203 protein-coding genes, 2 tRNA genes, 11 pseudogenes and 1 riboswitch (2 of these 217 running past the window's edge) are annotated in these 228467 nt (G+C 67.8%); of the genes and pseudogenes, 118 read left to right on the plus strand and 98 right to left on the minus strand.

What is annotated here, in order from left to right; all coding sequences use genetic code 11:
* The 6 genes from coxB to PL79_RS13960 all read left to right on the plus strand — a co-directional run.
* Positions 1–372 carry the 3' end of a cytochrome c oxidase subunit II gene (gene coxB / locus PL79_RS13940; RefSeq protein ID WP_044848218.1) on the plus strand. It extends 1224 nt beyond the left edge of the window, so 372 of the gene's 1596 nt are visible here — the last part of the coding sequence; its start codon lies off the left edge, out of view; it ends in the stop codon at positions 370–372.
* Between the two features lie 43 nt (positions 373–415).
* On the plus strand, positions 416–2023 hold the full coding sequence (gene ctaD, locus PL79_RS13945; protein ID WP_044848217.1) for a cytochrome c oxidase subunit I: 1608 nt from the start codon (positions 416–418) through the stop codon (positions 2021–2023).
* Between the two features lie 91 nt (positions 2024–2114).
* Positions 2115–2255 carry a cytochrome oxidase small assembly protein gene (locus PL79_RS36125; protein ID WP_027789063.1) on the plus strand — a complete coding sequence of 47 codons (141 nt, stop codon included), beginning with the start codon at positions 2115–2117 and terminating at the stop codon, positions 2253–2255.
* Between the two features lie 37 nt (positions 2256–2292).
* Positions 2293–2901 (plus strand): cytochrome c oxidase assembly protein, encoded by a 609-nt coding sequence (locus PL79_RS13950; RefSeq protein ID WP_044848216.1) that lies wholly within the window; start codon positions 2293–2295, stop codon positions 2899–2901.
* Positions 2902–2917: 16 nt separating this feature from the next.
* Positions 2918–3118: a DUF2970 domain-containing protein gene (locus PL79_RS13955; protein ID WP_044848215.1), complete on the plus strand. Its 201-nt coding sequence runs from the start codon at positions 2918–2920 to the stop codon at positions 3116–3118.
* A 138-nt stretch (positions 3119–3256) separates the two neighbouring features.
* Positions 3257–4114, plus strand: coding sequence for a cytochrome c oxidase subunit 3 (locus tag PL79_RS13960; protein WP_044848214.1), 858 nt, complete (start codon positions 3257–3259; stop codon positions 4112–4114).
* Positions 4115–4299: 185 nt separating this feature from the next.
* Here PL79_RS13960 and PL79_RS13965 read toward each other — a convergent pair whose 3' ends face one another.
* Positions 4300–4509 carry a twin transmembrane helix small protein gene (locus PL79_RS13965; protein ID WP_044848213.1) on the minus strand — a complete coding sequence of 70 codons (210 nt, stop codon included), beginning with the start codon at positions 4507–4509 and terminating at the stop codon, positions 4300–4302.
* A gap of 84 nt (positions 4510–4593) precedes the next feature.
* Between PL79_RS13965 and PL79_RS13970 the strand changes: the two genes are divergently transcribed.
* From PL79_RS13970 to PL79_RS13990, 5 genes are read left to right on the plus strand one after another with little or no spacing between them, the layout of a single operon-like run.
* Positions 4594–5304, plus strand: coding sequence for an SURF1 family protein (locus PL79_RS13970; RefSeq protein WP_044848235.1), 711 nt, complete (start codon positions 4594–4596; stop codon positions 5302–5304).
* A 60-nt stretch (positions 5305–5364) separates the two neighbouring features.
* Positions 5365–5991: an SCO family protein gene (locus tag PL79_RS13975; RefSeq protein ID WP_044848212.1), complete on the plus strand. Its 627-nt coding sequence runs from the start codon at positions 5365–5367 to the stop codon at positions 5989–5991.
* Between the two features lie 25 nt (positions 5992–6016).
* Entirely contained in the window at positions 6017–7129 is a 1113-nt protein-coding gene (locus PL79_RS13980; protein WP_044848211.1) for a COX15/CtaA family protein, read from the plus strand.
* Positions 7130–7137: 8 nt separating this feature from the next.
* The gene (gene cyoE / locus PL79_RS13985) at positions 7138–8040 is read left to right on the plus strand and encodes a heme o synthase (RefSeq protein ID WP_006477738.1); all 903 of its coding nucleotides are present in this window, start codon (positions 7138–7140) and stop codon (positions 8038–8040) included.
* 18 nt (positions 8041–8058) lie between these two features.
* Positions 8059–8676, plus strand: a complete 618-nt coding sequence (locus PL79_RS13990; RefSeq protein WP_044848210.1) for an SCO family protein — start codon at positions 8059–8061, stop codon at positions 8674–8676.
* 158 nt (positions 8677–8834) lie between these two features.
* On the opposite strand, the gene PL79_RS13995 is transcribed toward PL79_RS13990, so the two are convergent.
* Positions 8835–9125, minus strand: a complete 291-nt coding sequence (locus PL79_RS13995; RefSeq protein WP_044848209.1) for a YciI family protein — start codon at positions 9123–9125, stop codon at positions 8835–8837.
* A 245-nt stretch (positions 9126–9370) separates the two neighbouring features.
* On the opposite strand from PL79_RS13995, the gene PL79_RS14000 reads away from it, so the two are divergent.
* Positions 9371–10186 carry a MetQ/NlpA family ABC transporter substrate-binding protein gene (locus tag PL79_RS14000; protein ID WP_044848208.1) on the plus strand — a complete coding sequence of 272 codons (816 nt, stop codon included), beginning with the start codon at positions 9371–9373 and terminating at the stop codon, positions 10184–10186.
* 109 nt (positions 10187–10295) lie between these two features.
* Here PL79_RS14000 and PL79_RS14005 read toward each other — a convergent pair whose 3' ends face one another.
* The gene (locus PL79_RS14005; RefSeq protein ID WP_044848207.1) at positions 10296–10604 is read right to left on the minus strand and encodes a VF_A0006 family four-cysteine protein; all 309 of its coding nucleotides are present in this window, start codon (positions 10602–10604) and stop codon (positions 10296–10298) included.
* Positions 10605–10735: 131 nt separating this feature from the next.
* On the opposite strand from PL79_RS14005, the pseudogene PL79_RS14010 reads away from it, so the two are divergent.
* Positions 10736–11056 (plus strand): annotated as a pseudogene (locus PL79_RS14010) (ABC transporter ATP-binding protein); the annotation flags it as partial.
* A 78-nt stretch (positions 11057–11134) separates the two neighbouring features.
* On the opposite strand, the gene PL79_RS14015 reads toward PL79_RS14010, so the two are convergent.
* Positions 11135–12514: an FAD-binding oxidoreductase gene (locus PL79_RS14015; protein ID WP_044848206.1), complete on the minus strand. Its 1380-nt coding sequence runs from the start codon at positions 12512–12514 to the stop codon at positions 11135–11137.
* Between the two features lie 385 nt (positions 12515–12899).
* On the opposite strand from PL79_RS14015, the gene PL79_RS14020 reads away from it, so the two are divergent.
* The 13 genes and pseudogenes from PL79_RS14020 to nagE all read left to right on the plus strand — a co-directional run bounded on the left by PL79_RS14020 (position 12900) and on the right by nagE (position 30732).
* Positions 12900–13760, plus strand: a complete 861-nt coding sequence (locus tag PL79_RS14020; RefSeq protein WP_044848205.1) for a substrate-binding periplasmic protein — start codon at positions 12900–12902, stop codon at positions 13758–13760.
* A 9-nt stretch (positions 13761–13769) separates the two neighbouring features.
* A complete protein-coding gene (locus tag PL79_RS14025) occupies positions 13770–14522 on the plus strand; it encodes an amino acid ABC transporter permease (protein ID WP_063927872.1) in 753 nt (250 codons plus the stop codon).
* Positions 14515–15303, plus strand: a complete 789-nt coding sequence (locus PL79_RS14030) for an amino acid ABC transporter ATP-binding protein (RefSeq protein ID WP_321811411.1) — start codon at positions 14515–14517, stop codon at positions 15301–15303. Before PL79_RS14025 ends, PL79_RS14030 begins: the two co-directional genes overlap by 8 nt.
* A gap of 134 nt (positions 15304–15437) precedes the next feature.
* On the plus strand, positions 15438–16574 hold the full coding sequence (hisC, locus tag PL79_RS14035) for a histidinol-phosphate transaminase (protein ID WP_044848203.1): 1137 nt from the start codon (positions 15438–15440) through the stop codon (positions 16572–16574).
* 84 nt (positions 16575–16658) lie between these two features.
* Positions 16659–17426 (plus strand): histidine utilization repressor, encoded by a 768-nt coding sequence (hutC, locus tag PL79_RS14040; RefSeq protein WP_044848232.1) that lies wholly within the window; start codon positions 16659–16661, stop codon positions 17424–17426.
* Between the two features lie 252 nt (positions 17427–17678).
* Positions 17679–18381: pseudogene (gene imuA, locus PL79_RS14045) on the plus strand (translesion DNA synthesis-associated protein ImuA).
* Positions 18314–19819, plus strand: coding sequence for a Y-family DNA polymerase (locus tag PL79_RS14050; RefSeq protein WP_044849200.1), 1506 nt, complete (start codon positions 18314–18316; stop codon positions 19817–19819). Before imuA ends, PL79_RS14050 begins: the two are co-directional and overlap by 68 nt.
* A gap of 6 nt (positions 19820–19825) precedes the next feature.
* Complete coding sequence (locus PL79_RS14055; RefSeq protein ID WP_044849199.1) at positions 19826–23041, plus strand: error-prone DNA polymerase; 3216 nt, start codon at positions 19826–19828, stop codon at positions 23039–23041.
* Positions 23042–23347: 306 nt separating this feature from the next.
* On the plus strand, positions 23348–24082 hold the full coding sequence (locus PL79_RS14060; protein WP_044849198.1) for a GntR family transcriptional regulator: 735 nt from the start codon (positions 23348–23350) through the stop codon (positions 24080–24082).
* 97 nt (positions 24083–24179) lie between these two features.
* Entirely contained in the window at positions 24180–25283 is a 1104-nt protein-coding gene (nagA, locus tag PL79_RS14065; protein WP_044849197.1) for an N-acetylglucosamine-6-phosphate deacetylase, read from the plus strand.
* A complete protein-coding gene (locus PL79_RS14070) occupies positions 25276–26283 on the plus strand; it encodes an SIS domain-containing protein (RefSeq protein WP_044849196.1) in 1008 nt (335 codons plus the stop codon). Before nagA ends, PL79_RS14070 begins: the two co-directional genes overlap by 8 nt.
* A 15-nt stretch (positions 26284–26298) precedes the next feature.
* Complete coding sequence (gene ptsP, locus PL79_RS14075) at positions 26299–28881, plus strand: phosphoenolpyruvate--protein phosphotransferase (protein WP_135801059.1); 2583 nt, start codon at positions 26299–26301, stop codon at positions 28879–28881.
* An 87-nt stretch (positions 28882–28968) separates the two neighbouring features.
* Positions 28969–30732 carry an N-acetylglucosamine-specific PTS transporter subunit IIBC gene (nagE, locus tag PL79_RS14080; RefSeq protein ID WP_044847488.1) on the plus strand — a complete coding sequence of 588 codons (1764 nt, stop codon included), beginning with the start codon at positions 28969–28971 and terminating at the stop codon, positions 30730–30732.
* Between the two features lie 257 nt (positions 30733–30989).
* Here nagE and cydX read toward each other — a convergent pair whose 3' ends face one another.
* From cydX to rpoH, 5 genes are all read right to left on the minus strand, one after another.
* Entirely contained in the window at positions 30990–31112 is a 123-nt protein-coding gene (gene cydX, locus PL79_RS14085; protein ID WP_006483737.1) for a cytochrome bd-I oxidase subunit CydX, read from the minus strand.
* 54 nt (positions 31113–31166) lie between these two features.
* Positions 31167–32303: a cytochrome d ubiquinol oxidase subunit II gene (cydB, locus tag PL79_RS14090; RefSeq protein ID WP_044847487.1), complete on the minus strand. Its 1137-nt coding sequence runs from the start codon at positions 32301–32303 to the stop codon at positions 31167–31169.
* 31 nt (positions 32304–32334) lie between these two features.
* On the minus strand, positions 32335–33915 hold the full coding sequence (locus PL79_RS14095; RefSeq protein WP_044847486.1) for a cytochrome ubiquinol oxidase subunit I: 1581 nt from the start codon (positions 33913–33915) through the stop codon (positions 32335–32337).
* Complete coding sequence (gene cydP / locus PL79_RS14100; RefSeq protein WP_044847485.1) at positions 33905–34180, minus strand: cytochrome oxidase putative small subunit CydP; 276 nt, start codon at positions 34178–34180, stop codon at positions 33905–33907. The genes PL79_RS14095 and cydP overlap by 11 nt, the downstream gene beginning before the upstream one ends.
* 330 nt (positions 34181–34510) lie before the next feature.
* A complete protein-coding gene (rpoH, locus tag PL79_RS14105) occupies positions 34511–35446 on the minus strand; it encodes an RNA polymerase sigma factor RpoH (RefSeq protein ID WP_044847484.1) in 936 nt (311 codons plus the stop codon).
* A 361-nt stretch (positions 35447–35807) separates the two neighbouring features.
* On the opposite strand from rpoH, the gene PL79_RS14110 reads away from it, so the two are divergent.
* Together PL79_RS14110 and PL79_RS14115 are read left to right on the plus strand one after the other, a co-directional pair.
* The gene (locus tag PL79_RS14110; RefSeq protein ID WP_044847483.1) at positions 35808–36377 is read left to right on the plus strand and encodes an acyloxyacyl hydrolase; all 570 of its coding nucleotides are present in this window, start codon (positions 35808–35810) and stop codon (positions 36375–36377) included.
* Between the two features lie 45 nt (positions 36378–36422).
* The gene (locus PL79_RS14115; RefSeq protein WP_044847482.1) at positions 36423–36806 is read left to right on the plus strand and encodes a nuclear transport factor 2 family protein; all 384 of its coding nucleotides are present in this window, start codon (positions 36423–36425) and stop codon (positions 36804–36806) included.
* A 142-nt stretch (positions 36807–36948) separates the two neighbouring features.
* On the opposite strand, the gene leuA is transcribed toward PL79_RS14115, so the two are convergent.
* Both leuA and ybiB read right to left on the minus strand, forming a co-directional pair.
* A complete protein-coding gene (leuA, locus tag PL79_RS14120) occupies positions 36949–38595 on the minus strand; it encodes a 2-isopropylmalate synthase (protein ID WP_044847481.1) in 1647 nt (548 codons plus the stop codon).
* Positions 38596–38989: 394 nt separating this feature from the next.
* On the minus strand, positions 38990–39973 hold the full coding sequence (ybiB, locus tag PL79_RS14125) for a DNA-binding protein YbiB (protein WP_044847480.1): 984 nt from the start codon (positions 39971–39973) through the stop codon (positions 38990–38992).
* A 197-nt stretch (positions 39974–40170) separates the two neighbouring features.
* Here ybiB and maiA point away from each other — a divergent pair, with 197 nt between their 5' ends.
* On the plus strand, positions 40171–40815 hold the full coding sequence (gene maiA / locus PL79_RS14130; RefSeq protein ID WP_044847479.1) for a maleylacetoacetate isomerase: 645 nt from the start codon (positions 40171–40173) through the stop codon (positions 40813–40815).
* A gap of 104 nt (positions 40816–40919) precedes the next feature.
* Here maiA and ftsY read toward each other — a convergent pair whose 3' ends face one another.
* Positions 40920–42086: a signal recognition particle-docking protein FtsY gene (gene ftsY, locus PL79_RS14135; protein ID WP_044847478.1), complete on the minus strand. Its 1167-nt coding sequence runs from the start codon at positions 42084–42086 to the stop codon at positions 40920–40922.
* A gap of 202 nt (positions 42087–42288) precedes the next feature.
* Here ftsY and rsmD point away from each other — a divergent pair, with 202 nt between their 5' ends.
* The 3 genes from rsmD (at position 42289) to PL79_RS14150 (ending at position 43838) form a co-directional block, all read left to right on the plus strand.
* A complete protein-coding gene (gene rsmD / locus PL79_RS14140) occupies positions 42289–42903 on the plus strand; it encodes a 16S rRNA (guanine(966)-N(2))-methyltransferase RsmD (protein ID WP_044847477.1) in 615 nt (204 codons plus the stop codon).
* Positions 42904–43014: 111 nt separating this feature from the next.
* Positions 43015–43512, plus strand: a complete 498-nt coding sequence (coaD, locus tag PL79_RS14145; RefSeq protein WP_044847476.1) for a pantetheine-phosphate adenylyltransferase — start codon at positions 43015–43017, stop codon at positions 43510–43512.
* 59 nt (positions 43513–43571) lie between these two features.
* The gene (locus PL79_RS14150) at positions 43572–43838 is read left to right on the plus strand and encodes a YfhL family 4Fe-4S dicluster ferredoxin (protein WP_044847475.1); all 267 of its coding nucleotides are present in this window, start codon (positions 43572–43574) and stop codon (positions 43836–43838) included.
* Between the two features lie 90 nt (positions 43839–43928).
* On the opposite strand, the gene hisC (PL79_RS14155) is transcribed toward PL79_RS14150, so the two are convergent.
* The 8 genes from hisC (PL79_RS14155) to PL79_RS14190 all read right to left on the minus strand — a co-directional run bounded on the left by hisC (PL79_RS14155) (position 43929) and on the right by PL79_RS14190 (position 51106).
* Complete coding sequence (gene hisC, locus PL79_RS14155; protein WP_044847474.1) at positions 43929–44996, minus strand: histidinol-phosphate transaminase; 1068 nt, start codon at positions 44994–44996, stop codon at positions 43929–43931.
* A gap of 130 nt (positions 44997–45126) precedes the next feature.
* Complete coding sequence (gene pth, locus PL79_RS14160) at positions 45127–45726, minus strand: aminoacyl-tRNA hydrolase (RefSeq protein ID WP_044847473.1); 600 nt, start codon at positions 45724–45726, stop codon at positions 45127–45129.
* 119 nt (positions 45727–45845) lie between these two features.
* Positions 45846–46454: a 50S ribosomal protein L25/general stress protein Ctc gene (locus PL79_RS14165; RefSeq protein WP_044847489.1), complete on the minus strand. Its 609-nt coding sequence runs from the start codon at positions 46452–46454 to the stop codon at positions 45846–45848.
* A 162-nt stretch (positions 46455–46616) separates the two neighbouring features.
* A complete protein-coding gene (locus tag PL79_RS14170; protein WP_044847472.1) occupies positions 46617–47579 on the minus strand; it encodes a ribose-phosphate pyrophosphokinase in 963 nt (320 codons plus the stop codon).
* A gap of 44 nt (positions 47580–47623) precedes the next feature.
* Positions 47624–47700 (minus strand) — tRNA-Gln (locus tag PL79_RS14175).
* Between the two features lie 53 nt (positions 47701–47753).
* Positions 47754–48635 carry a 4-(cytidine 5'-diphospho)-2-C-methyl-D-erythritol kinase gene (gene ispE, locus PL79_RS14180; RefSeq protein ID WP_044847471.1) on the minus strand — a complete coding sequence of 294 codons (882 nt, stop codon included), beginning with the start codon at positions 48633–48635 and terminating at the stop codon, positions 47754–47756.
* Positions 48636–48662: 27 nt separating this feature from the next.
* The gene (lolB, locus tag PL79_RS14185) at positions 48663–49283 is read right to left on the minus strand and encodes a lipoprotein insertase outer membrane protein LolB (RefSeq protein WP_044847470.1); all 621 of its coding nucleotides are present in this window, start codon (positions 49281–49283) and stop codon (positions 48663–48665) included.
* Positions 49283–51106: a tetratricopeptide repeat protein gene (locus PL79_RS14190; protein ID WP_044847469.1), complete on the minus strand. Its 1824-nt coding sequence runs from the start codon at positions 51104–51106 to the stop codon at positions 49283–49285. Before PL79_RS14190 ends, lolB begins: the two co-directional genes overlap by 1 nt.
* A gap of 86 nt (positions 51107–51192) precedes the next feature.
* On the opposite strand from PL79_RS14190, the gene mutM reads away from it, so the two are divergent.
* Complete coding sequence (gene mutM / locus PL79_RS14195; RefSeq protein ID WP_044847468.1) at positions 51193–52020, plus strand: bifunctional DNA-formamidopyrimidine glycosylase/DNA-(apurinic or apyrimidinic site) lyase; 828 nt, start codon at positions 51193–51195, stop codon at positions 52018–52020.
* A gap of 37 nt (positions 52021–52057) precedes the next feature.
* Positions 52058–53164, plus strand: a complete 1107-nt coding sequence (gene mutY / locus PL79_RS14200) for an A/G-specific adenine glycosylase (protein ID WP_044847467.1) — start codon at positions 52058–52060, stop codon at positions 53162–53164.
* Between the two features lie 120 nt (positions 53165–53284).
* Here mutY and PL79_RS14205 read toward each other — a convergent pair whose 3' ends face one another.
* From PL79_RS14205 to kdsD, 11 genes are all read right to left on the minus strand, one after another.
* Positions 53285–53920, minus strand: coding sequence for an LON peptidase substrate-binding domain-containing protein (locus PL79_RS14205; protein WP_044847466.1), 636 nt, complete (start codon positions 53918–53920; stop codon positions 53285–53287).
* A gap of 26 nt (positions 53921–53946) precedes the next feature.
* The gene (rapZ, locus tag PL79_RS14210) at positions 53947–54855 is read right to left on the minus strand and encodes an RNase adapter RapZ (RefSeq protein WP_044847465.1); all 909 of its coding nucleotides are present in this window, start codon (positions 54853–54855) and stop codon (positions 53947–53949) included.
* A 75-nt stretch (positions 54856–54930) separates the two neighbouring features.
* Positions 54931–55899, minus strand: a complete 969-nt coding sequence (gene hprK, locus PL79_RS14215; protein WP_006483133.1) for an HPr(Ser) kinase/phosphatase — start codon at positions 55897–55899, stop codon at positions 54931–54933.
* Between the two features lie 129 nt (positions 55900–56028).
* A complete protein-coding gene (locus PL79_RS14220) occupies positions 56029–56568 on the minus strand; it encodes a PTS sugar transporter subunit IIA (RefSeq protein WP_044847464.1) in 540 nt (179 codons plus the stop codon).
* Between the two features lie 169 nt (positions 56569–56737).
* Positions 56738–57097: a ribosome hibernation-promoting factor, HPF/YfiA family gene (hpf, locus tag PL79_RS14225; protein WP_006477786.1), complete on the minus strand. Its 360-nt coding sequence runs from the start codon at positions 57095–57097 to the stop codon at positions 56738–56740.
* 159 nt (positions 57098–57256) lie between these two features.
* On the minus strand, positions 57257–58762 hold the full coding sequence (locus PL79_RS14230; RefSeq protein WP_044847463.1) for an RNA polymerase factor sigma-54: 1506 nt from the start codon (positions 58760–58762) through the stop codon (positions 57257–57259).
* Between the two features lie 157 nt (positions 58763–58919).
* Positions 58920–59696 carry an LPS export ABC transporter ATP-binding protein gene (lptB, locus tag PL79_RS14235; RefSeq protein WP_044847462.1) on the minus strand — a complete coding sequence of 259 codons (777 nt, stop codon included), beginning with the start codon at positions 59694–59696 and terminating at the stop codon, positions 58920–58922.
* A complete protein-coding gene (lptA, locus tag PL79_RS14240; protein WP_044847461.1) occupies positions 59693–60358 on the minus strand; it encodes a lipopolysaccharide transport periplasmic protein LptA in 666 nt (221 codons plus the stop codon). Before lptA ends, lptB begins: the two co-directional genes overlap by 4 nt.
* 20 nt (positions 60359–60378) lie before the next feature.
* A complete protein-coding gene (gene lptC, locus PL79_RS14245; RefSeq protein WP_044847460.1) occupies positions 60379–60993 on the minus strand; it encodes an LPS export ABC transporter periplasmic protein LptC in 615 nt (204 codons plus the stop codon).
* Between the two features lie 3 nt (positions 60994–60996).
* On the minus strand, positions 60997–61533 hold the full coding sequence (locus PL79_RS14250; protein ID WP_044847459.1) for a KdsC family phosphatase: 537 nt from the start codon (positions 61531–61533) through the stop codon (positions 60997–60999).
* Complete coding sequence (gene kdsD / locus PL79_RS14255; RefSeq protein ID WP_044847458.1) at positions 61533–62516, minus strand: arabinose 5-phosphate isomerase KdsD; 984 nt, start codon at positions 62514–62516, stop codon at positions 61533–61535. The genes PL79_RS14250 and kdsD overlap by 1 nt, the downstream gene beginning before the upstream one ends.
* A 125-nt stretch (positions 62517–62641) precedes the next feature.
* Here kdsD and PL79_RS14260 point away from each other — a divergent pair, with 125 nt between their 5' ends.
* The 5 genes from PL79_RS14260 (at position 62642) to purU (ending at position 67804) form a co-directional block, all read left to right on the plus strand.
* A complete protein-coding gene (locus tag PL79_RS14260; protein ID WP_044847457.1) occupies positions 62642–64648 on the plus strand; it encodes a monovalent cation:proton antiporter family protein in 2007 nt (668 codons plus the stop codon).
* 78 nt (positions 64649–64726) lie between these two features.
* Positions 64727–65293 (plus strand): adenine phosphoribosyltransferase, encoded by a 567-nt coding sequence (locus PL79_RS14265; RefSeq protein WP_011657958.1) that lies wholly within the window; start codon positions 64727–64729, stop codon positions 65291–65293.
* 33 nt (positions 65294–65326) lie between these two features.
* On the plus strand, positions 65327–65941 hold the full coding sequence (locus PL79_RS14270; protein WP_044847456.1) for a LysE family translocator: 615 nt from the start codon (positions 65327–65329) through the stop codon (positions 65939–65941).
* Positions 65942–65946: 5 nt separating this feature from the next.
* Entirely contained in the window at positions 65947–66804 is an 858-nt protein-coding gene (locus PL79_RS14275; protein WP_044847455.1) for an NUDIX hydrolase, read from the plus strand.
* A gap of 115 nt (positions 66805–66919) precedes the next feature.
* Positions 66920–67804 (plus strand): formyltetrahydrofolate deformylase, encoded by an 885-nt coding sequence (gene purU, locus PL79_RS14280; RefSeq protein ID WP_044847454.1) that lies wholly within the window; start codon positions 66920–66922, stop codon positions 67802–67804.
* Between the two features lie 138 nt (positions 67805–67942).
* Here purU and PL79_RS14285 read toward each other — a convergent pair whose 3' ends face one another.
* Both PL79_RS14285 and uvrA read right to left on the minus strand, forming a co-directional pair.
* Positions 67943–69025 carry an AI-2E family transporter gene (locus PL79_RS14285; RefSeq protein ID WP_044847453.1) on the minus strand — a complete coding sequence of 361 codons (1083 nt, stop codon included), beginning with the start codon at positions 69023–69025 and terminating at the stop codon, positions 67943–67945.
* Positions 69026–69280: 255 nt separating this feature from the next.
* A complete protein-coding gene (gene uvrA, locus PL79_RS14290) occupies positions 69281–72166 on the minus strand; it encodes an excinuclease ABC subunit UvrA (protein WP_044847452.1) in 2886 nt (961 codons plus the stop codon).
* A gap of 277 nt (positions 72167–72443) precedes the next feature.
* Here uvrA and PL79_RS14300 point away from each other — a divergent pair, with 277 nt between their 5' ends.
* Positions 72444–73631 (plus strand): MFS transporter, encoded by a 1188-nt coding sequence (locus PL79_RS14300; RefSeq protein ID WP_044847451.1) that lies wholly within the window; start codon positions 72444–72446, stop codon positions 73629–73631.
* A gap of 103 nt (positions 73632–73734) precedes the next feature.
* Positions 73735–74289: a single-stranded DNA-binding protein gene (locus tag PL79_RS14305; protein ID WP_044847450.1), complete on the plus strand. Its 555-nt coding sequence runs from the start codon at positions 73735–73737 to the stop codon at positions 74287–74289.
* A 458-nt stretch (positions 74290–74747) separates the two neighbouring features.
* On the opposite strand, the gene PL79_RS14310 is transcribed toward PL79_RS14305, so the two are convergent.
* On the minus strand, positions 74748–74948 hold the full coding sequence (locus tag PL79_RS14310) for a hypothetical protein (RefSeq protein WP_235879267.1): 201 nt from the start codon (positions 74946–74948) through the stop codon (positions 74748–74750).
* A 264-nt stretch (positions 74949–75212) separates the two neighbouring features.
* Here PL79_RS14310 and PL79_RS14315 point away from each other — a divergent pair, with 264 nt between their 5' ends.
* From PL79_RS14315 to PL79_RS14335, 5 genes are all read left to right on the plus strand, one after another.
* On the plus strand, positions 75213–75977 hold the full coding sequence (locus PL79_RS14315; protein WP_044847448.1) for a ParA family protein: 765 nt from the start codon (positions 75213–75215) through the stop codon (positions 75975–75977).
* Positions 75978–76439: 462 nt separating this feature from the next.
* Entirely contained in the window at positions 76440–77021 is a 582-nt protein-coding gene (gene phaP, locus PL79_RS14320; RefSeq protein ID WP_044847447.1) for a TIGR01841 family phasin, read from the plus strand.
* A 277-nt stretch (positions 77022–77298) separates the two neighbouring features.
* Positions 77299–78480: an acetyl-CoA C-acetyltransferase gene (locus PL79_RS14325; RefSeq protein WP_044847446.1), complete on the plus strand. Its 1182-nt coding sequence runs from the start codon at positions 77299–77301 to the stop codon at positions 78478–78480.
* Between the two features lie 217 nt (positions 78481–78697).
* The gene (gene phbB, locus PL79_RS14330) at positions 78698–79441 is read left to right on the plus strand and encodes an acetoacetyl-CoA reductase (RefSeq protein ID WP_044847445.1); all 744 of its coding nucleotides are present in this window, start codon (positions 78698–78700) and stop codon (positions 79439–79441) included.
* A 198-nt stretch (positions 79442–79639) separates the two neighbouring features.
* Positions 79640–79840, plus strand: coding sequence for a hypothetical protein (locus PL79_RS14335; protein ID WP_044847444.1), 201 nt, complete (start codon positions 79640–79642; stop codon positions 79838–79840).
* Between the two features lie 80 nt (positions 79841–79920).
* Here the strand turns inward: PL79_RS14335 and PL79_RS14340 are convergent, their stop codons facing one another.
* The 10 genes from PL79_RS14340 to PL79_RS14385 form a co-directional block, all read right to left on the minus strand.
* The gene (locus PL79_RS14340; RefSeq protein WP_044847443.1) at positions 79921–80238 is read right to left on the minus strand and encodes a hypothetical protein; all 318 of its coding nucleotides are present in this window, start codon (positions 80236–80238) and stop codon (positions 79921–79923) included.
* Positions 80235–80771: a hotdog family protein gene (locus PL79_RS14345; RefSeq protein ID WP_044847442.1), complete on the minus strand. Its 537-nt coding sequence runs from the start codon at positions 80769–80771 to the stop codon at positions 80235–80237. Before PL79_RS14345 ends, PL79_RS14340 begins: the two co-directional genes overlap by 4 nt.
* Positions 80768–81586 (minus strand): beta-ketoacyl synthase chain length factor, encoded by an 819-nt coding sequence (locus PL79_RS14350; protein ID WP_124488575.1) that lies wholly within the window; start codon positions 81584–81586, stop codon positions 80768–80770. Before PL79_RS14350 ends, PL79_RS14345 begins: the two co-directional genes overlap by 4 nt.
* Positions 81583–82806: a beta-ketoacyl-[acyl-carrier-protein] synthase family protein gene (locus PL79_RS14355; RefSeq protein WP_044849204.1), complete on the minus strand. Its 1224-nt coding sequence runs from the start codon at positions 82804–82806 to the stop codon at positions 81583–81585. The genes PL79_RS14350 and PL79_RS14355 overlap by 4 nt, the downstream gene beginning before the upstream one ends.
* Positions 82807–82869: 63 nt before the next feature.
* Positions 82870–83763 (minus strand): polysaccharide deacetylase family protein, encoded by an 894-nt coding sequence (locus PL79_RS14360; protein WP_044849205.1) that lies wholly within the window; start codon positions 83761–83763, stop codon positions 82870–82872.
* Positions 83760–86243, minus strand: a complete 2484-nt coding sequence (locus PL79_RS14365) for an MMPL family transporter (RefSeq protein WP_044849206.1) — start codon at positions 86241–86243, stop codon at positions 83760–83762. The genes PL79_RS14360 and PL79_RS14365 overlap by 4 nt, the downstream gene beginning before the upstream one ends.
* Positions 86243–86899, minus strand: a complete 657-nt coding sequence (locus PL79_RS14370; RefSeq protein WP_044849207.1) for an outer membrane lipoprotein carrier protein LolA — start codon at positions 86897–86899, stop codon at positions 86243–86245. Before PL79_RS14370 ends, PL79_RS14365 begins: the two co-directional genes overlap by 1 nt.
* A complete protein-coding gene (locus PL79_RS14375) occupies positions 86896–87870 on the minus strand; it encodes an LpxL/LpxP family acyltransferase (RefSeq protein ID WP_044849208.1) in 975 nt (324 codons plus the stop codon). The genes PL79_RS14370 and PL79_RS14375 overlap by 4 nt, the downstream gene beginning before the upstream one ends.
* Positions 87867–89636 carry an AMP-binding protein gene (locus tag PL79_RS14380; RefSeq protein ID WP_044849209.1) on the minus strand — a complete coding sequence of 590 codons (1770 nt, stop codon included), beginning with the start codon at positions 89634–89636 and terminating at the stop codon, positions 87867–87869. Before PL79_RS14380 ends, PL79_RS14375 begins: the two co-directional genes overlap by 4 nt.
* A 65-nt stretch (positions 89637–89701) precedes the next feature.
* Entirely contained in the window at positions 89702–90229 is a 528-nt protein-coding gene (locus PL79_RS14385; RefSeq protein WP_235879268.1) for a hypothetical protein, read from the minus strand.
* Between the two features lie 713 nt (positions 90230–90942).
* On the opposite strand from PL79_RS14385, the gene PL79_RS14390 reads away from it, so the two are divergent.
* The 5 genes from PL79_RS14390 (at position 90943) to PL79_RS14410 (ending at position 95281) form a co-directional block, all read left to right on the plus strand.
* Entirely contained in the window at positions 90943–91227 is a 285-nt protein-coding gene (locus tag PL79_RS14390) for a phosphopantetheine-binding protein (protein ID WP_014896047.1), read from the plus strand.
* A 115-nt stretch (positions 91228–91342) separates the two neighbouring features.
* Positions 91343–92059, plus strand: a complete 717-nt coding sequence (gene fabG / locus PL79_RS14395; RefSeq protein WP_044848585.1) for a 3-oxoacyl-ACP reductase FabG — start codon at positions 91343–91345, stop codon at positions 92057–92059.
* Between the two features lie 97 nt (positions 92060–92156).
* A complete protein-coding gene (locus tag PL79_RS14400; RefSeq protein ID WP_044848586.1) occupies positions 92157–93437 on the plus strand; it encodes a chorismate transformation enzyme, FkbO/Hyg5 family in 1281 nt (426 codons plus the stop codon).
* Positions 93438–93562: 125 nt separating this feature from the next.
* Positions 93563–94369 (plus strand): glycosyltransferase family 2 protein, encoded by an 807-nt coding sequence (locus PL79_RS14405; protein ID WP_044848587.1) that lies wholly within the window; start codon positions 93563–93565, stop codon positions 94367–94369.
* 150 nt (positions 94370–94519) lie between these two features.
* A complete protein-coding gene (locus tag PL79_RS14410) occupies positions 94520–95281 on the plus strand; it encodes a M48 family metalloprotease (protein ID WP_044848588.1) in 762 nt (253 codons plus the stop codon).
* A gap of 137 nt (positions 95282–95418) precedes the next feature.
* Here the strand turns inward: PL79_RS14410 and PL79_RS14415 are convergent, their stop codons facing one another.
* From PL79_RS14415 to PL79_RS14430, 4 genes are read right to left on the minus strand one after another with little or no spacing between them, the layout of a single operon-like run.
* The gene (locus PL79_RS14415; RefSeq protein ID WP_044848589.1) at positions 95419–97119 is read right to left on the minus strand and encodes a lactate permease LctP family transporter; all 1701 of its coding nucleotides are present in this window, start codon (positions 97117–97119) and stop codon (positions 95419–95421) included.
* A 51-nt stretch (positions 97120–97170) separates the two neighbouring features.
* Complete coding sequence (locus PL79_RS14420; protein WP_044848590.1) at positions 97171–98616, minus strand: LutB/LldF family L-lactate oxidation iron-sulfur protein; 1446 nt, start codon at positions 98614–98616, stop codon at positions 97171–97173.
* Positions 98613–99326, minus strand: coding sequence for a LutC/YkgG family protein (locus PL79_RS14425; RefSeq protein ID WP_044848591.1), 714 nt, complete (start codon positions 99324–99326; stop codon positions 98613–98615). Before PL79_RS14425 ends, PL79_RS14420 begins: the two co-directional genes overlap by 4 nt.
* The gene (locus PL79_RS14430) at positions 99323–100123 is read right to left on the minus strand and encodes a (Fe-S)-binding protein (protein ID WP_044848592.1); all 801 of its coding nucleotides are present in this window, start codon (positions 100121–100123) and stop codon (positions 99323–99325) included. Before PL79_RS14430 ends, PL79_RS14425 begins: the two co-directional genes overlap by 4 nt.
* A gap of 134 nt (positions 100124–100257) precedes the next feature.
* Here PL79_RS14430 and PL79_RS14435 point away from each other — a divergent pair, with 134 nt between their 5' ends.
* The 5 genes from PL79_RS14435 (at position 100258) to PL79_RS14455 (ending at position 105740) form a co-directional block, all read left to right on the plus strand.
* The gene (locus tag PL79_RS14435) at positions 100258–100974 is read left to right on the plus strand and encodes a FadR/GntR family transcriptional regulator (protein WP_044848593.1); all 717 of its coding nucleotides are present in this window, start codon (positions 100258–100260) and stop codon (positions 100972–100974) included.
* Between the two features lie 244 nt (positions 100975–101218).
* On the plus strand, positions 101219–102844 hold the full coding sequence (locus PL79_RS14440; RefSeq protein WP_044848594.1) for a phospholipase D family protein: 1626 nt from the start codon (positions 101219–101221) through the stop codon (positions 102842–102844).
* Positions 102845–103091: 247 nt separating this feature from the next.
* Entirely contained in the window at positions 103092–103865 is a 774-nt protein-coding gene (locus PL79_RS14445) for a class II aldolase/adducin family protein (RefSeq protein WP_044848595.1), read from the plus strand.
* Between the two features lie 361 nt (positions 103866–104226).
* The gene (locus PL79_RS14450) at positions 104227–104661 is read left to right on the plus strand and encodes a CHRD domain-containing protein (protein WP_044848607.1); all 435 of its coding nucleotides are present in this window, start codon (positions 104227–104229) and stop codon (positions 104659–104661) included.
* A gap of 116 nt (positions 104662–104777) precedes the next feature.
* The gene (locus tag PL79_RS14455; RefSeq protein ID WP_044848596.1) at positions 104778–105740 is read left to right on the plus strand and encodes an alpha/beta hydrolase; all 963 of its coding nucleotides are present in this window, start codon (positions 104778–104780) and stop codon (positions 105738–105740) included.
* Here PL79_RS14455 and PL79_RS14460 read toward each other — a convergent pair.
* Positions 105710–106552, minus strand: coding sequence for an EcsC family protein (locus PL79_RS14460; RefSeq protein WP_044848597.1), 843 nt, complete (start codon positions 106550–106552; stop codon positions 105710–105712). The genes PL79_RS14455 and PL79_RS14460 overlap by 31 nt on opposite strands.
* A 110-nt stretch (positions 106553–106662) precedes the next feature.
* On the opposite strand from PL79_RS14460, the gene PL79_RS14465 reads away from it, so the two are divergent.
* Complete coding sequence (locus PL79_RS14465; protein WP_044848598.1) at positions 106663–108258, plus strand: MDR family MFS transporter; 1596 nt, start codon at positions 106663–106665, stop codon at positions 108256–108258.
* Positions 108259–108292: 34 nt separating this feature from the next.
* Positions 108293–108739, plus strand: coding sequence for a MarR family winged helix-turn-helix transcriptional regulator (locus PL79_RS14470; RefSeq protein WP_044848599.1), 447 nt, complete (start codon positions 108293–108295; stop codon positions 108737–108739).
* A gap of 120 nt (positions 108740–108859) precedes the next feature.
* On the opposite strand, the gene PL79_RS14475 is transcribed toward PL79_RS14470, so the two are convergent.
* A complete protein-coding gene (locus tag PL79_RS14475) occupies positions 108860–109441 on the minus strand; it encodes a DJ-1/PfpI family protein (RefSeq protein WP_044848600.1) in 582 nt (193 codons plus the stop codon).
* 178 nt (positions 109442–109619) lie between these two features.
* Positions 109620–110900 (minus strand): amino acid deaminase, encoded by a 1281-nt coding sequence (locus PL79_RS14480; protein ID WP_044848601.1) that lies wholly within the window; start codon positions 110898–110900, stop codon positions 109620–109622.
* Positions 110901–111019: 119 nt separating this feature from the next.
* Between PL79_RS14480 and PL79_RS14485 the strand changes: the two genes are divergently transcribed.
* From PL79_RS14485 to PL79_RS14495, 3 genes are all read left to right on the plus strand, one after another.
* Positions 111020–111949 carry a MurR/RpiR family transcriptional regulator gene (locus PL79_RS14485; RefSeq protein ID WP_044848602.1) on the plus strand — a complete coding sequence of 310 codons (930 nt, stop codon included), beginning with the start codon at positions 111020–111022 and terminating at the stop codon, positions 111947–111949.
* A gap of 2 nt (positions 111950–111951) precedes the next feature.
* Complete coding sequence (locus PL79_RS14490; RefSeq protein WP_044848603.1) at positions 111952–113433, plus strand: N-acyl-D-amino-acid deacylase family protein; 1482 nt, start codon at positions 111952–111954, stop codon at positions 113431–113433.
* A 123-nt stretch (positions 113434–113556) separates the two neighbouring features.
* Positions 113557–113943: a RidA family protein gene (locus tag PL79_RS14495; protein ID WP_014896068.1), complete on the plus strand. Its 387-nt coding sequence runs from the start codon at positions 113557–113559 to the stop codon at positions 113941–113943.
* Positions 113944–114026: 83 nt separating this feature from the next.
* On the opposite strand, the gene queF is transcribed toward PL79_RS14495, so the two are convergent.
* The 3 genes and pseudogenes from queF to PL79_RS37160 all read right to left on the minus strand — a co-directional run bounded on the left by queF (position 114027) and on the right by PL79_RS37160 (position 116983).
* A complete protein-coding gene (queF, locus tag PL79_RS14500) occupies positions 114027–114857 on the minus strand; it encodes an NADPH-dependent 7-cyano-7-deazaguanine reductase QueF (RefSeq protein WP_044848604.1) in 831 nt (276 codons plus the stop codon).
* 12 nt (positions 114858–114869) lie between these two features.
* Positions 114870–116393 carry a threonine ammonia-lyase, biosynthetic gene (gene ilvA / locus PL79_RS14505; RefSeq protein ID WP_044848605.1) on the minus strand — a complete coding sequence of 508 codons (1524 nt, stop codon included), beginning with the start codon at positions 116391–116393 and terminating at the stop codon, positions 114870–114872.
* Positions 116394–116533: 140 nt separating this feature from the next.
* Positions 116534–116983 (minus strand): annotated as a pseudogene (locus PL79_RS37160) (hypothetical protein).
* Here PL79_RS37160 and PL79_RS14515 point away from each other — a divergent pair.
* The 26 genes and pseudogenes from PL79_RS14515 (at position 116969) to PL79_RS14640 (ending at position 146427) form a co-directional block, all read left to right on the plus strand.
* On the plus strand, positions 116969–120994 hold the full coding sequence (locus tag PL79_RS14515) for a DUF3683 domain-containing protein (RefSeq protein ID WP_044848606.1): 4026 nt from the start codon (positions 116969–116971) through the stop codon (positions 120992–120994). The pseudogene PL79_RS37160 and the gene PL79_RS14515 overlap by 15 nt on opposite strands.
* 85 nt (positions 120995–121079) lie before the next feature.
* Positions 121080–121523 carry an HIT family protein gene (locus tag PL79_RS14520; protein WP_044846840.1) on the plus strand — a complete coding sequence of 148 codons (444 nt, stop codon included), beginning with the start codon at positions 121080–121082 and terminating at the stop codon, positions 121521–121523.
* Complete coding sequence (locus PL79_RS14525) at positions 121520–121933, plus strand: gamma-butyrobetaine hydroxylase-like domain-containing protein (protein ID WP_044846839.1); 414 nt, start codon at positions 121520–121522, stop codon at positions 121931–121933. The genes PL79_RS14520 and PL79_RS14525 overlap by 4 nt, the downstream gene beginning before the upstream one ends.
* A 52-nt stretch (positions 121934–121985) precedes the next feature.
* Positions 121986–122717, plus strand: coding sequence for a bifunctional demethylmenaquinone methyltransferase/2-methoxy-6-polyprenyl-1,4-benzoquinol methylase UbiE (gene ubiE / locus PL79_RS14530; protein WP_044846838.1), 732 nt, complete (start codon positions 121986–121988; stop codon positions 122715–122717).
* A 41-nt stretch (positions 122718–122758) separates the two neighbouring features.
* Positions 122759–123793, plus strand: coding sequence for a Tim44 domain-containing protein (locus tag PL79_RS14535; protein WP_044846837.1), 1035 nt, complete (start codon positions 122759–122761; stop codon positions 123791–123793).
* Between the two features lie 163 nt (positions 123794–123956).
* Complete coding sequence (locus tag PL79_RS14540) at positions 123957–124583, plus strand: ubiquinone biosynthesis accessory factor UbiJ (protein ID WP_044846836.1); 627 nt, start codon at positions 123957–123959, stop codon at positions 124581–124583.
* A 12-nt stretch (positions 124584–124595) separates the two neighbouring features.
* On the plus strand, positions 124596–126173 hold the full coding sequence (gene ubiB, locus PL79_RS14545) for a ubiquinone biosynthesis regulatory protein kinase UbiB (RefSeq protein WP_044846835.1): 1578 nt from the start codon (positions 124596–124598) through the stop codon (positions 126171–126173).
* Between the two features lie 17 nt (positions 126174–126190).
* The gene (locus PL79_RS14550) at positions 126191–126817 is read left to right on the plus strand and encodes an SAM-dependent methyltransferase (RefSeq protein WP_044846834.1); all 627 of its coding nucleotides are present in this window, start codon (positions 126191–126193) and stop codon (positions 126815–126817) included.
* A 95-nt stretch (positions 126818–126912) separates the two neighbouring features.
* A complete protein-coding gene (locus tag PL79_RS14555; RefSeq protein ID WP_044846833.1) occupies positions 126913–127257 on the plus strand; it encodes an FmdB family zinc ribbon protein in 345 nt (114 codons plus the stop codon).
* A gap of 61 nt (positions 127258–127318) precedes the next feature.
* Positions 127319–127969 (plus strand): DUF502 domain-containing protein, encoded by a 651-nt coding sequence (locus PL79_RS14560; protein WP_027785397.1) that lies wholly within the window; start codon positions 127319–127321, stop codon positions 127967–127969.
* A 67-nt stretch (positions 127970–128036) separates the two neighbouring features.
* Entirely contained in the window at positions 128037–129839 is a 1803-nt protein-coding gene (aspS, locus tag PL79_RS14565; RefSeq protein ID WP_044846832.1) for an aspartate--tRNA ligase, read from the plus strand.
* A 155-nt stretch (positions 129840–129994) separates the two neighbouring features.
* Positions 129995–130489, plus strand: a complete 495-nt coding sequence (gene nudB, locus PL79_RS14570) for a dihydroneopterin triphosphate diphosphatase (protein WP_044846843.1) — start codon at positions 129995–129997, stop codon at positions 130487–130489.
* Positions 130486–131760, plus strand: a complete 1275-nt coding sequence (gene clsB, locus PL79_RS14575) for a cardiolipin synthase ClsB (RefSeq protein ID WP_044846831.1) — start codon at positions 130486–130488, stop codon at positions 131758–131760. The genes nudB and clsB overlap by 4 nt, the downstream gene beginning before the upstream one ends.
* Before the next feature lie 199 nt (positions 131761–131959).
* Positions 131960–132559: a TetR/AcrR family transcriptional regulator gene (locus PL79_RS14580; protein WP_006751498.1), complete on the plus strand. Its 600-nt coding sequence runs from the start codon at positions 131960–131962 to the stop codon at positions 132557–132559.
* 57 nt (positions 132560–132616) lie between these two features.
* Positions 132617–134404 (plus strand): acyl-CoA dehydrogenase C-terminal domain-containing protein, encoded by a 1788-nt coding sequence (locus tag PL79_RS14585; RefSeq protein ID WP_044846830.1) that lies wholly within the window; start codon positions 132617–132619, stop codon positions 134402–134404.
* Between the two features lie 113 nt (positions 134405–134517).
* A complete protein-coding gene (locus PL79_RS14590) occupies positions 134518–136953 on the plus strand; it encodes a 3-hydroxyacyl-CoA dehydrogenase/enoyl-CoA hydratase family protein (RefSeq protein ID WP_044846829.1) in 2436 nt (811 codons plus the stop codon).
* Between the two features lie 25 nt (positions 136954–136978).
* A complete protein-coding gene (locus tag PL79_RS14595) occupies positions 136979–138178 on the plus strand; it encodes an acetyl-CoA C-acyltransferase (RefSeq protein ID WP_044846828.1) in 1200 nt (399 codons plus the stop codon).
* 90 nt (positions 138179–138268) lie between these two features.
* Positions 138269–139036, plus strand: coding sequence for an enoyl-CoA hydratase (locus PL79_RS14600; RefSeq protein ID WP_044846827.1), 768 nt, complete (start codon positions 138269–138271; stop codon positions 139034–139036).
* A 633-nt stretch (positions 139037–139669) separates the two neighbouring features.
* Positions 139670–140146, plus strand: a pseudogene (locus tag PL79_RS14605) (cytochrome ubiquinol oxidase subunit II); the annotation flags it as partial.
* Positions 140146–141330, plus strand: a pseudogene (locus PL79_RS14610) (ABC transporter permease); the annotation flags it as partial. The pseudogenes PL79_RS14605 and PL79_RS14610, both read left to right, overlap by 1 nt.
* Before the next feature lie 22 nt (positions 141331–141352).
* Positions 141353–141676: pseudogene (locus PL79_RS37165) on the plus strand (ATP-binding cassette domain-containing protein); the annotation flags it as partial.
* A 31-nt stretch (positions 141677–141707) separates the two neighbouring features.
* Positions 141708–142196 (plus strand): annotated as a pseudogene (locus PL79_RS14620) (COX aromatic rich motif-containing protein); the annotation flags it as partial.
* A 3-nt stretch (positions 142197–142199) separates the two neighbouring features.
* Complete coding sequence (gene cyoB / locus PL79_RS14625) at positions 142200–144212, plus strand: cytochrome o ubiquinol oxidase subunit I (protein ID WP_044846825.1); 2013 nt, start codon at positions 142200–142202, stop codon at positions 144210–144212.
* Complete coding sequence (gene cyoC / locus PL79_RS14630) at positions 144212–144823, plus strand: cytochrome o ubiquinol oxidase subunit III (protein WP_044846824.1); 612 nt, start codon at positions 144212–144214, stop codon at positions 144821–144823. Before cyoB ends, cyoC begins: the two co-directional genes overlap by 1 nt.
* Positions 144824–145156: a cytochrome o ubiquinol oxidase subunit IV gene (gene cyoD / locus PL79_RS14635; RefSeq protein ID WP_044846823.1), complete on the plus strand. Its 333-nt coding sequence runs from the start codon at positions 144824–144826 to the stop codon at positions 145154–145156.
* A 95-nt stretch (positions 145157–145251) separates the two neighbouring features.
* On the plus strand, positions 145252–146427 hold the full coding sequence (locus PL79_RS14640; RefSeq protein ID WP_044846822.1) for a fatty acid desaturase: 1176 nt from the start codon (positions 145252–145254) through the stop codon (positions 146425–146427).
* On the opposite strand, the gene fdhD is transcribed toward PL79_RS14640, so the two are convergent.
* On the minus strand, positions 146412–147242 hold the full coding sequence (gene fdhD, locus PL79_RS14645) for a formate dehydrogenase accessory sulfurtransferase FdhD (protein ID WP_135801060.1): 831 nt from the start codon (positions 147240–147242) through the stop codon (positions 146412–146414). The two genes, PL79_RS14640 and fdhD, sit on opposite strands and share 16 nt — an antisense overlap.
* A gap of 114 nt (positions 147243–147356) precedes the next feature.
* Between fdhD and PL79_RS14650 the strand changes: the two genes are divergently transcribed.
* Positions 147357–147839, plus strand: a complete 483-nt coding sequence (locus PL79_RS14650; RefSeq protein ID WP_044846821.1) for a nitrate reductase associated protein — start codon at positions 147357–147359, stop codon at positions 147837–147839.
* Positions 147840–147879: 40 nt separating this feature from the next.
* On the opposite strand, the gene PL79_RS14655 is transcribed toward PL79_RS14650, so the two are convergent.
* Positions 147880–148275 (minus strand): acyl-CoA thioesterase, encoded by a 396-nt coding sequence (locus PL79_RS14655; RefSeq protein ID WP_027789162.1) that lies wholly within the window; start codon positions 148273–148275, stop codon positions 147880–147882.
* Between the two features lie 175 nt (positions 148276–148450).
* On the opposite strand from PL79_RS14655, the gene PL79_RS14665 reads away from it, so the two are divergent.
* Positions 148451–150322 carry an ABCB family ABC transporter ATP-binding protein/permease gene (locus tag PL79_RS14665; protein ID WP_044846820.1) on the plus strand — a complete coding sequence of 624 codons (1872 nt, stop codon included), beginning with the start codon at positions 148451–148453 and terminating at the stop codon, positions 150320–150322.
* Between the two features lie 48 nt (positions 150323–150370).
* Here PL79_RS14665 and murU read toward each other — a convergent pair whose 3' ends face one another.
* A complete protein-coding gene (gene murU / locus PL79_RS14670) occupies positions 150371–151093 on the minus strand; it encodes an N-acetylmuramate alpha-1-phosphate uridylyltransferase MurU (protein ID WP_044846819.1) in 723 nt (240 codons plus the stop codon).
* Between the two features lie 31 nt (positions 151094–151124).
* Positions 151125–152174, minus strand: a complete 1050-nt coding sequence (locus PL79_RS14675) for an aminoglycoside phosphotransferase family protein (RefSeq protein ID WP_044846818.1) — start codon at positions 152172–152174, stop codon at positions 151125–151127.
* Positions 152175–152397: 223 nt separating this feature from the next.
* Here PL79_RS14675 and PL79_RS14680 point away from each other — a divergent pair, with 223 nt between their 5' ends.
* From PL79_RS14680 to rsmA, 4 genes are read left to right on the plus strand one after another with little or no spacing between them, the layout of a single operon-like run.
* The gene (locus PL79_RS14680) at positions 152398–154758 is read left to right on the plus strand and encodes an LPS-assembly protein LptD (protein WP_044846817.1); all 2361 of its coding nucleotides are present in this window, start codon (positions 152398–152400) and stop codon (positions 154756–154758) included.
* Positions 154759–154809: 51 nt separating this feature from the next.
* Positions 154810–156168, plus strand: coding sequence for a peptidylprolyl isomerase (locus PL79_RS14685; protein ID WP_044846816.1), 1359 nt, complete (start codon positions 154810–154812; stop codon positions 156166–156168).
* A gap of 11 nt (positions 156169–156179) precedes the next feature.
* Positions 156180–157169: a 4-hydroxythreonine-4-phosphate dehydrogenase PdxA gene (gene pdxA / locus PL79_RS14690; RefSeq protein ID WP_044846815.1), complete on the plus strand. Its 990-nt coding sequence runs from the start codon at positions 156180–156182 to the stop codon at positions 157167–157169.
* Positions 157170–157218: 49 nt separating this feature from the next.
* Positions 157219–158049 (plus strand): 16S rRNA (adenine(1518)-N(6)/adenine(1519)-N(6))-dimethyltransferase RsmA, encoded by an 831-nt coding sequence (rsmA, locus tag PL79_RS14695; RefSeq protein WP_044846814.1) that lies wholly within the window; start codon positions 157219–157221, stop codon positions 158047–158049.
* A gap of 115 nt (positions 158050–158164) precedes the next feature.
* Here the strand turns inward: rsmA and PL79_RS14700 are convergent, their stop codons facing one another.
* Positions 158165–159100 (minus strand): DMT family transporter, encoded by a 936-nt coding sequence (locus PL79_RS14700; RefSeq protein ID WP_044846813.1) that lies wholly within the window; start codon positions 159098–159100, stop codon positions 158165–158167.
* A 384-nt stretch (positions 159101–159484) separates the two neighbouring features.
* Here PL79_RS14700 and gloA point away from each other — a divergent pair, with 384 nt between their 5' ends.
* Positions 159485–159874 carry a lactoylglutathione lyase gene (gloA, locus tag PL79_RS14705; RefSeq protein ID WP_044846812.1) on the plus strand — a complete coding sequence of 130 codons (390 nt, stop codon included), beginning with the start codon at positions 159485–159487 and terminating at the stop codon, positions 159872–159874.
* 100 nt (positions 159875–159974) lie between these two features.
* Here gloA and PL79_RS14710 read toward each other — a convergent pair whose 3' ends face one another.
* The 5 genes from PL79_RS14710 to glyQ are packed head-to-tail and all read right to left on the minus strand — an operon-like array spanning position 159975 to position 165429.
* Positions 159975–160874: a M48 family metallopeptidase gene (locus PL79_RS14710; RefSeq protein WP_044846841.1), complete on the minus strand. Its 900-nt coding sequence runs from the start codon at positions 160872–160874 to the stop codon at positions 159975–159977.
* 46 nt (positions 160875–160920) lie between these two features.
* Complete coding sequence (locus PL79_RS14715) at positions 160921–161685, minus strand: lysophospholipid acyltransferase family protein (protein WP_044846811.1); 765 nt, start codon at positions 161683–161685, stop codon at positions 160921–160923.
* A 43-nt stretch (positions 161686–161728) separates the two neighbouring features.
* Positions 161729–162292, minus strand: a complete 564-nt coding sequence (gene gmhB, locus PL79_RS14720; RefSeq protein ID WP_044846810.1) for a D-glycero-beta-D-manno-heptose 1,7-bisphosphate 7-phosphatase — start codon at positions 162290–162292, stop codon at positions 161729–161731.
* A 10-nt stretch (positions 162293–162302) separates the two neighbouring features.
* The gene (gene glyS / locus PL79_RS14725; RefSeq protein WP_044846809.1) at positions 162303–164402 is read right to left on the minus strand and encodes a glycine--tRNA ligase subunit beta; all 2100 of its coding nucleotides are present in this window, start codon (positions 164400–164402) and stop codon (positions 162303–162305) included.
* A gap of 22 nt (positions 164403–164424) precedes the next feature.
* Complete coding sequence (glyQ, locus tag PL79_RS14730; protein WP_080294533.1) at positions 164425–165429, minus strand: glycine--tRNA ligase subunit alpha; 1005 nt, start codon at positions 165427–165429, stop codon at positions 164425–164427.
* A 344-nt stretch (positions 165430–165773) separates the two neighbouring features.
* Here glyQ and PL79_RS14735 point away from each other — a divergent pair.
* Positions 165774–167397 (plus strand): annotated as a pseudogene (locus tag PL79_RS14735) (hypothetical protein).
* A 160-nt stretch (positions 167398–167557) separates the two neighbouring features.
* Here the strand turns inward: PL79_RS14735 and lnt are convergent.
* From lnt to PL79_RS14770, 8 genes and pseudogenes are all read right to left on the minus strand, one after another.
* Positions 167558–169248: pseudogene (lnt, locus tag PL79_RS14740) on the minus strand (apolipoprotein N-acyltransferase).
* Positions 169249–169300: 52 nt separating this feature from the next.
* Positions 169301–170188 carry an HlyC/CorC family transporter gene (locus PL79_RS14745; protein ID WP_044846806.1) on the minus strand — a complete coding sequence of 296 codons (888 nt, stop codon included), beginning with the start codon at positions 170186–170188 and terminating at the stop codon, positions 169301–169303.
* Between the two features lie 287 nt (positions 170189–170475).
* Positions 170476–170625 (minus strand): hypothetical protein, encoded by a 150-nt coding sequence (locus PL79_RS36130; protein ID WP_185500336.1) that lies wholly within the window; start codon positions 170623–170625, stop codon positions 170476–170478.
* A gap of 67 nt (positions 170626–170692) precedes the next feature.
* Entirely contained in the window at positions 170693–171325 is a 633-nt protein-coding gene (locus tag PL79_RS14750) for a gamma-glutamylcyclotransferase (RefSeq protein WP_044846805.1), read from the minus strand.
* A 14-nt stretch (positions 171326–171339) separates the two neighbouring features.
* Positions 171340–172125, minus strand: a complete 786-nt coding sequence (gene ybeY / locus PL79_RS14755) for an rRNA maturation RNase YbeY (protein WP_044846804.1) — start codon at positions 172123–172125, stop codon at positions 171340–171342.
* 158 nt (positions 172126–172283) lie between these two features.
* On the minus strand, positions 172284–173330 hold the full coding sequence (locus tag PL79_RS14760; RefSeq protein ID WP_044846803.1) for a PhoH family protein: 1047 nt from the start codon (positions 173328–173330) through the stop codon (positions 172284–172286).
* 33 nt (positions 173331–173363) lie between these two features.
* A complete protein-coding gene (gene miaB / locus PL79_RS14765; RefSeq protein WP_044846802.1) occupies positions 173364–174737 on the minus strand; it encodes a tRNA (N6-isopentenyl adenosine(37)-C2)-methylthiotransferase MiaB in 1374 nt (457 codons plus the stop codon).
* A gap of 274 nt (positions 174738–175011) precedes the next feature.
* A complete protein-coding gene (locus PL79_RS14770) occupies positions 175012–175944 on the minus strand; it encodes a LysR family transcriptional regulator (RefSeq protein ID WP_044846801.1) in 933 nt (310 codons plus the stop codon).
* Between the two features lie 147 nt (positions 175945–176091).
* Between PL79_RS14770 and PL79_RS14775 the strand changes: the two genes are divergently transcribed.
* The 3 genes from PL79_RS14775 (at position 176092) to ribB (ending at position 179336) form a co-directional block, all read left to right on the plus strand.
* Complete coding sequence (locus PL79_RS14775; protein WP_044846800.1) at positions 176092–177267, plus strand: MFS transporter; 1176 nt, start codon at positions 176092–176094, stop codon at positions 177265–177267.
* A gap of 217 nt (positions 177268–177484) precedes the next feature.
* Positions 177485–178168, plus strand: a complete 684-nt coding sequence (locus tag PL79_RS14780) for a helix-turn-helix domain-containing protein (RefSeq protein WP_044846799.1) — start codon at positions 177485–177487, stop codon at positions 178166–178168.
* A 190-nt stretch (positions 178169–178358) separates the two neighbouring features.
* Positions 178359–178507: riboswitch (FMN riboswitch) on the plus strand.
* Positions 178508–178625: 118 nt separating this feature from the next.
* Positions 178626–179336, plus strand: coding sequence for a 3,4-dihydroxy-2-butanone-4-phosphate synthase (gene ribB / locus PL79_RS14785; protein ID WP_044846798.1), 711 nt, complete (start codon positions 178626–178628; stop codon positions 179334–179336).
* A 90-nt stretch (positions 179337–179426) separates the two neighbouring features.
* Here ribB and PL79_RS14790 read toward each other — a convergent pair whose 3' ends face one another.
* From PL79_RS14790 to PL79_RS14815, 6 genes are all read right to left on the minus strand, one after another.
* Positions 179427–180113, minus strand: a complete 687-nt coding sequence (locus PL79_RS14790; protein WP_044846797.1) for an HAD family hydrolase — start codon at positions 180111–180113, stop codon at positions 179427–179429.
* A 198-nt stretch (positions 180114–180311) separates the two neighbouring features.
* Positions 180312–181298: an inositol 2-dehydrogenase gene (gene iolG / locus PL79_RS14795; protein ID WP_044846796.1), complete on the minus strand. Its 987-nt coding sequence runs from the start codon at positions 181296–181298 to the stop codon at positions 180312–180314.
* Between the two features lie 77 nt (positions 181299–181375).
* Entirely contained in the window at positions 181376–182497 is a 1122-nt protein-coding gene (locus PL79_RS14800; protein ID WP_044846795.1) for a porin, read from the minus strand.
* Between the two features lie 179 nt (positions 182498–182676).
* Positions 182677–183507 (minus strand): TIM barrel protein, encoded by an 831-nt coding sequence (locus PL79_RS14805; protein ID WP_044846794.1) that lies wholly within the window; start codon positions 183505–183507, stop codon positions 182677–182679.
* Between the two features lie 36 nt (positions 183508–183543).
* A complete protein-coding gene (locus tag PL79_RS14810) occupies positions 183544–184578 on the minus strand; it encodes a hypothetical protein (RefSeq protein WP_044846793.1) in 1035 nt (344 codons plus the stop codon).
* Positions 184579–184719: 141 nt separating this feature from the next.
* A complete protein-coding gene (locus PL79_RS14815) occupies positions 184720–185784 on the minus strand; it encodes a LacI family DNA-binding transcriptional regulator (protein WP_044846792.1) in 1065 nt (354 codons plus the stop codon).
* 121 nt (positions 185785–185905) lie between these two features.
* On the opposite strand from PL79_RS14815, the gene PL79_RS14820 reads away from it, so the two are divergent.
* From PL79_RS14820 to PL79_RS14830, 3 genes are read left to right on the plus strand one after another with little or no spacing between them, the layout of a single operon-like run.
* On the plus strand, positions 185906–187045 hold the full coding sequence (locus PL79_RS14820; protein ID WP_044846791.1) for a fatty acid desaturase family protein: 1140 nt from the start codon (positions 185906–185908) through the stop codon (positions 187043–187045).
* A 37-nt stretch (positions 187046–187082) separates the two neighbouring features.
* Positions 187083–187391, plus strand: coding sequence for a non-heme iron oxygenase ferredoxin subunit (locus PL79_RS14825; protein WP_044846790.1), 309 nt, complete (start codon positions 187083–187085; stop codon positions 187389–187391).
* A gap of 4 nt (positions 187392–187395) precedes the next feature.
* Positions 187396–188646 (plus strand): NAD(P)/FAD-dependent oxidoreductase, encoded by a 1251-nt coding sequence (locus PL79_RS14830; RefSeq protein ID WP_044846789.1) that lies wholly within the window; start codon positions 187396–187398, stop codon positions 188644–188646.
* Positions 188647–188818: 172 nt separating this feature from the next.
* On the opposite strand, the gene PL79_RS14835 is transcribed toward PL79_RS14830, so the two are convergent.
* From PL79_RS14835 to glpD, 3 genes are all read right to left on the minus strand, one after another.
* A complete protein-coding gene (locus tag PL79_RS14835) occupies positions 188819–189535 on the minus strand; it encodes an MIP/aquaporin family protein (RefSeq protein ID WP_044846788.1) in 717 nt (238 codons plus the stop codon).
* Positions 189536–189631: 96 nt separating this feature from the next.
* Positions 189632–191134, minus strand: coding sequence for a glycerol kinase GlpK (gene glpK, locus PL79_RS14840; protein ID WP_044846787.1), 1503 nt, complete (start codon positions 191132–191134; stop codon positions 189632–189634).
* A gap of 105 nt (positions 191135–191239) precedes the next feature.
* The gene (gene glpD / locus PL79_RS14845) at positions 191240–192763 is read right to left on the minus strand and encodes a glycerol-3-phosphate dehydrogenase (protein ID WP_044846786.1); all 1524 of its coding nucleotides are present in this window, start codon (positions 192761–192763) and stop codon (positions 191240–191242) included.
* A gap of 162 nt (positions 192764–192925) precedes the next feature.
* Here glpD and PL79_RS14850 point away from each other — a divergent pair, with 162 nt between their 5' ends.
* The gene (locus tag PL79_RS14850; RefSeq protein ID WP_044846785.1) at positions 192926–193294 is read left to right on the plus strand and encodes a hypothetical protein; all 369 of its coding nucleotides are present in this window, start codon (positions 192926–192928) and stop codon (positions 193292–193294) included.
* Between the two features lie 91 nt (positions 193295–193385).
* Here PL79_RS14850 and PL79_RS14855 read toward each other — a convergent pair whose 3' ends face one another.
* Positions 193386–193583: a hypothetical protein gene (locus tag PL79_RS14855; RefSeq protein ID WP_044846784.1), complete on the minus strand. Its 198-nt coding sequence runs from the start codon at positions 193581–193583 to the stop codon at positions 193386–193388.
* A gap of 315 nt (positions 193584–193898) precedes the next feature.
* The gene (locus PL79_RS14860; RefSeq protein WP_044846783.1) at positions 193899–194678 is read right to left on the minus strand and encodes a DeoR/GlpR family DNA-binding transcription regulator; all 780 of its coding nucleotides are present in this window, start codon (positions 194676–194678) and stop codon (positions 193899–193901) included.
* 223 nt (positions 194679–194901) lie between these two features.
* On the opposite strand from PL79_RS14860, the gene PL79_RS14865 reads away from it, so the two are divergent.
* The 3 genes from PL79_RS14865 to PL79_RS14875 all read left to right on the plus strand — a co-directional run bounded on the left by PL79_RS14865 (position 194902) and on the right by PL79_RS14875 (position 198263).
* The gene (locus PL79_RS14865) at positions 194902–196542 is read left to right on the plus strand and encodes a gamma-glutamyltransferase family protein (protein ID WP_044846782.1); all 1641 of its coding nucleotides are present in this window, start codon (positions 194902–194904) and stop codon (positions 196540–196542) included.
* 314 nt (positions 196543–196856) lie between these two features.
* Entirely contained in the window at positions 196857–197684 is an 828-nt protein-coding gene (locus PL79_RS14870; protein ID WP_044846781.1) for a ferritin-like domain-containing protein, read from the plus strand.
* Positions 197685–197753: 69 nt separating this feature from the next.
* Positions 197754–198263 (plus strand): hypothetical protein, encoded by a 510-nt coding sequence (locus PL79_RS14875; RefSeq protein WP_044846780.1) that lies wholly within the window; start codon positions 197754–197756, stop codon positions 198261–198263.
* Here PL79_RS14875 and PL79_RS14880 read toward each other — a convergent pair.
* From PL79_RS14880 to PL79_RS14890, 3 genes and pseudogenes are all read right to left on the minus strand, one after another.
* Positions 198257–199699, minus strand: a pseudogene (locus tag PL79_RS14880) (DEAD/DEAH box helicase). The gene PL79_RS14875 and the pseudogene PL79_RS14880 sit on opposite strands and share 7 nt — an antisense overlap.
* Positions 199700–199773: 74 nt before the next feature.
* Positions 199774–201066 (minus strand): annotated as a pseudogene (locus tag PL79_RS14885) (c-type cytochrome); the annotation flags it as partial.
* A gap of 19 nt (positions 201067–201085) precedes the next feature.
* Complete coding sequence (locus tag PL79_RS14890; protein WP_044844542.1) at positions 201086–201850, minus strand: c-type cytochrome; 765 nt, start codon at positions 201848–201850, stop codon at positions 201086–201088.
* 377 nt (positions 201851–202227) lie between these two features.
* Between PL79_RS14890 and PL79_RS14895 the strand changes: the two genes are divergently transcribed.
* Positions 202228–203160, plus strand: coding sequence for a CopD family protein (locus PL79_RS14895; protein WP_044844541.1), 933 nt, complete (start codon positions 202228–202230; stop codon positions 203158–203160).
* Positions 203161–203299: 139 nt separating this feature from the next.
* On the opposite strand, the gene dgoD is transcribed toward PL79_RS14895, so the two are convergent.
* A complete protein-coding gene (gene dgoD, locus PL79_RS14900; RefSeq protein WP_044844540.1) occupies positions 203300–204448 on the minus strand; it encodes a galactonate dehydratase in 1149 nt (382 codons plus the stop codon).
* A gap of 119 nt (positions 204449–204567) precedes the next feature.
* Here dgoD and PL79_RS14905 point away from each other — a divergent pair, with 119 nt between their 5' ends.
* On the plus strand, positions 204568–205287 hold the full coding sequence (locus tag PL79_RS14905) for a FadR/GntR family transcriptional regulator (protein WP_235879271.1): 720 nt from the start codon (positions 204568–204570) through the stop codon (positions 205285–205287).
* 27 nt (positions 205288–205314) lie between these two features.
* Here the strand turns inward: PL79_RS14905 and PL79_RS14910 are convergent, their stop codons facing one another.
* Positions 205315–205560 carry a DUF1272 domain-containing protein gene (locus tag PL79_RS14910; RefSeq protein ID WP_044844539.1) on the minus strand — a complete coding sequence of 82 codons (246 nt, stop codon included), beginning with the start codon at positions 205558–205560 and terminating at the stop codon, positions 205315–205317.
* A 152-nt stretch (positions 205561–205712) separates the two neighbouring features.
* Between PL79_RS14910 and PL79_RS14915 the strand changes: the two genes are divergently transcribed.
* Positions 205713–206060: a GFA family protein gene (locus tag PL79_RS14915; protein ID WP_044844538.1), complete on the plus strand. Its 348-nt coding sequence runs from the start codon at positions 205713–205715 to the stop codon at positions 206058–206060.
* 34 nt (positions 206061–206094) lie between these two features.
* On the opposite strand, the gene PL79_RS14920 is transcribed toward PL79_RS14915, so the two are convergent.
* A complete protein-coding gene (locus tag PL79_RS14920; protein ID WP_044844537.1) occupies positions 206095–209193 on the minus strand; it encodes a transglycosylase domain-containing protein in 3099 nt (1032 codons plus the stop codon).
* Positions 209194–209617: 424 nt separating this feature from the next.
* On the opposite strand from PL79_RS14920, the gene PL79_RS14925 reads away from it, so the two are divergent.
* Positions 209618–210010 carry an MAPEG family protein gene (locus tag PL79_RS14925; protein ID WP_044844536.1) on the plus strand — a complete coding sequence of 131 codons (393 nt, stop codon included), beginning with the start codon at positions 209618–209620 and terminating at the stop codon, positions 210008–210010.
* A 225-nt stretch (positions 210011–210235) separates the two neighbouring features.
* On the opposite strand, the gene PL79_RS14930 is transcribed toward PL79_RS14925, so the two are convergent.
* Positions 210236–211123 (minus strand): LysR family transcriptional regulator, encoded by an 888-nt coding sequence (locus PL79_RS14930; protein ID WP_044844535.1) that lies wholly within the window; start codon positions 211121–211123, stop codon positions 210236–210238.
* A 292-nt stretch (positions 211124–211415) separates the two neighbouring features.
* A complete protein-coding gene (locus PL79_RS14935) occupies positions 211416–212333 on the minus strand; it encodes a LysR substrate-binding domain-containing protein (RefSeq protein WP_044844534.1) in 918 nt (305 codons plus the stop codon).
* Positions 212334–212532: 199 nt separating this feature from the next.
* Between PL79_RS14935 and PL79_RS14940 the strand changes: the two genes are divergently transcribed.
* From PL79_RS14940 to PL79_RS14955, 4 genes are all read left to right on the plus strand, one after another.
* Complete coding sequence (locus PL79_RS14940; RefSeq protein ID WP_052664636.1) at positions 212533–213849, plus strand: MFS transporter; 1317 nt, start codon at positions 212533–212535, stop codon at positions 213847–213849.
* A gap of 28 nt (positions 213850–213877) precedes the next feature.
* Positions 213878–215350, plus strand: a complete 1473-nt coding sequence (locus tag PL79_RS14945) for an amidase (protein ID WP_082088485.1) — start codon at positions 213878–213880, stop codon at positions 215348–215350.
* Positions 215351–215464: 114 nt separating this feature from the next.
* Positions 215465–216667 (plus strand): porin, encoded by a 1203-nt coding sequence (locus PL79_RS14950; RefSeq protein WP_044844532.1) that lies wholly within the window; start codon positions 215465–215467, stop codon positions 216665–216667.
* A gap of 127 nt (positions 216668–216794) precedes the next feature.
* Entirely contained in the window at positions 216795–217079 is a 285-nt protein-coding gene (locus PL79_RS14955; RefSeq protein WP_044844531.1) for a PAAR domain-containing protein, read from the plus strand.
* Between the two features lie 43 nt (positions 217080–217122).
* Here the strand turns inward: PL79_RS14955 and PL79_RS14960 are convergent, their stop codons facing one another.
* Together PL79_RS14960 and PL79_RS14965 are read right to left on the minus strand one after the other, a co-directional pair.
* On the minus strand, positions 217123–217434 hold the full coding sequence (locus tag PL79_RS14960) for a cupin (RefSeq protein ID WP_044844530.1): 312 nt from the start codon (positions 217432–217434) through the stop codon (positions 217123–217125).
* Between the two features lie 82 nt (positions 217435–217516).
* Positions 217517–218200 carry a DJ-1/PfpI family protein gene (locus PL79_RS14965; RefSeq protein WP_044844529.1) on the minus strand — a complete coding sequence of 228 codons (684 nt, stop codon included), beginning with the start codon at positions 218198–218200 and terminating at the stop codon, positions 217517–217519.
* A 116-nt stretch (positions 218201–218316) separates the two neighbouring features.
* Here PL79_RS14965 and PL79_RS14970 point away from each other — a divergent pair, with 116 nt between their 5' ends.
* Both PL79_RS14970 and PL79_RS14975 read left to right on the plus strand, forming a co-directional pair.
* Complete coding sequence (locus PL79_RS14970; RefSeq protein ID WP_044844528.1) at positions 218317–219285, plus strand: GlxA family transcriptional regulator; 969 nt, start codon at positions 218317–218319, stop codon at positions 219283–219285.
* 197 nt (positions 219286–219482) lie between these two features.
* Entirely contained in the window at positions 219483–220457 is a 975-nt protein-coding gene (locus PL79_RS14975) for a LysR family transcriptional regulator (RefSeq protein ID WP_044844527.1), read from the plus strand.
* 110 nt (positions 220458–220567) lie between these two features.
* On the opposite strand, the gene PL79_RS14980 is transcribed toward PL79_RS14975, so the two are convergent.
* The 5 genes from PL79_RS14980 to PL79_RS15000 form a co-directional block, all read right to left on the minus strand.
* Positions 220568–221341: a hypothetical protein gene (locus PL79_RS14980; protein ID WP_135801062.1), complete on the minus strand. Its 774-nt coding sequence runs from the start codon at positions 221339–221341 to the stop codon at positions 220568–220570.
* Positions 221342–221695: 354 nt separating this feature from the next.
* Positions 221696–221772, minus strand: a tRNA-Met gene (locus PL79_RS14985).
* A 124-nt stretch (positions 221773–221896) separates the two neighbouring features.
* The gene (locus PL79_RS14990; protein ID WP_044844526.1) at positions 221897–223555 is read right to left on the minus strand and encodes an MFS transporter; all 1659 of its coding nucleotides are present in this window, start codon (positions 223553–223555) and stop codon (positions 221897–221899) included.
* Positions 223556–223793: 238 nt separating this feature from the next.
* The gene (locus PL79_RS14995) at positions 223794–225347 is read right to left on the minus strand and encodes a sensor histidine kinase (protein ID WP_044844525.1); all 1554 of its coding nucleotides are present in this window, start codon (positions 225345–225347) and stop codon (positions 223794–223796) included.
* Between the two features lie 17 nt (positions 225348–225364).
* Entirely contained in the window at positions 225365–226093 is a 729-nt protein-coding gene (locus tag PL79_RS15000; protein WP_044844524.1) for a response regulator transcription factor, read from the minus strand.
* Positions 226094–226283: 190 nt separating this feature from the next.
* Between PL79_RS15000 and recA the strand changes: the two genes are divergently transcribed.
* From recA to PL79_RS15015, 3 genes are all read left to right on the plus strand, one after another.
* A complete protein-coding gene (recA, locus tag PL79_RS15005; protein ID WP_044844523.1) occupies positions 226284–227354 on the plus strand; it encodes a recombinase RecA in 1071 nt (356 codons plus the stop codon).
* Positions 227354–228223, plus strand: a complete 870-nt coding sequence (gene recX, locus PL79_RS15010; RefSeq protein WP_044844522.1) for a recombination regulator RecX — start codon at positions 227354–227356, stop codon at positions 228221–228223. Before recA ends, recX begins: the two co-directional genes overlap by 1 nt.
* Before the next feature lie 146 nt (positions 228224–228369).
* Positions 228370–228467, plus strand: the beginning of a protein-coding gene (locus PL79_RS15015) for a DUF2889 domain-containing protein (RefSeq protein WP_044844521.1). It continues 511 nt past the right edge of the window; 98 of the gene's 609 nt are visible here — the first part of the coding sequence; the start codon lies at positions 228370–228372; its stop codon lies off the right edge, out of view.

Genomic DNA, 228467 nt, shown 5'->3' on the forward strand with positions numbered 1-228467 from the left:
GCACCGGCGCAAGCCGCGTCGGGTGCGGCCGAGCAACCGGCGGCAGCGTCGGCATCGACGGCTGTGTCGACGATCTACTTCGAAACGGGCAAGAGCGTGCTGCCGGCCGACGCGAAGGCGGCGATCGCCGCAGCGGCCGACTATGCGAAGGCACATCCGGACGCGAAGCTCGCGCTGTCGGGTTTCACCGACAAGACGGGCTCGGCCGACGCGAACGCCGAACTGGCCAAGCATCGTGCACAGGCCGTGCGCGACGCGCTGAAGGCAGCAGGCGTGGCGGAAGACCACATTATTCTCAAAAAGCCGGAAACGATCACGGGCGGGGCTGACGCGAAGGAAGCCCGGCGGGTCGAGATCGGGCCGGCGGCTTGACGTGTCGCTGAGTTAGTCGACGTATTCGCATTAGGAGATTCTCATGTCTAGCATCGGGCACGACGTAGCCGCGGACCACGCGCACGACGACCACGCGCACGAAATGCCGCACGGCTGGCGGCGCTGGCTGTTCGCCACCAACCACAAGGACATCGGTACGCTGTACCTGCTGTTCTCGTTCATCATGTTCCTGTCGGGCGGCGTGATGGCACTCGGCATCCGTGCCGAGCTGTTCGAGCCGGGCCTGCAGATCATGCGTCCGGAGTTCTTCAACGAACTCACGACGATGCACGGCCTGATCATGGTGTTCGGCGCGATCATGCCGGCGTTCGTCGGCTTCGCGAACTGGATGATTCCGCTGCAGATCGGCGCGTCCGACATGGCGTTCGCGCGGATGAACAACTTCAGCTTCTGGCTGCTGCCGGTCGCGGCCGTGCTGCTGGTCGGTTCGTTCTTCGCGCCGGGCGGCGCGACGGCTGCCGGCTGGACGCTGTACGCACCGCTGTCGACGCAGATGGGCCCGGGCATGGACTTCGCGATCTTCGCGGTCCACATCATGGGTGCATCGTCGATCATGGGCGGGATCAACATCGTCGTGACGATCCTGAACATGCGCGCACCGGGCATGACGCTGATGAAGATGCCGATGTTCGCATGGACCTGGCTGATCACCGCGTACCTGCTGATCGCCGTGATGCCGGTTCTGGCAGGCGCGATCACGATGGTGCTGTTCGACCGCCACTTCGGCACGTCGTTCTTCAACGCGGCAGGCGGCGGCGACCCGGTGATGTACCAGCACATCTTCTGGTTCTTCGGCCACCCCGAGGTGTACATCATGATTCTGCCGGCGTTCGGGATCGTGTCGCAGGTGATCCCGGCGTTCGCACGCAAGACGCTGTTCGGCTATAGCTCGATGGTGTATGCGACGGCGTCGATCGCGATCCTGTCGTTCATGGTCTGGGCGCACCACATGTTCGCGACGGGCATGCCGGTCACCGGTCAGCTGTTCTTCATGTACGCGACGATGCTGATCGCGGTGCCGACGGGCGTGAAGGTGTTCAACTGGCTCGCGACGATGTGGCGCGGCTCGATGACGTTCGAGACCCCGATGCTGTTCGCGATCGGCTTCCTGTTCGTGTTCACGTTCGGCGGCCTGACGGGCCTGATGCTGGCGATGGCGCCGCTCGACATCCAGTACCACGGCACCTACTTCGTGGTGGCGCACTTCCACTACGTGCTGGTGGCAGGCTCCCTGTTCGCGCTGTTCTCCGGCTGGTACTACTGGGCGCCTAAGTGGACGGGCTGGATGTACAACGAGACGCGCGGCAAGATCCACTTCTGGTCGTCGATGATCTTCTTCAACCTGACGTTCTTCCCGATGCACTTCGTCGGTCTCGCGGGCATGCCGCGCCGTTATGCGGACTACCCGGCGCAGTTCACGGACTTCAACCAGGTGGCGACGATCGGCGCATTCGGCTTCGGCCTCGCGCAGGTGTACTTCCTGTTCGCGGTCGCGCTGCCGGCCTACCGTGGCGGCGGCGACCTGGAAAAGGCGTCGGACAAGCCGTGGGATGGCGCGACGGGTCTCGAGTGGACGGTGCCGAGCCCGGCTCCCTTCCACACGTTCGAACAACCGCCGCACGTCGAATAAGTTTCACCCGGCGTTCCGCCGCTGCCTGCCGCGCAGGCAGGCGCGGCGGGCGCCGAATCGATGTATCAGCGAAGTTTCAGCGAAGTTTCAGATGAACCGGAATCCACAACAAAGACGAACGCCCGAGCAGATTCGCGCGGGCAACAAGCGGCTCGGCCTCATCCTGCTCGTCATCGCCGCCGTTTTTTTTGTGGGTGTCGTGATCAAGCAGTGGTGGCTGTCCACTCACTGATATGCAGTAACTGACGCAGTAGCGAGGAAGTCGTCGTATGTCGAAGCCGGAAGAGGGCGCCGTCGATCGCGCATTCAATCGTTCGATGCTGGTGAAGCTCTTCGTCGTGGCCGGACTGATGTTCGGCTTCGGCTTCGCGCTGATTCCGATGTATCGCGCGATCTGCCAGATCACCGGCATCAACAACCTGGTGCAGCGCGATGTCAGCGAACGCGAGGTGAAGAACTCGCAGGTCGACATGAGCCGCACGGTGTCGGTCGAGTTCGATGCGAATGCGCGCGGCCCGCTCGGTTTCAAGCCGGAGCGCAACAGCCTCGACGTGCATCCGGGCGAGCTGACGACGATCGTATACGACGTGACCAACGGGCAGGGCCGGCCGGTGGTGGCGCAGGCGATTCCGAGCTACGCGCCGAAGCAGGCGACGGAGTTCTTCAAGAAGATCGAGTGTTTTTGCTTCACGCAGCAGACGCTGGCTGCGAACGAGTCGCGCAAGATGCAGGTGGTGTTCGTGATCGATCCGAAGCTGCCGAAGGACGTGAAGACGATCACGCTGTCGTACACGTTCTTCGAGCTGAACACGCCGGCCGCGCCGGCGCCGGCACCGCGCAAGACGGCGGCGCAGGGCGACGCGAAGCCGGACGCATGACGACGGAGACGGGGCAGTGACAGAGAGCAAGCGGAGCGGGTCGTTCGGCCAGGCGTTGCGAGCGGTGTTGTGGTCGTTCTTCGGGGTGCGCAAGCGGCGCGACCTGGAGGCCGACGCGACGCAGCTCAATCCGCTGCACGTGCTGATCGTCGCGTTGATCGCGGCCGGTGTGTTCATCGGCGTGCTGATCCTGATCGTGCGTGCGGTCGTGGGCTGAGGCTCGCGGCCACGAAAGAATGCAGTGCGTAGCGCCCGGGCGCTGCGTGCGAGAAAGAGCGGCGGCGGTCGTGCCGTGCAAGAAATAAAGCCGGAGCGGTTTCCGGTACACAAATTGGACTGAAGTGGAGAATCAAGCATGAGCGGTCAAAACCAGACCCCGTACTATTTCGTGCCGCATCCGTCGCAGCATCCGATCAGCGCGGCCTGCGGCCTGCTGGTCATGCTCGCGTCGGTGGCGCTGTGGATCAACGGTCACGACTGGGCTCCGTACACGGCGCTGCTTGGCCTGCTGTGGTTGCTCTTCACGCTGTACCACTGGTTCGGCGATTCGATCGCCGAATCGGAAGGCGGTCATTACGGCAAGAACGTCGACAAGTCGTACCGCTGGAGCATGAGCTGGTTCATCTTCTCCGAAGTCATGTTCTTCGGCGCATTCTTCGGCGCGCTGTTCTACGCGCGTGAAATCGCGCTGCACCAGCTCGGCAGCCTCGACTACAAGCTGATCTGGCCGGATTTCTCCGCCGTGTGGCCGAACGAAGGCCCGGCCGCGCTCGCCGGTCACTTCAAGACGATGGGCCCGTGGCCGATCCCGACGCTGAACACGGCGCTGCTGCTGTCGTCGGGCGCGACGCTGACGGTGTCGCACCACGCGCTGCGCGACAATCATCGCAACAAGGCGATCGCGTGGCTGGCCGCGACGCTCGTGCTCGGCGTCTGCTTCCTGTTCACGCAGGGCTTCGAGTACTACCACGCGTACAACGAACTGAACCTGACGCTGAACTCGGGCGTGTACGGCTCGACGTTCTTCCTGCTGACGGGCTTCCACGGCTTCCACGTGTTCCTCGGCGGCACGATGCTCGCGGTGGTGCTGGTGCGGATGATCCGCGGCCACTTCAAGCCGGATCACCACTTCGCATTCGAAGGCGCCGCGTGGTACTGGCACTTCGTCGACGTCGTCTGGCTCGGCCTGTACGTCGTCGTCTACTGGCTGTAAATGCAACAACGGCCCGCGCAGCGATGCGCGGGCCGTTTTCATTGGCGGGGACGGGGCAGCGGCCGGCTGCTTGCGCTCAACGCCAATCCGGCGCCGCCGCGACTCAGTCAGGCGGCGCTTTTGCTTGGTAGCGCCGCTGTGCGGCGAAATGTCACAGCGTTATAGAGGCCGGCGCGGTGAAGGCATCAACGCCCGATCGGCAGGCCGGTCGAATGGATCCAGCCCATCCAGTTCGCGAACAGGATGAACAGGAACAGCGAGATCGACAGCCCGACACGGGTGGCAAGCGACCACACCATGCGTTTCGTATGGCCGCGGTCTTGCATCATGAAGTAGAGCGCCGAGCCCATGCTGGCGACGATGAGGACGAAGGCGATGGGAACGAGGATGTGCATGACACGAACCGGACGACGGCAATTCGAAAGGAAGAGGATAATTATCGCACTTCGCTTTCGCGAATGCGCCTCGCGGGTGGCCCGATGAAGATCCGCTGGCTGCCTGCGCTGCTGATTCTCGTCGTCGTCGCGGTCACGATTCGCCTCGGGTTCTGGCAGCGCGACCGCGCGCACCAGAAGGAAGCGCTGCAGGCGAACGTCGTGCGTTACGAGCACGCGGCGCCGGTCGACGTCGGCGCGCAGCCGATTCCGCTCGCGTCGATCGAGTTCCACCGCGTGCGGGCGAAGGGCCGCTTTCTGCCGGAGCAGGCGGTGTTCCTCGACAATCGGCCGTATAACGACCAGCCGGGTTTTTACGTCGTGATGCCGTTTAAACTCACGGGCGGCGGCGCCGTGCTGGTGAACCGCGGCTGGCTGCCGCGCAACATCGCCGATCGCACGGCGATCGAGCCGTTCCCGACGCCCGACGGCGAGATCGAGATCGAAGGCATCGCGCGCGCCGACGCGTCGCGCGCGTTCGAGCTCGGCGAAGGCGGTTCGGCCGCGCACCAGAAGATCCGGCAGAACCTGGACGTCGCCGCGTATGCGAAGGAAACGGGGCTGCCGCTGCAGCCGTTCGTGATCCAGCAGACGAGCGACGACGGCGACAAGCTCGTGCGCGACTGGCCGGCGGCGACGACCGGCGTCGAGCGCAATTACGGTTACATGTTTCAGTGGTGGGCCATGGCGGCGGTCGCGCTCGGCTTCGGCCTGTACGCCGCGCGGCGTGCGGCGAAGAAGTCGGCCGGCGCGTGAGCGCCATGGCAGGACGCGGCGCACGCGCCGCGGGTTCGTTTCGAGAGGTCTGATTTGTCCATGCAATCTTCCCGTCAGGGTCCGGCCGCTGCGCCGATCTCGCCCGCGGCCCGCAAGCGCGGCCGCTGGATGCTCGTGCTGCTGGGTCTCGTGTGCGCGGCGCCGATCATCGCGTCGTACTTCACCTATTACGTGATCAAGCCGAAGGGCGGCTCGACCAACTACGGCACGCTGATCGAGCCGCAGCGGCCGATCCCGGCCGACCTGCAGGTCACCGACGAAACCGGCAAGACGGTGCCGCTGTCGTCGCTGCGCGGCGTGTGGCTGTTCGTGATGACCGACCGCAGCGCGTGCGACGATGCATGCGCGCAAAAGCTCTACTTCATGCGCCAGATCCGCGTCACGCAGGCGGGCGAGCGGCACCGGATCACGATGGTGTGGCTGCGCAGCGATGCGCGCGCGATTCCGCCGAAGGTGCTGGAAGCCTATCCGGACACGCGCCGGCTGGTCGCCGATCCGGCCGCGGTGGCTGCATGGCTGCCGGCCGACGCCGGCACGAAGGACAGCGACCACCTCTACATGGTCGATCCGAACGGCAACCTGATGATGCGTTTCCCGAAGGACCCGAATCCCAGCAAGATCAAGTCGGACGTGACCAAGCTGCTGAAGTGGTCGAGCATCGGCTAAGGCGAGACGACGAGGCAACCATTCGATGTCGTATCTACTGCAACTCGGCCTGATCGGCCTCTGCATCGCGCTGCTGCCGCTGTCGTACGTGTGGGTGAAGGCCGATGACGACAAGTTCCGCAAGCTGGTGTGGATCACCACGTTCCTGACCCTCGACCTGGTGATGTTCGGCGGCTTCACGCGGCTGACCGATTCGGGCCTCGGCTGCCCCGACTGGCCCGGCTGCTACGGCACGTCGTCGCCGTTCATCGCGCACGCCGCGATCACGGCCGCGCACCAGGCGATGCCGACCGGCCCCGTCAGCATGACGAAGGCGTGGATCGAGATGATCCACCGCTATTTCGCGATGGCGATCGGCGTGCTGATCATCGCGCAGGTCGTGATCGCCTGGTCCGCGCGGCTGCGCCGCCGCCCGCTGCACGTGTCGCCGTGGTGGCCGACGAGCCTCTTGCTGCTGATCGTCGTGCAGGGCGTGTTCGGCGCGTGGACGGTCACGATGAAGCTGCAGCCGGTGATCGTCACGACCCACCTGCTGCTCGGCCTCATGCTGCTCGGCACGCTCGGCTGGCTCGCGGCGCGGCAGACGCCGCTGCCGTCGCATGACCCGGAGGCCGGCCGCTACCGCGCGGCCGCGCTCGCGGCGCTGGTGCTGCTGGTCGTGCAGATCGCGCTCGGTGGCTGGGTGAGCACCAACTACGCGGTGCTCGCGTGTACCGACTTCCCGACCTGCAACGGTCAGTGGATGCCGCCGATGAACTTTGGCCAGGGCTTCCATCTGTGGCGCGCGCTCGGCATGACGAAGGACGGCGACGCGATCACGCAGGACGCGCTGGTCGCGATCCACTGGACCCACCGCACGTTCGCGTTCGTCGTCGTCGCATACCTGGTCGCGTTCGTGCTGAAGATGCGCCGCTTCGAGTCGCTGCGCCGGCCCGCGAACGGCGTGCTGCTGGTGGTTCTGCTGCAGTTCCTGACGGGCCTGACCAACATCGTGCTGCAGTGGCCGCTGCCGGTCGCCGTCGCGCACAACGGCGGCGCCGCGATCCTGCTGCTGCTCGTCGTCATGTTAAACTTTCGCATCCTTTCAAGCCGCCCCGGCCGTGTCGTGCAGCCCGCGCGCGACGCCGCCCCGGCGTGACCGTCCCCATGCAAAGCACCCTTTCCCAATCGCCCGGTAGCCGGTTCTCGCAGTACATGGCGCTGACGAAGCCGCGTGTCACGCAGCTCGCGGTGTTCTGCGCGGTGATCGGCATGTTTCTCGCGACGCCGGGCATGGTGCCGTGGCATGTGCTGATCGGCGGCACGGTCGGCATCTGGCTGCTGGCCGGCGCCGCGTTCGCGATCAACTGCCTCGTCGAGCAGAAGATCGACGCGATGATGCGCCGTACCGCGTGGCGTCCGTCCGCGCGCGGCGAGATCACGACTCCGCAGATCCTGCTGTTCTCGGCCGTGCTGGGCAGCGTCGGCGCATGGACGCTCTATACCTTCACGAACCCGCTGACGATGTGGCTGACGATCGCGACGTTCGTCGGCTACGCGGTGATCTACACGCTGCTGCTCAAGCCGATGACGCCGCAGAACATCGTGATCGGCGGCGCATCGGGCGCGATGCCGCCGGCGCTCGGCTGGGCCGCGGTCACCGGCGCGGTGCCCGGCGACGCGTGGATCCTCGTGCTGATCATCTTCGTGTGGACGCCGCCGCATTTCTGGGTGCTGGCGCTCTATCGCCGCAAGGACTACGAAAACGCGGGCCTGCCGATGCTGCCCGTCACGCACGGCGAGAAGTTCACGCGGCTGCACATCCTGCTGTACACGGTGATCCTGTTCGCGGTCACGCTGATGCCGTTCATCTCCGGGATGAGCGGGGCTGTCTACCTGACGAGCGCGGTGCTGCTCGGCGCGGTGTTCCTCGCGTATGCGTGGAAGATCCATCGCGACTATTCGGACGAACTCGCCCGCAAGGCTTTCCGTTACTCGATCGTCTACCTGTCGCTGCTGTTCGCCGCGCTGCTCGTCGATCACTATGCGCGCCCGCTGCTCGGCGTGTAACCGCACGGTTTGAACGCAATGCTCCATTCATGGTTCGGGCGCCGCGCGCGCCAAGGCTGGATGCTCGCGTGCGCATTCGCGGCAGCCACGCTGCTCGCCGGCTGCGACAACGCGCCGAAATTCCAGAATCTCGACATCACCGGCAACACGCAGTTCGGCAGCGATTTCTCGCTGCCGGATACGGCGGGCAAGGTGCGTACGCTCGGCGACTTCAAGGGCCGGGCGGTCGTGGTGTTCTTCGGCTATACGCACTGCCCGGACGTATGTCCGACGACGATGGCCGAACTGTCCGAAGCGCTGAAGCAGCTCGGCCCCGATGCCGCGAAGCGTGTGCAGGTGCTGTTCGTCACCATCGATCCGGAGCGTGACACGCCCGCGCTGCTCGGCCAGTACGTGCCTGCGTTCGATCCGTCGTTCATCGGGCTGCGGCCGGCCGACGAGGCGGCGCTCAAGAAGGTTACAAAGGATTTCCGCGTGTACTACGCGAAGGTGCCCGGCAAGACGCCCGGCAGCTACACGATGGATCACACCGCCGCGAGCTACGTGTTCGATCGCGACGGCAAGCTGCGCCTGTTCGTGCGCGATGGCCAGGGCCCCGGCCCGTGGGTCCACGACCTGAAGCTGCTGGTCGACTGAACGGCGTACGCCGCAGGTTCGCCCGGGCGCTCGCCCGGCGCTACGCGTGACGGCCGCGACGCGCCGTCACGCATTCCTCCTTCTTCCCCTCGATCTGCATGCGCCGCCTCGCGGGGCGGCTGCGTATGAACATTCGTGCGCTGACGCGCTTGCGCGCGTTACGGCAGCGCCGGCACGTTGAAGCCTTGCGCGGCACGCGTGATCCGGAATTCCGTCACGCGATACGTCGCGAGCCCTTCGGTCACGAACGGATCGGTCTCGAGGATCGCGTCCAGTTCGTCGCGGTCGATGCGGGCCGCGAGGATCACGCCGCCTTCGCGCGGCACCTTCGGCCCCGCCGCGATGAAGATGCCGCGCTCGAACAGCGGCTGAAGATACGCGCGGTGGCGTTCGAGTGCATCGTCGATGCGCTCGAGCGATGCGTTGTAGTGGATGTCGATGACGTACATGGATGGCCCTGGAATTGTCGCCGGCGCGTGGTGTGCCGGTCGGCCGGTCTTTTTAGCACAGCGGCCGTTCCCTGTCGTGCCGGCCGTCGTCGCGCATCGTCCACCAGCACCGCCGCGGTGCATACCCATATGAGCGGGATGTATTTCACTTCGGGCCGATCCTGTGACACCATTTGCCCCTTCCTGCGAGTCCGGGGATACCCGTATCGCGCCCCATTTTCAGTTAGCAAGAAAGCGAGAAACAGATGAAGCGTCGCAGTCTCCTGAAGGTATTTTCCGTGCTGGCCACCGGTGCCGCGCTGACGCTGTCGGCGGGCGCGCACGCCGAGGACAAGGTCATCAAGGTCGGCACGGTGGCCGGCCCGGATGCGGAAGTGTGGCAGGTCGTGCAGAAGGTCGCGAAGGAGAAGGAAGGCCTGAACGTGAAGGTCATCGAGTTCAACGACTACGTGCAGCCGAACGCGGCGCTCGACTCGGGCGACCTCGACGCGAACAGCTTCCAGCACCAGCCCTACCTCGACAGCCAGGTGAAGCAGCGCGGCTACAAGATCGTCAGCGCGGGCCTGACCTACATCTCGCCGATCGGCGTGTACTCGAAGAAGTTCAAGGCGCTGAAGGACCTGCCGCAAGGCGCGAAGCTCGCGGTGCCGAACGATCCGTCGAACGAGAACCGCGCGCTGCTGCTGCTGCAGACGCAAGGCGTGATCAAGCTGAAGACGGGCGCCGGCACGGGCGGCAACAACGCGACGGTGCTCGACATCGCCGAGAACCCGAAGAAGCTGAAGATCTCCGAACTCGACGCCGCGCAACTGCCGCGCGTGCTGTCGGACGTCGACGCCGCCGTGATCAACACGAACTACGCGCTCGCCGCGAACCTGCAGCCGACCAAGGACGCGATCGCGCTCGAATCGCTGACGAGCCCGTATGCGAACCTGATCGCCGTGCGCGCGAAGGACAAGGATCAGCCGTGGGTGAAGAAGCTGGTCAAGGCGTACCAGTCGGCGGAAGTGCGGGAGTTCATCAAGAAGCAGTTCAAGGGCTCGATGGTCGCGTCGTTCTGAACGCCGCACACCGGTCGGACCGTTGAAACGAAGAGGCCTGCATCGCGCAGGCCTTTTTCGTTGGTGCGGCCGGCAGACCATTGCGCGGCGCGCGGCGTTCAGCGCGGGCTCACATCTCGCCGCGCCGCGAGCAGATCGCCATGATCTGCTGGATCGCGTAGTTGTCGCGCACGCCCGGCAGCGACTGCACGACGCACTCGTGGAAGCGCCGCTCTCGCGGCAGCAGCATCGCGTTGTTGCGGTACAGCGCGTCGCACGAGCGCTGGATCAGCTGCGCGGCCACGCCGTTGCGGCTCTCGCGCAGCGCGCCCAGCATGCAGTCGTCGTATTGCGCGTAGCCGTCGGTCAGCGCGAATGCCGCACCCGGCAGCGCCAGCGCGACGGCCGCGCATGCGATCGCACGGATCCCGCGTTTCATAGGCCCTCCGATGGTGTGGATCGGGTCGGCGGACAGCATAACGTAAAGCGGAAAGGGCGGCTGGTGCGTTGCGGCGGGATCGGCGCGGAGCGCCGCCGGCCGGGCGTCGCGCGCGCTTCGCGGCGGCGCGGCGGCATGCGATGAGCCTGCTGATGGCGTCGCTGCGGCCGTCGCGGATCCTGCTGCTCGCCGAGCACACGGCCGCGCTCGACCCGAAGACGGCCGCGTTCGTGCTGGAGCTGACGGCGCGCATCGTCACCGAGAGCAAGCTCACGACGAGCATGCGGCAGGCGCTCGACTACGGCGACCGCACGGTGATGCTGCACCAGGGGCAGGTCGTGCTCGACGTGTCGGGCGACCAGCGCCGTGGGCTCGACGTGCCGGACCTGCTGCAGATGTTCGAGAAGGTGCGGCACGAGCAGTTCGACGACGACGCGTTGCTGCTCGGCTGATTGCTGCAGGTGGACCGGCGCGATGCAGGGGCTGCATCGCGCCGGATTCATTCATCGGCGCTGATGTCCGATGCGGACTCAAGAAAGGAGCTTGCCGGGATTGAGGATGTCGTTCGGATCGAGCGCATGCTTGATCGCCCGCATGCATGCGAGTTCCGTATTGCTTCGCGTATAGCCGAGAAATGCGCGCTTGTGCGTGCCGATGCCGTGTTCGGCTGAGACGGAGCCTTGAAAGTTTCTGACCAGTTCATAGATCGCGCTTTCTACCGCGTCGGGCGGCACATCGGGGATTGTGTGCCCGTCGACGGTGATATGGAGGTTCGAGTCGCCGATGTGGCCGAAGAAATAGGCCCGACTGCTTGGCCAGCGTTGCGCGAGCACGCCGCGGCATGTGTCGACGAATTGGCCGATCGTGCCGATCGGTATGCTGATGTCGAAATTGATCGGGGCGAGCTTGACCGGAAATTCGGACGTTGCCTCACGGATCTCCCAAAGCGCGTGTGCTTGCGTATCGGATTGCGCGAGCACGGCGTCGAGCACGAGGCCCGATTCGAGGTGTTCGCCCAGCACGTCGGCGAGTCGCTCATCGTTGCCATCGGCGTGACCGGTCTGTTCGATCAATGCGTACAGCGGGTACGCAGCGGAAAGCGGGCTGTGCTCGCTGCGCGACAGCGATACACCCAGTGTGAAGAAGTCCGGCCACATCAGTTCGAACGCGCTGAGTTCCTTGCCGAAGCGCGTTCTCAGCAACTGCAACAGATCGACCGCGCCGCGATAGCCAGGCAGTGCGCACAGCACGGTGTTGCGATGCGTCGGGCGCGGCGCGAGCCGCAATACCGCACGCGTAATGATGCCGAGCGTGCCTTCGGATCCGATGAACAGATGGCGCAGATCGTAGCCCGTATTGTTTTTGACCATCTTGCCCATTCCGCTCAGCACGCTGCCGTCCGCCAGGACGACCTCGAGCCCGAGCACCTGGTCTCGGACCATTCCGGACTGGATGACGCGAATGCCGCCCGCATTCGTGGCAAGGTTGCCGCCGATCTGGCAGGTACCGCGAGCGCCGAGATCGAGCGGGAATTCGAAGCCAGCCTCTGATGCGGCTTCCTGAATCGTTTGAAGCGTCGTTCCCGAAAGTACCGTCATCGTCGACGCAGACGCGTCAATCTCCTCGATGCCTGTCATCCGTTCCAGCGAAATGCAGATGTCCCGCATGGTCGGTACGGCTCCGCCCGCGAGGCCGGTCAGTCCGCCCTGGGGAACGACGCTCTGGCGTGCGTCGTTGCATAGCCGCAGCGTCGTCGCGACTTGCTCGGTCGTTCGGGGGAGCACGACCGCAAGTGGACGATGCGCGGACTTTCGACTCCAGTCACCAAGATAACGGTCGCCGATAGCCGCGCCCGTCCGTATCGCGTCGTTACCGAGTGTGGACATCAGGGTGTGCAGGATCGTTTCCATAAGTGATCGCTCGTCCTCGCGGCAAGGATGACTGGCTCGATGCATCGCCATCGCGACGGTGTTCCGATCTCGGCTCCCGCGTACGGTGATGCTGGCCGGTCCGGCGTGCAGTGCCGGTACGATCTGACAGTCTAGTCCGGTTTGGATATGGGTGAAGGCCCTATTGGTGAAATTACCAATGCTGAAAATATGCATATAAATCAGTGCGTTGAGATTTTTTTAAGGTTTTATGAGGGGCTTGCAAAGGAAACGATCTTGAAAATAAGCGGCCGTGGTCTAGTCTGGTCTAGACCGCTTGCAGAGTCACCCGGCAGAGGCGAACGCGACGTCGCATGCGGTGAACTCCTTTTGACGCCCGTCTACCCTCACGTTCGGAGTCCTTGCCATGAAAGCCATCAAGCGTCTGCTCGTCCTGTCTGCCGTCACGCTGCTACCGAATGCCGTGCCGGGCGCCCACGCGGGATGTCTCGACGATGTCAGATCCGCTGGCGTGCTGCGCTCGGGCAATGGCCTGATGGGAACGCGCCCGTTTGTCTGGCAGAACGAGGACGGCTCTTATGGCGGCTTCGAGGCGGAACTGTTCAAGGAGGTCGGCAAGCGCATCGGCGTGCCCAGGACGGAGTACGTGGTCACCGAATGGAGCACCCTGATTCCGGGGTTGAAGTCGAAGCGATGGGACGTGATCTTCTCGTCGATGTCGGCGACGCAGGAACGCATCAGGATGGCGAACGTGCAGTTCTCCCGCCCGTATTTCCTGCTCTATGACCAGATCATCGTGAAGAACGATTCGCCGATCCGGTCGCCGGCCGATCTGAAGGGGAAGAAGGTTGGCACGACGCTTGGTACGAACGATTCGGTGAATGCGCATCGCCTGATGGACGAGGGCAAGATCGGCGATGTGATGGATTTCAACTCGTTCGGCGAGCCGTTCGTCGCGCTGCAGAACAATCAGGTCGACGCGGTCCTGCTCGATCAAGGCACGCTGCTTGGTCAGCGCGAGAAAATGAAGAATCTCCGCGTGGTAGGCCAGCCGATTTTCTATCATCCCAAACCCGAATGGGTCGATGCCGAGGCGAAAGCGAACTACCGGTTCGGGGCCAGCGCAGTCGCCGTTCGGACCGAATGCGCGGACCTGCTCAACGCGGTCAATCACGCGTTGCAATCGATGGACCAGGACGGGACGCGGCAGCGCATTCTGAGCCAATACGGCGCATGGTCGGCCGAACAGGCATCGTTGACGAAGTAGGGCGGTGACATGAACGAGTTCCTCTTTCACATGATCCCGCGGTACTTCCCGTTTCTGTTGAAAGGTGCGTTGATCACGATCGAGCTTTCCCTGATCAGCATGCTTTGCGCGATTGCACTGGGGCTCGTCGTTGCGATCGGCAGGTTGTCGCCGCGCCGCTGGATCGTCTGGCCACTGAATTGCTACGTGGAGATCTGGCGTGATGTGCCGCTGGTCGTCCAGCTGCTCGTGATCTATTTCACGTTGCCTCAGATTGGACTGACACTGCCGGGCTTCTGGGCCGGCGTGCTCGGCCTGACGCTCAATCTCGGCGCCTATCTGTCGGAGGTGTTCAGGGCGGCGATCCAGTCGATCGACACGGGGCAGCGTGAGGCTGGCATGACCATCGGCATGTCGAACGCGCAGATATACCGGCGCGTGATCCTGCCGCAGGCGATGAAGGTCGCGCTACCGACCGTCGGCGGCTACTTCATATCGCTGATGAAAGACTCGTCGCTCGTGTCGTTCATCGCCGTCAACGAGCTGCTTCGGCACGGCACGATCGTCATCGCGGAGACCTTCGCGAGCATGCAGGTTTATCTGATGGTCGCGATCATCTACTTCGCAATGAGTTTTGCCGCAGCGCGCGCGGTGCGATGGGTCGAACGGAAGTTTACCCCCGCGCATCGTGGGGGCCTGCGCATGGTGCCGCGCGTCCCGTCCGCAGGCGCAATCGGCACGTTCGGGACGAAGCGCGGCGCGGGGGTGACTCTTGATGGCTGACATGACTGACGGTTCGACGCCGATCATCGAGGTGCGCGGTCTGGAAAAATCGTTCGGGAATCTCGCGGTGCTGAAAGGGGTAGACCTCAGCATCCGGACCGGCGAGATCAATTTCTTCATCGGGCCGAGCGGCGGAGGGAAATCGACGCTGCTGCGCTGTATCAACTTCCTCGACGTGCCGACCGGCGGAGAGATTCGGTTCGACGGTGAAGCGCTGTGCGGGAGCGACGGCGGCTCGTTCCGGGTGAAGCCGGAGGCGCGGCTACGCGCCGCGCGCCGCAAGATGCCGATGGTGTTCCAGCAGTTCCATCTGTTCGCACATCGCACCGTTCTCGAGAACGTGATCGAAGGACCGATTCATGTGCTCGGCCGCGCGCGTGATCGGGCGATAGCGGATGCCGAAGCGATTCTCGCCGAAGTCGGTCTCGCCCAGCGCCTCGATCACTATCCGGATCAGCTCTCGGGCGGGCAGAAGCAACGCGTTGCGATTGCTCGTGCGCTCGCGATGGAGCCGAAGGTCGTGCTGTTCGACGAGCCGACGTCAGCGCTCGATCCGGAACTGGTCGCTGGCGTACTCGATACGATCAGGACGCTGGCGGAAGCCGGCATGACGCTGGCGATCGTCACGCATGAGATGGGTTTCGCGCGCAAGCTCGCCGACCGGATTCATTTCGTCGCCGACGGCGTCATCCTCGAATCCGGGGCGCCCGACATGATTCTCGCGGTCGATCATGACGTGCGGGGGCGAATCGGCCAGTTTTTGCGCGCGGTCGAGCGCTGACGACGCACCGTTAGCGGCGGCCAGGTATCGCCGGACCGGTCATTGGGCGACTGGCGCCCACCGGGGCGCGCGTTTTCGGTGGATGCGATGCGTATCGTCGTGAACCGTAAGCCCGTGCAACGACAGGAGAATCGATGGGCAACACTCATATTCAAACGAACCTGGACGGCGTGCCACCGTATATCCGGAGCTTGCCGATATACGTCGCGGGACGCTCGGCGCAATCGGTTGCCCGCGAATATGGCCTGTCGCGGATCATCAAGCTTGCGTCGAACGAAAATCCGCTGGGGTGCAGCCCGCGCGTCGCGGCTGTATTGACGGACCTGGCGTCGCGGGACGAAGCAAGTCTGGCGCGCTATCCGGAAAGCGACGCGCCGGACTTGAGGGCGGAACTCGGCCGCTATCACGGCGTGTCGCCGGACCAGATCGCGGTGACGAACGGTTCGCATGAGCTGATCGATCTGTGCGCGGCGCTCGTACTGCGTGAGGGGCGCGTGGGGCTGTATTCGCAGTATGCGTTCCAGGCGTATCCGATCAGTATCCGGATGCGTGGCGCCGAGGCCTGGGCGGTCGACGCGCGGCACTATGCGCACGATGTCGATGCAATGTGCGCGGAACTCGAGGCCGACAGGGAGAGGCTGATTCGCCTCGTCTATCTCTGCAATCCGAACAACCCGACGGGAACCTTGATGACGCCGTCTGACGTCGAGCGAATCGTCGCGACGGCCGGCAAGGATCGTCTCGTCGTACTCGACGAAGCGTATATCGATTACGTGGCGCCGTCGTTGCGGGTCGATGCGATGTCGCTCGTCGCGCGTTATCCGTACCTGGTCGTCGCTCGTACGTTCTCGAAAGCTTATGGACTCGCATCGCTGCGTATTGGCTATGGTGTGATGAGCGCGGACATGGCCGATATGGTCGCGCGTATCCGGCCGACATTCAGCGTGAATGCATTGGCACAGCGCGCCGCTTCGGCGGCCCTCGCGGACCGCGAATTTCTGCGTCGCACGCAGGAGAGCAATCGCGCCGGGATCGCACAGATTGCCGGCGCGCTCGAGGCGCGCGAACTCGAATACATTCAGACGCACGCAAACTTCATCGCGATTCGTCTTCCCGATGCGAAATCCGCGACGCAGCGGTTGCTTGAGAAGGGCGTTGTGGTCCGGCCGCTTGGCGCGTACCGGCTCGACGATTTCATTCGCGTGACGATCGGAACGGACGAGGAGAATCGCATCTTCCTCGACGCGCTGTTCGGCGAGCGAAGCGATTGAATGCCGACGCCGTACGCCGCCGCCGGCGGGTCGGCACTGCGACAACCGGTTACGTTGACCATCCAGACAGGATTTCACAACACAATGCTTAAAGCAGGCGTGCCGTTTCAGCAGATCAAGGCGATTGTCCGGGATAAGGTGAGGGCAGGCGAATGGAATACAGGTGATCGCATTCCATCCGAGGTCGACTTGGCGACGACGTATGGAGTCGCACGCATGACGGTCAACCGGGCGTTGCGGGAACTGACCGAAGAGGGCGTGCTCGAGCGCGTGGCGGGCATCGGCACGTTTGTCGCGGTGAGCAAGCCGAAATTGAACCTGCTGGTGATTACGCACATCCGTGACGAAATTCGGGCGTGCGGGCACGACTATTCCTGTCGCGTCGTGATGCAGCGGCCGGAATTCGCACCTCCCGAAATCGCCGGCGCGTTTGGTATCGAGCCCAACGCGCCGATCTTTCGCTTGATATGCGTGCACCTGGACAATGGCCGACCGCTTCAGCTCGAAGATCGCTATGTGAACCCGGCTGCCGCGCCGGCGTTTCTCGCGCAGGACTTTACGGTCGAGCCGCCGTCGGAATATCTGTTCAACAATATTTCCCATCACGAACTCGAGATCGAGCACGTTGTCGATGCGGCACATCCGTCGGAGGCGCAGGCGCTTCTGCTGGAGATCGAGGTCAACGAACCGTGTCTCATTCTTACGCGCCGAACCTGGACTGCTGGCGTTCCCGTCACGTTCGCACGCTTTTTTCATCCGGCCCATCGCTATAGCCTGGGATCGCGATTCAGGCCTGGCCCATTGAACCCGCAAGCGCGGGCGACAGGCCGGCAGCCCGATGTTTCGAAGTGAAAGGGATGCAGCAGGCGGCGGATTCGAGCGGACGGTTTGCGCCGCAGGCTGCCGCATCCGGTCGGCGATCGCGTGCCCGAGGCCCGCATCAAGCTCACGCCGTGCGCGTTTGTGCGGCGTGCGTGCCGGATCGTGACGAACGTCCTGGCCGCCTCCATGCTTCCCTCTGACGAAACCCCCGTTTCGTACTAGTACTGTGCGACATGAACGCATTGCCATATACTGTATATCCATACAGTTGTGGGTGGCGTCATGCTCGCATCCTCCATTTCTCCCGAATCCCTTCATCCATCGCTCTGGCGCGGCTCGCAGCTCGCGCGCGGCGGTGCGCGCACGATCGACACGGGTTTCGCGTCGCTGTCCGCCGAGCTGCCGGGCGGCGGCTGGCCGGTCGCGGGCTCGTCGAACTGCTGGCGCGCAGCCGGGCTGCGGCGAGATGCGGCTGCTCGCGCCGGCCTCGCGCGCACCGTCAGCGCGCGGCGCCGCTCGCGCTCGTGGCGCCGCCGCAGTCGCCGCATGCGACCGCGCTGGCCGCGCTCGGCGTGCCGGCCGACGCGCTGCTGTGGCTGCGCGCCGGCAGCCGCACCGATGCATTGTGGCCGCCGAGCAGGCGCTCAGGACCGGCTGCTGCGGTGCGCTGCTGCTCTGGCAGGACGCGCGGCCCGATGCGCTGCGCCGCCTGCATCTCGCGGCCGCGCGCACCGGCGACACGCTGTTCGTGATGCTGCGCCCGCTGTCGGCGGCCAAACAGCCGTCGCCGGCCGTGCTGCGCGTCGCGCTGCATCCGGTGCCGGGCGGCGTGTCGCTCGACATCGTCAAGCGTCGCGGGCCCGCGCGCGGCGAGCCGCTCGCGCTCGATTTGCCGTCGCCCATCGTGGAGAGCCGCTATGCGCGTCTTGCTCGGCATCCATCTGCCGCGCCTGCCGCTCGACGTGTGCGCCCCGCCGCCGTCTGACGGCGCGGCGGACGGCGCAGGCGACGCAGACGACGCAGGCTGCGCGGTGCTCGAGCAGGGTGTCGTGCTGATTGCCGATGCGCCGGCGCGCCGGCAGGGCGTGCGCGCGGGCATGAAGCGCGGCGGCGTGCTGACGCTTTCGCCCGACACGCGGCTCGTCGAACGCGATCCCGCCCGCGAGGCCGATGCGCTGCGCGCGGTCGCGCTCGCGTTGCTGCGCTTCTCGCCGTGCGTCGCGCTCGACGACGAAGCGACGCTGATCGTCGACGTCGGCCCGAGCCTGCGCCTGTTCGGCGGCCTGCCGTCGCTGTGCCGCCAGGTGCGCGCGACGCTCGCGGCGCTCGGCTACGCGGCGCGCCTGTCCGCCGCGCCGACCGGGCGCGGCGCGTGGCTGCTCGCGCGCATGTCGGCGCGTGCGCGCAGCCGGCGCCGCGTGGCCGGGCCTGCTTCGCTCGTTCGTACGCTCGATCGCTTGCCGTGCGTGCTGCTGCCCGACGCGCGCCCGTATGCGGGCTGGTTCGACGGCCTCGGCTGCCGCACGCTCGCCGATTTGCGCCGCCTGCCGCGCGCGGGGCTGCAGCGGCGCTGCGGTCCTGCGCTGCTGGCCGCGCTCGATCGTGCGTACGGCGATGCGGTCGAGCCGCTCGCGTGGATGGCGGTGCCGCCCGTGTTCGACGTGCGGCTCGAATTGCCGGAGCGCGTCGAATACGCGGAAGCCGTGCTGTTCGCCGCGCGGCGGCTCGTCGTGCAGCTCTGCGGGTGGTTGGCCGCGCGGCAGCTGTCGCTGGCCGCGATGACGTTCGATCTCGAGCACGAGCGCGGCCGCCAGGCGGTGCCGCCGACGCCGCTCGAACTCGCGTTCGCCGCACCCGTGCGCGACGAGACGCACTTCATGCGGCTGCTCGGCGAGCGGCTCGCACGCGTCGAGTTGCCGGCCGCGGTGATCGCGGTGCGGCTGAAGGCCACGCGCGTCGAATCGGTCGCACCGCCGGCCGACGATCTCTTCCCCGAGCCGGGCGGCACGCGCGAGACGCGCGCGCGGCTGTTCGAACTGCTGGTCGCGCGGCTCGGCGCGGATAACGTGCTGCGCGCGGCGCCGGTGGCCGACTATCGGCCCGAGGCCGCGAACCGCTGGCTGCCGCTCGATGCGCCGGCGGGCAAGCCGGCTGACGGACTGCCGGCTGCGCCGCCGCGTCCCGCGTGGCTGCTGGCCGAGCCGCTGCCGTTGCTGATGCGCGGGGAGCGGCCGGTATTTCATACGCCGCTGAGAATGATGTCGTCGCCCGAACGGATCGAGGCAGGGTGGTTCGACGGTCAGCACGTGGCGCGCGATTATTGCGTCGCGCAGGACGAAGAGGGCGCGTGCTATTGGGTGTTCAGGGAGCGAGCGGGGAGCGAGTCCGAACCGCACTGGTTCCTGCACGGTCTGTTCGGGTGAGCGGCGATGGTTGCGGAATTCGGTTTGCTGCCCGATTACGCGGAGTTGTTCTGCCGCTCGAACTTCTCGTTCCTGCATGGCGCGTCGCATGCGGAGGAACTGGTCGAGCGCGCGGTGGAACTCGGCTATCGAGGGATCGCGATCACCGACGAATGCTCGCTCGCCGGCGCGCCGCGCATGCATGTCGCGGCAAAAGCGCAAGGGCTGCCGCTCGTCATCGGTTCGTATTTCGACGTCACGCCGGATGAAGTCGCCCCGGGTCACGATCCGGGCCCCGGTGCGTTCGGACTCGTGTTGCTGGCGCAGAACCGCGAGGGCTACGGCAACCTGTCCGAGCTGATTTCATGGCGGCGGATGGAGGCGCCGAAGGGAACCTACCGGCTGACGTCGAGAATGTTGTCGAGGCCGCCCGAGGTTTTCGCTCATCTGCGCGGCATGCCCGACTGTTTCGCGATTCTCGTGCCCGCGTATCCGGTGCGTGCGGAGGTACTCGATGCGCAGGTCGCATGGTTTCGCGCGACCTTCGGCGAGCGTGCGCGGCTCGGGCTCGTGCAGTTGCAGCGCGCGCTGGACGGCCCGCAGCGCGACGAGATTCGGGACGCAGGCGAGCGGCGCGGCGTACCTGTCGTCGCGCTCGGCGACGTGACGATGCATCGGCGTTCATGCAAGCCGCTGCAGGACGTGATGACGGCGATTCGCGTCGGGATGCCGGTGTCGGAATGCGGCTATGCGCTCGCGCCGAATGCGGAGCAGCATCTGCGTGCGCGCGGGCGGATTGCGAAGCTGTTTGCGCCGGACGAGATCGCGGAGACCTGCGCGATTCTCGATGCGTGCGATTTCGAACTCGACTCACTGCGCTACGAGTATCCGGACGAGATCGTGCCTGAAGGTCATACGCCGACGAGCTATCTGGAACAGGAAACCCTGGCGGGCGCGCGCTGTCGCTATGCCGGGGAGCCGCCGGCTCATGTCATGGAGCGGATCGGCTACGAGTTGACGCTGATCGCGAAGCTGAGCTACGAACCGTTCTTCCTGACGGTGTACGACATCGTCAAGTTCGCACGTAGCCAGAACATCCTGTGCCAGGGACGCGGCTCTGCGGCGAACTCGGTCGTCTGCTATTGCCTCGGCATCACCGAAGTCGATCCCGACCAGAGCACGATGCTGTTCGAGCGCTTCATCAGCGAGAAACGTGGCGAGCCGCCCGATATCGACGTCGACTTCGAGCATCAGCGCCGGGAGGAAGTCATTCAGCATATCTACGAAAAATACGGCAAGCATCGCGCCGCGCTCGCGGCGGCCGTTTCGACGTATCGCCCGCGCGGCGTGCTGCGGGAAATCGGCAAGGCGCTCGGCGTCGATCCGATGCTGGTCGATCGCGTTGCGAAGGGGCATCGCTGGTTCGACGGCAGCCGCGACCTGCTGCAGCAATTCGCGTCGACCGGGCTCGATCCGGCCACGCCGATCATTCGCGCATGGGCCGAACTCGCGGGGCGCTTGCTCAACTTTCCGCGCCACCTGTCGCAGCATTCGGGCGGCTTCGTGATCAGCCGCGGCAAGCTCACGCGGCTCGTGCCGGTAGAAAACGCGGCGATGGACGGGCGGCGCGTCATTCAGTGGGACAAGGATGATCTCGAATCGCTCAAGCTGATGAAGGTCGACGTGCTCGCGCTCGGCATGCTGTCGGCGCTGCATCGCGCGTTCGACATGCGCACCGCATGGCGCGGGCCAGAGCAGGACGGCGAGCCATTCACGCTGAAGCATATTCCGCAGGATGACGAAGCAACCTACGACATGATCTGCCGCGCCGATACGGTCGGCGTGTTCCAGATCGAATCGCGTGCGCAGATGTCGATGCTGCCGCGGCTGAAGCCGCGCAACTACTACGACCTCGTCGTGCAGGTGTCGATCGTGCGCCCGGGGCCGATCCAGGGCGGCGCCGTGCATCCGTATCTGAAGCGGCGCAGGATCGTGGCCGGCGAAGAGGAGGGGGAAGTCACGTATCCGAGCGAGGCGCTCAAGGAAGTGCTCGTTCGCACGCTCGGCGTGCCGATCTTCCAGGAGCAGGTGATGCAGATCGCGATGGTCGCGGCCGGATTCACGCCAGGCGAGGCCGACCAGTTGCGTCGCGCGATGGCGGCGTGGAAGCGCAGGGGCGATCTCGGCCCGTATCACGACAAGATCGTCGACGGCATGCTCGAACGCGGCTACACGCGCGAATTCGCCGAGCAGATCTTCGAGCAGATCAAGGGCTTCGGCGAATACGGCTTCCCCGAGAGCCACGCGGCCAGCTTCGCGAAACTCGCGTACGCGAGCAGCTGGCTCAAATGCCACGAACCCGCGATCTTCGTCGCGTCGCTGCTGAACAGCCAGCCGATGGGGTTCTACGCGCCCGCGCAGCTCGTGCAGGACGCGAAGCGCCACGGCGTGAAGGTGTTTCCGGCCGACGTCACGCGCAGCGGCTGGGAAGCGTCGCTCGAAGCGCTGCCCGGCCAGCCGCCGCCGCACGGCCAGCCCGCGGTGCGGCTCGGCCTGTCGCTGGTGCGCGGTCTCGGCGAGGCCGCCGCGCGGCGCATCGAGGCCGCGCGCGCGGCCGGCCCGTTCGAGAACGTCGACGCGCTCGCGCGCCGTGCGCAGCTCGAACGGCGCGATCTCGAAGCGCTCGCCGCCGCGAACGCGCTCGCGACGCTCGCCGGCCATCGCCGCGATGCATTATGGCAAGCCGTCGCCGCGGCCCCCGAACGCGACCTGCTCGCCGCCGCGCCGATCGACGAAACGGAGCAGCCCGTGCTCGGCGCGCCGTCGGAAGCCGACGACATCCTCGCCGACTATCACACCACCGGCCTCACGCTGAACCGCCACCCGGTCGCGCTGCTGCGGCCCGCGTTGCGCGCGCAGCGGCTGTCGTCCGCGGCCGAGTTGCGCGACCGTCCCGACGGCCGGCTCGCGCGCGCGTGCGGGCTTGTGATCGCGCGGCAGATGCCGGGCACCGCGAAGGGCGTGATGTTCATGACGCTCGAGGACGAGACGGGCTGCGTGAACGTGATCGTGCGGCCCGAACTGCTCGCGCGGCAGCGCCGCGAAACGCTCGATTCGCGGCTGCTCGCGGCGTCGGGCGTGTGGCAGGTCGTCAGCGACGTGCGGCACCTCGTCGCGCAGCATTTCGAGGACCTGACGCCGCTGCTCGGCGGCCTGCGCACGTCGAGCCGCGAGTTCCACTGACGCGGCGCGCCGGCATACCGCCGGATGCATACCAGTCGGCCGAACTGGTTCTATTCAGGTATCGTTTTCAGCGCCCCAAACCCGTCAAATCCGGCACCGGAACTGTCCCCTTGCATACCAATCCGGGTAAATCCCTATCCTGCATCATGTTGTAAACAAAGGCTTTCCCGCTACTAAACCGCTTGCCTGGCAAGGCTTCCGGCGATTTTCACCTCTCTAATACCAGTTCGTTGACTGGTATTATTGTGGTTATATAATGCGTTCACTTTCGACGGTCCGAGATCGTCGTCCGACACCCGGAGGCACATGGAAACCGGCTGGTCCGAACTGGCGCCCGATCCCCTCGACGACACGCCGCTGTATCTGCAGCTCGCCCGCAACCTGGCGCGCGCGATTCACGCCGGCGCGTGGCGCGCCGGCGAGGCGCTGCCGTCGGAGCGGCTGCTGTCGGGGTCGGTCGGCGTGTCGCGGATCACGGCCCGCCGTGCGCTCGCGCTGCTGGTGGAGCAGGGGCTGATCAAGCGGGCGCGCGGGGCGGGCAGCTTCATCACGCCGCGCGTCGCCGATCCGCTGTCGCGTCTCGTCGGCTTCACCGCGAAGATGCAGCAGCGCGGTTTCGTGCCCGATTCGGTGTGGCTGTCGCGCACGCTGCGCGCCGCGCGCCGCGACGAGATCACGCGTCTCGGCCTCGCGCCGGGCGCGACGGTCGCGCGGCTGGAGCGGTTGCGCCGCGCGGACGGCATCGTGATGGCCGTCGAGCATTCGACGCTGCCGGCCGCGGCGGTGCCGGATCCGCAGGCGCTCGGCGCGTCGCTGTACGAATACCTCGACGCCCGCGGGATGACCGTCGTGCGCGCGCTGCAGCACTTTCGCGCGTCGAACGCGACGCACGACATCGCGAAGTGGATGGCGGTGAAGCCGGGCTCGGCCCTGCTCGTGATCACGCGCATCGGCTACGGCGTCGACCAGCGCGCGATCGAAGTGACCGAAACGTATTGCCGCGACGACTATTACGACTTCGTCGCCGAACTGAAACGCTGACGCGCGAGACTGCCCGCGCGCCACGTGCAACGAAGCACAACGCATTTGCAAATCGCGACGCGGATGTCCGCGTCACCAGATCATCAAGAGAAACGTCATGCTGACTGGAAACATCCTCACCCCCGACGGCTGGATTCACGGCTCGCTCGACAGCGAGAACGGCCGCATCACCACGCTCGACGGCACGCCCGCCGATCCCGCGAAAAACGACGCGCCGTACATCCTGCCCGGCTTCATCGACCTGCACGTGCACGGCGGCGGCGGCGCCGACGTGATGGAAGGCGGCGACGCGATCGAGACGATCGCGCGCACGCACGCGCAGTTCGGCACGACGAGCCTGCTCGCGACGACGATGACCGCGCCGCGCGACGAACTGATGCAGGTCGTCGCGAACCTCGGCACCGTCGCCCGCACCCGCACGCAGGGTGGCGCGCGCGTGCTCGGCGTGCACCTCGAAGGGCCGTACATCAACCCCGGCAAGCTCGGCGCGCAGCCGGACGCGGCCGTGTCGGCCGTGCTCGACGAAGTGCTGAAGTACCTGTCGATCGCGCCGATCCGCGTCGTCACGCTCGCGCCGGAGATCGCCGGCCACATCGAGATCATCGGCGAGATGGCCGCGCGCGGCGTGCGCGTGCAGCTCGGCCACTCGCTCGCGACCTACGACGATGCCGTCGCCGCGCTCAAGCACGGCGCGTGTGGTTTCACGCACCTGTTCAACGCGATGTCGCCGCTGCATCACCGCAACCCGGGCCTCGTCGGCGCCGCGCTCGCGCATGCCGAGTACGCGGAAATCATCCCCGACCTGCTGCACGTGCATCCGGGCGCGATTCGTGCCGCGCTGCGCGCGATTCCGCGCCTGTATGTCGTGACCGACAGCACGTCCGCCACCGGCATGCCCGACGGCGAATACCGGCTCGGCAGCCAGCACGTGACGAAGTGCCTCGGCGGCGTGCGGCTCGCCGACGGCACGCTCGCCGGCTCCACGCTGACGATGGACCAGGCGCTGCGCAACCTCGTGTCGCTCGGCCTGCCGATCGCCGACGTGTCGAACCGGATGTCGCGCTATGCGGCCGACTACCTCGGCGTCACCGATCGCGGTCGCCTCGAGCGCGGCGCATGGGCCGACCTCGTCGTGTTCGATCGCGACCTGAACCTCACCGCGACCTACGTCGAAGGAGAATCGATTGTCGAATATGCTTAAGGAAGCGCGCGAGTCCGCCCAGGTCGTCGCCGCGCAACTCGCCGACACCACGCGCGTCGAAACGCTCGCCGCGCAACTGCTCGATCACCCGCCGGCCGTCGCGCTGACGGTCGCGCGCGGCAGCTCGGATCACGCCGCCTGCTATTTCGCGAGCCTGACGATGAGCCGCCTCGGCGTGCCGGTCGCGTCGCTGCCGATGTCGGTCGCGACGCTGCAGCAGGCGCCGCTGAAGGTGCAGGACCAGCTCGCGCTCGCATTCTCCCAGTCGGGCAAGAGCCCCGATCTCGTCAACACGATGGCCGCGCTGCGCGAAGCCGGCGCGCGCACCGTCGCCGCCGTCAACGTGCTGCCGTCGCCGCTCGCCGACGCGTGCGAGCACCAGCTGCCGCTTCTCGCCGGCCCCGAGCTGTCGGTCGCCGCGACCAAGAGCTACATCGCGATGCTGTCGCTGTCCGCGCAGATCGTCGCGTACTGGCAGCGCGACGCCGCGCTGATGACGGCGTTGCGCGGCCTGCCCGACGTGCTCGCGCAAGCCGGCCGGCTCGACTGGTCGCCGGCCGTCGCCGCGCTCGCGGGCATCGAGCGGATGATCGTGATCGGCCGCGGCCTGGGCCTTGCGATCGCGCAGGAAGCCGCGCTGAAACTGAAGGAAACCTCCGGCATCCAGGCCGAGGCATTCTCGAGCGCCGAAGTCCGGCACGGCCCGATGGAGCTGATCGACCGCGACTATCCGCTGCTCGTGTTCGCGCCGCCGGGGCCCGAGCAGGCCGGGCTGCTGCAGCTCGCGCAGGACATGCGCGCACGCGGCGCGGCCGTGTTGCTCGCGGCGCCCGCCGGCACGCCCGGCGCGACCTTGCCGCTCGCGCAGTCCGCCCATTCGGCGCTCGACCCGATCGCCGCCATTCTTTCGTTCTACGTGATGGCGGCGGATCTCGCCGTCGCGCGCGGCCGCAATCCCGACACGCCGCGCCACCTGAACAAAGTCACCGAAACGCACTGATAGCCGAGACAGCCGATGAGACGCGCCGAGGAGTCCCAGTTGAAGAGTTCCACCCATGATCAGATCGTCCTGCTCAGCCCCCTGACCGGGCCGATCGTCGCGCTGGCCGATGTGCCCGATCCGGTGTTCTCCGGCGGGATGTTCGGCGACGGCATCGGCATCGACCCGCTCGCGGGCCAGCTCGTCGCGCCGTGCGCCGGCGTCGTGTCGCATCTCGCGCGCACCGGGCATGCGGTGACGATCACGACGCCGCAAGGCGCGGAAGTGCTGCTGCACATCGGCATCGACACCGTCGAGCTGAACGGGCAGGGTTTCACCGCCCACGTCGAAGCCGGTGCGCGCGTCGACGCGGGCGACCTGCTGATCGAGTTCGACCAGGACGCGGTCGCGCGCAGCGCGCATTCGCTGGTTTCGGTGATTGCGATCGCGAACTCCGACGCGTTCGACGTCGTCGAGCGCGCGAGCGGTTTCGCGACGGCCGGCGAGACGCCGCTCCTGACGCTGCGCGGCAAGGGCGAAGCGGCCGCGCAGGCGGCGCAGGCCGGCGCCGCGGCGATGAACGAAGTGCGTCGCGAACTCGTGCTGACGCAGCCGGGCGGCCTGCATGCCCGCCCGGCCGCACGCGCACGTGAGTCCGTGCGCGGCTTCGACGCGACGGTCGACGTGCAGTTCGACGGCCGCAAGGCGTCGATCGCGAGCGTCGTGGGCCTGCTGGCCCTCGGTGCCGGCGAAGGCGCGACGATCGAGCTGATCGGCCGCGGCGCGCACGCGCAGCAGGCCGTCGACGCGGTCGAGCACGAGCTGCTGCGCGAAGCGCACGGCGAAGTCGAGGAGAAGCCGGCGCGGCTGCGTTCGCCCGCACCGCAGCCGATCGTGCACGATACCGGCGCGACACTCGACCCGAACACGCTCGCTGGCGTGTGTGCGGCGCCCGGCATCGCGGTCGGCACGCTGGTGCGTCTCGACGATGCGGAGATCGTGCCGCCCGAACAGGCAACCGGCACGCCGGCATCGGAAAGCCGCCGGCTCGACCAGGCGCTGACGGCGGTCGACGCCGAACTCGACGAAACGGTGCGCAACGCATCGGCGCGCGGCGCGGTCGGCGAGGCGGGGATCTTCGCGGTGCATCGCGTGCTGCTCGAAGACCCGACGCTGGTCGACGCGGCGCGCGACCAGATCAGCCTCGGCAAGAGCGCGGGCTTCGCGTGGCGCGCGACGATCCGCGCGCAGATCGACACGCTGTCGAAGCTCGACGATGCGCTGCTCGCCGAGCGCGCGGCCGACCTGCGCGACATCGAGAAGCGCGTGCTGCGCGCGCTCGGCCACACGAGCGGCGCGACCCGCACGCTGCCCGCCGAGGCCGTGCTCGCCGCCGAGGAATTCACGCCGTCGGACCTGTCGTCGCTCGATCGCCAGCGCGTGACCGCGCTCGTGATGGCGCGCGGCGGCGCGACGTCGCATGCGGCGATCATCGCGCGCCAGCTCGGCATTCCGGCGCTCGTCGCGGTCGGCGACGCGCTGTATGCGATTCCCGACGGCACGCAGGTCGTCGTCGATGCGAGCGCGGGCCGTCTCGAACATGCGCCGACCGCACTCGACGTCGAACGCGCGCGCCACGAGCGCCAGCGCCTGGACGGCGTGCGCGAAGCGAACCGGCAGCTGGCCGGCGCCGCCGCCGCGACGGTCGACGGCCGCGCAATCGAGGTCGCCGCGAACATCGCGACGCTCGACGACGCGAACACCGCGGTCGACAACGGCGCGGACGCGGTCGGCCTGCTGCGCACCGAGCTGATGTTCATCCATCGCCAGGCCGCGCCGAGCGTCGTCGAGCACCAGCAGAGCTACCAGTCGATCGTCGATGCGCTGCAGGGCCGCACGGCGATCATCCGCACGCTCGACGTCGGCGCCGACAAGGAAGTCGACTACCTGACGCTGCCGCCCGAGCCGAACCCGGCGCTCGGCCTGCGCGGCATCCGCCTCGCGCAGGTGCGCCCCGATCTGCTCGACGATCAGCTGCAGGGCCTGCTCGCGGTGAAGCCGTTCGGCGCGGTGCGCATCCTGCTGCCGATGGTGACGGATGCCGGGGAACTCGTGCGGCTGCGCCAGCGCATCGACGAATTCGCGCGGGCGCAGGGCCGCACCGAGCCGATCGAGGTCGGCGTGATGATCGAGGTGCCGTCGGCGGCGCTGCTCGCCGACCAGCTCGCGCAGCACGCGGATTTCCTGTCGATCGGCACCAACGACCTGACGCAGTACACGCTCGCGATGGATCGCTGCCAGGCCGATCTGGCCGCGCAGTCCGACGGCCTGCATCCGGCCGTGCTGCGCCTGATCGACATCGCGGTGCGCGGCGCCGCGAAGCACGGCAAGTGGGTCGGCGTGTGCGGCGCGCTGGGCGGCGATCCGCTCGCGGTGCCGATCCTCGTCGGCCTCGGCGTGACCGAACTGTCGGTCGACCCGGTGTCGGTGCCGGGCATCAAGGCGCGCGTGCGCCGTCTCGATTACCAGCTGTGTCGCCAGCGTGCGCAGGATCTGCTCGCACTCGACTCGGCACAGGCGGTAAGGGCAGCAAGCCGCGAGGTCTGGCCGCTCGACTGAACGTCGACGGCGGGCGCGCGACCCGTTTCACTACGCAAGCAATTAGGTCAACGACGCTTAATGACGAGACATGGATTGGAGGACTGAATGGACGGGAATCCGTTTCTGAAGATACAGGGCCTGGGCCGCGCGCTGATGCTGCCGATCGCGGTGTTGCCGGTCGCCGGCATCCTGCTGCGGCTCGGGCAGCCGGACGTGTTCAACATCAAGATGATCGCCGACGCCGGCGGCGCGATCTTCGACAACCTGCCGCTCCTGTTCGCGATCGGCGTGGCGGTCGGTTTCGCGAAGGACAACAACGGCGTGGCGGCACTCGCGGGCGCGATCGGCTATCTGATCGAAACCGCGATCATGAAGGACATCGATCCCAAGCTGAACATGGGCGTGCTGTCCGGGATCATCGCGGGTGTCGTTGCGGGCTTGCTGTACAACCGCTACAAGGACATCAAGCTGCCCGACTACCTCGCGTTCTTCGGCGGCAAGCGGTTCGTGCCGATCATCACCGGGCTCGTGTGCGTGGTACTCGGCATCGTGTTCGGATACGTGTGGCAGCCGGTCCAGCATCTGATCGACGCGGCCGGCCAGTGGCTGACGACGGCGGGCGCGATCGGTGCGTTCGTGTTCGGCTTCCTGAACCGCCTGCTGCTCGTTACGGGCCTGCACCACATCATCAACTCGCTCGCGTGGTTCGTGTTCGGCAACTTCACGCCGCCGGCCGGCGGCGAGCTCGTGCACGGCGACCTGCACCGCTTCTTCGCGGGCGATCCGACCGCGGGCACCTTCATGGCCGGCTTCTTCCCGATCATGATGTTCGGCCTGCCGGCCGCGTGTCTCGCGATGCTGCACGAAGCGCCGAAGGAGCGCCGCGCGATGGTCGGCGGCCTGCTGTTCTCGATGGCGCTCACGTCGTTCCTGACCGGCGTGACCGAGCCGATCGAATTCAGCTTCATGTTCCTCGCGCCGGTGCTGTACGTGATCCACGCGGTGCTCACCGGTCTGTCGCTCGCGATCTGCCAGATCCTCGGCGTGAAGCTCGGCTTCACGTTCTCGGCCGGCGCGATCGACTACGTGCTGAACTACGGGCTGTCGACGAAGGGCTGGATCGCGGTGCCGCTCGGCATTGCGTACGGCGTCGCGTACTACGGGCTGTTCCGTTTCTTCATCCGCAAGTTCAACATGGCGACGCCCGGTCGCGAGCCGGCCTCGGCCGACTCGGCAACCGAGTCGTTCGGCTCGGGCGGCTTCGTCGCACCGGTGGCCGGTGCCGCGGCGGCAGCGCCGCGTGCGCAGCGCTACATCGCCGCGCTCGGCGGCGCGGGCAACCTGACGGTCGTCGACGCCTGCACGACGCGCCTGCGCCTGAGCGTCGTCGATCCGGAGAAGGTGTCGGAGCCGGAACTGAAGTCGATCGGCGCGCGCGGCGTGCTCAAGCGCGGCGGCAACAGCGTGCAGGTGATCATCGGGCCGGAGGCGGACATCATCGCCGACGAGATGCGTTCGGCGATCGGCAGCGGTGCGGCCGGTGCCGCGGCGACGGCCCCGGTCGCGGCCGCGCAGCAGGTCACCGGCGCGGCGGCCGGTCCGCTCGATCCCGATCCGCTGCGTTGGCTTGCGGTGTTCGGCGGCGCGACCAACGTCGCATCGCTCGACGCGATCGCGACCACGCGCCTGCGCGTCGTCGTGCGCGATGCAGCGGCGGTCGATCGCGATCGGCTCGGCGCGCTCGATGTCGCATGGGTGACGCCGGACACGTTCCATATCGTCTGCGGCAACGCGGCGGCACGCTATGCCGAACAGCTCGGCGCGCGCCTGCCGTCGACGGGCGGTGGTGCGGCCGTGCAACCGGCATGATGCGATGAGACCGGCCTGATCCGCCTCGCGGATGCGGCCGCCGGTCGGTAAAACGAAAACGGCTTGCGACGCGTGTGTCGCAAGCCGTTTTTCATTGGTGGCGCGCGGTTGCGATGCGTGCATCGGCATCGCGCTCAATTGGCATCGACGTGCCGCGCGTGCCGAACGAATGTCCGGACGAAAAAAACCTCGCACGTAGCGAGGTTCGTTCCCGATGGCGCGCGGCGGGGCGATCAACCGCCGCCGCATATGAGCGGTCAGTCGCGGCGTGCGCGCACCGGCGCTTCCTGCGGCTTCTGCCGCGCTTCGAGCCACATCGCGTTGACGATGCCGAACGACAGCGCGACGCCGATACCGAGAATCCAGCTGAAGTACCACATGATCCGACTCCTTGCGAAACGGTGGGCGAGGGCGCGTGCGCGCCCCGGCCGGGTTCAATACATCGAGTGCTTGTTCTCTTCGAGCGACTGGTGCGTGACCTTGCCGCGCATCACGCGGTACACCCAGCTCGTATAGAGCAGGACGATCGGCAGGAACACGATCACCGCGAACAGCATCACCTGCAGCGTCATGTGGCTCGACGTCGAATCCCACACGGTCAGGCTGCTGCGCGGGTCGAGCGACGACGGCATGATGAACGGGAACATCGAGAAGCCCGCGGTCAGGATCACGCCGGCGATCATCAGGCCGGTGCAGAAGAACGCCGTCTTTTCCTGCTTCGAGCCGGCGAGCAGCAGCGCGAGCAGGCCGCCCGCGATCCCGACGACCGGCGCCGCGATCATCCACGGATACTCGCCGTAATTCGCGAGCCACAGGCCCGAGCCGGCCGCCACGTCCTTCAGCAGCGGGTTCGCGACCGTGTCGGTCGGCGCGGCGTGCGTGATGTGGAAGCCGCCGATGGTCGACGCGATCAGCACGCCGGCCAGCACGAACAGCACGACCGCGACGAGCGCCGACACCCGCAGCGCGATCGACGCGCGGCGTGCGATCACGCCGTCGGTCTTCATCTTGATGAATGCCGCGCCGTGCGCGACCAGCATCGTGAGGCTGACGAGCCCGCAGAGCAGCGCGAACGGGTTCAGCAGCGCCCAGAAGCCGCCGTAGTAGGTGACGCGCAGGTCGCTGTCGAACTTGAACGGCACGCCCTGCAGCAGGTTGCCGAACGCGACGCCGAACACCAGCGCCGGCACGAAACCGCCGACGAACAGGCCCCAGTCCCAGCCCGCGCGCCAGCGCGGGTCGGGCCGCTTGCTGCGATAGTCGAAGCCGACCGGCCGGAAGAACAGCGCGAACAGCACGAGCAGCATCGCGAAGTAGAAGCCGGAGAACGACGCGGCATAGACGAGCGGCCAGGCGGCGAACATCGCGCCGCCGGCCGTGATCAGCCACACCTGGTTGCCTTCCCACGTCGCGCCGACCGTGTTGACGATGATGCGGCGTTCCTCGTCGGTCTTGCCGAGGAACGGCAGCAGCGCGGTCGCGCCCATGTCGAAGCCGTCGGTGACGGCGAAGCCGATCAGCAGCACGCCGACGAGCAGCCACCAGATCAGCTTGAGAGTTGCATAGTCCATAGCGATTCCTTGTTCCGTTGCGGGGGCGTGCTCAAACCGCGGCACGCTCGCCGGCTGCGGCGAGTTCGTGGTGATAGCGGCCGGTATGCAGCGACGACGGGCCGAGGCGCGCGTACTTGAACATCAGCTTGATCTCGATGACGAACAGTGCCGTGTAGAACGCGATGAAACCGGCGAGGCTCAGGTACAGGTCCGTCGACGTCAGGCTGGACGCGGACAGATGCGTCGGCAGGATGCCCGCGATCGTCCACGGCTGGCGACCGAGCTCGGCGACGACCCAGCCGAATTCCGCGGCGAGCCACGGCAGCGGGATTGCCCACACCGCATAGCGCAGGAACCAGCGACGGTTGTCCTGCAGCAGCTCGCGGCGCGCGCAGAACCAGAACGCGGCGACGAAGGTCGCGAGGAACAGGAAGCCGAGGAACACCATGATCCGGAACGAGAAGAACACGGGCGCGACCGGCGGGATGGTCTTCTTCGCGGCGGCCTTGATCTGATCCGGCGTCGCATCGGTCACGTTCGGCGTGAACTGCTTGAGCATCAGCCCGTAGCCGAGATACTGCTTGTGCTGGTCGAACAATGCGCGGGTCGCGTCGCTCGTATCGCCCTGCTTGATCTTCTGCAATGCGCCGTACGCGACCATCCCGCTCTGGATGTGCTCCTCGCTGCGCTTCGCGAGCTCGCGCAGGCCGATCACCGGTTCGTCGATCGAGCGCGTCGCGATCAGGCCGAGCGCGTACGGGATCTTGATCGCGTAGTCGGTGCGCTCTTCCTTCTGGTTCGGAATGCCGATCAGCGTGAACGACGCCGGCGCCGGCTGGGTTTCCCATTCCGATTCGATCGCGGCGAGCTTCATCTTCTGCACTTCGCCGGTCGTATAGCCCGACTCGTCGCCGAGCACGATCACGCAAAGCGTCGACGCGAGACCGAAGCCGGCCGCGACCGCGAACGAGCGCAGTGCGAAATCGGTGTCGCGCTTCTTCAGCAGATACCACGACGAGATGCCGAGCACGAACATCGCGGCCGTCACGTAGCCGGCCGACACGGTGTGCACGAACTTCACCTGCGCGACCGGGTTGAACAGCACGTCGAACAGGTTCGTCAACTCCATGCGCATCGTCTGGTAGTTGAACTCGGCGCCGACCGGGTTGTTCATCCAGCCGTTCGCGACGAGGATCCACAGCGCGGACAGGTTCGAGCCCAGCGCGACGAGGAACGTGACCATCAGGTGCTTGACCTTCGACAGGCGGTTCCAGCCGAAGAAGAACAGGCCGACGAACGTCGACTCGAGGAAGAACGCCATCAGGCCCTCGACCGCGAGCGGCACGCCGAAGATGTCGCCGACATAGTGCGAGTAGTACGACCAGTTCGTGCCGAACTGGAATTCGAGCGTAATGCCGGTCGTCACGCCCATCGCGAAGTTGATCCCGAACAACTTGCCCCAGAACTGCGTCATGTCCTTGTAGACCTGTTTGCCGGTCATCACGTAGACGGCTTCCATGATGACGAGCAGCCAGGACAGGCCGAGCGTCAGCGGCACGAACAGGAAGTGGTAGAGCGCCGTGATGCCGAACTGCAGACGCGACAGATCGACGACTTCGCTACTTATCATGGTGGTCTCCCTCGGTAGATGCAGGCGCCGGCACCGAGAGCAGCTTCTCGGCGACGACGGCAGGCGGCAGCGACATGTGCTCGGCCTGCGGATGATTGAAGAATGCGTATTTGAGCGACATCAGGAGGATCAGCTTGACGATCAGCACCAGCGTGATGTCGCGCATGAGGGTCGGCCCGCGCGCCCACGCGGCGATGCGTGCGCGCCAGCCGCAGCCTGTGGCCTGCGGGGGACGCGGCGCAGGCGCTTTATTGATCGAGATCAAGGTGATTATCCTGAATCGATTTACATCGGTTTTGGGGCGACTTTACGTCGGATTTATGACGGCAGTTAAGCTGTTTTAATCCTTTTGAGCCGACATGCCAATTTTAAAATGCCGGCTTTCCGATGCCGAGTGCGGCGATGCGGCAGACCGTCGCGAAGCGCGTGTCGAAACTTGAGGCAGATCAAGGTTATGCGGAAGGGGCCGGAATTCGCCCGATACCCGATCAACAAGGTCGATTAATCAGACACGATCGAGGCTAAAAACGACAGACGAAAAAAAACCGCTGCCGGGCGGGCAGCGGTTTTGGGTGAAGCGCTCTAAATCGCGGATTCAGGCGTATTCGGCAAGTGCGGTGCGCATCTTCTTCATGGCGCTCGCTTCGATCTGGCGGATGCGTTCCGCCGATACGCCGAACTCGGCCGCGAGATCGTGCAGCGTCGAGCCGCCCGAGCCGTCGTCGTCGACGTTCAGCCAGCGCGCCTCGATGATCCGGCGGCTGCGTGCGTCGAGCGCCTCGAGCGCCTGCGCGATGCCGTCCGTCTGCAGCATGTCGCGCTGACGCGCGGCAAGCACGGCGGTCGGCTCGTTGTGCGAATCGGCCAGGTAAGCGATCGGCGCGTACGACTCCTCGCCGTCTTCCACTTGGCCCTCGAGGGCGATGTCGCCGCCCGACAGGCGCGTTTCCATTTCGGTCACGTCTTCGCGCTTGACGTTGAGCTCCTGCGCGAGGCCGTCGATTTCCTCGGGCGTCATCGCCTGCATGCTCTTCTTGTGGCTGCGCAGGTTGAAGAACAGCTTGCGCTGCGCCTTCGTCGTCGCGACCTTCACCATGCGCCAGTTGCGCAGGATGTACTCGTGGATCTCGGCCTTGATCCAGTGGATCGCGTACGACACCAGACGCACGTTTTGCGCCGGGTCGAAACGCTTCACTGCCTTCATCAGGCCGATGTTGCCTTCCTGGATCAGGTCGCCGTGCGGCAGGCCGTAGCCGAGATAGTTGCGCGCGATCGACACGACGAGCCGCAGGTGCGACAGCACGAGGCGGCGTGCCGAGTCGAGGTTGTTGTCTTCGCGGAATTCGGTCGCGTACTGGCGTTCCTCTTCGGCGCTCAGCAGCGGGATCCGGTTGACGGCCTGGATATACGCGTCGATGTTGCCAAGCTGGCCCGGCAACATCGATTGAGTCGCGAGCGCCAGCGAGCCTGCCGATTCGGCCTTGGCCGGCGTCGGGCTCAGGGTATTCGGAAGGGTCAGGGCGTGGCTCACTAAAAAACTCCTTTGGAATCAGGGACAAACCCCTGGTCTCGGATGAGATTCCGGGGCCCATCTTAGCACTCCCGTAATCCGAGTGCTAATTCCTTAGAGGGCACGGGGGCATCCAAGTTCCCGGTTTTCTATCGAACTTGTCGAGTCGATAGTCTAATTTGCGACCGGGCTGGCGGAGGGAAGTTCCGTAAGCCATTGTTTCTGATGGTAATCAGTAGACGATTTCGATTTTTGTAGTTTTGGAAGCAAACAATTTCGCTTCGCGATGCCGATCCGAAAAGTCCTTTACCATACCATTCAGTTCGCTCGGGCCCGGCCGCTGCGGCAAGGCTCCATTCAACCCACAAAGTTGGAGTGTCAGATGAACAATAAGAAGAATTGCCGGCCCCATAGTCGGCTTGCGCTGCACGCGCTGCTGGCGGCGTCGCTGCTGGGCGGATCGGGTGCCGCGTTCGCGGATCGATGGGGAATCCAGGCCGGCGGCGGGTTTTCCGATCGCCACGGGATCGACAAGGGCGATCTCGGCGTCGTGTGGGATCCGGGCTGGAACTGGTGGGAAATCGGCGGCTGGCACTTCGCGTTCGTGGTGGAAGGGCACGCCGGCTACTGGCATACGGGCGGCAATGTTCATGGCAGCATCGGCGAATTCGGCGCGCAGCCGATGTTCCGCTTCATCAAGAGCGCGGGCCAGGTGCGTCCGTTCATCGAGGCCGGTGCCGGCATCCGCTTCCTGACTTCCCCGACGATCTCCAACAATCTGTCGCTGGCGACGTCGTTCCAGTTCGTGGACGTCGCCGGCGTTGGCGCCCAGTTCGGAGAACGGCAACAGTATCAGGTCGGTTACCGTTTTCAACATGTGTCTAACGCGGGTATCAAAGAGCCGAATCCTGGTATAAATTTCCACCAGTTCTACGTGCAGTACAACTTCTGATCCGCACGCCGGCGCACGGCGGGCGCGTTGCCGAGGAGTCAGGCGATGGCGAAGGTGGTCGATGCGATTCGCGCGCTCGAGCGCGAACGGTTCCGGGCGATGGTCGACGGAGACGGCGAGGCGCTCGATGCGCAATTGTCGGACAAGGTGTTCTTCGTGCACACCAACGGCAAACGCGAAACCAAGCAGCAGTTCATCGACGCCATCGTCGCCGGCCGCCGCCGCTATCGCCAGATCGAAATCCAGTCGCAGGACCTGCTGCCCGTCGGCGACGCGACCTGCGTCGTCACCGGGCGCGCGTTGATCGAGATGGAAACGAACAACGGCGGGCTGGTGTTTCCGATCGCCTATACGGCCGTCCACACGCATGAGCAGGGCCACTGGCGCCTGCTCGCGTGGCAGGCGACGCGGTGCGCGACCGAGACATGAGCGCGCCTGGCGCTCCTTTTCATGTCCCGACCGAAGCGGCCTTCTGGGCCGCTTTTCATTGGCCCGTGCGGCGCGGATCGCGCGGCGCACGGGCGGTCACGCACCGCTCGCTGACGTTCGAACCCTGAAGCGAAACCTGCCGTCAGGCCGCCGCACGGCGGTCGGCGCGATGCCAGGCCGAGCGGTTGATCGCGCTGACGACCGCATCGAGCGCGGCGCTCGCGGCGTCGTCGTGCACCCCGACACCATGCCGCAGCGGCGCGTCGCCGACCCGGCAGCCGACCGATACCGCGATCCGGCCGTCCGTCGTGCGCGCGTGTTCGCACGAGGCGACGTCGATCGTCGCGCCGGCTGCCGTCGCGAAGGCCGCGGCCACGCGTTGCACGGCGTCTTCGGGCGTCGCATCGGCCGGCGGCGCGCTCGCGATGTCGCGGTTCTGCCAGCGCGCGCCGTTGCCGTGGCGCGCGGCCGGGCCGTCGGTCTCGAAGAATTCGCGCGCGAACAGCGCACAGATCGCGTCGCCGGTCACTTCCTCGCCGGATGCGTCGGCGAGCGTCTGCACCGCGTGGCTGAATTCGATCTGCACGCGGCGCGTCGGCGTGAAGCCCATCCCGCGTTCGAGCAGGAACGTCGCGCCGCCCTTGCCGGACTGGCTGTTCACGCGGATCACCGCGTCATAGCTGCGGCCGAGGTCGGCCGGGTCGATCGGCAGGTACGGCACTTCCCACACCGCGTCGGGGCGCTGCTGCGCGAAGCCCTTGCGGATCGCGTCCTGGTGCGAGCCGGAGAACGCGGTGAACACGAGGTCGCCCGCGTACGGATGGCGCGGATGCACCGGAATCTGGTTGCAGCGCTCGACCACGCGGCGCACCGCGTCGATGTCGGAGAAATCGAGGCCCGGGTCGATGCCCTGCGTATAGAGGTTCAGCGCGAGCGTGACGAGGTCGACGTTGCCGGTGCGCTCGCCGTTGCCGAACAGGCAGCCCTCGATGCGGTCGGCGCCCGCGAGCAGCGCGAGTTCGGCGGCGGCGACCGCGGTGCCGCGATCGTTGTGCGGATGCACGGACAGCACGATGCTGTCGCGATACGCGAGGTTGCGGTCCATCCACTCGATCTGGTCGGCGAACACGTTCGGGCTCGCGGCTTCGACGGTCGCCGGCAGGTTGACGATCATCTTGTGATCGCGGGTCGGACGCCACGCCTGCGCGACCGCGTCGCACACTTCGCGCGCGAACGTCAGCTCGGTCATGCTGAAGGTTTCAGGAGAGTACTGATAGGTCCAGTGCGTGTCCGGGCGAGCCGCCGCGTGTTCCTTGATGAGTCGCGTGCCGTCGACCGCGAGCGCCTTCACGTCGGCCTTCGACATCCCGAACACGATGCGCCGGAACGACGGGCAGATCGCGTTGTACAGGTGCACGATCGCGCGCGGCACGCCGTCGAGCGCGTCGAAGGTGCGCGCGATCAGGTCTTCGCGCGACTGCACGAGCACTTCGATCGTCACGTCGTCGGGGATCCGCTTCTCGTCGATCAGCTTGCGGACGAAATCGAAGTCGGTTTGCGACGCCGACGGAAAACCGACTTCGATCTCCTTGAAACCGATCGCGACCAGCATGTCGAAGAACTCCAGCTTCTGTTCGATGCTCATCGGCTCGATCAGCGACTGGTTGCCGTCGCGCAGGTCGGTGCTCATCCAGACCGGCGCACGCTCGATGGTGCGGGTCGGCCAGCGGCGGCCATTGATGCGGACGGGTTCGAACGGACGATACTTGTCTTGCGGGTTGCGCTTCATCTTCTGGACCTCGGGTCTCAAGTCGCGAGCGAAGACGGGCGGCATGGGCGACGGTAGGCGCTGCCTCGCACCGTGGCGCCGGAAACGCGCTGCGGATGCGGATGATCTTCGCGAATCGACCGACGGATAGACGGACGAATGCTGACGACTTCGGGTTGTAAAAACTGCGAGAAGGGTGCTGCGAGGAACTGCAGGGAGGGACCGTGCGGACAGCACACGGCGCTAAGACAGCCTTAGGCTAGTCGTAGCGATAGCGACCGCGCTAGGCGGCCGGAGGTAATTCGGAGGGTGTTCGGAAAGGAACGCATGGCGACAACTCTATGCCAGGATGCGGGTGCGTGTCAAATGGTCGGTTGAAAGGCCGGCGCGACAGCACGCCGGCCCGGGATGCCGGTCACGGTGCGATCCGGGTGATCCGGGCGATCCGCACGATCGTGTCGACCTGCCGCGCAAGCGCGTCGGGCACCGGAACTTCGCCGCGCAGCACGGCGTCCGTCCACGCGGCCGTGGTCGCCGCGTCGCGCGATTCGGGCAGCGCGACGGGCGGTGCGTCGCTCGACGAGCGTTCGGGCTCGATCAGCGTGTCGCACACGCCGTCGTGCAGCCAGTCGACCTGCACCTGGCGCCGCGTGTCGGCCACCGCTTCGCCTTCGGTGCCGCGCGCGAGCAGCGCACCGCCGCGCGCGGCGTCCGGATGATCGCGGAACAGTTGCGCGAGGCTGTCGCGGTACGGCGGATGCGTGTAGTTGACGAGCCGCAGCCCGGCCGGCGCGAACGGCTGCAGGATCTTCACGAGCGTGTGCGTGGAGTTGCGCACGCCGAGCACGCCACGCAGCGCCAGCAGACGCGCGATGCGCGGCGCCAGCGCGTCGATCGGCGCGAACGCGACGCGGCGCTCGGCGAGCATGTCCTCGATCGCGTCGTGCGACTTCGACGGCGCGATCGACAGCGCCGAGAAGATCTCCGCGCTCGTCACGCGGCCCGGATCGCGCTCGACGCCGTGCACGAGCACCGGCACGCCTTCGCGCGCGAGCAGCAGCGCGAGCAGCGGCACCAGGTTCGGCTGCTTGCGCGCGCCGTTGTAGCTCGGGATCGATACCGGGCGGAAGGCGGCGTCCTGCACGTGCACCGGTTCGAACGACGCCTGCGCGGCGGCGAGCATCGCGGACAGTTCGTCGGCGCTTTCGCCCTTCAGGCGATACGCGATCAGGATCGCGCCGAGTTCGACGTCCGACACGCGTGCATCGAGCATCGCGCGATAGAGCTCGAACGTGTCTTCGGCGGACAGCGCGCGTGCGCCGTTCGGGCCGCGGCCGATTTCCTTGATGAAGCGGGCGCAAGGGAACGGCGAGGCGGCGGAGTCGTGGGGAGCGGTCATCGGGGCGTGGGGCGGGCGGCCGGCATCGGGCCGCGCGGTGAGCGGTAAGGAATGCCCCGAGTATCGCATGGGCGCGGCTCGCCCAAGCGCGGCTGCGCGCCACCGCCGCGCGGCGCGCTAAACTCGGGTTCCCGGCGGTGCCGTGCGTGCGCTGCAGGCGCCGTTACCGGCCGAATACGACCAACAGAGAGACACCCATGAAGCTTTACAGCTATTTCCGCAGTTCCGCGTCGTACCGCGTGCGGATCGCCCTGAACCTGAAGCAGCTGCCGTTCGACACGGTCCCCGTGCACATGCTGCGCGACGGCGGCGAGCAACTGAAGGACGCGTATCGCGCGGTGAATCCGGATGCCGTCGTGCCGACGCTGATCGACGGCGATGCCACGCTGCAGCAATCGCTCGCGATCATCGAATATCTCGAGGAAACGCATCCCGAACCCGCGCTGCTGCCGAAGGCGCCGGTCGACCGCGCGTATGTGCGGGCGATCGCGCTGCAGGTCGCGTGCGAGATCCATCCGCTGAACAACCTGCGCGTGCTGAAGTACCTGAAGCACACGCTGAAGGTGCCGGAGGAAGCGAAGAACGAATGGTACCGGCACTGGATCGAGGCGGGTTTCGCGTCGCTCGAGACGCGCCTCGCGAGCGATCCGCGCACCGGCAAGCTGTGCTTCGGCGACACGCCGACGCTCGCCGATATCTGCATCGTGCCGCAGGTGTTCAACGCGAACCGTTTCTCGATCGACACGACGCGCTTTCCGACGATCCAGCGGATCGCCGATCATGCGTCGACGCTCGATGCGTTCAAGGCCGCCGAGCCTGGCGTGCAGCCCGACGCCGAATGACATCGAATGACGTCGCGGGGCCGCCGGCTTCCGGCTGACGGCTGCCGGCCGCGCATGAAAAAAGGGCGCCCGGAGGCGCCCCGTGCGATGCGGGCCGGCGGCGTTCAGCCGAGCAGCGCGTCCGCGAATTCCACCGCGTTGAACGGCTGCAGGTCCTCGACCTTCTCGCCGACGCCGATGAAGTAGACGGGCACCGGGCGCTGCCGCGCGATCGCGGCGAGGATCCCGCCCTTGGCGGTGCCGTCGAGCTTCGTGACGATCAGGCCCGTGAGGCCGAGCGCATCGTCGAAGGCCTTCACCTGCGTGAGCGCGTTCTGGCCCGTGTTCGCGTCGATCACGAGCAGCACCTCGTGCGGCGCGCCGTCGTGCGCCTTCGAGATCACGCGCTTCACCTTCTTCAGTTCTTCCATCAGGTGCAGCTGCGTCGGCAGGCGGCCGGCCGTGTCGGCCATCATCACGTCGATCTTGCGTGCGCGCGCGGCGCTGACCGCGTCGAAGATCACCGCGGCCGGGTCGCCGCTTTCCTGCTGGACGACCGTCACGTTGTTGCGCTCGCCCCAGACCGCCAGCTGTTCGCGCGCGGCCGCGCGGAACGTGTCGCCCGCGGCCAGCAGCACCGACTGGTCGAAGCTCTGCAGGTGCTTCGCGAGCTTGCCGATGCTGGTGGTCTTGCCCGCGCCGTTCACGCCCGTGATCATCATCACGAGCGGTTGCGCGCGACCGAGCATCAGCGACTTCTCGAGCGGCGTCAGCAGTTCGACGAGCAGGTCGTGCAGCGCGCCCTTCACCTGCTGCGGATCGGTCAGCCGGCCCGCGCGCACCTTCTCGCGCAGCGCGCCGAGCAGGTACTCGGTCGCGTCGACGCCGGCGTCGGACATCAGCAGCGCGGCTTCGAGCTCCTCGTACAGATCCTCGTCGATCTTCGTGTTGACGAACACGCCGGTGATGCTCGAGCCCGTCTTCGCGAGCCCCGACTTCAGGCGCGCGAGCCACGACTTCTTCGCGGTCGCGTCCTGCGTCGGCGGCGGCACGATCTCGACCGCTTCGACGACTTCGTCGCTGCCGTCGTTGGTCGGCGTGACCGTCATCACGACGGCCGGCGCGGCCTGTCGCGGCTGCGCGGGCGCTTGCGGTGCTTCGACCGCCCGGCGGGGCTCGGGGGCGGGCGCGGGCGCGTCGGACGGCTCGTCCGGTTGCGGCGCGTCGGCTGATTGCGATTCCGCGGAGTCGGGCTCCTGCGTTTTCTTGAATCGTTTGAAGAAGCTGAACATGGTCTGACGTCGGGAAGAGGGCGGGGCGCCGCCAGGGCGGAGCGCCGGAGAGGCCGGCGCGCGTGCGCACGACGGCCGAAACCGTGCATTTTATCAGTGCGGCGAGGCACTCGCGTCAGTCGGTGCCGCCGCTGTGGTAACGTGCGCCTGTTTGGCGGTGCGCCCGCGTGCGCACCCGTTCCCTCCGTTGTCGATATTCCGTATGTCCCGTTCCTCTTCCGGCCGCCCGGCGGCCCCCGCCGGCCGTGGCAAGCCGCACACGATCCGCATCATCGGCGGTGACTGGAAACGCACACCGCTCGCCGTGCTCGATCTCGACGGCCTGCGGCCGACGCCCGATCGCGTGCGCGAGACCCTGTTCAACTGGCTCGGCCAGGATCTCGAAGGCCGGCGCTGCCTCGACCTGTTCGCGGGCACCGGCGCACTCGGCTTCGAGGCCGCGTCGCGCGGCGCGACGAGCGTCGTGATGGTCGAGCGCCACCCGCGCGCGGCGCAGCAGCTGCGCACGATCAAGGACAAGCTCGGCGCACGCTCGGTCGAGGTCGCGGAAGCCGACGCGCTGCGGCTCGCGGCCGGGCTGACCCCGGGCGCGTTCGACGTCGTGTTCCTCGATCCGCCGTTCGGCGAGCCGGCCGTGCTCGATCGCGCGATCGCGCTGGCGGCGCCGCTCGTCTCGCCGGATGGCGCGCTGTACGTCGAAACGGGGGCGGAGCTCGACCCGGCCGCGCACGACGCACTGGCCGGCTGGCAGGTGGTGAAGCACGGCAAGGCCGGTGCGGTTCACTATCATTTGCTGCGGCGCGAAAATGATGAATAATGCGCGTTCCATACGAGGCGGCGCGCGGCAAAGGCGACGCATGCCCATCTCGGCAGTGGCGTGCGCGTCGCACGGCTGCCACCCCGTTTGCGTGATGACAGGAGGAGCGACATGGTAGTCGCCGTGTATCCCGGTACGTTCGATCCGCTGACGCGCGGGCACGAAGACCTCGTGCGGCGTGCTTCGAGTATTTTTGATACGCTGGTGGTGGGTGTCGCCGACAGCCGCGCGAAGAAGCCGTTCTTCTCGCTGGAAGAACGTCTGACGATTGCGAACGAGGTGCTCGGTCATTATCCGAACGTGAAGGTCATGAGTTTCACGGGCCTGCTGAAGGATTTCGTCCGCATCAACAACGCGCGCGTGATCGTGCGCGGCCTGCGTGCCGTGTCCGATTTCGAATACGAGTTCCAGATGGCGGGGATGAACCGCTATCTGTTGCCCGACGTCGAGACGATGTTCATGACGCCGTCCGATCAGTACCAGTTCATCTCGGGGACGATCGTGCGCGAAATCGCGCAGTTGGGCGGCGATGTCAGCAAGTTCGTGTTCCCGTCCGTCGAGAAGTGGCTGACCGAGAAAGTCACTGCGATGGGAGGCCCGGCCGCGTGACGCGGCGCCGGCCGGTTTCGTCGTGAAGCCGGCCGCCGGCCTGAAGAAGTGAGATCAGTATGTCTTTGATGATTACCGACGAGTGCATCAATTGCGACGTGTGCGAGCCCGAGTGCCCGAACGGCGCGATTTCGATGGGCCCGGATATCTACGTGATCGACCCGAACAAGTGCACCGAGTGCGTCGGCCATTTCGACGAGCCGCAGTGCCAGCAGGTGTGTCCGGTCGAATGCATTCCGCGCGATCCGCAGCACGACGAATCGCACGCGCAGTTGATGGCGAAGTATCACGCGTTGACCGCCGCGAAGGGCGACGACGCGCAGTGACGCGCTGGTGACGTCGCGCGCGTCTCGACGTCACGATTTCCTTGCCCGGCGCCGTTCGGCGCCGGTTCCGTTTCAGCTTCCGCTACCGTTTCAGCCGATCAGCTCGCGCAATGCCGCGACGAGCGCGTCGCATTCGGCGTCGGTGCCGACGGTGATGCGCAAGTGCTGGTCGATGCGCGGCGCCCGGAAGTGCCGCACGAAAATTTCCCGATCCTTCAGCTGTGCCGCGATCGTCCCCGCATCGTGCGCGGGATGGCGCGCGAACACGAAATTCGCGGCCGACGGCACGACCTCGAAACCGAGCGCCTCGAGCGCGTGCGTGAGCCGCGTGCGGCTGTCGATCACGCGCCGGCAGGTCGCGCCGAAATAGTCGGTGTCTTCGTATGCCGCCTGCGCCGCGGCCTGCGCGAGCCGGTCGAGCGGATAGGAATTGAAGCTGTCCTTCACGCGGTTCAGTGCGTCGATCAACGCGGCATCGCCGAACGCGAAGCCGACGCGCATGCCCGCGAGCGAGCGCGCCTTCGACGTCGTGTGCACGACGAGCAGGTTCGGATGGCGGTCGATCAGCGTGATCGCGGATTGCGCGCCGAAATCGACATACGCCTCGTCGATCAGCACGACCGACGACGGGTTCGCGGCCGCGATCCGCTCGATGTCCGCGAGCGGCAGCGCGCGCCCGGTCGGCGCGTTCGGGTTCGGGAACAGCACGCCGCCTGCGTCGTCGAGATAGTCTTCGGCCCGGATCGAGAAGTCGTCCGCGAGCGGCACGATCGAAGTTTCTACGCCATACAGGCGCGCGTAGGTCGGGTAGAAGCTGTACGAGATGTCGGGAAAGCGCAGCGGCCGGTCATGCTTGAGCAGGGCCTGGAATGCGTGCGCGAGCACTTCGTCGGAGCCGTTGCCGACGAAGACCTGCTCGGGCTTGATGCGGTGATGGGCCGCGACCGTCTCGCGCAGTGCGCGCGCGAGCGGATCGGGATAGCGGCGCAGCGTGTCGCCGGTATCGCCGAGTTCGCGTGCGATCGCCGCGACGACGCGCGGCGAAGGCGGATAGGGATTCTCGTTGGTGTTCAGCTTGACGGGGTGTGCGAGCGCGGGCTGTTCGCCCGGCACGTAAGGCACGAGTTGCTGAACGACGTCGCTCCAGTAACGGCTCACCGCTTGGCTCCTGACGGGCAAAAGCGACCAGATTACCGCATGTGGGCGTTGCAGTGCGCAATTGCGCGGCAGGGCGACGCTGCCCGGCGCAACCGGGCGGCACATTGCACCGCGCCGGTGCAGCGCGGGTTCAGTTGCGATGCAACTGCATCGTCGCGCGGTCGAGTTCGCCCTTGACGACCATCGGCATCACGGCGAGCGCGCGTTCGATCGATGCGTCGATCACGTCCTGCTCCTCGCGGCGCGGCGGCTTCAGCACGAAGTTCGCGACGTCGGGTTTCGCGCCGGCGCGCGCGCCTTCCGGAATCAGGTCGCGCGGATGGCCGATGCCGATGCGCAGGCGCCAGTACTGTTGCGACGACAGATGCGCGGAGATGTCCTTCAGGCCGTTGTGGCCGCCGCTGCCGCCGCCGAGCTTCAGCTTCACGGTGCCGGGCGGCAGATCGAGTTCGTCGTGGGCGACGAGGATCTGGTCGGGCAGGATCTTGAAGAAATTCGCGAGCGCGACGACTGACTGGCCGGAGCGGTTCATGTAGGTTTGCGGCTCCAGCAGGTGGACTTCCTCGCCGTGCAGGCGCGCTTTTGCGTAGAAGCCGTGAAAGCGGCGCTCGTCGCGCAGCGTCGTGCCGGCTTCGCGGGCGAGCTGGTCGATCAGCCAGAAGCCGGCGTTGTGGCGCGTCGCGGTGTATTCCGCCCCGGGATTGCCGAGGCCGACGATCAGTTTGATCATGACGTTTCGTAGGCGGCAGCGCCCGCCTGGGCGCAGAAAAAGAAAAACCCGCCGGGCAAGCCGCGGCGGGTTGCATCGACCGTTTCGCGAAACGGATCGAATGGCGCGTGGGCAGCCGCTTAGGCAGCCGGCGTTTCGCCTTCGCCTGCTGCGTCCGACACGGCACCAGCCGGGACCGTCGCCGATGCGACAACCGGGTTTTCCGCGTCGACGTGCGCGACCAGCGTCACGCCCTTCGGCAGTGCGATGTCCTTCGCGTGCAGCGACTGACCTGCTTCGATCTTCGACAGATCGACTTCGAGGAATTCCGGCAGAGCCGACGGCAGGCACTCGACTTCGATTTCCGTCGCGACGTGCGAGACGATTGCGCTCGACAGCTTCACTGCCGGGCTGACTTCAGCGTTCAGGAAGTGCAGCGGCACCTTCGTGTGCAGCTTCTTCTTCGCGTCGACGCGCTGGAAGTCCACGTGCAGCACGAGTTGCTTGAACGGGTGGTATTGCACGTCGCGCAGCAGAACCTGTTGCGACTGGCCAGCGACTTCCAGGTCGAGGATCGACGAGTGGAAGGCTTCCTTCTTCAGGGCGTGCCACAGCGCGTTGTGATCCAGTTCGATCTTTTGCGGGGCTGCTTCGCCACCGTAGACGATACCCGTGGTCTTACCGGCGTTGCGCAGGCGGCGGCTCGCACCCGTACCTTGCTGTTGGCGCTCGAAAGCGACGACTTTCATGTGATTCTCCATTTGCTGCCCGCGACCAGGCAGTAAAACGGGGCCGGCGAAATGGCGGCCCCCGATGAAACGGACGGGGTTTCGTCTATCCCGTCCGATTGTGCAAAAAGCGAAGCGTTGCCGCTTCGCTTTCTGCGCATGCTATATCGTGTCGTTCCGCGATCAGGATTCGGCGAACAGCGACATCACCGAGTCGCCGCGGCGAATCCGCGAGAACGTTTCGGCCAGCAGGCTCGCGCTCGTCAGCGAGCGGATCTTCGAGCAGGACAGCGATTCGGCCGACAGCGGGATCGTATCGGTGACGACCAGCTCGTCGAGTGCCGATGCGGCGATACGCTCGGCGGCGCCACCCGACAGAACCGGGTGCGTCGCGTACGCGAACACCTGCTTCGCACCGCGATCCTTCAGCACTTGCGCGGCCTTGCAGAGCGTGCCGGCCGTATCGACCATGTCGTCCATGATCACGCAGGTGCGGCCTTCGACTTCACCGATGATGTTCATCACTTCGGCGACGTTCGCCTTCGGGCGACGCTTGTCGATGATCGCGAGATCGCAGTTGAGTTGCTTCGCGAGTGCCCGGGCGCGGACCACGCCGCCGACGTCCGGCGACACGACGAGCAGATCCGAGTAGTTCTGCTTGCGCAGGTCACCCAGCAGGATCGGCGTTGCGTAGATGTTGTCGACCGGGATGTCGAAGAAGCCTTGAATCTGGTCGGCGTGCAGATCCATCGTGATGATCCGCTCGACGCCGGCGATTTCCAGCATGTTCGCGACGATCTTCGCCGAGATCGCGACGCGCGCCGAACGCGGGCGGCGGTCCTGGCGGGCATAGCCGAAGTAGGGGATGGCAGCGGTGATCCGGCCGGCGGATGCGCGCTTGAGCGCATCGACCATGATCATCAGTTCCATCAGGTTGTCGTTGGCCGGCGCGCACGTGGATTGCAGGACGAAGACGTCCTTGCCGCGCACGTTTTCTTGGATCTCGACCTGGATCTCACCGTCGGAGAAACGGCTGACCATTGCTTTGCCGAGGGGGATTCCAAGGATATTGACGACTTCCTGGGCGAGCGCGGGATTCGCGTTGCCAGTAAAGACCATCAAGCCATCATGGCTGTGGCTGCTCATCGTGCACCTGCTTCAGGCTTAGGCGGGAAATGCGGGAAAATTTTTGGCAGGGGAGGAAGGACTCGAACCCTCGCATGCCGGAATCAAAATCCGGTGCCTTGACCAACTTGGCGACTCCCCTACACTCAACTGATAACTTCACCGGACTTGTAGGCCATCCGGCAAAGCAAAACTTCATGACGCGAAAGCGAAGAGCGGATGCTCGTTCAGGCTCTCGGCAACTGCACCGTTCCAACCGGTGGGCAGCTTGGCTTGCGCCGCTTCTGCCTCGTGCTTGCTATGAAACGCTGCAAACACGCTTGCTCCGGAGCCGGTCATCCTCGCGGGGGTCACATTATACAACCATTTGACCACCTGCGCAACTTCCGCGTACTTACTTGTCACAACTTGCTGCATATCGTTCCGGCCGAAGCTGTCTGGCCATCCCGCATCGCTGTTTTGCTGTGCAAGAAAGTCTGTAATTGTGACTCGCTTTGTATCTCTTGTCAACAACTCATCTGAAAAAATTTCAGCGGTGGGGACATGAACTCGCGGCGTCACAACCAAAAACCAGCGAGTCGGCAATTCTACCTCAGCTAATTCTTCTCCGATACCCTCTGCGAACGCATTTTTTCCAAAAACAAAAAACGGAACATCGGCACCGAGTTTCACCGCGAGCGACTGCAGTTCCGCGCGCGGCAGGTTCAGTTGCCACAGGCGGTTCAGCGCGAGCAGCGTCGTTGCCGCATCCGAGCTGCCGCCGCCGAGGCCCGCGCCCATCGGCAGGCGCTTGTCGATCTCGATGTCGACGCCGGCCGCGGTGCCCGTGTGCGTTTTCAGCAGGTTGGCCGCGCGCACGACGAGATCGCATTCCTCGGGCACGCCCGGCACGTCGGTGACGCGTGCAACGCGACCGTCGTCGCGCAGCGTGAAATGCAGCGTGTCGCCCCAGTTCAGCAGCTGGAACACGCTCTGCAGATCGTGATAGCCGTTCGGGCGGCGGCCGGTGATGTGCAGGAACAGGTTGAGTTTCGCGGGCGCAAGGCAGTTGCGCAGCGAGCGGATCGAATCGGTCATGCGTATGTCGGGGCTAGGTTCACGTGCTTACTGGTCGAGCACGAGCTTGATGTCGAGCGGCGGCGTCGCGCGCACGAGGTTGACGCGTTTGACGCCCGTGGCCGGTGCGTCCGCGTAGGCGAGATAGTCGATCGTCCAGCCGTCCTGGCGGATCTGCTTGACGTGCGTCGTGTCGGCCGGGTCGCGCACCGTCTGCGCGGGCGTCGCGGGCGCGGGCGTCGGCAGCAGCCAGTAGCGCAGGCCCGCCAGCGGCAGTGAGAAGCCGAGCGTGTTCTGCATCAGCTCGCCGACGTCCGTCGCGTATTGCGGCTGGCGGTTCGGCAGTTCGAGCGACGCGGCCTGCGGTGTCGATTTCACGACCGCGAGCGTCTGGCCGAGCGGGCTGCGCAGCTCCAGCGACACGTCGTCGCCGTACTCCTGCCAGTCGAAGTTGCCGTACACGTTCTGCGGTCGGCCGAGGCGATCGTTGTACTGCACCGCGAAACGGCCGTGGTACGCGTGCGTCGCGGCCGTCTGCAGCACCGCGGCCGCCGGCGCATTCGCCGACGGCGGCGTGCTCGCGCAGCCGGCGAGCGCGAGCGCGGCGCCGGCCGCGGCCAGCGTGCGCAGCGCGCGGGAAGACAGGGAAAGCATCGGGAACATTCGCATCAGAGGCCGTTGATCTGCAGGCGCTTGAGTGTCTGCACGAGCGTGTCGTTGTCGGGCTCGAGCTTCTGTGCGGCACGCCACGCGGTGCGCGCGTCGTCCTGCGCGCCGCTCTTCCACAGCACTTCGCCGAGGTGCGCGCCGATTTCGGCGTTCGGCTGCAGCTCGTACGCGCGCCGCAGCACCTTCGCCGCGCCGGCCGCGTCGCCCATCCGGTACTTCACCCAGCCGAGGCTGTCCATGATGTACGCGTCGTTCGGCGCGAGCGACAGCGCCTTGTCGATCAGCTTGCTGGCTTCGGGCAGGCGCTGGTTGCGATCGGCCAGCGAATAGCCGAGCGCGTTGTACGCCTGCGGGTTGTCGGGCTGCGTGCGCATCAGCTCGCGCAACTGCTTTTCCATTGCTGCGTAGTGGCCCGTCTTCTCGGCTGCCATCGCGTAGTCGTAGCGCAGGTCGGGATCGTCCGGGAAGTCCTGGACTGCCTGCGCGAGTCGCGCCTCGGCTTCCGGATAGCGCTTCGCGGTAAACAGGATCGACGCGTCGGTGCGTGCGACCACGGCCGCATCGCGCGGATCGCTGATCGGCAGGTCGTCGAGCACCTTGCGGGCCTCGTCGGTCTTGCCCTGTTTCTGCAGGAGCTGCGCACGCGTGATCTGCGCGGGCAGGTAGTGCTGGCTCGTCTGGTCGACCTTGTCGAGCCATTGCGACGCCTGCGCGTCATTGCCCTGTTCGATCGAGATCTGCGCGAGGTAGATGTAGCCCTGGCCGACGTCGAGGTTCGGCTGCTTGTTGCCGAGCTGCACGTACTGCTTCAGGTACGCGTTCGCGTCGTCGAGTTTCTTCTGCTGAATCTTGATCAGCGCGAGCGCCATCAGCGGCGTCGGGTCCTTCGCGTCGAGCTTGCGCATCGTCTCGAACTGCTTCTGCGCGTCGTCGAGGCGGTCGTCGGCGAGGTAGAGCTGCGACAGTGCGAGGCGCGCATCGCGCGACTTCGGATTCTGCTGAACATATTTCTCGAACGACGTGATGCCGGCTGCGCGCTCGGCAGGCCCCATCTGCGACAGCATCAGCGCCGCCGGCAGATAGTCCGGGCGGATCTGCAGCGCCTGCTTCAGCGACTGCGCGGCGCCTTCCTTGTCGTCGACCGCGAGCTGCTGCCGCGCGATCGCGAGCTGCGCCTCGGGACGGTTCATGTCGTTCTTCAGCATGTCCTTCAGCACCGCGAGGCCGCCGACGCGGTCCGCGCCGCGCACCAGCAGCGCCTGCAGCGCGAGGATCGCGGGGCCGCGCGTTTCGCCGCTCGCGCGGGCCAGTTCGCGCGCGAGCATCGGCTGCGCGTCGGCCGGTTTGCCGGCGAGCACCAGCAGCGCGGCGTCGACTTGCGATGCGCGGTTCGAATCCGGTGCGTACTGGCGCCAGAGATTGGCCGCGGACAGCGCGTCGGCCGGGCTTTGCGCGCCGAGCGCGATCTCGGTCGCACGCTGCGCCATGCGCGGATCGCGCGTGTCGCGGGCGAGCGCGAGGTAGGTCTGGTAGGCCGGCGCCGGCTGGTTGCGCTGAAGCGCGACTTCGGCGGCCAGTACCTGGTAGACGATCTGGCTCGTCAGCGGGACGCCCGGGAGATTCTTCTGCTCGTCCGGCATCACGTGCTCGAACGCGCCCTGCGGCTCCGCGTCGTCCGATGCCGGATCCTGCGCGTGAGCCGGGATGGCGGTGAGGGTCCAGGCGGCGAACAGCGCGGCGCCGAGCGCGCGGCGGACCGGGAAGGCACGCGCGCCACGCTCGGCGGCGGGGCGCTTCAGAAGCAGCTTCGAGGGCAGGGTCATGGAAATCCGTTCGATGTTTCAACCGATTGTAACGCGCTCGCTACAATACACGCACGATCGTGAATCCAGTTTCAGACCCGTAGAACATGCCAGAGTTGCCAGAAGTCGAAGTCACGCGCCGGGGCATCGAGCCCTTTGTCGCGGGCCGCCGCGTCGAGCGTGTCGACGTCCGTACCGCGATGCTGCGCTGGCCCGTGCCGGCGGGGCTCGCCGAGCAGTTGCGCGCGCGCGAGGTGCTCGCCGTCGAGCGTCGCGGCAAGTATCTGCTGTTCGAGGTCGACGCAGGCTGGTTCATCGTCCATCTCGGGATGACGGGCACGCTGCGCGTGCTGCCCGCGGCCGGCGTGCCGGTGGCCGCGAAACACGACCACATCGACTGGATCTTCGACGAATTCGTGCTGCGGTTCCGCGATCCGCGCCGTTTCGGCGCCGTGCTGTGGCACCCGCGCGAAGCCGGCGACGTGCATGCGCATCCGCTGCTCGCGAGCCTCGGCGTCGAGCCGTTCTCGCCGGCGTTCACCGGCGCGCTGCTGCACGCACGCACGCGCGGCCGCACGGTGTCGGTCAAGCAGGCGCTGCTCGCGGGCGACATGGTCGTCGGCGTCGGCAACATCTATGCGTCGGAGAGCCTGTTTCGCGCGGGCATCCGGCCGACGACCGCCGCCGGCAAGGTGTCGCTGCCACGCTATGAGCGGCTGGCCGACGCGGTGCGCGCGACGCTCGCCGACGCGATCGAGCGCGGCGGCAGCACGCTGCGCGATTTCGTCGGCAGCAACGGCGAAAGCGGCTATTTCCAGCTCGACTGCTTCGTCTACGACCGTGCGGGGCTGCCTTGCCGCGTCTGCGGCACGCCGATCCGCCAGATCGTGCAGGGTCAGCGTTCGACCTATTACTGCCCGACCTGCCAGCGTTGAGCCCCGCGTTGCAACCTTTTTCCGAAGATTCGAACACTTGAAGCCGCCCCGCATCGCCCCCGCTCCGTTCCCAGTCACGCCGCTGCATCGCACGTTCGCCACGCGCCTGATCGCCTGGCAGCGCGAGCACGGCCGCCACGACCTGCCGTGGCAGAACACCCGCGATCCCTACTGGATCTGGCTGTCGGAAATCATGCTGCAGCAGACGCAGGTCTCGACCGTCGTCCCGTATTACACGCGCTTTCTCGAGCGTTTTCCCGACGTCGCCGCGCTCGCGGCCGCGCCGTCCGACGACGTGATGGCGCTGTGGGCCGGGCTCGGCTACTACTCGCGCGCGCGCAATCTGCACCGCTGCGCGCAGGTCGTCGTCGCCGAGCACGGCGGCGTATTCCCGTCGACGCCGGAAGCACTCGCCGAACTGCCCGGCATCGGCCGTTCGACAGCCGCGGCGATCGCGTCGTTCGCATACGGTGCACGCGCGACGATCCTCGACGGCAACGTGAAGCGCGTGCTGGCGCGCGTGTTCGGCGTCGAAGGCTTTCCGGGCGAGAAGCGCGTCGAGAACGACATGTGGGCGCTCGCCGAATCGCTGCTGCCGGATGCCGCGAACGCGGCCGACGTGAGTGCCTATACGCAGGGGCTGATGGATCTCGGCGCGACGCTGTGCGTGCGCGGCAAGCCGGATTGCGCGCGCTGCCCGTTCGCGGGCGACTGCGTCGCGCAATCGACGGGCCGCCAGCGCGAACTGCCGGCCGCGCGGCCGAAGAAGGCCGTGCCGACGCGCAAGACCTGGATGCTCGTGCTGCGCGACGGCGACGCCGTGCTGCTCGAACGGCGTCCGCCGGCCGGCATCTGGGGCGGCCTGTGGTGCCTGCCGCAGGCGGACGGCGATGCGGCACTCTCGGAACTCGCGCGTGGCTTCGGCGGCGGCGGCCCGGTGCCGCTCGCGCCGTTCACGCACACGTTCACGCATTTCCGGCTCGAGATCGAGCCGCGGCTGAGCGACATGACGAACGGCGGCCTTCCGCTCGCGCATGCACGGGATGCCGAGACGGCGTGGGTGCCGCTCGCCGGGCTCGATGCGTACGGCGTACCGGCACCCGTGCGCAAGCTGCTCGATGCGCTGAGCGGGTCGCTGCTGTAACGATGGGGAAAGGGCGCGGCGCGGGCCGTGCTTGCGGAAGTGCCGCGCCGACGCGGTCGGCTCGCCCGTCAGGATGATCCGCCCGGCGACGCCGGTGCGACGCGGCTGGCCGGCCGCGCCTTACAGCCAGCCGTGCCGGTCGAGCACGTGGTGCACGGCGTCGATCCGCGCGCCGACATCCGGAAACTCCATCAGCTTCTGCCGTGCGCGCAGGTCGAGCGGCAGCAGTTCCGCGAGTCGGTTCGACACCCAGCTCGGGTCGTCGAGGCGGAGCGGTTCGCCGAACGGCATCTTGTCCGGTTCGGACTTCTTCAGCGCTTCGATGATGCGCTCGAGCACCTCGGCGCACGAGCCGAATTGTGCGAGCGCCTGTTCGCCTTCGAGCGGAATGTCGTCGGGCAGCGGCTCCGCGATCCCGACCAGCAGCCCGTTGCTTTCGACGCGATACGACAGCAACTCGAATCGCTGCGTGCCGATCGCCTGCAGGTACAGCATCCCGAATTCGCCGGTGTCGCACTCGGTGATGCGCGCCATGCAGCCGATCGTCTCGGGCACCGACACGGCGCCGTCCTGCGCGACTTCGGGCCCGCTCTTCAGGAGGCACACGCCGAACGGTGCGTCGTCGCGCAGGCACGCGCGCGACATGTCGAGATAGCGCGCCTCGAATACCTTGAGCGGCAGCAAGCCACCGGGGAACAGCACCGTATGCAGCGGAAACAGCGGCAGGTCGATCAGGGTGGTCGATAGGGTGGACATGGCGCGCCGGCGAGAGGGCGGTGTCGCTAAGGTCGTTCGACCTCGGTGACGAGCCGCGACGACGCGTCGACATCCACCGGCGCGTCACGATGCCGCACGATCACGTTCGCATCGTGCACGAGGCGCGCGGCGAGCGTTTCCGCGATGAACACCGAGCGATGCTGACCGCCCGTGCAGCCGATGGCGACGGTCAGGTAGCTGCGGTTGTCTTCACGAAAGTGCGGCAGCCATTTCATCAGGAACGCATGGATGTCGTCGATCATCTGGTGGACGATCGGCAGTGCGTCGAGAAAGGCGATGACCGGCTGGTCCAGCCCGGTGAGCGGGCGCAGCTCATGGTCGTAGTACGGATTGGGCAGCGCGCGCACGTCGAACATCAGGTCGGCATCGAGCGGCACGCCGCGCTTGAAGCCGAATGACTCGAACATCACCATCAGGTCGTTGTTCTTCTGCTCGATGAAGCGCTTGACCCACGTGCGCAGCACGTTCGCGCGCAGCGTGCTCGTATCGATCTGGTGGCCGAATTCGGCGAGCGGCGCGACCAGCTCGCGTTCGCGCTCGATCGCTTCCTCGAGCGACGACAGCAGCCCGACGTTCGCGTCGTGCGACGGCGAGCCGGACAGCGGGTGGCGCCGGCGCGTTTCGGAGAAGCGCTGGATCAGCGCCTGCGTGCTTGCGTTGAGGAACAGCACGCGGACATCGTGCTCGAGCGACAGCGAGCGGATCAGGCCGGGCATTTCGTCCAGCGATGCGCTCGAACGCGCATCGATCGCGACCGCGAGCCGGTGCTGGCCGCCGTCGGCCAGGTAGCGGGCGAGTTCGGGGAGCACGTGCGGCGGCAGGTTGTCGACGCAGTAGTAGCCTGCGTCTTCGAGCGCGTTCAGCGCGACGGACTTGCCTGAGCCGGAGATGCCGGTGATGAGGACGATGCGCATGGGAAGCAGAGAATCCTGACGTTTCATCATAGCACCGGCTCGACGCGTCGGCGCTGCGAGGCCGGCGCGGGGCGGTTACACGAGCTTGCCGGGGAACTGGCTGTCGGGATCCTGCATCGCGAGTCGTTGCCGATCCATGAAATCGCGCAACGTGTCGATGCCGCGCAACTGCAGGATCGTGTTCCGCACGGCCGCCTCGACCAGCACCGCGAGGTTGCGGCCGGCCGCGACCTGGATCGTGACCTTGCTGATCGGCAAACCGAGCACGTCGACCGTCTGGCTTTCCAGCGGCAGCCGCTGGAATTCGCCGTCCGGGCGGCGCACGAGCTGGACGATCAGCTTCAGCTTCATTTTCCGGCGCACCGCGGTTTCGCCGAAGATCGTCTTGATGTCGAGCAGGCCGAGGCCGCGCACTTCGAGCAGGTTTTGCAGCAGCGGCGGGCAGCGGCCTTCGACGAAATCGGGGCCAAGTCGGACGAAGTCGACGGCGTCGTCGGCGACGAGGCCGTGGCCGCGGCTGATGAGTTCGAGGCCGAGTTCGCTCTTGCCGAGCCCGGAGTCGCCGGTGAGCAGCACGCCCATTCCGAGGATGTCGAGGAACACGCCGTGCAGTGTCGCGCGCGGCGCGAGGATGCGCGACATGTAGAGCCGCAGGCTGTCGATCACCGCGGCGGCCGACATCGGCGTCGTGAACAGCGGCGTGGACGAGCGCGTGCAGCGCAGCACGAGCTCGGGCGGCGCGGCGGCGCCGCCGGCGACGACGAGGAACGGCGGTTCGAGCGCGATCAGCTCGGCCATGTGGCGCGAACGGTCTTCGTCGGTCTGCCGCTGGTAGTAGTCGATTTCGGCTTCGCCGAGCACCTGGATCCGGTTCGGGTGGATCAGGTTCAGGTGGCCGACGAGGTCGGCGCTCGACGTCGCGTTGCCGACGGTGTCGGCCGAAAAACCGCGCTCCCAGCCTTCATGCCCCGTCAGCCAGCTCAGTTTCAGCGTGGCCGCGTTGTCGTCGAAGATGCTCTGGGCGTTGATGCTGGACGTATCCATGACTCTCGTCACTCCAATGAGCCGGTGCATGCGCGCGGCGACGGGCGTCGCCATGCCGGACCGGCGCCGGGCGGCCCTGGTCGGCGGCGTGTGCCGCCTCGTTCGGGAAAATAATCCGCCCGGATCAACTCAAGGTTGCCACTGAGTGAGCAGGCGATGCAACTCGGCGAGATCCGTTTCGTTGTGCAGACGCTCTCGCGCGTCGCGATCGGACAGCAGTTGCGCGATTTCCGACAGGATCTCGAGGTGCTGCTGGGTGGCTTGCTCGGGGACGAGCAGGAAAATCAGGAGACCGACCGGCTGGCCGTCGGGCGCTTCGAACGGGATCGCGTCGGCGAGCCGCACGAAGGCGGCGAGCGGATGCTTGAGCCCCTTGATGCGCCCGTGCGGAATCGCGACGCCTTCGCCGAGCCCGGTCGAGCCGAGGCGCTCGCGCGCGAACAGGTTGTCCGTGACGGTGCTGCGGGCGATGCCGTTCTGATTCTCGAACATCAGCCCGGCTTGTTCGAAGACGCGTTTCTTGCTGGTGACGGAGAGGTCGATGACGACGTTCTCTATGGGCAGGATTTTGGCTAGGCGATTCATGTTGGCAGGCGATTGGGCGGCCTGGGGTCTCCTTGCGGCGGCAGACTGATTTTCCATGTTCGGCGATATCAAGGCGTTCGGCATCGGAAACCTGCACGACAGCTACCGCACCCAACGCCCCCCGGCGATAACCGGAACATTATAGAGCACAGCCGCGTGCGTGGCGCGGCATGGACGGACCGGTCGCACCACTGCCGCGTGGACGCAAAAAAAACGCCCGGCGAACCGGGCGGCGTGTGTGTTGCGGTGAACGTTATTGCGGCGGCAGTTCGATCTGGTCGATCGACGGCTGCAGCTTGATCGGGTCGTGCGCATGGGTCTGCAGACGCTCCATGTGCTTGACGACCTGGCGATCCAGCTTGTCGATCAGCAGATCGATCGCAGCGTACAGGTTGCCGTTTGCGCTTTCGACGAAGATGTCCTTGCCCTTCAGATGCAGGTTGATTTCCGCGCGCTGCTGCTTGTCCTTTTCCTTGTGATTGTCGACCGAGAGGATCACAGTGCCATCGATCACCTGATCGCTATGCCGTAGCACCCGGTCCAGCTTGGTGATCACGTATTCGCGAATTGCAGGCGTGACTTCGAGATGATGTCCACTGATCTTCAGGTTCATAGTGCTTCTCCAAGCGAGTGACCACGCGGCCGCATCGAGGCGGCGCTCCGGTCGACTTGCCCCTGCCGCATGGCGCGGCAAATTCGCGGACAAGTCGCCCGGCCTGTTCCCCGAATGCGCGGTGGCCGGAACACGCCTGCCGCCGGGCAGGCAGCAGGCTTAAAGAGACTTGCGCAGATTCACTGCCGGGATTTTGAGGGCTTCGCGATACTTGGCGACCGTGCGGCGCGCAACCACGAATCCCTGTTCTGCCAGCAGCTCGGCAATGCGGCTGTCCGAAAGTGGCGATTTTGGGTCTTCAGCTCCTATCAGTTGCTTGATCAGGGCTCGGATGGCGGTCGACGATGCGGCGCCTCCGGTGTCGGTCGAAACGTGTGATCCGAAGAAGTACTTAAATTCCAGCGTCCCGAACGGGGTCAGCATGTACTTCCCGGTTGTCACACGGCTGACAGTCGACTCGTGTAGGCCCAGCGTATCAGCTATTTCCCGCAAAACCAAGGGGCGCATGGCAATTTCGCCATGCGCAAAGAAGTTCTTCTGACGTTCGACAATAGCCTGCGCGACACGCAGGATCGTGTCGAATCGCTGCTGGATGTTCTTGATCAGCCAGCGTGCTTCCTGGAGCTGTTGTTTCAACGATCCGGCCGACGGATCGCCGCGGCTGTTGCGCAGGATGTTCGCGTACAGGTTGTTGATCCGCAGGCGCGGCATCACTTCCGGATTGAGTTCCGCGAGCCAGCCCTGGCCAGCCTTCTTCACGATGATGTCGGGCACGACGTAGTCGGCCTCGGCCTTGCCGTAGGCAGCGCCGGGGAACGGCTCCAGCGAGCGGATCAGCGCGTGCGCGTCGCGCAGCGCGTCGTCGCTCGCCTTCAGCTGCTTGCGCAGCCGCGTGAAGTCGCGCGCGGCGAGCAGTTCGAGGTGCTGCGACACGATCTCCAGCGCGAGCGTGCGGGTGGGGGACGGATCGAGGCGCAGCAACTGCAGCTTCAGGCATTCGGACGCCGAGCGGGCCCCGACCCCGGCCGGATCGAAACTGTGCAGCAGCGCGAGCGCCGCATTCAGTTCGTCGCAGTCGATTTCCAGTTCGGGCGGCAGGTCGGCGAGCACTTCGTCGAGCGTGGCGGTCAGGTAGCCGTCGTCGTCGAGCGATTCGATCAGGAACATCACGAGCGCGCGGTCGCGCGGCCCGGCCTGCGTGACGCGCAATTGCGCGGACAGGTGGTCGCGCAGCGACGTCGCGGCTTCCTGCACCTGCAGCGGCGGGAGGTCGTCATCGTCCGAGGCGCCGCTCGAGCGGCCGAACTCGTCGAGATTCCACTGCGGGCCGTCGCCGGCGTCGCCCGATGCGTAGCCGTCGTATTCGTCGGCGCCGGCCGGCTCGTCGCGCTCGGCGCGTTCGCTCGACTGGCTGCTGCCGTTCGTGATGCCCGGTTCGGTGTTCTGTCCGGGCGGCGTCTGCGCGATCAGCGATCCGTCCGCCGCGACGCGCAGCGGGCTCGCGATCCATTCGTCATCGTTCTCGAGCAGCGGATTCTGCGCGACGGCCATCGCGACTTCCTGCTGCAGTTCGAGCGTCGACAGCTGCAGGAGCCGGATCGACTGCTGCAGTTGCGGTGTCAGCGCCAGGTGTTGCGACAGGCGGAGTTGAAGGCTGGCTTTCATGGCAGAGAGGGAGTCATACCGGCAGTTTGCCACGACCCAGGCGCCTTGAGCCATCCGCGATTACGCGCGGCGCGGCACCCGGCCGCGGCGGGGCCGCAGGACACGCGGGCGCGCCCCGCGCGGCGATGCCGGGCGGGGGCGGCCAGCCACGGGGGATTTACATGCGGAAGTGTTCGCCGAGGTACACGCGGCGCACGCTTTCGTTTTCGATGATTTCGCTCGGCGCGCCGGCGGCGAGCACCGAACCGTCGCTGATGATGTAAGCGTGGTCGCAGATGCCGAGCGTTTCGCGGACGTTGTGATCGGTAATCAACACGCCGATGTTGCGCTGCTTCAGGAACTTGACGATCTTCTGGATCTCGAGCACCGCGATCGGGTCGACGCCGGCGAACGGCTCGTCGAGCAGGATGAAGTTCGGATTGGTCGCGAGCGCGCGCGCGATCTCGACGCGACGGCGTTCGCCGCCCGACAGCGACAGCGCCGGGTTCTCGCGCAGGTGGCCGATCTGCAGTTCGTCGAGCAGCGCCTCGGTGCGCGACGCGATCGCGTCCTTCGACAGGCGCTTGCCGTCTTCGCCGTGCTGCAGCTCGAGCACCGCGCGGATGTTTTCCTCGACGGTCAGCTTGCGGAACACCGACGCTTCCTGCGGCAGGTACGACAGGCCGAGCGACGCGCGCTTGTGGATCGGCAGCAGGCTGATCGAGCTGCCGTTCAGCGAGATCTCGCCGGCATCCGTCGGCACGAGGCCGACGATCATGTAGAACGACGTCGTCTTGCCGGCGCCGTTCGGGCCGAGCAGGCCGACGACCTCGCCGCTCTTCACGTCGAGCGACACGTCCTTGACGACGGTGCGCGAGCCGTAGCGTTTCTTCAGGTTGCGCACGACGAGCGAGCTCGTCGTGCCGGCCGGCTGGCGGTTCGGAAGCGCGTTCATTGGGCCGGCGCTCCCTGGATCGTGGTCGACGGCGACAGCTTCGCCGGCGCGCCGTTCAGCTGCCCGGGGCCGCCGTTCTTCGGCGACAGCATCGCGCGCACGCGGCCGTTCGGGTTGCCCGGCGCCGCGACGTCCTTGCCGCCCTTCGCGGTGTAGAAGTCGCGCTGGCCGTCGTACGTGATCACGCTGCCGTGCACGGTGTCGGCGATCGTCGACGTGCCCTGCAGGCGGCGCACGGTCGCGGCGGTCGTCAGCGTCGTCAGGTCCTGCTTGCCGTCGTAGTCGATGCGCTCGGCGTCGCCGTCGATGTATTCGTCGAGGCCTTCGCGCTTCTGGCGGAACGTCGCGTGCTTCTTGCCGCTGCCGAACGACGTCGCGTACTGATAGCCTTCCGGATCCTGGCGCACTTCGACGCGGTCGCCCTTGATGATGATCGTGCCCTTCGTGATCACGACGTTGCCGGTCGCGACCGTCACCTGCTTCAGGTCGTCATAGGTCAGGTTGTCCGCCTCGACGTTGATCGGCTTGTTCTGGTCGGCCTTCTCGGCATGGGCGAGCGGCGCCAGCCCGACGAGCGGGAGCGCCACGAGCGTCGCGGCGAGCGCGGCGCGGACGGCGCGCGCAGCGCCGCCGGAATTCTGTCGAGGGAACGGTTCGTTCATGCAGTCACGTGAGGGATGCGTCACCTGGATTGACCTTTCGAGCCGCCGGACGTGTCCGCCGCGGCGATCGTGCCGCGCACGTTGCCGTAAAGCTCGATGACCCGGGTGACGTTGTTGTACTTCATGCCGTCGGTCGCGTTGACGAGCGACAGGCCGCGCTGAAGTTTAACCGGCTTTTCGGTCTGGATCACATCGTCATTGACGAAGATCCGGAAATGCTGGGAATCGGCCTGCATCTGCGGATCGCCGCCGCCGGCCACGCGCAGGATGCGTGCATCGTCGTACAAGTCGACGATCGACACGTCGCCGTTGACGGTGCCGCGCTTCGCGGTGGTCGTCACGACCGGTTTGCCGGGCTGGAACGCGCGCATGGCCGGATCGGTCAGGTCGCTGTTGTCGGTGTCTTCGTAGTGGATCAGCTTCGCGGCCGTCAGCCGGTATTGCGTCGAGCCGGACTGGTCGAGCTCGGTGACGGAAAAGTTGTCCGCGAAATAATCGGGCGTGTGGCGCTTCGGCCGCACGGCGCCTTCGCCGGGCGGCGGCAGCGTCGCCTGCAGCAGCCACCACGTGATGCCCGCGAGCGCGGCGACCGCGACGAGCGGCAGCAGCTGGGTCCAGCGGAAATGCGTGTTCATCCGTCAGGCTCCGCAGGCAGCCGCGAGCAGCGCGTCGTAGCGGCGCTGCGCGCGCAGGATCGCGTCGCAGACCTCGCGCACCGCGCCGTGGCCGCCGCGGGCCTCGGCGACCCAGTGCGCGCGCGCGATCACCTCGGGGTGCGCGTTGGCCGGTGCCGTCGCGAAGCCGCAGCGCAGCATCACCGGCAGGTCGGGCCAGTCGTCGCCCATGTAGCCGCAGGCGTCGGCGGTGATGCCGAGCGATGCGATCAGGTCGGCGAACACGGCGAGCTTGTTCTCGACGCCCTGGAACAGGTGCGCGATCTTCATTTCCTTCGCGCGCGCCGCGACGATCTCCGAGCGGCGGCCGGTGATGATCGCGGTCGCGATGCCGGCCTCGCCGAGCAGCTTCACGCCGTGGCCGTCGAGCGAATTGAACGACTTCATCGCGTCGCCGGCCGCGGTAAACAGCAGCCCGCCGTCGGTCAGCACGCCGTCGACGTCGAAAATCATCAGCTTCACGCGGCTCGCGCGTTCGGCCGCAGTCAGCGCTGCGCTCATCAGATCACCTTCTTCGAAAACAGGTCGTGCATGTTCAGCGCGCCGATCAGCGCGCCGTCGGCATCGACCACCAGCATCTGGTTGATCCGGTGGCGCTCCATCAGTTCCACGGCCTCGACCGCGAGATGGTCGGGGCCGATCGTGCGCGGCTCGCGCGTCATCACGTCGACGATCGGCAGCGTTCGGAAATCGCCGTCGCGCGCGAGCACGCGACGCAGGTCGCCGTCGGTGAAGATGCCGGCCACGCGGCCGTCGGGCTCGACCACGGCGGTCATGCCCAGCCGCTTCGCGGTGATCTGGAACAGCGCGTCCGACAGCGTCGCGTCGAGCCCGACGCGCGGCACGTCGTCGCCCGAGCGCATCACGTCGCGCACGTGGGTGAGCAGGCGCCGGCCGAGTGCGCCGCCCGGATGCGAGCGCGCGAAATCCTCGGAGCCGAAGCCGCGCGCGTCGAGCACCGCGACGGCGAGTGCGTCGCCGAGCGCGAGCGCGGCGGTCGTGCTCGCGGTGGGGGCGAGGTTCAGCGGGCAGGCTTCCTTCGACACCGCGGCGTTCAGGTTCACGTCGGCGAGCGTGCCGAGGCTCGATTCCGCGCGGCCCGTGATCGCGATCAGCTTCGCGCCGATCCGCTTCACGAGCGGCAGGATCGCGACGAGTTCTTCCGACTCGCCGGAATAGGAGATGCCGATGAAGACGTCGTCCGACGTGACCATGCCGAGGTCGCCGTGGCTGGCCTCGGCCGGGTGGACGAAGAAGGCCGGCGTGCCGGTGCTGGCGAGCGTGGCCGCGATCTTGCGGGCGATATGCCCCGATTTGCCGATGCCGGATACCACGACGCGGCCGCGGCAGCCGAGCAGCAGCGCGACGGCCTGGACGAAGTCGCCGTCGAGCTGGTCGCGCAGCGCGCGCACGGCGTCCGCCTCGATGTCGAGCACGTCGCGGGCGAGCGCGAGCGCCCGATCATCATTGATTTTCGCTATCATGCGCGGAGTATAGCAAAGGCGTTTGTTCGCCGCGCCGCGCCCTCGGACTCGTCCGATGCCGCTTGCCTACCGCCACCACCCGCGCCCGCCTTGCCGTGGCCCCGACGAACGAGGACGCTTCGCCCGTGATTTCCCCGCTCGAAATGACCCTGCTGCTGCTGCTGGCCTCGGTAGTGGGCGTCGTTGTATTTCGCTCGCTGAACCTGCCGCCGATGCTCGGCTACCTGACCGTCGGCATCCTGGTCGGCCCGCACGCGTTCGGCATCGCCGCGGACCTCGAACGGGCCGAGCATCTCGCGGAATTCGGCGTGGTGTTCCTGATGTTCTCGATCGGCCTCGAATTCTCGCTCGCGAAGCTGCGGGCGATGCAGCGGCTCGTGTTCGGGCTCGGGCTGCTGCAGGTGGTCGCGACCCTCGCGCTCGCGGTCGTGCTCGGCGCGTTGTTCGAGCGCTGGGTGCACATCACGTGGCAGGGCAGCGTCGCGCTCGGCGGCGCGCTCGCGATGTCGTCGACGGCGATCGTGTCGAAGATGCTCGCCGAGCGGCTCGAGATCGAGACCGCGCACGGCCGCAACATCTTCGGCGTGCTGCTGTTCCAGGATCTCGCGGTGGTGCCGCTGCTGATCGTGATCGCCGCGTTCGGCGCCGAGTCGTCGAAGGATCTCGCGCTCACGCTCGGGTTCGCGGCTGTCAAGATCGTGATCGCGCTCGCGCTGCTGCTGATCGTCGGCCAGCGTTTCATGACGCGCTGGCTCAACGTCGTCGCGCGGCGCCGCTCGCAGGAACTGTTCGTGCTGAACCTGCTGCTCGTCACGCTCGGCGCCGCGTTCATCACCGACCGCTTCGGCCTGTCGCTCGCGCTCGGCGCGTTCATCGCGGGGATGCTGATCTCCGAGACGCCGTTCCGGCATCAGGTGGAAGAGGACATCAAGCCGTTCCGCGACGTGCTGCTCGGCCTGTTCTTCGTGACGACCGGGATGCTGCTCGATCCGCGCGTGATCTGGGAGCATCCGTTGCTGGTGCTCGGCTTCTTCGTCGGGCAGATCCTGTTCAAGGGGACGATGATCGCGGGGCTCGCGCGGCTGTTCGGCGCGACGCCGGGCGTCGCGATGCGCACCGGCATCGGCCTCGCGCAGGCCGGCGAATTCGGCTTCGTGCTGCTGAACCTGATCCTCGACCGGCATCTCGTCGATTCGACGCTGCTGCAGGCGATCCTCGCGTCGATGCTGCTGTCGATGCTCGCCGCGCCGTTCCTGATCCAGAACGCCGACCGGATCGTGATGCGGCTGTCGTCGACGGAATGGATGCAGCAGTCGCTGCAGATGACGCGGATCGCGACGCAAAGCCTCAAGCAGCGCGGCCACGTGATCATCTGCGGCTACGGCCGCGCGGGGCAGAACCTCGCGCGCATGCTCGAGCAGGAAGGCATTTCGTACGTCGCGCTCGACCTCGACCCCGATCGCGTGAGCGCGGCCGCGACGGCCGGCGAATCGGTCGTGTTCGGCGACGCGGCGCGCCGCGAGTCGCTGCTCGCGGCCGGTATTCATCGCGCGGCGGCCGTCGCGATCACGTATGCGAACACGCCGTCGGCGCTGCGCGTGCTGCACCACGTGCACGAGCTGGAGCCGACGCTGCCGGCGATCGTGCGCACGGTCGACGATGCCGATCTCGAGAAGCTGCTCGCGGCCGGCGCGACCGAGGTGATTCCGGAGATCGTCGAGGGCAGCCTGATGCTCGCGTCGCACACGCTGGTGCTGGTCGGCGTGCCGATGCGCAAGGTCGTGCGGCGCGTCGAGGAGATGCGCGACGAGCGCTACAGCCTGCTGCGCGGCTATTTCCGCGGCGCCGACGACACGGACGACGACGATCACGAGCAGGTGCGGCTACAATCGGTGCCGGTCGACGCGCGCGCGGATGCGGTCGGGCGCTCGCTGGAGGAACTCGGGCTGTATGCGCTCGGGCTGGAAGTCACGGCGATCCGCCGGCACGGCATCCGCGGCGTCGAACCCGACCCGCAGACCAAGCTGCGCGCGAGCGACATCGTCGTGCTGCGCGGGCTGCCCGAAGCGCTCGCGCTCGCGGAGGAACGGCTGTCGCGGCATCGGCGCGAGCCGCCGGCCGCGCTCGCCTGAGTCGCGCTTCGATAACCTGACCCGTATTTATTCGAAACGGTGCCCGATCTTCGCGCACCGTTTTTTTCGGAGAGTTTCATGCCGCATTCGTCGCCGGGCGCACCGCTCGATCCGGTCGCCTTCATCCACAGCCAGATCCGCACCGTGCCCGACTGGCCGCAGCCGGGCGTGCAGTTCCGCGACATCACGACGCTGCTGCAGAGCCCGAAGGCGCTGCGCATCCTCGTCGACCTGTTCGTCGAACGCTATGTCGATGCGAAGCTCGACTACGTCGCGGGGCTCGACGCGCGCGGCTTCATCATCGCGCCGATCGTCGCGTACGAGCTGAGCGTCGGCTTCGTGCCGATCCGCAAGGTCGGCAAGCTGCCGTACAAGACGCGCTCGGAATCGTACGACCTCGAATACGGCAGCGCGACCGTCGAGATCCATGAAGACGCGTGCCGCCCCGGCGACCGCGTGATCATCATGGACGACCTGATCGCGACCGGCGGCACGATGATGGCGGGGCGCAACCTGCTGCAGCGGCTCGGCGCGGTCGTCGTCGAAGGCGCGGCGATCATCGACCTGCCCGATCTCGGCGGCTCGACGCTGCTGCGCAACGCGGGGCTGCCCGTCTATACCGTCACTGAATTCGCCGGCCACTGAACCACCGGAGCCGGCCCACGCCGCGAGGTCACGATGCCCAACTTCATGCTGTTTCTCGCCACGTCGATCGCGATCACGTTCGCGCCGGGTCCCGACAACCTGCAGGTGCTCGCGCGCGGCATCTCGCAGGGCCGCGCGGCCGGCTTCGTCGCCGCGCTCGGCTTCACGGCCGGAATCCTGTTCCATACGACGCTCGCGGCGCTCGGCGTCGCGGCGGTGCTGCGCTCGTCGCCGGTCGCGTTCCAGACGCTGAAGCTCGCGGGCGCCGCGTACCTCGTGTGGATCGGCATCAAGGCGCTGCGCAGCCAGGGCCTCGCGAACGCGCACGAGCGCCCGCCGCAGCCGCTTGGCGCGATCTTCCGGCAGAGCGTGATCGGCAACCTGATGAACCCGAAGGTCACGTTGTTCTTCGTCGTGTTCCTGCCGCAGTTCGTCGATCCGCACGGCGTGCAGGGCGTGACGCTGCAGATGTTCGAGCTCGGCGCGCTGTTCATGCTGCAGACGGCCGCGATCTTCTCGCTGTTCGGCGTCGGCGCGGGCGCGATCGGCACGTGGCTGAAGCGCCGCCCGAAGGCCGGTGTGTGGCTCGACCGGATCGCCGGCGCGACCTTCATCGCGATCGGCATCCGCGTCGCGCTGAAGGACTGAGCCCGATGACGTTTCCGTGCATTGCGGCCGCGCGCCGCTTCGATCCGGCCGCGCACCTGCGTTTCGAGATCGCCGGCGTGGCCGTGGGCTGGGTGCGCCGCCAGGACATCGCGAAGCTCGCGCGCTGGCCCGACGTGTTCGAGCTGACGGACGCGCGCGTCGTGCTGTCGGCGCGCTACGACACGGTCGACGCGCGCAGCATGGCGCTCGCGAGCGCGATCGGCGCGCTGGCGGCCGAAGGCGCGATTCCCGGCTGGCGCGACGAGATCTATGCGATCCGCAACCGCTTCGACGATCCGCCGCTCGCGTACATCGAGCGCGCCGCGTCGCGCTTCTTCGGCACGCAGACTTATGCGGTGCACCTGAACGGCATCGTAGAATATGCGGCTGCGCCGGGTTCGCCCGCCGCGCCGCAGATGTGGCTCGGCCGCCGCAGCGCGACCAAGGCCACCGACCCAGGCATGCTCGACAACGTCGTCGCGGGCGGCATCGGCTGGGGCCTGGGCGTTCACGAGACGCTCACGAAGGAATGCTGGGAAGAGGCCGGCATGCCGGCCGAACTGGCGGCACGCGCGATCGCGGGCCGCGCGGTGCAGGTACTGTGTTCGCTGCCGGAAGGCACGCAGTCCGAACTGATCTTCGTGTACGACCTGCCGCTGCCGCGCGACTTCGCGCCGCACAACCAGGACGGCGAAGTGGCCGAGCACCTGCTGGCCGGCGTGCCCGAGGTGATCGGCTGGCTGCGCGAAGGCCGCGCGACGATGGATGCGAGCCTCGCGATGCTCGACACGCTGCTGCGCCACCGCTGGCTATCGGCGGCGGACGCCGCGGGCATCGACGCGCTGTTCGCGCCGGCCGCCTGACGCGCCACCTGGCGAGCCACCTGAAGGCGCCGCCTGCCTGCCCGGGCTCGGGCCCCAGGGTGAGGCCGGACGAACGGCCTATTTGACGAATACCGAAACGAAGGGAGTAGCGGTCATGTCGACCGATCACAGCTTTATCTTGAAACTGTCGTGCCCCGACCGGCATGGCATCGTCCACGCGGTCTCGGGCTTCCTGTTCGAGCGCGCCAACAACATCCTCGATTCGGCGCAGTTCGGCGACAGCCGCACCGGCGAGTTCTTCATGCGCGTGCACTTCGTGCAGGACGGCGACGGCGCGGATGCCGCGTCGGCGCTCGACACGCTGCGCGAGGAATTCGCGCCGCTCGCCGAGCAGTTCGGGATGCGCTGGGAAATGCACGACGCGGCCGTGAAGCCGCGCGTCGTGATCATGGTGTCGAAGATCGGCCACTGCCTGAACGACCTGCTGTTCCGCTACCGCACCGGCCAGCTGCCGATCGAGATTCCGGCGATCGTGTCGAACCACAAGGAGTTCTACCAGCTCGCCGCGAGCTACAACATCCCGTTCCATCATTTCCCGCTCGTCGGCGGTTCGTCCGATGCGGCGAAGGCCGCGCAGGAAGCGCGGGTGCTGGAAGTGATCGATGAACACCAGGCCGATCTCGTCGTGCTCGCGCGCTACATGCAGATCCTGTCGCCGAACATGTGCCAGCAGCTCGCCGGCCGCGCGATCAACATCCACCATTCGTTCCTGCCGAGCTTCAAGGGCGCGAAGCCGTACTACCAGGCGTTTGACCGCGGCGTGAAGCTGATCGGCGCGACCGCGCACTACGTGACGACCGACCTCGACGAAGGCCCGATCATCGAGCAGGAAGTCGAGCGCGTCGACCACAGCATGACGCCCGACCAGCTCACCGCGATCGGCCGCGACGTCGAGTGCGTGACGCTCGCGCGTGCGGTGAAGTGGCACGTCGAGCACCGGATCGTGCTGAACGGGACGAAGACCGTCGTGTTCCGCTGATCGGCTGATCGGTGATGCGCGCCGGCCGGCCTGCGCAGGCCGTCGGTTGCCGCAAACAAGAACGCCGCGCCCTTGACGGGGCGCGGCGTTTTTTTATCGCGTGATGCGCGGGGATCGGGTTGCGTCGGGTACGGCGCGTCAGATCAGCCGCAGCATGTACAGCTCGCGCTTCATGTACGCATAGAAGATCGGCGCGGCGATCACGCCCGGCAGCCCGAACGCGGCTTCCATGATCAGCATCGCGAGCAGCAGCTCCCACGCGCGCGACTCGATCTGGCCGCCGATGATCTTCGCGTTCAGGAAGTATTCGAGCTTGTGGATCACGACGAGGAACGCGAGCGACGCGATCGCGGTGCCCATGCTGACCGACAGCGACACCGCGACGATCAGCGTGTTCGAGATCAGGTTGCCGATCACCGGCAGCAGGCCGACGATGAACGTGACGAGCACCAGTGTTTTCGACAGCGGCAGCCGCTGGTGGAAGATCGGCAGCGCGACGAGCAGGTAGATGCCGGTAAAGGTCGCGTTGATCGCCGAGATCTTGATCTGCGCGAACACGATCCGGCGGAACGATTCGGCGAAGCGCGACACGCGCGTGACGAGCGCGGTCGACAGCGGCCGGCGCACCTTGCCGTGCTCGACGCCGATCGCGATCATCGCGCCGATGATCATCCCGAACACCACGTGGCCGAAGCCGCGCGCGACGCTCTTGCCGCCTTGCTGGAGCTGGTCCATGTGCGAGTGCATCAGCAGTGCCGCCTTGGTCTTCATCTGTTCGACGTCGACCGGCAGCAGGTTCGCAATCCAGGCCGGCGTGCGGGCGCGCGTCTGCTCGACGATCTGCATCAGCTGGCCAAGAAGGCTCTGCAGGTTCGGCACCGTGTGCTCGAAGTGGTCGATGATGCCGATCGTGAGGCCCGTGAGCCCGCCGACGATCGCGATCGACAGCAGCACGACGGCGACCCAGCGCGCGCGCATGCTCGTGGTGTGGCGTTCGATCACCGGGGCGATCGTGTGGATCAGCTGATAGACCAGCATGCCGGCCAGCAGCCCGCCCAGCAGCTTGAGTTCGATGACGAGCACCATCGCGACGAGGGCGAACAGGTAGCTGCCGATCTCGATCGCCGACAGCTTCGGCAGGCTGAAGTCGCTCGTCAGCCGCACGCTGCGCAGGTGCGGCTCGCGGTTCTGCGCGTCGCGCGACTCTTGTTGCTTCTCCATCATGGATTCCTGTCGTTCGTGTGCCGTGCCGCGCGGTGGGCGACACGGCGGCGATCGCCCGGCGCCGCACCGGATTGGTGCGGATGGCGAACCTTACGACCGTAAAGTATAGCTGCCATTATGGTCCGCCACGGGGCTGTTTGGCTCGTGGTGTAAACGCAGAGGGGAAAACCGCAGAAGGGAAAACGAGGAGGCCGGCGCCGCCCCGCTGCCGGGCGCGCGCGGCCGGGCAGCCGCGCGCGGGAACGGAAAGTGTCAGCCGGCCGCCGCCTTGCGGGCCGGGCGCTTGAGCAGCGGCGCGAGATACTTGCCGGTGAAGCTCGCCTTGGTCTTCGCGACCTGCTCGGGCGTGCCCTGCGCGATGATCTGGCCGCCGCCGGCACCGCCTTCGGGGCCGAGGTCGATCACCCAGTCGGCTGTCTTGATCACGTCGAGGTTGTGCTCGATGATCACGACCGTGTTGCCCTGGTCGCGCAGCCGGTGGATCACCTCGAGCAGCAGCGCGATGTCGTGGAAGTGCAGGCCGGTGGTCGGCTCGTCGAGGATGTACAGCGTGCGGCCCGTGTCGCGCTTCGACAGCTCCAGCGACAGCTTCACGCGCTGCGCCTCGCCGCCCGACAGCGTCGTGGCCGACTGGCCGAGGCGGATGTAGCCGAGGCCGACGTCGAGCAGCGTCTTCAGCTTGCGGGCGATCACCGGCACCGCGCTGAAGAATTCGTACGCGTGTTCGACCGTCATGTCGAGCACTTCGCTGATGTTCTTGCCCTTGTACTGCACTTCGAGCGTTTCGCGGTTGTAGCGCTTGCCGTGGCATACGTCGCACGGCACGTAGACGTCCGGCAGGAAGTGCATCTCGACTTTCAGCACGCCGTCGCCCTGGCACGACTCGCAACGGCCGCCCTTCACGTTGAACGAGAAGCGGCCCGGATCGTAGCCGCGCTCCTTCGCGGTCGGCACGCCCGAGAACAGCTCGCGGATCGGCGTGAACAGGCCCGTGTAGGTGGCCGGGTTCGAGCGCGGCGTGCGGCCGATCGGCGACTGGTCGACGTTGATCACCTTGTCGAAGTGCTCGAGGCCCTCGATCGCCTCGTGCGGCGCCGGCTCGGCCGACGAGCCGTACAGGTGGCGCGCGACCGCGTGATACAGCGTGTCGTTGATCAGCGTCGACTTGCCGGAGCCCGACACGCCGGTGATGCAGGTCAGCAGGCCGACCGGCAGTTCGAGATCGACGTGCTTCAGGTTGTTGCCGTGCGCGTCGACGATGCGCAGCATTCGCTCGGGATCGGGCGCGAGCCGCTCGTCCGGGTATTCGATCGTGCGCTTGCCGACCAGATACTGGCCCGTCAGCGACTGCGGGTTCGACTGCACCTGCTTCGGCGTGCCTTCGGCCACGATCACGCCGCCGTGCTCGCCCGCGCCGGGGCCCATGTCGACGACGTAGTCGGCCGTGCGGATCATGTCCTCGTCGTGCTCGACGACGATCACCGAGTTGCCGAGGTCGCGCAGGTGCTTGAGCGTCGCGATCAGGCGGTCGTTGTCGCGCTGGTGCAGGCCGATCGACGGCTCGTCGAGCACGTACATCACGCCGGTCAGGCCCGAGCCGATCTGCGACGCGAGCCGGATCCGCTGCGCCTCGCCGCCGGACAGCGTTTCAGCGCTGCGCTCCAGCGACAGGTAGTCGAGGCCGACGTTGTTCAGGAAGGTCAGGCGCGCGACGATTTCCTTGATCACCTTGTCGGCGATCTCGCGCTTCGCGCCGTCGAGCGACAGGCCGTCGAAATAGCCGAGCGCGTCGCGCAGCGGCCAGCCGCTGATTTCATAGATGCCGCGCGCGTAGTCGCCGGTGCCGACCCGCACGTGGCGCGCCTCGCGGCGCAGCCGCGTGCCGTCGCACGACGGGCACGGCTGGTTGTTCTGGTATTTCGCGAGCTCTTCGCGCACCGCGACCGAATCGGTCTCGCGGTAGCGGCGCTCGAGGTTCGGGATGATCCCTTCGAACACGTGCTCGCGGATCGTCGTGCGGCCGCGCTCGTTGATGTACGAAAACGGGATCGTCTGCTTGCCCGAGCCGAACAGCAGCACCTTGCGGATCTTTTCCGGCAGGTCCTCGAACGCGGCGTCGATGTCGAATTCGTAGAACGCCGCGAGGCTCTGCAGCATCTGGAAGTAGAACTGGTTGCGGCGATCCCAGCCCTTCACGGCGCCCGCGGCGAGCGACAGCGACGGGTGCGCGACGACCCGCTTCGGGTCGAAGAACGTGATCTGGCCGAGGCCGTCGCATTCCGGGCACGCGCCCATCGGGTTGTTGAACGAGAACAGGCGCGGCTCGAGCTCCTGCAGCGAGTACGAGCAGATCGGGCACGCGAACTTCGAGCTGAACAGGTGTTCGTGGTCGGTATCCATCTCCAGCGCGATCGCGCGGCCGTCGGCGAGGCGCAGCGCGGTCTCGAACGATTCCGCGAGGCGCTGCTTCATGTCCGGGCGCACCTTGAGACGATCGACGACGACGTCGATCGTGTGCTTGTCGTTCTTCTTGAGCTTCGGCAGCGACTCGACCTCGTAGATCTTCGCGACGCCTTCGTTCGCGGTGCCGCCGCCCGAGCGCACGCGAAAGCGCACGAAGCCCTGCGCCTGCATGTCCTCGAACAGCTCGGCGTGCTCGCCCTTGCGGTTCGCGACGACCGGCGCGAGGATCATCAGCTTGGTTTCCTCGGGCAGCGCGAGCGCCGCGTCGACCATCTGCGACACGCTCTGCGCCTCGAGCGGGATGTCGTGGTCGGGGCAGTACGGCGTGCCGACCCGTGCGAACAAAAGTCGCAGGTAGTCGTGGATTTCGGTGACCGTGCCGACGGTCGAACGCGGGTTGTGGGACGTCGCCTTCTGCTCGATCGAGATCGCGGGCGACAGGCCCTCGATCAGGTCGACGTCGGGTTTCTCCATCAGCTGCAGGAACTGGCGGGCGTACGCGGACAGGCTCTCGACGTAGCGGCGCTGGCCTTCGGCATAAAGGGTGTCGAACGCGAGCGACGACTTGCCCGACCCGGACAACCCGGTAATCACGATCAGCTTGTGGCGCGGCAGGTCGAGATTGACGTTTTTCAGGTTGTGGGTGCGTGCCCCACGGATACGGATCTGTTCCATGAACCTGGCGAAAATGGAGGGAACCAAACCTGCTACTATAACGGCTTTTCGAGGCCGTCGTTGGGGGCCCCCAGCCTTTGCAGCAGCTGGCAGCAAGGGCGGTGTCCACGCCGGGAAGGCGGCCGCGCCGCACGGCGCGAGGCGGCCCGCAGGCTGCCTGCCCGACGTCCCGGAAAGCGGCCCCGGAAAGCGCCTGCCAGGCCTGCCGGGCCGGTGGCCCTGATCTTCCGCCGCCCGCCGCCGGGCGGACATTCCGATCATTCGAAATTCATTCCCGATGTCCAATCCGTCCGCCACGTCTTCCCGCATGAGTGCGCCCGAACTGCGCGCGACCACGTCGCTCGCGGCGATCTTCGCGCTGCGCATGCTCGGCCTGTTCATGATCATGCCGGTGTTCTCGGTCTACGCGAAAACCATCCCGGGCGGCGACAACGTGCTGCTCGTCGGCATCGCGCTCGGGGCCTACGGCGTCACGCAGTCGCTGCTGTACATCTTCTACGGGTGGGCGTCGGACAAGTTCGGCCGCAAGCCCGTGATCGCCACCGGCCTGCTGATCTTCGCGCTCGGCAGCTTCGTCGCCGCGTTCGCGCACGACATCACGTGGATCATCGTCGGCCGCGTGATCCAGGGGATGGGCGCCGTGTCGTCCGCGGTGCTCGCGTTCATCGCCGACCTGACCTCCGAGCAGAACCGCACGAAGGCGATGGCGATGGTCGGCGGCTCGATCGGCGTGTCGTTCGCGGTCGCGATCGTCGGCGCGCCGATCGTGTTCCACTGGGTCGGGATGAGCGGGCTGTTCGCGATCGTCGGCGTGCTGTCGATCCTCGCGATCGGGGTCGTGGTGTGGATCGTGCCCGACGCGGCGAAGCCCGTGCACGTGCCGGCGCCGTTCGGCGAGGTGCTGCACAACGGCGAGCTGCTGCGCCTGAACTTCGGCGTGCTCGTGCTGCACGCGACGCAGACGGCGCTGTTCCTCGTCGTGCCGCGCCTCTTGGTCGACGGCGGGCTGCCGGTCGCCGCGCACTGGAAGGTCTACCTGCCGGTGATGGGGCTCGCGTTCGTGATGATGGTCCCGGCGATCATCGTCGCGGAAAAACGGGGCAAGATGAAGCCGGTGCTGCTCGGCGGCATTCTGGCTATCCTGATCGGCCAATTGTTGCTCGGCAGCGCTCCGCATACCATCCTGATTGTGGCGGCGATCCTGTTCGTGTACTTCCTGGGTTTCAACATCCTGGAAGCGTCGCAGCCGTCGCTCGTGTCGAAGCTCGCGCCCGGTTCGCGCAAGGGCGCGGCCACGGGCGTCTACAACACCACGCAATCGATCGGGCTCGCGCTCGGCGGCATCGTGGGTGGCTGGCTGCTGAAGCACGGCGGCGCGAACACCGTCTTCTACGCGTGCTCGGGGCTCGTGGCGGCGTGGCTTATAATCGCGGCCAGCATGAAAGCGCCGCCGCGCAAGGCCTGAACCTTCTTTTCGGGCAGGCACCGGCGGCGCTCGCCGGCTTGCCCGGCGGGCCGCTCCGACGACATTCGCGGGCGGCCCGGCATCGAATTTACTGGAGAAACACATGGCATCCGTCAACAAGGTCATCCTCGTCGGCAATCTCGGCGCCGATCCTGAAGTCCGTTACCTGCCGAGCGGCGACGCGGTTGCGAACATCCGTCTCGCGACGACCGATCGCTACAAGGACAAGGCAAGCGGCGATTTCAAGGAAATGACCGAGTGGCACCGCGTCGCGTTCTTCGGCCGTCTCGCCGAAATCGTCAGCGAGTACCTGAAGAAGGGGTCGTCGGTCTATATCGAAGGCCGCATCCGCACGCGCAAGTGGCAGGGCCAGGACGGCCAGGATCGCTACTCGACCGAAATCGTCGCCGACCAGATGCAGATGCTCGGCGGCCGCGGCGGTTCGGGCGGCGGCGGTGGCGGCGGTGACGAAGGCGGTTACGGCGGCGGCTACGGTGGTGGTGGTGGCGGCGGCCGCGGCGGCGAACAGATGGAACGCGGCGGTGGCGGCGGTCGTGCCGGCGGCGCGCCGCGCGGCGGTGCAGGCGGCGGCCAGAGCCGTCCGAGCGCGCCGGCAGGCGGCGGCTTCGACGAGATGGACGACGATATTCCGTTCTAAGCGGAACACCGGTTCCCGATGTAAAGAGGGGCCCGAATCTCCACGCTGAATCACTGGTTCAGCCTGGATCTTCGGGTCCTTTTTTCGTTTACGCGTTTTTTGGGGTGTGGGCGGAACGTGCCCGATCGGGCGTGAGGAGCGTCGTGGTGGCGTCGTGCAAGGCGGGGAGAAGCCGCTGGCGCCGGCCGCGTCGGATGGGCGAGACTTGAGAATGGACTCCCCGTCAGCGGACGTTCGTCGTCGCGGGCGCGATGGCCCTGACGTCTGTTGTGCTTACGTGGCGAGCATGCCGACCGCAAACTTCAACCGACGCGACCGCGCCGGTGAGCAGGTTTCCTGAAGCTCTGCAACGGCGCATTCCCGACATGGGGGCCGTGGCATTCACACCCGAGTCACCTGCTTCGGACGGTGCGAACCATGACAAGAGCGGCGCCGTGGCCGCCGCAGAACAGAACCGCTTACGCTTCCGTGACGATCGCGACCAGATTGCTGACGCGCTCGACGGATTTCCCACCCTTCGGCCAACGGACCAGCGCGTCGCTACCGTTGATCGACAGGATCACGCCATCGCTGCGGTCAACGGCACCCGTGAACGTGACACGGTTTACTTTTGCCGACGGCGAAAACGAAGCCGCGCTGCGGCCCGGCAGCAGATCCATCAGGAACGAAAATACGGGGTACACGACTGCTCCTTCGCAAGCTTGAACTACGGGTTTTCCCTAGTTTAACAGTTCGGATGTTGCGTCGCAACATTAGCTCTTGTGCCCGTTCCTCGTGTGCGCGTCTTCCGTCGTGATTTCCAGTCGTTCGTCGCGCCGCTCAGCAAATCTCCCGGGCGGTTCGTGTATCTGATCGATGTCACGCGGCCGCCACGATTGACCGGCTAAGCTCGATTTTTCGACGTTTCGATCGAAGGAGACACAATGCGGCGGGTCGTATTCAACCAGAAGGGCGGGGTGGGCAAGTCGACGATCGTCTGCAACCTGGCGGCGATCAGCGCGAGCGAAGGGCTGCGCACGCTCGTCATCGACCTCGACGCGCAGGCGAATTCCACGCACTACCTGCTCGGCGACCGGGCGACCGACGCGCATCCCGGCGTCGCCGAATTCTTCGAGACCGCGCTGACCTTCAACTTCCGGCCGGTCGACGTCGCATCGTTCATCCATCCGACGCCGTTCGACGGGCTCGACGTGATGCCCGCGCATCCGGACCTCGACACGCTGCACGGCAAGCTCGAGTCGCGCTACAAGATCTACAAGCTGCGCGACGCGCTCAACGAGCTCGACACCTACGATGCCGTCTACATCGACACGCCGCCCGCACTGAACTTCTACACGCGCTCGGCGCTGATCGCGGTCGAGCGCTGCCTGATTCCGTTCGACTGCGACGACTTCTCGCGCCGCGCGCTGTACACGCTGCTCGAGAACGTGAAGGAAATCCAGCAGGACCACAACGCGGCGCTCGAGGTCGAAGGGATCGTCATCAACCAGTTCCAGCCGCGCGCGAGCCTGCCGCAGCGGCTGGTCGACGAACTCGTCGAGGAAGGGCTGCCGGTGCTGGCGTCGCGGCTCTCGGCATCGGTGAAGATCCGCGAGTCGCATCAGCAGTCGACGCCGGTGATCCATCTCGAGCCGGCACACAAGCTCGCGCAGGAGTTTCGCGCGCTGCATCGCGAACTGGTCGGGTGAGCGTGTCGCCGCTGGCCCGGCCCGGCGGTTTATATACGATCATTGAATTCGTCATTAATAATCCCGGTAACGATTTCAAAATAAATCTGGAAAAACGATTACAGGGGAATCCGCCCTATTTTCCAATGCGCACCTGTTTTTCAAATAACCGGAATAATGACGGGGTAAATGTTACGGACGTCGCGGTGCGCCATGCCGTAAAAAAGTAAAAATCATTTCGGGACAAGGCGTTGCGACGCGGCCCCATTGTGTGCGGGCGCAGATTGCGAGGAGATCAACCCGATCGATCAGGGTTTTCACCTAGTATTAATGCCATTTAATTGACAATTAATCCATCTAGAATGGCAATCTTCAACTCCCCGCAGTCAATCGTGCCTGCGGGTTGTGAATAAGGAAGCGGACCTCGATCTGGCTTCCATTTTTTTTCGTTCGTCTCTCGCATTGCTAACAGGAGCGTGCCCGATGTCCGTATTTGCCCCCGAAAAATTCGCCGCCGATTATCAGTCCGGAATTGCCGCCTGGTTCGCGATTGCCCGTCCGGCAATTAATGGTTTCGAGGCCGTCGTCGAACTCAACCTGCAAGCGGCCAAGACGGCGCTCGAGGAATACGAGGACAAGCTGAAGAACGCGTTCAACGCGAGCAACCCGGCTGCGGGCTTCGCGCAGCAAGTCGCCGCACCGCAGGAAGCGGCCGGCAAGGCCGTCGCGTACGGTCGCCATCTGTTCGACATCGCGGTGTCGACGCAGGCCGAGTGGGCGAAGGTCGCGCAGGCGCAATACGAGCAGAACGACAAGCGCGTGAAGGAGGTGGTCGGCGAGCTGACGAAGCATGCGCCGGCCGGTTCGGGCGCGGTGGTCGCCGCGCTGAATTCGGCGCTGTCCGCGGCGACTGCCGCGGCAGACTCCGTGCGCGCAGCGACGGGGCAGGCAATCGAAGCCGCACAAAGCGGTTTCGACGCGGTCAGCGAAACGGCGACGCGCGGTGCCAAGCAGACGGCGGCTGCCGCACGCAAGGAAGCCGCTTCGCGCGAATCGGCTGCATGACCGCGTGTTGCGCGCAGGCGCGACACCATTGATCGAACGGCGCCGGCGGGCGCCGGCCTGTGCCGCGTGGTGGCCGGCGGCGTCCGGCTCGCCGCAGCGTGTCCGGGCCCGGCTGGAGCGGGCGAACGGGGGGCGCGCATGAAGGCGCGAGCCCTGAGCCGCATCGCGGGTCGTATGGCGCTCAAGCGCCGACGTCGGCCGCCGTGCCGCCCGGCCCCGGCACGCGATACAGCATGCAACACGGATCGACCCACTGATTTCGACGCAGGAACAAAACATGACGGACGTAGTGATCGTATCGGCCGCGCGGACCGCGGTCGGCAAATTCGGCGGCTCGCTCGCGAAGATCGCGGCACCGGAGCTGGGTGCGACGGTGATTCGCGCGGTGCTGGAGCGTTCGGGCGTGAAGCCCGAGCAGGTGAGCGAAGTGATCATGGGCCAGGTGCTGACGGCGGGCTCGGGGCAGAACCCGGCGCGCCAGTCGCTGATCAAGGCCGGCCTGCCGAGCGCAGTGCCGGGGATGACGATCAACAAGGTGTGCGGCTCGGGCCTGAAGGCCGTGATGCTGGCGGCGAACGCGATCGCGGCGGGCGACGCGGAGATCGTGATCGCGGGCGGGCAGGAGAACATGAGCGCGGCGCCGCACGTGCTGCCGGGCTCGCGCGACGGGTTCCGGATGGGTGACGCGAAGCTGGTCGACACGATGATCGTCGACGGCCTGTGGGACGTGTACAACCAGTACCACATGGGCATCACGGCGGAGAACGTCGCGAAGGAATACGGGATCACGCGCGAGGAGCAGGACGCATTCGCGGCGCTGTCGCAGAACAAGGCGGAAGCCGCGCAGAAGGCCGGTCGCTTCGACGACGAGATCGTGCCGGTGTCGATCCCGCAACGCAAGGGCGAGCCGCTGCAGTTCGCGACGGACGAGTTCGTGCGCCACGGCGTGACGGCGGAATCGCTGGCGGGGCTGAAGCCGGCGTTCTCGAAGGACGGCTCGGTGACGGCGGCGAACGCGTCGGGGCTGAACGACGGCGCGGCGGCGGTGCTGGTGATGTCGGCGCAGAAGGCGGCGGCGCTCGGCCTGACGCCGCTGGCGCGGATCAAGGCATACGCGAACGCGGGCGTGGATCCGAGCGTGATGGGCATGGGGCCGGTGCCGGCATCGCGCCGTGCGCTGGAGCGCGCGGGCTGGACGCCGGGCGACCTGGACCTGATGGAAATCAACGAGGCATTCGCGGCGCAGGCGCTGGCGGTGCACAAGCAGATGGGCTGGGACACGTCGAAGGTGAACGTGAACGGCGGGGCGATCGCGATCGGTCACCCGATCGGCGCGTCGGGTTGCCGGATCCTGGTGACGCTGCTGCACGAGATGGCCAAGCGCGATGCGAAGCGCGGGCTGGCGTCGCTGTGCATCGGCGGCGGGATGGGCGTCGCGCTCGCGGTCGAGCGCGGTTGAGCAGAGTCTGACGATAGTGCACGCATGCGGCGCCGGCCAGCGCCGTACACACATGCAGCAAACTTCGCGCGTAACAAGCTGCCAACAACAAGCGTGATGTTCCGGTGCGCGCCACGTCCGCCCTGCGGGCGCCAGCGCATCGCAGCGGCGGGGCGGCAGCATGTGCCATGCCGTCGCCCCGCACCTTTGACTACTTTTCTTGTCGGTAACTCATAGGATGACTAAGCGAATTGCAGTTGTGACGGGTGGGATGGGCGGTCTTGGCGAAGCGATCAGCATCCGGTTGAACGATGCGGGCTACCAGGTCGTCGTCACGTATTCGCCGAACAACACCGGCGCCGATCGCTGGCTGACCGAGATGCACGCGGCCGGTCGCGAATTCCACGCGTATCCGGTGGACGTGGCCGATTACGATTCGTGCCAGCAATGCGTCGAGAAAATCGTCCGGGACGTCGGCCCGGTCGACATCCTGGTGAACAACGCGGGCATCACGCGCGACATGACGCTGCGCAAGCTCGACAAGGTCAACTGGGATGCGGTGATCCGCACCAACCTCGATTCCGTGTTCAACATGACGAAGCCGGTCTGCGACGGCATGGTCGAGCGCGGCTGGGGACGCATCGTCAACATCGCGTCGGTCAACGGCTCGAAGGGATCGGTCGGCCAGACCAACTACGCGGCCGCGAAGGCCGGCATGCACGGTTTCACGAAATCGCTCGCGCTCGAGACCGCGCGCAAGGGCGTGACGGTGAACACGGTGTCGCCGGGCTACCTTGCGACGAAGATGGTGACGGCGATCCCGCAGGACATCCTCGATACCAAGATCCTTCCGCAGATTCCGGCGGGACGGCTCGGGAAACCCGAGGAAGTCGCAGCGCTGGTCGCCTATCTGTGCTCGGAAGAGGCCGGTTTCGTGACGGGCTCCAACATCGCGATCAACGGCGGCCAGCACATGCATTGACGCGCGGCGGCCCGGGCGGCGTTCGCGCGCGCGTCCGGGCCGTGCTCCCGCTGTATCCAGCGCCGGGGCGGCGCGCACGCGCGCGGTGACGGAACACGGACGCAGGTTCGCCGTGCATGCGGCGGGCCGGGTGCGCCCGCGCGCCGGCTACCGCGTCACGGCACGCACGCCGCACCGGCCTCGCATTCCGGAGGAGGCATGGGTGACACCTGGATGGGACTCGCGATCGGCGGCTCTGCACTGGCCGTCGCGCTGACGATGGCGATCGCGCTTCACTGGCTCGAGCGGCGCCGCGCGCGGCTGCTGCGCAACTTCGATCATCGCGATTGCTGGCTGGTCGCGTACGGCAAGTGCTTCGCGCGCGGGCCGGCGCGTCGCACGCGCGGCGGCGCGCGCTGACGGCGGCGGTGCGGCACCGCCGCGTTCACGCGTCGTGCCGCGTCCCGCGCATCCGTATGCGGTGCGCGGGACGTTCGCACTCAATCGCTGTTTCGCGCGCCTTCGCCTGAATCGTTCTTGTGGAAGATCCGCTTCGTCGTGCGCTTGGTGGCATCCCAGCCTTCGCGCGACGCGTGCGCGATGCCGTGGCCGACCGTCTTCGCGGCGCTCGCGGTCGCGTGGCCGAAACTGCGCGCGGCCTCGCCGGTCTTGTGCGCGGCTTCCTTCGAATCGCGCTTGATGTCCTGCTTCACTTCCGACATGTCCGCGTGCGCGATCGGGCTGATCAGCGCGAGAACGAACGCGGTGCAAATGAACTGACGTGCTTTCACGGCCTGGTTTCCTTGGGGCTGGTTCATCTAGGGTCCGCGCGGCCCGCGGGCGGCGCAACACGTATGCCGGCTGCCGATGCATCGAGCATCACCGCGGCGCGGCCGCCGAGCAACACGCGCTCCCCGCAGCGCAGCGTGAAGCCGTACAGCACGGAGCGGTCGTCGCCGCCGATGCGTTCGGCATCGACGATCAGCGGCAGGTCGAACGTGTCGAGCCGGTCGACGAACGCGTCGACGTTGCGCACGCTCGCAAGATAGCCGGCGCGCGGCCGCGCGGGTTCCGCCTGCGCCTGCTGCGCACCGAGCAGCGCGCCGTGCACGGCCATCGCCTGTGCCGCATATTCGATCCCGCAGACCGACGCGAGCCGGCCGCGCGAGCGCAGCGGGTTGTGCGGGTCGCGGTGGCTCGTCGCGCTGCAGCGGATGCGCGCGGCGTCCCACGCTTCGACCCGATCGAGCAAGCACATCGCGCCGTCGTGCGGAATGTGCGCGGCGATCCATGCGCGATCGAGCGTGGCCGGCGCCGGCGCAGGCATCGGCGTCGAAACGGGCGTCGTCATCGCGCGTGCCTCGCCGCGGCATTCGGCAGTGCGATATCGACCTGCACGCGCGTATCTTCCAGATAGTCGAGCACGACGCTCGCCGCGCGCCGCGCCGCGAGCGCGTCGAGCAGCGGCAGCGCGCGCGCGGCCGGATTGCCGGTGCGCAGCGCGTCGAGTTCGGGGTTCGCGAGCGTCGTCGCCGGCGCGTCGGTGAGCCGCACGTCGATGCGCGCGAGCGTGCGTTCGCTCGCGTCGGGCGCGAGCACGAGCGCGACGCCGAATGCGTCGACGATCGGCCGCACCGCGTGCAGCGGCTCCGGATAGTCGGTGTCGTAGGCGATCAGCAGGCTCGGCACGCGATCGACCATGACCTGGCATACGCTCTCGAGCAGGCCCGCGGCGAAGCTGCCGTCGTGCGCGCACAGCACGTTCGACGTCGCCATCGCGCGGGTCGCGATGCTCCAGTAGCCGGCCGGCGCGTTGTGCACGGAGTTGTGAAAGCGCGTGGGCGACAGGTGGCGATCGTCGCCGGCGAGGGTCTCGCAGATCGCGTGGCAGTTCTGGCCGTCGCCGCCGGACGCGCTGAACACGGTCGCGAGCGTGGCCGCATCGCGCCCGCTCGCGGCTGCCGCTTCGAGGCCGACCGCGAGCGCGACGCGCACGACGGGGCCGGTGCGGCGGCGCTCCGCCGGCGGCAGGCCGGCAGGCGGCGGCAGCACGGTGCGCGCGCTCGCATAGGCCGCGCGGCCCGCGAGCACGTCGGCCGCGTGCGGCCAGTCGTTCAGTCCCGGCCCGACGAGGCCGACACTTTCGATGAAGGCGGTGACGGTCATGTCGGCTCCCGGCGGCTCGCATGCCCGGCGCGGCCGAGGATCAGGCTGCAGTTCGTGCCGCCGAAGCCGAACGAATTCGACAGGACCGCACGCACGCGCGCATCGCGGCTCGCGAGCACGTAGTCGGCGGCCAGCGCCGGGTCGGGTTGCGTCGTGTTGACGCCGGCCGGCACGAACTGTTCGCGCAGCGCCAGCGCGGCGACGACCGCTTCGAGGGCGCCGGCCGCCCCGAGCGTGTGACCGGTCGCGCCCTTCGTCGAGCTGCACGGCGTGCGCGCGAGCAGCGCGCCCACCGCGCGGCTTTCGGCGGCATCGTTGCTGGGCGTCGCGGTGCCGTGCAGGTTCACGTAGTCGATGTCGCTTGCAGCGAGGCCGGCCGACGCGAGCGCCTGTTCGATCGCGATGCGCGCACCGAGCCCTTCCGGATGCGGCGACGACATGTGATGCGCATCGCTCGATTCGCCGATGCCGAGCAGCAGGATCGCGTCGCCGTCGAGCGCGGCGGGCGCGTCGGGCACGCGTTCGAGCAGCGCGAACGCCGCCGCTTCGCCGATCGAGATGCCGTCACGCGCGACGTCGAACGGGCGGCACGGCCGGCGCGACAGCAGTTCGAGCGAATTGAAGCCGTACAGCGTCGTCAGGCACAGCGAATCGACGCCGCCGACGACGGCCGCATCGATCAGCCCCGCTTCGATCATCCGGCGCGCGGAGCCGAACACCTTCGCGCCGGACGAGCACGCGGACGAGATCGCCATTGCCGGTCCGCGCAGCGCGAAATACGCGCGCACGAACGCAGCCGGCGAATACGGGTTGTGCGTGTGCGCGTAGCGGAATCCGGCGGGCAGGGCTCCGCTGGCCGGATCGCGCTGCTCGTACGCGCGCTCGGTCTCGAGGATGCCGGAGGTGCTCGTGCCGACGAACACGCCGACGCGCGCGGCGCCGTGGCGCGACACGGCCGCCGCGACGCCCGCGTCGAAGCCGTCCTGGACGAGGCCGAGTTGCGCGAGGCGGTTGTTGCGGCAGTCGAAGTCGGCGAGATCCGCGCGCACGGGCTGCGCATCGACGCCGTCCACGGCGCCGATCCAGGTGTCGAGATCGGCGCGTTCGAAGTCGCACGGCGTGAGCCCGCCGCGTGCGTGGCGCAGCGCGTCGACGGTCGCGTCGAGGCCGCGGCCGATGCAGCTGGTGGCGGTGAAGTGCGAGAGCAGGAGAGGTTTCACGAGGGTCGTATCCGGTGGCCGGAACGGGCGCCGCAGCGGGGCTGGCGGGCGCGCCGGGCGTGGTCAGATTTTATCAAACGGGGCGGCTGGCATGCCCGGCCCGGCGGGCGGATCGGACGGTTCGGGGGCGAGCGCGGCGCGCAGCGTGGTCCAGTGCAACTGCGCATCGGCGGCCGCGTGCAGCAGCGCGGGCAGCACGTCGAGCACGACCGGTTCGCCACGCGCGTCGCGCGCCGCGTGGCCGTCGTGCACGAGCAGGATGTCGCGCGCAGCCAGGCCGTTCAGCAGGCGGTGCGTGACGGTATCCGCATCGCGCGCGCGGGTGTCGAAGCCGCGGCGCGTCCAGCTGGCGAGCTGCAGGCCGAACTCGCACAGCACCGGCTCGAGAAACGGATTGCGCATGCCGGCCGGCGCGCGGAAGAAGCGCGGGCGCGTGCCGGCGATCTCGGTCAGCGTCTGCTGCGCGGCCGCGATTTCACGGCGCAGCGCGGCGGGCCCCCACAGCGAGAACGTATGCCGGTGCCGCTGGCTGTGGTTCTCGACCGCGTGGCCGCGCGCGACGATCGCTTCGATCCACTGCGGATGGCGGCGCGCGAGATCGCCGATGCAGAAGAACGTCGCGCGCGCGTCGTGGCGATCGAGCAGGTCCAGCACGCGCGGCGTGACGTCGGGGTCCGGGCCGTCGTCGATCGTCAGCGCGATCCGGCGGCCGGCGCCGGCCGGCAGGCGCGTCCAGTTCGGCCCGAGCAGCGCGCTGCGCGGCCACAGGCCGGCGGCGGTCAGCGCGAGATGCGACGCGACCACGCCACCGGCGGCCCACGGCCATGCGGCCGGTTGCGCGACGACGGCCGCGAGCGCGCCCGCGTGCAGCGCGGCCGTGCCCGCGATCAGCGGCGTCGGTTTCCAGCGGCGCGCATCGCCGGGCTGGCGAGGCGGAACGGACGACGGGGCGTTCATGCGCGACCTCCTGTCGGCTCACGATGAAGGCTGCCAGCGGCCGCCGCCGCCGCGCGCGGCGCGAGAATCGCGGCGAACGCGAGCGCGAGCATCGCGCCGGGGCCGACGGTCAGCCCGAAGGTTTCGAGCAGCGGCACCCGCGACAGCGCGAGCAGGCCGAAGCCGGCGACCGTCGCGAGGTTCGCGATCAGCAGCGACACGAGCGTGTGCGGCGTGACGGGTTGCGCGTCGTCGCGCTTGCAGAAGAACAGCGCATAGTTCGAGCCGACCGCGACGATCAGCAGCATCCCGACGAGGTGCAGGATCGTCAGCGGCACGCCGGCGAGCGCGAAGCCGGCCGTCACCACCAGCACGGCCGCGACCAGCGGCGCGAGCGCGCGTACGACGCGGCGCGGCGAGCGCAGCGCGATCAGCAGCAGCACGGCGATCGCCGCGAAACCCGCGAGCGACAGCCGGATGTCCTCGTGCACGTAGTTCACGTACAGGCGGTCGGCCTCGGCCTTCATGTCGACGAACAGCGCGTCGGGCACGCCGGCGCGCGCGACGGCCGCGCGAATCGGCGCGGCATCGAGCGCCGGAGCCGCCGGACCGGTGCGTGCGACGTCCGGCGCGCGCAGCGGCAGCATCGCGCGCCAGCGGCCCGCGCGCTCGGTCAGCAGCGCGTCGACGGCGAGCGCCATCGACGTGCCGCGCAGGTCCGCGCGCGTGAGCAGCGGCGCGTGGCGTGCGGCCTCGACATCGGCGATGAACGGAGCGAACAGCTCGGGCCTGACCGGGATCGGCTGGTTCGCGACGGCCGCGCGCATGCGTGCGGCCAGCGTGTCGGCGTCCGGCAGGCTCGCCTGGCGCGCGCGCTGCGCAGCGTCGCTCGGCAGGTAGCGCGCGGGACTTTCGAAGCCCGCGAGCGCGCCGCGCTCGACGAGCGGCTGCAATTGCGCGGCGACCCGTTCCGCGCGTTCGAGCGCGGCCTGTTCGGTCGGCGCGGAAATCACGACGAGATAGCGCACGTCCGGCGCGCCGAGATCGGCGCGCAGGCGTGCGTCGAGTGCCTGCGCGCGAGCGGGCACGGGGCTCAGTGCCGCAAGCTCGCGGCTCCACAGGCCGTCGCGATGCAGCATGAGCGTCGCGCACGCGGCGAGCACGAGCGCGGCGAGCGGCCAGCGCAGCCGCGGCGCGGCAGCGGCCGCCCGCGCGAGCACCGCGCCGACGCGCGACACGTCGCGAATCGCGACGTGCTCGCCGCGCAGGTGCGGCAGCACGAAGCGCGTGACGAGCGCGGCGGCCGTCAGCCCGGCGATCGAGTAGAGCCCAAGCTGCACGAGGCCCGGAAAGCCGGAGAACAGCATCGACGCGAAGCCGCACACGGACGTCAGCACGCCGAGCCGGATCGTCGGCCAATAAGCGGCGATCCATGCCCGCGTCGCGTCGGCGGGCCGTGTGGTGCCGCGCGAGCCGGCCTGCGCCGATTGCACGAACAGGTAGATCGAATAGTCGACGGCTTCGCCGATCAGCGTCGTGCCGAAGCCGAGCGTCAGCCCGTGCACCGTGCCGAACGCGATGCCGACCGCCGCGATGCCGGCGGCGATGCCCGTCAGCACCGGCAGCAGCCCCAGCGCGAGCGTGCGCGGCGAGCGGTACAGCGTCAGCAGCAGCGCGACGATCAGCACGACGCTCGCCGTCGACAGCCGCTCGACGTCGTGCCGGATCGTGTCGCGCGTGTCGACCGAGAACACGCCTGGGCCGGTCATCGCGAGCGTGTACGCGGCCGGGTTCGGCAGCGCCTGCGTCGCGGCGGGGAACGCGCGGCGCACCGCGTCGATCGCGCGTGCCTGCGCATCGGTGTCGGAGCCGGGCGCGGCCGTCTGCACGACGAGCACCGCGCGCGTGCCGTCGCGCGACGCCCATACGCCGTCGCGGCTGGCTGGCTGCGCGCCGCTGTCGAGCTGATCGACGAGCGCCGTCACTTCGCCGGTCGGGTCGCGCGGCAGCAGCGCCTTCGCGACGAGCCCCGCCGACGAACTCAACAGGTCGAGGCTGTCGCCGAGCGCCTGGTGCAGGCCGTCCGCGCTGAAGCGCTGCGGCGCGACGGCCGGGCTCAGCAGGTAGCGATGGTCGAACACGAACTGCCGGTCGTGTGTGTCGTCGACGGCTTCGCCGTTGTTGATCGCCGAGAATTGCCGGTCGGCGCGCAGCGTGCCGGCGACGCGCCGCGACAGCGCGGCACGCGTGGCCGCATCGCCGCCGTCGATCGCGACGAGGATCAGCCGCGACACGATGCCGTCGCGCAGTTGATCGACGAGCACGCGCTGCCCCGCGCTCGGTGCGCGCGGCAGGAACGCGGACAGGTCGGCCGTGAAGTTCGCGCGGGCGATCGCGATCCCGCATGCGACGAGCGCGAGCAGCCACACGAGCACCGCGCGTTGCCGCCACGCGGGCAGGCGGTGCGTGACGGGGGCGGGCGGCCGGGTGCGATCGTCCATCAGTTCGCCGGGACGGGTTGCAGGCGCATCGTCGAACGGTCGCCGTCGGCCTGCCGGATCGCGACGCTGCGCAACACGTCGCGCGAGCCTTCGAGCGTGATCGTGCTGACGACCTTCAGCATCCGCGAGTCGAGCGGCGTGAGCGTCAGCGTCCAGTCGTCGCCGCGACCGGCGAGCGCGACCTTGTAGACCTGCTCGAGCGCATAGCGGTTGCCGGCGAGCGTCGCGCGGATGCTGTCGATGAACGCGCCGAGCTCCGGATAGCGCGCGAGCGCGAGCGTGTACTTGCGGTTGTTGCGCTCGACGGTGAGCATGTCGCCGTCGACCACGAGATGTTCGGGCTTCGGGTTCAGCGTGTGCTTCTCGAGATGGTCGGGTGCGACGAACACGAGCTCGCCCGACGATTCGAGCGGCTGCGTGGTGATCGACAGCGTCTTCGTCTCGGTGAACGTCGCGCGCCCCGACTTGTGCTGCGCGAGCGTCGACATCAGCCGGTCGAGGGTCCATGCCGAACCGGTGTCGGCCGCGTGCGCGGGCAGGGCGAGCGCGACGGCGGCCGTGACGGCGAACGTGCGTGCTGCTCGGCGCAGCGCGCGCGGGTGCGGCAGCGGGAACATCGGCAGCGACATCGGCGGAAAGCGGCGAACGGCGGTCATGCGTCGGAATCCCTCGTGGCGGACAGGCCGGCGCACGCGTGCGCCGGGTCGCGGCGCGCGGCGGCCGTGCCGGTCTGCCAGAAATCGAAATAGTTGAACCAGTTGTACGGCGCCGCGCGACAGTACTGGTCGAGCAGCGCGACGTAGCGCGCGAGCGCCGCGTCGACGGCCGCCGCGCGTGTGTCGCGGCGCACGTCGGAAAAATCGGCGAGCGTCTCGAAGTGCACATCGTAGCGGTTGCCGTCGCGATAGAGGCCCGTCATGAACAGCACCGGACGCCGCAGCATCGCGGCCATGTACAGCGGCCCGAGCGGGAATGCCGCCGGCGCGCCGAGCAGCGGCAGCCACCGCAGCGACGCGGTCGCGTCGTCGAGCAGCGTGCGGTCGGCGAGCATCCCGACCATGCAGTTCGCGTCGAGGCGTTCGCGCACCTTCAGCATCGAGTCGACCTGCCCGAGCGGAATCACTTCCGGCTTCGCGGCCGGGTTGACGGCGGCGAGCGTTGCGTTGATCTTGCGCGCGTTCTCTTCGAACATCGTGACGACGACGCGCAGGTCCGGGCGCGTGCGGCCGATCGCGCGCACGACTTCGAAGCTGCCGAGATGCGCGCCCATCAGGAATGCGCCGCGCCCGCCGGCAAGCGCGGCGTCGACCCGCGTTTCGCCGTGCAGCCGGATGTCGAACAGGTCGAAGCGGCCGTTCATCAGGTAGATGCGGTCGTGGATCGTCGCCGCGAACGTGAACACGTGCCGGTACACGTCGCGCCAGCGCGCGGGACGGCCGAGCACGCGGCGCAGGTAGTCGCGCGACGCGGCGCACGCGACCGGCGAGAACAGCACGAAATAAGTCGCGACGGCATGCAGCACGATGCGCGACGGCCGCCGGCCGAAACGCAGCGAGATCCAGGTCATCACGCGCAGCAACCCGGCGTTGCTGCGTTCCTGGCGCTCGGCCCATGCGGTGCGCTTCATGGCTGCGCGCCGTCCTGCGCGGCCGGCGGCGCGGACAGCACGCCGGTCGCGACGTCGCGCGCACCCGCGCGCAGCGTGAAGCGGATCGCACCGCCGACCGCAGCATCGAACGCGAGATCGAGCGCCTCGCCCGGCGCGACCGGGCTCAGGAATTTCGCGGAAGCCAGCCGCCACGTATCGAGCGGGCGATTCAGCGATGCGCCGAGTGCGGCGATCGCGTGATCGAGCAGCACGACGCCCGGCACGATCGGACGACCGGGGAAATGGCCGGGCAGCGCCGGATGATCGGCGGGAATCGTGAACGCGAGCGGCGCGTCGGGCGCGTCCGTCGCGGCGCGCTCGCGCACGTCGGCTCCGGCGGCGCGCGTGTGCCGTGCGACGAGCGCCGCGAGCACGTCGCGCGGCAGCTTGCCCGTTTCGTTGCGCGGCAATGCGTCGACGAACACGAGCGGGCGCGGCATGAACGCGGGATCGATCCGTTCGCGCAGCGCGCGCTGCACGTCGGCCGCGGCGAGCGTCGGCGCGACCACGAGCGCGACGAGGCGCGTGACCGGTTCGCGGGTCGCATCGGCGTCGGCCGGCGCGATGTCGTCCGGCATGAAGAACACGCCGTCGACGACGTCGGCAATCGCGTTCAGCTGATGGTTCAGGTAGGCGAGCGACGTGCGCTTGCCGGCGATGTTGACGAGGTCCGCCTTGCGGCCGTGCAGCAGGAACCGGCCGTCGCCGAGCAGCTCGAGCGCGTCGCCCATCGGCACCGGGGTTTCGACGTGTCCGCCCGACACCCACACGGTCGGGCCGCTGTCGTCGCCCGCGGCATCGTGGTCCGACGCGTCGTGCGCCGCGCGCGCGTCGAGCCGGATGTCCGGGAACGGTTGCCACGCGGCGCCCTGCGACGTGCGGCGCGTCGCGATCTGGCCGGTTTCGGTGCTGCCGTAGATCTCGACGAGCGGCGCCTCGAGCGCGGCTTCGGCTTCGCACGCGAGTTTTTCCGACAGCGGCGCGGTGGCCGACAGCACGAGCGCGGCCGGCGGCAGCGCATCGCCGGCCGACAGCAGCGCGCGCAGGTGGATCGGCGACGTGACGAGCACGCGCGGCTGCGGGATCGCGGCGAGTTCGTCGCGAATGTCGACCGGGTAGAACGGCTGGCGGTTGCTGAACGCGAGGCCGCCGATCAGCGCGAGCAGCACCGTCGATTCGAAGCCGTACATGTGCTGCGCGGGCACGGTGCCGATCAGCGTGGCCGCGCGGCCGTCGAGCAGGCCGAGGCGCTCGGCCGCCGCGCGCACGCAGCCGACCAGGAAGCCCCAGGTCTTGCGGTGCGGCACCGGCGCGCCGGTCGAGCCGGACGTGAACACGTACGCCATGATCCGCGACGCGTCGATCTGCGGCACCACGCACGGTGCGTCGCCGGGGAGTTCGCCGGGTGCGGCGTCCGGATACGCGAAGCGCGGCAGGTCGATCGTGCAGTCCGGCGCGTCGTGCAGGCAGAACGCGTCCGGTGCGAACGACGCGAGCTGGCGCACCATCTCGGGCGTGTGCGTCGACGGCAGCAGGCTGATCCTGCCGGTGACGAGCGCCGCGCACAGGCTGACCGCGAAGCGGTAGCGGTCGCGGCACACGTTGAACACGTGGCGGCCGGCGGGCAATGCGGCGGCCACGCGCGCGACGTCGGCGACGAACGTGCGGACGGTGACGGGCGTGCCGTCGCGCCAGGCGATCGTCTGGTCCGGCGAGGAATGGAATACCAGCGGGTGAGTCGGCATAAATCGGTCAAAGCGAAAGGCGGTCACCGGCGCGGCCGCGCTGCGGCGCCGCGCCGGCCATGAATTCATCGTGACGGCTGCGTCGACGCACGGTACGCGCGCACCGCGTCGACCATCCGCGGCCGCGCGTCGTGCGGCAGCGCGAAGCGCCGGCACGCATGCTCGGCGGCGAACATCACGGCGACCAGCGGCAGCGACAGGTAGTTCGCGAATGTCGACCACGCGACGATCGGCGCGGTCGCGAACAGCAGTGTCGACACTGCGGCGATCGCGACGAAGAACAGCGTCCATGCGAGCGTGATGTGCCGCGTGTAGCGCGCGACGGCCGGCGTGATCGTGCCGTGGATCAGCGTCGCGAAGCGCGTGCAGAGCGGCACCTGGCCGGCCGCGAGGGTGCGGCCGAACAGCAGCGCCATCGCGAGGTTGAAGCTCGCGTGCTCCAGATACAGGCCCCATTCGAAATGGCGCGCGAAGCGGGATGCGCACGGCCCAACACAAGCGCGACGGGCGGCCAGCGCACCGCCGGACGAGCCAGGCGCGCCGCGGCGAGCGCAAGTGCCGCGGCCGAAGGCGCGAAGCAGCAGTGGCGGCACGAGCGCCATCGCGAGGCGAAGCCGTGCGCGCCGGCGTCGCGGGCCGCCGCGTAGTTGCGCGCCGATCTGGTACGCCGCCACGCGGCGACCGCGCCGGCGCCGCGGGCGAATGCCGGAGCGGCGTGGCTCATCCGGCCGCTCCGGCGCGCGGCGGCGGTTTGCGCGTTGCCCGCGGCTGCCGCGGCACGGCGGCAAAAACGACGGACAAACTAGCGGACAAAAACCGGAAGCGAGGGAGCGGAACGGGCGCGGCATGGTTGCTGGAAACATCGGGCGGATCGGGGCCGGACGCGTGCGTCGGGCCGTCAAACATCATATGAATGGCGGCCGGGACGCTAGTCCGGGCCGGCTGTCGTGCACGCACATTTTAGGGCCGCGGCGCGGCGGTTCGAGGCAGGTGCAGCCGGGTTTTGTAACCGAATGTATGGCAGCGCACTGAAGCTTTTGCGGCGACGATCCATTTCCATCCGAAGCGGCTCAAGCGTCTGCTGCGATCGGGTCCCGAAACCGGCCGCGGCGGGGGCCCTTCAGTCTGTAACCATTCCCCGTATACGTGCCGATACCCATCGTCTAGAATCCGCGTAACTTTTACAAACGATCCCCAATAACGCAGGCGGGGAAGCCGGCAGACGCCGGAGGGACGGAGATTCGCGCGCCTCGCACCGCGCCGGGCGTGCACGACGGTTGCCGTTTTCCGGGCGCCTCCCGCTGCCATGGGCCGCCTGCCCGCAAGCATGATGAACGCACTGGAACAAGAGCTCGCCACGCTGATCATCGGCGAACTGAATCTCGAAGACGTCCCGCTCGAAACGGTGACGGCCGGGACCCCGCTGTACGGCGAGGGCTTCGGGCTCGACTCCATCGACATCCTGGAAATCGCGCTGCTGATCTCGAAGAAGTACGGCTTCGAGCTGCGCTCGGACAATCCGGACAACCAGAAGATCTTCGCGACGCTCGGCGCGCTTGCCGCGTATGTCGCCGCGCATCGCACGAAGTGACGGCGGCGCGCGCGGGCGCGACGCGGCACGCAGAGGATGACGGCACGCGGCGGCGGTGGCTGGATGCACCGCCGCCGCGTCGATCGAGGAGGAACGCGATGAACGGAGCAATTCGATGCGGGCGCTCGTAACGGGCGGCAGCGGCGCACTCGGGCAGGCGATCTGCACGACGCTCGCGCAGGCCGGCCACGAAGTCTGGGTACACGCGAACCGGAATCTCGCGCAGGCGCAAGCCGTCGCGCAGCAGATCGTCGCGGCCGGCGGCATCGCGCATGCGATCGCATTCGACGTGACCGACGCGGATGCGACGCTCGCCGCGCTCGCACCGTTCGTCGACGACGCGCCGGTGCAGATCCTCGTCAACAACGCGGGCATTCACGACGACGCGCCGATGGCCGGCATGTCGCGCCGGCAATGGCACAGCGTGATCGACGTGACGCTCAACGGTTTTTTCAACGTGACGCAACCGCTCCTGCTGCCGATGATCCGCACGCGGCGCGGCCGGATCGTCAACATCGCGTCGGTCGCCGGCGTGACCGGCAACCGCGGACAGGTCAACTACGCGGCCGCGAAGGCGGGGCTGATCGGCGCGACGAAGTCGCTGTCGCTGGAACTCGCGTCGCGCGGCATTACCGTGAACGCGGTCGCGCCCGGCATCATCGAGTCGCCGATGGCGGAACATGCGTTTCCCGCCGAACGGATCAAGCAGCTCGTGCCCGCGCAGCGCGCCGGCCGGCCCGACGAAGTCGCGGCGATGGTCGCGTATCTGGTATCCGATGCGGCTGCCTATGTGACGGGGCAAGTGCTGTCCGTCAACGGCGGCCTCGCATGACGACGCGCGCGGCGTCGGCTTGACGCGTAGCAACGGCGCGCAACGCGGCGCGTGGCCACGATGCCGCGAGCCCGCGCCGCATAGTGAGGAAATCGAAGTGTCAGTGCATCCAGTCGACGCCGAACGGCGAGCGTGTTCCCCGTCGTCCGCCACCAGCGCGGTCGCACGCGGACCCATGGCGGCCACGTCCACCGCGAACGGCGGCAATCGTGCGTTGCGGCTCGTCCAGATCGATCAGGCACGGCTGGCTGCGCTGCTGCACGATGCGCAGCAGCGGGGCGACGCATTCGACCGCGTGTTTCCGGGTGCGCTGGGCGCGGTCTGCATCGGCGCGGCCGGGTCGCCGGCTGATGCGATGGCGCGCGTGCTCGCCGCCGCCGCGCCCGACCTGCCGCTCGCACCGGTGCAGATGGCGCTGCTCGATGCCGGCAGCCATGCACGCGCCGATGCGGTCTGCGAAATCTGGCAGTGCGACGCGCGCGACCTGCGCGGCGAGCGACGCGGCGCGCTGCAGTACCGCTACAGCGCAACGGCGGGGCTCGTGTTCGGCAGCATCGTCGTGCAGGAAGCGCAGGCAGCGCAGGAGGCTCAGGAATCGGCCGATGCGGATCGCGACGGCGGCACGCCGCTCGAGCGCGCGACCTACGACGCGTACCGCGCGCTGTTCGACGTGCTCGATACGCTCGGCATCCCGCATCCGCTGCGGATCTGGAACACCGTGCCGGCGATCAACGCGCAGCAGTTCGGGATCGAACGCTATCGTCAGTTCAATATCGGCAGGCAGCGCGCGTTCGACGCATGCCGCCGCGCGCTGACGGGCGGCGTGCCGGCCGCCTGCGCGCTCGGTTCGGTCGTGCCGGTCGCGGGCGACACGCCGCCGGCCGCGCCGCTCGCGATCCATTTCATCGCGAGCCGTGCGCCGGCCGATCCGGTCGAGAACCCGCGCCAGGTCAGCGCGTATCACTACCCGGCCGAGTACGGCCCGCGTGCGCCGACGTTCGCGCGCGCGGCCGCATGGCCGGGCGACGCTGCCGCGCCGCTGCTGTTCGTGTCGGGCACCGCCAGCATCGTCGGGCATCGCACCGTGCATCACGGCGACGTCGTCGCGCAAACGCGCGAGACGATCGCGAACCTGGCCGCCGTGCTCGAGCAGGCCGCGCGGCAGGGGCACGGCCCGTTCACGCTTGCCGACCTGAGCTACCGCGTCTACGTGCGCGACGCCGGCGATGCCGCGGCGCTCGCCGCGGTCGAACGCGCGTTGCGCGATGCGGCCGGCCCCGGCGTGCGGCCGCTGTTCGTCCACGCGGACGTGTGCCGCGACGATCTGCTGGTCGAGATCGAGGCGAGCGCCGGCCATCCGCTGGAGCACCTGTCGTGAAGCGCGCGGGCCTGTCGCTGCGCGAACCGTCGCCGCACGCGGGCGGCGTCGACGAAGCCTGTCGGCCGTCGCCTGCAGGTCATAAACTTTTGTCAGGATCCTCGTCTTCGCAATCGGCCGTTCCCATGTCCACGCTGCAGGCCTCGTCCACCCATCTCGTACTGATTCCGAGCTACAACCCGGGCGTCAAGGTCGACACGACCGTGCGCAACGCCCGCGCGCAGTGGAATCCGGTGTGGGTCGTCGTCGACGGCAGCACCGACGGCAGCGCCGAGCGCCTGCAGGCGATGGCCGGGCGCGACCCCGGGCTGCGCGTGATCGTGCTGCCGGCGAACCGCGGCAAGGGCGCCGCGGTGCTGGCCGGGCTCGATGCGGCGGCCGCGAGCGGCTTCACGCACGTGCTGACGATGGATTCCGACGGCCAGCATCCGGCCGACCTGATTCCCGAATTCATGGCCGCGTCGCAGGCGGCGCCGGATGCGATGGTGCTGGGCCTGCCGAAGTTCGACGCGAGCGCGCCGCAGCTGCGCGTGCAGGGCCGGCGGCTGTCGAACGGATGGGCCGACCTCGAGACGCTGTGGGCCGGGATCGGCGATTCGCTGTACGGCTTTCGCGTGTACCCGGTCGCGCCGCTCGCCGCGATCATGCATCGCCAGCCGTGGATGCGCGGCTTCGACTTCGATCCGGAAGCCGCCGTGCGGCTGTGCTGGGCCGGGGTGCGGCCGATCCGCATCGAAGCGCCGGTGCGCTACTTCGGCGCGCACGAGGGCGGCGTGTCGCATTTCCACTACGGCCGCGACAACGCGCTGCTCGCGTGGATGCACCTGCGGCTGTTCGCCGGTTTCGTGGTGCGGCTGCCGATGCTGGTCGCGCGGCGGCTGACGCGCCGGTCGCGTTCCGCGTTCGGCCGGTCGTCCGGCCGTGGCGATTGATGGCCCGATTGTCATCAATCGGCTGAGCAATCGCGCCGTTCGTTCCGTATTTGTCAGTAATCAAGCTGTCATTCGATGTAAACATCTGGTAATTTTCTGCCGGATTATGCAAAATCGCCGCTCCCAAATACAACTATCGAGGGATCCGGGATGCATATCAAGAAAGCGGCGGCCGCGTGCGGCATGGTTTTCCTGTTGAGCGCATGCGGTGGCGTGCAGAGTCTCGACGCGAACAGCCTGACGTCGGCGGGGACCAACCTGTTCAAGGCGGCGACGCTGTCGGACAGCGACATCGCGGCACTGTCGAACGACTCGTGCAAGGCGAGCGACGCCGAATCGAAGATCGCCGCGCCGAACAGCGCGTACGCGAAGCGCCTGACGAAGGTGATGAAGGGCTTCGGCGACATGACGCTGAACGGCCAGAAGATCAACTACAAGGTCTACATGACCAAGGACGTCAACGCGTGGGCGATGGGCAACGGCTGCGTGCGCGTGTACAGCGGCCTGATGGACATGATGAACGACGACGAGCTGCGCGGCGTGATCGGCCATGAAATGGGCCACGTCGCGCTGGGTCACTCGAAGAAGGCGATGCAGACTGCCTACGCGGTCAGCGCGGCACGCACGGCGGCCGGCGCGGCATCGCCGGGCGTCGCGGCCCTGACGAGCTCGCAGCTCGGCGACATCACCGAGAAGTTCATCAACGCGCAGTTCTCGCAGACGCAGGAAAGCGCGGCCGACGACTACTCGTTCGACCTGATGAAGCAGAAGAACATGAACCAGAAGGGCCTCGTCACCGCGTTCCAGAAGCTCGCGCAGCTCGATGGCGGCAAGAGCTCGATGATGAGCTCGCACCCGTCGTCGACGAGCCGGGCGCAGCACATCCAGGATCGCATCGCGAAGGGCAGCTGAGCGCCGCCTGATGGCGCCGGTCTCGTCCGGCGCCCGGGATGAACGAAACCCCACGCTCTTGCGGGCGTGGGGTTTTTTGTTTTCCGGGGAAGCGGAAAGCGGCCGGAAATCCGCCGGAAAGCGGCCGCGCCGCGTGCTTACGGCACCATCCCCGGCAGCACGTACGCCTGCACGAGCGTGATCAGGCCGACGATCACCGCGAACAGCAGGCTGTGGCGCACCGTGAAGCGGAACAGCTCCGATTCCTTGCCGACCAGCCCGGTTGCCGCGCATGCCACCGCGATCGACTGCGGCGAGATCATCTTCGCGGTCACGCCGCCCGTCGTGTTCGCGGCGACCGCGAGCGTCTCGGGCACGCCGAGCTGGTGCGCGGTCGCCTGCTGCAGCGAGCAGAACAGCGCGTTCGACGACGTGTCCGAGCCGGTCAGGAACACGCCGAGCCAGCCGAGGAACGGCGAGAAGAACGGAAACGCGGCGCCGGTCGCGGCGAGCATCAGCGCGAGCGTCGACGACATCCCCGAGTAGTTCGCGACGAACGCGAACGCGAGCACGAGGCCGATCGACAGGATCGGGCGCGTGAGCTCCTTCAGCGTTTCGCCGAACGTGACGAGCGCGTCGCGCGGTTTCATCCGCAGCAGCGCCATCGAGATCAGCGCGGTCACGAGGATCGCGCTGCCCACCGCCGACACGAGGTCGAGCTTCAGCACCGCGTCGAGCGCTTTCGGCGTCGCGGCGATCGGCGCGGTCTTCACGACGAGCTGGTCGAGCCCGGCTACGTGGAACTTGAGGACGGTCGACGCGAGCGCGCCGTGCGCGGCGAACAGCGCCTTGAACGGCGCGATGCTCCACACGGTGACGACGGCCGTCAGGATCAGGAACGGCGACCACGCGCGCACGGTCTGCGCGAGCGAGTACGGCGACGCCTGGCGGCTCGCGCCCGCACCGTTGCCGCCCGCACCGAACCCCGCGAGCGCCGCGCCGCCGCCCGACGCGACGAGGCCGCCGGCCGTCTGCTTCGCGCTGCCCGGTTGCCAGACCTTCAGGAACGCGGCGAGCGAGACGAGGCTGACGAGCGACGACGTGATGTCCGGCAGCTCGGGCCCGATATGGTTCGACGTGAAGTACTGCGTGATCGCGAAGCTGCCGCCGGCGACGAGCGCGGCCGGCCAGGTCTGCCGTACGCCGCGCAGCCCGTCCATCATGAACACGAGCCAGAACGGCACCGCGAGCGACAGCAGCGGCAGCTGGCGGCCGGCCATCGCGCCGATGTGGAACGCGTCGATGCCGGTCACCTGTCCGGCGACGATGATCGGGATGCCCATCGCGCCGAACGCGACCGGCGCGGTGTTTGCAATCAGACACAATCCTGCCGCGTGCAGCGGCTTGAAGCCGAGGCCGACCAGCAGCGCGGCCGTGATCGCGACGGGCGCGCCGAAGCCGGCGGCGCCTTCGAGGAACGCGCCGAACGAGAAGCCGATCAGCAGCATCTGCAGCCGCTGGTCGTCGGTGATCGACAGCACCGACGCGCGGATGATCTCGAACTGGCCGGTCTTCACGACGATCTTGTACAGGAACACCGCCGCGACGATGATCCACGCGATCGGCCACAGGCCGTACGCGAAGCCGAAGCCGGCTGAGGCGAGCGCCTGCGGCACGGGCATGCCGTACGCGAGGATCGCGACGCCGAGCGCCAGCAGCAGCGTGATCGCGGCGGCGACGTGCCCCTTCATCCGCAGTGCGGCGAGCGCGACGAAAAAGAAGATGATCGGGATCGCGGCGACGAACGCCGACAGCCCGAGGCTGCCGAGCGGGGTGTAGATCTGATGCCAAACCTGCATGGTTGTCTCCTCCATGGATTTCTATCGGTACGGGTTTGAAAGCGGGGTGGTCTATTCGGGCTGGCCGCGTGCGTGCAGCAGGTCGGACAGGCTGCGCGGCGCCGGCTCGAGCGGCGTGCGATGCCGGGTCCAGCCCATCTGCTTCGCGGGCGTCAGCGCGCGCAGCCGCGTCGCGCTCCAGCGGAACGCGCGATACGCGCGCGGATGCGCGAACGCGCCGGACCAGAAGCGCCACACGAGGTCTTCCGCGCGGTTGTAGTTCGCGCCCTGGCCGCGCAGCGGATGCGCGACGGGTTCGTCGGGCTTGCGGTTCGCCTCGGTGCGCAGCCGCACCAGCAGCTGCGGGATCGGAATCCGGACCGGGCACACCTCGCCGCACGCGCCGCACAGCGTCGATGCGGTCGGCAGGTCGGCCGTCGCGTCGAGGCCGAGCAGGTGCGGCGAGATGATCTTGCCGATCGGGCCCGGGTAGGTCGTGCCGTATGCGTGGCCGCCGATCCGCGTATAGACGGGGCAGTGGTTCATGCACGCGCCGCAGCGGATGCACTGCAGCGTCGCGCGCAGCTGCTCGTCGGCGTAGGCCTGCGTGCGGCCGTTGTCGAGCAGCACGAGATGCAGCTCGCGCGGGCCGTCGCGTTCGCCGTCGCGGCGCGGGCCCGAGATCAGGTTGAAGTAGGTCGTGATCGCCTGGCCGGTGGCCGAGCGCGTGAGCAGGCTCGACAGCGGCACGATGTGCTCGAGTTTCTCGACGACCTTCTCGATCCCCATGATCGCGACGTGCGTGTCGGGCACGGTGGTCGACAGCCGGCCGTTGCCCTCGTTCTCGACGAGCCACAGCGTGCCCGTGTCGGCCGCCGCGAAGTTCACGCCGGACAGGCCGATGTCGGCTTCCGCGAACGCGCGGCGCAGCGCGCGCCGGCCGGTCTGGATCAGCTCGTCGACGTCCTCCGTGTAACGCGTGCCCGGGATGTGTTCCTCGAACAGCTCGGCGATGTCGCCGCGCGTCTTGTGGATCGCCGGCATCACGATGTGCGACGGCTTTTCGCCCGCGAGCTGCACGATGAACTCGCCCATGTCGGACTCGATGCAGTCGACGCCGTGATCCGCGAGGTAATGGTTCAGCTCGATTTCCTCGCTCGCCATCGACTTGCCCTTGATCACGCGGCGCGCCTTCTTCGCCTGCGCGATGCCGAGCACGATCGCGTTCGCGTCGGCGGCCGTCTCGGCCCAGTGCACGTGCACGCCGGCCGCGGTGAGCTTCGCCTCCAGCCGCTCGAGCAGCGCGGGCAGTTGCGCGAGCGCGTGCTGGCGCACCGCTTCGCCGAGATCGCGCAATTGCTGCAGCTCGGTGTCGTCGGGGAACTGGGTCGCGCGCTTGCCTTGCAGGAAATCCATCGCGCCGCGAAAGCTGCGGCGCAGCGCGGGATCGTCGAGCGCGGCGCGCGCGCGGGCCTTGAAGTCGCCGGGGGCGACGAATTGCAGCGGTTGGTTGCTCATCGCGGCAGGTCCTGGCAGGCGGTTGCGGTCGGTTCGGTGACGATCACGACCCAGAGGTTGCGCGGGCCGTGTGCGCCATACGCGAGGGTCTGCTGGATGTCGGAGGTCTTCGACGGGCCCGACACCAGCACGACGTTGGTCGGCATGCCGGCGTGCCAGCGCTCCGCGTGCGCGGCCGCGTGAAGGTCCGCGTGCAGCGTGTTCGCATGCACGAGCGCGACGTGCAGCGGCGGCACCAGCGACACCGTGCGCGGCGTGCCGGCATCGGGCGCGAGCACGACCGTGCCGGTCGCCGCGATGCCCGAGCGCGCGACCGTGAAGCCCGCGTCGATCGTGTCGAACAGCTCGGCTTTCCATGCGTCGATCGGCCGGTCGAACGGGACCGGCGCGACCGCGTCGGGCAGCGCACGCACGAGGGCCGCGGCTTCAGGGCGGGCCGGGTCGAGCAGCAGGCGGCGCACGCCGGCCTCGGCCAGACGCGCGGCCAGCTGCGCGGGCCATGCGTCGGCGGCGGCGCACCAGACTTCGGCGTGCGACGCGGCGAGCGCGGCCTGCATCGTCTGCGCGAGCGCGCGAGGATCGGGGGCGACTGCCGCGCGCCGCGCCGCGTAATGCATGTCGATGCGCGCATCGAGCGCGGGCGCGGCGTTCACGGCGACGCCGGGGGCGGCGGCGCGCAGGCGCGCGAGGATGGCGTCGCGCGCGCTCATTGCGTGTCTCCGCGCAGCGAGCCGGCACCGGCCGTGCGGCGCCACAGGAAGCTCGCGAGATGCTCGACGGGCAGCGCGGCGCCGGCCTTGGCCGCAGCGTGGCCGATGTTCAGCAGGCAGCCGCAGTCCGCCGACACGAGCCGGTCGCAGCCCGTCGCGCAGGCCGATGCGACCTTGTCGCGCACCATCGCGCCGGAGATGTCGGGATGCTTCAGCGAGAACGTGCCGCCGAAGCCGCAGCATTCCGATTCGCGTTCATGTTCGATGCGGGTGACGCCCGGCAGCGCGTCGACGAGCGCGACGCCATGCACGCGCGTGCCCATCTCGCGGCGGGCCGCGCACGACGTGTGCAGCACGACGCGCTCGTCCGGGCCGGCGCTGGCGACGACGGCGTCGAGCCGCACGTCGAGCACATGGACGAGGAATTCGGCGAGTTCGTAGGTGCGCTCCGCGATCGCGCGAGCCTTCGGGCCGTGCACGGGATCGTCGGCGAACAGGGCGGGCCAATGGTGCCGGATCATGCCCGCGCACGAGCCGGACGGCACGATCACGGGCCACGGCTCGGCGAACAGGTCGAGCTGCGCGGCCGCGACGCGGCGTGCTTCGTCCGGATTGCCGCTGCTGTAGGCCGGCTGCCCGCAGCAGCTCTGGCCGCGCGGATAGTGGACGGTCAGGCCTTCACGTTCCAGCAGGCGGACCGCGTCGAGCCCGGCTTCGGGGACGAACAGGTCGACCAGGCAGGTCGCGAACAGATAGACGTGCGCGGCGGCGGCGGCGGGGTAGTGCCTTTCGTTCATGTCTCGCTCCAGGGGTGCCGGCCCGGCATGCGAATGCGGGACGACGATTTCGCTGCATAATTCCCGCGACGGCGCCGCAGCTCAAATTGGTTGGGCCAATCGGCGCGACGGGTATTCCGGATGGGGAGACGGCGATGGCGGCGATGACGGCACGGGGCCGGACCGAAGTGGTGATGCGCAAGATCGAGACGGCGCTGCTCGACGGCACGTGGCCGGCCGGCGCACGGCTGCCGGCCGAGCGCGTGCTCGCGCAGCAGTACGGCGTCGCGCGCAATACGGTGCGCGAGGCGACCCAGCGGCTCGTCGCGCGCGGGTTGCTGCAGAGCCGGCGCGGCGCGGGCGTCTACGTGACGGACCAGTTGCGCGCGGGCATCGCGTCGCCGTGGGGCCAGCTGGTTGCCGACCATCCGGCGCTGCGCGACGACATACTCGAGTTTCGCCGCGTGCTTGAAGGCGCGACCGCGTATTTCGCCGCGCTGCGCGCCGACGGGCACGACCGGCGCCGGATCCGCGCGCTGCTGCGCGAGCTCGAGACCGCGCACGCGAACGACGACGCGGCCCTCGAGGCGTCGGCCGACGCGAAGCTGCACGAGGCGATCGCGCTCGCGTCGCACAACACGATGTTCCTGCACCTGCACACGAGCGTGCTCGGGATGCTGCGCGAGCACATCTCGATCAACGTCGCGGGGATGACGACGCACGACGAGCAGGCATCGGAGTTGCTGCTGCAGCAGCACCGGGTGGTCTGCGACGCGATCTGCGCGCACCGGCCCGAGGAGGCGCGCACGGCGATGCAGACCCATATCGACTACGTGCGCAGCCACTTCGAGCGAAGCGACGACGCGCCGTGAGATTGGTTGGACCATGGGCGCGGCGGGTCCGCCTGGCGGTCGAATCCGAGGACGCCCGCCGGCCGCGGTCCCGGGCCGCGCAGGGCCGCGGCCGCGCGCGGCGTGCGTGGCGGCTCGGCGCCGCATGCGCCGGGCGCGCGATTGACCGGTTCATCGGGCGCCCCCTAGAATCGACTGAACCCGCCCGTCAGCCGCGCGCCGCGGCGATTGCGGACCCGTTGATCCGCCTGTCGAGGGAGTTTCCGTGCTCACGTCCTTGATCCGGTGCGCGCCGGCCGCGCTGTCGTGGCGCGCCGTCGGCCGCCCGGCCTGCGCGCTCGCCGTGTGCGCGCTGCTGTCGCTGGCCACCGCCTGCGCGACGCATCCGCCCGCCACCACGCTCGATCGTCCCGTCTCGCACGCGTTGCCGACCGATACCGCGACGCCGCTGCGCGCCGCGCTGGCCGCGCCGGAAGCCGCGCATCCGGGGCAGTCGGGCTTCCGGCTGCTGCCCGACGGCGCGACCGCGCTGCAGATGCGCATCGCGCTCGCGCGCGCGGCGACGAAGACGCTCGACATGCAGTACTACATCGCGACCGAGGACACGACCGGCAAGCTGCTCCTGGGCGCGGCGCTGTATGCGGCCGATCGCGGCGTGCGCGTGCGGATGCTGGTCGACGACCTGAACTTCCACGACATCGATCGCGTCATGGCCGCGCTGAACACGCACACGAACATCGAGATTCGCGTGTTCAACCCGTTCGGCGCGTCGCAATACGGGATGGTCGAGCGCACGGCCAACTACTTCACGCGGATCGACAGCTTCACGCGGCGGATGCACAACAAGGCGATGATCGCGGACAACCAGCTCGCGATCGTCGGCGGCCGCAATCTCGGCGACGAATACTTCAGTGCGAGCCCGACGTTGCAGTTTCGCGATCTCGACGTGCTCGCCGCAGGCCCCGTGACGAACGATGTCTCGAAGAGCTTCGACGGCTACTGGGCGAGCGCGAGCAGCTATCCGTTGCGCGTGCTGAATCATCAGACGTTCGCTCCGAAGGATCTCGACGCGATGCGCGACGAGCTGCGCGACCACTGGCGCAAGAATGCCGACCCGTACAACGCGAAGCCGCTGAACGCGACACCGCTCGCGCAGCAGATCGCGCGCGACGAGCTCGCGCTCGTGTGGGCGCCGGCCGAATTCAAGGTCGATGCGCCGACCAAGGTCGCGCAGCCGACCGACGCATACGTGAGCCCGCCGATGCAGCGCCTCGTCGAACTGATGCGCGGCGCGCAGAAGGAATTCCTCGCGTTTTCGCCGTACTTCGTGCCGCACGATGCCGGCGTGAAGATCCTCGGCGATACGGTCGGGCGCGGCGTGCGCGTCGCGATCGTGACGAATTCGCTCGCGGCGACCGATGCGGTCGCGGTGCAGGCCGGCTACGCGCCGTACCGCGTGCCGTTGCTCGAGCGCGGCGTCGAGCTGTACGAGTTCAAGGCACAGCCGGGCCAGCAGCCCACGCGGCTGTTCGGCTCGCGCTCGCGTGCGAGCCTGCACGCGAAGGCGTACGTGATCGACCGGCACATCCTGGTGATCGGCTCGCTGAATCTCGACCCGCGCTCGGCGCACCTGAACACCGAGCTCGCGCTCGTGATCCACAGCCCGGTGCTCGCGCAGCAGGCCGCGGAGATCTTCGCACGGGTGACGCAGCCTGATGAAAGCTATCGCGTCACGCTCGTGAAGCAAATGGACGGCGGGCCGCCGGCACTCGAATGGACGGGCGTCGACGGCGGCCAGTCGACCCTCTATCACGTCGATCCGCATGCCGGGCTGCTGCGCAACGTGATGACCGGCCTTTTCATGCTGCTGCCGGTCGACGACCAGTTGTAAGGGCCGGAACGGCTCGGGCCAAACCCGCGATACCGGTGCGCGGGGAAAGGTGATATGGTTGTGCGCGCAACGATATGCGTATCGTGAAGGGTGCCGCCGGACGGCTCGCGCAATGCGGGCGGAAGCGGTGCCGAACGACGCGCCGCACGCGCCATGTGCGCCAAGCACGCCGCGTGCGCCGCCAGGAGACGAGGGACGATACGCGCGCCGCCCGCGCGGCCGCGCAAGCCCGCAACCGGAGTGCCCCATGCAACGTGTACCCAACCAGCCGTTCACGCGTCCCGCCCGTTTTTCCGAAGCCGAGTGGCAGGCGCGCGTGCAGCTCGCGGCCGCCTACCGGATCTTCGACCATCTCGGCTGGACCGAGCTGATCTACAACCATATCTCGCTGCGCGTGCCGGGCGAGGACGGTCATTTCCTGATCAATCCGTTCGGGCTCCATTACCGCGAGGTGTGCGCGTCGAACCTCGTGAAGATCGACCTCGACGGCAACGTGATCGGCCATTCCGACTGGCCGATCAATCCGGCCGGCTTCACCTTCCACAGCGCGATCCATGCGGCGCTGCCCGACGCGCACTGCGTGATGCACGTGCATACGACACCCACGATGGCCGTGTGCTGCTCGCGCGACGGGCTGTCGTTCTCGAACTTCTATTCGGCGCAGCTGTACGGGAAGATCGCGTATCACGATTTCGAGGGCATCACCGTGCATCTCGAGGAAGGGCGGCGCATCGTCGAGAGCGCCGGCGGGCGGCCCGTGCTGCTGCTGCGCAACCACGGGCCCGTGACGATCGGCGCGACGCTCGCGCAGACCTTCTCGTTGATGTGGCTGCTCAATCGCGCGTGCGAGGTGCAGGTCGCGACCCATGCGATCGGCGACGCACTGCCGATCGCGCCGCTGGTGCTCGAGGGCTGCGTGCGCGATTCGCTGAATTTCGATCCGAAGCACGGCGCGGGGCAGGACGCGTTCGATGCGTTGCAGCGCATCGTCGATCGCGTCGATCCCGGCTATCGCGCGTGAGGCGCGGTGCCGGCGCGGTGCCGGGCTCGACCGCCGCGGCGAAATCGATTCGCGACGCTTGATGGTGAGCGCAGCGGAATGTGCCGGACGATGCCCGCATGCCCGTGCGACACGGGCAAAAAAAACGCGGCCGGATGGCCGCGTGAATACTCGCAGACTCCTTCGGACGAAGGAAACAAGCAACTGTGAGACGAAGTGTAGCGAAAGGCCGCGCGCAGATTCAGGGCGCGTGCTGCAAAGGTCTCTTCCAGGTTCCGTCAGGCTGGCGCGCGACGCGCGGGCTGCCGGATCGGCGGCGATCGACTACCATCATGGAGCGTCCCCCGGCCGGGTGGCGTACCACGTCGTACAAGGAGAATTCATGCCGAAGCTGCGTTTGCTCCAGGTGGCGTTGCTCGCGGGCGTGCTGGCCGCCGGCAGCGCCGCCGCCGAAACGGTGCGCCTGTCCGCCAACCTGCAGCCGTCGAGCGAAGTGCCGCCCACCGCGACCAAGGGCGCCGGCGCCGTCGATGCGACCTACGACACGGCCAGCCACCTGCTGCAGTGGACGGTGACTTACGAACACCTCACGGGGCCGGCGACCGCCGCGCACTTCCACGGGCCCGCGCCGGTCGGCCAGAACGCCGGCGTGCAGGTGCCGATCCCGAAGGACGAGCTCGCGAGCCCGATCAAGGGATCGAAGGCGCTTACCGACGCGCAGGTGACCGACCTGATGAGCGGCAAGTGGTACTTCAACGTGCACACGAAGGAGCATCCGGCCGGCGAGATCCGCGGCCAGGTGATGCCGGCGAACTGAGGCAGGCGAACCTAGGCCGGCAAACCGAGGCTGGCGTTTGATGTAGAGGCTCCCGTCGAGCGGCGCGGCAACGATCGCACGTACCATCGTGACACGGCGATGACGGAGTAGGTTCGATGAGTTGGCAAAGCAAGTTCGTGTGCTGGCTGCTGCGCCGGCAGTTTCGTCCCGAGACCACGCGCCCGGTGCTCGATCCCGCCCGCGCGCGGCGCTTCACCGACCTGAGAATGGTCGTGCCGCGTCGCGCGCCGTCGGGCTACCGGCTGCGCGAATGCTACCGTCCCGGCGATGCGCCGCTGCGCGGCGAATGGCTCGAACGCACCCATGCGATCGGCGCGCGCGGGCCCGGCCGCACGCTGCTGTACTTCCACGGCGGCGGCTACTACTTCTGTTCGGCGAAAACCCATCGGCCGCTCGTGTTCGGTCTCACCAAGCGCGCGGGCGTGCGCTCGTTCTCGCTCGATTACCGGCTCGCACCCGAGAGCCGCTTCCCGGCCGCGCTCGACGACGCGCTGGCCGCGTACCGGCAATTGCTCGCGCTCGGCACGCCGCCCGAGTCGGTCGTGTTCGGCGGCGATTCCGCGGGCGGCGGCCTCGCGCTCGCGACGCTCGTCGCGCTGCGCGATCGCGGCGAACCGTTGCCGGCCGGCGCGATCCTGTTCTCGCCCTGGACCGACCTGGCCGGCACCGGCGCGACGATGCGCAGCAACGACGGTCTCGACCCGATGTTCGCGGCCGCGGCGCTGCCGAAGGCGGCGCAGCTGTATCTGGGCGACGCATCGGCGACGCATCCGTACGCGTCGCCGCTCTATGCGGACTTCACCGGGCTGCCGCCGCTCTTCATCCAGGCCGGCAGCACCGAGGTGCTGCTCGACGACGCCCGCCGCGTCGCCGACAGCGCGAAAGCGGCCGGCGTGCAGGTGGAGATCGAGGTGTGGCCCGACATGCCGCACGTGTGGCAGCTGTACACGCCGATGGTGCCGGAGTCGCGCGCCGCGCTCGACCGGGCGGCCGCATTCCTGCGCCGCGTCGCGGTCGAGCGGGCGGTTCAGCGCGCGGGCGAGCCGTCGATCGCCTGATACGCGGCCTGCACGGCCACCGAGCCGTACTTGCGCTCGAGCCGGCGCACGGTGAAATGGCCGTGCGCCATCTGCTGGAAGTGGTCGATGAACAGCGTGTTGACGGTCGCGCCGAGCACCGCGCCGATCGCCGGGATCGACTTCGCGGCCATCTGCTCGGTGACCTGCACCGAGAAGCGTGATGCCACCGTCTGCACGAGCTTGAACACCGCCGCCGAGCTGTGCGCGGCGATCCCTTTCGTCGTGATGTCCGACGACGCCTTCGAAATCGCCTGCGCGAGCGCGCCGCGCAGCACGAAATAGCCGAGATCGGCGTCTTCTTCCCGCTTGTCCGGGTTGCCGCCCATGCCGAGCACGGCCAGGCACTGCAGCTGCGTGTCCACCGAGCCCAGGTCCTCGCCCTCGCTGCGCGCGATGTCGCATACCGAGCGGAAGATCAGCGTGGTCGTGACCGGCAGCTCGACCGGCAGCGCGAGGAAGCCGAACGCGCCGCCCGCCGCGCCGGTCGTCGCGACCGCGAGCTTGTGCAGCAGGTTGCTCGGCTTGTCCGGCTCGGCATCGGGCGTCTGCGGCTTGCCGAGCGTGCGCAGCGCGATGTTCAGGCACTTGCGCAGCGCAAGCTGCGTCGCGTCGTTGATCTTGCCGGTCGCGAAGTCCGGCAGCCGCGCGATCATCTTCTCGACCGGCGCGCCCAGCACGCCCGTCAGCTTCATCGTCAGCGACGGGCTTTCCAGCACCTGTTTCGCGCGTCGCAACGCGTCCTGGTCTTCCGGCGACAGCGTCGCGGCAGGCGTGATTGAAATCGGTTCCATCTTTCTCCTTGATGGTGGGGAACGGGCCCCGCACCTTCGCCGGCCTAGATTACTCCGCCGTGCTAGAATTTTGAGATTGTTTGACTCGTCAAAAGTTGCATCAACAAAAAATGGCCGTCCATACTGCCGCCCACCATTCGAGCGGGCAAGTCCTGCCGTTCCGCGAGTCGCTGCTGGCGATGATCGGGATCTCGTTCGTCACCATGCTCGTCGCGCTCGACCAGACGGTCGTCGGCACCGCGTTGCCGACCATCGTCGCCGAGTTGAGGGGCTTCGACCTGTATGCGTGGGTCGCGACCTCGTACCTGCTCAGTTCCGTGATCACCGTGCCGATCTTCGGCCGCCTCGGCGACTACTACGGCCGCAAGCCGTTCGTGATCGCGTCGATCGTCGTGTTCACCGGCGCGTCGGTGCTGTGCGGGATGGCCAACGACATGCTGTTCCTGGTGCTCGCGCGCGGCCTGCAGGGGATCGGCGGCGGGATGCTGGTCGGTACCGCGTTCGCGTGCATTCCCGATTTGTTCCCCGATTCCGTCGTGCGGTTGCGCTGGCAGGTGCTGATGAGCTCCGCGTTCGGCATCGCGAACGCGGTCGGACCGTCGCTCGGCGGGATCCTGACCCAGTCGTTCGGCTGGCGCTCGGTGTTCTACGTCAACCTGCCGGTCGGCCTGCTGTCGCTGTTCTTCGTGTGGCGCTACCTGCCGCACCTGCGGCACGTCGAGCACGACCGCAAGATGCGGCTCGACTGGCCCGGCGCGCTCCTGATCGCGGTCTCGCTCGGCGCGCTGCAGCTGTTCGTCGAATGGCTGCCGAAGTACGGCGTGATGAGTTGGGCTTCGCTGCTGCTGGTCGTCGCGGTCGGCGCCGGCATCGGCTTGTGGCATTGGGAAAAGCGCTGCGCGCAGCCGATTCTGCCGTTCGACATGTTCGGCAACCGCGCGCTGTCGGCGCTGTTCGTGCTCGCGATCCTCGCCGGCTTCTCGATGTTCTCGCTGCTGTTCTACGCACCGCTGCTGTTCCAGGGCGGCTTCGGGATGTCGCCGAAGGCGGCGGGGCTCGTGATCACGCCGCTCGTCGTGTTCATCACGATCGGCAGCATCATGAACGGCCGCGTCGTCACGCGCATCCGCAATCCGAACGCGATGCTGCACGTCGGTTTCGTGCTGTTCGCGATCGCATGCGCGGGCATCGTCGTGTCGACGCACACGACGCCGACCTGGATGCTGATGGCGCTGATGGTCGCGGGCGGCATCGGCCTCGGCTTCGTGCTGCCGAACCTCACCGTGTTCGCGCAGCAGACGGCCGGCCGCGAGCACCTCGGCATCGCGACCGCGCTGCTGCAGTCGCTGCGGATGGTCGGCGGGATGATCGGCACCGCGCTCACGGGCACGCTGGTCAACCAGATGTATTCGAGCGGCGTGCGCGACGCGCTGTCGGGCGAGCATGCGCTGCAGTGGCACGCGCAGCTCGCCGATCCGCAGATCCTGATCGACCGCGCCGCGCAAGGCGGTCTGGTCGCGGAGCTGACCCGCGCCGGGCATAATGGCGCGCTGCTGCTGGAAACGGCCCGCGAATCGCTGGTCGGCGCGATTCACCTGGGTGTCGCGATGGCGGCCGTCGTCGCCGTGGTGTCGGTGTGGCAGTCCCGCCGCGTGCCGCCGATCGCGCTGCGGCACAAGATCGAGCCGCATGTCGCGGCCGATTGAACGATTCACCGATTGAACGAGTAGGCATCAGCGCATGGAAGAACAGGACCGCGTCGCGATCTTGCAGCAATTCGGACGCACGTATCGCGCGTTCATGACCGCGTTCGAAACGCACGTCGGGCAGCCGATGCCGCGCTGGCGCATCATGGTCGCGCTGCACACGATGGACGGGCATTCGTCGCAGAAGAAGCTCGTCGAGGTGCTGCGCATCGATCCGGGCGCGCTCACGCGCCAGTTGAAGTCGCTCGACGCGCTCGGCTGGATCGAGCGCGCGTCCGATGCGCGCGACAACCGCGTGACCAACGTCACGCTGACCGCCGAGGGCCGCGCCGCGTTCGACGCGTGCTTGCCGCGCCGCAAGGCGTTCCTCGACCAGACGATGGCGCAACTGCCGGACGACGTGCTGACCGCCCTGTCGGGCGCGCTGGCGATGCTGGAGTCGCGGATTGCGGATGTCGGCTCGACGCCGGCATCGCGCTGAAGGGCGGGGCGGAAGCGGCGCGACGGGATGCGCCCCGTCGGCCGGTCTTGATCGGCACGGCATGCGGGCTGCGCGAACCCGCCGCCGGCCGGCGTTTCACTTCAATTCACTCCACCTCGTTCACAGCTCGATGCGCGTGCCGAGCAGCGCGAGGAACTGCGCGAGCCAGGCCGGATGCGCGGGCCACGCGGGCGCGGTGACGAACGGCGCGTCGGTCACGGCCGCGTCGACCGGGATGTCCGCATATTCGCCGCCCGCGAGCTTCACTTCGGGCGCGCAGGCCGGGTAGGCCGAGATGCGCTTGCCGCGGATCACGTCGGCGGCCGCGAGCAGCTGCGCCGCATGGCAGATCGCGGCGATCGGCTTGCCGGCTTCGGCGAACGCGCGCACCAGCGCGATCACCTTCGCGTCGAGACGCAGGTATTCCGGCGCGCGACCGCCCGCGATCGCGAGCGCGTCGTAGCCCGCCGCATCGACGTCGTCGAACGTCGCGTTCAGCGTGAAGTTGTGGCCGGGCTTCTCGGTGTAGGTCTGGTCGCCCTCGAAATCGTGGATCGCGGTCTTGACCTTGTCGCCCGCGCGCTTGCCCGGGCAGACTGCATCGACGTGATGACCGACGGCCTGCAGCGCCTGGAACGGCACCATCGTTTCGTAGTCTTCGGCGAAATCACCGGTCAGGAACAGGATCTTCTTCGCGGCCATGGCTTTCTCCATTGAACAGCGTTGAGGGGCCGTTCGCGCCGGGCGCGGCAGGCATGCGCTGCGGCGGCGAAGCAGCCCCAAGGACGAAAGCGCAGTGTACTCCGGCAGATTGAAGCGCGCGTGACGGCCGCCCCGCGCTGCGGTGGGGCGGCGAGGCGGCGCGATGGCGCGCCAGGCCTCAGAAGAAGGTTTCGACGACTTCCGTCACGCGGAACTGCGGATCGAGCACGAGCAGCTGGCGCCACTTGTCGAACGTCAGGCACGGATGCGAGATATCGAACGCGACCATGTCGCCGACCTTCACGTCCGCGCCCGGCGGGATCTGCAGGTACGCGTGCTGGTCCATCATCCCGGTGACGGCCCAGCCTTCGCTCGCGGCGACATCGCGCGGCGCGCTGTCGCGACCCGGGCGGAAGTGGCGCGCCGGCTCGGGCAGGCCCGCGTCGAACGCCGCGTCGCGCTTGCCGAGCGCGATGATCGCGCGGTCGGCTTCCGGCACCGATTGCACGTACGCCCACAGCTGCAGAGCCGGCAGCAGCCCTTCGCCCATCCTGCGGGCGATCGGGTTGCGCGCGAACACGTCGGTCTGCGCCTTCTTGTAGATGCCGACGTCGTGCGTCAGGTAGCAGCCCGGACGCAGCACGACTTCCGCGAAACCGTCATCGGACGCCTTCGCGAATTCCTCCGCGACCACGTCGTACCACGCCGAGCCGGCACCCGACAGGATCGCCGGCGTGCGCGCGAAGCGGCCGGCTTCGGCCAGCTCGCGCGTGAACGCGACCGCGTCCTGCAGGAATGCGCGGATCTCGCCTTCCTCCTTCAGCACGCCTTCGTAGAGTTCGATGCCGGCCAGCTTCAGCGTTTCCGGATAGCGCGCGATCGCGTCGAGCACGGCGGTGCGCTGCGCGGCGTCGCGCACGCCCGCGCGGCCGCCCGGCACGCCGAGTTCGATCAGCACGTTCAGCGTTTTCTTCGCTTCGCCGAAGAAGCGGCCGAGCTGGTCGACGCTGTCGGCCGAGTCGACGAGGCAGAAGAATTCGAAGTCGGGATCGGACAGCAGCCCCGCGATGATCGTCATGTTCTGGCGGCCGACCAGCTGGTTCGCGAGCAGCACGCGGCGCACGCCGCCGTGATACGCGGCCTGCGTCTGGTGCGCGGTCGCGAGCGTGATGCCCCACGCGCCGGCGGCGAGCTGGCGGCGGAACAGTTGCGGCGCCATCGTCGTCTTGCCGTGCGGCGCGAACTGCGCGCCGTACTGCTGGACGAACGCCTGCATCCAGTTCAGATTGTGTTCGATACGATCCTCGTACAGCACCGCTGCCGGCAGGCTGACGTCTTCCGCGAGCAGGTTCCACTCGAGGCGGCCTGCGTCGTCGAGCGGCACGCTCGCGCTCGGCAGGTTGCCGAGGCCCTTGCCCAACGGATTGATTGTCGGTTCCTGATAGTTTGTAACTTTCATGTCATCCCGCTCCATCATCACTATGCATTGCACTGAAGTTGACATGCAGATGGTACAGAAAGTAGCATCGGCGCGGTGATGTTATTTAGTAACATAAAGCGCCACACCCTTTTCAGCAGATGAATTCGTCCGCCACTCCGTCCGTTCCGTTCACCGCCGAGCAACCGGTTGCCCAGCCGGTCCTCGACATCGTTGCGCGGATCGCCGAATGCGCGCCCGAGCTGCGCGAGGCCGAACGCAAGGTCGCGGCCTTCATCCTTGCCGATCTCGCGCGCGCCGCGCATGCGAGCATCGGCGCGCTCGCGCGCGACGCGGAAGTCAGCGTCGCGACGGTCACGCGGTTCGCGAAGGCCGTCGGCTGCCGCGACGTGCGCGAACTGAAGGTGCTCGTCGCGCAGGCGGCGGCGGTCGGCCAGCGCTTTCTCGTGCCGTCCGGCGAGCCCGCGGAAGTGGACGCGAGCCCGGCATCGGTCGTCTACGACGAGATCCGCGTCGCGCTCGCGCAAAACCACCAGCTGCTGCGCAACACGTCGTTCGATGCCGCGGCCGATCTCCTCGCCGGCGCGAAGATGGTCTACGTGTACGGGCAGGGCGGCGGCTCGACCGCGCTCGCCGACGAACTGCGCTTCCGGCTCGTGCGCTTCGGGCGGCCGGTCGCGAGCTACCAGGACAGCCTGCTGCAGCGGATGGTGTCGGCGACGCTGTCGCGCGACACCGTGGTCGTCGCGCTGTCGGTGAGCGGGCGCGTGCCCGAGCTGCTCGAGAGCTGCCGCCTCGCGAAGCGCTACGGCGCGAAGCTGATTGCGATCACCGCGCCGGCGTCGCCGCTCGCGAAGCTCGCCGACCACCTGATCCCGGTCGTCGCGTTCGAAACCGATTTCATCTACAAGCCTTCGACATCGCGCTACGCGATGATGATGGCGATCGACGTGCTCGTCACCGGAGTCGCGCTGCGGCTCGGCGATGCGGGCCGAGAATCGCTGCGCCGCATCAAGCATGCGCTCGATGCGCACCGCGGCGGCGGAGACCGTCAACCGGTAGGAGACTGACCATGCATTCGCATCCCGAAGCCGCCGATACGCTGATCGTCGGCGCGCAGCTGTACGACGGCACGGGCGCACCGCCCGTCACGCGCGACGTCGCGATCCGCAACGGCGTGATCGCGGCGATCGGCAACCTGTCGAACTGGCTTGCCGAGACCGTCGTCGATGCGAACGGCCGCGCGCTCGCGCCCGGCTTCGTCGACGTGCACACGCACGACGACACGCACGTGATCCGCGCGCCCGAGATGCTGCCGAAGATCTCGCAGGGCGTGACGACCGTGATCGTCGGCAACTGCGGGATCAGCGCGTCGCCGGTGACGCTCGCGGGCGATCCGCCCGACCCGATGAACCTGCTCGGCGATCGCGACGCGTTCCGCTATCCGACCTTCGCTGCCTACGTCGCGGCGGTGAACGACGCGCGTCCGGCCGTGAACGTCGCGGCGCTCGTCGGGCACACCGCGCTGCGCAACAACCAGATGGACCGCCTCGACCGCGCGGCGACCGACGGCGAAATCGCCGGGATGCGCACGCAACTCGAGGAAGCGCTCGCGAACGGCGCGCTCGGGCTGTCGTCGGGCCTTGCGTACGGCTCCGCGTTCGCGGCGCCGGCCGAGGAAGTGATGGCGCTTGCCGAGCCGCTCGCGAACGCGGGCGCGCTGTACACGACGCATATGCGCACCGAGTTCGACGCGATCCTCGACGCGATGGACGAGGCTTACCGCGTCGGCCGTCACGCGCAGGTGCCGGTCGTGATCTCGCACCTGAAGTGCGCGGGCCCGTCGAACTGGGGCCGCAGCACCGAGGTGCTCGCGTCGCTCGAAGGCGCGCGCCGCTACCAGCCGGTCGGCTGCGACTGCTATCCGTACAGCCGCAGCTCGTCGACGCTCGACCTGAAGCAGGTGACGGGCGACATCGACATCACGATCACGTGGTCGGAACCGCATCCCGAAGTCGCCGGCAAGCTGCTGAAGGCGATCGCGGCCGACTGGGGCGTGACCGAGCAGGAAGCCGCGCAGCGGATCCGTCCGGCCGGCGCCGTGTACCACAACATGTCCGAGGACGACGTGCGCCGCATCCTGTCGCATCCGGCGACGATGGTCGGCTCGGACGGCCTGCCGAATGATCCGCTGCCGCATCCGCGGCTGTGGGGCGCGTTCCCGCGCGTGCTCGGCCATTACGTGCGCGACACGAACCTGCTGCCGCTCGAGGAGGCGATCCGCAAGATGACGTCGCTGTCCGCGCGCCGCTACGGGATCGCGCGGCGCGGCGAAGTGCACGTCGGCTACCACGCGGATCTCGTGCTGTTCGATCCCGCGCGCGTGATCGACGCCGCGACGTTCGAGAAGCCGCAGCAGCCCGCGCACGGGATCGACGCGGTGTGGGTGAACGGCGTGCTGACTTATGAGAACGGCCAGCCGACCGGCGAGCGCGCCGGCGGTTTCGTCGCGCGCGGCGAGCGCGTGCCGGCGAGTGCCGACGCCGCGTTCTGAACGCGGTCCTGATCCGATTTGCCGCGTGCGCCATGCCGGCGCGCGCATCCGCAACCGTGCGTTGCATGGGACCGGCGCCGGCGCGTGCGCGCCGAGGCCGGTCGACCAACCAGGAGTGAAACGATGAAGCGATATGGCGTAGGCGAAGCGAAGGGTACCGGCGGGCAGGTGATGCCGTTTGCACGCGCGGTCGAGGCCGACGGCTGGCTGTACGTGTCGGGCCAGACGCCGATGGTGAACGGCGAGGTCGTCGAAGGCGGGATCGTCACGCAGTCGAAGCAGACGATCGAGAACGTGATCGCGATCCTGAAGGAAGCCGGCTACGGCCTGGAACACGTCGTGCGCTGCGGCGTGTGGCTCGACGACGCACGCGATTTCGCGTCGTTCAACAAGGTGTTCGTGTCGTACTTCGGCGAGCATCCGCCGGCACGCGCGTGCGTGCAGTCGAGCATGGTCATCGACTGCAAGGTCGAGGTCGATTGCATCGCTTACAAGGCGCCGGTGAAGTAATGCGGGCGGGCATCCCCTGCGCACAGTGAAACAGCCCCGTCGGCGCGAGCCGGCGGGGCTGTTTCGTAACAGGCGGGCCGCTATTACTGCCGCGCAGTCCGCGCGTTGTCCGGCATCGGCTGGTTGTAATTCGTGCGGAACGGATTGATGTCGAGCCCGCCGCGCCGCGTGTAGCGCGCATACACCGCGAGCTTCACCGGTTTGCACGCATGCAGGATGTCGAGGAAGATCCGCTCGACGCACTGCTCGTGAAAGCCCGTGTGATTGCGGAACGAGATGATGTAGCGCAGCAGCCCTGCGTGATCGATCTGCGGCCCGACGTAGTGAATCTGCACGCTGCCCCAGTCGGGCTGGCCGGTGACCGGGCAGTTCGAGCGCAGTAGGTCGGACACGAGCGTTTCCTCGACCGGCGCTTCGTCCTCGGCGTCGGCGGCCGACAGCAGCGACGGATCGGGTTCGTACACGTCGGTGTCGAGGTCGAGCCGATCGAGCGACAGCCCGTCGAGCTCTTCCATCTCGAGCTTGCCGAAATCGTGCGGCGACACCAACTGCACCGACACGCTCGCGCCGCATGCGGCCGACACGTCGCGCTTCAGCACATCGCGCACCGCGTCGAGCGAGTCGAACTTCGATTGCGCGAACGAGCCGAGATACAGCTTGAACGACTTCGATTCGACGATGTTCGGCGATTCGGCCGGCACGTAGAACGTCGCGACCGCGAGCTGCGGCTTGCCGCGTGCGTTGAGCCACGACAGTTCGTACGCGTTCCAGATATCGGTGCCGAAGAACGGCAGCGCGGACGTGATGCCGAGCTGCTCGCGCGCCCCGGCGCGCGGGATCGGGAACAGCAGCGACGCGTCGTACTGCGCTGCGTAGACGGTCGCCTTGCCGAGCGGGGAATGTTCGGGATTCATTGCACGAAGCCTTTACGACAGGAAGAGGCGGTACGCCGGATTGGCGCTCTCCTCGACATACGGATAGCCGAGCGCCGCGAGGAAGCGTTCGAACTCGGCGCGATCGGCCTGCGGCACCTGCAGCCCGACGAGGATCGAGCTGTAGTCCGCGCCCTGGTTGCGGTAGTGGAACAGGCTGATGTTCCAGTCCGGCGCCATCGACGACAGGAACTTCATCAGCGCGCCCGGCCGTTCCGGGAATTCGAAGCGGAACAGGCGCTCTTCAAGCGCGAGCGGCGAGCGGCCGCCCACCATGTAGCGGATATGTTCCTTCGACAGCTCGTCGTGCGTGAGGTCGACGGTCTTGAAGCCGTGCGACTCGAAGTTCGCGGCGATCTCCTCCGACTCGCCGCGCCGCTTGATCTGCACGCCGACGAAGATGTGCGCGGACTGCGCATCGGCGATCCGGTAGTTGAACTCGGTCACGTTGCGATCGCCGACGAGCGAGCAGAAGCGCTTGAAGCTGCCGCGCTCCTCGGGGATCGTGACGGCGAACACGGCTTCGCGCGCCTCGCCCACTTCCGCGCGTTCGGCGACGAAGCGCATCCGGTCGAAGTTCATGTTCGCGCCGGACGTGACCGCGACGAGCGTCTGGTTCTCGATGCCTTCGCGTTCCGCATACTGTTTCGCGCCCGCGACCGCGAGCGCGCCGGACGGCTCGAGCACGCTGCGCGTATCCTGGAATACGTCCTTGATCGCCGCGCACAGCGCGTCGGTGTCGACCGTCAGTACGCCGTCGAGGAATTCGCGGCACAGCCGGAAGGTTTCCTCGCCGACGAGCTTTACCGCCGTGCCGTCCGCGAACAGGCCGACCTCGCTCAGTTCGACGCGCTCGCCCTTCTGCAGCGACTGCGCCATCGCGCACGAATCCTCGGCCTGCACGCCGAACACCTTGATCTCCGGCCGCACCGCCTTGACGTAGGCCGCCACGCCGGACGCGAGCCCGCCGCCGCCGATCGGCACGAAGATCGCGTGAATCGGACCCTGGTGCTGACGCAGGATTTCCATCGCGATCGTGCCCTGGCCGGCGATCACGTACGGATCGTCGAACGGGTGGACGAACGTGAGGTCGCGTTCAGCCTGAACCTTGACCGCGTGCGCGTATGCATCGCTGTACGACTCGCCCGCCTGGATCACCTCGACGCTCGGGCCGCCGTGCGCGCGTACCGCATCGACTTTCACCTGCGGCGTCGTGACCGGCACGACGATCACGGCCTTCACGCCCATCCGGGCCGCCGAGAACGCGACGCCCTGCGCATGATTGCCGGCCGATGCCGTGATCACGCCGCGCGCGAGCGCGTCGGCCGGAATGTGCGCCATCTTGTTGTACGCGCCGCGCAGCTTGAACGAGAACACCGGCTGGTTGTCCTCGCGCTTCAGGTAAACAGGGTTGTGCAGCCGGGCCGACAGGTTGCGGGCGGGTTCGAGTTCCGTCTCGAGCGCGACGTCGTAGACGCGCGCGGTGAGGATTTTCTTCAGGTAATCGTGGGATGCCATGGGCGCTCGCGTGCAGTGCGGAAGCAGACGGTAAAGGATCAATGATAGCGCCAAGGGTCGGTCCGCACGCAAGCGGCATGCCGGGCGCACGGTCGCGGAACCGCGCCGGCGGGCGTGTTGGCCGCATGAGGCGTCCCTTTTTACCGGTTTAACCGCATGGTTACCGACCGGACGGACGGCGAATTCCGGCGCGAAAACGTGCCGAGCCAAGCCCGGCGCGGCTTGCGGCGATAGCCCCACGACCTGTCCGGCGTGTCACGCGTGGCCCGATCATGGGTTAGAATTCCGTTTTGAATCAAGGATCGGAAGATGCAGAGGCACCCTCGGATCGCCCCGTTGAAGCCGACGCCGCGCGCAGCCAGCCCCGCGGCGGAGCGGCATGCGCGCCGCGCGCGATCGTGCTGATGGCTCCGAGTGCCGCCAGGCCCCACCCGTCGGGAACGGTGAGTTCAGTCCCGTTTCGGCCCCATGCGAGTTAGTCGCACGCCTGGCAACAGAACAGATTTCCCCAAGATTGCGCCCACGCGCTTGCCGACGCCCCTGCACGGTGTATCGGCCCTCCGAGTCGTCCGAACATGAACGCACCACAAGTTTTCGATCCGCATGGCGCGGCCGCCGCCGTCGCCGCCGACCCCGCGCCCCGTCTGCGCGAGATTCCCTACAACTACACGTCCTTCTCCGACCGCGAGATCGTGATCCGCCTGCTCGGCGCGGAGGCGTGGTCGGTGCTCGACGAACTGCGCGCCGAACGCCGCACGGGCCGCTCGGCACGGATGCTGTATGAGGTGCTCGGCGATATCTGGGTCGTGCGCCGCAACCCGTACCTGCAGGACGACCTGCTCGACAACCCGAAGCGCCGCGCGCTGCTGATCGAGGCGCTGAACCACCGCCTGACCGAGATCGGCAAACGCCGCCGCGCCGACCTGACCGCGCACCACGACGACGCGGGCCGCGAACGCGCCGAGCGCGTCGAGATGCTCGAGGCCGCCGCGCAGCGCGCGGTCGACGAGTTCGCCGATGAATTCGACAAGATGGCCGACCTGCGCCGCCGCGCGACCAAGGCGCTCGGCCGCTGCACGCAGAAGGACAACATCCGTTTCGACGGGCTGTCGCGCGTGTCGCACGTGACCGACGCGACCGACTGGCGCGTCGAATACCCGTTCGTCGTGCTGACCCCCGATACCGAAGCCGAGATCGCGGGCCTGATCAAGGCCTGCTTCGAGCTTGGCCTGACCGTGATCCCGCGTGGCGGCGGCACCGGCTACACGGGCGGCGCGGTGCCGCTCACGCCGTTCTCCGCGGTGATCAACACCGAGAAGCTCGAACAGCTCGGCGCGGTCGAACTCACCGAACTGCCGGGCGTCGCGCACAAGGTGCCGACGATCTTCTCCGGCGCGGGCGTCGTCACGCGCCGCGTGACGGAAGCGGCCGAAGCGGCCGGCTACGTGTTCGCGGTCGACCCGACCTCGCTCGACGCATCGTGCATCGGCGGCAACGTCGCGATGAACGCCGGCGGCAAGAAGGCCGTGCTGTGGGGCACCGCGCTCGACAACCTGGCCTGGTGGCGGATGGTCGACCCGGACGGCAACTGGCTCGAAGTCACGCGCCACGAGCACAACCAGGGCAAGATCCACGACATCGCGGTCGCGCGTTTCGAGCTGAAGTGGTTCGACGGCGCGTATGCGCCGGGCGAGAAGCTGCTGAAGACCGAGATGCTCGAGATCGAAGGCCGCCGGTTCCGCAAGGAAGGCCTCGGCAAGGACGTGACCGACAAGTTCCTCGCCGGCCTGCCGGGCGTGCAGAAGGAAGGCTGCGACGGGCTGATCACGTCCGCGCGCTGGGTGCTGCACAAGATGCCCGCGCACACGCGCACCGTCTGTCTCGAATTCTTCGGCCAGGCGCGCGAGGCGATCCCGAGCATCGTCGAGATCAAGGACTACCTGTTCGAAACGTCGAAGCAGGGCGGCGCGATCCTCGCGGGCCTCGAGCACCTCGACGAGCGCTACCTGCGCGCGGTCGGCTACGCGACCAAGAGCAAGCGCAACGCATTCCCCAAGATGGTGCTGATCGGCGACATCGTCGGCGATGACGCCGACGCGGTCGCGCACGCGACGTCCGAAGTGATCCGGATGGCGAACGGCAAGAGCGGCGAAGGCTTCGTCGCGATCAGCGCGGAGGCGCGCAAGCGCTTCTGGCTCGACCGCAGCCGCACGGCCGCGATCGCGAAGCACACCAACGCGTTCAAGATCAACGAAGACGTCGTGATCCCGCTGAACCGGATGGGCGAGTACACCGACGGCATCGAGCGGATCAACATCGAGCTGTCGCTGAAGAACAAGCTGCAGCTGGTCGACGCGCTCGAAGCGTTCTTCCGCGCCGGCAACCTGCCGCTCGGCAAGACCGACGACGCAAACGAGATCCCGAGCGCCGAACTGCTCGAGGATCGCGTGCAGCAGGCGCTGGAGCTGCTCAAGCGCGTGCGCGCACGCTGGGAATTCGTGCGCGACCGGCTCGACCAGCCGCTGCGCGAGGCGCAGCACTACCTCGTGCAGCTCGGCTACGAGGCGCTTGCCGAGAAGTTCGCCGATCGCGCGGACGAGCAGCCGGGCGCGACCGTGTTCCACGTCACGCAGGACCGCACGGTCCGCATCTCGTGGAAGCAGGAGATCCGCGCGGAGCTGCGCGCGATCTTCAACGGCGGCGCGTTCAAGCAGATCCTCGATGAGGCGCAGGCGATCCACAAGCAGGTGCTGCGCGGTCGCGTGTTCGTCGCGCTGCACATGCACGCGGGCGACGGCAACGTCCACACCAACATCCCGGTCAACTCCGACAACTACGAGATGCTGCAGGATGCGCACGCGGCGGTCGCGCGCATCATGACGCTTGCGCGCTCGCTCGACGGCGTGATCTCCGGCGAACACGGGATCGGCATCACGAAGCTCGAGTTCCTGACCGACGACGAGATCGCCGAATTCCGCGCGTACAAGCAGCGCGTCGACCCGAACGGCCGTTTCAACAAGGGCAAGCTGCTCGACGGCGCCGACCTGCGCAACGCGTACACGCCGAGCTTCGGGCTGATGGGCTACGAGTCGCTGATCATGCAGCAGTCCGACATTGGCGCGATCGCCGATTCGGTGAAGGACTGCCTGCGCTGCGGCAAGTGCAAGCCGGTGTGCGCGACCCACGTGCCGCGCGCGAACCTGCTGTACAGCCCGCGCAACAAGATCCTCGCGACCTCGCTGCTGGTCGAGGCGTTCCTGTACGAGGAGCAGACGCGCCGCGGCGTGTCGATCAAGCACTGGGACGAGTTCAACGACGTGGCCGATCACTGCACGGTGTGCCACAAGTGCGCGACGCCGTGCCCGGTGAAGATCGACTTCGGCGACGTCACGATGAACATGCGCAACCTGTTGCGCAAGATGGGCAAGAAGAAGTTCAACGCCGGCAATGCGGCGGGCATGTTCTTCCTGAACGCGACCAATCCGCAGACGATCAACGCCGCGCGCGGCGTGATGATGGGCGTCGGCTACAAGGTGCAGCGCTTCGCGAACGACATGCTGAAGAAGGTCGTGACGAAGCAGACGCAGCACCCGCCGGCGACGGTCGGCAAGCCGCCCGTGGTCGAGCAGGTGATCCACTTCGTCAACAAGAAGATGCCGGGCAACCTGCCGAAGAAGACGGCGCGCGCGCTGCTCGACATCGAGGACAACAAGATCGTGCCGATCATCCGCAACCCGAAGTCGACGACCGTCGATTCGGAAGCGGTGTTCTACTTCCCCGGCTGCGGCTCCGAGCGCCTGTTCTCGCAGGTCGGCCTCGCGACGCAGGCGATGCTGTGGGAAGCGGGCGTGCAGACCGTGCTGCCGCCGGGCTACCTGTGCTGCGGTTATCCGCAGCGCGGCTCGGGCCAGTACGACAAGGCCGAGAAGATCGTCACCGACAACCGCGTGCTGTTCCACCGGGTCGCGAACACGCTGAACTACCTCGACATCAAGACGGTGGTCGTGTCGTGCGGCACCTGCTACGACCAGCTCGCGGGCTACGAATTCGACAAGATCTTCCCGGGCTGCCGGATCATCGACATCCACGAGTTCCTGCTCGAGAAGGGGATGAAGCTCGACGGCGTGACGGGCACGCGCTACATGTATCACGACCCGTGCCACACGCCGATCAAGACGATGGACCCGGTGAAGCTCGTCAACGAGCTGATGGGCGCGGAGAAGGACGGCTACAAGATCGAGAAGAACGAGCGCTGCTGCGGTGAGTCGGGCACGCTGGCGGTCACGCGTCCGGACATCTCCACGCAGGTCCGCTTCCGCAAGGAAGAGGAAATCCGCAAGGGCGCCGCGAAGCTGCGCAGCATCCCGGTCGTGGCCGGCAGCGCACCCGCGCCGGTCGCCGCGAGCGCGAACGGCCCGGACGTGAAGATCCTGACGAGCTGCCCGTCGTGCCTGCAGGGCCTGTCGCGCTACAACGAGGATGCGAACCTCGAGGCCGACTACATCGTGGTCGAGATCGCGCGCCAGGTGCTCGGCGAGAACTGGATGGCCGACTATGTCGCACACGCGAACAATGGCGGGATCGAGCGCGTGCTGGTCTAATGCGGGCATGACGACCGCCCGATCGGGCCAGGAATGAGCGGGCGCCGGCGCAGATGCGCCGGCGCCCGTCCACATGGGAGCGACGATGGAATGCGTGTTTTGCCGTGAAGACGGCGGCGAGGTGCTCTGGCAGGACGATGCGCTGCGCGTCGTGCTCGCGACGGGCGAACACGATTACCCTGGCTTCTGCCGGGTGATCTGGGGCACGCACGTGGCCGAGTTTTCCGATCTCGGCGAGCCCGAGCGGGCACATCTGATGCGCGTTGTGTACGCGGTGGAGCGCGCCGTGCGCCGTGTGATGCAGCCGAACAAGGTGAATCTCGCGAGCCTCGGCAACATGGTGCCGCACGTGCACTGGCACGTGATCCCGCGCTTCTCCAACGACGCCCATTTTCCGCAGCCCGTCTGGGCGCCGCGCCAGCGCAGCGTGTCCGAGGCGCTGCTGCGCACGCGCGCGGCGCAGGCCTCGCTGCTGCACAATGCGGTGCGCGAGGAAATTCAACGCATGACCGATTCGAGGCAGCCATGAGCGGTTTGACTTCCACGACGCCGATTCCGTCCGGCGTCGTCGTGCACGCGGTGTCGCGCGTGCTCGAATTGCAGTACCCGAACGGCGAAAATTACCGGATTCCGTTCGAGCTGATGCGCGTCTATTCGCCGTCGGCCGAGGTGCGCGGCCACGGGCCGGGCCAGGAGACGCTGCAGACCGGCAAGCGCGAGGTGACGATCACCGCGCTCGAGGGCGTGGGCAACTACGCGCTGCAGCCGACGTTCTCGGACGGTCATTCGACCGGCATCTACTCGTGGGATCTGCTGTACGAACTGGCGACGCAGCAGGACGCGCTGTGGCGCGACTATTTCGACAAACTGCAGGCGGCGGGCATCGAGCGCGACGCGCCGATGCCGGCGGCCCCCGCGCCGCACGGCCACTGCCACTGAAATCGACGGCGCCCGCTCGGCGCCGTCTTGCCATTTACTGAGGATCAACGCGATGAGCAAAACCCACTTCGGCTTCGAGAGCGTCGAGGAAACCGAAAAAGCGAAGAAAGTGGCGGGCGTGTTCCATTCGGTCGCGAGCAACTACGATCTGATGAACGACCTGATGTCGGCCGGCATGCACCGCGCGTGGAAGGCGTTCACGATCGCGCAGGCGAACGTGCGCCCCGGCTTCAAGGTGCTCGACATCGCGGCCGGCACCGGCGACCTGACCAAGGCGTTCGCGAAGGCGGCCGGGCCGACCGGCGAAGTCTGGCACACCGACATCAACGAATCGATGCTGCGCGTGGGCCGCGACCGGCTGCTCGACAAGGGCATCGTGACGCCGTCGCTGCTGTGCGACGCCGAGAAAATCCCCTTTCCGGACAACTACTTCGATGTGGTCACGGTCGCGTTCGGGCTGCGCAACATGACGCACAAGGATGCGGCGCTGGCCGAGATGCGCCGCGTCGCGAAGCCGGGCGGCCGCGTGATGGTGCTGGAATTCTCGAAAGTCTGGGATCCGCTGAAAAAAGCGTACGACCTGTATTCTTTCAAAGTATTACCGTGGCTTGGCGACAAGTTCGCGAAAGATGCTGAAAGTTATCGGTATCTTGCTGAATCTATCCGGATGCACCCCGATCAGGACACGCTGAAGACGATGATGGAACAAGCGGGCCTCGACGCCGTCAAATATTACAATTTGTCAGGTGGCGTGGTAGCTTTACACCTAGGAACCAAGTACTAAGGGGTTCTTCCCATACATTCGCCTTACATCTGGAGAAGCTGATGTCCGAATCGCGTTCGTTGTTCAACCGTAGCAAGCCGTCGAAGCCGTGGGCTCGACGGGTCGGCACGCTGCTGATGGTCGGCCTGCTCACGGCCGGCACGTTCGCATCGCTCGACGCCGAAGCCAGGCGTATGGGCGGCGGGCGCAGCATCGGCCGCCAGAGTTCCACCGTCACGCAGCGCCAGGCCACGCCGCCCGCGCAGCAGCCGATGCAGCAGGCCGCGCCGGCGCAGGCGCAGCGCGCGAACCCGGCCGCACCGGCACCGGCCGCGCAGCCGAACCGCTCGCGCTGGCTCGGGCCGATCGCCGGCCTCGCGGCCGGCCTCGGCATCGCGGCGCTGCTGTCGCACTTCGGCCTCGGCGGCGCGTTCGCGAGCATGATGGCGAACGTCATCGTGATCGCGCTGCTGGCGATGGTCGGCATCTGGCTGATCCGCAAGTTCATGAACCGTCGCCGTCCGCAGGAACCGGCGTACTCGGTGGGCGGCTCGGCCTCGTCGTCGGGCGGCTACTCGCAGAGCCCGTCGTTCCAGCAAGGCAGCACCGGCGGCAACTATGCCGGCAGCGGCAGCAGCTACGCGAACGAAGCGCAGGGCGTGTTCGGCGGCGGCGCAGCAGCCGCCGGCGCGGCAGGCGCGATGGCGGCCGCACCGCTGCAGGTGCCGGCCGGCTTCGACACCGAAGCGTTCCTGCGCAGCGCGAAGGTCTACTTCGTGCGCCTGCAGGCCGCGTGGGACCAGGGCAACCTGGCCGACATCCGCGAGTTCACGACGCCGGAAATGTTCGCCGAGATCAAGATCGACCTCGATTCGCGCGGCAACGAGGCGAACCAGACCGATGTCGTGCAGCTCGACGCGGAACTGGTCGCGATCGAGGATCGCGGCATCGAGCAGTCGGCGAGCGTGCGCTTCCACGGGCTGATCCGCGAATCGGCGAATGCGTCGGCGGCGCCGTTCGACGAGGTGTGGAACCTGTCGAAGTCGGGTGGCCAGGGCTGGCTGCTCGCGGGTATCCAGCAGATCAACACGCACTGAGCGTGACCGGCGGCCGGCTTGCCGGCTGGCCGGGCGACGGCCGCCGCACTGCGACCGCTTGCCGCCCGGGTGTGCGGTTGGCCGCGGGCTGCCGACGATCCGACGTTACAATAGAAACCCGCGTGGGCGCCCGGCCTGCGCGGGTTTTTTCTTTCCCAGCCCGATGACCTTTGCCGCCAAGCCTTTTGCTGCTGCTGTCAATCACCTGCTCGCGCGCGAATCGTGGGCGCGCGATCGCCTGATCCCCTACGCGGGCAAGACCGCCCGGCTCGACGTGCCGCCCGTCACGCTCACGCTGCTCGTGCAGCCCGACGGCTACCTGTCCGCGGTGGAAGCGCACGATGCGCAACACGTCGACGTGTCGATCGCGCTCGCGGGCGACACGGTCGCCGCATTCCTGCAGGGCGGCCAGGCGGCCGTGATGAAGCACGTGAAGATCGAGGGCGACGCCGAGTTCGCGACCCAGATCGCGAAGCTGGCCGAGCACCTGCGCTGGGAACCTGAGGAAGATCTCGCGAAGCTGGTCGGCGACGCGGCGGCGTACCGGATCGCGACGGTCGTGCGCGACGCCGGCGCGCGCGCGCGCCGCACCGGCCGCAACGTGCTCGATTCCGTCGCCGAGTACTTGCTCGACGAGAACCCGCAAGTCGTCCGGCGCACGGTGCTCGGCGGCTTCGACGCCGAACTGGCGCGGGCGCGCGATGCGCTCGCGCGGGTCGAAAAGCGGGTCGAGCGACTCGAACAAAAAATCGGCGCGCGCACGGGCTCCGGCCCGCGCGGCGCGCACTGAGGGCCGCAGGGCATGCGCATTTTCCGTTTCATCAAGATTGTCTACACCGTCATCCGCTTTGGCCTCGACGAAGTGATGCTGTCCCGGATCGACGACCGGCGCGTGAAGCTGCTGCTGCGGATCACGACGATCGGCCGCCGCTTTTCCGATCCGCCCGCCGTACGGCTGCGTCACGCGCTCGAAAGCCTCGGCCCGATCTTCGTCAAGTTCGGCCAGGTGCTGTCGACGCGCCGCGACTTGCTGTCGGTCGATTTCGCGAACGAACTCGCGAAGCTGCAGGACCAGGTGCCGCCGTTCGATTCCGCGGTGGCGATCGCGATCATCGAGAAGTCGCTCGGCGCGCCGGTCGACGAGCTGTTCGACGAATTCGAGCGGGAGCCGGTCGCGAGCGCGTCGATCGCGCAGGTGCATTTCGCTAAGCTGAAGCAGGGCGTGCACGCGGGCAAGGCCGTCGCGGTCAAGGTGCTGCGCCCGAACATGCTGCCGGTGATCGATTCCGACCTCGCGCTGATGCGCGACATCGCGACGTGGACGGAGCGCATGTGGGCCGACGGCCGGCGCCTGAAGCCGCGCGAAGTCGTCGCCGAATTCGACAAGTACCTGCACGACGAGCTCGACCTGATGCGCGAGGCCGCGAACGGCAGCCAGCTGCGCCGCAACTTCGCGGGCCTCGACCTGCTGCTCGTGCCCGAGATGTTCTGGGATTTCTCGACGTCGCAGGTGCTCGTGATGGAGCGCATGACCGGCGTGCCGATCAGCCAGGTCGAGACGCTGCGCGCGGCCGGCGTCGACATCAAGAAGCTCGCGCGCGAAGGCGTCGAGATCTTCTTCACGCAGGTGTTCCGCGACGGTTTCTTTCACGCGGACATGCACCCGGGCAACATCCAGGTGAGCCTCGATCCGAACACGTTCGGCCGCTATATCGCGCTCGATTTCGGGATCGTCGGCGCGTTGTCCGATTTCGACAAGAACTACCTCGCGCAGAACTTCCTCGCGTTCTTCAAGCGCGATTACCACCGCGTCGCGACGCTGCACCTCGAATCGGGCTGGGTGCCGCCCGAGACGCGCGTCGAGGAGCTCGAGAGCGCGATCCGTGCGGTGTGCGAGCCGTATTTCGACCGCGCGCTGAAGGACATCTCGCTCGGCCAGGTGCTGATGCGCCTGTTCTCGACGTCGCGCCGCTTCAACGTCGAGATCCAGCCGCAGCTCGTGCTGCTGCAGAAGACGATGCTGAATGTCGAAGGGCTCGGCCGTTCGCTCGATCCCGAACTCGACCTGTGGAAGACCGCGAAGCCGTATCTCGAGCGCTGGATGACCGAGCAGATCGGCCTGCGCGGCTGGTACGAGCGCTTCAAGGTCGAGGCGCCGCAGTGGAGCAAGACGCTGCCGCAACTGCCGCGGCTGATCCACCACGCGATGGCGGCGCGCCACGATGCGCCGCGCGCGGCGAGCGAGGACCTGATGCGCCAGATCCTCATCGAGCAGAAACGGACCAACCGGCTGATGCAGGCATTGCTGATCTTCGGTCTTGCCGTCGGCGTCGGGGCGCTCGTCGCGCGCGTGCTGCTTGCGCTCGCGTACGGCGCGTGACCGAAGGGGACGGAGCGATGTCCGAACCGAAACAACCGTCCGCTCCGAGCGCCGCCGATTTCGCGACGCGTGACCCCGGCAATGCCGCGTTCTGGGACGAGCGTTTCGCACGCGGCGTGACGCCGTGGGAATTCGGCGGCGTGCCGGACGGGTTTCGCGCGTTTGCGCAGCGGCACGAGCCGTGCGCGGTGCTGATCCCCGGCTGCGGCAGTGCGCAGGAAGCCGGCTGGCTCGCGCAGGCCGGCTGGCCCGTGCGCGCGATCGATTTCGCCGCGCAGGCGGTGGCGGCCGCGAAGGCGCAGCTCGGCGCGCACGCGGACGTCGTCGAGCAGGCCGATTTCTTCACGTACCGGCCGCCGTTCGACGTGCAGTGGGTGTACGAGCGCGCGTTCCTGTGCGCGCTGCCGCCGAGCCTGCGCGCCCGTTACGCGACGCGGATGGCCGAACTGCTGCCCGCCGGTGCGCTGCTGGCCGGGTATTTCTTCGTGACGAAGAAACCGAAGGGGCCGCCGTTCGGCGTCGAGCGCGCCGAACTCGATGCGCTGCTCGCGCCGCACTTCGAGCTGATCGATGATCTGCCGGTGACCGATTCGCTGGCCGTGTTCGACGGAAACGAGCGCTGGCTCACATGGCGCCGTCGCTGAAGCCCGCGCGTCGCGGCCGTTGCCGGAGTGCGCCGGGGTTTCGGATATAATTCAAGGTTTTGCAAGCCGTTTCCAGTTTCTGCGGGAAAAATATCATGCCGATCTACGCCTATCGATGCGAAGCGTGCGGTTTCGCGAAGGACGTGCTCCAGAAGATGAGCGACGCGCCGCTGTCGCAGTGCCCCGAATGCGGGAAGGATGCTTTTCGCAAGCAGGTTACCGCCGCCGGCTTCCAGCTGAAGGGCTCCGGCTGGTATGTCACCGATTTCCGCGGTGGCTCGGGCGGCACCAGCGCGCCGGCGACGGCGTCCGGCGACACGGGCACGGCAGCACCGGCCGCCGCGGCGCCGGCGGCAGCCGCGCCCGCTGCGTCGGGTTCCGAAAGTACGACGACGAGCGCCGCGCCGGCCCCGGCCGCAGCGCCCGCCGCCGGCAGTTGACCGTCGCGGCCCGGCCGGGTCGCGACCAACCCGCGCTTCCGGCGCGGTTCATTGACGGCAGATGATGAAAAAGACGACCCTGAAAACGGTGTTTCTGACCGGCCTGCTGGTTCTCGTCCCGCTCGCGATCACGCTGTGGGTGCTCGGCCTCATCATCGGTACGATGGATCAGACGCTGCTGCTCCTGCCCGAATCGTGGCAGCCGGAGCGGATGCTCGGCTTCCATCTGCCGGGGATCGGCGCGGTGCTGACGCTCGCGTTCATCTTCGTCGTCGGGCTGGCCACGCAGAACTTCATCGGCCAGAAGCTCGTCACGTGGTGGAACGCGGTCGTGCGTCACATCCCGGTCGTCGGGCCGATCTACACGAGCGTCAAGCAGGTGTCGGACACGCTGCTGTCGAGCAGCGGCAATGCGTTCCGCAAGGCGCTCCTGATCGAATACCCGCGCCGCGGCTCGTATACGATCGCGTTTCTGACCGGCGCGCCCGGCGGCGACGTGGTCAACCATCTGACGGAAGAGTACGTGAGCGTGTACGTGCCCACGACGCCGAACCCGACGTCGGGCTTCTTCCTGATGCTGCCGAAGAGCGAAGTCATCGAACTCGACATGTCGGTCGATGCCGCGCTCAAGTACATCGTCTCGATGGGCGTCGTGGCGCCTTCGGCGCCGGCTCCGGCGCCCGCCCGCCGTCCCGTCGAGCCGCCGCTGTAAGTAAAGAATCATCGCCCGGGCCGCGCGTTGCGGCGCCCGTTGATCAAACCGAACGAAAGCAAACATCATGTCGATGCGTACTGAATACTGCGGTCTCGTGACCGAACACCTGCTGGGCCAAACCGTGTCGCTGTGCGGCTGGGTGCAGCGCCGCCGCGATCACGGCGGTGTGATCTTCATCGACCTGCGCGATCGTGAAGGCCTCGTGCAGGTGGTGTGCGACCCCGATCGCGCGGAAATGTTCGCGACCGCCGAAGGCGTGCGCAACGAGTTCTGCGTGCAGATCAAGGGTCTCGTGCGCAACCGTCCGGAAGGCACGGTCAACGCCGGCCTGAAGAGCGGCAAGATCGAAGTGCTGTGTCATGAGCTGATCGTGCTGAACGCGTCGGTCACGCCGCCGTTCCAGCTCGACGACGACAACCTGTCGGAAACGACGCGCCTCACGCACCGCGTGCTCGACCTGCGCCGTCCGCAGATGCAGCACAACCTGCGCCTGCGCTACCGTGTCGCGATCGAAGCGCGCAAGTACCTCGACGAGCAGGGCTTCATCGACATCGAAACGCCGATGCTGACGAAGAGCACGCCGGAAGGCGCGCGCGACTACCTCGTGCCGTCGCGCGTGAACGCGGGCCAGTTCTTCGCGCTGCCGCAGTCGCCGCAGCTGTTCAAGCAGCTGCTGATGGTCGCGAACTTCGACCGTTACTACCAGATCACCAAGTGCTTCCGCGACGAGGACCTCCGCGCCGATCGTCAGCCGGAATTCACGCAGATCGACTGCGAGACGTCGTTCCTCGGCGAGCAGGAAATCCGTGACCTGTTCGAAGACATGATCCGTCACATCTTCAAGACGACGATCGACGTCGAACTCGACGCGAAATTCCCGGTGATGCCGTACTCGGAAGCGATGGCGCGTTTCGGCTCGGACAAGCCGGACCTGCGCGTGCAGCTCGAATTCACCGAGCTGACCGACGCGATGAAGGACGTCGACTTCAAGGTGTTCAGCACGCCGGCCAACGCGAAGGACGGCCGTGTCGCGGCGCTGCGCGTGCCGAAGGGCGGCGAGCTGTCGCGCGGCGACATCGACGGCTACACGGAATTCGTGCGCATCTACGGCGCGAAGGGCCTCGCGTGGATCAAGGTCAACGAAAAGGCGAAGGGCCGCGACGGCCTGCAAAGCCCGATCGTCAAGAACCTGCACGACGCATCGATCGCGGCGATCCTCGAGCGCACCGGCGCTGAAGACGGCGACATCATCTTCTTCGCGGCCGACCGCGCGAAGGTCGTCAACGACAGCCTCGGCGCGCTGCGCCTGAAGATCGGCCATTCGGAATTCGGCAAGGCGAACGGTCTCGTCCAGGCCGGCTGGAAGCCGCTGTGGGTCGTCGACTTCCCGATGTTCGAATACGACGACGAAGACGCGCGCTACGTCGCGGCACACCACCCGTTCACCAGCCCGAAGGACGAGCACCTCGAGTACCTCGAGACCGACCCGGGCCGTTGCCTCGCGAAGGCCTACGACATGGTGCTGAACGGCTGGGAAATCGGCGGCGGCTCGGTGCGTATCCACCGCGAGGAAGTGCAGAGCAAGGTGTTCCGCGCGCTGAAGATCGGCGCGGAAGAAGCGCAACTGAAGTTCGGCTTCCTGCTCGACGCGCTGCAGTACGGCGCGCCGCCGCACGGCGGTATCGCGTTCGGTCTCGACCGCATCGTCACGATGATGGCCGGTGCCGACTCGATCCGCGACGTGATCGCGTTCCCGAAGACGCAGCGTGCGCAGGATCTGCTCACGCAGGCGCCGAGCCCGGTCGACGAGCGTCAGCTGCGCGAACTGCACATTCGTCTGCGTCAGCCGGAACAGCCGAAGGCGTAACGCTTGTCAACGATCGTGTGCGCGGCGACGCGCGCACGACGCCCAACGAAGAAGGCGCCTGGTGCGCCTTTTTCGCTTTTTGCGGTACAGTCGCAGCACTTGCCGCACGTTCGGGCACAGGCCCGACGCACGGCCCTGTGCCGCATGAAACCAAGATGACGAAGCCGCCGAAAATCCCCGAATCCGTTCTCGTCGTGATCTACACGCCCGAACTCGACGTGCTGGTGATCAAGCGTGCCGACCAGCCCGATTTCTGGCAATCGGTGACCGGGTCGAAGGACGCGCCCGACGAGCCGCTCGCGCTCACGGCCGCACGCGAAGTCGCCGAGGAAACCGGCATCGCGGTCGGGTCGCACGACGTGCCGGCCACCGCGCTGGTCGACTGGCACCACCGGATCGAATACGCGATCTATCCGCAATACCTGCATCGCTATGCGCCGGGCGTCACGCGCAACGTCGAGCACTGGTTCGGCCTGTGCGTGCCGCATCGCGTCGACGTGACGCTGTCGCCGCGCGAGCACGTCGACTACGCGTGGCTGCCGTTCCGCGAAGCGGCCGCGCGCTGCTTCTCGCCGTCGAATGCCGAAGCGATCCTGCAATTGCCCGTGCGCGTGTCGCTCGCGCGGGCACCGCACGGCTCGTCCGCATGAATGCGGAAACCCGCAAGCGCTTCGCGCAATTGCGGCAGATGTTCCTGCAGGAGCGCGGCTCCGCGTCGCGGCTCGCGTTCACGGCCGGCAACACGGTGCGCCTCTGCGAGACCGGCAACGAATTCTTCCTCGCGCTGATCGAACGGATCGATGCGGCGCGCGAGCAGGTGATGCTCGAAACCTACATCTTCTGCGACGATGCGGCCGGCCGGCCGGTGTCGGATGCGCTGATCCGCGCCGCGCAGCGCGGCGTGCGCGTGCGCGTGATCACCGACGGCATCGGCACCGCGCGCCTGCCGCTGTTCGACACGTGGGCCGAGGCCGGCGTCGAGCATTGCATCTACAACCGCTACCTGTTCGGCCGCTTCGGCTTCTCGCGCACGCACCGCAAGCTCGCGGTGATCGATCATGCGGTCGCGTTCTGCGGCGGCATCAACATCGTCGACGACTTCACGCAGGGCAGCGCGACGCTGCCGTTTCCGCGCTGGGATTTCGCGGTCGAGATGGCGGGGCCGGCGGTGTCGGACGTGCGCGCCGCGTTCGAGCTGCAGTGGCACCGGATCCAGTTCGGCCACAAGCCGTACGCGCAGTACGCGGCGGGGCTGCACGGCGGCGAGGCGTTTCCGGACATGTTCCGGCGCTGGATGCGCAGCCACCGCTGGATCAAGGCCGGTGCGCTGCGGGTCGTGACCGAGCCGAGCGTCGCGTTCGTCGCGCGCGACAACGTCGTCAACCGCCGCGCGATCGAAAAGGCCTATCTCGCCGCGATCGGCCAGGCGCGCCAGCGGATCCTGCTCGCGAATCCGTACTTCATGCCGGGCCGCAAGCTGCGCCGCGCGCTGACCGGCGCGGCACGTCGCGGCGTCGACGTGCGGATCCTGATCGGCCGCAAGGAATTCGCGGCGCTCGATACGGCCGTGCCGTTCCTGTATCACGCGCTGCTGCGCGCGGGCGTGCGCGTGGCGGAATACGACAAGACGATGCTGCACGGCAAGGTGGCCGTGATCGACGACAACTGGGCGACCGTCGGCTCGTCGAACCTGGACGCGCTGAGCCTGATGCTGAACAATGAGGCGAACGTCGTGCTGGTGCGCTACGATGCGGTCACGAACCAGCTGCGCGACGCGATTGCGGCCGCCTTCTCCGAAGGCCGCGAAATCGATGCCGCCCGGTACGCCGCACGGCCGCGCATCGAGCGTATGCTGAACTGGCTCGCATACAACACGTACCGCCTCGTGATGAAGGCGCTGACGGTCGGCGGTTACGACTGACACGGATTCAGCATCCGCTTCATCAATCTGTCCGCACGTTCGTGCGGAAAAGCCGCTCCGGTCCTCCGGAATCGCGCAAAATAGCGGCTCGGTTAGACACCGGTTTCTAATAATTTCCTTGTTTTCGCGAGCGGCCGCACTCAATAATAGTACGGCCGTTCGATTTTATTCGAACCCCCGAACGGTTACAGAAATAGCTATGCGAAAAGGCGAACAGACGCGTGCCGCGATACTCGAAGCTGCTTTGGACCTCGCCAGCCGTGACGGGCTGGAGGGGCTGACGATCGGCCTGCTGGCCGAGCGCATGCAGATGAGCAAGAGCGGTGTGTTCGCGCACTTCGGATCGCGCGAGGACCTGCAGGTCGAGGTCGTCCGCGAGTATCACCATCGTTTCGAGAACGAGGTGTTCTTTCCGAGCCTGCGCGAGCCGCGAGGCTTGCCGCGCCTTCGGGCGATGCTGGCCCGCTGGACGGAGAAGCGCATCCAGGAGGTGACGACCGGATGCATCTACATCAGCGGTGCGGTCGAGTACGACGACCGGCCTGACAGCCCGGTGCGCGAGCAGTTGATCGCGAGCGTGACGGCCTGGCGTGCCGCGATGCTGCGTGCCATTTCGCAGGCGAAGGAAGAAGGCCATCTGCGTGCGGATACCGATCCGGACCTGATGCTCTTCGAGTTGTACAGCTTCACGCTCGGCCTGCATCACGACGCACGATTCCTGCATTCGCCGGATGCCGTGCGCCTCACGTGGGCCGCGCTGGAAAAGACGATCGTTTCGTATCAGAGCGAGAGCCGTTAGCGGCGCGTGATCCGCCCGCCAGGAGCTCGAGCCGTTTGCCCACCTTTGGAGAGAGTCATGGGACAGTACGCCGCGCCGCTGCGCGACATGCAATTCGTGTTGCACGAGCTTCTGAATGTCGAGGCCGAGGTCAAGCAAATGCCGCGGCATGCGGACCTCGACGCCGACACGATCAACCAGGTCCTCGAGGAGGCGGGCAAGTTCTGCTCCGAGGTACTGTTCCCGCTGAACCAGGTCGGCGACCGCGAAGGCTGCACGTATGAAGGCGACGGCGTCGTGAAGACCCCGACCGGCTTCAAGGAAGCGTATCGGCAGTACGTCGAGGCCGGCTGGCCGGCGCTCGGCTGCGATCCGGACTACGGCGGCCAGGGCCTGCCCGCGTTCGTGAACAACGCGCTCTACGAAATGCTGAACTCGGCGAACCAGGCATGGACGATGTATCCGGGCCTGTCGCACGGCGCGTACGAGTGCCTGCACGCGCACGGCGCGCCGGAGCTCCAGAAACAGTATCTGCCGAAGCTCGTGTCGGGCGAATGGACGGGCACGATGTGCCTGACCGAGCCGCACTGCGGCACCGACCTCGGCATCCTGCGCACCAAGGCCGAACCGAACGGCGACGGCTCGTACTCGATCAGCGGCACGAAGATCTTCATCTCGAGCGGCGAGCACGACATGTCGAAGAACATCGTCCACCTCGTGCTCGCGCGCCTGCCGGACGCGCCGCAAGGCACGAAGGGGATCTCGCTGTTCATCGTGCCGAAGTTCATTCCGGACGCCGCGGGCGAGCCGGGCGAGCGCAACGGCATCAAGTGCGGCTCGATCGAACACAAGATGGGCATCCACGGCAACTCGACGTGCGTGATGAACCTCGACAACGCGAAGGGCTGGATGGTCGGCGAGCCGAACAAGGGCTTGAACGCGATGTTCGTGATGATGAACGCCGCGCGTCTGGGCGTCGGCATGCAGGGCCTGGGCCTCACGGAAGTCGCGTACCAGAACTCGCTGACGTACGCGAAGGAACGCCTGCAGATGCGCTCGCTGACGGGCCCGAAGGCACCGGACAAGCCGGCCGATCCGATCATCGTGCACCCGGACGTGCGCCGCATGCTGCTCACGCAGAAGGCCTACGCGGAAGGCGCGCGCGCGTTCACGTACTGGTCCGCGCTGCAGATCGACAAGGAGCTGTCGCACGGTGACGAAGCGGTGCGCAAGGAAGCGGCCGACCTCGTCGCGCTGCTCACGCCGATCATCAAGGCGTTCCTGACCGACAACGCGTTCGAGTCGACCAACCACGCGATGCAGATCTACGGCGGCCACGGCTTCATCTCCGAGTGGGGCATGGAACAGTACGTGCGCGACGCGCGGATCAACATGATCTACGAAGGCACGAACTCGATCCAGTCGCTCGACCTGCTGGGCCGCAAGGTGCTCGGCGACATGGGCGCGAAGCTGAAGAAGTTCGGCAAGCTCGTCACCGAATTCGCGGAAGCCGAAGGCGTGAAGCCGGAGATGGCCGAGTTCATCAACCCGCTCGCCGACATCGGCGACAAGGTGCAGAAGCTGACGATGGAAATCGGCATGAAGGCGATGCAGAACCCGGACGAAGTCGGCGCCGCCGCCGTGCCGTACCTGCGCACCGTCGGCCACCTGGTGTTCTCGTACTTCTGGGCGCGCATGGCGCGTCTCGCGCTCGACAAGGAAGCGTCGGGCGACCCGTTCTACAAGTCGAAGCTCGCGACGGCCCGCTTCTATTTCGCGCGTCTGCTGCCCGAAACGGCCGCGACGATCCGCGCCGCGCGCGCCGGTTCGAAGACGCTGATGGAAGTCGACGAATCGCTGTTCTGACGCGAGTCCGGGCGGTGCGCGCCGCGCGCCGCCCGAACCCAACGGTTCCTGGTACTCACTTCGCCGTGCAGCCCTCACAACCCGCGCTGCACGACACTATCCGGAGACATCCCGTGAGCAATTTCCTGATTCGCAAGGTCGCCGTGCTGGGCGCCGGCGTGATGGGCGCGCAGATCGCCGCGCACCTCGTCAACGCGCGCGTGCCGGTGCTGCTGTTCGACCTGCCGGCCAAGGAAGGCCCGAAAAACGCGATCGCGCTGAAGGCGATCGAGAACCTGAAGAAGCTGTCGCCCGCGCCGTTCGGCGTGAAGGACGACGCGAAATACCTCGAAGCCGCGAACTACGAGGACGACATCGCGAAGCTCGCCGAGTGCGACGTCGTGATCGAGGCGATCGCCGAGCGGATGGACTGGAAGCACGACCTGTACAAGAAGGTCGCGCCGCACATCGCGCCGAACGCGATTTTCGCGACCAACACGTCGGGCCTGTCGATCACCAAGCTGTCCGAAGGATTCTCGGACGAGCTGAAGTCGCGCTTCTGCGGCGTGCACTTCTTCAACCCGCCGCGCTACATGCACCTCGTCGAGCTGATCCCGACCGCGCATACGCGTCCGGAGATCCTCGACCAGCTCGAAACCTTCCTGACGAGCATCGTCGGCAAGGGCGTCGTGCGCGCGAAGGACACGCCGAACTTCATCGCGAACCGCGTCGGCATCTTCTCGATCCTCGCGGTGATCACCGAGGCCGCGAAGTTCGGCCTGCGTTTCGACGAAGTCGACGACCTGACGGGCAGCCGCCTCGGCCGCGCGAAGTCGGCGACGTTCCGCACCGCGGACGTGGTCGGCCTCGACACGATGGCGCACGTGATCAAGACGATGCAGGACAACCTCGCCGACGATCCGTTCTTCCCGGTCTACCAGACGCCTGCCGTGCTCGCCGAACTGGTGAAGCAGGGCGCGCTCGGCCAGAAGACGGGCGGCGGGTTCTACAAGAAGGAAGGCAAGGCGATCAAGGTGCTCGACGCGAAGACGGGCACCTACGTGGATTCGGGCGCGAAGGCGGACGAAACCGTCGGCCGCATCCTGAAGCGCCCGCCGGCGGAACGCCTGAAGCTGCTGCGCGAGACGGACCATCCGCATGCGCAGTTCCTGTGGTCGATCTTCCGCGACGTGTTCCACTACATCGGCGTGCATCTCGAGTCGATCGCCGACAACGCGCGCGACGTCGACCTCGCGATCCGCTGGGGCTTCGGCTGGAACGAAGGCCCGTTCGAAGGCTGGCAGGCCGCCGGCTGGAAGCAGGTCGCCGAGTGGGTGCAGGAAGACATCGCGGCCGGCAAGGCGCTCGCGAACGTGCCGCTGCCGTCGTGGGTGCTCGAAGGCGCGGTTGCGGAGAAGGGCGGCGTGCACACGGCCGAAGGCTCGTGGGCGCCGGCGTCGAAGCGCTTCGTGCCGCGCTCGGACCTGGCCGTCTACGGCAAGCAGGTGTTCCGCGCGCCGCTCGTCGGCGAAGCCGGCGCCGATCCGAAGACGTACGGCAAGACGCTGTTCGAAACCGACGCGGTGCGCGCATGGGTCGACGATCGTGCCGGTGAAGACGACGTCGTGATCGTGTCGTTCAAGTCGAAGATGAACACGATCGGACCGAGCGTGATCGACGGCCTCGTGCAGGCGATCGAACTCGCGGAGAAGGATTACAAGGGCGTGGTGATCTGGCAGCCGACGTCGCTGAAGCTCGGCACGCCGGGCGGCCCGTTCTCGGCCGGCGCGAACCTCGAAGAGGCGATGCCCGCGTTCATGATGGGCGGCGCGAAGGGCATCGAGCCGTTCGTGAAGAAGTTCCAGGAAGGCATGCTGCGCGTGAAGTACGCGAACGTGCCGGTCGTCGCGGCCGTATCGGGCATCGCGCTCGGCGGCGGCTGCGAGCTGATGCTGCACAGCGCGAAGCGCGTCGTGCACGTCGAGAGCTACATCGGTCTCGTCGAAGTGGGCGTCGGCCTCGTGCCCGCGGGCGGCGGCCTGAAGGAAGCGGCGCTGCGCGCGGCGGAGGCGGCCACGGCCGCGAACGCGACCACCGACATCCTGAAGTTCGTCACGAAGTCGTTCGAGAACGCGGCGATGGCGAAGGTGTCGTCGTCGGCGCACGATGCGCGTGCGATGGGCTACCTGAAGCCGTCCGACACGATCGTCTTCAACGTGTTCGAACTGCTCGACACCGCGAAGAAGGAAGCGCGTGCGCTGGCCGCCGTCGGCTACCGCGCGCCGCTGCGCGCGAAGGACGTGCCGGTCGCAGGCCGCTCGGCGATCGCGACGATCAAGGCATCGCTCGTCAACATGCGTGACGGCCGCTTCATCAGCGACCACGACTACCTGATCGCGAGCCGCATCGCCGAAGCCGTGTGCGGCGGCGACGTCGAAGCCGGCAGCCTCGTCGACGAAGAGTGGCTGCTCGCGCTCGAGCGCCGCGCGTTCGTCGAGCTGCTCGGCACGCAGAAGACGCAGGAACGGATCATGGGCATGTTGCAGACCGGCAAGCCGGTGCGTAACTGAGCGAGCAGACGACAAGGAGTCTGAAATGAGCAAACAACTGCAAGACGCATACATCGTCGCCGCCAGCCGCACCCCGATCGGCAAGGCCCCGCGCGGTGTCTTCAAGAACACGCGCCCCGACGAGCTGCTGGTTCACGCGATCAAGTCGGCAGTCGCGCAGGTGCCCGGCCTCGACACGAAAGTGATCGAGGACGCGATCATCGGCTGCGCGATCCCGGAAGCCGAGCAGGGCCTGAACGTCGCCCGCATGGGCGCGCTGCTCGCCGGCCTGCCGCAGACGGTCGGCGGCGTGACGGTCAACCGCTTCTGCGCGTCGGGCATCACGGCGCTGGCGATGGCGGCGGACCGCATCCGCGTCGGCGAATCGGACGCGATCTTCGCGGGTGGCTGCGAATCGATGAGCATGGTGCCGATGATGGGCAACAAGCCGTCGATGTCGCCGCATATCTTCGATCGCAGCGAGGATTTCGGCATTGCGTACGGGATGGGCCTGACCGCCGAGCGCGTCGCCGAGCAGTGGAAGGTGAGCCGCGAAGACCAGGACGCGTTCTCGGTCGAATCGCACCGCAAGGCGCTCGCCGCGCAGCAGGCCGGCGAGTTCGGCGACGAAATCGCCGCGTACACGATCACCGAGCGTTTCCCGAACCTTGCGACCGGTGAAATCGACGTGAAGACGCGCGAGATCAAGCTGGACGAAGGTCCGCGCGCGGATACGACGCTCGAAGGCCTCGCGAAGCTGCGCACGGTGTTCGCGAACAAGGGCTCGGTCACGGCCGGCAACAGCTCGCAGACGTCGGACGGCGCGGGCGCGCTGCTGGTCGTGTCGGAGAAGGTGCTCAAGGAATTCAACCTGACGCCGCTCGCGCGCTTCGTGAGCTTCGCGGTGCGCGGCGTGCCGCCGGAAATCATGGGCATCGGGCCGAAGGAAGCGATTCCGGCCGCGCTGAAGGCTGCCGGCCTGAAGCAGGACGATCTCGACTGGATCGAGCTGAACGAGGCATTCGCCGCGCAGTCGCTGGCGGTGATCCGCGATCTCGGCCTCGACCCGTCGAAGGTCAACCCGGTCGGCGGCGCGATCGCGCTCGGCCACCCACTCGGCGCGACCGGCGCGATCCGCGCGGCGACCGTCGTGCACGGCCTGCGCCGCCGCAACCTGAAGTACGGGATGGTCACGATGTGCGTCGGCACCGGCATGGGTGCGGCGGGCATCATCGAACGCCTGTAAGCGGAGCGGGACAGTAGCGATCACGGTGCGCGAGCCACGAGCTTGCGCACCGTTTTTCATTCCGGAAGAGGAAAGTCAAAGGAGACGGTTGTGGCCGAAATTCAAGTGGAACGCGCCGACGGCGTGCTGACGATCACGATTGCGCGCCCGGCGAAGAAGAACGCGCTGACGGCGGCGATGTACCAGACGATGGCCGATGCGCTCGCCGACGCGCAGGAAGACAAGGCGATCCGCGTGATCCTGCTGCGCGGCAGCGACGGCAACTTCAGCGCGGGGAACGATCTCGAGGATTTCCTGAAGACGCCGCCGAAGGACGAGAACGCGTCGGTGTTCCAGTTCCTCGCGCGGATCAGCGGCGCGACCAAGCCGATCGTGGCCGCGGTGCCGGGCGTCGCGGTCGGCGTCGGCGTGACGATGCTGCTGCACTGCGATCTCGTCTACGCGGCCGACACCGCGACGTTCTCGCTGCCGTTCGCGCAGCTCGGGCTGTGCCCGGAAGCCGCATCGAGCGTGCTGCTGCCGCGGCTGGCCGGCCATCAGGTCGCTGCTGAAAAGCTGCTGCTCGGCGAAGCGTTCGACGCGCTGGAAGCGCATCGCATCGGCATCGTCAATCGCGTGCTGCCGGCCGCCGAACTCGACGCATTCGCGGCGAAGCAGGCCGCGAAGCTCGCGGCGCTGCCGGCGTCGTCGCTGCGCGTGACGAAGGCGCTGCTGAAGGAGACGGGCGGGGTGGCCGTGGCCGCGCGGATGAGCGAGGAAGCCGGCCATTTCTCCGCGATGCTGCGCGCGCCGGAAGCGCGCGAGGCGATGACGGCGTTCTTCGAGAAGCGCAAGCCGGATTTCCGTCAGTTCGACTGATACGGGGCGCAGGCGCTTCGTCGCGCCGGACGCCTTGGCCGTCCGGTGCGGCAACGCTTGCGTCCGCGCGCTGCTCGTCGCTCGTCGCGTGGCGTGCGTTTGGCCCTCGTGGCCGACGCATCAAGCGGCGGGTCGGCTCGATTCTGAATCACCATGCGTTCTCGTGGTGTTCCTCGTTCCCGCATCCGCTGCAGTTCCGCCGCCGAGACCGCCTCGCAATTCGCGCCGGCGCCCTCATGTTGCGGCGCAGCGCCGTCATGCTTTCCGTCCCGTTAGTGCCTGCTATTCGCGACGCTTGAGAGAAGGCCCGGTGACCGTTTTGCCGCAGGCCATCGCCAGCCGCAGCCCCAGCCCAGCCTCAGCCCAGCCTCAGCCCAGCCTCAGCCCAGCCTCAGCCTAGCCCAGCCCAGCCCAGCCCAGCCCAGCCCAGCCCAGCCTAGCCTAGCCTAGCCTAGCCCCAGCGCCCACCCCCTCAGGGCAGTTCCGACTCACCTCGGCAAACCTTGTCCCCCGTCAAGTTGCACTGCGGCAATTTTCCGTACAGTTCGCGCACAGGTCGCCGCGGCCGGATGCGTCGCGCGATGGCGGCGTGCGGCCAGCGGTTCTTCTCAACGACAATCAGGCGAACGAACAATGATCGGACGAATCACCGGCGGGGCGCGTGCGGCGCCCGTCATCGGGCTGCTGGCTGGACTCGCCGGATGCAGCGACCTTCACGTGCTCGATCCGAAGGGCGCGGTGGGCGTCGCGGAAAAATCGCTGATCGCGACAGCGACGTGGGCAATGCTGATCGTCGTCATTCCGGTGATCCTGCTCACGCTGTGGTTCGCATGGCGCTACCGCGCATCGAACCGCAACGCCGCCTACGCGCCGAACTGGTCGCACTCGACCGCGATCGAGGTCGTGATCTGGACGGTGCCGACGCTGATCATCCTGTTCCTCGGCGTGCTCACGTGGCGGACGACGCACGAGCTCGACCCGTACAAGCCGATCGAATCGTCGGTCAAGCCGATCAATGTCGAGGTCGTCGCGCTCGACTGGAAGTGGCTGTTCATCTATCCGGAACTCGGCATCGCGTCGGTGAACCAGCTCGCGATTCCGGTCGGCACGCGATGCCGGGGCTGATCTGGAACATGATGATGTCGATGTCGGGCGGCTGGTTCTTCGTCGTCGCGTCGGAGGCGATCACCGTCGGCAACCAGACCATCACGCTGCCGGGCATCGGCGCGTATCTCGCGCAGGCGATCTCGGACAAGAACCTTGGCGCGATCGGCTGGGTGATCCTGACGATGACGGTCGTGATCCTCGCGTACGACCAGTTCCTGTTCCGCCCGCTGATCGCATGGGCCGACAAGTTCCGGATGGAGAACACCGCATCGGGCGATGCGCCGCAATCCTGGCTGCTCGACCTCGTGCGCCGCACGCGCCTGATTCACCAGCTGCTCGTGCCGGCCGGCTGGTTCTTCGCGAAGGCGGCGCGGATTCCGCTGCGCCTGCCGCTGTCGGGCGCAATGCGCTTCTCGCTGCCGAAGGTCGAGAAGAAGGCATCGCGCACGGTCGACATCGCATGGGCGGCGCTCTTGCTGCTCGGCACGGCCTATATCGTGTGGCGCGTCGTCAGCTTCGTGTCGACCGGCGTGACGATGGGGGAGGTCGGGCACGTTGTCGCGCTCGGGCTCATCACGCTGCTGCGCGTGGTCGTGCTGATCTCGATCGCGTCGGTGATCTGGGTGCCGATCGGCGTGTGGGTCGGGCTGCGCCCGAAGCTGGCCGAGAAGCTGCAGCCGCTCGCGCAGTTCCTTGCCGCGTTCCCGGCGAACCTGCTGTTCCCGGTGTTCGTGATCGTGATCGCGCGCTTCCACCTGAACCCCGACATCTGGCTGTCGCCGCTGATCGTGCTCGGCACGCAGTGGTATATCCTGTTCAACGTGATCGCGGGCGCCACGTCCTATCCGAACGACTATCGCGAAGCCGCGACGAACTTCCGGATCCGCGGCTGGCAGTGGTGGCGCCAGGCGATCCTGCCCGGCATCTTCCCGTACTACGTGACCGGCGCGATCACCGCATCCGGCGGCGCGTGGAACGCGAGCATCGTGTCGGAAGCGGTGCAGTGGGGCTCGACCAAGATCGAGGCGCACGGCCTCGGCGCGTATATCGCGCAGACCACCGCCGCCGGCGACTTTCCGAAGATCATCCTGGGCATCGCCGTGATGTCCCTGTTCGTCACCCTGTTCAACCGCCTGCTGTGGCGCCCGCTGTATGCCTTCGCCGAAGCGAAGCTGCGGCTCGACTGAGACCGATTGAGAGCGAAACGCGATGCACAATCCGAATGCTGTAAACGCCCCCGTCCAGACGTCCCAGCCGCCGCGCCTCGGTGAGGAAATCCTGCGCGTCGATCACGTCTGCCGCGGCTTCAACAAGACGCAGGGCGAGTTGCTGGTGCTCGACGACGCGAACCTGTCGCTGCGCGAGGGCGAGATCGTCGGGCTGCTCGGCCGTTCGGGCTCGGGCAAGTCGACGCTGCTGCGGATCATCGCCGGGCTGATCGAGCCGACCGGCGGTGACGTGACCTATCTCGGCAAGCCGCTGCGCGGCCCGGCCGAAGGCGTCGCGATGGTGTTCCAGACCTTCGCGCTGTTTCCGTGGCTGACCGTGCTGCAGAACGTGGAGCGACTGGAAGTGGCTGTTCATCTATCCGGAACTCGGCATCGCGTCGGTGAACCAGCTCGCGATTCCGGTCGGCACGCCGGTGAATTTCCGCATCACGTCCGACTCGGTGATGAACTCGTTCTTCATCCCGCAGCTTGGCAGCCAGGTCTATGCGATGGCCGGCATGCAGACGCGCCTGCACCTGATCGCCGACGAGGCGGGCGACTACGCAGGCGTGTCCGCCAACTACAGCGGCCGCGGCTTCTCCGACATGAAGTTCCGCACGCTCGCCGAGCCGCGCGAACAGTTCGACGCGTGGGTGCGGAAGGTGAAGGCGTCGTCCGACCGGCTCGACATGACCGCGTACGGCACGGTCGCGCAGCCGGGCGAGAAGGCGCCCGTGCGCTATTTCTCGTCGGTCGACCCGAAGCTGTTCCACAACATCATCGCGAAATACAACAACGGCCACGTCCTCGACCCGAAGGACGCCGCCTGCACGACGAAGGGGTAACGCATGTTCGGAAAACTGACTCTTTCGGCGATCCCGTTCGATCAGCCCATCATCATGGGGGCGAGCGCCTTCATGGGGCTCGTCGTGCTGGGCATCGTCGCCGCGCTGACGGTCGCGGGCCGGTGGAAATGGCTGTGGAGCGAATGGCTGACGTCCGTCGATCACAAGAAGATCGGCGTGATGTACCTGGTCGTCGCGGTGCTGATGCTGCTGCGCGGCTTCGCGGACGCCGTGATGATGCGCGTGCAGCTCGCGCTCGCGTACAACGGCCCCGGCTACCTGCCGCCGCATCACTACGACCAGGTCTTCACCGCGCACGGCGTGATCATGATCTTCTTCATGGCGATGGCGCTGCTGGTCGCGTTCTTCAACCTGATCGTGCCGCTGCAGATCGGCGCGCGCGACGTCGCGTTCCCGTTCCTGAACTCGCTCTCCTTCTGGATGACGGCGGTCGCCGCGATCCTGATGAACGTTTCGCTCGTGATCGGCGAATTCGCGCAGACGGGCTGGCTCGCGTATCCGCCGCTGTCGGAGCTGCAGTTCAGCCCGGGCGTCGGGGTCGACTACTACCTGTGGGCGCTGCAGATCTCGGGCGTCGGGACGCTGATCACGTCGATCAACTTCTTCGTGACGATCATCAAGATGCGCGCGCCGGGCATGACGCTGATGAAGATGCCGGTGTTCACGTGGACCGCGCTCTGCTCGAACGTGCTGATCATGGCGACGTTCCCGATCCTGACCGTCGCGCTCGCGCTGCTCGGCCTCGATCGCTATCTCGACATGCATTTCTTCACCAACGAAGCCGGCGGCAACGCGATGCTGTACCTGAACCTGATCTGGGCGTGGGGGCATCCGGAGGTATACATCCTCGTGCTGCCCGCGTTCGGCATCTATTCGGAAGTCATCGCGACGTTCGCGAAGAAGCCGCTGTTCGGCTACCGGACGATGGTCTATGCATCGTGCGTGATCATGGTGCTCGCGTTCCTCGTGTGGCTGCATCACTTCTTCACGATGGGCTCGGGGGCCGACGTCAACGCGTTTTTCGGGATCATGACGATGGTCATCGCGATCCCGACCGGCGTGAAGATCTTCAACTGGCTGTTCACGATGTATCGCGGCCGCATCGAATTCACGGCGCCGGTGCTGTGGACGATCGGTTTCATGGTCACGTTCACGCTCGGTGGGATGACCGGCGTGATGATGGCGATTCCGGGCGCGGATTTCGTGCTGCACAACAGCCTGTTCCTGATCGCGCATTTCCACAACGCGATCATCGGCGGCGTCGTGTTCGGCTACTTCGCGGGCGTTCACTACTGGTTCCCGAAGGTGTTCGGCTTCCGGCTCGACGAGAAGTTCGGCAAGCGCGCGTTCTGGTGCTGGTTCCTCGGCTTCTACGCGTCGTTCGTGCCGCTGTACGTGCTCGGCTTCATGGGCATGACGCGCCGCCTGAACCACTACGACAACCCGGCATGGCATCCGTGGCTGGTCGCCGCCGCGTGCGGCGTCGCGCTGATCGCGATCGGCGTGCTGTGCCAGGTCGCATCGGTGTGGGTCGGCTGGCGCAATCGCAACCAGCCGCAGTATCGCGACGCGACGGGCGACCCGTGGAACGGCCGCACGCTCGAATGGGCGACGTCGTCGCCGCCCGCCGTCTACAACTTCGCGGTGCTCCCGAACGTGCACGAACTCGACGAGCTCGCGTATCGCAAGGCGAAGGGCCTCGGACTCGGCCTCGGCAAGAACGTCAGGTACGAGGACATCCACATGCCGTCGAACACGAGCGCGGGTTTCTTCGTCGGGATCTTCAGCCTGCTGCTCGGTTTCGCGCTCGTCTGGCACATCTGGTGGCTCGCGATCGCCGCGCTCGTCGGCATCGTCGCGACGGTGGTGCTGTACAGCGCACAGGACAACGACGGCTATTACATTCCGGCGGATACCGTCCGCAAGATCGAGGAACAACGCGCGGGCGTGCGGATCGGCACGCTGGCGCCGGAAGTCGAACTGGAGGCGAACTGATGTCGTATCAATCTCTCGCGGGCGCCGCCCGTCATCCGGGCGCGCACCACCATCCGCCGTCGCATTCGGTGTTCGGCTTCTGGCTGTACCTGATGACCGACTGCGTGATCTTCGCGTCGCTGTTCGCGACGTTCGCGGTGCTCGGCAACCAGTTCGCCGGCGGTCCGACCGCGAAGGACCTGTTCGACATTCCGGGTGTCGCGCTCGAGACGGCGGCGCTGCTGCTGTCGAGCATCACGTACGGGTTCGCGATGCTCGGCGCGCAGCGCCGCCGGCGCGGCACGGTGTTCGTGTGGCTCGCGGTGACGTTCGTGCTGGGCGCCGCGTTCCTCACGATGGAACTGCGGGAGTTCTCGCACCTGATCGCCCAGGGCGCGGGCCCGCAGCGCAGCGCATTCCTGTCGGCGTTCTTCGCGCTCGTCGGCACGCACGGGCTGCACGTGGCGGTCGGCCTCTTGTGGATGGTCGTGCTCGTCGTGCAGATCGCCCGCGGCCCCGGCATGACGGAGCGCGACTTCCGGCGCCTCACCTGCCTGAGCCTCTTCTGGCATTTCCTCGACATCGTCTGGATCTGCGTGTTCTCCTTCGTCTATCTCGCGAGCGTGCTCTAAATGGCCCATTCGGAACTCATCCACCACGATGAAGCGCACGGCACGGCCGGCGGCTACCTCGTCGGTTTCGTGCTGTCGGTGCTGCTGACGGCCGCGTCGTTCGGCCTCGTGATGGGCGGCATGCTGGCGCCGAAGGCGGCGATCATCGCGCTCGCGGGGCTCGCATTCGTGCAGATCGTCGTGCATCTCGTCTGCTTCCTGCACATGAACGCGTCGTCCAGCCAGCGCTGGAACGTGATGGCGTTCAGCTATACGGTGCTGACCGCGCTGATCCTGATCGTCGGGACGCTGTGGGTGATGCACAACGTCAGCATGAACATGATGTCGCGATAACCGGCCCGGGGCGCGGTCCGTCCCGTCCCGCTGCGCCGTGCGTGCCGCACGGCTCCTTTTCTTTCGGGCGTGCGAATCGCATGCCTTTCTGCATCATGGTCAACAACGATTCCCAGACACCGGTTCGCGCCGACGAGCCGATCCCGCACCGCAAGGTCATCCGCGCATGGCTCGTGCCGTTCGCCACGCGCGAGATCGTGCGCCCGATCCTGCTGCTCGTGCTCGACTACCTGTTGCTGTTCGCGGCGTTCGCCGGCGCGCTGCTGATTCCGTCGACGGTCGGCAAGATCGCCTGCGGGATGGCCGCCGGGTTCATCACCGGGCGACTGTTCATCATCGGGCACGACGCGTGCCATCAGAGCCTGACGCCCGACCGCCGGCTGAACCGCTGGCTCGGCCGCATCGCCTTCCTGCCGTCGCTGACGCCTTACAGCCTGTGGGAAGTCGGGCACAACGTCGTGCATCACGGCTATACGAACCTGAAGGGCTTCGATTTCGTGTGGGCGCCGCATACGCCGGCGGAATTCGCCGCACTGTCGCCGGCGCGGCGGTGGCTGGATCGCGTCTACCGGAGCGGATGGGCGCCGGGCCTCTACTATCTCGTCGAAATCTGGTGGCTGCGGATGTATTTCCCGACCCGGGGCTATATCGGTGCGTCGCGGCCGGTGTTCCGGCGCGACTGCCTGCTGGTGACGGGCTTCGCGGCCGTGTGGATCGCCGCCGTCGTCGGGGTGGCGATCGAGACGCAGCAATCCGTCGCGCTGCTGCTCGCGACCGGCGTGCTCGTGCCGTTCCTGTTCTGGTGCTCGATGATCGGCTTCGTCGTGTATGTCCACCATACCGACCCGCGCATCGCATGGCACGCGAACCGCGCCGAATGGTCGAATGCCGCACCGTTCGTGTCGACCACGCTGCACCTGACGTTTCCGTTCGGTATCGGCGGCCTGCTGCACCACATCATGGAGCACACGGCGCATCACGTCGACATGAGCGTGCCGCTGTACCGGCTCAAGCCGGCGCAGGCGAAGCTCGAGGACATGCTGCCCGGGCGGATCGTCGTGCAGCGCTTCGGCTGGCGCTGGTACTTCGACACGGCCCGCCGCTGCAAGCTCTATGACACCGACCGCAAGCTCTGGACCGACTATCGCGGAAACGTGACGAGCGAGGCGGCACCCGAGGTGCGCGCGCCGGCCGCGGCGGGCGCGCGGCAGGGGGCGGTTCCCGAAGCCGCGGGCAACGCGCCCGCCGCGACCGCTCAGGCGGTGCCGTAATCGACGTGGCCGGTTTCGCGGCAGAAGCTGACGAGCCGCAGGCCGGCCGCCTTCGCGATCTCGATCGCGAGCGACGACGGCGCGGAGATCGTCGCGACCATCGGAATGCCGACCCGCGCCGACTTGCGCACGAGCTCGTAGCTCGCGCGGCTCGACAGGAACACGAAACCGTCGGTCGCGTCGGCGCGCGCCAGCACGAGCGCGCCGATCAGCTTGTCGAGCGCGTTGTGGCGGCCGACGTCCTCGAACGCCATCCGGATCGCGCCTGTTGCGTCGCACCACGCGGCCGCATGCAGGCCGCCGGTGAGCTGCGTGAGCGCCTGGTGCGCCGGCAGCCCGTGGGCCGCGCGCGCGAGCGCGTCGGGCGCGAGGCGCGCGAGAAAACCGGTGTCGGGTACGCGTTCGGGCGCGAGGTCGAGCAGGTCGATGCTTTCGATGCCGCACACGCCGCAGCCGGTACGCCCCGCGAGCGCGCGGCGCCGGTCCTTCAGCGCGGCGAACGCCTGCTGGACGACTTCCAGATGCACCTCCGCGTGCGGCAGCGGCGCGTCGGCGTGCAGGATCACGTCGATGTCCTTGATGTCGCTGCCGCGCTCGACGATCCCTTCCGAGATCGCGAAGCCGACCGCGAACGCCTCGAGGTCGCGCGGCGTGCACATCATCACCGCGTGCGAGATGCCGTTGAAGACTAGCGCGACCGGCCATTCCTGGCCGACGTAGTCGTGCGCGGTCTCGACGGCGCCGCCGCGCGTGCGGCGCACGGACAGCTCGATCGCGCCGCGCGGCTCTTCTGTTTCGGTCGGATTCACGAGCACTCCCGTTGATTCGAGGCAGGGGCGGCGGCGATCGGGTCCGCCGCTCGCGCGCAGAGGTTCTAAAATACCTCAGGCAGGCCGGCCGCGCCGGCATCCGCCACTCAGGTAACGACCATGGGACTCAGCGACGCTCCGCTGCTATTCAATTTCGAACACGATTCGTCGGAAAACCTCACGTACATCCCGATGATCGTGCGTTTCAATCTCGACCGTTTCGGTCTGCGGATTTCGCTGGAGCAGTGGCAACTGCTGCCGCTCGAGGACCGCAAGCTGCTCGCGCGCTTTCCGGCCGACGACGACACCGCGATCGAGCCCAATTTCGATCACGCGCTGTTCGAAATGCTGCGCACGCATGCCGACCTCGAACCGTCGTGGTTTCAGCCGGACGAGCAGCCGAGCTGGCGCGCGACCGACTCGGTGCCGGACGCGCTCGTGCAGCAGAGCGCGCTGGCCGGGCTGCCGGCGCCCGCGCTCGCGCAGTGGCAGCGGCTCGCGCCGTTCCAGCGCTACGTGCTGGTGAAGCTGTCGCGCAAGCCGAAGCTCAATCACGACTTCGTGCCCGCGATGCGGGAGTTCGGGCTGACGGCCACGCACTGACGGGCCGCATGCGGCGCCGCCGCGCGGCGCGCATGCGTCGTTACAGCGGCGGCAGCTGGCGCGGCTTGCGGTCGGGGCCGGTCGCGACGTAGGTGAGCGTCGCTTCGGTGACCTTCACGATTTCGCCCATCAGGCGCATGCGCTGCGCGTACACCTCGACGTCGACCGTGATCGACGTGTTGCCGGTGCGCATGATGGTCGCGTAGAAGCTCAGCAGGTCGCCGACGAACACCGGCTGCTTGAATACGAACGAATTGACCGCGACCGTCGCGACGCGGCCGTTCGCGCGCTGGCTCGCGGGGATCGAGCCGGCGATGTCGACCTGCGACATGATCCAGCCGCCGAACACGTCGCCGTGGACGTTCGCGTCGTGCGGTTGCGGGACGACGCGCAGCGCGGGCTGCTTTTGCGGGAGTTCGAGGGTCGAATCGGTCATGGCGGGGGCTTTCATCCTGTAATAAATGCGCCGCCGCGCGCAGGCCGGCCGGCGAGGGCGCCGGCAGCGGCGCGTAGCGGCTTCTGCGACAATACAACGTTCGCAAATTGTACGAGAAAGCGGGCGAGTCGGCCGCCGTGGCACGCGTCCGGCACCGCCGCCGATCCTGATCCCCATGCGCCGATATTCCGCTTCCGGCGAGCCCGCGCCGGCTCCGACCGGGCCCCGCAACGACTGGCAGACCATCCGGTCGCTGCTGCCGTACCTCGCTACCTACAAATGGCGCGTCGCGCTCGCGCTCGGCTGCCTGATCGGCGCGAAGGTCGCGAACCTCGGCGTGCCGGTCGTGATGAAGCGCATCGTCGATCACCTGTCCGCCGTGCAGCAGCTCACCGCGCTCGGCCGCGCGGAGCAGTCGGCCGGCATCGTGCTCGCGGGCGGCGTCGGTTTGCTGGTCATCGCCTATGCGCTCGTGCGGCTGTCGACGTCGCTGTTCACCGAGCTGCGCGAGATCCTGTTCTCGAAGGTCACCGAGAGCGCGGTGCGCCAGCTCGCGCTGCAGGTGTTCCGGCATCTGCACGGGCTGTCGCTGCGCTTCCATCTCGAACGCCAGACGGGCGGCATGTCACGCGACATCGAGCGCGGCACGCGCGGCATCCAGCAACTGATTTCCTATTCGCTGTACAGCATCCTGCCGACGCTCGTCGAGGTCGGGCTCGTGCTCGGCTTCTTCGTGGTCAAGTACGAGGCGTACTACGCGTACGTGACGTTCGCGGCGCTGGTCACGTACATCGTGTTCACCGTGAAGGTCACCAACTGGCGCACGCACTTTCGCCGCACGATGAACGAGCTCGATTCGCGCGCGAACTCGCGGGCGATCGATTCGCTGATCAACTACGAGACGGTGAAGTACTTCGGCAACGAGGAGTGGGAGGCGCAGCGCTACGACGAGAACCTGAAGCGTTATCGCAAGGCGGCGATCCGTTCGCAGAACTCGCTGTCGGTGCTGAACTTCGGCCAGCAGGCGATCATCGGCACCGGGCTCGTGTTCATCCTGTGGCGCGCGACGCAGGGCGTGCTGGCCGGCAAGCTGACGCTCGGCGATCTCGTGCTGATCAACACGTTCATGCTGCAGCTCTACATTCCGCTGAATTTTCTCGGCGTCGTGTATCGCGAACTGAAGCAGAGCCTCACCGACATGGACCGGATGTTCGGGTTGCTGTCGGCGGCGAAGGAAGTCGCGGATGCGCCCGACGCGCGGCCGCTTGCGGTGGCCGGCGCGCAGGTGCGCTTCGAGCACGTGAACTTCTCGTACGAAGCGTCGCGGCAGATCCTGCACGACGTGACGTTTACGATCGACGCGGGCACGACGACCGCGGTGGTCGGCCACAGCGGGTCCGGCAAGTCGACGCTGTCGCGCCTGCTGTTCCGCTTCTACGATCTCGACCGGCAGGCGGGCGGCGCGATCCGGATCGACGGCCAGGACATTCGCGATGTCACGCAGGACTCGCTGCGCGCGTCGATCGGGATCGTGCCGCAGGACACCGTGCTGTTCAACGACTCGATCTACTACAACATCGCGTACGGCCGGCCGACCGCGAGCCGCGACGAAGTGATCGCGGCCGCGCGCGCCGCGCACATCCACGACTTCATCGAGACCTTGCCGAAGGGCTATGACACGCCGGTTGGCGAGCGCGGGCTGAAACTGTCGGGCGGCGAGAAGCAGCGCGTCGCGATCGCGCGCACGCTGCTGAAGGATCCGCCGGTGCTGCTGTTCGACGAGGCGACGTCGGCGCTCGATTCGCGCTCGGAGCGCGCGATCCAGCACGAGCTCGACCAGATCGCGCGGCATCGCACGACGCTCGTGATCGCGCACCGGCTGTCGACGGTCGTGCACGCGCAGCAGATTCTCGTGATGGATCACGGGCGGATCGTCGAGCGCGGCACGCACGACGAACTCGTGCGCGCGGACGGGCTGTATGCGCAGATGTGGGCGCTGCAGCAGCAGCGCGCGGCGGCGGGCGGGGAAGCAGCCGAGGCCGCGTGAGCGTGGCTGCCGCGCCGGGTGGCCCGGGCGCGGTCAGCCGCGAAACGATCAGCCCGCGGCGGCGCGCAGCCGCGCGTCGAGTTCGCCGAGCTGGGCGGGCGTACCGACGTTCTCCCAGATTCCTTCATACAATTCGCCACTCGCGCGGCCGGCCTCGATGGTCGCCTTGAAGTAGGGCGTGAGCGGCCGGTGCGTGCCGGGCACGATGTCGCGGAACATCCGCGTGTCGTACACGCCGATGCTGCCGAACGTGACGCGCGGGGCGCCGGCGAGCGCCAGCCGGCCGTCGTCGCGGAGCACGAAATCGCCGTCCGGATGGAACGGCGGGTTCGGCACCATCACGAGATGCATCGCGGGCGCGTCGAGCGCGGCCATCTGCGCGGCGCGCGGCGCGAGCGTCCGGTAGTCGAACGCACAGTACACGTCGCCCGCGACTGCCGCGAACACCGTCGGCCGGCCGTCGCGTTCGAGCAGCGGCAGCGCCTGCGCGATCCCGCCGGCGGTTTCCAGCGCGTCGCCTTCGGCCGAGTACGCGAGCCGCACGCCCCAGCGCGAACCGTCGCCGAGCGTTGCCTCGAGCTGTTCGCCGAGCCACGCGTGGTTGATCACGATCGTCTCGATGCCCGCACGCGCGAGCGCCTCGATCTGCCAGACGATCAGCGGCTTGCCGCCGGCTTCGAGCAGCGGTTTCGGGCGGGTATCGGTCAGCGGGCGCATCCGGTCGCCGCGGCCGGCGGCGAAGATCATCGCCGTGGTCAGGGTAGTGCTCATGTTCGGCTGAGGGGAAGGACGGTGAGGGCGGTCAGAACGTATAGCCGACGTCGGCCGCGCCCTTGCCCTCGAGTTCGTCGAGCAGCTTCGCGAACGGCACGAGCGGGCGGTAGCGCAGCGCGACCTTGCGCGCGTAATTCAGGAAGCGCGGCAGGTCGTTCAGGTAGTGCGGCTTGCCGTCGCGGTAGTTGATGCGCGCGAACAGCCCCAGGATCTTGATGTGGCGCTGCAGCCCCATCCATTCGAGCTGGCGGTAGAACTCGCCGAAGTCCGGATCGACCGGCAGGCCGGCCTTCTTCGCCTTTTCCCAGTAGTACGCGAAGCAGTCGAGCTCGAACTCCTCGTCCCAGCTGATGAACGCGTCGCGCAGCAGCGACACGACGTCGTACGTCAGCGGCCCGTACACGGCGTCCTGGAAGTCGAGCACGCCCGGGTTCGGCTCGCACACCATCAGGTTGCGCGGCATGAAATCGCGCAGCATGAAGCCCTGCGGCTGCGCATGGGCGCTCGCGACCAGCAGCGCGAAGGTACGGTCGAGCGTGCCGCGCATCGCGTCGGTGACCGGCTTGCCGAGATGGCGGCCGACGAACCACTCGGGCAGCAGCTCCATCTCGCGGCGCAGGAACGCCTCGTCGAACGGGGGCAGCACGTCCGGCTTCGAGCTGAGCTGGAAGCGGATCAGCGCGTCGAGCGCATCGCGCATCAGCGGCCGCGCGGCGACCGGGTCGGCCGGATCGAGCACCGAGATGTACGACGTGCGGCCGAGGTCGGTCACGAGCATGAAGCCGGCGTCGAAATCGTGGGCCAGCACGTCCGGCACGTGGTCGCCGGCCGCGGCGAGCAGCTGCGCGACCTGGACGAATTCGCGGCACTTCTCGGGCGGCGGCGCGTCGACCGCGACCAGCGTGCCGCCGGGGCTCGTGGCCGACGCGACCCGGAAATAGCGGCGGAAACTGGCGTCCGACGACGCGGGCGCGACGGTCGTCAGGTCGAGGGCGAAGCGCTCGGCGAGCGGGCGCAGCCACGCGGTCAGGGCTTCGAGGCGGGCGTCGGGCTGGGATGCGGCGGATGGGGGCGTCATGAAACTCGGCGGAGGGGGGAACGTCTTGCCATATAATACCCCACGACTTTTTTGACGCGCCCCGCGTCAGCTTCCGCCGTGCAGGCCCGCCGCCTGTCGCGCCGTCCGCCCGATCGCCTCCCCGGTTTGCGCTCAGCCGCAGTCGCGGTGCGACGGTGCGGCCCGCCGCGCGCGAATGTGCCGTGCAGCTGCGGTTGACAAGGGGCGATTCGCCAAACGATAGATGCCGCCCAAACCGCTATTCCCGAATGTCTTCCCCGGTGACGGGGCGCCGCGCAAACGGCGGCTCGCGCTCGCGCTCCTGGCCGTGCCCGGCCTCGTGCCGGCCGTGTCGTACGCGCAGCTGTCGGGCGCGGCCGCGCAGCCGCAGCCGCTCGACTCGCCGTGGGACCTGCGTCTCGCCCCGCAGCTCGAGGATCATCCGCTGAAGGACGGCGCGAAGCCGGCCACCTTCGTGATTGCCGACCATACGAGCGGCACGGCCGATCAGGACCTCGCCGCGAAGGGCTCGGCCGAGCTGCGCCGCGGCGACGCGGTCGTGAAGGCCGACGCGCTCCACTACGATCAGGATACCGACATGGCCGACGCGTACGGCCAGGTCAAGGTGGTCAACGGCGGCACGTCGTTCGCGGGCCCCGAGGCGCATCTGAAGGTCGAGGCGAACCAGGGCTTCATGACGGCGCCGAAGTACCACTTCAACGTGACGGGCGGGTCCGGCAGCGCGGAGCGCGTCGACCTGCTCGACAGCGAGCGCTCGGTGTTCGTCAACGGCACCTACACCGCGTGCCAGTGCGCGACGAACCCCGCGTGGTACATCAAGGGCAGCCGCTTCGACTTCGATACCGGCGCCGACGAAGGCACCGCGCGCAACGGCGTGCTGTTCTTCCAGGGCGTGCCGATCTTCGCGAGCCCGTGGATGACGTTCCCGCTGTCGGGCGAGCGGCGCAGCGGCCTCTTGCCGCCGACGTTCTCGATGAACTCGAACAACGGGTTCGAGCTGTCGCTGCCGTACTACTTCAACATCGCGCCGAACCGCGACCTGACGATCACGCCGCGCATCATCTCGCGGCGCGGCGTGCAGACCGAAGCGACGTTCCGCTACCTGTCGCCGTCGTATTCGGGCACGTTTACGGCCAATTACCTGCCGGATGACCGGCTCGCTCACCGCGACCGCTACGCGATCTACTGGCAGCACCAGCAGAACTTCGGCGGCGGTTTCGGCGGCTACGTCTACTACAACAAGGTCTCGGACAACACGTTTCCCGAAGACCTTGGGTCGATGAACCAGTTCATCAACGGGACGCAGACGCTGTACCAGCAGGAAGCCGGCCTCACGTACAACAACGGCCCGTGGTCGGTGCTCGCGCGCTACCAGCACTGGCAGACGCTGCCGCCGTCGATCGCGCCGTACAGCCGCGAGCCGCAGTTGAACGTGAAGTACACGAAGTACAACGTCGGCGGCTTCGACTTCGGCGCGGAAGCCGACTATTCGCGGTTCCGCATCACGACCGCCGACATGACCGAAGGCGACCGGATCGTCTTCAACCCGTATATCGCGTACGGTGTGTACGGCCCCGGCTACTTCGCCGTGCCGAAGGTCCAGTACCACTTCGCGTCTTACGACCTGAACCACCTGTCGTCGAGTACGCCGAACAGCCCGAAGCACTTCACCGAGTCGATCCCGACCGTGAGCTTCGACTCGGGCCTGATCTTCGACCGCTCGGTGCGCCTGTTCGGCCAGGACTTCATCCAGACCCTCGAGCCGCGCCTGTACTACGTGTACACGCCGTATCGCGACCAGTCGAACGCGCCGCTGTTCGACACCGCGGAATCGGACTTCGGCCTCGCGGAGATCTACCAGCCGAACACGTTCGTCGGCAACGACCGGATAGCCGATGCGAACCGGATCACGGCCGGCCTGACGTCGCGTTTCATCGATCCGCGCACCGGCGACGAGCGCGCGCGCTTCGTGGTCGCGCAGCAGTACTATTTCGCCGACCAGCGCGTGACGCTGAACTCCGGCCAGAGCGCCGTGCTGGCGCGCCACTCCGACCTGATCGTCGGCGCCGCGCTGAAACTCGGCTCAGGCTTCATGTCGGAGACGGCGTTCCAGTACAACCAGAACAACAACCAGCTCGTGAAGTCGAGCATCGGTTTCGGTTTCAGCCCGGGCGAGCGCCGCGTGATCAACGTCGGCTACCGCTATACGCGTGCGAACACGACGCTCGACAACCAGCCGATCAACCAGTTCCTGGTGTCCGCGCAGTGGCCGCTCACGCGCCGCCTGTATGCGATCGGCCGCTTCAACTACGACCTGGCCGCCGACCGGGTCGTCGACGGTCTGCTCGGCTTACAATACGACGCGGATTGCTGGGCGCTCGGAGTCGGGGTCCAGCGGTACGCGAACGGCGTGAACACGTCGGGGCAGCAGAATTCGTCGACGCGCTTCATGATGCAGCTGACGTTGAAGGGGCTGTCGAGCGTCGACAACGGTCTCGTGGCCGCATTCCGCGCCGGGGTGCCGGGCTACACGCCGCTGCCGTCCGCGCCGCCGCCGATGTCCCGCTTCAGCAACTACGAGTAACGCCGGCTTGTCTGCACCGGTCAGCACGATTTCAATGGAGTATCAGTGGCAATGAAGAAAACCCTTCGTTTCGCGGCAGTCGTGTCCAGCCTCGCCGCCGCCGCCGCGCTGCTCGCCGCTGCGCCGGCCGCGGCGCAGGCGCTCGGTTCGCAAGGCGCGCAGCTCGCCGACGAAGTCGTCGCGGTCGTCAACAACGACGTGATCACGGGCCGCGAACTCGACCAGCGCGTCGGCCTGATCTCGCGCCGGCTGCAGCAGCAGAACGCGCCCGTGCCGCCGGCCGACCAGCTGCGCGCGCAGGTGCTGAACCAGATGGTGCTCGAACGCATCCAGGTGCAGAAGGCCAAGGACGACGGGATCCGCATCGACGATGCCACCGTGCAGTCCACGCTGCAGCGCCTCGCGCAGGCGAACGGGATGACGCTCGAGCAGTACCGCGCGCGCATCGTCGCGCAAGGCGTGCCCTGGAGCGTGTTCACGAGCGACGCCCGCACCGAGTTGATGCTGTCGAAGCTGCGCGAGCGCGAGGTCGACGGCAAGATCACCGTGTCGGACGCCGAGGTCGCGAACTACATCGCGAGCCAGCGCGGGCCGAGCGCATCGCAGCAGCAGGACCTGCGCTTCCAGCACATCTTCATCAAGGCGCCGACCAACGCGCCGCAAGCCGACATCGAAGCCGCGCAGAAGAAGGCCGACGCGCTGCTGCAGCAGGCCACGTCGGGCGCCGATTTCGAGAAGCTCGCGAAGAACAATTCGGAAGCGAACGACGCGAAGAAGGGCGGCGACCTCGGCTTCAAGGCGCCGTCCGCGCTGCCGGCCGACGTCGTCGAAGCCGCGTCGAAGCTCCGCCCCGGCCAGGTCAACCCGACGCTGATCCGCGTGCCGGACGGCTTCGAGATCGTGCGTCTCGTCGACCGCCGCCAGAGCCAGGGCGCGACCGCCGCGGCACCGAAGATCGTCCAGACGCACGTGCGCCACATCCTGTTGCGCGTCGGCGAAGGCAAGTCGGAAGGCCAGGCACGCCAGCAACTGCAGGACATCCGCAAGCAGGTCGAGGCCGGCGGCGATTTCGAGAAGTTCGCGCGCACCTACTCGCAGGACGGTTCGGCGTCGCAGGGCGGCGATCTCGGCTGGATCAGCCCGGGCGAGACCGTGCCGGAATTCGAGCGCGCGATGAACAACCTGCAGGCCGGCCAGATCAGCCAGCCGATTCGTACCGAGTACGGCTACCACCTGATCCAAGTGGTCGAGCGCCGCGAGGCGGAAGGCTCGGTGCAGCAGCAGATGGATATCGCGCGCCAGGCGATCGGCCAGCGCAAGGCCGAGCAGGCGTACGCCGACTGGCTGCGTGAACTGCGCGATTCGTCGTACGTGCAGTACAAGATCGGCGGCGTCGGCCCGGCGAACTGAGCGAGCTTCGCATGACGGCATCCGCGCTGCAGATCGCGATCACGACCGGCGAACCCGCGGGTGTCGGCCCGGAGCTGACCGTGCAGGCGTTGCAGGATGCCGCGCGGCGCTGGCCCGGTGCGCATTTCACCGTGCTCGGCGACGCCGCGCTGCTCGACGCACGCGCGGCGGCCGTCGGTGCCGACCGGGCGGTGCTCGCGGGCGGCGAGCCGGTGTCGGTCGAGCATCATCCGCTCGCCGTGCCCGCGCAGGCGGGCAAGCTCGACGCGGCCAACGGCCGCTACGTGCTCGGGCTGCTCGATGCCGCGATCGACGGCGCGGTGGCGGGCCGGTTCGACGCGATCGTCACCGCACCGCTGCAGAAGAGCACGATCAACGATGCCGGCGTGCCGTTTACCGGCCATACCGAATACCTTGCGGAACGCACGCACACGCCGCGCGTCGTGATGATGCTGGCAGGCACGGGCGAGCGGCCGCTGCGCGTCGCGCTCGCGACCACGCACCTGCCGCTGAAGGACGTGTCGGCCGCGCTGACGATCGACGGGCTCGTCGAGACGCTGGCGATCGTCGATCGCGACCTGCGGCGCGACTTCGGTCTCGCGGCGCCGCGCATCCTCGTGACGGGGCTGAACCCGCACGCGGGCGAGAACGGCTATCTCGGGCGCGAGGAGATCGACGTGATCTCGCCGGCGCTCGCACGCGCGCAAGCGCAGGGCATCGACGCGCGCGGCCCGTATCCGGCCGACACGCTGTTCCAGCCGCGCCATCTCGAGGGCGCCGATTGCGTGCTCGCGATGTTCCACGATCAGGGCTTGCCCGTGCTGAAGTATGCGGCCTTCGGCGAGGGCATCAACGTTACGCTCGGGCTGCCGATCATCCGCACGTCGGTCGATCACGGCACCGCGCTGGATCTGGCCGGCACGGGCCGCGCGGATCCGGGCAGCATGGTCGCCGCGCTCGACACGGCCGTCACGATGGCGCGCCATCGCCGCGCGGCCTGACACGCACGAGCCTGACCTCATTCGTCGTATTTTTCGTTTTTCTCAGTCGATGTCGAACAGCAGACAGCACCAAGGCCACTTCGCGCGCAAGCGCTTCGGGCAGAACTTCCTCGTCGATCACGGCGTGATCGACTCGATCGTCGCGACGATCGGCCCCGCGCGCGGCCAGCGGATGGTCGAGATCGGCCCCGGCCTCGGCGCGCTGACCGAGCCGCTGATCGCGCGTCTTGCGACGCCCGAGTCGCCGCTGCATGCGGTCGAGCTCGACCGCGACCTGATCGGGCGCCTGCAGCAGCGCTTCGGCGCGCTGCTGGAGCTGCACGCGGGCGACGCGCTCGCGTTCGACTTCCGCTCGCTCGCGGCACCCGGCGACAAGCCGTCGCTGCGGATCGTCGGCAACCTGCCGTACAACATTTCCAGCCCGCTGCTGTTTCACCTGATGACGTTCGCCGACGCGGTCATCGACCAGCATTTCATGCTGCAGAACGAAGTGGTCGAACGGATGGTCGCGGAGCCCGGCACGAAGGCGTTCTCGCGACTGTCGGTGATGCTGCAGTACCGCTACGTGATGGAGAAGATGCTCGACGTGCCGCCGGAATCGTTCCAGCCGCCGCCGAAGGTCGATTCGGCGATCGTCCGGATGATTCCGTACGAGCCGCACGAACTGCCGGACGTCGATCCCGTGCTGCTCGGCGAAGTCGTCACCGCCGCGTTCTCGCAGCGCCGCAAGATGCTGCGCAATACGCTCGGCGACTACCGCGAGACGATCGATTTCGACGGGCTCGGCTTCGATCTCGCGCGACGCGCGGAGGATGTCAGCGTGGCCGAATATGTCGGCGTCGCGCAGGCGCTTGCAGCGGTGCGCAAGGCCGCGGAGTAACGGCACGCGGGCGTCGCACCTGGCGCCTGCCCGAGCGCGATCGACGAGGCTGCCCTGAGCGGGCAGCTTTTTTTTCGCGTCGCTTTCGTCGCTGCCGGACCGCGTCCGCGTCGCGCTACGCGCGCCGGCGCGGCGGCGCGTTGACGAGCGCGATTCCCGTCAGCACCAGCGCGGCCGCCGACATGAAGCGCCAGCCGACCGATTCGCCGAGCAGCAGCACGCCGAACGCGACGCCGAACAGCGGCGACAGGAACGTGAACACCGACAGCCGCGACGCGCTGTAGCGCGTCAGCAGCCAGAACCACGACAGGTAGCTGACGAACGCGACGATCACCGACTGGTACGCGAGGCTCGCGAGCGCGATCGGCGTGACGTGCGCGAACGACATCTGGCCGAGCAGCGCGGCGAGCGCGACCAGCACGACGGCCGAGACCGCGAGCTGGTAGAACAGCGTCTTGCTCGCGCTGGCGCGCGCGAGCGACGTCGAGCGCACGACGACCGTCGTCGCGGCCCACATCGCGCCGCCGAGGATCCCGAGCGCGTCGCCGGCGAGCCCGGCCAGCACCGATGCGCCGGGCGCGCGCGGCGTCAGGAAGCCGTCCGCGAATGCGAGCGCGATGCCGGCGAACGCGAGGCCGACACCGGCCCACTGGGCGCGCTGCAGCCGTTCGCCCGGCGCGAACAGGTGCAGGCCGAGCGCCGTGAAGCACGGTGCCGTGTACAGGAAGATCGCCATGTGCGACGCGCTCGTCAGCGTGAGCCCGAAGAACACGCAGATGAACTCGCCGGCGAACAGCGCACCGGCCGCGATGCCCGCGCCGAGCGTGCCGTCGGCGCGGAACAGCGGCGTGCCGCGTGAGCGTGCCCAGCCCCACAGCAGGAGCGCGGCGATTACCGAGCGCAGCCCGGCCTGGAACATCGGCGGGATCGCCGCGTTGGTGCTCTTGATCGCGACCTGCTGGAAGCCCCAGATCGCGCACAGCAGCAGCATCACGCCGACGGCGCGCGTGTCGAGCGCGCGTCGCACCGGCGTGCCGGCGAGCGCGGTCATCGGCGCACCTCGCCGATGCGGCGGGAAGCGGGCTGGGGCATGGGCAGAGACTTGGGCAAAGACATGGTCAGCGGCGGACGGACGGCGCGTCCGGCGCGCTCGAATCGGCGATTTCTCACGGCAGGCTGTGTGGCTGGAATGAGGCGGTGGTCGCGTTCTAGCTTCGGGCGGCATGCCCGTTTTTGGTGCGAAGTGGGAGGATGTTACCCGATCGATGGACTTGCCGGGGGCCGTCGGGCGCGGTGATTTCCACCGCCGCACGGGCTTCGCGCTCGCCGTGCAGATGCTTGGTATCGGCCGGCGGCGGACGGGGCGCCGGCGGCGGGATTGACCCGACTCCGGTAGAATTTCCGCTTCTGGAAAGTCCCCACAGGAGTACAACACATGCGTTTGCTGCATACGATGCTGCGAGTCGGCGATCTCGACCGCTCGATCAAGTTCTACACCGAATTGCTCGGCATGAAGCTGCTGCGTCGCGAGGATTATCCGGAAGGCAAGTTCACGCTCGCGTTCGTCGGCTACGAAGCGGAAAGCGCGGGCACCGTGCTCGAGCTGACCCACAACTGGGATACGCCGTCCTACGATCTCGGCAACGGCTTCGGCCATCTGGCGGTGGAAGTCGACGACGCGTACGCGGCCTGCGACAAGATCAAGGCGCAAGGCGGCAAGGTGACCCGCGAAGCCGGCCCGATGAAGCACGGCACGACCGTGATCGCGTTCGTCGAGGATCCGGACGGCTACAAGATCGAGTTCATTCAGAAGAAGGCGCACTGAGCGCCGGGCGCGCGGCGCACGATGTGCGTCGCGGGCAGGAAAAACGGGCGATGTGGTGGAATCCGCATCGCCCGTTTGTATTTTGGTGCGGCCGATCGCGTCAAAGCGCCGGCAGCAGTTCGGGCGGGTGATGCTTGAGCGTGTGCCGCGCTTCGCGGAATTCCGGGAAGATCGATTCGACGGTCTGCCAGAAGGCCGGACTGTGGTTCATCTCGCGCAGGTGCGACAGCTCGTGCGCGACGACGTAGTCGACGATCGACATCGGGAAGTGGATCAGCCGCCAGTTCAGCCGGATCTTGCCGTCGCTCGAGCAGCTGCCCCAGCGCGTCGCCGCCGACGACAGCGCATACATCGAATACGTGACGCCGAGCCGTTCCGCGTAGACCGCCAGGCGTTCGCCGAAGATCCGCTTCGCTTCGCCCTGCAGCCAGCCCTGCACGCGATCCTTGATCTGCTGCATGTCGGCTTGCACGGGCAGCGGCAGCGACAGCCGTTGCGCATCGGCGTCGAATGCGACGGCGCCCGCGCCGAGCGCGACCGTGATCGTCTTGCCGAGATACGGGAGTTGCGCGCCGTCGCGCCAGTCGATCTGCGGCAGCGCGCGCTGCTCGGTGCGGGTCTTCCACTCCGCGAGCTTCGCGAAGATCCAGCGCTGCTTCTCGGCGATCGCCGCTTCGATGTCGGCGAGCGTGACCCAGCGCGGCGCGGTGATCGACAGCCCGCTGCCGTCGATCGTGAAGCCGATCGTGCGGCGCGCGGAGCGCTTCAACCGATATTCGAGCACGCGGCTGTCGAGTGCGAACGTGCGGACGCGGGAGCGATCGGGTGCGGGACCCGGATCGAGCGGCACCGCGGGAGCCGCAGCCGCTTCAGGCGGCGACGGCAGCGCGGCGGGCGCCGACGGTGGCGGCGATGCTGCCGGCCCGTCGAAGAGCGGCAGGTCCATCTGGCGATGATCGAGTGCCACGATGGCAGGCCGTGGCCGCGGACGCTTTTTCATCAGTTCGCTTCGTTTCGTCGTACGCAACGGCTGCAATCCGGGTGATTCAGACGCGTGCGGCATCGCGCGTGCCGGCATTGCCCGGCTGGCGATACGCATCGGGATCGATGCGGCGCATTTCCGCTTCGATCCATGCTTCGACCTGCGAGTTCAATACGTCGGGCGTCTTGCCTTCGACCGGAATCGGCTTGCCGATCGACACGGTGACGACGCCCGGGAACTTCGTGAACGAATTGCGCGGCCACACCCGACCTGCATTGTGCGCGATCGGCACGACCGGCGCGCCGGTTTCGATCGCGAAGCGCGCGCCGCCCGTCTTGTACTTGCCCTGCTTGCCGACCGGCGTGCGCGTGCCTTCCGGGAACATGATCATCCACGCGCCTTCCGACAGGCGCTTCTTGCCCTGGCGGATCACCGACACGAAGGCATTCTTGCCTTCCTTGCGGTTGATGTTGACCATGTGCAGCAGCCCGAGCGCCCAGCCGAAGAACGGCACGTACAGCAGCTCGCGCTTGAACACGTAGCAGAGCGGCTTCGGCATCAGCGCCGGAAACGCGAGCGTCTCCCACGCGGACTGGTGCTTCGACAGCAGCACGGCCGGGCCGTCGGGCAGGTTCTCGTAGCCTTCGATCCGGTAGCGGATGCCGTTCAGCCAGCGCACGACCCACAGCGTCGACTTGCACCAGCCGGCCGCCATCCAGTAGCGCGCGTCGGGACGCATGAACGGAAAGGCGATGAAGCACGCGGTGGCGTACGGCACCGTGTACAGGATGAAATAGATCAGCAGCAGCAGGGAGCGGACGAAGCGCATCGGCGTGGGTTTGACAGTAGGGAGGATGCGCGCGGCGGCCGCATCACTCGTGTTCGTGTGAAAGGAAGTCGAGTGCGAACGCGCGCAGGTCGTCATGGACCTGCGTGCCGTCCGGCAGGTTGCCCGCGGCGAGCGTCTTCTTGCCCTTGCCGGTCAGCACGAGGTGCGGCCGGAAGCCGACCGCGACGCCGGCCTGCAGGTCGCGCAGCGAGTCGCCGACGGCCGGCGTGTGACCGGGATCGATCTCGAAGCGCTCGGCGATCATCTGCATCATGCCGGGTTTCGGCTTGCGGCACTCGCAGTGGTCTTCCGACGTATGCGGGCAGAAGAACACCGCGTCGATGCGCGCGCCGACCGCGGCCGCCGCGCGATGCATCTTCAGGTGCATCGCGTTGAGCGTGGCCATGTCGAACAGCCCGCGACCGATGCCGGACTGGTTGGTCGCGACGACCACGCGATAGCCGGCGTGGTTGAGTCGTGCGATCGCCTCGAGGCTGCCGGGCAGCGCGATCCACTCGTCGGGCGTCTTGATGAACGCGTCCGAATCGACGTTGATCACGCCGTCCCGGTCGAGGACGACGAGCTTGCGGTTGGGGCTGGTCGGCATCGTTCGGCCTTTACGCGGCGAGCTTCGAGATGTCGGCGACGCAGTTCATCTGCTGATGCAGCGCCGACAGCAGCGCGAGACGGTTCGCGCGCAGCGCGGGATCCTCGGCGTTGACCATCACGTCGTTGAAGAACGTGTCGACCGGCGCGCGCAGCGCGGCGAGCGCCGACAGCGCGCCCGTGTACGCACGCGCCTCGAGCTGCGACTGTACGTGCGGCGTCACGGCCGCGAGCTGCTCGTGCAGCGCCTTCTCGGCGGCCTCGACGAGCAGCGTCGGCTGCACCGTGCCGTTCGCGCCGCCTTCCGACTTCTTCAGGATGTTCGAGATCCGCTTGTTCGCCGCCGCGAGCGCTTCGGCTTCCGCGAGGCGCGTGAATTCGCGCACCGCGTCGAGGCGCGCGACGAGATCGTCGACGCGCGTCGGGTTCAGGCTCAGCACCGCGTCGACTTCGCCGGCCGAGTAGCCGCGCTCGCGCAACAGGCCGCGCAGGCGGTCGATGAAGAACGCGAAGATCGCGTCGGTCGATTCGGCGACGCCCGGCACGCCTTCGAAGCGCGCATGGGCCGTGCGCAGCAGCGACACGAGATCGAGCGGCAGCTGTTTCTCGAGCAGCAGGCGCAGCACGCCGAGCGCGTGACGGCGCAGCGCGAACGGATCCTTCTCGCCGGTCGGCGCGAGGCCGATGCCCCAGATGCCGACGATCGTCTCGAGCTTGTCGGCCAGCGCGACGGCGGTGGACACCGGCGTGGTCGGCAGCGCGTCGCCGGAGAAGCGCGGCTGGTAATGCTCGGCGCAGGCGAGCGCGACGTCGTCGGGCTCACCGTCGTGGCGCGCGTAGTACGTGCCCATCGTGCCCTGCAGTTCCGGGAACTCGCCGACCATGTCGGTCAGCAGGTCGGCCTTCGCGAGGCGCGCGGCGCGCTTCGCGTGCGCGGCGTCGGCACCGATCGCGGGCGCGATCTCGCCGGCGAGCGCCTCGAGGCGCTCGACGCGTGCGAGCGCCGAGCCGAGCTTGTTGTGATAGACGACGTTCGCGAGCAGCGGCACGCGCTCGGCCAGCGGCTTCTTCTTGTCCTGCTCGAAGAAGAACTTCGCGTCGGCGAGGCGCGGGCGCACGACGCGCTCGTTGCCTTCGATGATCTCGCCCGGCGTCTTCGTCTCGATGTTCGACACGATCAGGAAGCGCGAGCGCAGCTTGCCGGCGACGTCGGTCAGCGCGAAATATTTCTGGTTCGTCTGCATCGTGAGGATCAGGCATTCCTGCGGAACCTGCAGGAATTCGTCCTCGAAGCGGCACGGATAGACGACCGGCCATTCGACAAGCGACGTCACTTCGTCGAGCAGCGACTCGGGCATCACGACCGTGTCGCCGTTCGCGTGTTCGTTCAGCTGCGTGCGGATCGTTTCGCGGCGATCGGCGAAGTGCGCGATCACGCGGCCCTTGTCGCGCAGCGTGTCGGCATACGCGCGCGCATGCTGGATCGCGACGAGGCCGTCGGACAGGAAGCGGTGGCCGAGCGTGGTGTCGCCGGCATCGACGCCGAACGCGGTGACGGGCACGATGCGGTCGTCGTGCAGCACGGTCAGGCGGTGCACCGGACGCACGAACTTCACGTCGGAGCCGTCCGGGCGCTGGTAGGTCATGACCTTCGGGATCGGCAGCTTCTCGAGCGTTTCGTCGAGCGCGGCCTGCAGCCCGTCGGCGAGTGTCGCGCCGGCCGCCGAGTAGTTGACGAAGAACGCTTCGGCCTTGCCGTCCTGCGCGCGCTCGAGATCGGCGATCGACAGGTTCGGATGGCCGAGCGCCGCGAGCTTCTTCGCGAGCGGGGCGGTCGGCCGGCCTTCGGCGTCGAGCGCGACGGACACCGGCAGGACCTTTTCGCGGACCTGCTTTTCAGGCGCGACGGCGCGCACGTTCTGCACGACGACCGCGAGGCGGCGCGGCGTGGCGTAGCGTTCGAATACGAGTTCGCCTTCGATGAGATCGCGCGCCGCGAGGCGTTGCGCGAGGCCTTCGGCGAATGCGTCGCCGAGGCGTGCGAGGGCCTTCGGCGGCAGCTCTTCGGTCAGCAGTTCGACGAGCAGGGGGGCGGGATGATTGTGCGTCATGTGTGGATTGAATCTCGTCTCGTCAGTCCTGATCGATCTTGCGTTCGACCTTGAGCGGCGGCGCCCATGCCGGCTGGGCGGCGTCCTGGGCGTCGGTGGTGAGGCCCGGCACGCCCGGCGGGTTGCCGAGCATCGGGAAGCCGAGCTTCTCGCGCGAGTCGTAGTAAGCCTGCGCGACGAGACGCGACAGCGCGCGGATGCGACCGATGTACGCCGCGCGTTCCGTGACCGAGATCGCGCCGCGCGCGTCGAGCAGGTTGAACGTGTGGCCGGCCTTCAGCACGAGCTCGTACGCGGGCAGCGCGAGCTGCGCGTCGATCATCTTCTTCGCTTCCGCTTCGTAGCTGTTGAAGAACGTGAACAGCAGGTCGACGTTCGCGTGCTCGAAGTTGTAGGTCGACTGCTCGACCTCGTTCTGGTGGTAGACGTCGCCGTACGACAGGCGGCGCAGCTCGGGGCCGTTCGGGCCTTGCTCTTCCCATTCGGTCCACACGAGGTCGTACACGTTCTCGACCTTCTGCAGGTACATCGCGAGGCGCTCGAGGCCGTACGTGATCTCGCCGAGCACCGGCTTGCAGTCGAGGCCGCCGACCTGCTGGAAATACGTGAACTGCGTGACTTCCATGCCGTTTAGCCACACTTCCCAGCCGAGGCCCCACGCGCCGAGCGTCGGGTTCTCCCAGTCGTCTTCCACGAAGCGCACGTCGTTCTGCTTCAGGTCGAAGCCGAGCGCTTCCAGCGAACCGAGATACAGGTCGAGGATGTTTTCCGGCGCCGGCTTGAGCACGACCTGGTACTGGTAGTAATGCTGCAGGCGGTTCGGGTTCTCGCCGTAGCGGCCGTCCTTCGGGCGGCGCGACGGCTGCACGTAGGCGGCGCGCCACGGCTCGGGGCCGACCGCGCGCAGGAACGTGTGGACGTGCGACGTGCCCGCGCCGACTTCCATGTCGATGGGCTGGAGCAGGGCGCAACCCTGCTTGTCCCAGTAGGACTGCAGCGTCAGGATGATTTGCTGAAACGTAAGCATGAAGAGCCTTCGTGGCGCTGGCGCTCCGTTGCGGGCGGCGCTCCGGGCGGGGCCCGGAGGGTCGGCTCGCGCGGCGGCGCGGCTTGTTAGTGTGCTGAAACGTGCAATTTTACCGGATCGGCGGCCGGATGCGGCCGGAACGCGGACGAAGGGGGCGTCGGCGGTGTTTCGGGCGAGCCGTGCGCGGCCTGTGCGCGGGTCGTCGATGCGCGCGGTGCGCTCGCGCGCGGTGTCGCGATGCGCTGCTCGCTCCGCCTGCCGCGCCGCTTTGCGCGGGCGTTAAGATGCGCGTATTGCGGCGCGCGCGACGCCTGCCGCGCGACCGATTGCCCACTCCGGACCGCATGGACGATTCGAACGACCTCCTCATTCCGCTGATGCCGCCGCTGCTTGCGCTGCTCGGGCAGGCCGCCGACGCGCACGCGCGCGGCGAGCGCGACGCGCATGCGCTCTGGCTCGCCGCCGCCGGCCATCTGCACGCCGTCGACATGGCCGCGCTCGCGCAGCTTACGGCGGCGCTCGTCGCACGGCAGCGTGGCGGCGACGCGCTCGCGCTGGCCGAATGCGCGCTGCGCGTGCATCCGGGCGCCGGCGCGAGTTTCAATCATGGCTATGCGCTGCAGATGCTCGGCCGTCACGCCGACGCCGTCGCGTCGTACCGCGCCGCCTATGCGCTCGATCCGGGCTGGCCGTCGCTGCGCAACAACCTGGCGATCGCGCTGCGGCTGTCGGGCGGCGACCGCAACGAAGAAATCGCGCTGCTCGACGCGGCTGTGGCGGCCGACCCGCACGACGTGCAGGTGTGGACCAACCTGGTCGTCGCGCGGCTCGCGACGCAGGACCTCGACGGCGCGCTCGCGTGCGCGGCGCGGCTCGCGGAGATCGCGCCCGACAATGCGCTCGCGCAGAACAACATCGCGATGGCGATGAAGGAGGCGCAACGCTGGGACGACGCCGAGCGCCATGCGGCGCGCGCGTGCGAGCTCGCGCCCGACGATGCGTCGTTCCGTTTCAACCTCGCGATCATCCAGCTCGTGCGCGCGACTACGCGGCCGGCTGGCGCGGCATGAGGCGCGCTGGGACGCCGCCGGCAGCTGCGCGGCGCCGGCGTGCTGCCGGCCCGCGCTGCAGGGCGAGCGCTCGCGGGCAAGACGCTGCTCGTCTGGGCGAGCAGGGCTCGGCGACGTGCTGCAGTTCGCGCGCTTCGCGCGCCGCTCGCCGAGCGCGTGCACCGCGAGGGCGGCGCTCGCGTGGAACACGTTTCCGCAGGTGGGTACGCTGATGCGGCGCAGCCTCGGCGCGCACGCGGATGCGTTCAGCGCGGGCGGCGGCGTCGACGCACTGCCGGCATTCGACTACGAAGTGCCGCTGATCGGCCTGCCGTTGATGCTCGGGATGGAGACGTCGACGCTCGGCGCGGCGGTGCCGTACCTGCATGCCGATCCGCGTGCGCGCGACGCATGGCGAGCGCGGCTCGCGGGCGACGGCCGGCTGAAGGTCGGGCTCGTATGGACGGGCAGCGCGGGGCACCAGCGCAATCCGTTGCGGCGCGTCGGGCTCGAGCGTTATGCCGATGCGTTGCGCGGTGTCGACGGCGTCGCGTTTTACTCGCTGCAGCCGGGCGCGGACGCGGATGTCGCCGCGGCGCGCGCGGCCGGTTTCGCGATCGAGGACTTCACCGGCGAACTCGAGAGTTTCGACGATACGGCCGCGTTCATCGGCGCGCTGGATCTGGTGATCACGGTATGCACGTCGGTCGCGCACCTGTCGGGCGCGCTCGGCGCACGCACCTGGGTGCTGCTCGACGTGAATCCGCACTGGCCATGGCTGCTCGAGCGCACCGACAGCCCGTGGTATCCGACCGCGACGCTGTACCGGCAGCCGACGTTCGGCGCATGGGCGCCGGTGCTGGAAGCGCTCGCGCGGGATCTGCGCGGCCTGGCCGCGGCCGCGCCGCGGCCGGCCTGAACGGCTGGCCGGCGCGCCGTCGCGCGTCGTTGCTTCCTGCATGCGGCTTGCCGGGGTGTCGTGCGGACTCGGCGCTCGTGCGCCGAACGTCGGCGGGCGGGCGGTCCGCATGCCGCATCGACGGCGGCGGCTGCGCCGCGCGCGCCGGCCGCCCGATGCGTCAGGCGTTGCGGTCGCCGCCGGCCTTCGCGCCGTTGCCGCGGCGCAGGCCCGGCCGAACGTGAAGCCGAACGCGAGCAGCACCAGCGACACCGCGAGCACGATGTTGTTGCCGCTCGTCACGTACGGCGTGAAGCCGCTCGTGCCTTCGATCCGCACGTCGAGCGAGCCGATCGTAAACGGCTTGAGCTGGCCGAGCACGCGGCCGCGCGCATCGATCGCGGCGGTCATCCCGGTATTGGTCGAGCGCAGCATCGGCCGGCCCGTTTCGAGCGCGCGCATCCGCGCGATCTGCAGGTGCTGGTCGAGCGCGATCGTGTCGCCGAACCACGCGAGGTTCGTCACGTTGACGAGCACGCCGGGCGGTTGCGGATTGTCGCGGATCGTCGCGGCGATTTCCTCGCCGAACAAGTCCTCGTAGCAGATGTCGGCCATCACCGGCTGGTTGTGCACGAGGAACGGCTTCTGCACCGGCGCGCCGCGCGCGAAGTCGCCGAGCGGCATCTTCATCAGGTTGACGAACCATCGGAAGCCCCACGGGATGAACTCGCCGAAGGGCACGAGATGGTGCTTGTCGTAGTGATAGATGTCGCGCGAGTGCGGCGTCACGCCGTACAGGCTGTTCGTGTAGTCGACGTAGTGGCCGTCCGGCGTGACCGATGCGCCGACCGCGCCGAACAGCACGGCCGAGCCGGTCGTGTCGCTGAACTTGCGGATCGCGACGGCGAACGGTTCGGGCAGCTCCTGGATCATCACCGCGATCGCGGTCTCCGGCGTGACGATCAGGTCGGCCGGCTTCTCGACGATCATCTGCGTGTACATCTTGATCGCCGCGTCGATGCCTTCCTGCTCGAACTTGATGTCCTGCTTCACGTTGCCCTGCAGCAGCCGCACCGTGAGCGGCGCGTTCGCGGGCACGGTCCACGCGGCCTGCGACAGCGCGATGCCGGCCGCGACGAGCGCGACGGCGATGCCGGCCGGCGCGGCGATGCGCACGCGCGCGTTGCCGGCGGCGCCGCGTTCGGATGCGGGCGCCCGGCGCGCGGCGACGAGCGCCTGCACGACCAGCGCGGCGAACAGCGCGAGCACCCAGGCGATCCCGTACACGCCGACGACCGGCGCGAAGCCCGCGAACGGTCCGTCGACCTGCGGATAGCCGCTCGCGAGCCACGGGAAGCCGGTGAATACGGTGCCGCGCAGCCATTCGCCGAGCGCCCAGGCGCTCGCGAACGCGAACGCGCCGTGCCAGGTCGGCGAGAACGGCCGCGGATCGGGTTCGCGGCGATGCCATGCATGGCCCGCGCAAAACGACCAGAGCCCCGCCGAGAATGCCGGGTACAGCGACAGGTAGAGCGAGAACAGCACCAGCGCGCCGCCCGCGAGCGGCGCGGCCATCTCGCCGTACACGTGCATGCTGATGTAGAGCCACCAGATGCCGCTGATGAAGTTGCCGAAGCCGAACGCGCCGCCGGTGAGCGCGGCGCCGCGCCAGCTCGACGTGCGCGTCAGCTGCGCGAAAAACCAGACGAATACGACGAGTTGCAGCCAGCCGCCGTGCGGGGTCGGTGCGAAGCTGAGCGTATTGGCCGCGCCGGCGAGCAGCGCGGCCGGATAGTGCCAGCGCGGCAGCGTGCGGCCGGGCGCCGGCGCGAGAAGACCGCCAGCCGGGCGGGACGGGATCGGATCGTCCATGTGAAGCGAAAGAGGGCGAGCGGTTGAAGGAGACGCGGCCGGCGCGAGACGGTCAGTCCTCGTGCGAGGTTTCGGCGCGGCGGCTCGCGAGGGGGTTGCGGCGCACCAGCAGCACGTGGACCTGGCGCGCATCGCCGCGCTGGATCTCGAACACGAGGTTGCCGAGCTGCAGCTTCTCGCCGCGGTGCGGCACGCGGCCGAAATGGTGGGTGATCAGCCCGCCGATCGTGTCGACCTCGTCGTCGGGGAAGTCGGTGCCGAACGCCTCGTTGAACTGTTCGATCTCGGTGAGCGCGCGCACGCGGAAGCGGCCGTCCGGCCCCGATATGATGTTGCCGGCTTCCTCGTCGAAGTCGTATTCGTCCTCGATGTCGCCGACGATCTGTTCGAGCACGTCCTCGATCGTGATCAGGCCCGCGACGCCGCCGTATTCGTCGACGACGATCGCGAGGTGGTTGCGGTTCACGCGGAAGTCGTGCAGCAGCACGTTCAGGCGCTTCGATTCGGGAATGAACACGGCGGGGCGCAGCATCCCGCGCACGTCGAATTCCTCTTCGGCGTAGAAGCGCAGCAGGTCCTTCGCGAGCAGCACGCCGATCACGTTGTCGCGGTTCTCCTCGTACACGGGGTAGCGCGAGTGCGCCTTCTCGAGGACGAACGGGATGAAGTCTTCAGGCTTGTCGGCGATGTTGATCGCGTCCATCTGCGCGCGCGGCACCATGATGTCGCGGGCGCACAGGTCGGACACCTGGAACACGCCTTCGATCATCGACAGCGAATCGGCGTCGATCAGGTTGCGTTCGTGGGCGTCCTGGAGGATTTCCAGCAGCTCGGACCGGGATTCCGGCTCGGGCGAGATGAAGTCGGTCAGGCGCTCGAGCAGCGAGCGCTTTTCTTGCGGTTTGTCGGTGAGCTTACGACTGGGATACGAATCGTTCATGGTGGTGCGCCCGGGTCATGCCGGGGCGCGCGGTCACGGAGTAGGCAAGGATACACCAAGGGCATGGCGCGGCCGTGTCACACCGGCCGTCCGGCCAGGGGCAGGCGGCGCACGCGAGCCCCGCTCGGGAACGGCCGCGCCGGGCGCGACGCCGTCCTGTGTATCCATCCTATCTCAGAAAGGGGCGGCGGGGCACGGCGGCAAAAAAAGCGGAGGCGACCGGCCGGCCGGTCGGCGTCGGCGGCATTTCGTCGCGGGCCGGGCGGGCCGGGCGGGTGCCCGGACCATCAGAAGCGCATGCCGGCGGAACAGCCGCCGGCGGCCGCGCCGTTGGTCGCGGCGCCGCCGCAGCCGAACATGCCGCAGCCGGACAGCGCGACGCTCGTGGCGACGAGCAGCGCGGCCAGCATGACGCGCGATCTGCGTGACGGGTTCATCGGCGCGGATTCTCCTTCGAATGCACGGGGGCGGCTGCCGGTGTCGCGCAAGCCGGCCGGTCGGGCATCACCGGCATCGCGCGAGCAGCCCTTCCAGCGCGCGGTCGGGGATGCCGCTCGCGCGCAGCGCGTCCACGGTGCGGCTCACGTAGTCGAGCGTCGTGCCGTAGCGGCCGGCCGCGCAGCTGAACACTTCCTTCACGACGGGGTCGGTCAGCTTGCCGGTGTAGGTGGGCACGTCGCGGCGCATCACGAATGCCAGCGCGTTCACGCGTTCGCCGGTCTCGAGCGTGCACGGCAGCCACGCGGGCCGGTACGACCCCATCGGCATCTCGCGTTTCCACAACGTCTCGAGATGCGGCTGCGCAGTCGGGCCCGCGAGCCGGAACGCGATGCCCGAGCACGAGCCGCCGCGATCGAGCGCGAGCACGAGGCCCGGACGTTCGGGCGTGCCGCGGTTCACGCGCGACCACAGGTAGAGCCCGCGATGGTAGCCGTGCACCTTGCCGCGCACGGCGGCGACGGTCGGCAGCCCGGGGTTCCAGATCAGCGAGCCATAGCCGAACAGCCAGAGATCCTGCCGCCCGTCCCAGTCGCGCATCGTGTGCGCGAGCGACGCCGCGAGTTCGTCTTCCGTCAGCAGCCGTCCCTCGCCGATCGACGGCGGGTAGGCGGGCGGCAGCATCGCGGCGTGGTGCATGGTGCGGACGGCTTTTACTGGTACGGGTTCGGGAAGCCCAGCTTCGCGAGGATGTCGACTTCGAGCGCTTCCATTTCGGCGGCGTCCTCGTCGCTCGTCTCGTGATCGTAGCCCTGCGCGTGCAGCGCGCCGTGCACCAGCAGGTGCGCGTAGTGGGCGATGAGCGGCTTGTCCTGTTCGTGCGCTTCCTTCTCGACGACCGGGCAGCACAGCACGAGGTCGCCGATCACGGTGCCGTCGGGCGCCGGATCGTACGCGAAGGTCAGCACGTTGGTCGGGTAGTCCTTGTGGCGGTAGCCGGCGTTCAGCGTGCGGCCTTCTTCCTCGCCGACGAAGCGCACGGTGAGCTGCGCGTTCGCGAACAGCGCCGGCTCGAGCCATTCGGCGATCAGCTTGCGCTTCGGCAGCGTCTTGCGGATGTCGGCGGTGACCTCGTCACCGTACTGCACGGACAGGTCGAGCTCCAGCTCGCGCAGCTCGTCCGCCATTTCCGCGATTTCCTCGTCGCGCGGCGCGGGTTCGGCACCCACGTGCAGCGTCACGCTGTCGTAGTGCTCGGGCTGCAGCGCGAGCTTCGCGCGCATCGCCGGATCGTTGTGCTGCGCGACGATCGCGACGGCCGCCTCGCCCGAGCTGCCCGACAGGTCGAACATCAGGCTGCGGCCGTCCGGGAAGTCGATTCGAAGCCCTTGCGCGTTGACGGTCCGGGCCTTGCCCTTCGCATCGAACAGCGAAAGACGGGGGGAATCGGGCGCGGCGGACTGGTCGCGCCCGGACTTGCGAGAACGGGAAGATTTCATGACGGGTGCGGCGATTGGAACGCGTTGAGGATACACCAAACGGCCGATCGCTCCCGAATTCGAACCGGCCGCGCGCAGGCGAAAAAATGCCCGGCGCGCCGTCGGGCGGGCCGGGCTGGAGCCGTCGGCCGGTGCGGCGCGCGAGCGCCGCCGGCTTCCTACGCGTCCTTGTGCTGCGCGTGGAAGTCGTCGTACGCCTCGACGATGCGCGCGACGAGCGGATGGCGCACGACGTCGGCGCTCGTGAAGCGCGTGAGCGCGATGCCGCGCACGCCGCCGAGCACCTGCTGCGCCTCGACGAGGCCGCTCTTGTGCCCGCGCGGCAGGTCGACCTGGCTCGTGTCGCCGGTGACGACGGCCTTCGAGCCGAAACCGATCCGCGTGAGGAACATCTTCATCTGCTCGGGCGTCGTGTTCTGCGCCTCGTCGAGGATGATGAACGCGTGGTTCAGCGTGCGGCCGCGCATGTACGCGAGCGGCGCGATCTCGATCATCTGGCGCTCGAACATCTTCGCGGTCTTGTCGAAGCCGAGCAGGTCGTACAGCGCGTCGTACAGCGGCCGCAGGTACGGGTCGACCTTCTGCGCGAGATCGCCCGGCAGGAAGCCGAGCCGCTCGCCGGCCTCGACGGCCGGGCGCGTCAGCACGATCCGCTTGACCTGGTCGCGCTCGAGCGCGTCGACCGCGCACGCGACCGCGAGGTAGGTCTTGCCGGTGCCGGCCGGCCCGATGCCGAACGTCACGTCGTGCTGCAGGATCTGCTTCAGGTATTCGCGCTGCGCGGGCGTGCGGCCGCGCAGGTCGGCGCGCCGCGTGTAGAGCTTCGGCGCGGGTTCTTCGTCCGGCATTTCATCGTCGAGCTGCACGACGGGCTCGTCGAACGGATGGTCGGGATCGCCGCGAAAGCGCACGTCGAGCGTGTCCTGGCGGCCGTTGCCGGACGTGTGGCGCACTTCGACCAGCGCGAGCTGGATATCGTCGACCGACAGCGGATCGCGCGCGCGGTTGTAGAAGTTCTCGAGCGCCGCGAGCGCGAGCTTCGCGCCGCGGCCGCGGATCGTGATCCGGTGGCCGCGCCGCGCGAGCGTGACGTCGAGCGCCTGTTCGATCTGCCGCAGGTTCTCGTCGAGCGGGCCGCAGAGGTTGGCGAGGCGCGCGTTGTCGTCGCGCGGCGCGGTGAATTCCAGTGCTTGGACGGTCTTCAAAGTAGCGTCGGGCTCCTGTGGAACGTCAGTCGGTCAGTGGGTGGCCGCGCTCGCGTCGTCGCTCACGAGCAGCAGCTCGCCGCGCAGCGAGTGCGGGTACGCATGGTTGATCTTCACGTCGATCATCTGGCCGATCAGGCGCGGGTGCGACGCGAGCGGCGCCGGGAAATTCACGACCCGGTTGTTCTCGGTGCGGCCCGACAGTTCGTTCGGGTCCTTGCGCGACGGGCCCTCGACGAGGATCCGCTCGACCTTCCCGACCATCGACTGGCTGATGCGCGCGACGTTTTCCTCGATGGTCGCCTGCAGATGTTGCAGGCGTTTGAGCTTGACCTCGCGCGGCGTGTCGTCGTGCAGGTTCGCGGCCGGCGTGCCGGGGCGCGGGCTGTAGATGAACGAGAAGCTGGTGTCGTAGCTCATCTCGTGCACGAGCGCCATCATCTTGTCGAAATCCTCTTCGGTCTCGCCGGGGAAGCCGACGATCATGTCGGTCGACAGCGACAGGTCCGGGCGGATCGCGCGCAGCTTGCGGATCACCGACTTGTATTCGAGCACCGTGTAGCCGCGCTTCATCGCCATCAGGATGCGGTCGGAGCCGTGCTGGACCGGCAGGTGCAGGTGGCTCACGAGCTTCGGCACCTTCGCGTAGGTGTCGATCAGGCGCTGCGTGAATTCCTTCGGATGCGACGTCGTGTAGCGGATCCGCTCGATGCCGGGGATGTCGGCGACGTATTCGATCAGCGTCGCGAAATCGGCGATTTCGGACGAGCCGGCCGCCAGCGCGCCGCGGTAGGCGTTCACGTTCTGGCCGAGCAGCGTGACTTCGCGCACGCCCTGGTCGGCGAGGCCGGCCACTTCGGTCAGCACGTCGTCGAGCGGGCGCGACACTTCATCGCCGCGCGTGTACGGCACGACGCAGTAGCTGCAGTACTTCGAGCAGCCTTCCATGATCGACACGAACGCGCTCGGCCCCTCGACGCGCGCGGGCGGCAGGTGGTCGAACTTCTCGATTTCCGGGAACGAGATGTCGACCTGCGCGCGGCCGCTCTCGCGGCGCGCGTCGATCATCTGAGGCAGGCGGTGCAAGGTTTGCGGGCCGAACACGAGGTCGACGTACGGCGCGCGCGACACGATCGACGCGCCTTCCTGGCTGGCGACGCAGCCGCCGACGCCGATCAGCAGGCCCGGCTTCGCTTCCTTCAGCTCGCGCACGCGGCCGAGATCGGAGAACACCTTTTCCTGCGCCTTCTCACGCACCGAGCACGTGTTGAACAGGATGATGTCCGCGTCTTCCGGGGTATCGGTCTTTTCGAGGCCTTCGGCCGCATTGAGCACGTCCACCATCTTGTCCGAGTCGTACTCGTTCATCTGGCAGCCGAAGGTCTTTACGTAAACTTTCTTGGTCATGGGGATTCGCCGTTCGCAGTGGTTGACCTGGGGGCGTCGTCAAGGGTGAATCGGGACGGCTGCTGGCGATGCAGCGGCGCGTGCCGGTGCCGCGTGGCGGACCGGGGCGCGCAGCGCGCGTCGGGCGAGCCTCTCGCGCAACGCGTGAACGCGTGAAAAGCCGTCGGGAAAGCCTTCCATTATAGCTTTACGCGCCGTGCCGGGCGGGCGGCGGGTTGCGGCCGCGCGACGCCTTTCGTTGCATTCCGACCCTGATATGGCGGCGCGGCAGCCGTCAGCGGCACGCGTTCAGCAGGTCGTCGAGCGCCGCTTCCTCGCGCGCGAAGCGCTCGGCGAGGAAGTCGAGCAGCACGCGCACGCGCGGCGCCATGTAGCGCTTGCTGTGATAGATCGCGTGCAGCGGCGCGTCCTGGTGCCGCCAGTCGGGCAGCAGCACGCGCAGCCGGCCGGCGCGCACGTCGTCGGCGATGTCCCACAGCGACTTCAGCGCGATGCCGTGGCCGCGCAGCGTCCATTCGCGGGTCAAGCCGCCGTCGTTGGTCTCGAACGCGGTCGACACCGGCACCGTGTGGGTCTGCACCTCGTCGCCGCGCGTGAAGCGCCACGTGTTCATCGGGCCCGACGCGATCGTGATCACGTTGCAGGGAAAGCGGGCCAGATCGTGCGGATCGGCCGGCACGCCGTGGCGCTCGACGAACGAGGGCGCCGCGCACAGCACGCGCCGGTTCGCGGCGAGCCGGCGCGCGATCAACGCGCCGTCGGGCGGGGCGGCGAAGCGGATCGCGAGGTCGATCTCGTCCTGCCACAGGTTCGACGCCGAATCGGACGCCGTCAGCGAGAACGTGACGCCCGGATGCAGCGTGGTGAATTCGTCGAGCCAGTCGAGCAGCTGGTTGCGGCCGAAATCGGACGTCGACGACAGCCGCACCTTGCCGGCCACCACGTTGCGGCCTTCCTGCAGCAGCGCGTGCGCGTCGTCGAGCGCCTGCAGCGCCTGCCGGCAGCAGTTCAGGTAGAGCCGGCCTTCGTCGGTGAGCCGCAGCTGCCGCGTGGAGCGCTCGAACAGCCGCGTCGCGACCTTCGCCTCGAGCTTCGCGAGGCGCGCGCTCGCGGCGGCCGGCGTGAGGTTCAGCTTGCGCCCGGCCGCGGACAGGCTACCCAGTTCGGCCGCCTCGACGAACAGCCGGATGTCGCCCAGTCGATCCATCGGATTTTCCAGAAATTTTTGAAAATGGTTCAAATGCCACGCCAATTATCAAAGATAGGCGTATTCGGGACAATGCGCGCAGATCCCGCCTTTTGTGCGGTGCGGCACCGACCGGGCGCCGCGCCCGCCGCCCTTTCGGAGAACGTCATGCCCATTCCGCTCCTGGCGCTCGCGATCAGCGCCTTCGCCATCGGCACCACCGAATTCATCATCATGGGCCTGTTGCCCGAAGTCGCGCACGACCTCGCCGTGTCGCTGCCGTCGGCCGGGCTGCTGGTCACCGGCTACGCGCTCGGCGTCGCGGCCGGCGCGCCGCTGCTCGCGGTGCTGACGAGCCGCATGCCGCGCAAGGCCGCGCTGCAGCTGCTGATGGCGATCTTCATCGTCGGCAACGTGCTGTGCGCGACCGCGTCCGGCTACGCGATGCTGATGGTCGCGCGCGTCGTCACGTCGTTCGCGCACGGCTCGTTCTTCGGGATCGGCGCCGTGGTCGCCGCGTCGCTCGTGCCGGCCGACAAGCGCGCGAGCGCGATCGCGCTGATGTTCACGGGCCTCACGCTGTCGAACGTGCTCGGCGTGCCGTTCGGCACGTTCGTCGGCCAGCTGCTCGGCTGGCGCGCGTCGTTCTGGATCGTCGCCGCGCTCGGCGTGCTGTCGCTCGGCGGCGTCGCGCTGCTGGTGCCGAACCGCCACGACAGCGGGCCCGTCGGCCTCGGCCACGAAGTGCGCGTGCTGAAGGAGCCGCAGATCTGGCTCGCGCTGCTGATGACCGTGCTCGGTTTCGGCGGCGTGTTCGTCGTGTTCACGTATATCGCGCCGATCCTCGAAACCGTCACCGGTTATTCGCCGCGCGCGGTCGCGTTGATCCTCGTGCTGTTCGGCGCGGGGCTGACGGTCGGCAACACGCTCGGCGGCAAGCTCGCCGATCGCGCACTGATGCCGTCGCTGATCGCGATCCTGGTCGCGCTGATGGCCATGATGGCCGTGTTCGCGAAGACGAGCCACCTGCCGGTCGCGGCCGCGGTGACCGTGTTCGTATGGGGGATCGCCGCGTTCGCGACGGTGCCGCCGCTGCAGGCGCGCGTCGTCGAGAAGGCCGCGAGCGCGCCGCATCTCGCGTCGACGCTGAACATCGGCGCGTTCAACGTCGGCAATGCGGCCGGCGCGTGGCTCGGCGGCCTCGCGCTGGGGCACGGCTTCGCGCTCGACGCGCTGCCGTGGGTCGCCGTCGCGGTGACGTTCGCGGCGCTCGTCGTCACGTGGCTCGCGATGCGGCTCGATGCGCGCGCGCCGGCGCGCGGCGCCGCACCGGCCGCGCATTGACGGTGCATCGGGCGGCGGTGCACCGGCGTTATGGCGACAGGAAAAGGTTCGCGAGAAACGCATTCCTCCGCGATGCTGATAACGGTGTGAAGATAACTTCGTTTGCCGGGTCGGGGCCGGGTGATAGCGTCTCGATACGCGCCGTTCGTGGCGCAACCCGATTCCGATTCAGGCTTACCCCATTCGCAGGGCCGCGCGGCGGCCCGGAGGCCATGCTATGTCTTCACCCCTTGCGCTGGTGCGCGACGTGTCTTCCTTCGAATCCGGCAATGCCGTCGACGCGCGGACGTCCGCGTCGCTCGACGTCCTCGAGCAGGTCGTCGGCGTGAACCTCGCGCGCCTGCGCGCCGAGCGGCAGCTGTCGCTCGATGCGCTCGCGCGGCTGTCCGGCGTGTCGCGCGCGATGCTCGCGCAGATCGAATCCGCGCGCAGCGTGCCGTCGATCAAGGTGCTCTGCAAGATCGCCGCGGCGCTCAAGGTTTCGGTCGCCGCATTCCTGCGCCGCCACGCGGTGAACGGCTTCGAGCACCTGGCAGCCGAGCGCGCGGCGCGCGTCGTCAGCTCGAACGGCCGCTTCTCGGCGCGCGCGCTGTATCCGGAAGGCGAGCCGGCCGCGGCCGAGTTCCACGAGCTGCGGATCGCGCCGCTGCACACGGAGCCCGGCACGCGCCGCGCGCCCGGCACGACGGTCAACCTGGTCGTCAGCGAGGGCACGCTCGAAGTCAGCGTGCACGATCGCCGCCAGTTGCTCGCGACCGGCGACGCGATCGTGTTCGACGCCGACCAGCCGTACAGCCTGCGCAATCCCGGCGACAGCGAGGCGCGCGCGTTCCGCGTGACGGTGAGCCCCGAGGTGCCGCCGCGCTGGCTCGTGCCCGACGCCGCGCACGCGGCCGGCTGAGCGCGCGGGCGGGTCGCCGGGCCGGCGCCGGTTCCATCGGGACGGGCGCGCACGCCCGGTGTCGGCCGTTCGGACGATGCCGTTAGACGGCGTCGTCAGTAAGGTTTTAGGTGTGGTTCGCTGCGCGGTGCGCGCAGCTGATGTATGCTTGGCCGGCCGTTCCACGGGGAGACCCCCGGGCCGGTAATCAGTGCGTCTTCAGGGCGGGGCGAAATTCCCCACCGGCGGTAGGCTGGCGAAAGCCGGCGAGCCCGCGAGCGCCCGTGCATCCGCGCGGGGTCAGCAGATCTGGTCGAATGCCAGAGCCGACGGTCATAGTCCGGATGAGAGAAGATGTGCAGATAGTCATGTCCGTCAGGGCCGCTTTGCCAACCGTGCGAAGCGGGTTGTCGTTCTGTCTGTTTGCAATGCCCTGAAACGTTTTTCGCCCAAATCGTAATCGCGAGGAGCGTTTCACATGTCCTTCAAGTCCGTTTCGTCGGCACCCGCCGGCGCCTTTGCCGATCTCCCGTTGCTGGATTCCGAACCGGTGCCGCCGCGCATCGCCGCCGCGCTCGACGCGTTGCGCGCGGGCCGCGCTGTCGTGTTGCAGGACGATCACGACCGTGAAAACGAGGCCGACCTGATCGTCGCCGCCGAACGCATCACGCCCGAGACGATGGCGCTCCTGATCCGCGAGTGCAGCGGCATCGTGTGCCTGTGCCTGACCGACGACAAGGTCCGCGCGCTCGAGCTGCCGCCGATGGTGCAGACCAACGAGAGCCGCAACGGCACCGCGTTCACCGTGTCGATCGAGGCGCGCGAAGGCGTGCATACCGGCGTGTCCGCGGCCGACCGCGTGACGACGATCCGCGCGGCGATCGCCGACGATGCGAAGCCGTACGACATCGTGCGCCCCGGCCACGTGTTTCCGCTGCGCGCGCAACCGGGCGGCGTGCTGGCGCGCCGCGGCCACACCGAAGGCACGGTCGACCTGTCGATCCTCGCGGGGCTGAAGCCGGCGGGCGTGCTGTGCGAGCTGATGAATCCCGACGGCACGATGACGCGCGGCGACGACGTCGAGCGTTTCGCGCAGCAGCACGGGCTGCCGATGCTGACGATCGCGGAGCTCGTCGAATTCCGCGAAGCGCTGGCGGCCGCGCGCGAGCGTTGCTGCGAGCCGGCCTGAGGGCCGGCGTGGCGGGCGCACCGTGGCGCCCGCGGTACGGCGTGCGCAGCGAGCCGCACGCCGGTGATGTCGCTTCGGCGCGGCGGTCGGTCAGGACTGCACGTCGCCGAATTCGCCGCGCAGGCCGGCCGCGACGAGCGCCGGCAGTTCATCCATCCTGCGCATGATCCGCGTGATGCCCATCGCGCGCAGCGCGTCCGCGTAGTTGTCGGGGATGTGGCTCGCGCCGACGAACGCGATCGTCTTCATGCCCGCCGCGCGCGCGGCGTTCAGGCCCGACACGCTGTCCTCGACGACGATGCAGCGCGCCGGCGCGACGCCGAGCGTGCGCGCCGCATGCAGGTACACGTCGGGGTAGGGCTTCGGCCGCGCGACCTGCTCGGAGCTGAACACGCGCTCGCCGAAGATTTCGGTGAGCGACGCGCGCTTCAGCGAGCTGCGCACGCGCACGAGCCGGCTGTTCGACACCACCGCGGCCGGCAGGCCGACCCTCAGCAACGCGTCGCGCACGCCGGTGATCGGCGCGAGCGATTGCGCGAGACCGGTTTCGATGTTGCGCTCGACGGTCTCGATGAAGTTGTCCGGCATCCGGATGCCGAAATGCGCTTCGAGCCCCGCGAGAAAGCGCGACGTCTGCTGGCCGAACGCAGACTTCGCGGCGGCTTCGAAATCGAGGTGCGGGAAGGTGGCGGAGAGCGTTTCGAGCAGCACGCGGTCGGCAATGACTTCGCTGTCGACGAGCACGCCGTCGCAGTCGCAGATAAGGTGATCGAGCATGATGGTGAAGAAGCGGGGTGTCGGCGACGCCGATCATGCCGCCATGATACGTGCTTTCACGGCTGCGCCGTGCGCCGTTCGGCGCGCTGCCGCTGCCGCTGCCGCTGCCGCTGCGGCCGGGCCGGTCCGGCGTAGCGGATCCGGCCCGGAATCCGCCGCACGGCGGCGGCGTGCTGCCGCCGGCCGCCGTCGCGTGCGTCACACCTCGACCACGCGCCCCGTCTGCCACGACGTCATCGCGGCTTCCGCCAGCTCGAGCGCGGCGAGCCCGTCGTCGATCGTCGTCCTGACCGGCGTGCCGTCGCGCAGCGCGTCGACGAAGTGCGCGATCTCGGCCGCGTACGCGTGCCGGTAGCGCTCGAGGAAGAACGGCTCCGGCACGTCGGTGGCGATGCCGTTCGCCGACCATGCGCTCACTTCGGTCGGACGCACGTTGCCGGCCTGCAGCATCCCGTTGCTGCCGAGCAGCTCGAAGCGCTGGTCGTAGCCGTAAGCCGCGCGGCGCGACGTGTTGATCTGGCACAGCAGGCCGCGCCGCGTGCGGATCGTCACGGCGGTCGAATCGATGTCGCCGGCGTCGCGCACGGCCGGGTCGGTCAGGCAACTGCCGGTTGCGTGCAGCGTCTGCGCTTCGTCGCCGAGGATCCAGCGGAACACGTCGAAGTCGTGGATCAGCATGTCCTTGAAGATGCCGCCCGAGCTGCGGAGGTACTCGACGGGCGGCGCGCCGGGGTCGCGGCTCGTGACGACCAGTATTTCCGGGGTGCCGATCTCGCCGCGTTCGACGCGCGCCTTCAGCGCGGCGAAGGTCGGATCGAAGCGGCGCTGGAAGCCGATCATGCAGGTGACGCCGCGGCGGCGCACGACCTCCGCGCATTCGCGCGAGCGTGCGACGCTCAGGTCGACCGGCTTCTCGCAGAACACGGCCTTGCCCGCGTTCGCCGCCGCGACGATCAGGTCCGCGTGCGTATTGGTGCTCGATGCGATCACGACGGCCTGCACGGACGGGTCGCCGAGCGCGCGTTCGAGGTCGGCGACCTGCGCGCCGTGCGCCTGCGCGAGTGCTTCGGCCGATGGCGCATGGTGGTCGATCACGTACTTGAGTGTCGCGCCCGGGTGGCGCGCCAGATTCGCCGCGTGGATCTTCCCGATTCTTCCCGCACCGAACAACGCGAATTCGATCATGGTGTGCTCCTTTCTCCTGGTGATTCCGTTGTGTGGGACGCTGCGTGGCTCACGTCGGCCGCGCACCGTCGCGCTCGTCAGAACGAGTGATTGATGCCGATGTTCACGCCGGTCTGCGAACGGCCCGGCAGCGGATTCGCGAGGTTGTCGTTGTCCGTGCCGGGGTTGTTGCTCGCGACCGAGAAATTCGAGCCGCTCGCGTTGCGCACGTGCGCGGCGGTCGCGTAGAGCAGCGTGCGCTTCGACAGGCTGTACGCGCCGCCGAGCGCGAACATCGACGCGTGGCCCGACGGGTCGTGCGTCGCGTCGCCGGCGCCCGGGCCGACGTGCACGTAGTACGCGGCGCCGCCGAGCGATAGCGCGGGCGTCACGCGATACTGCGCGCCGATCCAGTAGTGATCGGCATTGCGCGCGAGGCCGGCGGGCGTGTCGGGCGCGTTCAGGTGCGTGTACGCGGCCTGCAACGTCAGCGCGCGCCAATAGAGGTTCGCACCGGCGAAGACCTCGCGCGAGCTCGCGAACACGTTGCTCATCCGGCCGTTCGCGTCGCGCAGCTCGTCGTACATCGCGCGCAGCATCACGAAGTCGTTGCGGTACGTGAGCTGAATGCCGTCGCTGCGGCCGTACTCGTGCGCCGCGCCGAGATTGAAGCCGCCTGCCTGGTTGCCGAGCGCGTACTGCGCGTGCACGCTGAAGCCGTTCCAGGATGGCGACCGGTATTCGACGTTGTTGCTGGTGATCGGCACGTTGCGGCTGCGCACCAGCGCGGTCGCGGAATAGGCTTGCTGCAGCAGCGGATCCATGTCCCATTGATCGTTCGCGATGAACAGGTTGCGGCCGAACGTCAGCGTGCCGAGCCGGTCGTGGCGCACGCCGACGAGCGCCTTGCGGCTGAACAGGCTGCCGTTGCCGTCGCCCGCGGTGCCCGACATCAGGTTGATGCCCGATTCGAGATTGAAGATCACGCGATAGCCGCCGCCGATGTCTTCCTGGCCGAGCAGCCCGAACCGGCTCGCGCCCCAGTCGCTGCTTTGCGCGCGCAGCCGCGACGCGGTGGTGCCGTTGCCGGCCTGCACCTGGCTCACGTAGTCGAGGCCGGCGTCGGCGACGCCGTATAGCGTGACCGATGTTTGCGCGAAAGCACTCGAATAACAGAGGAATCCTGAGCAGATGAGTGCCGTTGGCGAAACTCGTTTCATGTCGTCTCCAGACCTGTCGTCGTTTTGTTGTGGATTGCCTGCTTGCCTGCGTCGTGTCGCGCGTGTCTCGCGCGTACGTCACGTCGTGTACCGCATCGCATTCCGTATCATGCGCGGCAGGATGCGCGACGCGACGTGCCGCGCGGCGATTGCCGCGGCGGCGTGCGCCGCTGCGACGCTCAGCGAGCCGCCAGTTCGCCGCGGATGTAGTCGATGCTGGCGCGCAGCCGGTCTTCGATGTCACCCGCTTCCGCGATTTCGTTCGCGAACGGCTCGAACGAGAATGCCCCGCGATAGCCGCGCGCGAGCAGCTCGCGCAGCTGCCGGACGTTGCCGAGCCGGTCGGCGCCGCCGACCAGCACGCGATGGCCGTCGCGCATCCGGTCGACCGGCAGGTCGCCTTCTTCGACGCCCGAGATGTGCACGAGGCCTGTCAGGTTCGGGAAGAAGATGTCCTCGCCCGACAGATGATGGTGGAACGTGTCGTGCACGAGCCGGAATACCTGCTCGCCGGCTGCGGCATAGATGGCCTTCACCGCGTCCGACTTGCGGCGCAGCGCGCATTCCTCGAAGCCGAGCGGCTCGATGAAGCCGAGCAGGCCGCGCGCGTCGAGGATCGGCTCGAGCGCCTTGAGCGCCTTCACAAGATCGGCGTGCCGCGCGGCGGGCTCGCGCGTGTCGCCGCGGCTGTTGGTCGGGCACAGCACCAGCGCGCGTGCGCCGCATTGCGCGGCGTAGTCGGCGAGCACGGTCGCTTCGTCCGCGCGCTCGGCGTTCCATTGGTCGAAGCGCTGCAGCGCGTTGATCGTCAGGATCGTCACGCCGCCGGCTTCGGCCGTCGCGCGCACGGCCGAAGCCGGCGTGCCGTCGGTGATCTCGACGCCGTCGAGATCGTTGCGGATCTCGATCGAGTCGATGCCGAGCCGCCGGCACAGCGCGACATAGCGGTCGAGCGGCAGGCGCGGCGCGCTCATCCGGTTCAGCGAAAAGTGAAAGGCGGGTTGCGTCATCGTTCGGTCCTCAGGTGTCGAATGGGGCGGGGCGAATCAGGTGAAGCTGCGTGCGCCGGTGCCGGCCGGCACATCCGCCGGTTCCGCGGCGAGCGCGTGCCACGTGGCGCGCAGCCATTGCGCGCACGCGACGTTGTTGTCGAAGATCGAATAGCGGGCGCCGCCGCCGTAGTCCGGAAACGGGATGAACTCGCAGCTGATCTGCTCGAGCGGTGTCGGCCGCGTATGCACCTGCCACTCCAGCAGGCGCCGCAGCGCCGTCTTCCACGTGTCGAGCGGTGCCGCGCGCCATTCGCCGTGATACGCGCCCGGCGCCGGTTCGACGAACGGGTACTGGATCCCGCGGCCGGGCCGTCCGTCCGCGCGGCGCATCCAGCGGTTCTCCGGATTGTTCGGAATCACGCTGCGCGCATGCGCGTGGCGGACCCAGCCGCGTGCGATCCAGTCGGCGTAGACGGCCGACGGCGAGGCCGGGTCGAGCAGCTGCCGCACGCGCTCGACCGGCTCGCGCAGGCCCGACGCATCGAGTTCGGGGCGATTGCCGAGCTTGAACAGCAGGTGCGAATGGTCGAGCGTGATCCGGAACGGCACGCCTGTTTGCTCGACGCATTGCGCGACGCGCGCGATCCGCGGGAAATCCTCGCTCCACATGTCGACGTGCACTTCGAGGCTCGGCAGGCAGCCAACCGGCTCGCCGCGTTCGTATGCGCGCAGGTAGAAGTCGGCGACTTCGCGGTCCGACAGCGGATGGCCGTCCGCATGGTGCGCGTACAGCTGGCAGTTGAGTACCGTGCTGCCGAACCGCGCGCCGGCATCGACGATCTCGGCGACGTGCGCTTCGTCGCGGCCGGCGCACCAGATGCCGCCGATCACGCGGATCGGCAGCGCATGCCGGTCGACGAGCGCGAAGTACGGCGACAGGTCCTCGCCGTGCACCGGGTTCTTCTCGACGTAGTCGAACACGCCGGCGTCCGCGATCATCCGGAACCGCTCGGCAGGCGTGGGCAGCGGCAGGCCGTCGTGTTCGAGCACGCCGTCGAGGTTCACGCCGATGAGTATCGCTTCAGCCATCGTCTCCGTCCGTTCCGGTTCTGGATGGCTGCCAAATGTACGGACGTGCCGAGCGGGCTGCATGACAAACGTTGACGAAAAATCGCCCATGCGGCGGTCGATTTTTTTTGCGGCGCGCGTCCGCGCGATGCGCGGCGGGCGTCAGGCCGGCAGGTACGCGCTGGTGCGCACGTTGGCCGAGCAGAACACGCGGAATTCGACCGGGTCGCCCGGCGGCGGCTGTTCGACGATCCCGCACGCGTGCAGCACGTGCTGCAGCGCGGAAATCGCCTGGCCGTCCGGATCCTGGTCGATCGCAATGTCCATCGAACCGGCCTCGATGTAGGTGCGATGCAGGTCGATCATCTCGTGGCCGATCCAGACGACGCGCCCGGCCGCGCCCGCCTTGCGCAGCGCGGCCTCGATGCCGGCCGAGCCCGCGCCGCTGTTGTAGATCCCGACGATGTCGCCGTGCGCGTGCAGCGCGTTCGTCACCGCGCGGTAGCAGCGGTCGTCCTGGTCGAGCGTTTCGATCGGCGCGTCGTCGCAGCGGAGGTCGGGAAAGGCTTCCCGCAACTGGTCGATGCAGCCGGCCATCCGGTCGGCGTGCGCGCGGTAGCCCATCCGTCCGGCGAGCAGCAGCACGCGGCCGGGGCGTGCCGCGAGGCGGCCGATGTAGTAGCCGGCCGTGCGTCCGGCGCGGTAGTTGTCGATGCCCGCGTAGTGCACGCGGCCGACGCCGCCGATGTCGGTGACCATCGTGACGACGGTCTCGCCGCGCGCGATCGCGCCGGCCAGTGCGTCGCGCACGCGCGGCGTGTCGCGCGCGGTGACGATCAGTGCCGCGCGCCGGTACGCGGGCCGTTCGATCAGCGCGGCCGCGCGCTCGTCGTCCGCGGCGGGCAGGATGGTCCGGTGCACGACCACGCGCCGGTCGAGCATCTGCAGCGAGCGTTGCACCGCCTGCTGCAGCCGCCGGAAGAACGGTGCATCGGTGTCGGGCAGCAGCACGTCGACGTGAAGCAGCCCGTGCCGCGTGTCGGGCAACTGGCGCGGCACGCCAAGCTGGCGCGCGGCCGCCACCACGCGCTCGCGTGCCTGCGCGGACACGCTGCCGCGCTCGTTCAGCACGCGGTCGACGGTGGTCGTGCTGACCCCGGCGAGCGCCGCGATCTCGTCGAAGCGCGCGGTGCGCTTGCGCCAGCGCGGACCGGTCGGGTCGGCCATGGTCGTCTCCGTGTTCGTCTGTCGTCGCCAGCGGGGTGTGGCGCTGTCCGGAACGCTAAAGCGATGGCGAAATTTCGTCAACGTTTCGATTGAGCGGGTCATGGCCGTCGCCTAATTTTGAATGCATGCGAAGCGCGTGCCGCGCTTCCCGCAAACGAACAATCAGGAGACACGCGTGGCCCACACGAACGATCAGGCGCACGACCGCGACGCGGCGGCACGCCGTCAGGATTACCGAATGATCGGCGGTGCCGGCGAGCGTGCGCGTGCCGCGGGCCTCGTCAATGCCGCGTGGTACCGGTGCCCGGTGCCGCGGCCGCTGATGAAGCAGCTGATGCAGCGCGACGATGCGCGCGCGATCCGCGACACGCTGATCTGGTACGCGGCGATCGTCGCGAGTGGCGTGCTCGCGTGGCTCGCCTGGCGTGCGCATTCCGCGTGGGCGATCCTCGCGTTCTTCGTGTACGGCACGCTCTACTGCAGCCCGGCCGACTCGCGCTGGCACGAGTGCGGACACGGCACCGCGTTCCGCACGCGCTGGATGAACGACGTGCTGTACCAGGTCGCGTCGTTCCAGGTGTTCCGCCGCGCGACGGTCTGGCGCTGGAGCCACGCGCGCCATCACACCGACACGCTGATCGTCGGCCGCGATCCGGAAATCGCCGCGCCGAAGCCGACCGACTGGCTCGGGCTCATGTTGAACGTGGTGGCGCTGAAGCACGTCGCGAGCGAGCTGCGCAAGATGATCGTGCTCGCGTTCGCCGGCCGGCTCGACGCCGAGGAGCGCACCTACGTGCCCGAATCGGAGTGGCCGAAGGCCGTGCGCGAGGTGCGGATTCATCTGACCGTTTATGCGTGCGTGATCGGTGCGGCGTTGTACTGGCACACGATCCTGCCGGTGCTCTACATCGGCTTGCCGAGCCTGTACGGTGCGTGGCTGTACCTGTACTTCGGCCTCACGCAGCACGCGGGCATGCCGGAGAACGTGCTCGATCACCGGCGCAACTGCCGGACCGTGAGGATGAATCCGGTATTCCGCTTCCTGTACTGGAACATGAACTATCACGTCGAACACCACATGTTCCCGATGGTGCCGTTCCACGCGCTGCCGAAACTGCATGAAGCCGTGAAGGCTGACATGCCGCCGCCTTACCGCAGCACGCTGGCCGCGTATGCGGAGATCGTGCCGGCGCTCGTCCGGCAGACGCGCGACCCGTCGCATTACGTCGTGCGGCCGGTGCCCGACGCGGCGCGCGCATGACCGCGCATCGAACATTCCAACGAAGGAGACACGCAACATGACGCAATGGATCGACACCGGCGCCCTCGACGACATCGACGACGAAGACGTCGCGCGCTTCGACCACGACGGCCGCACATACGCGATCTACCGGATCGACGGGAACGTGTATGCGAGCGACGGGCTGTGCACGCACGAGCACGTGCATCTCGCGGACGGGCTCGTGATCGATCACGTGATCGAATGTCCGAAGCACAACGGGCGCTTCGACGTGCGCGACGGCCGGGCACTGTCGGCGCCTGCCTGCGAGAAGCTGCGCACCTACCGCGCGAAAATCGAGAACGGCCGCATCCTGATCGAGGTGTGACGCGATGGCGAACGACCGGGTGATGGCGATCGTCGGCGCGGGCCATGCGGGCGGCCGCGCGGCGCAGGTGTTGCGCGAGGGCGGCTGGCGCGGGCGCATTGTGCTGATCGGCGCGGAGGCGCACTTGCCGTACGAGCGGCCGCCGCTGTCGAAGGGCGTGCTGACCGGCGAGCGCAGCGCCGCGCAATGCGGGCTGCGCGATCCGGATGCGTGGCGCGCGGACGGCATCGAGCCGATCGTTGCGATGGTCGAGCGGATCGATCCGGTGGCGCGCGAGGTGCATGTGTCGGATGGCCGCGGCTTCGCTTGCGAAGCGCTGCTGCTCGCGACCGGCGGCCGTGCGCGCCGCCTCGCGATTCCGGGTGCGGAGCTCGCCGGCGTATTCGCGTTGCGCACGCTCGACGACGCGGCGGCGCTCGGTGCGCGGCTCGTGCCCGACGCGCGCGTCGTGCTGATCGGCGGCGGCTTCATCGGTCTCGAGGTCGCGGCGTCGGCGCGGTTGCGCGGCTGTCGCGTGACCGTGCTCGACGCGGCACCGCGCCTGCTCGGGCGTGCGGTGCCGGAGCCGATCGCGGCACGCGTGCATGCGCTGCATGCGGCGCGGGGCGTCGCGATCAGCCTGAACCGACGGCCCGTCGCGATCGAGCGCACGCAAGGCGGCGCACTGGCCGTCGTGCTCGACGACGGCGACACGCTGCTCGCCGATACGGTGGTGGCCGGCATCGGGATCGAGCCGGCCGACGAACTGGCGCGCGACGCGGGGCTCGTCACCGAGCGCGGGATCGTCGTGAACGCGCGGCTCGAGACCTCGGCACGCGGCATCTACGCAGCCGGCGATGTCGCGGTGTTTCCGAGCGGGGCGTCAGGGCGGCTCGTGCGTCAGGAAACCTGGCACGGCGCGGAAACGCAGGCGCGCGTCGCCGCACGCAACATGCTCGGCGCGGACGAACCGTATCGCGAGATGCCGTGGTTCTGGTCCGATCAATACGACGCGCAACTGCAGGTGGCCGGCGAACCGGCGCTCGGTGTGCGGACGGTCGCGCGCGTGCTCGGCGACGATGCGGAAATCCATTTCCACTTCGATGCCGGCGAGCGGCTCGTCGCGGCGAGCGGCTTCGGTCGTGCGTCGGGGTTCGTTAAGGAGATGCGCGTTGCGCGCATGCTGGTCGAGCGCGGGATCGGCGTGACGCCGGAAGCGGTCGCGGATGCGGGGGTGAAGCTGAAGTCGCTGGTGTCGGCCGCGGGTGAACGCTAGCGGCGCCGGGCGAAGGAGAAGGGGAGGCGCGCGGCAGTCGCTGCCGCGCGCTCGGTTCGGGTTCTGGTTCGGACTCAGAATCAGACTCGGACTCGGACTCGGACTCGGACTCGGACTCGGACTCGGACTCGGACTCGGGTTCGAACCCGAGCCCGAATGAACAAACCTGCGCTCAGGCCATCGCGTGCAGGCGCAGATACAGGCCGGCCGCCGCGGCGCCGCCGAGCAGCGGGCCGATCACCGGCACCCACGCATAGCGCCAGTCGCTGTCGCGCTTGCCGGGGATCGGCAGCAGCGCATGCATCAGGCGCGGCGACAGGTCGCGCGCCGGGCTCATCGCATAACCGGTCGGCCCGCCGAGCGAGATGCCGATGCCGAGCACGAGCAGGCCGACCGGCAGCGCGTCGAGCGCGCCGAGGCCGACCTGCGGCGACGCGAGATAGAGCACGCCGAGGATCAGCACGAACGTGCAGATCGCTTCGGTCAGCACATTGTGCGTGGTGCTGCGGATCGCGGGCGCCGTGCAGAACACCGCGAGCTTCAGGTCCGCATCGACTTCCTTCGCAAAGTGCTGGCGATACGCGAGCCACACGAGCAAGGCGCCCGCCATCCCGCCGAGCATCTGCGCGAGGATGTAGCCGCCGACCTTCGACCACGCGAACTTGCCCGCGAGCGCGAGGCTGATCGTGACGATCGGGTTCAGGTGCGCGCCGCTGAACGATGCGGTCACGTAGACGGCGACGAACACGGCCATCGCCCAGCCCATCACGATCACGATCAGGTCCGCGCCCTTGCCCTTGGTCTTCGCCAGCAGCACGTTGGCGACCGCGCCGTTGCCGAGCAGCACGAGAATGGCGGTGCCGATGAATTCTGCAATATAAGGTGACATGTTTGTCTCTCGTAGGTCGCGGCGGACTCGCGCGTTGCGCGGTCCGCCGGTGTTGTTGTATTTCGTTCGGAGTTCTTGTGATTGCTGCCGCGGTGCTTACTGCGCGTCGTCGGCCCACGCCTTCGCGGCGCGCACCGCACGCTGCCAGCCGGCCATGCAGCGCTCGACCTGCTCCTTCGGCATCGACGGCGAGAAGCGGCGATCGAGCTGCCACTGGCTGCGCACTTCGTCGAGGTTCTTCCAGTAGCCGATCGCGAGGCCCGCGAGATAGGCTGCACCGAGCGCGGTCGTCTCGGTGATCTGCGGACGCACCGCGTCGACGCCGAGCAGGTCGGCCTGGAACTGCATCAGCAGGTCGTTCGCGCTCGCGCCGCCGTCGACGCGCAGCTCGCCGATGCTGATGCCCGAGTCGGCTTCCATCGCGGCCAGCACGTCGAGCGACTGGTACGCGATCGCGTCGAGCGCCGCGCGCGCGAGGTGCGCGGAGGTTGTGCCGCGCGTGACGCCGAACACCGAACCGCGCGCCCGTGCGTTCCAGTGCGGCGCGCCGAGGCCCGCGAACGCCGGCACGAGATAGACGCCGTCGGTATGCGGCACGCTCGCGGCGAGCGCTTCGATCTCGGCGGCCGTCTTGATGATGCCGACACCGTCGCGCAGCCACTGCACGACCGCGCCCGCGATGAAGATGCTGCCTTCGAGCGCGTACTGCACATCGTCGCCGATCTGCCACGCGATCGTCGTGACGAGGTTGTTCTTCGACTCGATCGGCTTGTCGCCGGTGTTCATCATCAGGAAGCAGCCGGTGCCGTAGGTGTTCTTCACCATGCCCGACGTCGTGCACATCTGGCCGAACAGCGCCGCGTGCTGGTCGCCGGCGATCCCCGCGAGCGGGATCTTCGACGCGAACACCGTGGTTTTCGTATGGCCGTAGATTTCCGACGACGCCTTCACTTCCGGCAGCATGCTGCGCGGGATGTCGAGCAATTCGAGCAGCTCGCTGTCCCACTCGCGCGTGTGGATGTTGAACAGCATCGTGCGCGACGCGTTCGTCACGTCGGTCACGTGCAGCTCGTGCTTCGTGAAATTCCACACGAGCCAGCTGTCGACGGTGCCGAAGGCGAGCTTGCCCTGGCGCGCCTTGTCGCGCGCGCCCGGTACGTTGTCGAGGATCCAGCGGATCTTGGTCGCGGAGAAGTACGAGTCGATCGGCAGACCGGTCTTCGCGCGCACCTTCGCCTCGAGGCCCTGTGCTTTCAGCGAATCGCAGAAGTCGGCGGTGCGGCGGTCCTGCCACACGATCGCGTTGTAGACGGGCTGGCCCGTCTCGCGATCCCAGACGATCGTCGTCTCGCGCTGGTTGGTGATGCCGATCGCGGCGATCGACGTGCCGTTCAGGCCGGTGCGCGTGACGGCTTCGGCGGCGACACCCGCCTGCGTCGACCAGATTTCCTGCGGGTCGTGCTCGACCCAGCCGGGTTGCGGGTAGATCTGTTCGAATTCCTTCTGGGCGATCGATACGATGTTGCCCTGGCGATCGAACAGCATTGCGCGGGAGCTCGTCGTGCCCTGGTCAAGCGCGAGGATGTACTGATCCTGCATGTCTCTCATCTCCATCCGTGGATTGGCGTAGTTGTGATGCGCGCCGCATGTTACGCGGCGCGTCGGTGAATCAACGTCGGTCAGGCAACTGCAACTGCAAACGGATCACGCGTGCGGCGCGTGCGCGGCGGCGAACCACGCATCGACCGCGGCCGTCACCGCGTCGAGCGTGCCGGGCGCCACGTGCAGGCCGAGCTTCGAGCGGCGCCACAGTACGTCCTGCGCGCAGGTCGCCCATTCGACGTCGCGCAGGTAGCGCAGTTCGGCGTCGTGGATGCCCGGTGCGATCTCGGCGCCGAGGTCGGCGAGCGACGTCGCGCCGTCGACCACGCGTTCCGCGCGCGTGCCGTACGCGCGCGCATAGCGGCGCGCAAGCGCGGCGGGCAGCCACGGATGGCGTTTCGCGAATGCGTCGGCGAACACGTCGAACTTCGCGTTCGCGATGTCGCCGCCCGGCAGCGGCGCGCCGGCCGTCCAGGTCTTCGCGTCGCGGCCGAGCGCGCGACACAGCAGGTCGGCGGCTTCCTCCGCGAGCTTGCGGAACGTCGTGATCTTGCCGCCGAACACCGACAGCAGCGGCGCGCCGGCGCCGTCGTCCATCTCGAGGCGATAGTCGCGCGTGACGGCCGACGCATTCGCCGCGTTTTCGTCCTCGAGCAGCGGGCGCACGCCCGAATAGGTCCAGTGCACGTCGGCCGGCGAGATCTTGCGCTTGAAGTAGCGGTTGATCGAATCGCACAGATACTGCGTCTCGTCGCGATCGATCGCGACCTTCGCGGGATCGTTCGTGTATTCGACGTCGGTCGTGCCGATCAGCGTGAAGTCGTGCTCGTACGGAATCGCGAAGATGATCCGCTTGTCCGGGTTCTGGAAGATGTAGGCGTGGTCGTGATCGAACAGGCGCCGCGTGATGATGTGGCTGCCCTTCACGAGCCGCACGCTGTGCTGCGCGCCGCGACCGAGCGCGCCGTGCAGCACTTCGCCGACCCACGGGCCGGCCGCGTTCGCGACCGCGCGCGCACGCACCACGCGGATCGAGCCGTCCGCGTGCCGCAGCCGCGCTTCCCATTCGTCGCCGCGGCGTTCCGCCGACACGAGTTTCGTGCGCGTGAGGATCTCGGCGCCGCGCTCCTTCGCATCGAGCGCGTTCAGCACGACGAGGCGCGCGTCGTCGACCCAGCCGTCCGAATACACGAAGCCGCGCTTGATCGAGTCGATCAGCGGCGCGCCGGCCGCGTGGCGGCGCATGTCGATGCCGCGCGAGCCGGGCAGCAGTTCGCGCTTCGCGAGGTGATCGTAGAGGAACAGGCCGATGCGGATCAGCCAGGCCGGCCGCAGGTTCGGCATGTGCGGCATCACGAAGCGCAGCGGCCACATGATGTGCGGCGCCGCGCGCAGCAGCGTTTCACGCTCCTGCAGCGCTTTGCGGACGAGTCCGAATTCGTTGTATTCGAGGTAGCGCAGGCCGCCGTGAATCAGCTTCGTGCTGGACGACGACGTGTGCGACGCGAGGTCGTCCTGCTCGCAGAGCAGGACCGACAGGCCGCGGCCGGCCGCATCGCGCGCGATGCCGGCGCCGTTGATGCCGCCGCCGACGACGAGCAGATCGTAGCGATTCGGTTGGGTCACCTGCTGTCCTTATCGTCTGATGGAAATGGGCGAACATGAAATGTTCGAATTCGAAATTTAACGAACGAAATCGAAAAAGTAAAGTTCGAAAAAGCGGGGCCAGTAGCGCGTGACGCGATCCCGGACGATACTGGCGCAATCGACCGTTTCGCGAGGTGACTCATGCGTATTGGGATGTGGGCCGGCGCGTGCGCCGTCGTCCTGGCAGGGTGCAGCGCCGGCACGCCGCCGCTTGCCGGCAACTGGCGGGCGCCGTCGTTCGTCGACCTGCAAACGTCGTGCGGCGGCACCGCGCGCGACTGGGGCGCGGACGCGCAGCCGGTCTATTCGACGCTGTACGACGCGTATGTGGCGAAACGGTATCGCGGGCTGACGCAGGCGAACTATTGCGCGTTCGTAAACGAACTTTCGGCGCACTATGCGGCGCCCGACGCGGCGGGGCGCGCCGGATGGGTCGCGTATTTCAACGGCGCACGCGCGCAGGCCGTCAGCTGGCGGGCCGCGGTCGATCCGACGCTGCGCGGCGGCTGACGCCGGAGCGCTGCGGGCGGCGGGAAAAGCGTGGGAAAAGCGGCGCGGCCGGAAATCCGGCCGGCGCGCTCAAGTCAGGAACAGCGGGACTTCAGGAATAGCGGCATTTGATGGATCGCAACGCGGCGTCGCCGGTTTCGGTCACGCAGTATTTGCGTCCCGATCCCAGCCCTTCCAGCCGCACGAGCTGCTGTTCGAGCAGCGCGTCGAGTTCATCGCGATCCATGTCCCCGTGATCGGGGGCATCCTTCACAAGCAGTAGCGTGGCGAATTCATGCGGACTCAGCATCGTTCTCTCCATGGCAATCGGTTTGCCCGCGCAGCCGGCGCAAATGCCGCTGCGCGATACCCGGCGGGGTATGGCTTGGGGGGAAAGCTGTATTCGCCGGCCTTCGGATTCGCACACGCCTTGGCACGGGCGGATCGCGCGAACGGGCCGGGGAACTGGAGTCTAGTCGAGCGCGCGGGCAACGACAAATCGTGCCCCGTTAATTTTCAGTTTGACAGGCACGCAAACCGCTAGCGGTTCAGCAGGCGCGCCAACTTCTTGATTTCACTTGAAGTTTCAGGTGCGGTGCAGCATCGCGCGGGTCATTCCGCGGGGTCATTCCGCGACGTACACCTGGGTGCCCGCGTTCGCCACCGCGTCGGCCATCTCCGGCGGCAACGGCTTGTCGGTGAAGAGTGCATGAACCTGGCTCAGGTGGCCCTGGCGCACCAGCGCCGGACGGCCGACCTTCGAATGATCGGCGACGAGGTAGACCGTGCGCGCATGCTGCATGATCGCCTCGGCCACGCGCACCTCGCGCGTGTCGAAGTCGCGCAGCGTGCCGTCGGCTTCGATCGCCGACGTGCCGATGATCGCGTAGTCGACCTTGAACTGGCGGATGAAGTCGATCGCGAGTTCGCCGACGATGCCCTTGTCCCACGGCCGCACGATGCCGCCCGTGATCAGCACCTCGCAGTCGGGATAGCCGCTCATCATCGACGCGACGTTCAGGTTGTTCGTGATCACGTGCAGCCCGTGATGACGATTCAGTGCGCGCGCAACTTCCTCGGTCGTGGTGCCGAGATTGATGAACAGCGACGCCTGGTCGGGGATGTGCGACGCGGCGAGCGCCGCGATGCGCCGCTTCTCGTCGTGGAACATCCGCTGGCGCGCGGTGTACGACACGTTCTCCGAGCTGGTCGGCAAACTTGCGCCGCCGTGGTAGCGGCGCAGCAGGTTCAGGTCGGCGAGCCAGTTCACGTCGCGGCGGATCGTCTGCGGCGTGACCGCGAAGTGCGCGGCGAGATCGTCGACGGTCACGAAGCCGTCGCGCTGCACCCATTCGAGCAGTTCCTGCTGGCGCGCGTTGAGGGTGAGGCGGGGATCTCGGGTCATGGCTCGGCGGTCGGATCGTGAGGCGGAGCGGGTATTGTAAGGGCGGGAAGGGCGTTCGACCGGCCTGCGGCGTGTCACCGCCCGGAATTCATGCGGAAAGTACATGGATTCATGTGACAAATGAATTTGTGCGATCGCGCGGATCGCGCTGCAATGGCGGACTGTCCGCGCATGCCGGTCGTGCGTCCGGCGCGTTCATTCAGCTTTCGACGAGGTGGAACCGATGACTGGCTTCAACTGGCACAACCCGTATCCGACGACCCGCATCCCGGTATTCGCGCGCAACGTCGTGTCGACGTCGCACCCACTCGCCGCGCAGGCCGGGCTGCGGATGCTGTGGAAGGGCGGCAATGCCGTCGATGCGGCGCTGGCCGCCGCGGCCGCGATCACGGTGGTCGAGCCCGTGTCGTGCGGGCTCGGCGGCGATGCGTTCGCGCTCGTGTGGGACGGCGGGCGGCTGTCCGGGCTGAATGCGTCGGGCGTCGCGCCGGCCGCATGGAGTCCCGACTATTTCCGCAAGCGCCACGGCGAGGACGCGCACGGCATCGCGAACAAGCCGACGCGCGGCTGGGACACCGTCACGGTGCCGGGCGTGATCGCGGGCTGGGAAGCGCTGCATGCGAAGTTCGGCTCGCTGCCGTTCGCGGACCTGCTCGAGCCGGCGATCGAGATCGCCGAGCGCGGCTATGCGGTATCGCCGATCGTCGCGCACAAATGGGCGGCCGCGGTGCCCGAGCTGCAGGGACTGCCGGGTTTCGCCGACACCTTCATGCCGCGCGGGCGCGCGCCGCACGTCGGCGAGCGCATGTGCCTGCCGGGCCACGCGCAGACGCTGCGCACGCTCGCGAACGACGGCCCGCGGGCGTTCTACGAAGGCGCGCTCGCCGCGCAGCTCGCGGCGTTCGCGCGCGAAGGCGGCGGCGCGCTGACCGAAGCCGACCTGCGCGCGTACCGGCCGGAATGGGTCGAGCCGATCGGCAAGCGCTTCGGCCGTCATACCATTCACGAGATCCCGCCGAACGGGCAGGGCATCGCCGCGCTGATCGCGCTCGGGATCGCCGAGCGGGCGGGCCTGGGCGAATGGCCGGTCGATTCGGTCGACTCGCAGCACCTGCAGATCGAGGCGATGAAGCTCGCGTTCGCGGACGTCTATCGCTACGTCGCCGATCCGCGCGCGATGGACGTGACGCCCGCGCAGATGCTCGACGATGCGTATCTCGCGGAACGCGCGAAGCTGATCGATCGCGCGCGCGCGACGCACTTCGCTGCCGGCCGCCCGCATTCGGGCGGCACGATCTACCTGTCCGCGGCGGACGAACGCGGGATGATGGTGAGCTTCATTCAGTCGAACTACATGGGTTTCGGTTCGGGGCTCGTCGTGCCCGGTACCGGCATTGCCCTGCAGAACCGCGGGCACGGCTTCTCGATGGACCCGGCGTCGCCGAACGTCGTCGCGGGCGGCAAGCGGCCGTTCCATACGATCATCCCCGCGTTCGTCACCGAGGAAGTCGACGGCCGCAGCGAGGCCGTGATGAGCTTCGGCGTGATGGGCGGCGACATGCAGCCGCAGGGCCACCTGCAGACCGTCGTGCGCATGCTCGGCTACGGGCAGCAGCCGCAGGCCGCCTGCGACGCGCCGCGCTGGAAGGTCAATCGCGACTTCACGCTCGACGTCGAGTCGACGATGAAGCGCGAGACGGTCGACGGGCTCGCCGCGCGCGGCCATACGATCAAGTCGATCGACGATCCTTACATGGATTTCGGTTCGGGGCAGTTCGTGTGGCGTCTCGATCGCGACGATCCCGACCGCGGCTACGTGGCCGCGAGCGACAGCCGTCGCGACGGTCTTGCGGCCGGTTTCTGACGGAACGCTTCCAGCGTGGTGCCCGACGGGCGGCCGGATGGCCGCCCGTTTTGCCTGGATGCAGCGCATGCCGTCGCGCGCGCGCAACCGGTTCGAACACCTCATCTAACGATCCGCAACATGCGCGGCGGAACTGCGCGCGGCGGGCATGGTCAGTGCTTTGAAGCACGAACATAAAAGTCCGGCTAAGATGCCAGCATGGTTCGGCCGGACCAATCCACTAATAAATGCAAGCAAAACGTCGCCTGCGGGTACGCCGGGCCTGTGCGAAGAGAGGGGCCGGCCGGCCGCGCGACGACTGGGAGCGCACCACCATGCCTACTGAAACGACGCATGTCATGCCGTGGCGTATCGAGGACATCGACCTGAACCGGATCGATCGTCAGCGCGCCGCCGCGAACGAGGATCTGCTGCTGTTGCTGTGCGCGTCGTCGTTCATCGAAAGCGGCTCGGATCTCTACACGAGCAACCTGAGCGAGTTCTTCAACGACGATCCGGAAGTGTCCGCGTGGCTCAACAATGCGTGGGAGCACGAGGAACTGCAGCACGGGCGCGCGCTGAAGGCGTATATCGCGCACGTGTGGCCCGAGTTCGACTGGGACACCGCGTTCGCGAATTTCTTCGCCGAGTATTCGAAGACCTGCTCGGTCGACGCGTTCGAGAAGACCCGCGCGCTCGAGATGGTCGCGCGCTGCGTCGTCGAGACGGGCACGGCCACGCTCTATCGCGCGATCAACGAATGCTCGGACGAGCCGGTGCTGAAGGAAATCACCGACAACATCCGCTCGGACGAAGTGCGTCACTACAAGCACTTCTTCAAGTTCTTCAAGAAGTACAACAAGCTCGAAGGCAACGGCCGTCTCGCGGTGCTCGGCGCGCTGATGCGCCGCGTGATGGAAATCAAGAACGAGGATTCCGAGATCGCGCTGCGCCACGTGTTCGCAGTCCGCTACCCGGATCGCGTCGGCGACAGTCAATACAACCGCGAGCGTGCCGCGCGCATCAGCTCGCTCGTGCGGCGCAACCTGTCGGCCGACATGTGCGTGAAGATGCTGCTCAAGCCGCTCGACCTGCCCGCGAAGATCCAGCCGAGCGTCCACTATCCGCTGACGAAGATCACGCGGCACGTGTTCATGCGCTGATCGTCACCGCGCGGTCCGGCGCGCGTATGCTGCGCAGATCATCATCTGCTTTTCACCGGGGCCGCCATCATGACCGATTCCCATCGCCACGCGCTCGAACAATGGACGTTCGACGCGTGGCCGCCGGCCGTCGTTGCGCTGTTCGACGGCACCGCGCTCGAACGCCATGCCGACTTCGCCGCATCGCTGATCGTCGCGACCGACGACGGCCAGCTGCGCACGACGCTGCTCAGCGTCGGCGAGATCCACGCGCGCGACGCGCATACGCTGCTGCTCGCGCTCTGGCCGCAATCGCGCGCGGCGCGCGCGCTGACACAACGGCGCGCGGCCGCGTTGACGCTCGTCGCGGACGGCGCATTCTTTCAGGCACAACTGAGGATCGAGCCGCTCGAAGGGGACTTCGGGGGCCTTGCCGGATTCGCTGCGACGATCGCGCACGGCGATGCGCAGCGGGTCGGCTATGCGCGTCTCGCGACCGGCGTCACGTTTGCGCTGGAAGGGGAGGCGCGCGCCGAGGTGCTCGCGCGCTGGCAGCGCCAGGTCGAGCACCTGCGGCGCGCGGCCGCGCGGCTTCAGTGACCGCGCTGGCCGCTGCGCGACGAACGGTTGCGGTTCGCGTGCGGCGCGTTGCCGTTCGCGGGGCGCGCGCCGTTGCCGCCTGACGGGCGGCGCCACGCCGCGTTGCCGCTCGCACCGCCGGCCGCGCGCGGCTGGCCGCCTTCGCGGCCTTCGGCTGCGCATTGCCGTCGCGCTTCGCGCCGGCTGGCCGAGCCGCCGGCACGCGGCTGGCGATTGCCGCCACCGCCACCACCACCGTTACCGCCGCGCGGCTGCTGGCCGCGGCGTTGCTGGATCGGCTCAGGCTTCGCGGTCGGATCGGGTTCGAAGCCCGCGATCACTTCCTGCGGAATCTCGCGCTTGATCAGCCGCTCGATGTCGCGCAGCAGCTGCTTCTCGTCGACGCACACGAGCGACACGGCTTCGCCGGTCGCGCCTGCACGGCCCGTGCGGCCGATCCGGTGCACGTAGTCTTCCGGCACGTTCGGCAGGTCGAAGTTGACGACGTGCGGCAACTGGTCGATGTCGATCCCGCGCGCGGCGATGTCGGTCGCGACCAGCACCTGCAGCGTGCTGTTCTTGAATTCCGCGAGCGCGCGCGTGCGGGCCGACTGGCTCTTGTTGCCGTGGATCGCCATCGCGCTGATGCCGTCCTTCGTCAGCTGCTCGGCGAGCCGGTTCGCGCCGTGCTTGGTGCGCGTGAACACGAGCACCTGGAACCAGTTGTGTTCGCGGATCAGGTGCGTGAGCAGCTCGCGCTTGCGATCGCGGTCGACCGGGTGGATCTTCTGCGCGACGCTTTCCGCGGTGGTGTTGCGGCGCGCGACTTCGATCAGCGCCGGCGAATCGAGCAGGTTGTCGGCGAGCGACTTGATCTCGTCGGAGAAGGTCGCCGAGAACAGCAGGTTCTGGCGCTGCGGCGGCAGCTTCGCGAGCACGCGCTTGATGTCGTGGATGAAGCCCATGTCGAGCATCCGGTCGGCTTCGTCGAGCACGAGGATGTCGAGATCCGACAGGTCGATCGTCTTCTGCTGCATGTGATCGAGCAGACGCCCCGGCGTCGCGACGACGATGTCGACGCCGCGCTTGAGCGCATCGATCTGCGGATTGATGCTGACGCCGCCGAACATCACGGTCGAGCGCAGCTTCAGGTACTTGCTGTACGCGCGCACGCTTTCCTCGACCTGGGCGGCGAGTTCGCGCGTCGGCGTGAGGATCAGCGCGCGCACCGCGCGCTTCGCGCCGCGATGCTCGGCGTAGAACGTGTGCAGGCGCTGCAGGATCGGCAACGTGAAGCCGGCGGTCTTGCCGGTGCCGGTCTGTGCGCCGGCGAGCAGGTCGCCGCCGCCGAGGACGGCGGGGATCGCCTGCTGCTGGATGGGCGTCGGCGACGTGTAGCCGAGCTCGTTGACCGCCTTGACCAGCGGTTCGGCCAGGCCGAGAGATTCGAAAGACATAGATACCACTCTTGAGTTTTATGATCGGCGACGCCTCGCGCGGCCAGCGCGGGGAACGGCGTCGCAAAAAAGCAAAGGGGCGCGGAACGCAGGTCGCTCACCTGTTGCGGCGAGATCGGCGTACCGTTGTTGCCCCACGACATCCGGATATACGTGACGACTGCCGCGACTTCCTGGTTCGACAGCGACTGTGCGAACGGCGGCATCCCGTACGGACGCGGATTCTTGAACGTGCTCGGCGGATAGCCGCCATTCAGCACCATGCGGATCGGGTTGACCGCCGATTCCATCACGATCGAATGGTTGCCCGCGAGCGGCGGATACGCCGGCGGCTTGCCCGCGCCGGTTTCGGCGTGGCAGGTCGCGCAGTTGTCCGCGTAGATCTTCTTGCCCTGGTCGAACAGCGTGTTGCCGAACTGCTTCGACGGCTCGTACTGCATGTTCTTCGGCGCTTCAGCCTTCTGCGGGATCGACTTCAGGTACGTCGACATCGCGCGCGTATCTTCGTCGCTCATGTACTGCAGGCTGTTGTGCACGACGTCGGCCATCGGGCCGAACACCGCACCCTTGTTCGACACGCCGGCCTGCAGCAGGTCCGACAGCTCCTGCACGTGCCAGTCGCCGAGGCCGAGTTCCTTGTCGTTCGTCAGCGACGGCGCATACCAGTTCTGCAGCGGGATCAGGCCGCCCGCGAAGGCTGCCGAGTTCACCGGGCCGCCCATCATGTTGATCGACGTGTGGCACATCGAGCAGTGGCCGAGGCCTTCGACGAGGTACGCGCCGCGGTTCCATTCGACCGACTTGGTCGGATCCGGCTTGTACTCGCCTTCCTTGAAGAACAGCGTGCGCCAGCCGATCAGCAGGTTGCGGTTGTTGAACGGGAACTTCAGTTCGTGCGGACGGCTCGGCACCGAGACCGGCGGGACCGAACGCAGGTACGCGTAGATCGCGTCCGAGTCGGCGCGCGTGACCTTCGTGTAGCTCGCGAACGGGAAGCCCGGGTAGAGCAGGCTGCCGTCCTTCGAACGGCCGGTGTGCATCGCGCGGTAGAAGTCGTCCGACGTCCACTTGCCGATGCCGTCCTTGTCGTCCGGCGTGATGTTCGGCGTGTACATCGTGCCGAACGGCGTCGCCATCGGCAGGCCGCCCGCGAACGACTTGCCGCCGCGCACGGTGTGGCACGCGATACAGTCGCCGACGCGCGCGAGGTATTCGCCCTTCTTGATCAGCGCGGCCTGGTCGGCCGGCGTGGCCGCGACGGCGGCAGCGCCGTGCAGCGTGTCGTTGCCCGGCCACAGGACCGGCACGAGGGCGGCGGCCGCGACGATCGCGACAGCCGAGAGTGCAAACAGGGACTTGCGTTTCATTGTGTCTGTCTCCCTTGCCTTATTGCGGTTCGCTGCCGCAGGCGAGCGGAGTCTTCATCGAACGCGCCGGGGCCGGCACGGGGTTGGCGGGCGCCGGTTGCGCGGCGAGCCATGCGGTCACGGCCGTCACGTCTTCGTCGGAAAGCTTCGCGGCGATGTCGTGCATGCAATCCGGTGCCTTCGCGTGGCGGTTGCCCGAGCGCCATGCGCCGAGCTGTGCGCTCAGGTAATCGGCGTGCAGGCCGACGAGGCCCGGGATCGCCGGCTGCATGCCGGTCAGCCCTGCGCCGTGGCAGGCCACGCAGGCCGGCAGCTTGCGCGACGGATCGCCTTGCGTGACGAGCTGCTTGCCGCGCGCGAGCGTGGCAGCCGGCAGCGTCGGCTTGGCCGGCGTCGGGTACGGCGGACGCTCGGCCGAGAAGTGCTCGGCGATTTCCTTCAGGTAATCGTCGTTCAGGTAGGTCAGCAGATAGTTCATCGGCGGGTACTTGCGCCGGCCATCACGGAAGTTGACGAGCTGGTTGTACAGGTACTCCGCCGGCTTGCCGGCAAGACGCGGGAAATAGTCGTTGTCCGTGCCCTGGCCGTGAACGCCGTGACATGCGGTACAGCCGCGCACACGCTCGGCCATCGTATCGGGTGCCTTGAGCGGCGCCTGCTGGGCGTGCGCTTGCTCCGTGGGCTTGGTCTGCGCTTGGGCAGCGCTCATAAGGCCCGCGCCACCGATCAGGAGAACGGCAAGCAACGGACGGAAGAGGCGTCTTGAAGACACACGAGACTCCATGTTTATTCGTCGGGGACCTGTCCGGGCTACGATCGGCTCGGCGCATGGACGGCAGGACAGCCGGGCTGCTGCGACGCGGCATTCTATCATCGATGGGTAATGACGGCTATTTGGCAAAAGGTCATCGGTTCCTGCCTGTTTACGACTTGCGACAATTTGACGCGCTATCTGCACGCATCGTGTGAACCGGCGTGCGCTTTGGCCATCGAAGACCGTACACTCGCGGGTCGCGCGGCGCCGCCTCCGCCGCAGATCCAGTCATTTCTCCCGTTTCCGGATTCATCGATGACGTTCCTTACCGTGCCGTTGCCGTCTTCCCGCTGTCGTTCCACTTGCCGCCGCGCCGCCGGCCGGCCGTTCCCGGGAGGGTGCGCGCGATGAGGATCGACAGCTTGTGGATCGGCCAGGTCGCGCTCGCGGCATTGATGGACGCGACGTTCGCGATGGCGGTCGGCTCGGCGCTGCTCAAGGCGTGGCTCGGCAAGGACGGCGCGCGGCCGGTCGTCGCGCCGTCGCATCCCGCATGGCTGCGCGCGCAACATTCGCTGGTCGCGGCGGCGCTCGCGCTCGTGCTCGCCGATCTCGGCTGGCTCGTGTACGAAGCCGCGGCGATGAGCGGCGCGGGGCTCGGCGGTGCGTTCGCCGCGATTCCCGTCATGCTCACGCAGACCCACGCGGGCTTCGCGTGGAGCGTCGCGTTCGCCGGCGCCGTGGCGCTCGCGATCGTCGCGCTCGCGAAGCCGGACGGCCCGGTCGCGCACGCGGTGCTGTGGCTCGCGGTGATCGTGGTCGCGGTCGGCAAGGCGTCGCTCGGCCATGCGGCCGATACCGGCCCGCTGTCCGCGGCGGTCGGCGTGCAGACGCTGCACCTGCTCGCCACCGCGGTGTGGGGCGGCCTCGTGCTCGCGGGCGGGCTCGCGGTGCTGCCGGTGCTCGGCTCGTCGGTCGCGCGCGGCGCGCTGATCCGGATCGGCCAGCACCTGTCGCGTACGTCGGTGATCGCGGTCGTCTTCGTGCTCGGCACGGGCGTGCTCAATGCACTGCGCGGGCTCGGCGGCTCGGTCGCGCCGCTCGACGGCAGCACGTGGGGGCGCGTGCTGCTGCTCAAGCTGCTGCTCGTCGCGCTCGCGCTCGTGCTCGGCGGGTTGAACCGCTTCTCCGCGCTGCCGCGCCTGCGCCGTACCGCGTCGACCGAGGATGCGCACACGTTCCGCAACATCCTGCATCTCGAGGCGCTGACGATGATCGGCGTGTTCGTCGCGGCCGCCGTGCTGGCGTCCAGCGTGCCGGGGTTCGCGGCGCTCGGCTGACGGTCGGGTCGGCGCGGCGCAGGGCCGGGTGCCCGCGCGCCGCGAGCCGCGGATGCAAGAACGGCCGCCTGTCGGGCGGCCGTCTCGAAGCCGATGCGCGGCATGCCCGCCGCGCAACGCGTCTCATCTCACCACGGCATCACCACTCGGCGACGCTGCCGTCCGCGTGGCGCCACACCGGGTTGCGCCAGCGGTGGCCCGTCTTCGCCATCTCGCGCACCTTCTCCTCGTTGACGTCGATGCCGAGCCCCGGGCCCTGCGGGATCGCGACGAAGCCGTCCTCGTAGCGGAACACCTCGGGGTTGCGCAGGTAGTCGAGCAGGTCGTTGCCCTGGTTGTAGTGGATGCCGAGGCTCTGTTCCTGGATGAACGCGTTGTAGCTGACCGCGTCGAGCTGCAGGCATGCGGCCAGCGCGATCGGGCCGAGCGGGCAGTGCAGCGCGAGCGCGACGTCGTAGCTTTCCGCGAGCGTCGCGATCTTGCGGCACTCGGTGATGCCGCCCGCGTGCGACGCATCGGGCTGGATGATGTCGACGTAGCCGCCCGCGAGGATGTGCTTGAAGTCCCAGCGCGAGTAGAGCCGCTCGCCGAGCGCGATCGGCGTGTTGGTCTGGTTGACGATGTCGCGCAGCGCCTCGGCGTTCTCCGACAGCACCGGCTCCTCGATGAACATCAGCTTGTACGGATCGAGCTCCTTCGCGAGCACCTTCGCCATCGGCTTGTGCACGCGGCCGTGGAAGTCGACGCCGATCCCGACGTGCGGGCCGACCGCGTCGCGCACCGCCGCGACGTTCGCGATCACCTGCTCGACCTTGTCGTAGGTGTCGACGATCTGCAGCTCTTCGGAGCCGTTCATCTTCACCGCCTTGAAGCCGCGCTCGACCACTGCGCGCGCATTGTTCGCGACGTCGCTCGGCCGGTCGCCGCCGATCCACGAATACACCTTGATGCGCTCGCGCACCTGGCCGCCGAGCAGCGCATGCACGGGCACGCCGTGATGCTTGCCCTTGATGTCCCACAACGCCTGGTCGACGCCCGCGATCGCGCTCATCGTGATCGGGCCGCCGCGGTAGAAGCCGGCGCGGTACATCACCTGCCAGTGATCCTCGATCAGCAGCGGGTCGCGGCCGACCAGGTAGTCGGCGAGTTCCTGCACCGCGGCCTCGACGGTGTGCGCGCGGCCCTCGACGATCGGCTCGCCCCACCCGACGATGCCCTCGTCGGTCTCGATCTTGAGGAACAGCCAGCGCGGCGGGACGACGAAGGTTTCGAGGCGGGTGATTTTCATGTCGCTTGTCTCCAGGGTGGACCGGCGCGGACGTGCGGACGCGGCGCCGGTCGAGTACGTGACGACGATCCTAGCGTAGCGCGTTAAAAAATAGTATTAATAGCACTATTGTGCAGATAGTGGGCAGCTGCGGCGTTGCCCATCACCGGAGAACGATCATTCAACGCGACCTGCATGGACAGACGGCCTTCCGGCTGGCGACGGCGATCCTGCGCGGCGACCATCCGCCCGAGTCGCTGCTGCCGCGCGAGCCGGACCTGATGGCGATGTTCGGCGTGAGCCGCACGGTGCTGCGCGAGGCGCTGCGCACGCTGACGTCGAAGGGACTGGTCGAATCGCGGCCGAAGGTCGGCACGCGCGTGCGGCCGCGCCGCGCATGGAACCTGCTCGACGCCGACCTGCTCGACTGGTACGCGCGCGTCGCGCCGCCGCTCGCGTTCGCGCTGAAGCTGCAGGAAATGCGCGAGATGATCGAGCCGCATGCGGCCGCGCTGGCTGCTCGCACGCATACGCCCGAAGCGTTCGATGCGATCGATGGCGCGGCGCGCGCGATGGCCGCCGCGCGCAACGTCGACGAGTGGGTGCGTGCGGACCTGCGTTTTCACCTGAGCGTGCTGGAGGCCGGCGGCAACGAACTGCTGGTGCCGCTCGGCGCGCTGATCGACCGCACGCTGGAAGCGCAATTGCATCTGAACGCGCGCCGGGCGCACGTCTACAACGCATCGCTCGCCGAGCACGTTGCCGTCAGCGATGCGATCCGCGTGCGCGACGAGGACGGCGCGCGCCGCGCGATGGCGTCGCTGCTCGCGGTGACGCGCGCGCGGATCGAGATGGCGTGACGGAAACGGACGGGCGGTGCGGCGCCGTCAGGCGTTCGCGCAGCCGCCCGGCTTGACGATGCGTTGCGTCGATGGCGGGTACTTCGCGAGCAGGCTCGCCGGCCGCCGCGGACGCGCGACCAGGTCGCCGCCGCAGTTCGGGCAGCGGCCCTTCAGCACGTCGTCGGCGCAGGTCGCGCAGAACGTGCATTCGAACGTACAGATGCGCGCTTCCGCCGAATCGGGCGGCAGGTCCTTGTCGCAGCATTCGCAGCCGGGGCGGAGTTCGAGCATGACGGTTTTCCTTGGTCGGAGAGGGTCGGGACGGGCGCCGCCGGACGTTGCGTGCGGCGCATGCGAGCGCTACTGTACGCGTTTGGACCGGCCTGGCCAACGGTGTCCGCCCGGATACCGCCGACGCGCACGGGCCGCCCCGGGAGACGACCATGCTTTATCACGGAAGCTGTCATTGCGGCGACGTGAAGTTCGCGGCGCAAGGCGACCTGCAGGGCGTGATGGCCTGCAACTGCTCGATCTGCCGGCGCAAGGGCGCGCTGATGTGGTTCGTGCCGCGCGATCACATGACACTCCTCACGCCCGACGACAATCTCGCCACCTACCTGTTCAACAAGCACGTGATCCGCCATCGCTTCTGCAAGCGCTGCGGGATCCACACGTTCGCCGAGGGGACCCATCCGGACGGCACCGCGATGGCCGCGATCAACGTGCGATGCCTCGAGGATGTCGATCTCGATGCGCTGCCCGTCACGCACTACGACGGCCGCTCGCACTGAGCGGCGCGTCGTTGCATGAGCGCGCGGGCCGCCGTCAGGACGGCTCGACCTGCGGCGCCGGCGTTTCCGCCTGCGGCGCGGGGCCTGTCGTGCGCGTGCCGGCCGCGGCCGGGCGTTCGATCAGCGGCGCGAGCGCCGGCGCCATCGACTTCAGCAACTGCACGGCCATCGCGCTCGTGAAGTCGTAGCGCGCCGCGTAAGGCTCGTGCGCGGTCGCCGTCAGCACGCCGAAGAAGCGGTCGCCGAGCACGAACACGAACGTGCCGCTGCGATTGACCTTGCGCGACTCGATCAGCCGCGCGCCGCGCGCGTAGACATTGAAGCGCTGGTCGCCCGTCCCGGTCTTGCCGTAGACCTGCAGCGTCTTGCCGTCGGGCAGCGTGAAGCCGCCCGACAGGCGCCGCGCCGTGCCGTTCAGCACGACGTCGCGCAGCAGCGTGCGCGCCACGTTGACGATCTCCGGCGACAGCATCGGCTGCGGCTGCGCGGCCGCGCGCACGAAGCGCGTCTCGTACGGCGTGCCCTTCGCGAAGTCGAGGCGCGTGATCGTCTCGGTCGGCGCCTTCCGGCCGCCGGTCGCGATCAGGCCGATCAGTTTCGCGAGCGCGTCGGGCTGGTCGCCCGATGCGCCGATCGCGGCCGCGTAGGACGGCGTGACTTCCTCGAACGGGTAGCCGAGCGCGCGCCACGCCTTCGTGATTTCCGCATACGCGCGCAGCTCGACCATGCGGCGGATGCGCCGGTCCTGGGTCGCGTGGTAGCGCGTCTTGTACAGCCACGAGTACGTGTAGAAGCGCGCATCGCGGCTGTCGCGCCGGACCTCGGCGAGCGACGCGTTCGGGTGGGCGCGCAGGTAGTTGAGCGTCCACAGCGCGAGCGGGTGGACGCTCGCGATATAGCCGCGATCGTTGAGGTTGAAGCGGTCGATCGCGTATTTCGCGTAGAGCGCGGCGAGATCGTCGTCCGACAGCGTCGCGGCCGGCGTGCCTTTCAGCTGCGCGCGCATCTGCGCATCGAACCACGCGAGCGATTCGTTCGGCGCGACGCTGCGCAGCACGGTCGCGATCTTCGGCGGCGACTTGCGCACGTTCTGCAGCAGCAGCGCGAGCGCGTCGTCGGGCGCCTTGCCCGCATAGCGCGTGTAGTAGCGCTTCAGGTAGACCTGGCTTTCGCCGTCGACGAACTGCTCGAGGTAATGCTTGCGCTGCGCCGGATCGTCGAGCCACGACGACGACGGGCCGGCCGCCTGCAGCATCTCGTAATGGACGATGTCGCGCATCAGCCGCACGAACACGAGGTTGACCGAGTGCTCGAACGCCGTATGCAGCGTCAGGATGCGGCCGTTGTCGGACTTCTCGAAGTTCGAGAACACCTGCGCGCCGCCGCCCGTGTAGAACACGTCGGGGCTCGCCGAGTACTTGCGTTCGACCGACGCGTCGAGCATCGCCTGGAGCGAGCGGTCGCGCGTATGCGACAGGTAGTCGAGCGCCCAGTGCGACAGCCCGTCGAGCGGGTCGGGCTTCACCTTCGCGAGTTGCGCGTTCGACAGGTTGCCGTAGCGCGCATGCAGGTCGGAGACGATCTGCAGGTAGGTGATCAGCGTGCGCAGCTTCGCGGTCGAGCCGAGGTTGATGCGGCCGCCGCGGTTCACGTCGAACGGCTGGTTCACGCTGTCGGTCTGCACGCGCAGCATGTTCGCGCCGTTGCGATGCTCGTACAGCGTGAAGCTGTACGTGAGGTGCGACGGGTCGTCCTTCGGCGCGAGCATCTCGAAGCCGTACAGGCCGGCGGCCTGCGCGCCGTCGCGGGTCGACGCCTTCGCGAGCCGTTCGGCGACCGCCTGCTGCACGCCGTTGTCGAGCGTGCTGGTGGCTTCCAGGTCGAGCTGGTCGAGCTGGTACAGGTCGCTGATCCCGAGTGCCGACAGCAGCGACGCGCGCGCGGACGACACGGCCTTGCGCGACACGAACGACTGCACGTGCGCGGCGGCCGGCGGCGCGCTGCGCTCGATCTGCGCGGCAAGCGCCGCATCGCGCAGCGCGGGCGAGATCACGCCGCCGTTCGACAGGAGCCGCAGGTAGCTGTCGGTCAGCTTCTGCAGCGCGGGATAGCCGCGATTCAGGAAGTACGACGGCGCGCGCTGCGCGATGATCAGCGACAGCACTTCGCGGAATGTCTTGCCCTGTTCGTCGACGTTGTCGCCGGTCGTCGGCGCGGACAGGATGCGGTTCACGTCGTTGAAGTCGCGGCCGTACCACGCGGCGAGACCGTCGCCGATGCCGGTGATTTCACCCACGTGCGGCCGCGCGGCGAGCGGTACCGAGTTCAGGTAGCGCACGACGATCGCGCGGCGCGCGAGCATCGTCTGCGGGCCGTTCATGTAGGCGAGGATCGACGCGGACGCGATCTGGCGCAGCTTCTCCGGCGGCGTCGCGGTGCGGCCGTCCGGCGAATGGCGGAACTTCTCGATTTGCGTCGCGAGCGTGCTGCCGCCCGGGCGTGCCTGATGACGGTTGACGACGTGCAGCGCCTGGTCGGCGAGCGCGCGGCCGAAGCGGCCCCAGTCGATCGCCGGGTTGCGGTTCGGCTGGTTCGCGTCGAGCAGGTAGCGATCCTCGATGAACAGCAGCGAATCGGCGACGACGCGCGGCACCGTGTCGAAGTCGGCGTACACGCGTTGCGGGAACACGGTCGCGAACAGCGGCGAGCCGGTCGAGTCGAACAGCATCAGCCCGGCCTGGTCTTTCTCTTCGTAAGGCAGGAACAGGCCGCGATCGGCGAGCGACAGCATCCGTTCCGAATCGCGCGCCTGCTTGCCGACGACGAAGCCGCGCGCGAGCAGATGTTGCTGGAACGCGGGAAGCAGCGAATAGCCGAGGCGCTGGTCGTACGGCCCGTTGACGGGGAAGCGGATGTGATCGCTCGCGCCCGCCTCGACGGTATAGCCGATGTCGCGGGTGAGCTCGGACAGGTAGCGCGCCTGCAGGCGCGACGTCTCGAACTCGGTCATCACGAGCCGGGCAATGATCGCCACCGCGATCACCAGCGCGGCGAGCAAGGACCACTTGATCCACGTCCAGACCGATGCACTCCCGGTCACGCGCGGCAGGATGCGATTCAGCGGCCGATTCATGGCGGCGTCTCCCTGAAGGCGCAGGCTCCGGCCGCACCCCATTAAGGATTAGTGTAGTCCTCCGCAGCGGGCTGCCAAGGGTGGTTCACTACCGAGATGCGTCGACGCAACGCGCATGCCTGTGACATGCGGGAACCGGCCCGCGGGGCGGTGGCGCGTGTCCGGCCGTGAAGCAACGTTTGCGCGTTCCGCGTGCATGCGGGCGAGTCTCAAGGGCGACGGAGCGTGGCCGTGCCGATCGCGTTGATCTTTTTACGCACCGGCCTTGTGCATCGCGAAATCGCGACAAATCGGGTCCGATCGTATTGCAGACGTCATGGCGCGATGCGCGACGAGGCTACGCGTTTCCGCGATAGCCGGATGCACGGGCCGGAGGTACGATCGCCGGATATGCGGCGCATGTCCGTTTTCGCCCGGGGGTTCCATGTCGATTCATCCCGTCGCGCTCGTTTGCACGGCGATCCTTGGGTTGATACTGTTCGGGCTCGGCCTGGTCGTGTCCGTCACGCGCTTCCGGCGCACCACCAATTCCGGGTGTGCGTCCGATCCGAGCGACGGATTGCACAAGATCGTGCGCGCGCATGGCAACACGGCCGAATACGCACCGTTTCTCGCGGTGCTGTTTCTCTATTTCGGCGCGCACGACCCATCGCGCGCGATCGTCTCGTTGATCGTCGCGGCAACCGCGTGCCGCTGCCTGCTCGTGATCGGATTGCTCGCGTGGCCGACCATGGCCAGGCCGAATCCCCTGCGTTTCATCGGCGCGCTCGGCACGTATCTGTGCGGCGCCGCGCTGTGCGTCGCGCTGTTCGTCTGAGCAGGTCGCTATCGCGATGGCAGCTTCGCGGGATCGCGCCGCCGCACGGCCTCGACGAAGCAGTGGGTCAGGTAGTCGCACGCCCGAATCGCGCGCCTGCTTGCTGATGACGAAGCCGCGCGCAAGTTGCTGCTGCTGGAACGCGGGAGGCATCGAATCGCCGAGGCGCGGGTCGTATGGCGTCGCCGGCGCCGGTGGAAACGGCGCGCGATTACAGCCTTTCATTCATCTTGCGAAATGATCGATCAGGTGATCGATGAAAAGCCGCGCCTTGCGAGGAAGATGGCGCCGGCTCGGGTACACGACGTTCATCTCGAGTTCCTCGAGCCGATAGTCGGCGAGCAGTTCGCGCAGCCGGCCGGCGGCGAGATCCGGTGCGGCGAGGAAGTCCGGCAGCACCGCGATGCCCATGCCCGCCAGTGCCCAGTTGCGGATCAGCCCGATGTTGTTCGACGACGCGGACTTGTTCGGGCGCACGGTGACACACGCGGAACCCGGGTCGAACGACAGATGCTCGCCCGCGAAGTCGGCATGGAACGCGAGGCACGCGTGGGATGCCAGGTCGTGAGGATGGGCTGGCGCGCCGTGCCGTTCGATATACGACGGCGCCGCGCAGACGATCCGCTTCAGGCGCGTGAGCGGGCGTTTCACCAGCGTGTTGTTGCCGATGTGCTGCGACAGCAGCAGCCCGACGTCGAAGCCCTCCGACACGAGGTCGACATGGCGGTCCAGCATCGTGACTTCCGGCACGATGGCCGGATGCCGCGCCTTGAACGCGTCGATCGCAGGCGCGAGCACGTGCATGCCGAACATCACCGGCGCGGCGATCTTCAGCGACCCGATCGGCTCGTGGTGCATCGACGCGATCGTTTCCTCGACGCGGTCGATTTCCTCGATCACGTGACGGATCTGGGCGAGGTACAGATGACCGGCGTCGGTCAGCGACAGGCTGCGCGTCGTGCGGTTCAGCAGGCGTGCGCCGAGCCGGTCCTCGATGCCCATCACGAGGCGCGTGGCCGACGAGTTGGAGATGTTCAGTTCCGTCGCCGCGCGCGCGAAACTGTGGAGTTCGGCGACCTTGATGAACAGCCGCATTGGGAGGAATTCGTCCATTTTTTTATCGAAGACCAGAAATTGGTTTATTGAATTTTATTCTTCGATGGTTGGACTTGAGCGGCTTGTTTTAACGAATAATTATTATGAAATGATGTGTTGATTGGGTGCTGAATTGGCTTCAGAATAAGCGGTTTGACGGATTTGGATTCAGCGGATTTATCTTCGTATTCAACTCGATATAAACCAATTTTATCGGTCTGTATTTAGTAAATGTACGAAAATGCGTGAAAAGTTTTCGTATAAAACGATCGATATGATCAATGCAGGCCGAATCAAATCAGACGCGTCGCTATCGCCACAGCAGCTTCGCGGGATCGTGCCGCCGCACGGCCTCGACGAAGCAGTGGATCAGGTAGTCGCACGCGACCGTGTTGAGCGCGTCGCGGCGCGTCAGCACGCCGGCCGACACGGTCGGAATCGTCTCCTTCACGTCGATCGTGACCATCCGTTCCCGGATCCAGTCGACTTCCATGAAATGCTTCGGCACGCACGACACGGTGTCGGTGTGCACCGACAGCGAGAACGCCGCGCTGAACGACGTGCATTCGACGATCGGCTGCGGCGCCCGGTAGCCGTGCGCGACGAACACGTTCTGCAGCAGCCGGCCGATGCTTTCCGGCGACGTGTTCAGCACCCACTGCGCATCCTGCAGCTGCGCGAGCGACGTGCAGTGGCGCAGCGGATTGCTCGCGCGCGTCATCAGGATCAGCTCCGATTCGAGCAGCGGCCGGAACGTGAATTCGGGTGACAGCCGCGTCGCATCGACGATCGCGATCACGAAGTCGAGCGAGCCGTCGCGCAGGCGCGGCAGCGCCGTGTCGAGAAAGCCTTCGCGCACGTCGAGGCGGATCGTCGGCATCCGCTGCCGAAACGCGTCGAGCGCGGCCGGCAGGAAGCCGAGCGACATCAGCGGCGTCAGCGCGCACGCGAGCGCGCCTTCCTTGCCGCCTGAAAGCTGGATCACGTCGTCGCGCGCGTGCTGCATCTCCGCGAGGATCAGGCGCGCACGCGCATAGACGGCCTGCCCGAAGCGCGTGAGCTGCGCGCCGCGCGCGTTGCGCGTGACGAGCGGCACGCCGAGGTCCTGCTCGAGTTCGCGGATCGCTTTCGTGAGCGCGGGCTGCGACAGGTGGATCGCGCGCGCGGCGGCGCGCAGGCTGCCGTGTTCGGCAATGGCGGCAAGCGCCCGGAGCTGGTGGTGTTTCACGGCGTGGCAGGGCGCGGCGGCAGTGGCGACCTTCGCATCCTACACCGCGGCGGCGCGCGAAAAGCACGCGATAACCGGGCGTTATCACGATCGGAAAATGTCGCTCCGGGCTGCGTATTTTGAATGCCTAGACTGCATGCGCAGGCCGTCGAACGGGCCGCGCACCAGACCCGCATAACCAGTACGGAGACTCATCTTCATGAAGGCGCCCCGAGCGGACAGCATGTTCGGCGGGCATGTCGGCGACGTTGCCGCATCCCCGTCCAATCGCCAGCTGATCGTCGCGATCACGATCGGCAACGGCCTCGAATTCTTCGATCTCACCGTGTTCAGCTTCTTCGCGGTGCTGCTCGGCAAACTGTTCTTTCCGGCCGCGTCCGCGCAGCAGCAATTGCTGATGTCGGTCGCGACGTTCGGCGTCGGCTTCATCGCGCGGCCGGTCGGCGGCGTCGTGATCGGGCTCGTGGCCGACCGCTTCGGCCGCGTGCCGGCAATGAACCTCACGCTCGTCACGATGGCGCTCGGCACCGGGATGATCGGCATTCTGCCGACCTATGCGCAGATCGGCATCGCGGCGCCCGTGCTGGTCGTGCTCGCCAGGCTGCTGCAGGGCTTTTCGGCCGGCGGCGAGGTCGGCGTGTCGACGTCGCTGCTCGCCGAACGCGCGCCGCCCGGCGAGCGCGGCTACTACACGAGCTGGCAGTTCGCGAGCCAGGGCGCAGCGGCGCTGGCCGGCTCGTTCGTCGGCTTCCTGCTGTCGCATTTCCTCGCCCCCGCCGCGCTCGAATCGTGGGGCTGGCGCGTGCCGTTCCTCGCCGGCGTGCTGATCGCGCCGGTCGGCCTGTATCTGCGCGCGCGCTTCAATGCGATCGAGCAGCACGCGCCGGCCGCGGCCGCGCGGCGCCCGTCCGCGGTACTCGGCACCGTGCTGCGGCGCGACGGCGGCGCCGTGCTGACCGCGCTCGGCCTCGTGGTCGGCGGCACCGCGGCGCACTTCATCGTCCTCTATTACATGTCGACGTACGCGATCCGCGTGCTGCACCTGCCGATGGATACCGCGTTGTGGTGCGGCATCCTGTCCGGCGCGGTGATGTTCGTCGCCGCGCCGATCGGCGGACGGCTGTCGGACCGCACCGGCAGCAAGCGCGTCGCGCTGTGGACGCGTGTCGCGCTGACCGTGCTGATCCTGCCGGGCTTCTGGCTGATCCGCGCGGTGCCGTCGATCGCGACGATGTACGCGGTCGTGATGCTGCTCGCCGCGCTGCACTCGATCAATGCCGGCGCGAACGGCGTGATTCTCGCCGAGCTGTTTCCGAAGAGCACGCGCGCGACCGCGCTGTCGATCGCGTATGCGGGCGGCGTGTCGATCTTCGGCGGCTTCGCGCAGTTCATCGTCACCTGGCTGATCGGGGCAACCGGCAATCCGGCCGCGCCGGCGTGGTACGTGATCGTCTGCGGCGTGCTGTCGCTCGTCGCGCTCGCGTTTGCGTCTGACCGAAGCGATCAGGATGACTGACCGATCTTTCCTTTTCTTCCATTCGCCCATGACCACCACCGTTTCGTTTTCGTCGTCGCCGGCCGACGTCGCCGCCGGCGACCTGTGCGACCTGCCCGCACGCACCATGCTCGAACTTCTGAAGTCCCGGCAGATCAGCGCGTGCGACCTGCTCGATGCGCATCTCGCGCGCATCGCGACGGTCAACCCGCGCGTGAACGCGCTCGTCACCGTCGTCGATCCCGATGCGCTGCGTGCCCGCGCACGCGAGATCGACGCACGCTGGGCGCGCGGCGAATGGGTGGGGCCGCTGCACGGGCTGCCGGTGTCGCAGAAGGACCTGACCGCGACGCGCGGCGTGCGCACGACCTTCGGCTCGCCGCTGTTCGCCGATCACGTGCCGCAGCACGACGCGCTGATCGTGCGCCGCTGCGCGAGTGCCGGCGCGCTGATGATCGGCAAGTCGAACACGCCGGAATTCGGCGCCGGCTCGCATACGTTCAACGAGGTGTTCGGCGCGACCCGCAACCCGTGGGACCTGACGCGTTCCGCGGGCGGCAGCAGCGGCGGCGCTGCCGCGGCGCTCGCCTGCGGGATGAATCCGCTCGCATGCGGCAGCGACATGGGCGGCTCGCTGCGCAACCCGGCCGCGTGGAACAGCGTGGTCGGGCTGCGGCCGTCGCCGGGCCGCGTGCCGCGCGCGCCGGACCTGAACGGCTGGGCGACGCTCGGCGTCGACGGGCCGATGGCGCGCGACGTCGCCGACACCGCGCTGCTGCTGTCCGCGATCGCCGGGCCGAGCGGCGAAACCGCGACTGAAATCGCGGAGCCGGGCGCGCGCTTCGCGCAGCCGCTCGAACGCGATTTCCGCGGCACGCGCATCGCGATGTCGCGCGGCTTGCCCGGCGTGCCGGTCGATCCGGAGATCCGGCGTGCCGTCGATGCGCAGGCGCGCGTGTTCGCGTCGCTCGGCTGCGAAGTCGAATTCGACGATCCCGATCTTTCGGAGGCCGAAGAAGTATTCCGCATCGAGCGTGCCTGGATGATCGGCACGCTGGTCGACGGCTTCGACGAACGGCAGCGTGCCGCGCTGAAGCCCGAACTCCTCGACGAATACCGGCTGCATCGGTCGCTCTCGGCCGCGGATCTCGGCCGCATGTTCGTGCGCAAGACACGCCTGTTCGACCGGATGCGTGCGTTCATGCAGCGCTATGCGTTCTACGTGCTGCCGACGACGCAGGTGATGCCGTTCGACGCCGCGCTGCGCGTGCCCGCCGACGTGCTCGGCATCGCGAACACGACCTACATCGACTGGATGCGCGTGTGCTGGCTGCTGTCGTCGACCGAGGCGCCGATCCTGTCCGTGCCGTGCGGTTTCTCCGCGACCGGCTTGCCGATCGGCATGCAGATCGTCGGCCGCTACCGCGACGACTGGGACGTGCTCCAGTTCGGCCATGCGTACGAAGTCGCGGCCGGCCGTCGCCGGACGCTGCCGCCCGTCGTCGCCGACGCGCTGCGCTGACCACTTTTCCCGGCTGATAGCGGACCGTTCCGGTCCGTGCCGGCAGGCCGCGCGCCTGCGGGGGGCGCGCACGCCTGCGTTTGGCCATTCGACCCGCGCAATGGAGATCTCTCGATGAAAAAACGGCTGTTGGCAGGCGCGGGCGTCGCGCTGATCGCGGGTGCGGCGCACGCACAGAGCAGCGTCACGCTGTACGGCATTATCGATGAAGGGCTGACTTACTCGAGCAACGTCGCGGTGACCGGCGCGAACGGCGTGGCAAGCGGCAAGCCCGCGCTGCGGATGCTGGGCGGCGTGCAGCAGGCGAGCCGCTGGGGGCTGCGTGGCAGCGAGGATCTCGGCGGCGGGCTGAAGGCGGTCTTCACGCTCGAGAACGGGTTCGATCCGAGCACCGGCAAGCTCGGGCAGGGCGGGCTGATCTTCGGCAAGAAGGCGTTCGTCGGGCTGTCGGGACCGCTCGGCACCGTCACGCTCGGGCGGCAGTACGACACCAACGTCGACTTCCTCGGCCCGCTCGAGGCCGCTGCGCTGTTCGGCGGCTACATGGTCGCGCACCCCGGCGACCTCGACAACTTGAACAACGCGAACTCGACCAACAACGCGATCAAGTTCACCAGCAACGACTACGGCGGGTTGCGCGTCGCGGCGATGTACGGGGTCGGCGGCGTGGCGGGCGCGACGACGCGCAACCAGGTGTGGTCGGCCACGGCCGGCTACACGCGCGGGCCGCTCGCGGTGGCGGCCGGCTACCTGAATGCGCGCAACCCGAACGTGTCGTTCTTCGGCACGACCGGCAGCCCCGCGCCGACCGTGGGCGGCGTGCCGGGCAACAACATGCTGTCGCCGGTGTATTCGGGCTATGCGTCGGCGCGCACGTTGCAGGTCGTGGCGCTCGGCGGCACCTATGCGATCGGCGCGGTGACGCTCGGCGCGATGTACACGAACACGTCGTTTCGCCAGCTCGGCGATCTGTCGTCCGGGCCGAATCCGGGTGGCGTGTCCGGCAACGCAGTGTTCAACAACGCCGAGGCGAGCCTGCGCTATCAGTTCACGCCTTACCTGTTCGGCGGCGTGGCGTACGACTACACGCGCGGCGGCGGCGTGGACGGCCGCGACGGCGCGACGTATCACCAGGTTGCCGCGGGGCTCGACTATTTCCTGTCGAAGCGCACCGACGTCTACGTGAGCGCCGTGTTCCAGCGTGCGTCGGGCACCGACTCGACCGGGCATGCGGCGGTCGCGGCGATCAACGGCCCCGGCGCCTCCGCGAACGACCGGCAGTTCCAGGCGCGGATCGGCATGCGCCACAAGTTCTGATCAGGGCGACGGCGAGCGGCTGCGCGGTGATATCCTCGCGAAACGCCCGCGACCGACGGGCGGATACCGACTGCCCGCACGCGGCCCGACGCCGTGCTGCGCGGCGTTTCCGAGGGAGAGCCGAACCATGAGCCGCAAATTCATTCTGAAGGGCGACACGACCGATCACGGCGGCGTCGTGCTCGACGGGATCGCCAATTCGTCGTTCGACGGCCGCGAGCTTGCCTATCTCGGCGCGCCTGTGTTCTGCGCCGCGTGCAAGACCCAAGGGGTGATCGTCTCCGATGGCGGCGAGCGGACGATGACCGTGATGGGCAAGGTCGTCGCGCTCGAACACGACCTGTGCCAGTGCCTGTGCGCGCCGCAGCCGAAGCTGATCCCGTCGCAGGGGACGGGCACCATCTCGGGCTGATGCCCGTCGACTCCGTGCGACGCGCGCGGCGCGCCGCCCGTCGTCAGACGCTGCCTGCGGTCTCGATCACCAGAATGCGCGCTTCTCCGAGCGGATGCGCGACATGTTCGGTGCCGACCGTCGCATGGAAGACGTCTCCCGTTTCGAGCACCGTCGCGTGCTCGATGCCTGCTTCGCGGTAACGCATCTCGACGCGGCCGTCGAGCACCGCAAAGACTTCCTCGCCGTCGTTCATGTGCCACCGGTACGGCTGATCGGTCCAGTGCAGGCGGACCGTGATGCCGTTCAGGTTCGCGATGTCCAGCGCGCCCCATGCGCGCTGTGCGGTGAACGCGGTGCTGCGGATGATGTTCATCGGTAGGTCCGGTCCGTGAATTTGAAGGCTGCGGAGCGCGGGCAGGCTGCACGGCCGCGCGCCGGTTTCCGTGTACCGGGGATCAGCGCGACATCGCGCGCAAGGCTGCGTCGATCGTCTGCTTCCGCTTCTCCAGCCCCGCAGCCGAACGCTCGGTCACGCGCTTCAGGACCGATGCCGGCGCGGTATCCGGCGAGCCTGCATCGAACGGCGGCGCGGGCGCATATTCGAGCGCGAGCTGGATCGCCTGCGCCTCTTCGTCGCCGACCAGTTCGGCGGCGATCGTCAATGCGAAGTCGATGCCGGCCGTCACGCCGCCGCCGGTGATCAGGTTGCCGTCGCGCACCACGCGTTCGCGCACGGGCACCGCACCGAGCGGCGCGAGCAGCGCATGAAACGCCCAGTGCGTCGTCGCGCGGCGGCCGCGCAGCAGGCCGGCCACGCCGAGCAGCAGCGCGCCCGTGCAGACCGACGTCACGTAGCGCGCGGCGGCCGCGCGCTGCTGCACGAACGCGATCGTTTCGGCATCGAGCAGCAGTTCGTTGATCCCGATTCCGCCGGGCACGCAGATGACGTCGAGCGGCGGGCAGTCGTCGAACGTGCAGGTCGGCGCGAGCGCGAGGCCGCTGCTCGACGCGACGGTGTCGCGCGATTTCCAGACCAGATGAACCGCCGCGTCGGGCAGCGATGCGAGCACGTCGTGCGGGCCGGTGAGATCGAGTTGCTGGACGCCCGGAAACACGAGAAAGCCGATATGCAGGGTCATGCGAACACTCCGAGGGGAAGGGGAGGCGCCGCGGCCGGCGCACGATGGACAGATCGATTCTAGGCGCGTAGTGTTTGGCGAAATTGCCAGATCGCCCACGTTTTCAGCCAATCGCCATGCCAGCCGCTCCGCGCTCGATCCTGATCCTCGCGTTCCCCCGTGCGCAGTTGCTCGACGTGACCGGGCCGCTGCAGGTGTTCGCCTCCGTCAACGAACTCGCGCAGGAGCGCGGTCGGCCCGCGCCGTATGCGCCGCGCGTCGTGGCCGCCGAGGCGGGGCCGGTCGAGACGTCCTCGGGGCTCGTCGTGATGGCCGATTCGCTGCGCTCGGCCGGGCGGCCCGACACGGTGATCGTGGCCGGCGGCAAGGGCGTGCAGGCCGCGTCGCGCGATGCGCGCACGGTGCGCTGGGTCCGGCAGCAGGCGCAGCGCGCGCGACGTGTCGCGTCGGTCTGCACCGGCGCGTTCCTGCTCGCCGAGGCCGGTCTGCTCGACGGGCGGCGCGCGGTCACGCACTGGGCGCGCTGCGACGAATTCGCCGCGCGCTATCCGAACGTGCGCGTCGAGCCCGATCCGATCTTCATCCGCGAAGGCGCGCTATGGACGTCGGCCGGCGTGACGGCCGGCATCGATCTCGCGCTCGCGCTGGTCGAGGAGGATCTCGGGCGGGCGATCGCGCTCGATGCCGCGCGCGAACTCGTCGTGTTCCTGAAGCGGCCGGGCGGGCAGGCGCAGTTCAGCGCGATGCTGTCGATGCAGCGCACCGACGACCGCTTCGGCGAACTGCATGCGTGGATCGCCGAGCACCTGACGGCCGACCTGTCGGTGCCGGCGCTCGCCGAGCGCGTCAGCATGAGCGAACGCAGCTTCGTGCGGCACTACCGCGCGGGGACCGGCCGCACGCCCGCGCGCGCGGTCGAACAGATTCGCGTCGAGGCTGCGCAGCGCTTGCTCGGCGAAACCGCGTGGCCCGTCAAACGGATCGCCACGCGGTGCGGCTTCGGTTCGGAAGAGACGCTGCGGCGCAGTTTCGTGCGCGTGCTCGGCGTGTCGCCGCAGGGCTATCGCGAGCGGTTCGTGCGGTAACGTGCCGGTGCGCGGCGAGCATGCCGCGCGTGGCAACCGGGGACGGAGCCGTCGACGTTCGGAACTGCACGAATCGCGATCACTTTCGAGTCCGAAACGCTGCGACTATTCGGGCGAGGAGAACAATGGGCGGGGGCTTGTGCCGCGCGCGTTGCGCGCTCTATTCTGTTCCGTTGGCGATTCGAAGGGGGCGCAGCATGGACCGCATCCAGGCAATGGAAGTTTTCACCCGCGTGGTCGACGCGAACAGCTTCACGCGCGCGGCCGACACGCTCGCGATGCCGCGCGCGTCGGTCACGACCATCATCCAGAATCTCGAGGCGCTGCTCGGCGTGCGCCTGATGCACCGGACGACGCGCCGGCTGTCGCTGACGCCGGAGGGCGCCGCGTATTACGAGCACTGCGTGAAGATCATCTCGGAGATCGCGGAAGCCGACGCGAGTTTCCAGACCGGCAACCGCAAGCCGAGCGGCGTGCTGCGCGTCCACATGCCGAGTTCGCTCGGGCGGCGCGTCGTGCTGCCGGCGCTGTCGATCTTCCGGCAGCGCTATCCGGACATCACGCTCGACCTCGGCCTGGCGGACCGCTACGTGGATCCGGTCGAGGAGGGTATCGACTGCATGATCCGGGTCGGGCCGCTCGAAGATTCGTCGATGGTCGCGCGGCGGATCGGCATGCTCAAGCGCGTGACCTGCGCGTCGCCCGACTATCTCGCGCGTCACGGCGAGCCGCAGGAGATCGCCGACCTGGCCGACCACCATGCGGTGAATTTCCGCGCGAGTCACGGCGCGCGTGCGATTCCGTGGGTGTTCATGATCGAGGGCAAGCCGGTCGAGGTGCGGATGAACGGCAGTGTCACCGTGAACGATTCGGATGCGTACGTGACGTGCGGGGTCGAAGGGTTCGGGATGATCCAGCCGACGCTGTTCATGGTGCTGCCGAACCTGCGCGACGGCACGCTGGTCGAGGTGCTGCCCGATTGCAATCCGAAGCCCAAGCCGATCTCGATCGTGTATCCGCACAACCGGCATCTGTCGCAGAAGGTGCGCGTGTTCGCGGACTGGATCGCGGAGCTGTTCGAGTCGACGCCGGCGCTGGAGGGCGGGGAGAACTGGCGGGGGAAGGTGCGGGCGGAGGTGCCCGACGCGCAGCGCGGGGCGGTGGTCGCTTAGGGCGGCGGTACGCTGCCGGGCGTTGACGATGAAGGTGAGTGAGGTCGTGAACGCCTCATCTCGTCTTCATCGGTCGTCGGGCTGGTGAGCCGTGCCGCGCAATGGCGCGTCTACCAGCGGATCGCGTACGGATTGTCGCCGAGCGCCCAGTGTCCGTTGCCGTCACGTTCGATGAGAATCCCCTTGTGCGCCCAGCCATCCTTTTCGGGGTAGAACGACAGGGAGTCCATGAGGTCCGGGTCTGCCAGCCACGGCGTGGCATGCTGATCCGGTTTCCACAGGAAGTTGACCCACGAAACCAGGTGCGGATTGTCGTCGAACGGATTCTTCATCGGCTCGATGAATTTCTCGACGCCGCCGTAGGTCACGTGCGCGCAGAACAAATTGATCATGTACAGGACACTCCCGCCGGGAGCGGACGCGTCCTTGCTCTCGAATTCCCTGTACCGATAGAACGCCTTGCCGGCCGGCGTGAGCTCGATATGGCTCAGCGGGACATTCGTGTCATGCGGCTCGTAGTCCGGATTTCTGATCGTCGGCTTGCCCCGGCCCGCGTTGAATTTCACGGTAATCAGGCCACGGTTGATCAACGCCTGCACGTCCTTTCTCACCACACCGTCGACTCTCAGCAATTCCTTCGCGTTCACGTCCGCGGGTAGTTCGGCGCCGGCCAGGCCGACGCAGGCGTCCGTTGGCGCGGTGTTCTTGTCCGCGAGCGCGACTTTCAGGATGTCGTCGATCGTGCGCTTGTCCAGATCGTCTCGCGTCGTCATGAAGCGCGCGCCGAAAAATGCAGCGACCGCGATCGCGACGCCCGCCACCAGCCACGGTTTTCGCGTACGTCGAACGGACTGGTCGTGCTTCGATTCGTTGTGTTCAGTCATGGGATTGTTGTTATCTGTGTTGCCGACCGGATCCGATTGCCTCGGTTCGAATCAAATCGGGATGGCCGCGAGCCCGTCGGTGCTCGGCGTTCGAACCGCACTGTAACGCAGGTAGTCGACGACGATGATTCGCGAGGCCGAACGGATGGGCCCGGCGTGATGAATGGCGCTGGATTTCGGTTGGCAGGAGGAGGACGGAGGTCGCTCGTGCCTATGCGCGACTCGGGCGAACCGGATGCTGGATGTCGCGTGCGTGGCGCCGCGTGGTCGGCTGGAGGGCGATGGATGCCGCGCGCGGATCGCGGAGCAATGAAAAAAGCCGCTGATCCTTTCGGAACAGCGGCTTTTCGCATTTGGTGGCGAATCAGGGACTCGAACCCCGGACCTGCGGATTATGATTCCGTCGCTCTAACCGACTGAGCTAATTCGCCGAAGACTTGAATTATGCTGATGTGCCGCCGGGCTGTCAACACCTTTTTTCATCTTCCCTGAAAAAAGTTGCCGGCGGCCCGTTCGGGCAGTGTAGCGGGCGGGGTGGCCGCCCGCTACCCGACCTCAATCCTGCGCGTAGATATTGGAGTCCTTCGTCTCCTTGACGAACAGCACACCGATCACGAACGTGGCCAGCGCGATCACGATCGGATACCAGAGCCCCGAGTAGATGTTGCCCTTCGCCGCGACGATCGCGAATGCGGTCGCCGGCAGGAAGCCGCCGAACCAGCCGTTGCCGATGTGATACGGCAGCGACATCGACGTGTAGCGGATCCGCGTCGGGAACATCTCGACCAGCATCGCCGCGATCGGGCCGTAGACCATCGTCACGTAGATCACGAGGATCGTCAGGATCACGATCGTCATCGGCCAGTTGAGCTGCGCCGGGTCGGCCTTGGCCGGGTAGCCGGCCGCCTTCAGCGTCGACGCGAGCGTCTTGTCGAACGCCGCGCCTTGCGCCTTCGCGTCGGCCGCCTTGCCGTCATACGCGGGGATCACCGTATCGCCGACCTTGATCTGCGAGGTCGTGCCAGCCGGTGCCGCGACGTTCTCGTAGTTCAGGCCGGCCTTCGCGAGCGCGCTCTTCGCGATGTCGCACGAGTTCGTGAACTTCGACGTGCCCACCGGGTTGAACTGGAACGAGCAGGTGGCCGGATCGGCGAGGACCGTGATCGGCGCCTTCTGCGTCGCGAGTTCGAGCTGCGGGTTCGCGTAGTGCGTGAGCGCCTTGAACAGCGGGAAGTAGGTGAGCGCCGCGATCAGGCAGCCCGCGAGGATGATCGGCTTGCGGCCGATCTTGTCCGACAGCGAGCCGAAGAACAGGAAGAACGGCGTGCCGATCAGGAGGGCGATCGCGATCAGGATGTTCGCGCTGGCGCCGTCGACCTTCAGCGTCTGCGTGAGGAAGAACAGCGCGTAGAACTGGCCCGTGTACCACACGACGGCCTGGCCGGCGGTCAGGCCGACGAGCGCGAGGATCACGAGCTTCAGGTTCTTCCACTGGCCGAACGCTTCGGTCAGCGGCGCCTTCGACGTCTTGCCTTCCGCCTTGATGCGCAGGAACACCGGCGATTCGTTCAGCTGCAGCCGGATCCACACCGACACCGCGAGCAGCGCGATCGATGCGACGAACGGCACGCGCCAGCCCCAGCTGCCGAACGCTTCCTCGCCGATGAAGGTGCGCACGCCGAGGATCACGAGCAGCGACAGGAACAGGCCGAGCGTCGCGGTCGTCTGGATCCACGCGGTGTAGAAGCCGCGGCGGTTCGCCGGCGCATGCTCGGCGACGTAGGTCGCCGCGCCGCCGTACTCGCCGCCGAGCGCGAGGCCCTGCAGCAGCCGCATCGCGATGAAGATCACGGGCGCCGCGATGCCGATCGATGCGTAGCCGGGCAGGAAGCCGACCACGAAGGTCGAGATGCCCATGATCACGATCGTCACGAGGAACGTGTGCTTGCGGCCGACGAGGTCGCCGAGCCGGCCGAACACGATCGCGCCGAACGGACGCACGGCGAACCCGGCCGCGAAGCCGAGCAGCGTGAAGATGAAGGCCGCGGTCGGATTGACTCCGGAGAAGAAGCTCTTGCTGATGTAGGCCGCGAGTGAGCCGGCCAGGTAAAAGTCGTACCACTCGAACACGGTGCCGAGCGACGACGCGAAGATCACCTTCTTCTCTTCGCCCGTCATCGGCGAGTGCGAAATTTGCCCGCCTAACGTTGCCATGAATCGTCTCCAAGTCCCTTGATATAGATGTGTGGCCGCCTTGGGTGGGCGGGCCTGTCGACGATTATTGGCACGGAAACTTACGGCGCACTGACTCGCGGGCGCAAAACGACTGCACGTTAACCCGCGCCGAATCGGCCGTTTCGTGCCCCGATCGTGTCGCGGCAGGGCGGTAAAACGCCGGTTTCGATGCGATCGCGGCGCGTATGCGGCGGTATGCGGTTCGGATCCGCCCGTATCAGGATCGATCCGCGGCGGTATCCGACAACGGCAGGCTGACGTGCACGAGCGTGCCAGCGAGGCGCGGTGCGCTCTGATAGACGTGATCGTCGAGCGTCAGCGTGCCGCCGTGCTGCGCGGCGATCTCGCGCACGATCGCGAGCCCGAGGCCGCTGCCGTCGCCTTCTCGGCCGAGGATCCGGTAGAAGCGCTCGACCACGCGCTCGCGTTCGCCGGCCGGGATGCCGGGGCCCGTATCTTCCACTTCGAGATGCACGCGCCGCGCCGCGGGCTCGGCCCGCACGCGCACCGTGATGCGGCCGCCTTCGGGCGTGTAGCGGATCGCGTTGTCGACCAGGTTGCCGAGCATCTCGCGCAGCATCACGGGATTGCCGTCGACGTCGAGCGGCGTATCGTCCTCCGGGCCTTCGTAGCCGAGGTCCATGCGCTTCGCGAGCGCGGCCTGCACCCAGTCGCGCACCGTGCGGCGCGCGAGCGCCCCGATCTCGACCGGCTCGAAGGTCAGCCCGCTCGCGCGGTTCTCGGCGCGCGCGAGCGCGAGCAGCTGCGTGACGAGCCGGGCTGCCTGCTCGGAGCTCGTCGCGATCTGCTCGAGCGAACGCTGGACGTCGGGCGGCACGGGATGGCGCAACGCGAACTCGGCCTGCGTGCGCAGCCCCGCGAGCGGCGTCTTCATCTGGTGCGCGGCGTCGGCGATGAAGCGCTTCTGCAGCGCCATGTTCTGTTCGAGGCGCGCGAGCAGGTCGTTGAACGACGTGACGAGCGGCTCGATCTCGGGCGGCGCGCGCTGCGCCTCGACAGGCGACAGGTCGTCGGGCCGCCGCGCGCGGATGTGCGCCTGCAGCGCGTTGAGCGGCGCGAGCCCGCGCGACAGCCCGAACCACACGAGCAGGATCGCGAGCGGCAGGATCACGAACTGCGGCAGGATCACGCCCTTGATGATGTCGTTCGCGAGCGCGTTGCGCTTGTCGAGCGTCTCGCCGACCTGCACGAGCACGGGCTGCGTGCTGCTCGACTCCGGCAGCGCGACGGTCGTATACGCGACGCGCACGTCGTTGCCGCGCAGCAGGTCGTCGCGGAACACGACGACGCCCGGCGGCGGGCGGTCCTCGTCGCGCGGCAGCGGCATGTCGGCCTCGCCCGCGACCAGCTCGCCGCGCGTGCCGAGCACCTGGAAGTAAACGCTGTCGACGTTGTCCGCGCGCAGGAAGTCGCGCGTCTGCTGCGGCAGCGTCAGCTCGGCGACGCCGTTGACCGGATGGATCTGCCGCGCGAGCACGTACGCGTTGGTCTCGAGCGCGCGGTCGAACGGGCCGTTCGCGATCGTTTTCGCGACGAGATAGGTGACGGCGATGCTCATCGGCCACAGCAGCAGGAGCGGCGCGAGCATCCAGTCGAGGATTTCGCCGAACAGCGAGCGCGGGCGCGCGGCCTCGGGCGTATCGGTTTCGTCGGGCGGCGCGAACGGGTTCTCGTAGCGCGCGTCGCGCACGGCGTCGGCGGCGGACGATGGCTCGCCGGTCGGATGGCGGGAATGGGCCGGCGTGGCCATCGCGGCGACGGCCGGGTTCAGCGCAGCGGCGTGCCGGCCGCCGCGGGCTGGGGCGCGGCCGCGTCGGCCGGCGCCGCGGGCGCGACTTTCTCGAGGCAGTAGCCGAGGCCGCGCACGGTGGAAATCCGCACGCCGCTCGGCTCGATCTTCTTGCGCAGCCGGTGCACGTACACTTCGATCGCGTTGTTGCTGACTTCCTCGCCCCATTCGCACAGATGGTCGACGAGCTGCTCCTTCGACACGAGCCGGCCGATGCGCTGCAGCAGCACTTCGAGCAGCCCGAGCTCGCGCGCGGACAGATCGAGCACGCGCTCGTTCGCATACGCGATGCGGCCGACCTGATCGAACGCGAGCGAGCCGTGGCGCACGACGGTCGGGCCGCCGCCCGCGCCGCGCCGGGTCAGCGCGCGCACGCGCGCCTCGAGCTCGTTGAGCGCGAACGGCTTGGCCATGTAGTCGTCCGCGCCGAGGTCGAGCCCCTTCACGCGCTCGTCGACGCTGTCGGCGGCGGTCAGGATCAGCACGGGGAGGTTGGAATTGCGCGCGCGCAGGCGCTTCAGCACGTCGAGCCCGGACATCTTGGGCAGCCCGAGATCGAGGATCAGCAGGTCGAAGGACTGCATCGACAGCGCGGTATCGGCCTCGATACCGTTCTTCACGTGGTCGACCGCATAGCCCGATTGGCGGAGTGACCGGGTGAGGCCGTCCGCGAGTATGCTGTCGTCTTCGGCGATGAGAATTCGCATGTTGCTGACCGATCGCCGGCGGGGCGTGCGCGCCGGCGCGGCTGTCTCCGAAGTTATCCGTGTACAACGCAGCCTGCATTGCGGGCTTGCATAAAACACTGTTTTTTTATACAGTGTCTGCATTCGTGGGCAGCGCTTGAAAGCGGGCGCGCCTCTGACAGACGCTGCTCATCATAGCAAAGGACGATTCATGGAAGATAGCAAGAAGGGCTCCGGGATGACCGCCGAGAAGAGCAAGGCGCTGGCGGCCGCACTCGCGCAGATCGAGAAGCAGTTCGGCAAAGGGTCGATCATGCGGATGGGCGACGGCGAAGCGGCCGAAGACATCCAGGTCGTCTCCACGGGCTCGCTGGGTCTCGATATCGCGCTCGGCGTCGGCGGTCTGCCGCGCGGCCGGGTGGTCGAGATCTACGGTCCGGAATCGTCGGGTAAAACCACGCTCACGCTGCAGGTCATCGCCGAGTTGCAGAAGCTGGGCGGCACCGCAGCGTTCATCGACGCCGAGCACGCGCTCGACGTCCAATATGCAGCGAAGCTCGGCGTGAACGTGCCGGAGCTGCTGATCTCGCAGCCGGACACCGGCGAGCAGGCGCTCGAAATCACCGACGCGCTGGTGCGCTCGGGCTCGATCGACATGATCGTCATCGACTCGGTCGCGGCGCTCGTGCCGAAGGCCGAAATCGAAGGCGAGATGGGCGATTCGCTGCCGGGCCTGCAGGCTCGCCTGATGTCGCAGGCGCTGCGCAAGCTGACCGGCACGATCAAGCGCACGAACTGCCTCGTGATCTTCATCAACCAGATCCGGATGAAGATCGGCGTGATGTTCGGCAACCCGGAAACCACGACGGGCGGCAACGCGCTGAAGTTCTACTCGTCGGTGCGTCTGGATATCCGCCGGATCGGCTCGATCAAGAAGAACGACGAGGTGATCGGCAACGAAACCCGCGTGAAGGTCGTCAAGAACAAGGTGTCGCCGCCGTTCCGCGAAGCGATCTTCGACATCCTGTACGGCGAAGGCATTTCGCGCCAGGGCGAGATCATCGATCTCGGCGTGCAGGCGAAGATCGTCGACAAGGCCGGCGCCTGGTACAGCTACAACGGCGAGAAGATCGGCCAGGGCAAGGACAACGCGCGTGAATTCCTGCGCGAGAACCCGGAAATCGCCCGCGAGATCGAAAACCGCATTCGCGAGTCGCTCGGCGTTGCCGCGATGCCCGATGGCGTAGTCGACGAAGCCGAGGCGATGGACGAAGAAGAGTGATGGTCGGGCGCCGAGGTCACGCTGGCGAACCGGACCCGAGCGACGCGCCCGACACGGCGGGCCGCTCCGGCCGGCGAGCCGCATCCTCGGGTGCCGACCGGCGGGGCGCGGGCAGTCAGTCCGCGCACCGCACCGCGACGAGGGCATCCGACGATGCCCTCGTTTCGTTTGAGATCACCGCACCGGTCGATCCGTTCGACGACGACGAATCGTTCGACGCGCACGACCGGTCGCGCCGTCGCGTGTCCGGTGTCGGCTTCCCGGGCGAGCGCGCAGCCGATGCGGCGGCGTCGATCAAGGAAGATGTGTATACGCGCAGCAGCCAGCATCCGCGTCGCACACGCCGTGCGGCCGGCGGTTCAGGCAGCGCTGCTTCCGGCGACGAGTCCGGCGCCACCGGGCGCAAGTCGTCGAAACCGCCGCGTTCGCTGAAGGGCCGCGCACTCGGCTATCTGTCACGGCGCGAATACAGCCGCGCCGAACTCGCGCGCAAGCTCGCGCCGTACGTCTGCGAGGACGAATCGGTCGAGCCGGTGCTCGATGCGCTGGAACAGGAAGGCTGGCTGTCCGATGCACGCTTTGCCGAGAGCCTCGTGCATCGCCGCGCATCGCGCGTCGGCGTCGCACGCATCGTCAGCGAACTGAAGCGCCATGCGGTCGGCGACAACCTCGTCGAGGAAGTGAATGCGCAGTTGCGCGAGACCGAGTGGACGCGCGCGCAGGCCGTCTGGCGCAAGAAATTCGGTGCACTGCCGCAAACGCCCGCCGAGCGCGCGAAGCAGGCGCGCTTCCTTGCCGCGCGCGGCTTTTCGAGCGCGACCATCGTGAAGTTGCTGAAGGTTGGCGACGATTTCCCGATCGACGACTGACCGCTTCGGTCGCGCGCGCTGCGCGCGATTTTGCTGCAATGCAACCGTTTCCGGACAGGCGGGAATACCCGCCGTCGCGGCCGGATGCCTCAAATACCCAATATGCTAAAATCCACGGGTTTTCCTCTTCGGCCTCAACCTCCAGCATGCCGCTATCCGAGCCCGTGCCCCGTCAGTTGCGACATCGACGCGCAATCCGAGCGGAAGCCTACGAGCGCGACGACGGCTTGTGGGACATCGAAGC

The organism is Burkholderia sp. USMB20 (assembly GCF_000949135.2).
Lineage (GTDB): Bacteria > Pseudomonadota > Gammaproteobacteria > Burkholderiales > Burkholderiaceae > Burkholderia.

Coding starts and splice junctions, on each gene's coding strand:
- PL79_RS14205 (WP_044847466.1), bottom strand. CDS start 53,920: ATGTCCACCCTATCGACCACCCTGATCGACCTGCCGCTGTTTCCGCTG.
- PL79_RS14375 (WP_044849208.1), bottom strand. CDS start 87,870: ATGAAGCGCACCGCATGGGCCGAGCGCCAGGAACGCAGCAACGCCGGG.
- PL79_RS14975 (WP_044844527.1), top strand. CDS start 219,483: ATGGACCGCATCCAGGCAATGGAAGTTTTCACCCGCGTGGTCGACGCG.
- PL79_RS13965 (WP_044848213.1), bottom strand. CDS start 4,509: ATGCACATCCTCGTTCCCATCGCCTTCGTCCTCATCGTCGCCAGCATG.
- PL79_RS14390 (WP_014896047.1), top strand. CDS start 90,943: ATGGGCCGCCTGCCCGCAAGCATGATGAACGCACTGGAACAAGAGCTC.
- PL79_RS14250 (WP_044847459.1), bottom strand. CDS start 61,533: ATGAGCGCAGCGCTGACTGCGGCCGAACGCGCGAGCCGCGTGAAGCTG.
- murU (WP_044846819.1), bottom strand. CDS start 151,093: ATGAGCACTACCCTGACCACGGCGATGATCTTCGCCGCCGGCCGCGGC.
- ribB (WP_044846798.1), top strand. CDS start 178,626: ATGTCCTTCAAGTCCGTTTCGTCGGCACCCGCCGGCGCCTTTGCCGAT.
- PL79_RS14015 (WP_044848206.1), bottom strand. CDS start 12,514: ATGGAAACGATCCTGCACACCCTGATGTCCACACTCGGTAACGACGCG.
- PL79_RS14520 (WP_044846840.1), top strand. CDS start 121,080: ATGGAATGCGTGTTTTGCCGTGAAGACGGCGGCGAGGTGCTCTGGCAG.
- PL79_RS14800 (WP_044846795.1), bottom strand. CDS start 182,497: ATGAAACGAGTTTCGCCAACGGCACTCATCTGCTCAGGATTCCTCTGT.
- PL79_RS14415 (WP_044848589.1), bottom strand. CDS start 97,119: ATGCAGGTTTGGCATCAGATCTACACCCCGCTCGGCAGCCTCGGGCTG.
- PL79_RS14855 (WP_044846784.1), bottom strand. CDS start 193,583: ATGCTGAGTCCGCATGAATTCGCCACGCTACTGCTTGTGAAGGATGCC.
- PL79_RS15000 (WP_044844524.1), bottom strand. CDS start 226,093: ATGCGAATTCTCATCGCCGAAGACGACAGCATACTCGCGGACGGCCTC.
- PL79_RS14410 (WP_044848588.1), top strand. CDS start 94,520: ATGCATATCAAGAAAGCGGCGGCCGCGTGCGGCATGGTTTTCCTGTTG.
- hutC (WP_044848232.1), top strand. CDS start 16,659: ATGCTTAAAGCAGGCGTGCCGTTTCAGCAGATCAAGGCGATTGTCCGG.
- PL79_RS14775 (WP_044846800.1), top strand. CDS start 176,092: ATGCCCATTCCGCTCCTGGCGCTCGCGATCAGCGCCTTCGCCATCGGC.
- glyQ (WP_080294533.1), bottom strand. CDS start 165,429: ATGCTTACGTTTCAGCAAATCATCCTGACGCTGCAGTCCTACTGGGAC.
- nudB (WP_044846843.1), top strand. CDS start 129,995: ATGACGAAGCCGCCGAAAATCCCCGAATCCGTTCTCGTCGTGATCTAC.
- PL79_RS14275 (WP_044847455.1), top strand. CDS start 65,947: ATGACGTTTCCGTGCATTGCGGCCGCGCGCCGCTTCGATCCGGCCGCG.
- PL79_RS14490 (WP_044848603.1), top strand. CDS start 111,952: ATGCATTCGCATCCCGAAGCCGCCGATACGCTGATCGTCGGCGCGCAG.
- nagE (WP_044847488.1), top strand. CDS start 28,969: ATGGACGGGAATCCGTTTCTGAAGATACAGGGCCTGGGCCGCGCGCTG.
- PL79_RS14450 (WP_044848607.1), top strand. CDS start 104,227: ATGCCGAAGCTGCGTTTGCTCCAGGTGGCGTTGCTCGCGGGCGTGCTG.
- ybiB (WP_044847480.1), bottom strand. CDS start 39,973: ATGACCGCTCCCCACGACTCCGCCGCCTCGCCGTTCCCTTGCGCCCGC.
- pdxA (WP_044846815.1), top strand. CDS start 156,180: ATGACGGCATCCGCGCTGCAGATCGCGATCACGACCGGCGAACCCGCG.
- PL79_RS14890 (WP_044844542.1), bottom strand. CDS start 201,850: ATGGAGTCTCGTGTGTCTTCAAGACGCCTCTTCCGTCCGTTGCTTGCC.
- purU (WP_044847454.1), top strand. CDS start 66,920: ATGTCGACCGATCACAGCTTTATCTTGAAACTGTCGTGCCCCGACCGG.
- PL79_RS36125 (WP_027789063.1), top strand. CDS start 2,115: ATGAACCGGAATCCACAACAAAGACGAACGCCCGAGCAGATTCGCGCG.
- recX (WP_044844522.1), top strand. CDS start 227,354: ATGGTCGGGCGCCGAGGTCACGCTGGCGAACCGGACCCGAGCGACGCG.
- PL79_RS14980 (WP_135801062.1), bottom strand. CDS start 221,341: ATGACTGAACACAACGAATCGAAGCACGACCAGTCCGTTCGACGTACG.
- PL79_RS14990 (WP_044844526.1), bottom strand. CDS start 223,555: ATGGCAACGTTAGGCGGGCAAATTTCGCACTCGCCGATGACGGGCGAA.
- PL79_RS14595 (WP_044846828.1), top strand. CDS start 136,979: ATGAGCAAACAACTGCAAGACGCATACATCGTCGCCGCCAGCCGCACC.
- PL79_RS14025 (WP_063927872.1), top strand. CDS start 13,770: ATGAACGAGTTCCTCTTTCACATGATCCCGCGGTACTTCCCGTTTCTG.
- ftsY (WP_044847478.1), bottom strand. CDS start 42,086: ATGTTCAGCTTCTTCAAACGATTCAAGAAAACGCAGGAGCCCGACTCC.
- PL79_RS14460 (WP_044848597.1), bottom strand. CDS start 106,552: ATGGAACCGATTTCAATCACGCCTGCCGCGACGCTGTCGCCGGAAGAC.
- dgoD (WP_044844540.1), bottom strand. CDS start 204,448: ATGAAAATCACCCGCCTCGAAACCTTCGTCGTCCCGCCGCGCTGGCTG.
- ispE (WP_044847471.1), bottom strand. CDS start 48,635: ATGACCGATTCGATCCGCTCGCTGCGCAACTGCCTTGCGCCCGCGAAA.
- PL79_RS14005 (WP_044848207.1), bottom strand. CDS start 10,604: ATGAAACGCGGGATCCGTGCGATCGCATGCGCGGCCGTCGCGCTGGCG.
- PL79_RS14940 (WP_052664636.1), top strand. CDS start 212,533: ATGAAGGCGCCCCGAGCGGACAGCATGTTCGGCGGGCATGTCGGCGAC.
- lolB (WP_044847470.1), bottom strand. CDS start 49,283: ATGCGAATGTTCCCGATGCTTTCCCTGTCTTCCCGCGCGCTGCGCACG.
- clsB (WP_044846831.1), top strand. CDS start 130,486: ATGAATGCGGAAACCCGCAAGCGCTTCGCGCAATTGCGGCAGATGTTC.
- PL79_RS14285 (WP_044847453.1), bottom strand. CDS start 69,025: ATGGAGAAGCAACAAGAGTCGCGCGACGCGCAGAACCGCGAGCCGCAC.
- PL79_RS14455 (WP_044848596.1), top strand. CDS start 104,778: ATGAGTTGGCAAAGCAAGTTCGTGTGCTGGCTGCTGCGCCGGCAGTTT.
- coaD (WP_044847476.1), top strand. CDS start 43,015: ATGGTAGTCGCCGTGTATCCCGGTACGTTCGATCCGCTGACGCGCGGG.
- lptA (WP_044847461.1), bottom strand. CDS start 60,358: ATGAACGAACCGTTCCCTCGACAGAATTCCGGCGGCGCTGCGCGCGCC.
- PL79_RS14750 (WP_044846805.1), bottom strand. CDS start 171,325: ATGCACCACGCCGCGATGCTGCCGCCCGCCTACCCGCCGTCGATCGGC.
- PL79_RS14495 (WP_014896068.1), top strand. CDS start 113,557: ATGAAGCGATATGGCGTAGGCGAAGCGAAGGGTACCGGCGGGCAGGTG.
- PL79_RS14515 (WP_044848606.1), top strand. CDS start 116,969: ATGAACGCACCACAAGTTTTCGATCCGCATGGCGCGGCCGCCGCCGTC.
- PL79_RS14475 (WP_044848600.1), bottom strand. CDS start 109,441: ATGGCCGCGAAGAAGATCCTGTTCCTGACCGGTGATTTCGCCGAAGAC.
- PL79_RS13980 (WP_044848211.1), top strand. CDS start 6,017: ATGTCGTATCTACTGCAACTCGGCCTGATCGGCCTCTGCATCGCGCTG.
- PL79_RS14115 (WP_044847482.1), top strand. CDS start 36,423: ATGGCGAAGGTGGTCGATGCGATTCGCGCGCTCGAGCGCGAACGGTTC.
- PL79_RS14030 (WP_321811411.1), top strand. CDS start 14,515: ATGGCTGACATGACTGACGGTTCGACGCCGATCATCGAGGTGCGCGGT.
- PL79_RS14445 (WP_044848595.1), top strand. CDS start 103,092: ATGCAACGTGTACCCAACCAGCCGTTCACGCGTCCCGCCCGTTTTTCC.
- PL79_RS14315 (WP_044847448.1), top strand. CDS start 75,213: ATGCGGCGGGTCGTATTCAACCAGAAGGGCGGGGTGGGCAAGTCGACG.
- ubiB (WP_044846835.1), top strand. CDS start 124,596: ATGCGCATTTTCCGTTTCATCAAGATTGTCTACACCGTCATCCGCTTT.
- cyoD (WP_044846823.1), top strand. CDS start 144,824: ATGGCCCATTCGGAACTCATCCACCACGATGAAGCGCACGGCACGGCC.
- PL79_RS14265 (WP_011657958.1), top strand. CDS start 64,727: ATGCCGCATTCGTCGCCGGGCGCACCGCTCGATCCGGTCGCCTTCATC.
- PL79_RS14995 (WP_044844525.1), bottom strand. CDS start 225,347: ATGGCCACGCCGGCCCATTCCCGCCATCCGACCGGCGAGCCATCGTCC.
- PL79_RS14335 (WP_044847444.1), top strand. CDS start 79,640: ATGGGTGACACCTGGATGGGACTCGCGATCGGCGGCTCTGCACTGGCC.
- PL79_RS14305 (WP_044847450.1), top strand. CDS start 73,735: ATGGCATCCGTCAACAAGGTCATCCTCGTCGGCAATCTCGGCGCCGAT.
- PL79_RS14470 (WP_044848599.1), top strand. CDS start 108,293: ATGGAAGAACAGGACCGCGTCGCGATCTTGCAGCAATTCGGACGCACG.
- PL79_RS14920 (WP_044844537.1), bottom strand. CDS start 209,193: ATGAATCGGCCGCTGAATCGCATCCTGCCGCGCGTGACCGGGAGTGCA.
- hisC (WP_044848203.1), top strand. CDS start 15,438: ATGGGCAACACTCATATTCAAACGAACCTGGACGGCGTGCCACCGTAT.
- glpK (WP_044846787.1), bottom strand. CDS start 191,134: ATGCAGGATCAGTACATCCTCGCGCTTGACCAGGGCACGACGAGCTCC.
- nagA (WP_044849197.1), top strand. CDS start 24,180: ATGCTGACTGGAAACATCCTCACCCCCGACGGCTGGATTCACGGCTCG.
- PL79_RS14525 (WP_044846839.1), top strand. CDS start 121,520: ATGAGCGGTTTGACTTCCACGACGCCGATTCCGTCCGGCGTCGTCGTG.
- PL79_RS14055 (WP_044849199.1), top strand. CDS start 19,826: ATGGTTGCGGAATTCGGTTTGCTGCCCGATTACGCGGAGTTGTTCTGC.
- PL79_RS14835 (WP_044846788.1), bottom strand. CDS start 189,535: ATGTCACCTTATATTGCAGAATTCATCGGCACCGCCATTCTCGTGCTG.
- ptsP (WP_135801059.1), top strand. CDS start 26,299: ATGAGACGCGCCGAGGAGTCCCAGTTGAAGAGTTCCACCCATGATCAG.
- lptB (WP_044847462.1), bottom strand. CDS start 59,696: ATGAACGCGCTTCCGAACCGCCAGCCGGCCGGCACGACGAGCTCGCTC.
- cyoE (WP_006477738.1), top strand. CDS start 7,138: ATGCAAAGCACCCTTTCCCAATCGCCCGGTAGCCGGTTCTCGCAGTAC.
- PL79_RS14405 (WP_044848587.1), top strand. CDS start 93,563: ATGTCCACGCTGCAGGCCTCGTCCACCCATCTCGTACTGATTCCGAGC.
- lptC (WP_044847460.1), bottom strand. CDS start 60,993: ATGAACACGCATTTCCGCTGGACCCAGCTGCTGCCGCTCGTCGCGGTC.
- PL79_RS13975 (WP_044848212.1), top strand. CDS start 5,365: ATGCAATCTTCCCGTCAGGGTCCGGCCGCTGCGCCGATCTCGCCCGCG.
- PL79_RS14270 (WP_044847456.1), top strand. CDS start 65,327: ATGCCCAACTTCATGCTGTTTCTCGCCACGTCGATCGCGATCACGTTC.
- PL79_RS14345 (WP_044847442.1), bottom strand. CDS start 80,771: ATGACGACGCCCGTTTCGACGCCGATGCCTGCGCCGGCGCCGGCCACG.
- rsmA (WP_044846814.1), top strand. CDS start 157,219: ATGTCGAACAGCAGACAGCACCAAGGCCACTTCGCGCGCAAGCGCTTC.
- PL79_RS14810 (WP_044846793.1), bottom strand. CDS start 184,578: ATGGCTGAAGCGATACTCATCGGCGTGAACCTCGACGGCGTGCTCGAA.
- cyoB (WP_044846825.1), top strand. CDS start 142,200: ATGTTCGGAAAACTGACTCTTTCGGCGATCCCGTTCGATCAGCCCATC.
- PL79_RS14860 (WP_044846783.1), bottom strand. CDS start 194,678: ATGACCCGAGATCCCCGCCTCACCCTCAACGCGCGCCAGCAGGAACTG.
- PL79_RS14190 (WP_044847469.1), bottom strand. CDS start 51,106: ATGACCCTGCCCTCGAAGCTGCTTCTGAAGCGCCCCGCCGCCGAGCGT.
- PL79_RS14560 (WP_027785397.1), top strand. CDS start 127,319: ATGATGAAAAAGACGACCCTGAAAACGGTGTTTCTGACCGGCCTGCTG.
- PL79_RS14650 (WP_044846821.1), top strand. CDS start 147,357: ATGGGACTCAGCGACGCTCCGCTGCTATTCAATTTCGAACACGATTCG.
- PL79_RS14815 (WP_044846792.1), bottom strand. CDS start 185,784: ATGGCCGACCCGACCGGTCCGCGCTGGCGCAAGCGCACCGCGCGCTTC.
- cydX (WP_006483737.1), bottom strand. CDS start 31,112: ATGTGGTACTTCAGCTGGATTCTCGGTATCGGCGTCGCGCTGTCGTTC.
- PL79_RS36130 (WP_185500336.1), bottom strand. CDS start 170,625: ATGAACCCGTCACGCAGATCGCGCGTCATGCTGGCCGCGCTGCTCGTC.
- PL79_RS13990 (WP_044848210.1), top strand. CDS start 8,059: ATGCTCCATTCATGGTTCGGGCGCCGCGCGCGCCAAGGCTGGATGCTC.
- cyoC (WP_044846824.1), top strand. CDS start 144,212: ATGTCGTATCAATCTCTCGCGGGCGCCGCCCGTCATCCGGGCGCGCAC.
- PL79_RS13970 (WP_044848235.1), top strand. CDS start 4,594: ATGAAGATCCGCTGGCTGCCTGCGCTGCTGATTCTCGTCGTCGTCGCG.
- PL79_RS14220 (WP_044847464.1), bottom strand. CDS start 56,568: ATGCCGAACGCCTTGATATCGCCGAACATGGAAAATCAGTCTGCCGCC.
- PL79_RS14770 (WP_044846801.1), bottom strand. CDS start 175,944: ATGGATCGACTGGGCGACATCCGGCTGTTCGTCGAGGCGGCCGAACTG.
- PL79_RS14465 (WP_044848598.1), top strand. CDS start 106,663: ATGGCCGTCCATACTGCCGCCCACCATTCGAGCGGGCAAGTCCTGCCG.
- PL79_RS14970 (WP_044844528.1), top strand. CDS start 218,317: ATGCCAGCCGCTCCGCGCTCGATCCTGATCCTCGCGTTCCCCCGTGCG.
- uvrA (WP_044847452.1), bottom strand. CDS start 72,166: ATGGAACAGATCCGTATCCGTGGGGCACGCACCCACAACCTGAAAAAC.
- PL79_RS14535 (WP_044846837.1), top strand. CDS start 122,759: ATGTCCGAATCGCGTTCGTTGTTCAACCGTAGCAAGCCGTCGAAGCCG.
- PL79_RS14325 (WP_044847446.1), top strand. CDS start 77,299: ATGACGGACGTAGTGATCGTATCGGCCGCGCGGACCGCGGTCGGCAAA.
- phaP (WP_044847447.1), top strand. CDS start 76,440: ATGTCCGTATTTGCCCCCGAAAAATTCGCCGCCGATTATCAGTCCGGA.
- rsmD (WP_044847477.1), top strand. CDS start 42,289: ATGTCCCGTTCCTCTTCCGGCCGCCCGGCGGCCCCCGCCGGCCGTGGC.
- PL79_RS14550 (WP_044846834.1), top strand. CDS start 126,191: ATGTCCGAACCGAAACAACCGTCCGCTCCGAGCGCCGCCGATTTCGCG.
- gmhB (WP_044846810.1), bottom strand. CDS start 162,292: ATGCCGACCAGCCCCAACCGCAAGCTCGTCGTCCTCGACCGGGACGGC.
- maiA (WP_044847479.1), top strand. CDS start 40,171: ATGAAGCTTTACAGCTATTTCCGCAGTTCCGCGTCGTACCGCGTGCGG.
- queF (WP_044848604.1), bottom strand. CDS start 114,857: ATGAATCCCGAACATTCCCCGCTCGGCAAGGCGACCGTCTACGCAGCG.
- PL79_RS14580 (WP_006751498.1), top strand. CDS start 131,960: ATGCGAAAAGGCGAACAGACGCGTGCCGCGATACTCGAAGCTGCTTTG.
- hprK (WP_006483133.1), bottom strand. CDS start 55,899: ATGGATACGTCCAGCATCAACGCCCAGAGCATCTTCGACGACAACGCG.
- PL79_RS14070 (WP_044849196.1), top strand. CDS start 25,276: ATGCTTAAGGAAGCGCGCGAGTCCGCCCAGGTCGTCGCCGCGCAACTC.
- kdsD (WP_044847458.1), bottom strand. CDS start 62,516: ATGATAGCGAAAATCAATGATGATCGGGCGCTCGCGCTCGCCCGCGAC.
- PL79_RS14000 (WP_044848208.1), top strand. CDS start 9,371: ATGAAGCGTCGCAGTCTCCTGAAGGTATTTTCCGTGCTGGCCACCGGT.
- PL79_RS14820 (WP_044846791.1), top strand. CDS start 185,906: ATGCATGCGAAGCGCGTGCCGCGCTTCCCGCAAACGAACAATCAGGAG.
- PL79_RS14780 (WP_044846799.1), top strand. CDS start 177,485: ATGTCTTCACCCCTTGCGCTGGTGCGCGACGTGTCTTCCTTCGAATCC.
- iolG (WP_044846796.1), bottom strand. CDS start 181,298: ATGATCGAATTCGCGTTGTTCGGTGCGGGAAGAATCGGGAAGATCCAC.
- PL79_RS14540 (WP_044846836.1), top strand. CDS start 123,957: ATGACCTTTGCCGCCAAGCCTTTTGCTGCTGCTGTCAATCACCTGCTC.
- PL79_RS14310 (WP_235879267.1), bottom strand. CDS start 74,948: ATGGATCTGCTGCCGGGCCGCAGCGCGGCTTCGTTTTCGCCGTCGGCA.
- PL79_RS14685 (WP_044846816.1), top strand. CDS start 154,810: ATGAAGAAAACCCTTCGTTTCGCGGCAGTCGTGTCCAGCCTCGCCGCC.
- PL79_RS14710 (WP_044846841.1), bottom strand. CDS start 160,874: ATGAAAAAGCGTCCGCGGCCACGGCCTGCCATCGTGGCACTCGATCAT.
- PL79_RS14485 (WP_044848602.1), top strand. CDS start 111,020: ATGAATTCGTCCGCCACTCCGTCCGTTCCGTTCACCGCCGAGCAACCG.
- PL79_RS14955 (WP_044844531.1), top strand. CDS start 216,795: ATGAGCCGCAAATTCATTCTGAAGGGCGACACGACCGATCACGGCGGC.
- PL79_RS14340 (WP_044847443.1), bottom strand. CDS start 80,238: ATGAACCAGCCCCAAGGAAACCAGGCCGTGAAAGCACGTCAGTTCATT.
- PL79_RS14895 (WP_044844541.1), top strand. CDS start 202,228: ATGAGGATCGACAGCTTGTGGATCGGCCAGGTCGCGCTCGCGGCATTG.
- PL79_RS14050 (WP_044849200.1), top strand. CDS start 18,314: ATGCGCGTCTTGCTCGGCATCCATCTGCCGCGCCTGCCGCTCGACGTG.
- PL79_RS13960 (WP_044848214.1), top strand. CDS start 3,257: ATGAGCGGTCAAAACCAGACCCCGTACTATTTCGTGCCGCATCCGTCG.
- PL79_RS14675 (WP_044846818.1), bottom strand. CDS start 152,174: ATGACGCCCCCATCCGCCGCATCCCAGCCCGACGCCCGCCTCGAAGCC.
- ybeY (WP_044846804.1), bottom strand. CDS start 172,125: ATGAAATCTTCCCGTTCTCGCAAGTCCGGGCGCGACCAGTCCGCCGCG.
- PL79_RS14830 (WP_044846789.1), top strand. CDS start 187,396: ATGGCGAACGACCGGGTGATGGCGATCGTCGGCGCGGGCCATGCGGGC.
- PL79_RS14425 (WP_044848591.1), bottom strand. CDS start 99,326: ATGAGCGCGCGCGACGCCATCCTCGCGCGCCTGCGCGCCGCCGCCCCC.
- leuA (WP_044847481.1), bottom strand. CDS start 38,595: ATGAAGCGCAACCCGCAAGACAAGTATCGTCCGTTCGAACCCGTCCGC.
- PL79_RS14165 (WP_044847489.1), bottom strand. CDS start 46,454: ATGAAAGTCGTCGCTTTCGAGCGCCAACAGCAAGGTACGGGTGCGAGC.
- ctaD (WP_044848217.1), top strand. CDS start 416: ATGTCTAGCATCGGGCACGACGTAGCCGCGGACCACGCGCACGACGAC.
- cydB (WP_044847487.1), bottom strand. CDS start 32,303: ATGGACTATGCAACTCTCAAGCTGATCTGGTGGCTGCTCGTCGGCGTG.
- PL79_RS14365 (WP_044849206.1), bottom strand. CDS start 86,243: ATGGACGATCGCACCCGGCCGCCCGCCCCCGTCACGCACCGCCTGCCC.
- PL79_RS14960 (WP_044844530.1), bottom strand. CDS start 217,434: ATGAACATCATCCGCAGCACCGCGTTCACCGCACAGCGCGCATGGGGC.
- PL79_RS14865 (WP_044846782.1), top strand. CDS start 194,902: ATGACTGGCTTCAACTGGCACAACCCGTATCCGACGACCCGCATCCCG.
- PL79_RS14870 (WP_044846781.1), top strand. CDS start 196,857: ATGCCTACTGAAACGACGCATGTCATGCCGTGGCGTATCGAGGACATC.
- PL79_RS14950 (WP_044844532.1), top strand. CDS start 215,465: ATGAAAAAACGGCTGTTGGCAGGCGCGGGCGTCGCGCTGATCGCGGGT.
- PL79_RS14370 (WP_044849207.1), bottom strand. CDS start 86,899: ATGACCGCCGTTCGCCGCTTTCCGCCGATGTCGCTGCCGATGTTCCCG.
- PL79_RS14640 (WP_044846822.1), top strand. CDS start 145,252: ATGGTCAACAACGATTCCCAGACACCGGTTCGCGCCGACGAGCCGATC.
- PL79_RS14430 (WP_044848592.1), bottom strand. CDS start 100,123: ATGAACGAAAGGCACTACCCCGCCGCCGCCGCCGCGCACGTCTATCTG.
- PL79_RS14805 (WP_044846794.1), bottom strand. CDS start 183,507: ATGACGCAACCCGCCTTTCACTTTTCGCTGAACCGGATGAGCGCGCCG.
- PL79_RS14745 (WP_044846806.1), bottom strand. CDS start 170,188: ATGAACGATTCGTATCCCAGTCGTAAGCTCACCGACAAACCGCAAGAA.
- PL79_RS13950 (WP_044848216.1), top strand. CDS start 2,293: ATGTCGAAGCCGGAAGAGGGCGCCGTCGATCGCGCATTCAATCGTTCG.
- PL79_RS14170 (WP_044847472.1), bottom strand. CDS start 47,579: ATGAGCAGCCACAGCCATGATGGCTTGATGGTCTTTACTGGCAACGCG.
- PL79_RS14790 (WP_044846797.1), bottom strand. CDS start 180,113: ATGCTCGATCACCTTATCTGCGACTGCGACGGCGTGCTCGTCGACAGC.
- PL79_RS14380 (WP_044849209.1), bottom strand. CDS start 89,636: ATGCCGACTCACCCGCTGGTATTCCATTCCTCGCCGGACCAGACGATC.
- recA (WP_044844523.1), top strand. CDS start 226,284: ATGGAAGATAGCAAGAAGGGCTCCGGGATGACCGCCGAGAAGAGCAAG.
- PL79_RS14435 (WP_044848593.1), top strand. CDS start 100,258: ATGGCGGCGATGACGGCACGGGGCCGGACCGAAGTGGTGATGCGCAAG.
- PL79_RS14110 (WP_044847483.1), top strand. CDS start 35,808: ATGAACAATAAGAAGAATTGCCGGCCCCATAGTCGGCTTGCGCTGCAC.
- PL79_RS13995 (WP_044848209.1), bottom strand. CDS start 9,125: ATGTACGTCATCGACATCCACTACAACGCATCGCTCGAGCGCATCGAC.
- PL79_RS14230 (WP_044847463.1), bottom strand. CDS start 58,762: ATGAAAGCCAGCCTTCAACTCCGCCTGTCGCAACACCTGGCGCTGACA.
- PL79_RS14915 (WP_044844538.1), top strand. CDS start 205,713: ATGCTTTATCACGGAAGCTGTCATTGCGGCGACGTGAAGTTCGCGGCG.
- PL79_RS14715 (WP_044846811.1), bottom strand. CDS start 161,685: ATGCGCTTCGTCCGCTCCCTGCTGCTGCTGATCTATTTCATCCTGTAC.
- ubiE (WP_044846838.1), top strand. CDS start 121,986: ATGAGCAAAACCCACTTCGGCTTCGAGAGCGTCGAGGAAACCGAAAAA.
- PL79_RS14555 (WP_044846833.1), top strand. CDS start 126,913: ATGCCGATCTACGCCTATCGATGCGAAGCGTGCGGTTTCGCGAAGGAC.
- gloA (WP_044846812.1), top strand. CDS start 159,485: ATGCGTTTGCTGCATACGATGCTGCGAGTCGGCGATCTCGACCGCTCG.
- PL79_RS14875 (WP_044846780.1), top strand. CDS start 197,754: ATGACCGATTCCCATCGCCACGCGCTCGAACAATGGACGTTCGACGCG.
- PL79_RS14700 (WP_044846813.1), bottom strand. CDS start 159,100: ATGACCGCGCTCGCCGGCACGCCGGTGCGACGCGCGCTCGACACGCGC.
- aspS (WP_044846832.1), top strand. CDS start 128,037: ATGTCGATGCGTACTGAATACTGCGGTCTCGTGACCGAACACCTGCTG.
- PL79_RS14095 (WP_044847486.1), bottom strand. CDS start 33,915: ATGATAAGTAGCGAAGTCGTCGATCTGTCGCGTCTGCAGTTCGGCATC.
- PL79_RS14945 (WP_082088485.1), top strand. CDS start 213,878: ATGACCACCACCGTTTCGTTTTCGTCGTCGCCGGCCGACGTCGCCGCC.
- PL79_RS14910 (WP_044844539.1), bottom strand. CDS start 205,560: ATGCTCGAACTCCGCCCCGGCTGCGAATGCTGCGACAAGGACCTGCCG.
- PL79_RS14060 (WP_044849198.1), top strand. CDS start 23,348: ATGGAAACCGGCTGGTCCGAACTGGCGCCCGATCCCCTCGACGACACG.
- PL79_RS14350 (WP_124488575.1), bottom strand. CDS start 81,586: ATGACCGTCACCGCCTTCATCGAAAGTGTCGGCCTCGTCGGGCCGGGA.
- glyS (WP_044846809.1), bottom strand. CDS start 164,402: ATGACGCACAATCATCCCGCCCCCCTGCTCGTCGAACTGCTGACCGAA.
- phbB (WP_044847445.1), top strand. CDS start 78,698: ATGACTAAGCGAATTGCAGTTGTGACGGGTGGGATGGGCGGTCTTGGC.
- PL79_RS14300 (WP_044847451.1), top strand. CDS start 72,444: ATGTCCAATCCGTCCGCCACGTCTTCCCGCATGAGTGCGCCCGAACTG.
- PL79_RS14480 (WP_044848601.1), bottom strand. CDS start 110,900: ATGAAAGTTACAAACTATCAGGAACCGACAATCAATCCGTTGGGCAAG.
- ilvA (WP_044848605.1), bottom strand. CDS start 116,393: ATGGCATCCCACGATTACCTGAAGAAAATCCTCACCGCGCGCGTCTAC.
- PL79_RS14150 (WP_044847475.1), top strand. CDS start 43,572: ATGTCTTTGATGATTACCGACGAGTGCATCAATTGCGACGTGTGCGAG.
- pth (WP_044847473.1), bottom strand. CDS start 45,726: ATGATCAAACTGATCGTCGGCCTCGGCAATCCCGGGGCGGAATACACC.
- PL79_RS14655 (WP_027789162.1), bottom strand. CDS start 148,275: ATGACCGATTCGACCCTCGAACTCCCGCAAAAGCAGCCCGCGCTGCGC.
- PL79_RS14925 (WP_044844536.1), top strand. CDS start 209,618: ATGTCGATTCATCCCGTCGCGCTCGTTTGCACGGCGATCCTTGGGTTG.
- miaB (WP_044846802.1), bottom strand. CDS start 174,737: ATGACCAAGAAAGTTTACGTAAAGACCTTCGGCTGCCAGATGAACGAG.
- rapZ (WP_044847465.1), bottom strand. CDS start 54,855: ATGCGCATCGTCCTCATCACCGGCATCTCCGGCTCAGGCAAGTCCGTC.
- PL79_RS14930 (WP_044844535.1), bottom strand. CDS start 211,123: ATGGACGAATTCCTCCCAATGCGGCTGTTCATCAAGGTCGCCGAACTC.
- PL79_RS14680 (WP_044846817.1), top strand. CDS start 152,398: ATGCCGCCCAAACCGCTATTCCCGAATGTCTTCCCCGGTGACGGGGCG.
- PL79_RS14665 (WP_044846820.1), top strand. CDS start 148,451: ATGCGCCGATATTCCGCTTCCGGCGAGCCCGCGCCGGCTCCGACCGGG.
- fabG (WP_044848585.1), top strand. CDS start 91,343: ATGCGGGCGCTCGTAACGGGCGGCAGCGGCGCACTCGGGCAGGCGATC.
- PL79_RS14360 (WP_044849205.1), bottom strand. CDS start 83,763: ATGAACGCCCCGTCGTCCGTTCCGCCTCGCCAGCCCGGCGATGCGCGC.
- PL79_RS14420 (WP_044848590.1), bottom strand. CDS start 98,616: ATGAGCAACCAACCGCTGCAATTCGTCGCCCCCGGCGACTTCAAGGCC.
- PL79_RS14850 (WP_044846785.1), top strand. CDS start 192,926: ATGCGTATTGGGATGTGGGCCGGCGCGTGCGCCGTCGTCCTGGCAGGG.
- PL79_RS14020 (WP_044848205.1), top strand. CDS start 12,900: ATGAAAGCCATCAAGCGTCTGCTCGTCCTGTCTGCCGTCACGCTGCTA.
- PL79_RS14825 (WP_044846790.1), top strand. CDS start 187,083: ATGACGCAATGGATCGACACCGGCGCCCTCGACGACATCGACGACGAA.
- hpf (WP_006477786.1), bottom strand. CDS start 57,097: ATGAACCTGAAGATCAGTGGACATCATCTCGAAGTCACGCCTGCAATT.
- PL79_RS14585 (WP_044846830.1), top strand. CDS start 132,617: ATGGGACAGTACGCCGCGCCGCTGCGCGACATGCAATTCGTGTTGCAC.
- mutM (WP_044847468.1), top strand. CDS start 51,193: ATGCCAGAGTTGCCAGAAGTCGAAGTCACGCGCCGGGGCATCGAGCCC.
- PL79_RS14965 (WP_044844529.1), bottom strand. CDS start 218,200: ATGACCCTGCATATCGGCTTTCTCGTGTTTCCGGGCGTCCAGCAACTC.